Here is a 230,686-nt window from a genome sequence, read left to right on the forward strand (position 1 = left end):
GGCTCGGCCGCGGGATGCGGGCCCTGCGGCATCGCCGCTGGCCCCCCGGGGGCTGGCGCGGCGCCGTACGCAGGCGCGCCAGCGGGGCGGCCGGGCGGCGGCGTATGGACCGCCCGCGGGCTGTGGCCGGACTCGCCGAAGGCGTCCAGCGCTCTTCCCGGGCCGCGGTGCCCGCGCGGCCCTTCCTGAATATCCTTTTTATCCTGTTCCGAGTCATGACTATGTTCTTCAGTCGATCCGGCTTTCTTCTCAAGTTCCCCGGGAAAATCCCACTTCAACACGGGAGCAGCCGATCCTTCGGATGGCACCTGGTATGATTGACTATTTCCTTCTTTCAGAACGTCTTTTGGATCGACCGTTTGTTTTTTCCCTGTCGTGCTCAGATTTACCCGAACCTTCGAATCTTTCATTGCATTTCCCTCCTGTGCCTTTTCCCCTGGTATATACCTTTAGTTCATGCTCCATCACGCTCTACTTATACTTATGAGATACGGGCATTTGATAGAACTATTCTAAGAGAAAGGAAAAAGTCACATGGATGAAGAAACGATGACGCTAACTGCAAGCAAGCTAGCAAAGAATCTCTAGTCATCCGGAATCTCAAGGTAAGAGAATGAATGATAGCCCGCCATGATGAGGACATACCAAAAAAAGAAGGAGCCTTGCCCTTATCGGCAAAGCACCTTCTTCTACACTCTATTGTGGTCTATCCTGGATCATCATGGTCAATCTTGACTGTTACACCCAGGTAGGTTGAACTTTGAAAACTTTTGCATCTTCTGCTTCGCTTGCCGCTTTTTTCGAAACCTTCTCCGAACTCTGGTCCTCCGTCGAAATACGCCAGATATCCGCGCCAAGTCCAGACAGCTTCTCCGCTAAATGAACATAGCCGCGATCGATATGCTGTACGCCGCCAACTTCGGTAGTCCCCTCAGATACAAGCCCGGCTAATATCAAGGCAGCCCCTGCACGCAGATCCGTTGCCGTTACTTTGGCACCTTTAAGCTTAGCTCCGCCCGTAACGATGGCAGAACGTCCCTCAACCTTGATCTCCGCATTCATCAGCTGAAATTCGTCAACATGCATAAAGCGGTTTTCAAATACCGTTTCCGTAACAACACTTGTACCTTCGGAAACCAGCAAAAGCGCCATCATCTGGGACTGCATATCGGTTGGAAATCCAGGATAAGGCAAGGTTTTCACATCAACCGACTTTAATGGTTTGTCAGCAATAACGCGAATTCCATTCTCGTCCGGTTCAATGGTAATCCCCATCTCTTCCATCTTGGAAATAACCGGTCCAAGGTGATCTGCAATGGCTCCTTCGACATAGACATCCCCGCCCGTGATCGCAGCCGCAGCCATAAAGGTGCCTGCTTCAATTCGGTCAGGAATTACGTTATGCTTAACGCCATGCATCTTCTCAACGCCCTCGATACGAATCACACCCGTGCCCGCACCGCGAACTTTGGCACCCATCGCATTCAGGTAATTCGCTAAATCGACAATTTCCGGCTCTTTCGCCGCATTTTCGATTACCGTAATCCCTTCAGCCAATGTAGCAGCCATCATAATATTTTCAGTAGCACCCACGCTGGCTACGTCCAAATAGACCTTCGCCCCACGCAATCTGCCATTGCTTTTAGCTTCAATATATCCTTGTCCGAGGCTAATCTCAGCCCCGAGAGCTTCAAATCCTTTTAGGTGTTGATCAATGGGTCTTGTGCCGATAGCACATCCACCGGGAAGCGAAATCCGGGTTCGTCCACAACGTGCCAATAAAGGTCCCATGACCAGAAAAGACGCCCGCATCTTCCGCACCCATTCATAAGGCGCTTCACATGTCGTTAAGTGCTCTGCATTCACACGTATCACTTCATCTTGATATGTAATGCCCGCACCAAGCGACTCCAATACTTTACTGATTGTAATTACATCGTCAAGAGGAGGTGCGTCAATAATAACACTTTCCCCAACTTCCCCTAGTAGAGAGGCAGCGATGATCGGAAGAACTGAATTTTTTGCTCCGCTGACTTTGACGCTTCCGGTCAGTCTTTTGCCACCGCGGACGATAAATTTGCTCATCATGGTTTCCCTCCGCGTCCATAATTTTCCTGATTGCGTGTGTTAGTGATTAGTTGTTGCTAATTCCCTAACTTTCATCTTAACATTAGTGATTTCCGCTAAACAAGCGATTTTCGAACTATTTATGACATCTGATTCGGTGTCTACATCAGGTATCAGAAATCCATGATGCCACCTTATGAAGCATCTGTTATCCGCAGTATGGACCTTCGAAAGGTACCATGACCGACCAGCACTTGTCAATGCATAACAATTACCGGGTGAACACTATAGTCCGGAAGTCATACCGTCCGCCCGATCAAATTCTTATTTTAAGTGTTAACATAATAAAATGCGTTTATTCGACATCTTCTCCCCAAGCAACCTAACAGAGATATAACCATTCATGCCGCAATTAAAACAGACGAGTAAAATATCGCCAAGCACACAACCTCATGCAACAAATGTTTCATTACTAACTGCAGCACCTTGTGTTATGTATGACGCTTATTCCCGTTCTAAAACATATATCGGATCATTTGACTCCATGTAATATAGTCAATTAGGAATTCAGCCACGAATCGTCCAAGCACCACCGCCAGCAGCAAATGCAACAGCTTTCCCTGCGGCCCTTTTGGATGACGGACAACCAAATCCAGCTTTACTTGTTGTAATGCCCACCAAGCCAGTGCGATACAGATCAGCGAAACGACAATAGACAAGAATCCGTTAACACCAACAGCACTGATTGAATTAGATAAATCCTGGTTCATACTCCCTCCTCCTTCATAAATTATCCTGCCCTGTTCAGGACCGACTCTTCTATAATACTTGGCTGGAGCCTAAGAATCCAGCACTTTCTATACGACATTTCCTCGGAAATAATAAAGTTTCTCGACAACCTCCCAAAATGATCATTTATACGCTATTAGGAGAAGTAGGAATTCCCATTATTTTCACTTCAAAAAACATCCAGCAGCCATTCATATAGTGTAGTTTTATATCTCGAACATCTATTTATACCGACGGTTTAACAAAAAAATACCCATCTATGATATTAATGATATTCACAGACCGTGTATAGCTGAGATGACGTTATCACGAAAGAAGAATATTTATGTATCAAAACAATCCATGCCTCAGGTCCTTTCTAAGAGTAATTGATGGCTATGGACCCATTTACGTCATCAACCAAATTGTATATGCCATTGGCTCCATGGGCCAATTAGATCCCCACCAGATATGCGGTTCAGACAGTGAGATAACCATAAAGGATTACCTCTTTATTCCTTTCATGCTAGGTTATACCTGCAATCTATGAATGCTCAACACCTTAAACGAGTACTTTTATAACCAGTATTATTAATAGAAATAGAACACAAAAAGACAGCTTGGCTGATAATTACAGCAAGCTGTCTTCGTTACCTTATTAGTTCCGCGTCACTTTAATCCGGTTCATCGCTCTTTGCAGAGCCATTTCCGCGCGACGGTGGTCAACTTCATCTTGTCTTCCCTTCGCATGCAGGCGGGTCTCCGCTCTTTCCTTCGCGGCTTCCGCACGCTCCAGATCGATTTCTTCCGCTTTCTCTGCGCTTTCCGCCAGGATGACAATCTTATCTTTACGAACTTCGACGAAACCGCCTTGTACCGCAAACGGGGTTCTCTGGTTGCCAATCTTCACATAAACTGGCGCTATCTGAAGCGGCGTTACGAAGGAAATATGACCTGGCAAAATGCCCAGCTCTCCCTCGACCCCACGCACCGTAACACTGTTCACCTGCTCAGAGTAGACCAGACGGTCCGGCGTTACGATTTCCAACAAAATGGTGCTCACTTCCATCCCTCCTCACCGTTTTCCGCAGAAAACTCGCGCAGCAGACCTCACAGTCTCGCAATAAGCACTGTTCCGGTCTGCCGATCACGGAGCGTCAGCTTACAATGTTTTTGCTTTTTCAACTGCCTCTTCAATCGTACCTACGAACAGGAAAGCCGCTTCCGGAAGGTGGTCGTGCTTGCCTTCCAAGATCTCTTTAAAGCTGCGTACGGTTTCTTTAACCGGTACATATTTACCCGGGATACCGTTAAACTGCTCGGCAACGTGGAAAGCTTGGGAAAGGAAACGTTGAACACGACGAGCACGTCCAACAATCGCTTTATCTTCCTCGCTCAGCTCATCCATACCGAGAATCGCGATGATATCTTGAAGCTCGTTATAACGAGCCAAAATTTTCTTAACGCCTTGAGCAACATTATAGTGCTCTTCGCCCACGATTTCCGGAGCCAAGATACGGGAACTGGATGCAAGCGGATCTACCGCAGGATAGATACCCATCTCGGAAATTTTACGCTCCAGGTTTGTCGTTGCATCCAAGTGAGCAAACGTTGTAGCCGGAGCCGGATCCGTATAGTCATCCGCCGGTACATAGATAGCCTGGATGGATGTAACGGAACCTTTTTTGGTAGAGGTAATCCGCTCCTGCAAGCGTCCCATTTCGGATGCCAGCGTTGGCTGGTAACCTACCGCGGAAGGCATACGACCCAGAAGGGCGGATACTTCGGAACCCGCTTGAGTAAAGCGGAAGATGTTATCGATAAAGAGAAGTACGTCTTTACCTTCTTGATCACGGAAATATTCCGCCATCGTCAAACCAGTCAATGCTACGCGAAGACGGGCACCCGGAGGCTCGTTCATTTGACCGAATACCATCGCGGTTTTGTTGATAACACCGGAATCACTCATCTCGTGGTAAAGGTCATTACCTTCACGAGTACGCTCACCTACGCCGGCAAATACGGAAATACCGCCGTGTTCTTGGGCGATGTTGTTGATCAATTCCTGGATAGCAACGGTTTTACCTACGCCGGCACCACCAAAGAGACCGATCTTACCGCCTTTTTGGTATGGAGCAAGCAAGTCGATGACTTTAATACCCGTTTCAAGCATTTCTGCTTGCGTGGAAAGCTCATCATAAGCAGGAGCCTCACGGTGGATCGGGTTATTAATTTCGGATACTACGGCACCTGCATTATCGATCGGCTCACCCAATACGTTAAATACACGGCCAAGTGTAGCGGAACCTACAGGAACCGTAATCGGTCTGCCCAAATCCACGGCTTCGATACCGCGAACGAGACCATCCGTGGATGACATCGCGATACAACGAACCAGATTATCACCCAAATGATTGGATACTTCCAAAGTCAAATCAACCGAGCGGCCGCCTTCCAGCGTTGCTTCAATCTTGACAGCATTAAAAATCTCGGGAAGATGACCGCGCTCAAATTCAATGTCAACTACAGCACCTGTAATGCTGACAACGCGTCCTTTTTTCATTGATTCGTTTTCCCTCCTACCCGCTCACCTCTAGCGGTGAACGATGATCGTAAAAGCGGCTTATTCATGACATGGCCGCATATCCGTTAAATACTAAGTTAAGAATTCGGAGCCGTGCATTATTGCTGAGCGTTTGCTCCGCCCACAATCTCGGAAATTTCCTGCGTAATGGCAGCCTGACGAGCACGGTTGTAAGTAAGGTTCAACTCGTTGATCATCTTGCTTGCATTCTTCGTTGCAGCTCCCATAGCAGTCATCTTCGCACCCAGCTCACTTGCCTTCGCATTCAGCATCGCACTGAAAATCAATGTTTCCGCATATTTCGGAAGCAGAACCTCGAGCACGCCTTCAGGAGACGGTTCGTACTCATAACCCGTCAGGTTCTCGGCGCTGCCAATGTTCTCCATCGGCAGAAGCTTGGAGATCTCCTGGAGCTGAGTCAAAGCATTCACGAATTGGTTATAGCACACGTATAACTCATCAATCTGACCCAGCTCATATTGATGAACCGCCGCGTTAGCGATGGCCTTAATATCCGCGTAGGTCGGACTATCGGATAAATCGGTGAGCTCCTCAACAACCGGAAGTCCACGACGGCGGAAATAATCCCGTCCTTTACGTCCGATCACAAACAGGCAATACTCGTCCTTGGACTGATGGCGTTCTGCGATAAAGTTCGATACTTTTCGTAAAATGTTGGAGTTCGATGCACCAGCAAGACCGCGGTCTGAAGTGATCACCAGATAACCGGTTTTCTTCACTTCACGCTTCTCCAGCATCGGATGGCTGATTCCCTTGGTTCCAGCAGCAATGCTGCCAACCACTTCTTTCAGCTTCTCGGAGTATGGAAGCGCGGAGGTTGCCTTCTCTTGAGCTCTTCTCAGCTTGGCGGCAGCAACCATTTCCATCGCCTTGGTGATCTGCCTTGTGTTCTGAACACTCTTGATCTGCCGCTTAATATCACGTAATCCTCTTGCCATGTTTTCACCACCTTAAAGCTTTGGCGAAGCCAAAGCTAACTTCGTAAGCAATCACCTAACTTTGGCAGAGCCAAAGTTACTTCGTAAGCATCAGCTTAGCTTTGGCGAAGCCAAAGCTAACTTCGTACGCGTAGACTAAGCTTTGGCTAGGACCAAAGCCGTACCTTTTGTAAAAATCACTTTGGTCACAGCCAAAGCTACATTCCATATGATGAAAGAGGATGCCGGGCTTACCCCGGCTCCCCTCCTATTGCTTACCTGAGGAGCTTAAACCGAAGCGGCAAAGCCCTTCTTAAATTGATCGATCGCCGCTTTCAATGCGTTTTCGTTATCGGATGTCAGATCCTTCGTATCCGTAATGGATTGAAGAATTTCCGGTTTATTGCTTTCAATAAACGTGAGGAACTCACTCTCGAAACGGCGCACGTCAGCAACTTCAATATCATCGATATATCCTTTAACAGCTGCGTACAAGCTAACCACCTGTTGTTCAACGGACAACGGCTGGTTTACACCCTGCTTCAGGATTTCCATCAATCTTGCACCACGGTTCAAACGAGCCAAGGTTGATTTGTCCAGATCAGATCCGAACTGGGAGAACGCCTGGAGCTCACGATATTGCGCAAGATCCAGCTTCATGCCGCCCGCAACCTTTTTCATCGCTTTGATCTGCGCGGAACCACCGACACGGGATACCGAAATACCGACGTTAATCGCTGGACGTTGACCGGAGTAGAACAACTCAGACTCCAGGAAGATCTGTCCATCCGTAATCGAAATTACGTTGGTTGGAATGTAAGCAGATACGTCAGAAGCCTGTGTTTCAATAAATGGCAGTGCGGTTAATGAACCACCACCAAGCTCATCGTTGAGCTTCGCTGCACGTTCCAGCAAACGGGAGTGCAAGTAGAAAACGTCACCCGGATAAGCTTCCCGACCCGGAGGACGACGGAGGAGCAAGGACAACTCACGGTATGCTGCCGCTTGCTTCGACAAGTCATCATAGATGATGAGTGCATGCTCGCCTTTGTACATGAAGTACTCACCCATAGCGCAGCCTGCGTATGGAGCGATGTACTGCAATGGAGCCGGCTCAGAAGCCGAAGCCGTAACAACAATCGTGTACTCCAGTGCGCCATGACGGCGAAGTGTTTCAACAACCTGTGCTACAGTGGATTGCTTTTGGCCAATGGCTACATAGATACATTTAACGCCGCTGCCCTTTTGGTTCAGGATGGTATCGATCGCAACGGTGGTTTTACCCGTTTGGCGGTCACCGATGATCAGCTCGCGCTGTCCGCGGCCGATAGGTACCATCGCGTCGATCGCTTTAATACCTGTCTGCATAGGCTCATGAACGGATTTACGTTCGATAACGCCTGGTGCGCTGCTCTCAACCGGACGATAAGCTGTCGCTTCGATCGGGCCTTTGCCGTCAAGCGGTTGACCCAGCGGATTTACAACGCGTCCAAGCAGAGCTTCACCTACAGGAACCTCCATGATACGTCCTGTACGCTTAACCTGATCGCCTTCCTTGATTTCGGAGTAAGGTCCCAGGATAACGACACCGACATTGCTCTCCTCAAGGTTCAGCGCCAGACCGAACACGCCGTTCTGGAACTCCAAAAGTTCCCCGGACATCGCGTTCTCCAGGCCGTACACGCGAGCAATACCGTCACTTACTTGAATTACCGTACCTACTTCAGAGACAGTGATATCGGATTTATATTCTTCAATTTGACTTTTGATTAAAGTACTGATTTCTTCAGGTCTGATACTCAACGTTTTCACCCCTATCTACTATGCTCGTCTATTAAAAGACTTTTCAAGACGTTCCAGTTTCCCGGCAAGGCTTCCGTCATAAAGCTTGTCGCCAATGGCAACTTTCAGGCCGCCGAGCAAACTCTCGTCCACAACATTGGTCACCCGGATATTCTGATGGGCTAACTGTCCGAATTCCGAAGCTACCTGTTCTTTTTCCTGATCGCTAAGCGGGTAGGTGGAGTACACAGTGGCGTCCGCCAATCCTAAGCTCGCACCTTGTATCTTCACATAACTGTTCAGCAGTTCAGCGAACATTTCTGTACGTCCTCTGTCGAGAAGCAATTCGATCGTGTTCAATACAGGCTGCGATACCTTCCCTGCCAACGCCTGGCTGATTACGTTCATCTTCACGGACTGGGGAACATTCGGCGTGGAGATGAATTTCCGGATGTCGGCATCGCCTTCGATGGCTTGCACAACAGCGCGTAACTCCTCTTCCACTTCCAGACCCTTCTGCTGCTGAGCCGCCACTTCGAACAGCGCCCGCGCATACCGCTTGGCTGCTACTGTATTTTGGCTCATGGTCTGCCTCCTACCTCTTTAAGGTATTGATCCACCAGTTCTTCTTGAGCTTTGTCATTCTTCACTTCCCGTTCAATCAGCTTGGTAGCGATTTTCACGGAAACACTGCCGATTTCATTGCGAAGCTCTTCGACAGCTTTCTTCTTCTCATTGTCGATATCACGAACAGCCTCGGATTTCAGGCGAACCGCCTCTTCCTTAGCTTGCTCCATAATTTGCTCTGCTTGTTTGTTGCTAGTTTGTCTGGAACGCTCGATGATTTCGTGAGCATCTTGACGCGCTTGCTCCAGTGCCTTCTTCTGCTCTTCTACATAAGCAGTTGCCTGCTGACGGGTCTGTGCCGCTTCGTTCATCTGGCTCATTACCAGTTCACGACGCTGCTCCATGATGCCGAACAATTTGCTGAACGCAAACTTTTGAAGCAAAAGGTAAAGAATAATAAACGCGATAATAGTGATTACCATATTTTCCCATAGAATGGTCATTGAGGTCACTCCTTTCCATCAACACGAAGTGCGGTGCCTAACAAAACGAAGGCGCGGATGGCATCGGCCCTCCCCGCCAAACCGTTGTATTGTTATTAAGAGAACATGATCAAGAACGCGATAACAGTAGCCGCCAAAGGAATAACCTCTACGATACCAACACCGATAAACATCGTTGTTTGCAATTGACCACGTGCTTCTGGTTGACGAGCGATAGACTCAACTGTTCTGCTTACGATCATACCGTTACCCAAACCTGCGCCAAGGGCGCCCAGACCTACTGCAATAGCTGCTGCCAAAAATTCCATTGTTAAATATCCTCCTTAAAATTGTTTCAAAATTGAAATTTGGTGAAACTATAGAAAATATCTCTTTCGAAAAACACCGCTGTTACGGCGGATTCGTCCGAGTTGATCAATGCTCTTCGTGAATCGTTGTTTGCGAGATGTATACCATGGTCAAAATCGTAAAGATAAACGCCTGCAATGCACCAATGAAGATACTGAAACCTTGCCATGCGGCCATAAACGGAATGCCCCAGAAGCCCGTTTTCAGAATCACCGTGATCAGTACCTCGCCGGCAAAAATGTTGGCATAAAGCCGGATTGCCAGAGCGATAGGTTTTGCCAGGTTCTCAATGATATTGAGCGGCAAAAAGATCGGGAACGGTTCGATGTAATGCTTCAGGTAATGCTTGCGATTCTGCTTCAAGCCCAGGTAGTTCATGAGCACGAACACAACGATCGCAAGACCGGCCGTAACGGAAATATCCGCTGTTGGCGACTTCCACCACAATACGTGGGCGTAGTGGCCATGTTCAAGTCCGAGCGTAGCCAGGATTGGCTGACCAAAGACTTCGAAGTCCTCCGGCAAGTCGGTGATAATTGAGAACGGCAGGCCCAGCAAGTTGGCTACAAAGATGAACAGGATCAGAGTAAGCCCCAATGATATGTAAGCTTTCCCTTTCTTCAGATCCATCGCACTCGCTACGACGCCTTGCACAAATTCCACTACCCATTCCATGAAGTTTTGCAGTTTGGAAGGGTTTTCGACAGATAGATTACGTACAGCCAGTCGACATAATACGAACACCACCAAGCAGGTGACGAACAGCATAAGTACCGCTGAAAGATCAATATTCAATCCGCCAAGTTTGATAATCGGTGAATCATGCATAAAATTGTTTTCACCCCTTTCCAAGTTAGCGCTGATCAATGATTGTTTCTCAAACTGAACACAATGCTGACAGGAATGGTCAACAATTGGGGTATGAACAGACCGGCAATTGCACCGCCGAGTGATACCTGCTCGAGTTTAGCGGCGAAGATAACAATCAGAAATCCGATGCACAATCTCGTAATAAAGCCGAAATTGTACTTTTTCGGTTCCGGATCGACAGCCAATTGCGCCAGCTGCTGCACTTTCATGGAGAGGAAGCGTACATTAAACAATCCCGCCGCCATGCCCATGATCAACCCCATAAAAATCGGGCGAAATTCCGGATAGAGAGCCCATCCGAGAAACAAGGCAGACAATAAGAGTAATGATACTCTAAATACAGCGTTCACAATGGAAGTCAAATCATTCACGCCTGCGCCCCCAAAAACTTTTTAATGAGAAGAGCGATATTCAAAATCCCTACAAAGAGCCCCGAAAGCGTACCAATGGCAAGCCACACTCTGGGCCCGTCCAAATGATTCATGAGCCATCGCCCGGTAAAAAAACCGATGAGAATGTAAGCGGCAAGCAAACCGCCAGCCCCGCTAATGTATAGCGCTATCAACCAAGGGTTATCTTGACTTTTCGGATTTTTCATATGAACCTCTAATCCCAACTCATTTTACTGAATATTGCAAGAGTTTGTCAATGAATCGATTTGATGGATTTACCGTGTAAAATCGGCGTTTTGAGCAGTCTAAATTGCACAAAACGCCGCGGTAACCGTACAGTTCAACTGTATGCTGTCTTCTTGCCCATCAGAATACGGTAAACTATACCTTTGTGAACATTCTGTGAAATTCTTCAGGACGCTCTTTTCGGATGCCGAAATGGTGCAAAATCGCATTGACAATCCGCTGCGAAGCTTGTCCATCACCATACGGATTAGCTGCTTTGCTCATCTTGTCGTAGAGCTCCTGATCAGTCAGAAGAACCTTAATCCGTTCATACACATTCTCCTCCTGGGTGCCTACCAGCTCCAGGGTACCGGCCTCAATGCCCTCCGGACGTTCGGTCGTATCCCGAAGCACCAGCGTCGGCACGCCGAATGATGGAGCTTCCTCTTGCATGCCGCCGGAATCCGTAATAATGAAATGCGTATGGGTGTAGATATTGTTCATATCCACAACATCCAGCGGATCAATCAGCTTAATGCGCGGGTGATCTCCCAGAATGCGATGAGCCGGCTCTTTAACGGCAGGGCTCGGATGTACAGGATATACGATGGCGATATCCTCAAATTCATCGGCAATGCGCTTTACCGCTTCAAATATTTGACGATGCGGCTCCCCTTGGGATTCGCGGCGATGTGCCGTCATCAGGATCAGGCGTTTGCCCTTCGCCCAGTCCAGAACCGGATGGGTATAACCTTCACGCACCGTGTACTGGAACACGTCCGTAGCCGTGTTACCCGTAACATAAATACGGGATTCCGGCTTGTTCTCCTTGCGGAGATTCTCGGCGGACCAGTTCGTCGGCGCAAAGTGAAGATCAGCAAGCACACCGGTCAACTGACGGTTCATCTCCTCCGGATAAGGATTCAGCTTGTTCCATGTCCGCAGACCCGCCTCTACATGGCCAACCTGAATCTGCTGCAGAAACGCTGCATAGCTGGCCAGGAACGTTGTCAGCGTATCGCCGTGCACCAGCACGATATCCGGTTTAGCCTCACGGAGAACAGGCTCAAGACCCTCCAGAACGCGCACGGTGATCTCGTTGAGCGTCTGACGGTCCTTCATGACATCCAAATCATAGTCGGGAACAATCTTGAACACATCCAGCACCTGATCCAGCATTTGCCGATGCTGCGCAGTAACACAAACGACCGATTCAATATGCTCGGGGTGACGTTGAAGCTCCAGAATAAGCGGCGCCATCTTGATTGCTTCGGGGCGGACCCCAAATATCGTCATCACTTTCACTTTTGACATGTTTGAAATACCCCTCTTTGCTTGTTTTCAAATATTCAAGACGTACGAATGACTGATCGGCTCTTATTTCGTGCCGTACAGCCGATCCCCTGCATCCCCAAGGCCCGGTACGATGTAGCCATGGTCGTCAAGGCCCTCATCGAGAGCAGCAACATAAATGTCCACGTCCGGATGGGCATCATGGACAGCCTTCACACCTTCCGGTGCAGCCACGAGGTTCATCATCTTGATCTGGGTACAGCCGCGTTTCTTCAGCACGTCGATAGCAGCGATGGCGGATCCGCCCGTCGCGAGCATCGGATCAATGACGATCAATTCCCGTTCCGTAACGTCCGTTGGAAGCTTCGTATAATATTCAACAGGCTGAAGCGTTTCGGGGTCACGGAACAATCCGACATGCCCTACCTTTGCTGCAGGAAGCAGCTTGACAACTCCGTCCAGCATGCCTAGACCGGCGCGCAGGATCGGAATCAAGCCGAGCATGCGGCCGGAAATGACTTTGCCTTGGGTTTCAGCTACCGGCGTCTGCACGGATATGGATTCAAGAGGAACCTCCCGCGTAATTTCATAAGCCATCAAAGTCGCGACTTCGTCTACCAATTCGCGAAAGTCTTTTGTGTTAGTCCGCATATCGCGGATAAATGTAAGTTTGTGTTGAATCAACGGGTGATCACAAATCACCAATTTTCCCATGTCTGGTCCCTCCGGTTTGAGTACAAATGTTATTTCAATATGGGCGTAAAATATGTGTGAGCTCCATAAATCCTGTCTATTATATCATTCCCTCTAGGCAATTGACACCTGCACGGGTCATGTTTTATTCCATGAGTTTTTGACCTTATATAACTAAACCGGATCTTCTTCTGCCCTAAACCTAGGTTTTCCATTTCCGCCTATATTGATGCTAACCGCGAAGCCTACCTGACTGGGAAAATGAGAGCATAGCAATCTGGCCAGAATGTTTATAGCTCCTAAAAGGACCCCACCTGCATCAGGCGGGGTCCTCTTATCATAGGCCTCTTACGCGGAGGAAACTGTGATTAATATTTCATTTCAGCATAGAGAGGATATAGATCTGTAAGCTCAGCGACCAAACGGCCTGCCTTTTCAAGCGTTGCCTCGTCTTTTGGCTGCTTCAATGTCATGGCAATAATTTTCGCGATTTTCACCATCGCCTGCTCATCCATACCGCGGGAAGTAACCGCAGGGGTACCGATACGGATACCGCTCGTTACGAACGGGCTGGTCGGATCAAACGGGATGGCATTCTTGTTCACGGTAATCCCGATGGAGTCTAGAACTTTCTCCGCGTCTTTACCGGTGATGTCCAGATTGCGGGTATCCACCAGCATCAGGTGGTTATCGGTGCCGCCGGATACGATGTTCAAGCCTTCCTCGATCAGAGTATCAGCCAGCACTTTCGCGTTCTTCACAACGTTCTCTGCATACGACTTGAAGGACGGATCCAATGCTTCGCCAAGCGCAACGGCCTTGGAAGCAATAACATGCATGAGCGGGCCGCCTTGGGAGCCAGGGAATACCGCTTTATCGATCGCTTGCGCCCAAGCTTTTTTGCACAGAATCATACCGCCGCGAGGCCCGCGAAGCGTCTTATGCGTCGTTGTTGTTACAAAATGGGCATGCGGAACCGGATTCGGATGAAGACCTGCCGCAACAAGACCTGCAATATGAGCCATATCAACCATGAACAACGCGCCAACGTCGTTCGCGATGGCAGCAAGCCGTTCAAAATCAATGATGCGAGGGTAGGCACTTGCTCCCGCCACGATCAGACGAGGGCGATGCTTGAATGCCGCTTTGCGAACTTCGTCGTAATCTATAAGGAACGTGTCTTCTTGCACGCCGTAGGCCACGAAATTGTACAGAAGGCCGGAAGCGTTAACCGGGCTTCCGTGAGTCAGATGGCCGCCATGGGCCAGGTTCATGCCGAGCACGGTATCTCCAGGCTTCAGAGCTGCCAAATATACCGCCATGTTCGCTTGGGCACCGGAGTGCGGCTGAACGTTGGCATGCTCGGCTCCGAACAGTTCTTTGGCGCGGTCACGGGCGATATCTTCCACAATATCCACACGCTCACAGCCACCGTAATAGCGTTTGCCAGGGTAGCCTTCCGCATATTTATTCGTCAGTACCGTCCCCATTGCTTCCATAACCGCTTCGCTAACAATATTCTCAGAGGCAATCAGCTCAATGTTGCTGCGCTGACGCTTCAGCTCCAAATCCATCGCTTCCAATACAGCCGGGTCACTCTTCCGCAAATGTTCCATCATGTTCATATCCTCCCATAATCAATCGTTATTTTTTCTTGCAAAGTCAATACTACAAGTTGTCATAATTAAAAAAGCGAGTTCTCATTTAAATCAATCGCATAGTGTGGAATCATCCCTTTGCTCGAGCCGGTACACCGCACGTTCTCCACCAATCAGCTTCGGACGGGTATAAGCCGCGGTTACGCGCGCCTCACCGATATAACGCTCGGTCGGTCTGAACGGAACCGCCACTTGCCGCAAATGCATGCCGATCAGCGTCTCGCCGATATCAACTCCGGCATGTGCTTCAATCGATTCCGCAAGACAAGGCTCCTTCATGCTGCGGTAAGCCGCGGAGGCCATCGACCCGCCCGCTCCCGGAATGGGAACAGCCGCCACTTCCGTCAAGCCCAGCCGCTCGAGCAGTTCGCGTTCCATGACAAGCGCGCGGTTCAGATGCTCACAGCATTGATAAGCCACCGCGAAACCGAATTCCGCTTGAACCTCGGCAATGCCCTGAAGGAGCTGCTGCGCCGTTTCAAGAGCGCCGCCTGTACCGATCCGGCGTCCGACCACTTCACTGGTACTGGCGCCGATGACCAGCACTTTACCGGGTCCTAACACGGCAGCTTCGGCCAGTTCGCGGACAATCTGCCCTGTCTGTTCGTTCAAGGAAACCTTGGAGATATCCGTCATGTCACAGTCCTCCCGATGATTTTTTCACAGAAGATGCTTCATTCCCATATCACGATAGCCGCAACTGCTTTACGCATTCACCTATCGCGATTCATTCTTCAGGTAACGCTCCTCGATGGCCTTGATCTTGTTCACGCGGCCGATATGGCGCTCGCCATGACTGAAATCCGTTGTCAGCCATGCGCTGACGATTTCAGCAGCAAGTCCGGGACCGACGACACGCTCACCCAGCGCAATCACGTTGCTGTCGTTATGCTCGCGCGTTGCTTTGGCTGAGAACACATCATGTGTCAGCGCGCAGCGAATGCCCGGTACCTTGTTGGCCGCAATGCTCATGCCGATCCCCGTACCGCAGATCAGAATGCCGCGATCCGCTTCACCCGAGACTACCTTCTCGCACACAGGAAGGGCATAATCGGGATAATCCACGGAATCGGAACAGCCGCAGCCCAGATCCTCCACCTCGTGTCCAAGACCCTGAATGACTTCCACGATCTCCTCTTTCAGACGAATGCCGGCATGATCCGTACCCAATGCAATTTTCATCTATGAAAAACCCCCTCGTATGTTCGCTTTTGCGTTTTAGCTTGTTTCATTATAACCCAAATCGGGCGCAAAAGACGAAAAAAGAGCAGTCGGCGCACGTATTGTGCTCCAAATGCTCTTTGCCCAGGCGACCGGCCGTATATTCCGATGCTCCATCGTGGTTTCATCCACTTCGTCGCCAGTTACACCGGATCATTTGTTTTTCAACTTCATCTTAAAGCAATACCATGTGAAAGGCAAGTGGCTTTTTAGCCCAATGGTAGGCTCATATCGATCAAAGTAAGGCTTAGTTATGCCGATCCGCCTCCAGCTTGTCCAAGAGACGGAACAACGCTGTCCGAATCTCTGCAGCCGTCGCCTCATATTCCTCCCGCGAGCCTCCAAAAGGATCGGAGATATCGAAGCTCGGAATGCGCTGACGCAGCTCGATCAGACGCTCCCGGTCACGCTCGCTGACGTCGCGGCCCAGCGATCTGGCCAGCTCAAGCGCCGCATACAGACTATCCTGCTCCCGCAGATCATCCAGCACCTGTCGGTCATCCTCAACAAACTCTTTCAGCGTATGCATCTTGTCTGCGGCGTGCGGGAACTGCCTTATAGCATACTGCTTATGCGACTGGGTCAACGTCAGGATCAAGTCTGACCACTCCACCAGATTCGCAGTCAATGGTTTGGACACCAAGCGTTCTTGGATATCCTGGTCTCGCAGTATGGATTCCGTATGATGGGACACCGGCATTCCATCCACGGCCGAGACACCGGCGGACTTCGTTTCCAGCGGGATGCCCCGTTGTTTGGCAAGCTTGCGCAGCATGCCTTCAGCCATTGGACTGCGGCAGGTATTTCCCGTGCAGACAAACAGTATATTTTTCACGGTCCCGTCCCTCCCGTTAGTAGGTTCTTTGGGCTTATTGTAACAAATATAACGTCAGAAGATAAACATGGTACCAAATATAACCAAAATCAGTCCGCCCAGCATTTCACCGTACTCCCCCAGCTTATTGCTTACCTGGCGGCCAAGCAGCAAGCCGAGAATGGACAGCAAACCGCCAACCAGCCCGAAGGAGATCACGATCAACAGCACATCATCCACAAACATCCCGAGCGAAACGCCTACCGAGAAGGAGTCGATGCTGACGCTAAGCGAAAACAGCAGCATGCCTAAAAATGCGGTAGGATGTATTCGCTGTCCTTCTCCGCCCCGCAGGGCGTTATACATCATATGCCCGCCTAACAGAAGCAGCAGCCCGCCGGCCGCAAGTCCTGTGACGTGACCCAGTAACATACCTACATAGCGGCCGGCAAATAAGCCCAGCAGCGGCATCAGCATGTGAAACAACGCGATCATGAAGCTGATGCCCAGCATATGGCCTAAGCGCATGCCGCTTCTCATTCCGACTCCGATTCCAAGCGAAAATGCGTCTAGCCCGAGTGCAACCGCCATCAGCAGAATCGCCGCAAGCTGTCCCGATTGGACAGACGCCTCCAGCATGCCCATTCCCCCAAGTCCCATGGTCTTGTACACCATATGCGGACAAGGGATAAATGATGCCAAAAGCGTTCATTCGGCAGCTCAATTCACATCGATGATGTGGTGTCCCGCGGCCTTCAACAGCCGGTTCATGACGGCTGCCCCGAGGCCTTGCTCAGGGCACGCTTCAGCCAGAATGAAGGTCGCGCCTTCATCATCGAACCGGCGCAGGCCGGCGTACAGCCGGCGGGCCGCCTCCTCCGGCGCGGCCAGGCTGCCGAGCGAGACGGCAACGTCCGCGTGGTAGTGACCGATGTGCTCGTCGAATGACAGCACGCCGGTCACCTCCCCGCGCCGTGTTGCCGCCTCAAGCTCGGCCGCGATGCGTGCCGACACCGCGTCGGCACGCGGGCCCTGCACCACGCACATCGCACCCTTCGGTGCGTAGTGCGTGTACTTCATGCCCGGCGAGCGCGGCGCCGGGCTCTCCGCTTCCCCGGCGGCGCGCTGCAGCGCCGGGTCCATGCGCACGCTTGCCGCAACGGCGGCAAGCTGCTCCGCCGTGACGCCGCCCGGGCGGAGCACCGTGACGGCCCCGTCTTCGCCGACTTGCACCACCGTCGACTCGACGCCCACCCCGGCCGGGCCGCCGTCGAGCACGCCGTCGATCGCCCCGGCCAGATCCTCCAAGACATGGCTGGCCAGCGTCGGGCTTGGCCGACCGGAACGGTTCGCGCTCGGCGCAGCCAGCGGACGTCCGGCGGCGCTGATCAAAGCCAGCGCCACATTGTGATCCGGCATCCGCACGGCAACGGTATCGAGGCCTGCCGTCACGCGAGGGGAGACAGCACCCGGTTTAACGGGCAGTACCAGCGACAGCGGCCCAGGCCAGAACATTGCCATCAGCGCCCGTTCCGTCTCATTTACATGAAGGACCAAACCGTCAAGCTGAGCTAGCTCCGAAATATGCACAATCAATGGATTGTCCGACGGCCGGCCTTTCGCGGCAAAGACGCGCTCGACCGCTTCCGTATTGCCGGCGTCCGCGCCAAGCCCGTAGACCGTTTCCGTCGGAAATGCCACCGTTCCGCCGAGCTCGAGCACCTGCCCCGCTTCCCCAAGCGCCTGCTTTGCCTCCTTCTCCAAACTCAAACTCTCCCTAGAGAGCGAGTTCGAGACGTGCCACACTTGGGTTGATTTTGCAGCAGCCTGGCGGAAGCCGTTATCCCGCTGCTGGTTAGGTTCCATGCCGTTCCCGTTCTGTTCCATTCCTATCCCAAACTTTCTGTATATGAAATATATAAACTCCAGCGCGAGTTTTGCCTATGCCCCAAAATAAAAAGCGCTTTTCGTTCTTCAGTCCCGTGCCGGTTCCCATTCAAACCAGTCGCGCCAAAGAGAAAGCACTCTTCTAAAGGTTGTTCAAAAAGTCCGCTTTTGATCACGAAGCGAATCAGGAAGCAGCTCGGCATCGAATCTTGAATTCAGCCGGGCCTTCCGGGGCTCACGTACCCAAAACGTACGCTCCGCTCCTCAGTCCCTAGCTTCATCCAACCTTCTCGGTGCTGAAAATCCACCTTTTTGAACACGCACTTCTACTTCAAAGTTTATCATACCCGATCAGGATTGAAAATCAACCCGCTCCATAATCGATCCTAGAACAGGCTTAACACCCAGTTCCAAATGCCACGGAACATATCCCACAAGAAGAAGCGGACCTCCGGTTCACTATCGCCTGCGTTCTTCGGAGCTTCCTCTTGGGAAGCATCGCCAGCCTCAGCAGAAACCGTTTGGATACCTGTGTCAACAGGCTGCGCCGCCGCATCCCCGCTGCCACCATCGATGAAACAAAGCGGCGGGAACAGGACACACCACCAGTTCTGCCCTTGACCTTCTCCTAAAGAAATCCGCAGCGCATCGTAATCGCCGGCCGGATACACCGTGCCCCCGTATAACTTCGTCGGGAACGGCACGACGCCAAGCTCTACGGTGTAATTGTACGTAATTCCCCTTTTCTTCAACTCTTCACCCACCAATTGACGGATTTCCGGTAGATGCTGCCGGGTTAATTCTTTGGCGTCTTCCAGGCTTTGCGGGTTCTCCAGCTGCAGGACCCAGAGCTGCATTTGCTCAACGACCGAATCACGGATCTCTCGTTTGACCAGCTGATCGGACGGGCTATCGGAATTCGCCAGAATGCGAAGTCGTATCGATTCCTCGGGGATCGGACCGCCAACAACGGAAGCATCAATCTGCTGTCCTTCCCAAGCCATAATGACCATAAACATACAGGATAAGAGCACCACCATTTTCTTCACGATAATACGGAGGGTTTCACTATAATTTTTCATCTTGCCAGCCGCCTCTCTATGAACATCTCTATGATGCTATCAGTATGTCCGCCGGACAAAGATATAAACGTAGAATCTAGCAATTGATATAAAAATCATAGATTGATGCAGCACGAACCAAAAAAAGATGCGACTCCCACGGGAATCGCATCTTCGCCAAGATCGGTTATTCAGTTCATCTGATTTCCATATCCCACACTTTTTCGCTAGAGATAGGGCAATTATTGAGCTTCCCGCAAGTTACGCCTGCTTCGAAGCGGCCGGGCGATAGGCATGCGGATCCGGCATATCTTCCTCCACTTCCTGTCCATGCAGCTTCACGCTCATGGCGACCCCCAGACTGGCCATACTGATCACAAGGGAAGTCCCCCCGTAACTGATGAAGGGCAGCGTAATCCCGGTCAGCGGCATTAAGCCGATAAACATGCCGATGTTCTCGAAGATCTGATATAAGAACATGGCCACGACCCCTATAATAAGAAACGGCCCCGCACGTTCTCGGGATTCCAGGGAGATCAGGATCAGCCGATGGATCAGGATGAAATATAACAGAAGCAGGACGGAAGATCCGATAAAACCGAATTCCTCGGCAATCTGCACAAATATGGAATCGGAGTACGCATAAGGCACCCTGCCCGACTGGATCGACGATCCCTGCATGTAACCCTCGCCGCTCATGCCGCCCGAGGCGATGGCAAGCTTCGCATTCGTCGTATGGTAGCTTGCCTTGGCAGTTGCCTTCTCCGGATAGAGCCACGGATCAATCCGTTCCACCCAGTGCGGCTTCAAAATTTTCGATTCCAACATTTCATCATGATAATGAATATAGGCCTGAGCCCCACCGAAGGCTAAGCCTGCCACAAGCGCAAGCCCAATGAGCGCATGGGAGAACTTAACGTTCCCGATCCAGAGCAGCCCCAGCAAAATCACGACATAACTGAGCGCGTTACCCAAATCATTTTGGGCCATAACGAGCGCAAAAGGCACGAATGCCAAAAGTCCGATCGGAACAACGTCCTTCCAGAAAGACAGCAGCGGTTTGTTTTTGCGCACCAATACAAAAGAAAGGAAAATAATCAGGATCAGCTTGAACAATTCAGCAGGCTGTATACTGAGTCCACCAATGTAAATCCAGCCTTGGGCGCCGTTGATATCCTTACCGATAAACATAACGAGAACCAAAACAGCTAATCCACCCAAGTAAATATATTTAGCATATTTAATCAACAACCGGTAATCCAGCAGGCTGATTCCGAAAAAAGCAATGAAACCGACAATGTAAAAGGCAATCATGCGGAGATGAGAGCCTTCGAATTTGGTGTCAACGGTTGTGCTGTATATCGACGTAATGCTGATGCCCATCATCAAAACCAGTACAAAAACAATAACGTAATCCAACTTCTTAAATTTCTGAAGCATTCTTTACGGTCCCCCTGTGCCCGGAGCTGTTAACCCCAACCCCCGGTTTGCCTATACAGGCATATAACGATTATTCGAAAAGAAAGTTTAACGCTGCTTATCGTTGATCCAGATGATATCCGTTAAAAAAAGTCTAAAGGCGACATTACAATGGAGCGTTTCAAGGAGCAGACCGTGCTTAGCCCCTAATGAAATATTCTAAGAGATTTCCTCCACTAATACAATTCACGGACCCTTCTGTGGATACCAACAAAAAATACAAAAGAGATGCTGCCTTCGATAGCATCTCTGTTGGTTCTAAATCCGATAACGTAAATCAAGCCTGTTTGGGTGGTGCAAAGCGGTTCGTTTGAGGATTAGGCATATCCTCCTCCACTTCCTGTCCATGCAGCTTCACACTCATGACAACCCCGAGACACGCCATGTTAATGATGAGTGATGTTCCGCCATAACTGATGAAGGGCAGCGTAATCCCTGTCAAAGGCATCAACCCAATAAACATGCCGATATTCTCAAAGATTTGATACAGCAGCATGGCAACAATACCGATGATTAGAAACGGACCCGCTTTGTCCCGGCTTTCCAATGAAATCAAAATCATCCTGTGAATGAGTATGAAATATAACAACAACAGAACGGAAGAACCGATGAAGCCGTATTCCTCTGCAATTTGCACAAAAATCGAATCCGAATACGTATAAGGTACACGCGAGGATTGTACGGAGCTTCCCTGTAAGTACCCTTCTCCGCTCATACCGCCTGAAGCAATGGCCAACTTCGCATTGTTCGTATGATAACTCGCTTTCGGCGTTGCTTTTTCCGGTATCAGCCATGGGTCGATCCGTTCCATCCAGTGGCCGCGGCTCTCCATGATTTTCGATTCTTTGATTTCATCATGATAGTGGATATAGGCCTGTGCTCCACCGAAAGCGATGCCTGCTACAAGCAGAAGCCCGATGAGAGCGTGCGAAAACTTCACATTCCCGATCCATAACAACCCAAGCAAGATGACAATATAACTTAGTCCATTACCCAAGTCATTCTGAACCATGACAACGGCAAACGGGATAAACGTCAAGAGCCCAATCGGTACAATGTCCCGCCAAAAGGACAACTTCGCTTTATTCTTACGGATAAGAACATAGGTGATAAATATGATCAGCACCAGCTTAAACAATTCCGCAGGTTGAAAATCCACGATACCGAGATTAATCCAACCTGTGGCATTGTTTTTGGTCTGGCCGATGAAGGAAGGCAGCAAAAGGGTTAATAACCCGCCGATGTATATATGCAGTGCGTATTTATTCCATAACCGATAATCAATCAAACTCAACCCGAAAAAGGCTGCAAATCCGAGAATATAAAATATCCCCATCTTGATATGGTGTCTTTCGAATCCGGTGTTGTCGAGCGTGGCACTATATATCGATGTAATACTGACAACCATCAGCATCAACAGTACAAAAACGATAACAAAATCAATTTTCTTGAATTTCTGAAGCATGCTTTGGTCCCCCTGTGCCCGGAGCTGTACACACTGATTTGCCAATTGAGGTAAGGTAACGATCTGAACGACAACAAACGTTTAATCGGCTCAGCCCATCATCTATTTTAAAAGAAATCCACCCAGAACACAATTAACGAGAAATTCCCAAGACATGCCTGTCAATCCCCGCCAAATCCGGCACCGTTACGATTTCCTTCCAGTGCCCTGCACTCCGCAGAAGCTCTGCCACATCCTCGGCTTGGCCCATACCCAGCTCAAAGGCGATCAGCCGCGGCGGCGCTGACAGCAAGGGCAGCTGCGCCATCATGATCCGGTACGGGTTCAATCCGTCCGGTCCGCCATCCAATGCTGTTCGCGGCTCATAATCGCGGACTTCGGGCTGAAGTCCCTCAATATCCTCCGCCGGAATGTACGGTGGGTTGGAGACAAGGATGTCCGGGGCCATACCTGCGAATGGCTCCAGCAGATTCCCCTGCCGAAACTCGACACCAGCGTTCAGCTGCTTTGCATTACGAGCAGCTACCTCCAGCGCATCCGGCGAAATATCGCTCGCCAGCAAACCCCATGCCGGCTCCTGCAATGCCAACGTAATGGCGATGGCCCCGCTACCTGTGCCGATGTCAATGGCCTGTAGCCTTTCATTCGATCGCAGAGTGAGCTCCCGTCCATATTTCAGCACCGCTTCCACGAGCAGCTCCGTTTCCGGACGCGGAATGAGAACCGCCGGCGTAACTTCAAACGGCCGGCCGTAAAATTCCTGTTCGCCGATAATATACTGCGCAGGAACACCTTGGGCTTTGCGATTGATCGCTTCTTCCAGAGCGTGGCGGCGGTCCGCCGGAAACGGATCCGCGAGTGCCATAAAATATGAGGTTCCCGACAATCCCAGCACATGCTCCAGCAGCAGCTGCGCATTCCGCTGCGATTCCATTACCCGCAAGCCGTCTAAAAAAGAAGAAGCCTCCACAAAGGCTTCTCTTATGCTGGGCTGCGGCGTCAATTCAAATATCGTCCGCTTCAAAGCGTTATACTCCTTTTTCCATCAGTTCAGCCTGCTCCGCAAGGGTCAGCGCCGAAACGATCTCTTCAATCTCCCCGTTCATCACTTGATCCAGCTTGTGAACGGTAAGTCCGATCCGGTGATCGGTTACACGGCTTTGCGGGAAGTTGTACGTACGGATCCGCTCACTGCGGTCACCTGTACCTACTTTGCTCTTCCGCTCACCGGCATACTTCGCTTCTTCCTCTTGGCGCATCATATCAAAGATACGGGCACGGAGCACCTGCAGCGCCTTATCCTTATTGGAGTTCTGCGATTTGCCGTCTTGGCACGTAGCCACAATCCCCGTCGGGATATGCGTTACGCGTACCGCCGACTTGGTGGTGTTAACGGACTGACCGCCTGCACCACTGGAGCAGAAGGTATCCACGCGAATGTCCTTGTCATGGATTTCGATATCCACTTCTTCCGCCTCTGGCATGACCGCCACCGTAGAGGTGGAGGTATGGATACGACCGCCGGATTCCGTAGCCGGAATACGCTGCACGCGGTGCGCGCCGCTCTCAAATTTCATTTTGCTGTAAGCGCCGCGACCATTAATCATGAAGATGACTTCCTTGAAGCCACCCAGATCGTTCGTGTTAACGTCCATCAGTTCAACCTTCCAGCCTTGGGTATCCGCATAACGGGTATACATCCGGTACAGGTCGGAAGCAAACAGTGCCGCCTCGTCGCCGCCGGCTGCGCCACGAATCTCGATGATTACGTTCTTATCATCATTCGGATCCTTCGGCAGCAGCAAGATCCGAATCTTCTCCGCCAGCTCGCGCTCACGCTGGGTAAGCTCCTCGATCTCCATTTTCACCATTTCGCGCATGTCGTCATCCAACTTTTCGCCCTGCATGGTTTTGGCAGCTTCGAGCTCTTCAATTACATTTTTATATTCAACATAAGCCTCATAAGCAGGCTGTAAATCGGATTGTTCTTTGGAATAATCCCTGAGCTTCTTGGAGTCATTAGCGACATCGGGGTCGCACAACAGCTCACTTAACTTCTCGTAACGGTCCGCAAGGGATTGTAATCGGTCCAACAAAGGAATTCACCTCTCTAAGATATATTCCTGAAGATATGCCCTTTTGCACTCCATTTCGCATCCACAATGAAGTGTAAACGACTTTTTATTTTACCATGAAACGACGTATTTGACTAGCAGGCAGTTGACCGGACTGAAAGGATCTCTCCCTTCAAATCTGGCTCCCATTCAGAGGGTGATCCACCTGTGCAGGGAGGGTCCAGCACTCCTCAGCTCAACACTATGATATCTTCAAAAAAACCACGGTCCCATGCACAAAGTGACATGGAGCCATGGCCTTTGAATACTTCAATTCCTACACATTGAAACGGAAGTGCATCACATCGCCGTCATTCACAACGTACTCTTTGCCTTCCAGGCGAAGCTGTCCGCGTTCCTTCGCGCCGTTCATCGATCCGGCCGCAACCAGATCATCGTAAGCTACGACCTCCGCACGGATAAAGCCGCGTTCGAAGTCGGTATGAATCACGCCTGCCGCTTGCGGAGCCTTCGTTCCTTTGCGGATCGTCCAGGCACGTACTTCCTGCACGCCTGCCGTAAAGTAGGTGTACAATCCCAGAAGACTGTAAGCCGCCTTGATCAGACGGTTCAACCCGGATTCCTCCAGCCCCAGCTCCTCAAGGAACATCGCTTTGTCCTCGCCCTCAAGCTCGGCAATCTCGGCTTCAACCTTCGCGCTGATCGGAACCACGAGCGCGTTCTCCGCAGCGGCGAAATCACGAACCTGCTGCACGAAAGGATTGCTGTCGGCTTCCGTAACGCCGTCTTCGCTCAGGTTAGCCGCGTATAGCACCGGCTTCAATGTCAGCAGGTGCAAATCACGAACAATCAGCTTCTCATCGTCGCTCAGTTCCACGCTGCGTGCCGGTTGATCGTTGTAAAGGGCTTCCTTCAGGCGCTCCAGTAGTTCTACTTCCTGAGCATACTGCTTATTGCCGCCCTTCATGTTCTTCTTCGCGCGATCGATCCGCTTCTCCACGCTGTCGAGATCCGCAAGGATCAGCTCCAGATTAATCGTCTGGATATCACTGACCGGGTTCACTTTACCGTCAACGTGGGTGATGTTCTCGTCCTCAAAGCAGCGAACAACATGAACGATGGCATCCACTTCACGAATATGGGCAAGAAACTTGTTCCCGAGACCTTCCCCTTTGCTCGCCCCGCGAACCAAGCCCGCGATGTCCACGAATTCAAAAGCGGTCGGTACCGTTTTGTTCGGCTGAACCAGTTCGGTCAGTTTGTTGAGGCGCTCATCCGGCACTTCTACGACACCGACGTTAGGATCAATCGTACAGAACGGATAGTTGGCCGATTCGGCGCCCGCTTGCGTGATCGCATTAAACAATGTTGATTTGCCAACGTTTGGCAAACCTACGATTCCTGCTTTTAAAGCCATTTATGTGACAACTCCTTATCAGGTTTACTTCTTTATTTATAAGTATTACACAGCTTTGGTTCTTATCGCCGAAGCTACGAATTGCCAGCTAAACAATCTTATTAATTATAGCAGATACCCGATAGACTTCAACACGAATATACTGCCATCGTTGAATGTGATCCGGGTCCATCACTCTGGCCATTTATGCACGAATCAGCCGTTTGGTTGACTTCAGCGCATCGATATTCCCCGCGCCGATTCCGAACATCGCCGTCCGTAGCTCTAACTCCACCTGGGCAAGCCGCTGATCCAGCGCTTCCACCGATTCGACTGCCGAACCCAGGAGTCCACGCCCGAAGCCTGCCAGGTCGGCGCCAAGCGAGAGCGCTTTAGCCGCATCGACGCCACTCTGCAGCCCGCCGCTGCCGATAAGCGCACAGGTTGGCGCAGCTTCGCGCACCTCCACGATGCATTCCGCGGTAGGATTGCCCCAACCGGCGAAAGCTTCAGCCGCAGCGCGGCGAACCGGATCTTGGCTGCGGAATTTTTCAACCTGGCTCCATGAGGTACCGCCCGCACCTGCCACGTCGATGAAAGCCGCCCCGATATTCAGCAGGCTCCGCGCCGTTTCACCATCAATTCCCCAGCCAACTTCTTTAATGCCAACCGGTACCGAAAGCGTACGGCACAGATCCTCAATTCGCCCAAGCAAACAGCCAAACCGGGTATTTCCTTCCGGCTGAAACACCTCTTGAAGTCCGTTTAAATGAAGAACCAGCATGTCCGCACCCGCAATATCCACCGCCCGCTGACAATCGTTAAGGCCAAAGCCATAGTTCAGCTGCACCGCTCCAAGGTTAGCGATAACCGGCACGCTCGGCGCACTCTCCCGGACACGAAAAGTAGAAGCAAGCTCTTCCTTCTCCACCGCGGCACGTACGGAGCCTACACCAAGTGCCCAGCCGCGCCGTTCCGCTGCTTCAGCCAAACGTCTATTGATCTCCCCGGTGGCCTTGCTTCCGCCAGTCATGGAGCTGATTAGAAATGGTGTGCGTACGGAAAAATCAAGAAATGTAGTGTCCAGCTTAATATCGTCAAAGTCGATTTCCGGCAGTGCGGAGTGACGGAAGCGGTAACGTTCAAAACCGGTGGTTACTCCCACAGAGCCTACTTCCTCATTCAAGCATAAGCGTACATGCTCTATTTTCCGCTCGCCCGTGGGCACTTCCGGCATCAGCCTGCCCTCAAGTTTTTCCAATCCTCTGCCTGAAATGGTTTCAGCAGGTTTACCCGCAGTCTCTTTATGTTCTGAATTCATCCCGTGCCTCCTTATCCACTTCACTCATCCTTTAAATAACTATATATAAGCATATCATTGGCACCACAGATTGTCCCAGCTGCATGATATGTACCTCTACAAGCTAAAATATAAACTCGGTGTTCACCCATTCTTACGCATGTATTGAACTAACAAACCTCTCGACTATCATTCTACCCTGGGATCTTAGGAACAACCCGAAATCGAATACTATCCGAACTGCAGAAAATGGAGTGCGTCAGGACAGGTCATTCATGTTAATTAACGTTATACAACAGTAGCGATAGGAGGATGGGCTATCTTGGGTTTCCGCCAATTCATTCATAACCAAAATTCAATAAATCTACATACAACCGATCCAAGCGATCCAGGCACGCTGCTCATACCAGGGAAACCGAATATCAAAGGCTCCCGAACGCGAACAACGATTTTTATCTGCCTTGTCCTTCTTATACTATGGCTCATCGGCGTGATGATCTATCAGACTCATAAGCCACTACCGAAAGGGATCTCCTATGAAAGCTCGCTCTACCAGAGCGACGTTAAAATGTGGACCGACCTGACCTACCCCGGACCGGACGGTCAACCGGTGCATGATCGCGAAATCGGACCGCGCATTGGTCAAATTATCGATGAATCCCGAAAGTTCCTGGTGATCGATATGTTTCTGTTCAACGGCTACACCCATAAAGGTCAGGAGTTCCCCGAAGTTAGCGAAGAACTTGCCCATCGCCTTGTTGCCCATAAGAAGAAATATCCCAACATGGATATCTTCTTTATTTCCGATGAAGTGAATACCGGGTATGGCTCCTATTCGCTGCCGGAATTCGAGGCCATGAAAGCTGCCGGTATTCATGTGATCCTGACCGATGTTGACCGGCTGCGGGACTCCACGCCAGCCTATTCCGCCGTATGGCGCACGTTCTTCCAGTGGTTTGGCCAGTCGGGCAAGGGGACACTCCCCAATCTGATGGCAAACGAAGCACCCGATATTACGGTCCGCTCCTATCTGAAGCTGCTGAACGTGAAGGCCAATCACCGTAAAATCGTCATCAGCGAGAACACAGCGCTGGTCACTTCGGCCAACATCCATGACGCCAGCGCGTTCCATTCGAACATTGCCTTCGAAACGAGCGGGGACATCATCGGGGATATGCTTGCAGCCGAACAAGCCGCCGTTAACCTTACAAGCCGAATCAAACTACCGGAATATGAGCCAGACTCCAAGCCACACGTGCAACCTTCTGGTCAAGCAAACGATGTCGATGTTCGTTATTTGACGGAAGGGAAAATCTATAAATATGTTCTGAAGGACATTGAGCAATCCCAGCCCGGGGACACGCTCTGGATGGGGATGTTCTATCTGGCCGACAGCAAAGTCATGGACCAGCTTCTTAAGGCCTCGGATCGCGGCGTTGATATCCGCCTCATCCTGGATCCGAACCAGAATGCCTTTGGCCGGGACAAGATCGGCATCCCTAACCGTCCGGCTGCTGCTGAGCTCATTCAAAAATCCAAGGGCAACATCTCTGTTCGCTGGTACAACACCGGTACAGAGCAGTATCATACCAAGCTCATGTACATTGCCAAACCGACAGGCAAGTCTGTGATTACCGGCGGGTCAACCAACTTCACCCAGCGGAATCTGGCGGATCTCAATTTGGAAAACAACTTGTGGATAGCCGCGCCTAAGGATCATCCGCTCACCCGGGATCTGGACCGTTACTTTAATCGGATATGGTTCAACGAAGGCGCAGCCTTTACTCTCGAAGCTGAGGCTTACCAAGGAAAAACGACATGGATGAAGGACATCCTGTTTAAACTACAGAAATGGCTCGGTTTCACTACCTTTTAAAATTCTTTCAATATGATGTATGTACGCACATGAAGTGCCGGTATGTACCGCGAGTTCCCCACCTCCACCGCATTACAGCAGAGGTGACATTAGCCGGGCGGCCGACTCCAGCAGCCGGGTCATGATTCTCTTTTTGCGGGTATGATTGCGGTCGTACAGGATAGCGGATTCCTGGTCCTGCTCGAAGTCGGATACCAGCCTGCCTACGCTTTCCGTATGAACGAGTAAAGCATTAACCTCAAAATTAAGGTGGAAACTCCGCATGTCCATGTTAGCCGTGCCAATGGTTGCGACCTCGCCGTCAACGATCAGCAGCTTCGAGTGCATAAACCCTTTTTCATATTCATACACCCTTACCCCGGCATCCAGCAGAGCCGGAAAATAGGAATGAGAAGCCAGGAAGGGCAGCCATTTGTCCGGTTTCGACGGAAACAGAATCCGTACATCAAGACCGGACAAGGCAGCAACCCTGAGCGCGGTGAATATGTCTTCATCCGGTATAAAATAAGGCGTAGCCAGCCATACCGACTTACGAGCCGACACAATCATGGAGAAGAAGATGTTCTTCAGGGCTCTTCGCTCATTGTCCGGTCCGCTTGCGATAATCTGTACGGCACCGGCACGGTTCTCCAGCAAATCCGGTGAATAATAGATGGGTTCACTCGGCTGCTCACCCGTCATGTACTGCCAATCCTGCAAAAAGATAACTTGGAGCGTTCTGACAGCCTCTCCGCGAACAAGCATGTGGGTATCGCGCCAGAAACCGAATGCCTTGCTGCGGCTTAAATACTCATCCCCTACATTCAATCCGCCAACGAATCCGACACTCCCGTCAATAACAACGATTTTGCGATGATTGCGGTAATTCACGCGGCTCGTGAAAAATATCGTTTTGGGACTGCCGAATACGGCGACCTGTACACCCGCATCCCGCATCTCCTGCAAAAAGGAAGGCGGCAGCTGCAAGCTGCCAACGGCGTCCACCATAAACCGAACGGCCACCCCCTTTTTCGCCTTCCGTATCAAAATTTCCTGGATCTGCGTTCCGATCGCATCCGGACGGTAAATGTAATATTCCATATGAATGTGATGCGCCGCTTGTTCCAGCTCCCCAATCAAGGCCGCAAAAGTCTCTTCACCGTCGGTCAGCACCTTGGTATCGCTCGAGAAGGAAATCGGCGTGCGTGCAAGGCGGGTAGACAGCTGAAGGAGCTGCTGCACTTCGGCCTTAAAGCAGGAGATGTCTGGGGTGTTCTTCCGGAGCACTTCGCTGGTATATACCAGAACGTCCTTCCGCGCCTTTTTATCGTATTTTCTCCGCTTGAAATAGTTCTGTCCGAACAAAAAATAAAAGACAAGCCCTACGATAGGGACAAGCGCCAAGAGCAGAATCCAGGCCAACGTGCTGGTGGGATGACGATTCTCCATAAAAATCATGAATCCGATGGATACTACGGTTAGCGTAGAGAATATCCCGATAATGGTCCCGGTCGTCTTCCCGAAATAATCCATGCCAAAATAATAAAACGCGAACAAAAGCGCGGTAATCAGTACAGCCTCTATTCCCTTTCTCATATCGTTTACCCCTTGTTCTTCATCGTTTCTGTCTCTATGTATGTACGATGCTGGTCACACCATATTCTACATGATCTCCCCCAGGAACTAAAGACTGTTCTCCTTGAGCCGACAAGGCCTGATGCCCAAAAATAAAATATTGACAATGTGAACGCCATTTGTTAAAAATATAACTAACGATCGTTAGTTAGGAGGAATCTTATGAGTGCCGCCGACATTAAACAATCCGCCCTTGCCCACTTTGCCAAAAACGGTTACGAAGGGGCATCGTTAAAACATATTGCTGACGACTGCGGAATCAAAAAACCGTCGATTTATGCCCATTTTTCGAGTAAGAAGGATTTGTTTCTGCAAGTGCTCCAGGACGTATTCCAGCGTCAAGAGGAATCGATGGTGGCCTATTTTCTTAACCATGCCGATTGGCCGCTCGAGCAGCAGCTGCACGGATTTCTTGAAAGCCGTCTCCAAGCTTATCGCCTGGATGATGAAGTCCAGTTCTTCATGCGAATGGCCTTCTTTCCGCCAAGCACGCTGTATGACGAAGTGATGGCGATGGTGTATCCGCTGCTTGATCAACAAGAGCAGAACTTGTCGAGGCTGCTTGCCGTGGGCTGTCCGGAGCATGGACGTATCATCCGTCATCCGCGCAATGCGGCGATTGCCTTTATGACCTTGGTGGACGGAATTCATCTGGAAACCGTATACGGCGGGGAAGAACGGGCCTTAAGGCGGCTCGCGGCCGCTTGGCCTGTGTATTGGTTAGGGGTGAAGAAACAAAGAAATAGCCATATGAGTTAAATCCCGGTAGAATTACGCATGATAATTAGGAAGTTCAAGAAGAATATGAGTAAGAGTCTCTAACTGAGGTTACTGTTCTTTTCATAAAAGGAGTGACAATCATAATGAATCGCAACTGGGGTTATGTACTGCTCGCCGGATTGGTTGAAGTCATATGGGTTATGGGTTTGAAGCATTCCGCTAACATCTGGGAATGGCTTGGAACCGTGGCCGCCATTGCAGCGAGCTTCTATCTTATTATCGAGGCAGCCAAACGGCTGCCGGTCGGAACGGTGTATGCCGTCTTTACCGGAATCGGTACCGCCGGGACGGTGGCTTCCGAAATGCTGTTCTTCGGAGAACCGTTTAAACTGGTCAAAGTGCTTCTGATCTGCGTGCTGCTGGCAGGCGTGATCGGCCTTAAGCTGGTTACGAGTGATCATGCAGAACCGGAGGTGAGCAAATAATGGCTTGGGTTGCTCTTGTATTTGCCGGATTATTTGAAATCGGCGGCGTTATCGGTATCAAAGGCGTGTCGGAACGTAAGGGATGGCGCTATGTACTGATTTTGGCCTTATCTTTTGCCGCCAGCTTCTCCCTCCTCTCCTACGCCATGACCGTACTGCCTATGGGTACCGCTTATGCCATCTGGACGGGAATCGGAACGGCGGGCGGTGCGATCACCGGGATGTTCCTGTTCGGGGAACCCAAGGAGTGGCGGCGGGTGCTGTTTATTGCCATGATTCTGTGCTCGGCTGTCGGTCTGAAATTGATCAGTTAAATAATTTCAACAAATTTCATATGTTTTCAGAACCCATGAAAAGGGACGACCGTAGTAAAGTTGAAACGGTCGTTCTTTTTCATATATAATAATTCTTGACCTCATGGTCAACTCAAGAACTGCAAAGTTCTCAAACGAGGTGAGCTATTGATTGGCTGATAAAACGGCAGAAAAACGACGGCAAATACTCATCACTGCGATGCAGCTGTTTTCCGCGAAGGGCTCTTCGGTTACCTCCATGCAGGAAATCGCCGAAGTATGCGGGATGTCGAAAGGCAGCCTCTATCTTCATTTCAAATCCAAAGAGGAACTGGAAAAGAGCATTTACGAGCTTATCGCAAGCCGCATTAAAGATGAGATTCTCCGGGTCGATCAAGATCCGCTGCTTGCACCTAAGGAGCAGCTGCGCAAGCAGACGGAAGTGCTTCTGGTCCATTTTCTGGAGATCCGGGAATTTCTCCTGAAGCAATTCCATGATCAGATGCCGCCGGGGAAACCGCCTTTTGACAAGGAAAACATGCGGCAGGAAATGCTGGCTACATTGCAGTGGTTTAACAATAAGCTGAAAACCATTTATGGACCGGACGTAGAACCGTATACGATGGAGATCGGCATGTTTATGGGCAGTATGCTCGGTTCGTATATCCGTTTCCTGTTCATGCCGGGATTTCATTTGAATGTGGGAATCATCGCTGATCATCAGATCCAGCTGCTCGATGATATTGTAGCCAGCATTCTGCGCAGACGGCCCGATCCCCTGATCCCGATGGAGGCGGTTGGGCAATTGGGCCAATTATGCCAAACCGACATGCGCACGCAGCGTCATCCTCTCATTGTCATTAAGACCATGAAGAATGAGCTTAAGAGGATCCAGGTGGAGCCGGATGTCCGGGAAGATGCAATGGAGTCGCTCAATATTATGGAGAAGGAGCTGCTTGCCCTTCAGCCCAGCCGGGCCGTTCTGAAAGGAATGCTTGCCAACTTGGAGGGGATCGAGGACCTTGAAGCATTGTTTACGGAGCTCAAGGGCACCATTGTGACTGTACTCGAAAGCTATCTTACACCCGGTGGAATGATGAAGGGGAATTAGTCCAAGTTAGAGACATAGAGTTTTGGAGAGGAGAGAGAATCGCCTAATGAAAGGAATTATCAATTTCTCGCTGCGCAACAAGTTTGCGATCTGGCTGCTGACCATCATCGTCAGCTTCGGAGGGTTATACAGCGGACTGACGATGAAGCAAGAAACCATTCCGGATATTAACGTCCCGTTCTTAAGTGTCACCGCGATCTATCCGGGTGCAGCCCCTGAAGGTGTTGTGGAGGATGTTACCAAACCGCTCGAGACGAGACTCCGCAATATTGACGGCGTCAAAACCGTAACCTCCACTTCCATGGAGAATGCAGCTAATGTCATGGTTGAGTTTGATTATGGTAGTGATCTGGACAACGCTACGGCGGCTGTTCGTGAAGCCATCAATGAGGTAAAGCTACCTGATGACGCCCAGAAACCTACCATATCCAAATTCAGCATGAGCTCCATGCCGGTTGTCTCCCTAAGTATTGCGAATAAAGACAATATGGCATTGGATGAATTGACACGCATCACAGAGAACGACATCGTTCCGGAGCTGGAGGATTTGGACGGAGTTGCTTCCATCCAGGTAGCCGGACAATTCGTGAACGAGGTACAGCTGAAGTTTAATCAGGACAAACTGAACGAGCTTGGCCTGACGGAGGATACCGTCAAAGGTATCGTGCAGGGTTCCGCGCTGTACGTTCCGCTCGGCATGTTCGAAATGGAAAAATCGCAGAAGGCCGTTGCTATTGATGGCGGCATCATCGGCATTGACGATCTGAAGAATATCGCCATTCCGGTTATTCCGGGTGGCGGCGGTGCAGATGCATCTGCCGGAGCTGGTGCTCCGAATGCCGGGACAGGTCAACAACCATCGCAGCAGCCTTCCGGTAACGCAGCTGGGGCAGGCCAACAAGGCGCTCCTGGAGCCGGTGCGGCTGCTGGCGGACCAAGCGGTGCTCCTGCCGTTCCGACCGGCATTCCAACTGTGAAACTCAGCGAGATTGCCAAAATTGAAGTTATCGGAACCTCGGAATCCATCTCCCGCACCAACGGGAAGGAATCGATCGGTATCCAAATCGTGAAAGCCAACGACGCCAATACGGTTGACGTTGTCAATCAGGTCAAAGACAAGGCCGAAGAATTGAGAGGCCTCTATCCTGGCATGGATCTGACGATCATGCTGGACCAAGGCAAGCCGATTGAAGACTCTGTCCATACGATGCTTTCCAAGGCATTATTCGGTGCACTGTTCGCCGTTCTGATCATTATGGTCTTCCTGCGCAACATCCGTTCGACGATTATATCGATCATTTCGATTCCATTGTCCTTGCTGATTGCGGTTCTGTGCCTGAGACAAATGGATATCACCTTGAATATGATGTCGCTCGGTGCCATGACCGTTGCTATCGGCCGGGTTGTCGATGATTCGATCGTCGTGATCGAGAATATCTACCGGCGCATGTCCCTCTCGACCGAGAAGTTGACGGGCCGAGAGCTCATTAGCGCCGCTACACGTGAAATGTTTGTACCGATCATGTCCTCCACCATCGTAACCATCGCGGTATTCCTGCCGCTTACCTTGGTCAGCGGTATGGTCGGAGAGCTGTTCATGCCATTTGCATTGACGATGGTCTTTGCACTGCTCGCTTCCCTGGTCGTGGCGGTCACGCTCGTACCCGCTATGGCGCACAGCCTGTTCCGCAAAGGCTTGAAGAACAAACATGATCATGCAGAGAAACCGGGCGCAATGGCCCGCGGGTATCGTTCCATTCTGAAATGGACGCTGAATCACAAAGCCATTACATTCCTGGCAGCCATCGTGTTATTGGCAGGAAGCCTGTTCCTGACGAAGTACCTTGGAGTTAGCTTTATTCCTGAACAGGAAGACAAATATGCCATGGTCACTTATTCTCCTGAACCTGGCGTCATGCTGGAGGATGTAGAGGAACGCGCATTAAAAGCGGAGAAATTGATCCTGGATCAGCCTGGAGTGCAAACGATGCAGTACTCCATCGGCGGAAGCAACCCGCTTGGTATGGGATCAGCCAATTCCGGATTGTTCTATATTATGTATGACCCGGACACGAAAAACTTCGAAGATGTCAAAAAAGCGCTTGTCGAGGATCTTGCCAAGGAAGTACCGGATGGTACTTGGTCCAATATGGACATGGCGGCCGGCGGCTTTGGCGGCAGCCAGTTAACGGTTAACGTCTTTGGCGACTCTCTGGAACAGATCAAGCCGGTGGCTGATCAAATCGCAGAGCTCGCAAACAAGGATACCGCCACCTTCGACAATGCAAAGACCAGCTTGTCCGAAGCGTTCGAGCAGTATACGCTGGTTGCCGACCAAGAGAAGCTGAGCTCCCTTGGCCTGACAGCCGGACAATTGGCAATGAAGCTGTCTCCGGTACGGGAACGTCCGGTCTTGACCGAAGTCAAAATTGAGGACAAGACCTACAATGTTTACATTGAGACGGACAGCAAAACCTATAAGAGTATAAAGGAAATCGAGAACGAAACCGTCACCTCCCCACTCGGTATCGAAGTACCGATCAAGGATGTGGCCAAGGTGGAAAAAGGAACGACTCCAGACTCCATTATGCGCATCGACGGGAAAATGGTTGTGACCGTTACGGCCGACATCCTGTCCAGCGATGTAGGATCGGCCTCCACCAACCTGGAGACTGAAGTAAACAAGCTTGAGCTTCCAGACGGCGTATCCGTCCAATTCGGAGGCGTCACCGAGCAAATCAACGAAACCTTCGGACAGCTTGGACTCGCCATGCTGGCAGCCATTGCGATTGTATACTTTGTGCTTGTGGTTACATTCGGTGGCGGTCTCGCACCGTTCGCCATCCTGTTCTCGCTGCCGTTCATTGTCATCGGAGCCATTATCGGCTTGCTCGTCACAGGCGAGACCCTGAACGTGTCTGCACTCATGGGCGTACTCATGCTGATCGGTATCGTCGTGACCAATGCGATTGTATTGATCGACCGCGTGATCCATATGGAACGCGAAGGAATGAGCACCCGCGAAGCCCTGCTTGAAGCCGGCGCTACCCGTCTTCGTCCAATCCTGATGACGGCACTCGCGACGATCGGCGCTCTTCTGCCTCTCGTATTCGGTTGGGAGAGCAGCGCAGGTATCATCTCGAAAGGTCTCGGCATTACGGTTATCGGCGGTCTGATCAGTTCGACGCTGCTCACGCTCGTGGTGGTACCTATCGTGTACGAGTTCCTGATGAAGTTCAGCAAGAAAAGAATCGAAGATTAAGTAGAACACCAAAGCCCCGGCTTCCTACACTAGGAGACCGGGGCTTTTTTTGATGACTATGATGTTGACGACTATGATGTTGTCTTGCTCGCTAATGTACCAGCACAGCTTCCCTGGAATGCTTCCACGTCTTCAGCATGTTCAGATCCTGAGCGAGGAACTCCTCCAGCAGACTGAATAACGACTGATAGAGCGGACTTTCCGTGGATCCTTTCAGATCCTTGCAGAGGGATGGCACCCATGACAACAGATGCTCCTCCAGAAATTTCTCTTGAACCTCCATCAATTGCAGCATGCTATGTTCACAATACGTATTGTTCAGCATACGGTCATGAAGCAGTGTCATAAATTCCAGTTCAATGGCTATATGATCGTCCGCTTCCCCGTGCAGTTTATTAAAGGCAACACCGACAGATGCATAACAATCGGCTAAATCCTGAGCGCATCCATCCTTCGTATAATGAGACTTTGCCGCCTGACGCTGTTTGGACTGCTGAAGCAATCGGCGGTATTCCGCCCCTTCATATTCGCAAATCCGAACCAATTCCTCAGGTGAGCGTCCACATAAATATGTCATCAGTTCCGTACCGGCCTTCGAACACTCCGCAGCCTTGCTAATTCCACTTCCGCGGCTCCATTCCGCAATCATAGACAAGCTGGGCCAATTGCCCAAAAAATCAATCAGCAGCTCGTAAACCGTCCCCCGGTTTTCAAGCCATCTGTGACAGACGTCAGGCACCTCCAAAGTTTGAACAGGTGATATCGCCATATCGAACCTCCTATTGGTAACCTTTCTTGTTGGATGTGATATCCTTGACAGTATATCTTAGATGAATGTCTAATGAAAGCAGTTTGAAATGATTTCCGAAAATTTCGGAAAAATCAGGAAACTTTCGGAAATCTAGAATGTCACTACTCGCTTTCAAGGGGAGAAAGCTTTTGTCCACAGCTTCAATATACTGGAACCCGAAAGCGTTTTCTGTGATTCTTCTCACAAAAGAATGGCCGTTTTGCCGCAGCTTGTCCTGCCGTCATGACCCAAACGGTGCATTGACTCCCGTTCGGGGAATGGCTACAATGTGACCATGCATGCTATAAAGGGGGATTTCCATGATCGAACCGCTTAAAGATTCTTTCGGTCGGGTCCATGATTATATTCGTATCTCAGTGACGGATCGATGCAATCTTCGTTGTGTCTATTGTATGCCGGAAGAAGGGATGGAATTCCAACCTCACGATCAGATTATGAGCTATGAAGAGATCGCAGCGATCATCCGCGTCCTTGCCCCTATGGGCGTCTCCAAAGTACGCCTTACCGGTGGCGAGCCGCTGGTGCGCAAGGATCTGGAATCCTTGGTTCATATGATTGCTTCCATTGAAGGAATTCAAGATATATCCCTCACCACCAACGGGATCATGCTCCCATCCAAAGCTCGTCTGCTTAAGGAAGCGGGGCTCACCCGAATCAACATCAGTCTGGATTCGCTTCATGAGGAGCGCTACGCGCGCATTACGCGCGGCGGCCGGGTGCATAAAGTGCTGGAAGGCATTGAAGCTGCTTATGAAGCCGGCCTGGATCCGATCAAACTGAACATGGTGTTAATGAAGGGCTTCAACGAAGACGAAATTCGCGACTTTATCGCTCTAACGCTCGATCGTCCCCTCCATGTCCGCTTTATTGAATATATGCCGATCGGCCAAGCATCCGATGCCTGGCGAGATTCGTATCTACCGCTGAGCCGGGTATCCGAAGTGTGCCAGGAGGCGGGTTGGACCATTCAAGAAGAGCAGGGACCATCCGGCAATGGGCCTTCACGAAACATGAAGGTGGTTGGAGCTACAGGAACCTTCGGTCTGATCCATCCGGTCAGCGATCATTTCTGCGATTCCTGCAACCGCCTCAGGCTGACGGCGGACGGCCACATCAAGGCTTGTCTATACTGGTCCGACGAATTTAACGTGCGCCGTGTCGTCGATGATCCTTCCGCGGTTGCTAACCTGTTCCGCAAAGCGCTGGGCGCAAAACCGCTGAATCATGAAATGGCGCTCGCGCTCGAGAAAAAGGCACAAAACCATACTCCCACCGGCCGGCGCATGTCGCAGATCGGCGGATAAACCGTCTACTGTGCGTATAATGCTGATGGCAGACTTATTATCACTAGCGCGCAGTTATATATTAAAATTCCCCGCCAAGCATTTAGTTGGCGGGGTTATTTTTTTAGGATGAGTACCGGTTTCATCGGGCTTCGTAACTTGAAGCCGCTATAAAACTCTACTATCTATCCTCAGACAAGTCGGAATTCATCAGGCCGCCTGCTGCCTCATATTCCTCAGGAGTATTCATATTAAATAAAATCCTGCGCGGATCAAGGCCCGTCATTGCCTCTAATTGCTCCTCGTGCACAAAGACGGCATTCAGCTCCTGCACCCATTCCACCATGCGCAGTTGTCCCTTGATCAGCCTGTGCTCAAGGCCTTCTACGGTTTCTTTGCGATAAACCGCCAGCAGCGGATGCATCCTGCCTTCTACCACTGGGATTACAGCGTCGGCTGCGTACTGCTTGTTCGCCAGATCCAGCAGTCCCCGCAGGAAACGCTCATGGATATAAGGCATGTCACACGCGGCGACCATATTCCATGTGCTTTGGGATGACTTGAGCGCTGCATGAAGTCCTGCCATCGGGCCTCGCCCGACATAGAGATCGGGAATGCACTCCAATCCAAGAAATGGATAAGCGTCCGGGACATTGGTGGATAGGATTACCCGTCCGCTAACTTTGTCAAGCACCTGGACCGTTCGCTCGATCAAACGCATTCCCTCCATGGGCAGCAGCGCCTTGTTTCTCCCCATTCTCCGGGAGGCTCCACCTGCAAGCACGATACCTGTCACCTGATCCGGCGAAAGGCCAACATCTAGGGGATGATCGCTCATATGTTCTACCCGCCTTTCTTACACGTTGTAAAAAAAGTTGATTCAGTTTACAGGTTAATAACCAGAATAATGGAAAATCATTTAAAAGATGGTTTGTATCCCTTTTCAATGCATGATACATTGAAGGGAAAGCGGCTTCCTATGTTGCCGCGATTTTGGATTGCATTCGGTTTGAAAGGAATGACCTACTTGCGGAATATGGACAATGCTCAACCTTCGCTGACATCGCTCAAGCTGTTCAACTTCTTCATTTACGGAACCATGGTCATCTTCACCGGTTTCTTCCAGTTATATTTGCAAGACATCGGCATGAGCAAAATCGAAATCGGCAGCCTGATGGCAATCGCGCCATTTGTGTCCATCTTCGCAAATCCGTTCTGGGGATTCTGGGGTGACCGGGCGGCCAACATCAAACGGGTGCTGCTGATTATGATGACCGGTACGCTGCTGCTGGTCCAGCTTGTATTTCAGGCGAATACCTATGCAATGATATACATGACGATGATTTTCTTTTATTTCTTCCAGACTCCGATGTTCTCGCAGACGAATTCGCTGATTCTAACCTATATTGAGGGGACGCAGCAAAAATTCGGCTCGTTCCGACTGTGGGGGTCGCTGGGATGGGCGCTGACGGCAATTGCTGCAGGACCTGTCATCGACCGGCTCGGATCGGGACGCATCTCCATCGTGTTCTCGGTCATGCTGCTGGTGGCGGCGTTGTTCATGTTCACACTGCCCTCCATCCAGAAAACAACTGCCTCGGCATCGGTTAACCTTAAAGGACTCAGCAGGCTGTTCCTGAACCCCTATTTTGTCTGGTTCATTCTGTTAGGCATTATGGTATCCATCCCGAATACAGCCAATAACACCTTTATGTCCCTATACATTCTGGAGCTTGGCGGTACCAAGCAGATGGTGGGCCTTGCTATCTTCTTCTCGTCGATATTTGAAGTGGTGATCTTCATTCTGTTTGACCGCTTCCTGAAACGGAAAATCAATGTCCTGGTCGGCTGCCTGACGATTGTCAGCCTGCTCTTCGCCCTCCGCTGGCTGCTGATGGCGGAAGCCAACAGCGCGCTCGAGGTGGCCTTCATCCAGCTGCTGCACTGCGTAACCTTCGGCGGCTATTTCTATGTCGGCGTTCAGCTGACGATGCTGTTTGTTCCGACGCCGTATCGCGCTTCCGGACAAGCGATCTATACCTTAAGCTGGAGCGGCATATCCGGCGTCATCGGCGGTCTCGCCGGCGGCTGGATGTTCCAGAACTTCGGGGCGCAGATCATGTACCGGACCGGTACGATGCTTGCCATTGTGGGTGCTATCGGCTTTGGCTGGATGTGGTACAACCTTCGCAAGCACGGGTACCAGCCGCTGCATCCGGACGATCCCGAAGGCGACGAGATCGAGGAGTATGCTGCGAGTTAGAACGTGGTCCGTACGAGAAGCCATTCAAATGACAAGATGGTATCACCGTAAATATAACAAGACTCGAATGAATCCTGTAACGGAATCTTCGAGTCTTGTTTACGTATAGGGAGGCATGGGAAAACACTTCTCCCCTTCAATGCCTCCATTTCTATTTGCAATCTTGATTAGCTCTTCGGAAGCTGGAACGAGCTCTTCAGGGAGACTACGCGGTTAAATACCGGACGCCCTGGCTGCGAATACTTCGAGTCGACGTTGAAATATCCGTGGCGGAAGAACTGGAACTTGTCCTGCGGTGCAGCATCCTTCATATTCGGTTCCACGAATCCTTGCACGATTTGCAGCGAGTTCGGATTGATGTCGTCCAGGAAGGACTTCTCGGCAGCTGCTTCTTCCGCTTCGCCTGCAACCTCTGGTACCAATTCGGCTTCTTCCTCTTCTTCCTTAAACAGTGGTTCGAACAGACGGAATTCGGCAGGTACGGCCTGCGTGGCCTCCACCCAGTGAATCGTTCCTTTCACCTTGCGTCCGGTAAAGCCGCTGCCGCTCTTCGTCTCCGGATCATACGTGCAGTGGATCTCGACGACCTTGCCGTTCTCGTCTTTGATCACATCATTGCATTTAATGAAATACGCATGCTTCAAACGCACCTCATTGCCAGGGAACAAGCGGAAATATTTGCTCGGCGGATCTTCCATGAAATCCTCTTGCTCAATATAGATCTCGCGCGAGAACGGAATCTGGCGGACGCCCATCTCCGGATTCTCCGTATTGTTCTCGGCATCCAGCCATTCCGTCTGGCCTTCAGGATAGTTCGTAATGACCACCTTCAGCGGGTCCAGCACAGCCATCGTACGCGGCGCCTTCAGCTTCAAGTCCTCACGGATAAAGTGTTCCATCACTTGGCGGTCCACCGTGCCGTATGCCTTCGAAATTCCCGTCTCAAACACGAAGTTGCGAATGGCTTCAGGCGTGTATCCCAGACGGCGAAGTCCGGAGATCGTCGGCATGCGCGGATCATCCCAGCCGTCCACCACATTCTCGTCTACGAGCTGCTTCAGTTTCCGTTTGCTCGTAACTGTCTGTGCCACGTTCAAACGCCCGAATTCGTACTGGTGCGGCGTGCTGTCCATCTCGGATTCCGCCACAACCCAATCATAGAATGGGCGCTGATCTTCAAACTCCAGAGAACACAGGGAATGCGTAACCCCTTCAATGGCATCCTCCAGCGGATGAGCAAAAGCGTACATCGGATAAATGCACCACTTGTCGCCTGTATTGTGATGATGCGCATGGGAGATACGGTAGATGACCGGATCCCGCAAATTGATATTCGGCGAAGCCATATCGATCTTGGCGCGCAGCACGCGTTCGCCGTTGGCGAATTCCCCTTTGCGCATCCGCTCGAACAGATCCAGATTTTCTTCCACGCTGCGATCCCGGTACGGGCTATTTTGCCCAGGCTCGGTCAGGGTTCCGCGCTTTTCGCGGATTTCGTCAGCGGATTGGTCATCCACGTAAGCTTTCCCTTTCTTAATCAACAGCACCGCACGGTTGTACATCTCTTCAAAATAATCGGACGCGTACCGCAGCTCTTCCCAATCGAATCCGAGCCACTTCACGTCCTCCTTGATGGAGTTAACATACTCAATGTCTTCCTTCACCGGGTTCGTATCATCGAACCGCAAATGCGTCCGTCCACCGAATTCATCGGCCAGCGTGAAATTGATCCATATGGCCTTGGCATGTCCAATATGCAAGTAGCCGTTCGGCTCCGGCGGAAAGCGGGTGACGATTTCCTTGACTTTACCGGACTTCAGGTCTTCGGTAATAACATTTTTTATGAAATTGGAGGGGGTTCCCCGATGGTTCTCCACGTTGATCAACCTTTCGTCCTGTAATTTCTGTCTATCTCCTGTATAAACGTGTTTCCCTTAAATATACCTGTAATGCCGTGATTGTTCAAGGAATTCGGCACTTCCGTGCCGCAAGTTGCCGACTTGGGATGAGGATTCCAGCGAGCAGCCTGCTCCCAGCATCTAACCTGCGCACATAGGACCCTCCCACAGCCGAAAATCCCGGTGAGAATCGTTTTGACGGAGGCTTTTCAATAGGGTAGCATGGAGAGAAAAACAACGATGGAAGGAGGCCTGCAATCATCTTATGAAACCTAGCAAATTTCCCAAAGAACAACGCGAACAACTGGTTGAACTGGTTCAGGAATACTTTGAAACAGAGCGTGGCGAAACCCTCGGCCATCTGGCCGCGGAAGGGGTTCTTGATTTTTTCATGGAGACCTTAGGGCCGCATCTATACAATCAAGCGCTCAGCGACTGCAGAACGGTGGTCAATCAGCGTATGATTTCCCTTGAAGAAGATATTTACGCATTAGAGAAAAAAGTGAAGCGGACTCGTTAAAGCTACATACACTTCACGATGGAGAACAAAGGAGATACCGTATGTTTGGATACACATTAGATGACCATGTTGAATTACGCCCCCTTGCCATAGAGCATGCACGGGCGATGTTCGAGATTACCGACCGGTCTCGGGACCGTCTCCGCAAGTGGCTCCCATGGGTGGATGCCGTCACCGAGGTCAATGATACCGTCAATTATATCAAAGGCGCCATGAAGCAAGCGGCTGAGAATGGCGGCTTCTCGGCCGGCATCTGGGTCCGCGAGGAGCTGGCGGGCACCATCTCGTTCCATGAGATTGATTGGAGCAACCGCTCCGTCAGCATCGGATATTGGCTGGATCAGCATTTTACGGGGCAAGGCCTGATGACAAGCGCATGCCGGGCGTTCACGGATCACGCGCTGATGCGCATGGGCCTGAACCGAGTGGAGATCCGCTGTGCAACGGCGAACCATCGCAGCCGGGCCATTCCGGAACGGCTGGGGTTTGTGCTGGAAGGAGTCATAAGGGAAGCCGAGAAGCTGCCTCAAGGCTATGTCAACCATGCGGTCTACGGCATGATTCAGAGCGAATGGAAGCGGATAAGGTAACCCTTAATCGAAATAAAACCGGCTTGTATCCTACGATAAGGACACAAGCCGGTTTTTGTTGTCTATGTTGTTCAAGGCGAGGGCCTGGCTTGGCTGGGAGCCCACGTCTCACTCCTGGTTGTCCCGCAGGGTCTCCAGCCATTTGCCGAATTGCTCCTTCAGGCTGGCTGATAGCACATCGATCTCCAGCATGCGGGACAACCCGCGTTCATCCTTCCGTCCATCCTTCATCATCTGGAGCACGTCCAGCACCGTTATGCCGGAAGCATGAGACTCAAGCTGAGCGACCACGGAATCGGCGCGGACATTCCCTTCCTCCAGGACTCGAAAGTAAAACCCACTGTAGCCCGTATTCAATACTCTTGCCGGCATATCTTTAACGCCATGCTTTTGCGACAGCTTAAAGCAGGGATACCGGGGCTGGCTGACTTGCACCACCGCGTCGCCTATCCGGTATACATCCCCGATGCAGACCCGATCCTCCAGCATCCCCCGCAGCGTCAAGTTTTCGCCAAATGCAGCATACTCCATCTGCTTGCCCAAGGAGCGTTCCCAATAAGGATAATGCTCAGAGGGGTACGCGCACACCGCCTTATCCACGCCGCCGTGATTGACGAGATCGGCCTGACCATCCCCTTCGAAATTCAATGCATTTAGGAACAAGGGGCCTTCCACAGGCTGCTTATAAATTCCCGTAGACAGGTCCTTTCCCTGGTAATCAACCGTTACAGGCTTTCCCACATTCAGCGATACAATGCCCATGGTCATGGAAAATAACCTCCGCCTTCTTTTCTTTTCATCTACTATATGCAATAGCCTGTACCCTTGTCCAGAAGCCATTTAAGTGACGAAAAAAACAGCCCGGCAAGCTGCCGGACTGTTCAACCCTGTGACTCCATCTCTCTGCTGTCCGTTAACCGGCCTAGAGGGATATCATGAAGGTGATCATGATAAGAAGCAACACATTAAGATATCATCGACGTAACGCCCATCCACGTAAAACTCCTGAATCAGCCTACCCTCTTCCTGAAACCCGCAGTTCCTGTAAAAAGAGAGGGCGCCCGGATTGCTGGACAGCACCCGCAGCCTCAGCTTCGAAATGCCTTCCACGCGCGCCATATCCTTCACGGCCTCGATCAACCGCTGTCCGATGCCCTGCCGTTGATAGGCAGGGTGAACTGCTATGTTCAGCTCCAGCACATGACGATTACTGTGAAGGCTTGTGGGCGACCGGAATCCGATGTAACCGCACAGTTCTTCCTCATGCAGCGCCACGAGCTGTGTGCCTGGCGGACAATGCAGAAGATAATGTTCTCTTGAGGTCCACTCCAATGGGGCAGGGGCCGTGTTGCGATCCCATACCAGTTCGTCGAGTTCCATGAGTGCAGCAGCATCTTTCATCTCGGAGAACCGGATGGTCAATGTCTCTTGCCGGGTCTTCATCGCCATCCCTCGCTTTGATAACCATTCCCTCTATTATATCAGACCGATTGGCCTTCTTGCAGACGAGTTTCACGGGTCAAAATTTATTGTTCATGAATAGAGGCGTAAATATCCACGACACAGCCGGTGTCGCCCTCTCCGGCCAATCGTTTGAAATACGCACCTGCAATACGAACGCCGCCTGTACGGTATCGGTTCCGGATGGCATCCGCTTCCACATCCTGCCCGTTAATCGTGATGCGGGTCCGCTCGGCGCGATCCACGTGATAAATGAACGTTACCGCCTTCCCCGCATAATTGAATTGGAACTCCAGGCCATCCAGCGTCTTCGGCAGGACCGGATCAATCACGAGGTCTCCTCCCGCTTCGCGAATGCCAAGCGCATTGGAAATCAGCTGGTTCATGTAGATCCCCGGGCCGCTGGAATAAATCCGCCATCCGCCTTTGACAGGTACGCGTCCGCTCCGCAGCGCATCAAACGATTCCTGCGCTTCATAGCGCGTGTTGAACTTCCCGTCCGAGCTGCTGAAATACGCATTGCTCTGACGCAGCTCCGCATTCGGCACAACCTCGGTAATGCCAATTGGGTTAATACGCTCAAGCCCGCTCCAAACCTCGCTGCTCTTGCCGAGCTTTGCCATCGCCTCGACATAACGGATGTGCGCATGCACATACTGAAGGCCAACCTCCCGGCCAAAATTCGCCGCCTGCTCCGCCCGCTTAAAGTGCTTGCTGACGCCGCCGGCATATACGGCTGGACGGTTCATCAATCTCACACCATCCGGACAGAACAGCTGCTCACGGATAATCTCATAATGGCTTGCTGCCTGCTCCGGCGTCAGCAGCTCGCTAATCATGCTGCGCGTCATCGGAAGAAGGCGGTACTGGATTCCCGTTTCCTGATCGGACGGATGCAGCAGGAATTTGCTCTGCTCTTTGCTCTCCATATAGACAAAACCGGGAATCACTTCAGAATTCAGAATATACGTATTGAAATCCTGCTGGATTCCTTCCGCGAGGTCCCCTATCGCATGGGACATCGCTTGGTCCACACGCTCCATAACGCGGGAGAACTGGTTCAAGGTCTGATAGGTCAAAGCTACCGTCCAGCTGCTGACCATGAACTGCTTCAGCTGCGCGTTCGCCGGCTGAAGCGTATCATCCCAGTCCCCGTCTCCATAAGAAGACAGATAAGTGTCATGAAGGAAATGATTTTGAATATAGGCCATTTGCTTCTTCACATGCTCAAGCACGGTGTACGTCTGCTCCGTAAAATCGAAGCTGTGCTTTCTCGTGTAAGGAACAACCGAATCCAATATGCTGTAATCATGTGTGACGGCCAAGTAATCGCCCAGCACCTTAAGCGGCCATACGATAATATCGCCGTGGCTCTCTTCCTGCTGAATATGGGCATATTGATCAAACATGAACCACTGCGGCCAATTCCCGTCATCCTCATACTGGTGGGAATACACCTCAAGCAGGATATCGCGTACCTGCTCGTATTTATGCGTAGCCATGAAATATTCAACAGGCCCTTGGCACACATCGCGCGTTCCCCACGCCGCGCCGCCGTATTGTTCCAGACCGTGTGGTACCGAATAGTGAACGAGCATGTTATGCGTATACCACCAGGCCAGCGCATTCACCTTGAACAAGCCATCTTCCTGTCCATTCTTCAGACTCAGATGGAACCCGTTCATGACGGACGCATAGAATGAGCGGTAGCTTGCAATCTCTTCATCGGCTTCCCGCGCCGTAAGCGGAGCGTTCGCTGCATCAAGGCTGCCTTGTACGGTCATGGTCCATTCCGCACTCTCGCCAAGCTCAAGTACTGTTAAGGAAGCACTGCCAGACGCGGTGTTGCTTGCCAGACAAGTTTCGTCCTTAACCTGCATATCGACTCCCGTCACGCCAAGACGGTAATGCAGATCTTTGTACACAGAAGCACTAAGTGAAGCCGAATCGGCACGGAACGTCAGGATACCATCTTCCTGAGCCATATGATACGGCACTTCATATTCGTTGACATCCATCGTGATCTGCATAGTGACCAGATAACGATAAGCCCTTCCGCTCTCGGAACGGACTTGAAGCGTAACCTCCGATGCCGCAGCAGACGTGAAGTTGGTGATGATCAGCAAGTCGCTTTCGGTCTTATAGTACCACCGAACATAGTTAAAGCCGATCTCGAACACGGATGGCATCGTTAGAAGACGATACTCGCCGTCCATTTCCACATAAATCCGCTGACCGGATGTCTTAGGCACGTTCAGTGCATTCCGCGCATGACTCATCATTTTGTTGAAGTTCGTGTTCCCCGTCACCAGCTGGGAATTAAACACACCATACATGTAAGAGGTTGTCGTAATGACAGGACTGCCCAGCTTCACATTGTTGCCGCTCATCAAGATATGGCCATGCGGACGCTCTACGCGAAGTTCCTTCTCCTTCATGACGATATGCTCATAAGTATCCGTGAAGAACGAGAGCAGTTCTTCCCCGTCACGCTCCTCTTGGCGGCGTACAGGGTACAAAGCGTTCAGCTCGTCTTCCGTCAGCGGCAATGTGCGCAGAGGCTCCCCGAAACGCTCGGATCGCTCGATCCGAGGCAGCGGATTGGCCGCCTCCGTCAAGCGGGACGCTTCAGCCTGCTGCCAGGCTGCTTGGAGCTCCTCCTGGAATTCAAGCGCTGTGACTGCATCCGGATGATTCTCCTTAAACAAGCCGTAAAATACGAACCGGGTTGTGCCACTAAGCGTTACGCGAGGGGACTGCAGGGCCGTATAAGCAAACTCATATTGATATACCTCATTCGGCAGGCTCTCCTCGGATAGAGCCTCCGCCTGATTCGTTTCTTTATAGGAAAGGCCAAAGAACTGAAAGCCATCCGTTGAATACCCGATCGCAGAAGTCAGTGCTCCTTGTTGAAGATAGGGGAATACGCCTCCCTGCGGCTGATTTTGACGGGAGCACACGACATACCCCAGATCTTCCTGTTGGAACACAGCATGGTCGATGTATTGGGACAAATAAGCTTCATTGCTTCGAACGGCGCCCGGATGGGCGATGCCGATATCCTGTCCATACACGACGTCGGCTTGAATTCCTTCCCCCTGGAGCTCGACGTCCCAGAACCACGCGCCGGTATCCGTTGGGGTAAACAGAACTTTATAATCTACTCCCTTGACGCTGCCTTCCCACATCATCCGGTTATCCGCATGAGTGACCACGCTGTTGGAGTGTACTCCGAGCATAGGAACGGCCTCAATGCCGCTTTCAGTATGGATTCTCAGAAACAAATTGTTAAGGGCGCCATCAATCGAATTGGAGAGCAGCTGATTGATCATCGTCGTGCCGTAAGTGGCTTGATAAAGATCACCGCTAGGCAAAAAGGAAAACGTCAATTCTCCTGCCTGGAGTACAACTTTTGCATCGTTCATTACATGATTGGCTGTCACAAGTTTCACTTCCTATTCTGCATAAATGATGTTAGTCGAGTTATTTCCGAAGCCGAAAACGTCTTGTCTCCGTATCCCGGCTGTTCTTTCCGACCATGACGTCGAACTCACCCGCATCGCTGGCGAAGGACAGATCCGAATGATGATAACGCAGCTGTTCTTCGGTCAGCGTAAACGTGATTTCCTGACGTTCGCCCGGCTGCAGCAGCAGCTTGCGGAAAGCCTTCAGCTCCCTGACCGGTCTAACGACCTCACCGGATCGATCCCGGACGTACAGCTGGACGACTTCTTCGCCGGCCATATCGCCGGCATTCGTTACCGAAACCGTGATTTCAAGAGGTTGATCCGGGGACATCTCTTCCGCCGACAGGCTCATGCTCCCATAGAGGAAATCCGTATAACTGAGGCCGAATCCAAACGGAAGCAGCGGCTCATTCGGAATGTCCAAATATTGCGATACATAGCGCACCTGCGCATCAGGCGCATCCTTCGGACGGCCGGTATTAAAATGGTTATAGTATACCGGCACCTGCCCAACGGAATAAGGGAACGACATGCTGAGACGGCCGGAAGGATTCGCCTCGCCCATAAGCAGGGCAGCTACGGCCGCTCCGCCTTCACTTCCCGGGAACCAGGCTTCCAGTACGGCATCGACCTCATCCAGCACGCCGTGCAGATCCAGCGGACGACCGTTGAACAATACGGCAACCATCGGCTTCTCCAGCGTTTTCAAATGCCGAATCAGCTCGAGCTGCGGCTCCGGCAGAGTTATGAACGCACGGCTGCCGGCTTCGCCGCTCATCTCGGAATCCTCGCCCAGCGCAAGCACGATCACGTCGGCTTCCTTCGCCGCCTTCATCGCCTCATCCAGCTGCTGCCCGGTCATGGCGTTCACGTTACAGCCCTCGGCTACCGTGAGGGCACCGGAAGATAGCTTGGAGCGCAGTCCCTGTTCCAGGGTTACCGCATCTTCCTTGGAGCCTGTCCAGGACCACGGCCCAAGAATATCGCCGCTGGCAGCGAACGGGCCGATCAATGCCACACGCTGCTCACCGCGCAGCGGCAGCAGCGAGTTGTTTTTCAGCAGAACACAGGATTTTGCCGCTGCCTCCCGTGCCGCCTGACGGTGTTCTTCACAGAACACAATCTCCCGTGCCGCCTGGGGATCGGCTCCCCGCACAGGGCGCTCGAACAGACCGAGGCGCTTTTTCAATGACAGGATGCGCAGGACCGCTTCATCAATCAGACTCTCGTCTACCCGGCCTTCGCGTACCATGTCCGGTAAATGATGAACATAGCTGGAAGTCATCATTTCGATGTCCACGCTCGCTTCGATGGCTCTTAATGCTGCCTCAGCCTCGTCCTCCGCTACCCCGTGAGGAATCAGCTCTTTGACCGCACCCCAGTCGGAGATCAGCACGCCGTCAAAACCCCATTCGCGGCGCAGCACATCGCGCATCAACCGCTTATTGCCCGTAGCCGGTATGCCATCCACGGTATTAAAGGCGGTCATGACCATCTCAACACCCTCATCCAGCGCAGCCTTGTACGCAGGCAGGTAATATTCCCGCAGCTGACGCTCGGACATGTCCACCGTGTTGTAATCGCGGCCGCCTTCGCCTGCTCCATATGCGGCAAAGTGCTTCACGCAAGCGGCCAGCCGGTTAAGATCGCCGCTCAGGTCATCCCCTTGGAAACCTCTGACAAAGGCTCTGGCAAATTCACTGTTTAAGTAAGGGTCTTCGCCAGTCGACTCCATCACGCGTCCCCAGCGGGGATCGCGCACCAGGTCCACCATCGGCGCAAATGTCACATGCAGGCCGGATACCGACGCTTCACGGGCGGCGATTTCCGCACTCTGCTCCGCTAGGCTAGGGTCCCAAGAGCTCCCCATGGCAAGCGGCACCGGGAAGATCGTTTTAAAGCCGTGAACGATATCGGCCATGATGAGCAGCGGGATTTTCAATCGATTCTTGCGCAAATGCGCTTCTTGGACGGCTATCACTTCCTCCGCACCCGCCAAACCCAGCACGGAGCCGGCATTGCTTACGATCTCATCGGTGATGCCAAGCGACTCCATCGGTCCTGTAATCTGCCCCGATTCTTGAGCGCCTTCGAAAAAAGGGACGGCCAGTTGTATAAGCTGCGCAATTTTTTCCTCCAGCGTCATCTGCTCTACCAGAGAAAGTAGTTGTTGATCTGCCATTTCCCATCCTCCTTTGTTATTGCCGTTCACTCATAGTAAATTCGAAACGTTTTGATTTTCCCCGAAGCGATCCATGTTTTCCCGAAAATCATATATTTTATAAGCATTTTTACTTACAAATTAACCTTCTAAAAAATAAGGAAACCAGCGCTTATCCGTGCATATAATCGAAACGTTTCTACACATGCGGACGAAAAAAAATCAGGGCAGGGGCAGCCAATCCAGCACACGCTGAATTTTACGGTCCCAATATCCCCATTCATGGCCACCGGGTTCTTCCTCATAGGTGATGTGAAGCCCCAGGTTGTCCGCATATCGTCTAAAGGTTTGGTTATCGTTATACAAAAAATCTTCGGTCCCACAACACTGATACAACACCGGTTTATTGCCTGTATATGCCGCGAATTCCATGGCCAAAAACAACAAATCGTCCCGGCTCCCCCGTAATCTATCGACACGGCCGAAGAGGGTTCGAATTTCTTGCTCCTGAAAGCCCGGCCCTGCAGCGCGACTGGCGAGATCCAGCCCACCGGACAGGCTTGCGCCTGCCGCATAACGATCCGGATAACTCATGGCCAGCTTGAACGCTCCGTAACCCCCCATCGAAATTCCGGCGACAAAGGTATCTTCCCTTCGTCCGGACACCGGAAAAAACGATTGAACGAGCTGTGGAAGCTCCTCGCTCAGGAAGGTAAAGTAAGGCAAGCCGTTTGCCATGTCCATATAATAGCTTCGTCCGACGCCCGGCATCACAAGCGCGATGCCTTTATTCTCGGCGTATCGTTCGATGGATGACCTGCGCATCCATTCGGTCTGATCCGCTCCTCGGCCGTGAAGCAAATAAAGCACCGGCAGTTTCGAAGAAGAACCGTACGGCATCAAAGCGGCTTGCGGTATAAAAACCTCGATGCCGGTAGACAGTTTCAGTGTTTCGGAATAAAAATCACACGTGATCCATGCCAAGTTCCTCATCTCCAATCCGGTCATTAACTCTCTACTTTGCTCTTCCCTGCAGATGCCCGTTCCATCATTTCTGTCGTCAGCATATAAGACTGCTTCACGGATTCACCGCCCAATATCTGAAACAGCAAATGGGCTGCAAGCGATCCCGCCTCGCTCTTGGGCTGCTTGATGGTGGTTAGCGGCGGGTTCACGTATTCGGCTAATTGAATATCATCATATCCGATGACGGATACATCATCAGGCACCGATATGCCGCTCTCCTCAAAAGCCTTCAATCCTCCGATGGCCATCTCGTCGTTGCCGTAGAATATGGCCGACGGGAGCGACCCCTGCATAATCATCATCTTGGTCGCATTGTAACCACCCTCGCGCACGAAGTTGCCGCTGAGACGCCATTTCGACTGTTCCTCCAGCCCCGCCTCGGCAAGTGCCCGTAAATACCCCTGATAACGCAAATGATTATCGTACGAATCCGATGAACCGCTGATGTATGCCACATGCCGATGACCGTTCTCAAGCAGATAACGGGTAGCCGTATACCCTCCTTGTTCTCCATCAACCAGCACATTCACCAGGTATTCGCTGCACAATGGACGATCCATCACGACGATCGGAAATTGGGGACCGGAGGTCTCGATCAGAACTTCATCCCGGATATTAGGTGCAAGTATGATGGCACCGTCCGCCCTTTTCTCTCTCAAAAATTTAACCGCCGTTGAATCTCTGCCCCCTATCGAACTGCAGGCGATCAGATCATATCCATTGGTTAAAGCGACTTCCTGTACGCTTCGGATCAGCTCGGAATAATAAGGACCGGATAGATCCGTCAGAATAAGAGCGATTGTCTTGGTGCGGCTCCGCTTCAAATCCATGGCAAATCCGTTCTTCCGATAATTCAACTGCCTTGCTGCATCGAGCACCTTTGATCTTGTCTTGGAACTCACTCTGCTGTCGCCGCTTAACGCGTATGAAGCCGTTGACAAGGCGACTCCAGCGAGCTTTGCCACATCCTTTATCGTTGCCATTTCCTTACGCCCCTTCTACTACTTAAAAACTCTATCTATCTTATTTCATGCCAGAGATCGTATATCCTTCAATAATATGTTTTTGGAAGAAAGAAAATACGATAATAATCGGAACAACCATAAATGCAGCGCCTGCCATCTGGAGGCCGAAATCAGATCCATGCTGTCCCTTCAGAAGCTGCAGACCCACCGAAAGCGTATAAAGCTTTTGATCGTTTGCCATAATGAGAGGCCACAAGAAGCTGTTCCAGGCGCCAATGAACGCTAAGATTCCCTGTACAGCAAATACGGGCTTCGTGATCGGAACGATCAACTGGAAGAAAATCCGCAGCTCTCCCGCTCCATCCAGCCTTGATGCTTCAATCAGATCCGTCGGGATCGTGGACATAAACTGACGGAAGAGGAAAATACCGAATGCTCCGACCAGGCCAGGCAGCACAATACCCGCCATCGTGTTAGTCAATCCCATGGCATTAATCAGCAGGTAGACTGGAATCATAGTAACCTGTCCCGGAATCATCATCGTTGCCAGCACGAGATAGAAAAGCTTCTTATTGCCGGGGAACTCGTATTTAGCGAATGCATATCCTGCAAGCGCATTGAGGAACAGACCGACAAAAGACCAGAACACAATGATAAGTGTATTTTTCAGATATACGATAAAGTCCAGCTTCGTAAATAAATCCACATAATTTTTAACCGTAAATTCTTTCGGTAATAACGTCGGCGGAACCGCCGTAAATTCATTTTCCGGCTTGAATGAGGACGTGATCATCCAGATAAATGGAATCATCATCAGCAGTCCCCCTGCAATGAGCAGCACCGTCATGACTGTTTTCTCAATTCTTTTAGCTGCCATACCCTGAGCCTCCTTCAGTTACGATAAGGAAATATCGCTTGAACCTGAACCTTAATATTCGACATCTTTTCTCTTGACTGCGAATTGTACGACCGTTACAGCGATAATGATGATGAAGAGCACAAACGATCCTGCAGCCGCATAACCAAAATTGCTAAGCTGGAAGCCATTGTTATAAATAAAGAGAGCCATCGACATCGTTGAATTGAGTGGGCCGCCCTTGGTCATAACCAGCGGCTCTTCGAAGAACTGAATCCAGCCGATCAATGTCGTAATGGTGACAAAGAAGGTCGCAAAGCTAAGCAGTGGTACCGTAATATATAGAAGCTTCTTCCATTTGCTCGCTCCATCAATTTCCGCAGCTTCATAATAAGAGCGTGGAATGCCCTGCAGCGCAGCCAGGAAAATGATCATGTTGAGTCCGATGGATTTCCATACGGCCAGCAGAATCAGGGATAGCTTGGCTAGTGCCGGATCTGTCAGCCACTGCTGAGCCGGAACTCCGAACCAGGACAATATATGGTTAAAGAGGCCGTAATGGCTGTTATACAAGTAACCCCAAACAACCGCGACCGCCACAATATTCGTAATGGAAGGCATATAATACACGACGCGGAATGTTTTAAACAACAATCCCGTGCCATAGTTAAGCAGCAATGCAGCGCCCATGGCAAGCATTACGACAAGCGGAACTCCGATAATAACATAGAACATGGTGTTAAACATGGATTTCAGAAAGACCGGATCTTTAAATACATTCATAAAATTATCGAAGCCAACGCCTTCAATGTTTGAATAATTAGCGAGACCAGCAAGGTCAATATCCGTGAAGCTGATGACAAGCGCAATGATGATCGGAATGATTGAGAACGTCAGAAGCAGCACCAGTGCGGGCGCAATAAACATATAAGGATACTTATATTGGTTAAAGCGCTTGATAAAGTTCTGCAATGTCATTCACCTCCTGCAAGTGTGGGTTTCTCAATAAAAGAATAACGCTCTTTGGAAGCAGTCAGGCTTGTTTCATCCTTCGAAGAAACAAGCCGGGCTGCGTTAAGACGCACTCTTATTTTTTGTCTAGAATTTCAGTAGCTTTCTTATTCAAAAGATCCATTTCTGCTTTGATGTCAGCTCCGCCAAGGGTAATTTTCTCAAAAGCGGCAATGGCTTCTTGGGAGACAGCATCCCACTCCTTAATGAACGGAACAGGTTTAGCGCTTTCGAGCTGTTTTCCAAAGGTAGCAAAAATCGGATCTTCAAAGCGTTGGTCTTCCCATGCACTCTTAACAGCAGGCAGGTTTTTGGCCACATCATAGTTGGTCAACTGCGATTCTTTTTCACTCATGAAGGAGATGAATTTAACGGCTTCATCTGCATTTTCGGTTGTGTTAAATACCGACATGTTCGCTCCGCCGAGGAACGATGCATTGTTTTCTTTAGCTGGAAGTGTTGTCGTAGCCCATTTGCCCTCAATCTCAGGCGCCTTGTCTTTAACGCCTTGAATCATCCAAGGACCGCTGATAAACATCGGGAATTGTCCGTCTTTAAATGCGGCAAACAGATCCAAATCACTGGTAAGCGGCGTCATACCCGTATCGTAGAAGCTCTTCAGGTATTCCATGGCTCCCATGAATTCCGGCTCGTTAAAATGAGGTGCCCGGTTTGCATCGATCATATCGCTTCCATTCTGCCAAGCAAACATGGACAGATAGTTCATATCTTTAGCATCAATGGTGATTGCGTAATTGCCGTCCCCTCTAGCTGCCAGCTTCTTACCGGCATCCTTCATTTCATCCCAAGTCTTAGGACCTTCCGGATAGCCTACTTCAGCCAGAATGTCCGTACGGTAGAACAGTACGCGCGTTTCCACATACCATGGGATGCTGACAACCTTGTCATCATAACTCATGGTTTGCACAGCACCGTCAAAATAGTTTTCTTGCTTCAAGCTTGGATACTGCTCCAAATAAGGCGTCAGATCGAGCAAAGCTCCAGCCTGAGCAAATTCTGGAATCCAGGTTGTTCCCATTTGCACGACGTCCGGGCCGCTTTTGGATGCAACGGCTGTTAGCAGCTTGTCATGCGCGCTGCCCCAAGGAATCAATTGAACGTTTACTTTAACGCCTGGGTTCTTCTCTTCATATGCCTTAATCAGAGTTTCGTCTGTTGTGTCACCCATCAACCAAACTTTCAGCTCTTTCTTGCCCTCGCCGCCTTTGCTACCTCCGTCTGCTTTCTCAGACCCGCCCGAGCATCCGGCTAATACGACGGAGAACATCAGCAATGCTGCCAACGTCAACAATATTGATTTTTTTCTCATTCTACATTCACCCCGTTTTTAATGTTTACCACCATGCGAAACGTAATACAAAACCTAATTGAAAGCACTTACTTCGAAACGTTTCGATTTTATTCGAAAAAAATAAAGACGCCGGATAAAAGTTATTTCTATAATCCTACTGTCTCTTCATTCCCCCTATAAAGCACCTTTTCATGGTTATCCTTGGGATAAACATGGTCTAGCGTATTCATAATAAATAGATCGCTTGCTTGATAACTTCAAAAAACGCATTCCCTTTTGAAACGTTTCGACAAGTTCATTATAGCTCCCCCTGAGAGCGATTTCAACATCCTTTTTTATTTTTTTGTAAGGCGTTTCTTTGACAATTGGTGTAAGCCTTGAACCGTAGACAAAAAAGGCAGCAAGCCCCGAAGAAGGCCTGCTGCTTAATCCTATATCATGGAATGATTTCAACCTTTAAACTTGGACTATGCGTTAAGGTGACCTGCATTCTTGTCATGACCGTCATGATGCAGCGGGATGCCCTTACTAAGCCGGCCATGTACCGCAAATGACAGGAATGACAGCACGGCAACACCTGCTGCCAACCATGCCACCGGCGTCAGCCCGCCGCCGTCATACATCGTTCCCATTGCATAAGGCCCAATCACCCGGCCTGCGGCTCCCATGCCGCCTGTCACGCCGATATAGAACGGTGCGGCTTGTCCTGCACGCTCCGAGATAAAAGCCGGGATTGCAGGCGAAATCAGCATTTCACCCAATGTAGCCAGCACCATCGCGAGGATCATGCCCGGATAACTGTGCACCGCCACGATAACGACATAAGCTGCCAGATAAAACAACGCACTTGCCGTCATCTGACTGCTCTCCGTACGGGCCGCCCAGCGCTTGATGGCATTCGTGAGCGGCTGCGCGGCAAAAATCAGGATCCCGTTCAGCGTCCATAAATAGCCGTAAGCTGTCTTGGACATTCCCTCCGAGATGATGAATGGAGACACCCCTGTATTCCAGATGGAATTACCAAACCACAGGAACAAAGAGCCCAATCCCATAAAGAGATAGATTCGGGTGTTCCCGAGCAATGCCCAAGCCCCGGGGCCCGCCGGCAGCGGACTCTTAGGCTGCGGATGATGGGCCCCTTGCGATACGTCCGTTCCACCCAGCTTCGTCAAGTAGGACAGGAAGAAAATAGCAAATCCGAAGGACGTGACCCCGTTTAAGACAAAACTTAAATGATAGGATATCTCCGCCAGGAAACCGCTCATGGCCGTTCCTAAGGCTACGCCGATATTATTCGCGACATAGATGACATTAAACAATTCTCCCCGCCGATCGGCAAACCGGAAGCCGATAAATGCCTGAATGGCCGGCATCGATATGGCGTTACAGAATCCGATGAAGCCCATCATCGCGATGAACAAACCCCATAATCCATTAATGAACGGAAGGGTGAACAACCCGAGGGCATTCAGCAGCAGCGAGCCCACAATGAGCTTTTTCACCCCGACCCGGTGGTACAGCGCGCCGCCAAGGAGTTGACCGGCGATTCCCCCCATGGACTGAATCAGAATGACAAAACCCGCATCCTTCATGCTGCGTCCCAGTTCATCAAATACATACATCGTTGTCAGCGGCCACATCAAGGACCCGCCTGCAGAAGCAACGAGACTTGCAACAAGAAAACCTTTTACTTCCTTAGGGTACTGCTCCAACCATTTCATGTTTATAATCTCCCAGCAGCCTCGCAGCAGTATAATTACGTATTTAACCTAAAAAAAAGCCCAAGCGGGCTTTTATAATTCTTCTTGAAGAAAGAGGCGAACGCCATCTTTTTGATGCCCTATAATCCTATAAGAATGAACATTGCTTGTCATTTCTTATCGCCCAAATCCTAGTATCGCTTGAGAGATCCATTTTTAGCAAGCACACTCATTGACGCTTTACCATAACAGCGAACAGGACGCTAAATAGACGGATCCCCAATTCTCAAATATCCCCTTGGTTCGGAGCTTCCCGTCTATCCCGACGCCTTCTTATCAGGGTTTGAATTTCTTGATCTTGCAGGAATGCGTATTTGAACCGAGGTACCGATTCCAACTTTGCTGAAGATGGACACGCCATATTCGCTCCCGTAATGCAGCTTCACTCGCTGGTCAATGTTTCGAATCCCGCAGCCCGTGTGACTATGATCCTTGGGATCAAATATCTCTTGGATTCGCTCCTGCTTCATACCCAGACCATCATCTATGATTCGGTACAGGATATCATCGCCTTCCTTTTTGACTGAAACCCGAATATGAATACGATCTCCACTCCAAGCATGCTTCAGCACATTCTCAATGAAGGGCTGCAAAATCAGTTTAATAGTCTCGTAAGGCCATATATTCGTATCGATATCAAAAGTGACTTCCATACGCTGACCATATTTTACTTTTTGGATATCCAAATACGCATTGGCCTGCTCAATCTCTAATGCAATGGGTATCAATATTCTGCCTGAATTTAAGGTAAGGCGATAAAATTGCGCCAGCTGCACTACCATATCCTGAAGCTTCTCCGTCTCTCCGAATTTCGCAAGCTGATTAATGGATGATAGCGTATTGTATAAGAAATGAGGATTAATCTGCGTTTGCAGCATTTCAAGCTCTGCTTCCTTCTTTTGGAGTTGGGTTAAATACACTTTTTTTATTAACGCTTCGATATCCTCGCCCATCGCATTCAAGGCATTCGCAATTTGTGGAAACTCCCCTTTGCCCCGATAAGCGATCCGTTTATGCAGATCCCCTTCCCGAAATGCATTGAGTACTCCTACAATCTTCAGGATTCGCTTAGAGAAAGATTGGGAAATAACATACCCCATAAATGTAAACAATACTATGCAGATGATACAAATGACAATCAAAACGGTTCGTACTCTCTTCGCTTCCTGTTCAATAATGTTAAGCGGAACTTGTGCAACAATCTTCCAATTCTTCTGTGGTAAATCTTCTTCGATGATCAAATAATTTTTCTGATCGTGTGCTGCTAGCGCCGTAGATTCATTTACCTTGACGAGGGTGTCGTTATTGTCTTCAACAGATGGACCAGAGGTAAACACCACATTCCCGAAGGGATCCAGCACCGATAACATACTTCCGTCCCCAAGCTTGGTGTAATCCACACTATCGAACAGTTGCGACAAGCGGACACTGAACCGCATGATTCCCACTTCTTTGATTTGCAGCGGATTGTTCATATCTACCATCCGTCGAATCATCGAGATTCGTCCATCCCGCTCATCCTCTTCTACCTGCCTCCAGATCATTGTTGCATTGTATTTCTCTTCGGGCAGTGTGAAATACCAAAACTCATCGGAAATTCGGGTCATATGGTAAATATCATAGGTTTGTCCGTTGAAATCTTGATTATTTCCGCTATCCCAATTCTTATATCTCTGGTGCAGCGTTTGATTATGAAAATAGACGGATAGCCTTAAATTAAGGCCAACCGCCTTTGCAGCGCTCTCTAGCTTCGGGAGAATCACATTGTTCATACGGATATGATTCTCATTGCCTGATAAATTCCGTCGGACGCTCTGAATGAATGTTGGATCATCGTACAATGTCGCCGATGTCTGGACGATATCATCCACTTTATAGGCTACATTATCCCGAATCTGCTGGAGCGTCCCCTGGATGTTGACGCGGGTCTGTTCGCGCATGGTCTCATCATACATCGAGTGAGAAATATAAAAGTTTACGGAAACCAATAGCAATATAAAAATCATAAAGGTCAGCATGAGCTTGTAGCCAATGGGTATATATCCCAGCCTCTTACCGTTTGTTCCGGATGATGAAATCCCGTGATTGTTCATCCCAATTCTCTCTTTCGATATTCCATGGGTGTCATCTCGAATTTTTCTTTGAATTGTCGGCTGAAATAAGGAAGGTAACGGTACCCTACCTGATCGGCGACCTCATAGACTTTGAGGCCCGGCTGTTTCAGCAATTCGCATGCTTTTTCCATACGCAGTTGTACAAGCAGTTCATTAAACGTATTTCCTGACCTCTCTTTAATCAAAAATCCGATATGACTCGGGGAAAAAGAAAAATGTTGTGCAATATCCTTTATCGTTATATTCTCGCTCATTCGTTCTTTCATCGTTTGGATAACACTGCGGATGAATTTACTATCCTTAGAATTGGATTTCTCATATAATCTTTCGGAAATTTCGAATATATGCTGGATGAACCAAGAACGAATATCACTGACTGTTTCGAATTGCATCAAAATATCCAGATGATGTATCTCCATGCCTAACAGGTCAAACAAGTCTTCATTTCGACTGCTTAAATATTGTTCGAGCTTCCAGATAATATAGTTCGACATATTATGCACGGTAAATCGGGAGCGCAGACTCCTTATAGAACCGAATAATTTCTCCAGCTCATCACAGATTTGGACCAGCTCGTATTCCTCCATCGCCTTCAAGAGGACGTTCATGCGTTCATCAAGCATCCTTGCATCGAGCATTCCCGGCTCGGTACTGACGTCCTCGTACTTGATAATACTTCCCTTGCCTAGAAACATCTTGCCTTCCACAGCTTCAACAGCTTGCCTATAGGACAGTTGAAGTTCATTCAGGTTATGTACGGGTTCACCAATGCCCGTTGTTATGGATGTTGTCAAATGCTGCTGCACGTTATCCATCAATGTGCTTACCGTTGGAGTAGCGATTCGGTCCTCCAACAGTATCGCTACTCGTTGCGATGACAGCTTGCAGTAAGGAAGCATGCTATTATCCGTAATCGCCTCTTGAATACGTTGTAGAAATATTGTCGCCAATTCCCTCTGTGAAGAAAGGCTCCCAACTTGGCGCCATGATACATTATCGAGCTCCATGACTGCGACGCGAATCGGCCACTTCAACTGGTCGAATTCATAAGAAATGCTCATCTTTGTCAATAATTCCTCTGATTCTTCCCGTTCAAGCAGACGTATGAGAAAATCACTTTTGACAATGGGGATCATCTCCTGATAAGCCATTTCCACCTCGCGTTGCTTGGTTTCTTCATCAAGATCCCGTTTCACCTTGATTAAGGAAGCAACAAGTTCTCGATCGTTCATCGGCTTGAGAACATAGCTATACGCCTTCAATAAGAGTGCTTGCTGTACATAGCTAAATTCCTGATAGCCGCTGACGAATATGATTCGCATGTTTGGTTTATGTTCCAGCGCAATCCGTGCTAGCTCGAGTCCGGACATATAAGGCATATTGACATCACTGACTAAAATATCAACATCTTCGCTCTTTATAATTTCACATGCCGACAACGCATTATTGACGCTCCCCACTACTTTCATACCCAGATCAGGCCAAGGAATGAATCTTTTCATTCCTTCGAGATCCAGCTCTTCATCATCCACTAGCAGCACCTTGTACACGAGAATCCCTCCAGCCGATTGTAAAAAATGCCATATTTACATATTATAATCGATCTAAAACAGGCATTTAGCAAAAGCAAGAAATAAACATGCATAATAAAAAAGAGATCTCCCAAAGAACCTGGAGGGTTCTTTGGGAAATTCACCTGCGACATCTTTGTTTAAATTAGTTGCCGTTCAGCTTAGCTACGTTCTCCTGCCATTTGGCTGTACGCCATTCTAATAGCTGATCGTAGCCCAGATCCATCAAATCTTTATGGCCTTGATCAAGAATTTTGTCAACTTCTTCATCGCTCTTCGCCATAACCGATTTTGCATAGATTTCGAGGAACAATTCGTCTACCGATGTTTTGATAATCCCTTCATCTGAATCTGGAGCCGGATTCAGGTTAACAAATTCCGTGACGTTTAACTGCGTAGGCCATGTAATCGTCTGTTGGTAACGCGTTCTCCAATCCTGCTGTTCGAAAGGAAGCTTCTCCATGTACTTGTATTTGGCAGGATCAATATAACTCGTATTACCAACGAACATAACAGGCTCATTCTTGGATTGGATTTCTGCTACTTCAGCCGGGTCATAATTTTCTGTGAAGTTCGGCTTGCCTTCCTCATCGAATCCATCCCAGTTCTTGCCCTCTGGTCCGAAGTATTGAATATTCATTCCTTCAGGACCTGTATACCAGTCAAGGAATGCGAAGATCGCTTCTGGGTCTTCGGCAGCTGTTGTAATATAAGCAGCATTCCATCCGAAACTGGTGTAAGTACCTGGATAGATTTTATTTTTATCCAAACCTGGCTTATGAATCGGCCAGATCATAAAATATCCGCTATCCGGATCATTCTTGGTCAATTCCGGCTGCGCCTCGCCCGCCATCGTAGTTGGACTAGCTCCTGCAAATACAGCCACTCGTCCTGTCATGACTTTCTCTAAAATCTGATCCTCGGTTTGACTGAAGGCATCTTGAGAAATAAGCTTCTCTCTGTAAAGCTTAGCAATATATTTCTGTGCCTCACGGAATACCGGATCCGTTAGCAGAGGCGTCAGCTTCCCGTCCTTTGGAACTGCAAGCAAACTAGCGTTAAGGTTAGTGTAGCTCGCACCTTCTCCGAATGCGGTGTACAGCACGCCGAGCCCCTGTCTTTCCTGCGCACGGTGCGGTTCGAACGGAACAATTTCGCTACCATACTTCTCTTTAACCTTTACCAAGTAGTTATATAAATCATCTGTTGTTTCAAGCGGCGGCTCGCCTAGCTCTTTGTAGATCTTCTTGTTAACTACGTAACCCGCGTTACCGTACGGATTGGATGAATACCAGTTCGGGAACATATACAGCTTGCCGTCATCGGAGCGAAGCATGTTCAGATCGCCCATCCATGTTTTCAGATTAGGATATTTATCGAGGTAATCATCATAAGCTACCAATTTCCCCTCTTTACGAAGTCTCTCCATGTCCGGATGGTTACGATCTGTCCAGATCATATCCGGAAGATCATCCGAAGCCATCATCGCACTCAGCTTTTGGGTATGTGCTCCAGCAGCCGCAATCATATTGATTTTCACTTGCTTCTCTTCACTCAAATATTTACCGATAGGCGTACTTTCCCATTTAGGGAAGTCCGAGTTCTCATAGTGAGCATAAGCTGAAAATTCAAGCGGTTTCTCCCCGAGTACCCATTTGCCATCACGATTACCCTCTGCTGGCGGATCGGTTTTCTTCTCGCCATCATTGTTCGCTGCCGGTGGTGTTGGGGTTGGATCCGCCGATTTTCCGCATCCTGCTAGAGCTGTGATCAGTACCAAAAGCAAAGATATCATCAACAGCAACGACTTTCTTGTCTTTCTCATTCACTAAACCCCTCTCATTTACAAAAATATATATGTTCAAAGCTGTTCGCCTTAAACCGTTCCTCAACCTACTCTTTCAGCGAGCCTACCAGCACGCCTTTAACAAAATATTTTTGCACAAAAGGATAGACCAGAATGATCGGTAGAGTCACAACGATCATCATCGCCATCGTGAGCGACTTGGAAGTAATCTGTCTCGCATTCTCCAGCAGCGCCGTCGAAGCGCTATCGAGCACGGAGCTTGAACCCGATACAATATTGGCATTTAAGGTCTGCCGCAGAATCGTCTGAATGGGGAGCAAATGATCACTGGTGATGTAGATACTTGGCAGGAACCAGTCGTTCCAGTGGCCAACAGCTGTCAACAAAGCCAGCGTGGCGATAACCGGTCCGGACAATGGGAGAATAATCCGAAAGAAAGTACCCCAATTGCTGCAGCCGTCAATATTGGCTGACTCTTCCAACCCAACGGGAAGTCCTTTAAAGAAGGTCCGGAATATGATCATGTTCCACACGCTGATGAGTGATGGAATAATAAATACTAGAAAGCTATCCATCAGACCCAGTGAACGGATCAAGAGATAGGTTGGAATCAGCCCTCCGCCAAAGTAGAGGGTGAATATAAAGAACAATGTGTAATATTTACGTCCGATCAGATAAGTTCGGGTCATCCCGAATGCGAGGAGTGCTGTCATGAATATGGAGGTTGCGGTTCCGATTACGGTACGGCTAATGGATATGAAGAACCCGTTAAGCAGTCGGTCGTCCTGGAGTATGATTTTATAATTTTCGGTTGTGAATTCTCTTGGCCAGAAGGTGACTCCGCCCTTTGCGGTATCCACACCTACGTTGAAGGAAACAGCCACCGCATTCCAGAACGGATAGAGTGCCGAGAAGGCTAGTAAACTGAGGAACACGTATATCACAATAAGCATGACCTTGTCACTGAAGCTAATTCTTTTTAACATGCTGTACCTCCTGAGGGCTGCTGATTCTTACCATAAGCTATTACCGGATCTTCGAGCCAGATAGTTCGCGATCGTAAGCAGTCCTACACTAATAATCGCCTTGAACAATCCGATAGCAACCGCATAAGAATAACGGTGTGACCCTAGGCCCACTCGATAGACATACGTATCAATAACATCGGATACCGGCCTCAGCACCGGATTGGATGCCAGGAGCAGGATGTCCTCAAAGCCAGCATTGAGCAAGTTGCCGATAGCAAGAATCATGAAGATGATGACGACTGGCATAATCGAAGGAAGAGTAATCAGATAGATTTGCTTGGTCTTGCTTGCCCCATCAATGTCTGCAGCCTCGTACAGCGCCGGATCGATACTCGCAATTGCAGCCAGAAAGACGATCGAGTTAAATCCGATTTCTTTCCATACGTTAGCCGAAATGAGTATCGTCCAGAAGTATTCCTTCAATGAGAGGAAATTGATTGGTTCATCGATGGCCCCGATGCTCTCTAGAAGCATATTGATGCTTCCGTTTTCCGTTGACAGCAAGGCAGTTGTGAAGCCTGCCACAATAACCCAGGACAAGAAATGAGGCAGATAGGTAATTGTCTGGATGACTCTTTTGAATAACATATGGCGAACTTCATTCAATAAGAGGGCCAGTACGATCGGTGCTGGAAATCCGATTAAGAATTTCAATAAACTGATGACAATCGTGTTGCGCAAAATTCTTTCAAACTCGGGGGCGGCAAAAAAAGCTTCAAAATGCTTAAAACCAACCCACGGGTTATCCCAAATTCTTGAGCCGGTGAACAGGTTATAATCCATAAAACCGGTGATTACGCCATACATAGGCAGATAGGCAAAAATGAAAACCAGAATGACGCCGGGTAACACCATGAGCTGAACATCCCATTGCTTCATTAAGCGCCTAAGGAAACTTTTGTTATGGACTTTTGGCTGCCGGGAAATGGGTGATGGTTGCTGTTCTGTAGTAGCTTGCGGCATATAGATCCTCCCGTTACGAAATGATGTAAAAGCACGCCAGGTCTCTGAATATCGACCATTCCGAAACCGCTTGCAATTGACTTAATATCATTCTAACTTTGGGAATATTTTGAATCTATATAATAAAACCCCGATTTTTTATACTTCTACCGGAATGTTTTATCCTTTCCAGCCAATAAAAAAAACGTCTATCGACGTACTTTCTCAGTAGACAGACCGCATTTAGCGGAGGTTTTCTTGCGTGATAAGGATGCTAAGCCTCGGATGTTTATACTTTCTTATCTCTAAAAAAAGACTGCCTTCAGGTCATATAGACCTTCAAGACAGTCTTTTGTATTCATCTTTAAGCACCGGTTATCGTAGTCCTGACCTCTACCACCGTTGAGAAGAAGGTAGCACCTTCGCCCATGTCCGACAACCTGTCGGGCGTAAGGGCATTGGCGCGCTGCTTCCTGCCTTCGCCTTCCCACCACAAGCCTTGGCTGACTACGGTGCCCGGCAGCATTTTATCCGTCACCTTGGCTCGGACTTCGTAGGTTCCACGGTCGTTGTATACCGTAACCATGTCTCCGTCCACTATACCGCGTTCCTCTGCATCCGCCGGATGAATCTGCAGGGCAGGCTCCTTCTCCAGCTTCTGATGCTTCTCCACATTCGCAAAGGTCGAATTCAGGAAGTTGTGGTTCGGCGGCGAAATGAACATGAGCGGGTATTTGTGCCCGCGGCCACGCCTTACGCCGTCATATCCTTCCTTCAAGGGCACGTAAGTCGGAAGAGGCGGAAGACCTGCTTCCTCCAACTGCGCGGAGTAAAGCTCAATCCGGCCCGAAGGCGTCGGCAAACGATCCAGATATGTTTCAAGCGGCGTCATGTCAAGCTTCACATAGCGATGTTCCTTAAGCTTGTCCAGCGTGACGCCGTTCAGATAAGGGTTGTCCGGGAAGTCGAGCGCTCTTGCCATCATCTCCTCTTCGGTCTCATGGAAGGCCGGGTCGGTGAAACCCATGGCCCGGCCCAGCAAGGAGAACAGCTCCACGTTGCTCTTGCTCTCCCCGAGCGCCGGAATGACCGGCTCCTGCAGCTGGATATACTGATGCCAGTAGGATGCGAACAGGTCCGTATTCTCAAATGAGGAGGTTGCCGGAAGCACGATATCCGCATACTTGGCTGTATCCGTCATGAACAGATCATGCACAACCGTAAACAGATCCTCCCTTGCAAACCCTTCGCGCACCCGCCCGGTGTCAGGAGCGACAACCAGCGGGTTGCTGCAATAGACAAAGACCGACTTAATCGGCTGTTCGGTCATGGCAAGCGCCTCGCCGATCCGGTTCATGTTAATGATCCGGGCATTCGGATTCGGTCTGAGATCCGGACGCTCCAGTGCATCGCTATCCATGCTGTTGTAGCCACCATTCGACTTGGCAGCCCCTCCTCCCCGCTTCAGCCATTGTCCGGTCAAGGCCGGAAGCGCCGCGATGCTGCGCACCGTCAAGCCGCCATTGTCATGATGCTGAAGACCGTTACCGATATGAATATAGGAAGTATCGGCCCCGCCGTACAGCTCGGCCAGCTTCTCGATATCCTCTACTGGAATGCCGGTAATGGAGGATACATGCTCCGGCGTATAGTCTTTGACATGCTCGCGCAAGGCTTCATGCCCGAGCATATACTCCCGGAGGAATTCCTCATTCACCATGCCGTCACGGAACATGATGTGCATGAGGCCGACGGCCAGTGCCGCATCCGTGCCCGGAAAGAGCGGAATGAACCAATCCGACCATTGCCCCGTCTGGTTCTTATGAACATCGATTACAATGACCTTGGCACCCGCCTTGCGCGCTTTCTCTGCCAGCACTACTTGGTGCATATTGGTGCTGACGATGTTGCCGCCCCAGACGATTATGACATTGGCATGAACGGTTTCCTCCGGGACGGTGCCTCCATTAAAGCCCATCACGGATTTCCAGCCCTCACTGCCTGCGGAATTACAGATCGACTGCTTCAGGCGGCTGGCGCCCAGCCTGTTGAAGAATCTCCGATCCATACCGTCCACGCTCAATATCCCCATATTGCCGTAAAAGCTGTATGGTAGAATGCTCTCGGAGCCATATTCCTTGATCAGCTTCTTGTAGCGCCCGGTAATCTCCTGAATCGCTTCATCCCAGCTGATCCGCTCGAAAGCCCCCTCACCCTTGGGCCCTACCCTCCGCAGCGGATAAAGCACGCGCTCGGGATGATACACCCGATGTGCCATATTGCGGACTTTATTACAGATGGCTCCCTGCGTCATCGGATGATCCGGATTGCCGGTAACCTTCACGATTTTTCCATTCTCTTTATGCAGCAGCAGACCGCAAGTATCGGGACAATCCAACGGACATACCGCCGGAAACACACCATTCTCCTGATGAATCATCGCTTGAGTCATTTCGTCCATTCCCCCTTGTACACGCTGAATCATATCCCCTTATCTTAAAAGAAAATCAGGGCTCCAGTAAAGTCTTACATTTTTTTCTGAGCGGGTGTTTCACGTTACTTCCTTCCGGGTATATTCCTATCAAGAGCAACGAAGAGGAACCCAGACCCTTTCTCTTCCTTGCCAAATCATGGACCACTCCCAAAAAATTCGCCATGCCCATGTCTCCTCCCCCGAGACCGGCATGGCGAATTTGTTTGTATGCGTCGTCTATCGCATCACATCTGAACTACTTGCCACTTACGCATCATAGAAAATCATGCTTTCTGTAGCAAACATGCAAAAAACAAAGCCTGTCAAAGCCACATAATTATGTAAGCGCTTATCTGTCATATTTTATAAATAATTCTGCTTTATTTTTCGTTGGAGGGTGTTTTACAAAAGATTTGAGCAGGCGTAATATACTATTCAGCTTCGAAATCATTCTTCATATTCACATGACATTCGCTTAATTTCCAATTTGGAAAGCGGGGGAACCACACGTATGGATGGATACCTATAGGATCTGTCAACCATACTATGGGGTGAATCCTGATGCAGCGCGTACGTACGCCGCGACTATTATCAGGTAGGGCGACTCTCACCGCCCGAATCCGACAGCTAACCTCGTCAGCGTTGATGGAGAGGGTTGTGAACTTGTGATCAAACACAGGGTTCTAACCTGTGTTTTTTGTTTGCCAAAAATCAATATTGGAATGGAGATAGCCCATATGTCCAGCACATGAGGCACACCGATTGAACTCACTTCAAGCAGCTCCCATCATGTACCTATTCTTAATCGGCGGTGAAAAACATGTTATCTTCTATCAAACGATTCCTCATCGGAAGACCCCTTAAATCAACAGAATTGGGCGAGCAAAAGCTGAACAAAACCAAAGCGCTGGCCATCCTTTCATCCGACGCCTTGTCGTCCGTGGCCTATGGACCTGAACAAATTCTGATTGTCTTGATGACCGTTGGCGCGGCTGCCTATTGGTATTCCATACCGATTGCCGTCGGGGTCCTGGTCTTATTGCTGGCACTTATCCTATCATATAGACAAATTATTTTCTCATATCCGCATGGCGGCGGAGCCTACGTGGTTTCCAAACGGAATTTAGGCATGTATCCAGGATTGGTCGCTGGCGGCTCCCTGCTGGTCGACTACATCCTGACGGTTGCGGTCAGCGTATCGGCGGGGACGGACGCGATCACATCTGCTTTTCCGGAACTGCACGCCTACAATCTGCCCATCTCCATCGTGTTCGTTCTATGTTTGACCGTACTCAATTTAAGAGGGGTTACGGAGTCGGCCACCATATTGGCTTATCCGGTTTACTTGTTTGTACTGGCGCTGTTTATCCTGATTGGCGTCGGAATATTCAACATAGCTACAGGCCATGCATCACCAGAGCTGCACACGCCGATCGGCACGCCTGTCGCCGGTCTCAGCTTGTTCCTGCTCCTGCGGGCATTTGCCTCGGGCAGCTCTGCCCTGACCGGCGTTGAAGCCATTTCTAACGCCATCCCGAATTTCAAGGATCCCGCTCCGAATAATGCGGCCAGAACCTTGGTCGCGATGGGATCCTTGCTGGCAATGTTATTTTCGGGCATCGTATTCCTGGCCTATTACTATGGGGTTAGCCCCAGCGAGCAAGTCACTGTCGTTTCCCAGATTGCCGAGCATACCTTTGGACGAAACGTTTTTTATTACTTTATCCAAGGAACAACGGCCCTCATTCTGATCCTGGCCGCCAACACGGGATATTCCGCCTTCCCGCTGCTTGCCGTTAATCTGGCGAAGGATAAATTTATTCCCCGAATGTTCACCGTCCGGGGGGACCGTCTGGGATATTCAAACGGGATTATCATACTTGGTTTCTTCTCTATTCTGTTGCTGCTGGCTTTCGAAGGCAAAACCGAGCATCTGATTCCTCTGTATGCCGTCGGCGTGTTTATCCCTTTTACCCTCTCCCAAACAGGGATGATGGTGAAGTGGATTCGCGAAAAGCCCGAAGGATGGATCGTCAAGCTGATCATTAATACCACCGGCGCATGCATTAGCTTTATCGTGACGATGATCTTCTTTTTCACGAAATTCGCCCAAGTGTGGACCGTCTTGATTTTCCTGCCGCTGATTATTTGGATCTTCACACGAATCCACAAACATTATGAGGCCGTAGCAGACCAGCTGCGAATTACGACCTGTGAGCCAGTTAAGCCGATTGAGGGAAATGTTATTATTCTGCCTGTGGCGGGAATCACGCATGTGGTGGAGAACTCGCTGAATTATGCCAAATCACTGGGAGCAGGCCAAATTATCGCGGTGTACGTGCCGTTCGAGCGGGAGGACGAGGCGGCCTTCCAGGAAAAATGGAAGAAGTGGCAGCCGGACATCCGGCTGGTGACGCTGCACTCACCTTATCGGAGCATCATTCAGCCGCTGACCAAATTCATCGATACCGTGCAGAGGAAGGCAAGCGAATCCCACTACCAGGTTACCGTTGTCATACCGCAGTTCATCCCCAAGAAGGGCTGGCATAACTTCCTGCACAATCAGTCCAGCTTGCTCATTCGCGCACATTTACTGTATCGGAGAGATGTGATTATCACCACAGTACCTTACCACTTAAAAAAATAGCGGGCTTGTTCCCTCTGCCACTTATGCAAGGAATCCACTCCGCCAACAACGTTAAAAAAGCTGCAATCATCCGATCCCTATGCTTAAGGGAACGGTCAATCGCAGCTTTTTTTCCTCCGCCTAGACGCTTACCAGGCTTCGGGATATTAAGAAACATTCTGCGCAGAATGAACCTGTTGAGGAGTGCCGGTAGTTGGCGCAGACGGCAGTGCGACGTCTTGTTCGCCGCGAGGCATGACCTCAACCTTATCATCCTTCTTCAAATATACGGTCCCATAGGCAGCTCCGACAAACAACGCGCCTCCGACGAAATTGCCAAGCCATACCGGAATGAAGTTCACCAGATACTCGCCCCAGCTGTAATATCCTTCAAATATCGCTGCGGGAATGAGGAACATGTTGGCTACCACGTGCTGAAAGCCAATGGCTACAAACGCCATCGTCGGAAACCAGATCCCGAGAATTTTGCCACTCATCTGATCCGATCCATAGGACAGCCACACGGCGAGTGCTACGAGCCAGTTGCACCCGATGCCCGACAAGAAGGCCTGCAGGAAGCTGTCGTCGATCTTATGACCCGCCATGTCCACCAGCTTCTCCAGATAAACGCCGCTGCCTGTCAAACCAGTCACATGACCAAAGAAATAAGCGACGAACAACGCCCCGGCCATATTGCTTACCGTGACAAGAGTTAAATTCCGTACCATTTCTTTCGTGGAAATCCGCTTCTTGAATCTGGCCAGGGACACGGCCATCATGTTGCCCGTCAGCAGCTCTCCGCCTGCTAGCAATACAAGTATCAGTCCGACAGGGAATATCGCTGCGCCTATAAAACCGGCAATGCCTCCCCAAGCCTCCGATGCTCCAGCAATTACGCGAATATCGAGCAAAAAGCCGAGCGCAATAAAAGCACCCGCCAAAAATCCTAATATCATCACGTTCATGGCGGAATTATGTGCTTTTTTCACCCCGTTCTCCAAGGTGATCTCCGCAATGCGATCAGGTTTGTAATAGGCCATGGCCGCTCCCCCATTTCTCCCGCATTCCGTCCTGAAATCTCTCGAATGCAGCTTCTGATGTTTCTGTTACAGTTACCCATATTGTACCGCAGCCTCCATAGCAAGAACGTGAATTATATCACGATCGTGTGCGTCAGAGGGGACAAGACAACCTCTGTCCTGGCTGCTCTTGATCAGTTTAAGATCGATCACTCGCTCGATCCGAGTCAGAGGTACATATAAAATAGCGGTGTCGGAGTTGATTCCGACACCGCTTGGTTGGTGCTTTTACAACCATGTTCTAACCCAGCAAGCCTATGCCTTTATACCACCATCATGTTCGAAACCAGCAGCCCATGCCTTTTACCGCACCATCATGTTCTAACCCGGCAAGCCTATGCCTCGGCGACAGTCTCTACCCTAACAGGCGTTTCCTTTTCCTGAACAGGAACGTTCGAGATCGGAAGCTTCATGCTAATGAAGGATGACAGCAGGAAGAGCGCACCTGCCGTGAAATACACGACCACAATGGAGGTTGCCGACATATACCATCCTGTAAACCCGGAGCCAATAAGCAGCATGCCGGTAAAAATCGGCGTCATCACGCCGTTCAGCCGACCGATGAATTTCTCATCCACCTGCTGCATCATCACGGCCATCAATACCGTCTGCGCCATCGCCATCAGCACCCCGGTTATGAAGCGCATCGTGCCGGTCAGGATCGGCCACTGGGACAGCACCTCGACAAAGGTCGAGAGGCCAAGGAAGGCAAGCCCGGCGAACAGCAAGTAGGAGCCTTTCACTTTGCCCGCAATTACGGCGGCCAGCACACCGCCAATCAACATGCCAAGACCCTCTAGCGCGGTGAACCACTGAACGCTGGACATTGCCAGCTGTAGACGCTCCGTGATGACAAAGATATCGAGCGGCTGAACAAGTCCGCTGCCGAGCGCCAATAAAACGTAGACCACCAGCAGCACCTTCAGCAGCCGACTGGAGCCGATGTAAGTGAAACCTGCCTTCAAGTCCTTCATAAAAGAACCGGTCGACTCCGAATGGTTAGAGGGTTCATCCACACTGGAAGGGAGAAACGCCAGCACGATCCCCGAAGCGCCGAATAGAACCAACAAGCTGATTAAAGAAGCCTGCAATCCAAAAGCTTGATAGATCGTCGTGCCGACCATCGGTCCCAAAATGATGAACAGCGACATCGAGGTCTGGGACAAAGCCGTGGCCGCGGGCACATGCTCATCCGGTAAGCAGCGCTTGATGATCTTCATGGACGAAGGCTGCGAGAATTGGGATACAACGGCCGAGACCAGGGTCACCGCAAACACGGCCTGCCAATATCCCGCATACACAACAAACAGGATAAGCAGTATGGATAAAAAGCTTAAAATGTCTCCCCAGATCATCGTTCGCTTGGGACGCCAACGGTCAGCCAGCACGCCGCCAATCATGGAGATCACAAAGATGGGCGCGTATTCAATCACGGTAAGCAGCGATACGGCGACCGGGTCATGGTTGCTCTTCTCCATAATAAAGAACAACAGCGCCATGTTGCGGATCCAGATCCCGATATTTTGCATAAAATCCGAAACCATCAGCAGCACGAACGAGCGGTTGCCAAACAAATGCCTCATATTCCATCCCCCAGTAAAACCGACTATTCGGTTTAATAATATGTGCGGAAACGCCCACCCTGCGTTCAAACCGACAGAAGCGCTTCCGATAAATCCTTCAATACATTACGAACCTTGACTCGATAACACACCGTTTAAAAAGTAAGTTACTCCCTTACGGTACAGCAGTCTCGATTCCTTCTGAGAACGTTCATAGTACGAAATCGACATTCCATCCAGAAGCGCACCAAAAATGACGGATATCTCCTCGACATCTTCTGCCGGTATCCGTCCCTCATCCGCTCCCTCCGCCAAAATCTCGCGGTATAGCGTACGCGGTCCTTGCAGAATCGCCAGCATCTCGCCCACAATCGTCTTATTCTCCGGCTGATTGATATAGAACTCCTCCGCGATCTTGGTGAGCGGATTCTGGAAGTCATCGACCATATGATCGGCAATGCCATACAGCTTCTCCTCGAAGCTGGCGTAACGGGCTTTTTTATCGTTCCAGGCTTCCATCCATTCCTGATTCTGCTTCGCCAGCAGCTTGACGAACAAATCTTCCTTGCTCTCAAAGTGATAGTAGATACTTCCCTTACTGGCACCCGTATACTTGACCAGTTCATCCATGGATGTTGCCGCATACCCGCGCTGGATGAACAGTTCCTTTGCTTTATCCAGAATCATGTCCCGCTTTCGCTGCGCTTTTTCTGAAGACATCGATGTAAGCACTCCTTGCTTGGAAATAATAGTCCGCAATCAGTAAGCGGAAATCTGTTTCCTGTAATCAAAATGAATTTAAAATCAATGAACGCCATTCCAAATAAAAAAACCGACTGTACGGTTTAATCATACTGAAAACATTCCCCCATGTAAAGCGACGCCTTGACAATGACATAGAAAAAAGGACTTTGCCTAAGCAAAATCCTCTCATCACTCGTACATCCCGAAACAAATATAATATTTTTTTATTCCACTGCCCAAATGGCTCTTCCTTCTTTCATCGGATCGCCATAACTCAGCTGCAGCCCCGTAACCCCCTGTTTCACTTCGTACGGAATTTCTCCTGTCAGCTCGCCGCCTGGGGCAATGGTGCCGTCCAGCATCTTCACATCATCCGTAATGGGAACCGTATAGTTAAGATCACTCGAATCCGTCAGGGAAAAAGATAGCGCGGAAGAGATGACCAGCGGCTCCTGGCCATTGTTCTTCACGGTAATGTCAACCACTTTAAACGTATGACCCTGCTGGGGCTTTAAGTACTCGTCCCCTTCGGATTCGCGTACGCTGTTCAGCGTAATGACCGTGCCATGATAATCCACCGTATCGCCCACCGCGGCAGATTCGCCGATCGGCTTCACATCTGTGTTGTCGGACGGTTGGTCCTCCCCTTGGGTTGGTTCTGCAGGCGGCTGCTCTTCAGATGTGTCCGTCTGACCTGTCCCCTCGCTATCCACAACAGCCGGCGGAGTTTCTGCGGGCGGATCAGCCTGATCATTGGAACAAGCAGCCGTCAGCAGCATGGAGAACAATACAGCCGAAGCCAGCATTACTTTTTTATTCATAATTTATCCTACCTCCTGTAAGTCGATATCTACATGTCCGGATATTTTCCAATTCGCTGTCAAAATCCATAATCCTTCAAAAACAAGAAAAAGACCCCCAAATCAGGGGTCTCGCAAGTAAATAGGATTACGAATGCACCGGTGCTTTCGTCTCGACCGCCGGCAATGCCTGCAGTCCAGCCGTGTTAAGGAAATTCCACGGTTTGTTGTAATGCGGCTGGAAGAAGAAGTCGATGAAGGCCAATTGATCAATCGTCATCCGATTCTGTATGCACACCGACAGCGTGTTAATGGATTGCGTCATATCCACTTTGGAAATGACCTGTGCACCAAGCATCCGGCGGCTGTCTTGCTCATATACCACCTTCAGCGTAACCTCTTCGAAGGTAGGCATGAATTCCGGACGGTAATGATCCGTAATGGTGACCGTCTCCACTTTCAAGCCTTCGTCCTTGGCGGCTCCTTCGGTCAATCCCGTCGAGGCAATGTTGTGTTCGTATATTTTCAATCCCGACGTACCTTGCGTTCCCATATATGGGGTTGTCGGCTGCACAAGATTGCGTGCAACGAGCGTACCCATCCGGACGGCGTTAGTTGCCAGCGGAATGTACATCATTTTACCCGTCGGGTTATAGTGTACGGAGCAGCAATCGCCCGCTGCATATACATCCTGCTTGCTGCTTTGCATATATTGATCCACGACGATGGCGCCATTTTTCAGCATATCCACTTGCCCCTTCAGCAGCTCCGTATTTGGACGGAAGCCGATGCAGAGGATCACCAGATCCGTGTCGATCTCACCTTTATCGGTGATGACCTTGTTCACCTTGCCATTCTCGCCTTGGAAAGAAGTCACGGTCTGACCCAGGGCCATCTCAATCCCTTTTTCACGGAAGGATTCCTCGATCTTGCCGCTAAATTCAGGGTCCAGATATTTGTTCAGAATGCGGTCAGCACTATCAATCAGCGTAACCTGCTTGCCGTTCTGCTGGAAGGCTTCGACAAGCTCCACGCCGATATAACCGGCGCCGACAACCGTAATGTGTTTCGATTCCTGCGCTTTTTCAATGATCGCATTGGAATGATTGTAGTTTTTGCAGAGCAGAATATTATTGAGATCGATGCCTTCAAGCTTCGGTACGATTGGCCATGATCCGGTTGTGATAATCAGTTTATCATAGGTATCATCAAAAATTTCTTCTGTAACCAGGTTCCGAACTTTCAAGCTTTTCTTATCCGTATCTACCGAGATAATCTCATGCTTCATCTTGGTTTCAACACCCAGCTCGTCGAGCTTCTGAGGTGAAGAGTAGAACAAACCGTCAGGGTCTTTTACAACGCCTCCAACGTAAAGCGCGATGCCGCAAGACAGGAATGAGATGTTATCATTGCGTTCATAAACGGTGATCTGGGCTTCTGGGTAAAGTTTGGCGGTATTCACGATGGCGGCCGTTCCTGCATGGGTACAACCGATAACTGCTACTTTCATGGTTTTTCCTCCTCCAAGTATGAAGCTTTATATTTGATTAAGATGAGCTCTTTTGCCTGGATTCATGCTTGGTAACGCTTGTTGAGCATGAATGTGGTGACTGGTAATATTATTTGTGAATGTTTTCACTTCATACCCTTATTATAATGTGATTAATTTCACAGTTCAATAGATAATTGCGTTATTCACATATTGTTCATAATTTCACATAGTTATAATGATAAAAGAAGTTGACCCAAAGAGCATCGTGCTCCCAGCGCCAATACCCTTAGGTTAAACCAAGAATACGGGTTCGGTATCAGGGTAAGCTATAAGAGCCCAGCCTCATGAAGTTGATTCAAGAATCATCTATCTATACGTGCTGCCTTGAAGGATCTTGCTTCTACTGATCTAATGAAATGATACTTTACGCTCAGTGTTTTCTAAGATGCTGTCAATTAATCGGGTTAAACGAAGTGGTGTCCAAGAGAAAAACAGGACTGTTCTCCTCAGAGGAATATCCCCAAAGAAAACAGCCCTGTTATGTAATCGTTACTTCCCGCTACTAACCAAGCAGAGATTCAATGGTACTCTTCATCGATTCCGGCGTATCCCGCGGTTCGAACCGCTGAACCACCTTGCCCTCGCGGTCTACCAGAAACTTGGTGAAATTCCAAGCGATCTCTCCGCCTTCATTCGGTCCTGGTTGCTCGGATTTCAAATATTGAAATAACGGATGCGTTTCTTCCCCATTGACGTTAATCTTCGCAAAGATTGGGAAATTCACACCATAATTCAATTGACAGAACGATTCGGCCTCTTCACTTGTACCCGGCTCCTGTCCGCCAAACTGATTGCACGGGAAGCCAAGAACCTGCAGCCCTTGCTGGCTGTATTGGTCATACAGCTGCTGAAGCTCTCCGTATTGCGGCGTAAGTCCGCACTGGCTTGCCGTATTTGCAATAATCAGAACCTTGCCTGAATACTGATCGAGCGAGACTTCCTGACCTTTGGTATTGGTTGCATGATATTCATAAACTGACATCTTCGAATCTCCTCCCCGGCTTGTTTTGAATGGATGGCATGCTTTTCAAGCGCAACAGCCTAGCCAATCTCCCTCCATCATATCGAATAAATGGCCTTAAACCAAATTTCAGTTCCAAGACCTCTACCCCGTCGCCCGCAAATCCATTATGATGAATGTATAACCTCTTTAAACAAGATTTACATAGACTAATAACAGCTGTTTAATCAGCAAGTAAGCAGGGTAATGATTTAAGGTTTGGAAAAATATTGCACGATTCGGTATTTCAACAACAGTAAGCGAGGAAAAGAAATGAAACTGTATCCCGAAATGTTTATATCCCCATGGCATCTCATTGTCATTGTGCTCGCACTGATTGCCTTCATCGGCTTAATCAAAGGGGGGTATGACCGAAAGACCGTGCTGCGCAGCACTGGGCTATCGACGCTGGCCTTCTATTTTATACTGACGATCCCCATTGGCCTGATCACCCAGGAATCCCTTTACAAAGAAGAAACGATGCTGACCGATTTGGATCAGAATTTTGAGGACAAGAAGACTAGTTCCGAGCTGCAAAGCTTTAAAGACTACATCTTGGTCCACGCTGGAGCCTATAAAAACGAGGATGATGCGGACATTGTGATCTATGCCGGCAACTACCACGAGAGCCAAACATTTCGTGGTCACATTACCTTGTTCGTATACGATCAGAACGATGAGGAAGTCTTCACCGAGATGTACAAGGACGTAACCCTTGCCCCCGGCGAGAAGAAGAAGCTCGACACCGCCTTTACCAGCCAGCCTATGGAAACCTACAGATACCGATACGAAACGCACCCCCAAATGTGAAGGGTGCGTTTTTCTCGCTTTCTTATTAAGTTGACAGATGGTCTCCGGACTGGATCCCCACCTTATCTTTATCAGGAAGAGGCTGATACGGCCCCGGCATCGGCGGCAGATTCTTGGAATCCCGACCTTTGCGGATATACCGGATACCCAAATAGAAAAGACCAACCACAGGCAGTGACAGCATAGCTATAGCAAAGAGCATGCTGGACATTTGGTACGAAGGATCCGTTTCGATCTCGGAAAAGTCCAAAAACATAAACGATATAAAGGTAACCAATGAGAACATGATGATCTGGAGCCAGCGCATCCATTTCACCAGGAAAAAGAATAGGATCGCGGAGAGTGCAACAAGCAGAATAGGGTATAGTCGCTGTTCCGGGTCCGCGTTCCCCAACTCTGCCTGACGCGTCAGCCAAAAACCGATGGCGAACTGAACCGGGAAAATCAGCCAAGCAAGCAAACCGGTTCCACGAAAAGCCGATCTTCGCTTTTGCAGCGCCTCTTCGTATTCGAGGAGTTTCATCTCGTATTCCAGCTGATTAAGCTCCTCCTCCGTTAATTCCCGGTCTTCCTCTTCGTTCTCCTGCACCAGACGGTCCAGGTAAGGCCGGAATTGCCGCTCCATATTGCCATCAAATTCGGCACGCTCTAAATCCTCATCCTCGCGAAGCAAAGACGCAACCGATTCATCGCCCAGATCTTGAATGATGATGGACGTCAGGTATAAGGGAATGTCCCTTCTGCCGATAACCTCTAGCCAACGATTCGCCTCCATCGGATCCGTGAATGGAATGGCGACGGCCCGTTCTGTCTGCCCTTCTCCCGCGACGAGGTACATAATCGGCATTAATTCTGCCAAAGGCACGGATTCGGTCATTTTGCTTTTCTTATAAGCATAGCTAAATTGAAAGATGTATCGCCCATAGTATATTTCCTTGATGTCACCAATCCTAAGGCTCCCCTTTAGGGAGTCTTTCGTTTCCGGGTCCCATCTCTCGTACTCAATATGATCTTCGAATAACAAATACTCGTCCAGATGCGTATTGTTCCAGATATGCCCTTTCAGGCTTCTAGACAGACGAATCATCATGAAGATACCAGCAGGTATGGCAGCCAGACTGATCCAGGTCCAGACATTGGTCCAGAGGTACAGCAACATCAAGGGACCCAGTGTCAGCCCCAGGCCAAGCAGTATTCCCAGCACGTGCATTTCAAATGTAATCACCCAATAAAAAGGCTGCATTTTGGGCTTTCTCTGCTCATGAATCACCAGAGACATTCAAGCAACTCCCCCTCATATTCTTCGTTGTTTCCCAGCTCACATGAAATGAAGACATTGTAGATCCTATAGGGAGCAGTTCGCACGATGTACCAAATAGTATGTTAGGCCAACGGTAGAGCGTGCGCCGTCAGTGCGACAGAAGAGCGGTAATTGTAAGTCTTGCCGAGCGATGAAGCAGCGTCCTGCGTTCACTCAAAGTCTAACGGACTCAGGAGACCTTATTTCGTAGAAAATGGGGTTATGAGCGAAACAAACGGACAAGAGATCCGTTATTCATCTGAAAAGACGGTATTTGGGCTGTTTCCAGGCTAAATAACGGCTGTGGTGTCCGTTAGAACGATAAATGGACCTCATAACAGGGTAATAACGTATCTGATGTCCGTTAGCCTCGGCGTTCGGCGGGGTTCTGGCCATCGTCATAGCGATTTCGTTGCATCTGGGTATTATTTCGTTGCACTTAGATACCATTTCGTTGCACCTCACCTGGATACCGAAGCCAGGGGCGGACAAGCAGGTCTAACTTGCATGCATATTATGTATAGAAATTAATATACATCCCTACATCCCTACATCCCTACATCCCTACATCCCTACATCCCTACATCCTTATAAGTATGTTAATTACTACTCTTGAACCCAAAAATCCTTCCACGGCAAGTTGGCCGGGAAGGATTTTGCCTTATGGAGCCGCACGTTTCTGAGCCAGCTTCACAAGCAGATGAGCCAGTTGATGCTGCTCCGCTTGGGTTCCGACCTTCCATAACTCCTGAAGAAGCTTCTCTTCGGAATTCCGGGGCTCCTCGTTTGCAGCCAGATAGCCAGCTACCTTCTCTGCTGCCTGCGCCAGCTGCTCTTCATTCAACCCAATGCTCTCGGCAAGCTGAATTCGCTTGTTCAAATAGGATTGGAAGGCATCAAAATCGGCCAGGATCCTCTCCTTCTCCCCATCATCAATCCGGTCCATCGCGTCACTGACCTTACTCACATCCAGCTCACCGTTCTTGTTCACTACATGATTATGTTCAGACATGGTAACGCCTCCTTGTCATTGACTGGGTAACGCTCTCTACTTAAACGGGATCTTCCGGCTTGAAACAGATGCCTTCCAAAAATATCCTATATCTGCTAGCGGCTGCGGCCACCGCGCCGTCCACCACTCTGGCCTCTTGCGCCGCGGACTTCGGATGATCGTGTACCGCCTTGTCCACCGCGACTGCCTTGATTTCCCCGACCCTCGGTTCTGGACTGTCCACGGCTGCTGCTGCCACGTGTTCCGGCCTGTGACTGTCCACGGCCTTCGCCTGCACGCCCGCCGTCACGACTGCCGCTGCTGCGACCTCCAGCCGACGATGGTCCGCGTCCCTCGCCTGGACGGACGTCACGGCTTCCAGCCCGTCCGGAGCCACGCTCATCTCTGCGTGACGATCCGGCTCTTCCTCTACCCTGCTCGCTACCGCGGCTCCGCCCGGAACCCGTACCGCGATCTGCCCGGCTTCTGCCTTGACCACGTTCTTGATCAGATTCAAGCGAAGAGATGTTTCTTGCTTTTCCCGGTCTGCCCGTATCCCTGCCTGAGCCACCGGTGCTTTCCCGAAGGCCTCCAGCACTGGAATCATAGCGCACGCGCTTCAAGCGAAGGGAGATCCCTTCCTCGATGCGCTGTAGATCGTTAAGATCCTTACCGGCAGCGAACGTGATAGCCATCCCGTTCCCCCCGGCCCGTCCGGTCCGTCCGATACGATGGATGTAACTATCAACATCATGAGGCATATCGTAGTTATAGACATGGGTCACGCCCTCGACGTCAAGCCCCCTTGCGGCAACGTCCGTTGCTACCAGCAGCTGCAGTTTGGCATCCCGGAATCGCTTCATCACCGCTTCCCGTTTCGCCTGTGACAGGTCCCCATGAAGCTCGTCCGATTGATACCCATGGGCCAGCAGCGCCTCATTCAATATAGTTGCTCTGCGCTTCGTCCGGCAGAAGATAATCGCGAGAAAAGGGTTATGCTCCTCGATCATGGCACGCAGCGCATCCTGCTTGGAGCGGTCCGTACACTCGACCACAACCTGCTGGATCTGCTCCAGCGGGATCGGGGAAGCCCCCTTAATGACGATATCGACAGGTTCATTCATATAGCTGCCGGCAAGCTGCTTCACGCCGGCAGGCATCGTGGCCGAGAAGAGCATCGTCTGGCGCCGATACGGAAGCGCATGGATCAGTGTCTCGACCTCATCCAGAAAGCCCATGTGCAGCATCTGGTCGGCTTCGTCCAGCACCAGCTGCTTCACGCCGCCCAGTTCAAGCGTGCCCCGGCGTAAATGATCCAGCAATCGGCCCGGTGTTCCGATGATCAAATGCCGTCCGCCCTCGAGCTTTCGGAGCTGTTTCTCCACGTCCTGACCACCATAGACCGCCAGGATTTTGATCCCGTCCGGCTCGCCGGCTGTCAGCTTCTTGGCTTCTTCCGTAATCTGCAATGCCAATTCCCGTGTCGGCGCAATAATGAGCGCCTGCGGGTACGCCCGCTTGGGATCGATATGCTGCAGAATCGGCAGCATGAAAGCCAACGTTTTGCCTGTGCCAGTCTTTGCCCGGGCGATAACGTCCTTTCCTTGCAGCAGCAGCGGGATACTCTCTTGCTGTACCGGAGTCGGCACCGCAATTCCCTGCTCCTTCAGTTTCCGTACTCTTTGTTCGTCAATGCCCAGCTGTTGAAAGTTCGGCAAACGTTCCACCTCATTTAAATTATTTAGCATCTGCTTGCGTTAAATCGATTGGATTTAGCAAACAAACATATTTACATATAAGTCCCAACAAAATGCCGATCGAATTCGTTCTAAGAAGACCGGAACATTTTCGTTGTCTTTCTTTTCGACTGACAAAAGACCCTGACTTTGGTAATGTCAATGATATAGGAAAATCCAGTTTGCACCAGCGAGGAGGTGTCCCCGATATGCATACCCTACAGATCATTCTGTCAGCACTCATCCTGATGGTCCTGTTCGGCCTGATCAATCTGATGATGAATTATATTTCAAGACGCGACGGGGAGCCTATCGTCCCCTTCCGAAAGAAGCTATGGCTTATCCCGCTGTTGTCGGCCTTTATCATTATACCGTTAGAACTCTTCGCGATGTTATATGCCCGGTGGTTTCCCATGTCTGATCCATCGGGATCAGGTGAAATCCTGGCTTACGACGGTCAGGGCGTATGGCTCAGCTTCTCGCTTACCATCCTGATTGGGTTTCTGATCTTCGAAGGTATCCTTCATCCTTTGATTATCACCCTGCTAAGGCTGCTGCTTCGCAAGGATACCTCCATCTATATTAAACAGGCGGTTACTGTCGTGACCGACACGGTTCTGCTGTACATAGCGTCTCTGATCGTGCCCGGCATTCCTGTCGGCGGCTGGTTGCAAGCGCTTCTCATTGCCGTATTCTTTCACCTCATAGAGTGGATCCTCATCGGAGTCCAGACTTGGGTACAGCAGCGCAAGCGGACAAGAGCGGAGTCTGCCGGTTAGAACCTGCCGGATTTGAAAATGGCATACAGCAGCCATGCAACCATGAGTAAGGCTACAATGAATCCAACTTCAATCACGGGGAAACTCCACAGCATCATCGGCTCCCGGCTCAGCGATGAACCGATAATCAGACCCACCATGATGATGCTGAAAGCTAGAAGCACAATGCTGAAGGACAGCCGGTTACTGACCTGATCCAGCTTGCGCATCAAAGTTTTCAGTTCCGGAACACTGATCTCTACCCGCAGCTTCCCCTTGCTGATCAGAGCCGACAGCTGCCTGGCCTGTCCGGGCAGCTCAAGCAAACTCTCGGCAAGTCCGCTCACCCCATCCAGCACCTTCCTGCCGATCCGGCGGGTATTATAACGCTTCTTCAATAGCTTTCGACCAAAAGGCTCCGCCATATCGATAATGCTCAGGTTCGGGTCCAGCATCTCGATGACACCTTCCAGCGTCAGCAATGATTTGCCAAGCAGCGTCAAATCGGGCGGCAGCATAATCCCGTGCCGCTGGGCAACAGCAAATAGATCCGTCAACGCCTTGCCGATCCGCACTTGTGCGAACGGCACATCATAATACTCTCCCCGCAACCGGTCCATATCCGACCGGAGCGAATCCATATCGCAATCGTCCGGGATCAATCCCATTTTGGAAATCGCCCGGATCATCCCTTCCGAATTCCGCCGCATTAAGGCAATAATGAGTCCGGACAGATGGTCCTTCATATCTTCACTGAGGTGACCCACCAGCCCAAAGTCCAGAAAGACCAGCTTGCCGTCCTCCCTGACAAGTAAATTCCCCGGATGAGGGTCGGCATGAAAAAATCCCTCAATAAAGACCTGCTGCAGCATGCCATCGATCAAATGTTCAGCGATCGCCTTCAGATCATGTCCCTTGTCCACGATCTCCTGCCTCCGGCTTAATGTGAGGCCATCGACATACTCCATCATCAGCACTTTGGAAGACGTGTACTCCCAATAAATTTGCGGAATGCGGATAAATTCATGCTCCGACATCTGGGAGGCTATCTTCTCTGCGTTTCGGGCTTCATGGCTGTAATCCAGCTCTGCCATCATCGCTCTGGCAAATTCGTCAACAATCCGGTCCACACGGTACTGCTTCACCCATTCCCAGTGGCGCTCGGCAATCGAGATTAAATCCCGCAATATCTCCAAGTCACGACCGATCATTCGGGCTACCCCGGGTCGCTGAACCTTGATCGCTACATGCTCTCCGGACTTCAGCTTCCCGGCATGGACCTGCCCAATCGAGGCAGCGGCCAGCGGTTTGTCTTCAAACTCACTCAACACCTCATCGATCGGCATACCCCACTCTTGCTCAATCAGCTCCCGTGCGTTCGCGGAAGAAAAAGGAGGTACCCGCTCCTGCAGCTTCACCAATTCCTGGATAATATGGTCCGGCAGCAGATCCGATCTTGTACTCGCCAACTGTCCAAGCTTTACGAAGGCGGGGCCAAGATCCTCAAGCACTCGCCGTATGCGTTCCCCGAGCGTAATCGTCTCCGGCTGTTCCCTGGAACTCCAGCGAACAGGCAGCGACAGAACATGAAACAGTCCCATCTCTTCCACCATATAGCCAAAGCCATGACGCATGAGCGCCATGGCGATTTCCCGGTAACGTCCGGCATGTCGGATTCGGACCGCCATCTATTCCTGCCGCGATCCTTCCAGTTCTACAACCTTCTTCTCCAGAGAAGCAATGCGCTGTTCCAGGCTGGCGACATCACTCTCTTTGGGAACATCCAGATCGGACAATACACGCTGCACCTGTTCATAAATATAGGTCTTGATCTGCGACTGCTCCTCTTCGCCGCGTTCGACGAGACGGTTCACAAGCGCTTTGGACTCCGCAGGAGCAAGCTCCCCACGTTTGACCAGATCATCCACGATTTTCTCAACTTTTTCCTTGCTGACCACGGTAAGGCCCAATCCTAACGAGATTGCTTTCTTAAAAAGATCACTCACGGTATATCCCTCCCGGTCGTTGTCTGGTTCCATTATAACCTTTAACGCTGGTAAAAACATCTATCCTTGGACTTGCTTTCATAAGTATAGAGAAGCTGCCTTATCAATTTCCCCTGATTTCACGTGAAATATGAGGCAATCCGCAATCGGATAACAAGAAATTGCATTCCAGCCATGCTTATTATGTAAAATACAATGGAAAAAGCGAACAGGCGGGAAGAAAATGATCCGCCTGTTCGCTTATAGAGGCTATCCCATATAGATAGAGAATGACTTAGTCGTCATCCCCATCATGATCGTCGTGATCATCATGATCCCAATCGTGATGATCATGGTCATCATCGTCGTCATCATGGTCGTCGTATTTCTCATACTCTGCCTTGATCACTTTACCGCTGACCGCATGGACCTCAACCTCGGATGATCCGTTTGCTGTTTTCACTTCGACGTCATACACCCATCTGCCGTCATCTTGGTCCAGATCCACTTCCACAGCCGTCCCGCCCTTAACGTGTTTAACGGCGATAGCGGATGCCTTGCCGGCACCGATCAGATTGCCTGGAAGGTTGTCACGATCATCATCGTCGTCCCGGTCCACTCTTACACCAAGGGATTTACCGGTATAGGCATCAATCCATACATCCACATCCCGGTTATTCTGCTGGATTTCTACATCGTAGACCAGCTTGCCCTTTTTCCGGTCTATATCCATGCTCTCCACTTTGCCGCTGGCAGCAGCCAGTGCCAATTGTTCTGCCTTTTCCATTCCGATCAGCTGCTGCTGTTGCTTGGCTGCTGCCTGAGTTCCCGCTGCAGTCGTCTGTCCGGATCCTGCCGCCTGTACAGCGTTATAGCCGTATACTCCACTTGCCGCGATGGCTAAGGACAGTGCGCCTGCCCACCATATTTTCTTCTTCATCATCTTACGCCTCCTCATGATTCTCTCCTGTTGATCTCTACAAACCCAATATACCCTCTCAACATGAGAGCTTTCGGAGAGAAAGATTAGAAAACGATGAGAAAACACGGACAAGACCTCTCATCTATTCATCAATCGTCCTCATCATCCCAAGTCACCGTCATGATCTTACCGGTAATCGCATGGACTTGAATGGTCGCTTCACGCCCATCTTCCCGCTCGATCTCCACCAGGTAGTAACGACTGCTCTTGTTCTCGCGATATTCCACGTCTTCCACCGTTCCCGGTACCTTCTCTAAAGAAAGCTTGATCGCATATTCTTTGGTAATCATTGTTGCAGGCGGTTCCGAAGTGCCGCTTCCATTTCCGTTTCCCCCGCCCGTCGTTCCCCCTGTTGCTTCCTTGTCACCGTGATCCGCTGGCTCGGAAGGAGGAATGTCTGGATCCGGCTTCGTGGGCTCAACCGGTTCCGTGGGCGGCTGCGAAGCCCTCTCATCCAGCTGCTGGATGGACACGATGTCGCCTTGGCGGGCATCCACCGTCATCTCATACGTTCCGGTAGCCGACTGTAGCTCCAATCGATACACCCCGCCATCCAGCGTGGTCTTTCTTATTTCGCCGCCAGGATATTGGGAGAGCACCTCCTCCACCACTTCATCCGTTGACATGGCGGAAGTTGAAGGGCTAAAAGGACTCCATACCGCATTCACAATAATCATAACCGCTACCAGCATCACGACACCCAGCAGCAGACTGACTTTTTTACGCATCGAATCACCTCGGATACAATCTGTCTTTACCATCAGTATAGCGGAGCATGGTTAGAATACGATGAGAAAAGGGAAGTTGGCAGCCTTTTATTTCGTTGCTTGAAGCCGAATCGTGGCGGTTGTACCCACACCTGGCAGGCTATCCAGCTCTATCGAAGCCGAGATGGCCTCTGCGATATCCTTTGCCAAGGACAGACCAAGGCCGGCGCCCCCGCCCCGGCGGGTACGAGCCTCGTCCACCCGGTAGAAACGGTCGAAGACGTGCTCCAGCTCATCTTTGGCAATGCCGATTCCGCGGTCGATGACCCGGATATAAACCTCCGCTGGCTTCGTGCCAACCTCGATGACGATATGTTCATCGCTGTATTTGCGCGCATTATCCAGCAGAATGAACAAGAGCTGCTTCAGCCTGCGGCTGTCCGTCCATCCAAGAACCTCGCCATCGGCTTCAACCTCCACCGTGCGGTTATAAGCATCGCGAAATGCACGCGCGGAAGACTCCGATAATGCCACGAGATCCACCTTCTCCATTTCGACCTGCCATTGATCCTGATTGCGGGCAAGCAGCAGCAGCTGCTCCGTCAGCTCCTTCATCCGGATCGCTTCCGAATGGATCGCTTCAACGGACTCCATGAACAGCTCCGGCCGATCCAGTCCTCGCCGCTTTAACAAACTTGCGTAGCTCTCGATGATGGTGAGCGGTGTCTTTAACTCATGGGAAGCGTTGGACACGAATTGCTCCTGCCTCGCATGATTGCTCTCCAGTAGCGTAATCATGTCGTTGAACGCAGCCCCCATCTCCACCAATTCATCCTTCGATTTCTCCTTCAGCTCGATTCGCCGGAACCGCCCGCTTTGTCGTATCTCCCGCATCGTTTGGATCAAAGCCGTAATCGGCTGCACGATCAAACGCCCCAATATCCGCGTCGAGATGATGACCGGAACCAAGGCAATCGCGGTTACGGCGACCAGCACGATTCGCAGCACTTGGAGCGTCTCCATCGTAGCGGCAAGACTGCGGGCGACCTGGATATTGACCACGACCCCGTCTCTCCAGATGAGGGGCAGGGAAACCATCGTGTACCGGGTATTTTCATACTCGACGACCTTCACCTGCCTCTTCGTATCGTAAGGCAGCTTGAGCTCATCCATATCCTCCCCGGAGGAAGTTACCCAAGTAGATGGATACCGTTCATTGGGTCCGAGCAATTGAATCTTCCCGTCCAGCGGCACATAGCTCCGAAGCAATTCGCCCACCGGGATCGTATCCGCAGCTTTGGCCATTTCCCTCGATATTCTGGAGTCCTCGGCTTCCGCTTGCTCCAGCTGGCTGTCCACCGTCATTTTGCTGAACACATAGTATACGGATAAGTTCATGACAATCAGAATGGCCGCCATCAGCACCGATGAATAGAGGTGGATTTTACTGCTCAGCTTCATGGGGTCTCTTTCAACACATAGCCGACACCGCGGACGGTGTGAATGAGCTCGGATGTGCTGTCATGATCGATTTTCTTGCGGACATAACGTATATATACATCGACGACGTTGGTGTCGCCGTAATAATCGTATCCCCATACGGCAGCGAGAATCTGCTCGCGGTTCAGCACCTGTCGCTTGTTCTTCAGTAAATATACGAGCAAGTCAAATTCACGCGGCGTCAGATCGATCCTTCTGCCATCGCGAATGACTTCCCGCGTACCTTCGTTCAATTTCAAATCCGCTGCCGTAAGCCACTCTCCTGCCGCCTGCTCTTCCGGCTCCTGCTTGCCTTGGAGCCGCAGCGCAGCACGAATCCGCGCCAGCAGCTCTTCGATCTGAAACGGCTTCGTAATATAATCATTGGCTCCAAGATCAAGCCCCGATACTTTATCCTCAACGGAACTTTTGGCTGTCAGCAGCAGTACGGCTGTGTGGGAATCATGGGCACGAATCCGCCGCAGCAGCTCAATCCCGCTCAAACCGGGGAGCATGACATCCAGCAGAATTAAATCGACGTCCTGACTGCGGTATGCCTCCAGCGCATCCAGCCCGTTATCCGCCTTGGTGACCTGATATCCTTCACTCTCCAGCTCGATTTCAAGCAAACGGGATATTTTCGCTTCATCCTCAACAATTAGTATCTTCCCGCTCAAGCGCGTCCCTCCTACCGATCGTATCGAAATGGCTTCTTAACCCGGAACGCGTGCAGCCCACTTGGCTGCTTGCGTAATCATTAAACGCAGCTGAGGCTGGAGAAAGGACGGCTCGTGGTGGCCCGGCATCAAGAAGACCACGCGTCCGATGCCATACGTATGACACCAGGCAGCAGGCCACTGCTTGCCTTCGAATTCATAATGCAGCAGCACGGTTTTTTCCGTAAACGGACTGAATATGAACCGATAAGGCTCCTCGTCCAGCACAAAAGGCTCCACGCCTTCCGTAATATCATGATCGGTCTCCCCCGGAACGAAGTACAGCTTCTCCATGGGCGGGTGTCCGTCAAAACGGGCGCCGATTAGCTGCGCCAGCTCATAACGATTGGCCAGCGTAACGCCGTTATGAATCACAAGCAAGCCGCCGCCGCCGCTTACATAGGACAGCAGACCTGCGGTCTGCCGGGGCGAAACGCGCTCGTCCCATAGGTCGCTGTAGGCGATGCAGAGCTCGTAAGGGTAGAGATTGCTTTCATGCAGCATTTTATGATTTTCCGTGCACTGCACGGTGAACATGTCGTTCAGCAGGTGTGTCATTTGTTTATCGATGCCTTGCAGCGGATGAAACTTCGGGTGGGTATAGCTGCCAAGCAGCAATGCTTTTCTCTTATCCATCGGTCATCCTCCTATTTACTACTCAATATTTCACATGATCCCTAGGAACATGCATGAAGAAGCTGGTATGGACTGAAATCTCCCCAACTTCATTACGTTATATCATGACATTATTCTTGGTTTTGAGCAAAGTAGCGGCCAAGCGCCACCATCATGCTGCCCATTCGCTCTTCCTCGGGAACCACCATACGTTCAATGCCTTCCTCGCGAAGCCCCTGAGCCGTAACCTTACCGACAGCCGCTGCCACGACCGGTCCGCGGAACGCCTCCAGCACAGCCTCCAGCTTGCCATGGGCACGTGCATAATCCGCAAGAAAACGAAACTGAGGCGCGCTTGTAAAAGCAACCGCGTGAACCTTGCCGCCCACGATTTCATCAACGAGTTGCGAAACATCCTCCTCCAGCGGCGCAATGTGCTTATAAGGCAGGATCTGCTCTACTACCGCCCCACGACTTTCCAGCCACTCCACCAGCTTCGGGGCAGACTCGCCATGCAGCTGAAGAATGACGCGCTTGTCCGACAGGTCATGCGGCGCAAGTGACCGGATCAGCCCCGACGTACTGCCGTCATCATCTCTGACGACCGGTGCCAGACCGCGCTTTTTCAGCGCATTGGCCGTTTTGTACCCTCTTGCCGCAATCGAGGTGCTCTGCAGCGTTTCATTCAATGTATCCAAAAGGCCCATCTGTTCTGCTGTATCATAAATGGCCTCCAGGCCGATTCCCGTCGTAAATATCGCCCACGGTGCAGGCGCCTTGAGCCAAGCTTCGATCGAACGGCGCAGTACTTCATCATCCAAAAATACGGTTCCCTGGGCCGGACGAAGCAGCGCGGTGCCACCCATCTTCTCCACCAGCTTGGCCATGTCTGCTGCCTTGCGCGGACCAGCCAAAGCGACGATCCGATCTTTCATATGCTGTGCCATGTTATATGCCCCACTCTCATCATTTTCTAGCTTGTGCATCCGTCAGTCTTACAGCTTCTAGCAGTTGACTCCAGTATAAAGGCCCTGCTCCTAGAGATAAAGCCACTTTGGTCTTATTCTTTCATGAAGCCCCCCTTTCCTGCCACAAACAAAAAAGCAGCAAAGGAATATAAGCTCCTTTGCTGCTTCAACACGAAATATTCGGGGCATACTACACGCCCTTGAATCTCTTAAATCTTAAAGCGTTTCACCATCTCCTGCAGTTCTTCAGCTAGCCGGCTTAAATCCGCAGCAGACGCGCTGACCTCTTCCATGGAAGCAAGCTGTTCCTGAGAGGCTGCCGATATGGTCTGGGTCTGGCTTGACGTTTGCTCCGACACCCCACGAATATCTTCAACGGACTTTTTCGTGGAAGCTGTATCTTGCGCCAATTCCTTAGCCGATTTCGAAGTGGTTCTAACCTGGCCGGACACCGTATGTACGGCCTTTTTGATACGGGAGAAGGAGCGTCCGGTCAGATCCGCTGCGTCAACGCCGTCCGATACCTTCTGCCTAGCGGCTTCCGTCATCTCCATGGTTCGTTCCACTTCCGCCAGTATCCCTGTAATCAGCCCCGATATGTAATCCGCTGAGCTTTCCGACCTTTGAGCAAGCTTACGGATTTCCGCGGCTACAACCGCAAATCCTTTGCCCTGCTCCCCGGCTCTCGCAGCTTCGATTGAGGCATTCAGCGATAATAGACTCGTCTCCTTGGCAATGTCGGTAATGGCCGAGGCAATACCGCCGATCTCCTCGGTCCGCTCAGACAGCTGATGGATAACCCCATTCAGATCGTTCATCGCATGATCAATATCCTGCATCGTCGCTGCTGCGGTAATCACCGTCTGGTTCCCTTCTTGGGCCAATTCCTCTGTCTGGTTCATAGCCGCTGTAACCTTCTCCAATATATCCGCGATGTCATCAGCATGCCGGGACACTTGAAGAATACCCTTCAGAATCTCCTCCGCGGCGTTCAACTGACGTTCACTGCCGGCGGCAACCTCCTGAATGGAAGACGTGACATGCTCGACGGCGTTTGTATTTTGCAGGGCGCTTGCGGACAATTGCTCGGAAGATGCGGAAACATTTTCCGTCATGGCCATGACCCCGTGAACCATGTCCCTGAGACTATCCACCATCTGCTGAAAGTGATCGGCCAACTCTCCAATCTCGTCACGCTTGAAGCCATTCATGCGAAGCGTCAGATCCCCCTCGCTAATGACTTCCGTCGCTTGGCGCATACGGCGGATCGGTTTGATCACAGAGCTTACATTCCAAGTCACCATGATTAAGGCGGCTAGCAGCGAAACGCTCATCACCACAATCATCGTTTGGCGGATACCATTAACGGAGTCGTCGACCTCCTTAACAAACATGGCCCCGGCAATTTTCCAGCCGGTTCGTTCATTCGTAATGTAGTTCAATTGTTTCTCGATGCCGTCATGATCATAGTGAAAATGACCGGTTGGCTGCTCATACATCTTGGAGACCCAAGCTTCCTTAGCCAACGCGTCCGTCCCTGCGTCATAATCGGGGTGAAACAGATATTTGTGATTTTGATCCAGCACCATCGTATAGCCTTCTTTACCTACCTGCACTTGGACCAGACTCCGGATGCTATGAAGGTTGAGATCAATGCCCACGACGCCTTTGCCGTCAGGCAGCATCTGAGCTAGCGTTACTACAATCAAGGAGCCCGTGTTCGAAGTATAGGGGGCTGTAATAATCGGTTGGCCCGATGCATTCATTGCCTGCTGGAACCATTCCGTTTGTCTAGGATCATAGTCGGACGGCAGCTTTTCCCCTGATGCCTTGATAATGCCAGCCTGTGCCGTACCGATAAAAACGTCCACCGTCTCCGGATGAAGTCCCAAGTACTGCTTCAGTGCATTGATAGTTGAACCCGCTTTCGCTTCGAGTTCCTTGTCGATTTCAGCGGACTTCATCGTTGTGCTTAAATAATTCAGGTCATCGAACTTGGATTGCAGCGTGTGATTAATGATCTCATTCGCCGTATCGACGCTCAGCGATGCACTGCGCAGAATTTCTTCCTCGACAGTTCCCTTGGCGTCACGGTAAGTGATAATACCGATAGCGCAGCTGGGCACAAGAAGTACGAGCAGAAATGTGAGAATCAGGTTTCTTCTAATACGATTAGCTCTTTTTTTCTTCATTGGTTTCTTTCCTTTCTAAACTGCAGTGAATCTCACCTGTCTTCTATAAAAAAATACTCCCTTCAACTTATCGGCATCTCTTAGACCATTCATTATGCAGTATACATAGGTAATTATTTCCACAAAAAGAGGGGTACCCATGTTATATGGGTACCCCTCTTGGCGGCGGTCATAGACCACCCTCTATATAAAGGCCATCCATCCTGCACAGCGAAAAACAAAGATAGCTGGCTCTTATAAGTTCAAACTACGTTACTTCGGCTGATTGGAAGGTATGAATCCGCTCAGGTCTACGCCAAGCCCGGCAGCGAGTCTTGCACCATATTCGGCGTCCGCACGGTAGAAATTGCATACGGCACGGAGCTGAATATCGGATTTGACCTGGCTCAGGTCATCAACCAGATTGCGGATCAAATGATCCTTCTCCTGCTCCGTAAACGAACGGTACAATTCTCCGGCTTGGGTGAAATCATCTGTTTTTTCAATACGCTGGCGAACGACATGCCCCATGAGCGGTGCTTCACTTTCATTTACAGAAGGGTCTTCCACAGGACCTGTTGCATAGCTGTTCGGCTCATAGTTTACCGGCGACGGATCTTGATTCACGTTCATCAAGCCATCACGTTGATGATTACGCACAGGAGCATACGGGCAGTTAATCGGGATCTGCAAATAATTCGCACCGAGTCGATGACGCTGCGTATCCGGGTAAGAGAATAGCCGGCCTTGCAGCAGTTTATCCTCCGACGGCTCGATGCCAGGCACCAGCGCACTTGGGGAGAAAGCGACCTGCTCAACTTCGGCGAAGAAGTTCTGCGGATTGCGATTCAAGGTCATGGTACCGACCGTTACGAACGGGAAGCGATCCTCCGGCCAGGTCTTTGTAGCATCCAGCGGATCAAAGGACAATTCATCCATCTCTTCCGGGGACATCAGCTGTACCTGCAGGCGCCATTTCGGGAAATTCCCGTTTGCGATGTGCTCATGAAGATCACGGGTGGCGTGATTGAAGTCCTTGCCCTGCACTTCGACCACTTCATCGGCATTCAGCGTATTCACGCCTTGTACGGATTCCCATTTGTATTTAATGTAAGTCACTTTGCCTTCGCTATTCACCCACTTGAAGGCGTGGACACTGAAGCCATCCATCTCGCGATAGTTCGCTGGTGTGCCATGATCCGAGAACACCCAGGTCATCATTTGCGTGGATTCCGGGGACAGCGCCATGAAGTCCCAGTACCGGCCAGGCTCCTGGATGTTGGTCTCCGGCGAAGGTTTCAAGGAATGCACCATATCCGGGAATTTGATCGCGTCGCGAATAAAGAAGACCGGAATATGATTCCCTACAATGTCATAGTTACCTTCCTCCGTATAGAACTTCACGGCAAATCCGCGTGGGTCGCGTGCCGTTTCGGGTGACCCTGTTCCATGAATAACCGTGGAGAAGCGAACAAACACAGGAGTTTCCTGACCAATTTCCTGCAGGAATGCCGCTCTCGTATAAGGCTTCATGTCACTCTCCACAACAAATGTGCCGTGTGCACCTGCCCCGCGGGCATGAACGACGCGCTCCGGAATCCGTTCACGGTCGAAATGGGCAATTTTTTCGATCAGATGATAATCCTCAAGCAGCGTCGGTCCGCGGCGTCCTGCCGTTTTGGAGTTTTGGTTATCTCCGACTGGAGCCCCTTGATTGGTTGTCATTCTATCCATAGATGAACCCTCCATCATTTCTATAATTGATTTTAGACTGAATCTAAATTTATGAATTGATTGTATCACTGGAGAATCCATCGGATCATGATTGTCGCATGAGTGTTATATGACCCTTCTATGATCGTTATATGAAGTTCGGATGAATCCATTTTTGAGTACGGCAAAATGAACAAAAAAAGGGAGGGGGATTAGTCCGCCAGGCGGTATCCCACTCCTCTAACCGTTGCAATATATCGCGGGGCTCCCGCGTTGTCGCTCAGCTTTTTACGCAAGCTTTTGATGTGGACGTCAACCACATTGCTGCCGCCCATAAAATCCGTATCCCAAATTTTGCACATGAGGTCCTCACGCGTGCAGACGGCTCCTTCGCTGTCCAGCAGGAGCATCAGCAAATGATACTCTGTCTTCGTCAAATGGATAGGAGTGCTGCCCCGGTGGATGGTCATTTTATCCCGATCAATGGATAAGTCTTTATAGACGAGGCCGCGCATGACCTCTTCTTCCCCCGACAATCCGGCAGCAGGAGAGAACAATCGAATGGTTCGCTGCACCTGATACATCATCGTATCTTTGGAACGGGCAGGCCATACCATAAGCTCTTCGTTCAACAGGCTTGAGCCTGCATTGCTCATTAACTCTTCCCCTACTAGGTATAGAATCGGAATAGAGGAATGTTCGGGCAGCAGGAGTTCCTTCTCCTTGTTGAACGCCGCCATATTCCGGCAGCCCGTCATATCGGCAATAATCAGTCCTGTATTCAGTGCCGACTGAAGACGCGGTTCCCATTTGCGGAACATCATCACCTCGAAGCAGTTCTCGGTCAAGGTAATAAACATTTCATTCACCCGTCCGGGAGAACGGCTTAATAACGCGGCCCGCAGGGTTGTGGGACAAGCATCCCCTATCGCCATCGGCATCGTTGGACGAACATACAGATTGCCGGACTGGAAATCAGGAAACGAATAGATCGTTCCCAGTTCCGTCATTTCTTCCGTTTGGTTTGACATTCTGGACACACCCCCCCAAATACGACGTGAGCATGATGGATGACGTAATTGGTTTCACCGGCTACCGTAGCAGCCCAATCCTCTGGCACCTCCGTCATGACCTCGTCCACTTTACCGCATACTTCACAAATAATATGTTGGTGCTCGTCAGTACGCGCATCGTACCGACTCGCGCTCTCTCCGAGCTTCAATTCTCGGATCAGCTGTTTATCCGTCAAATAACGCAGGGAATTATAAACCGTCCCGTACGCGAGATTATATCCTTTCTCCACCAGCCGGTTCATGATATCCGCAGCAGTCGGATGATCATGCGATTCCCGAAGGACATCGTACACCGCTTGGCGTTGTGTCGTCAGATTTAAAGATCTCAAGGTATTCACCCTTTTAATTTATTTTTAGATCAAGTATAAATCCTATTCCTCTCAAGGTCAACATCTCGTGCCGAAATTGCCGCTGGTAATCTTTAAGATTTCTTTAGATTCAATTAAAAATTCCTTTAGCTTGTATGGTTAGAATTAGAACATACATAAACGATGAAACGAATAGCCCGCCAAAGGAGGCAATCGAGCGCCATGGAATCCATAGCCAAGCATCCCCGTCAAGTACCGTCATCCCCTGAACGATCCCGGCAGCAAACCGGCACGATTCGAAGCAAACAAATAAAGCGCCGCAAGGGACGCGCACGTTTAAGTCTGTTCCTTCTGCTGTTTGTCGTCATTCTGTTGGTCGTGTTCATCGCGAGGATATTTATTCCGCCTCCCATCAAAGCCAGTTCAGCCATCCTGATTCATGCAGATACCGGCCGCGTGCTCTATGCGATGCATCCGGATCTTCCCCTTCCTCCCGCAAGCATGTCCAAAATGATGACGGAGCTGCTGGTGCTGGACGCCGTCCAATCCGGGCAGCATGCTTGGGATGAGAACGTACCGGTCAGCCGCTATGCGGCTGAGGTGCCCGGTTCAGGCATCGGCATGCATGAAGGCGAACGTTACACACTGAAGCAATTGTTCCAAGCACTCATTATTCATTCAGCCAATGATGCGGCGGTAGCCATTGCGGAGCATCTCAGCGGGTCGGAGGTTCGGTTCGTAGAGGCCATGAATGCAAGGGCGGAGGAAATCGGCCTTTCGGATCGTACCGTCTTCGCCAATGCATCCGGTTTACCTGCCGCTGACCTCGCTTCCTTTACCGAAGCGGCCACCGAAGGCGATACGATCATGACGGCCAGGGATTCGGCCATGCTGGCCCGATGGCTGCTCAACAAACATCCGGATCTGCTCGAGGTAACCAGCCAGCGCGATTTGCCTGTTCCGCAGAAGAAGCTTTCCCTGCATACCACCAATCTCATGCTGCCCGGCGAGCCGCATTCTTACGAAGGTAATGACGGATTTAAGACCGGATACACCCGCTCCGCCGGTTATTGCTTTACCGGAACTGCGTCGCGGGGTGGAAACCGGCTGATTTCCGTCGTGATGGGAACCGGGGATGCCGATCAGCGGTTTACGGAAACCCGGAAGCTGATGGATTACGGATTCGAACGGCAAGGCATTCTTTCGAATCTCCTATCCGCCCTTTTTTAATAGTTGTCATAGAAGAACTCACGATTTTGAAGGCCAAGCTGCACTCTATGGGGTCGATTTAGGGTACACTGTTCGTAAGGAATCATCGTTTCCAATGGGCGATTTACTGGAGGATATCTTAATGAGAAGTATATTAATCGTAGATGATGATAAAGAAATTTCCGGGCTGATCTCCATCTATCTGGAGAATGAGGGTTACCGCGTAATCCAAGCCCATGACGGGGAGGAAGCACTGCTGGCCATGACCACCAATAACGAGGCGGTGGATCTCGTGATCCTGGATGTCATGATGCCTAAGCTGAACGGGATTGACACCTGCCGCAGAATCCGGGAAACCTCGTCTATCCCCATCCTGATGCTGAGCGCCAAGAGTGAGGACATGGATAAAATCCTGGGGCTGATGACCGGCGCGGATGATTATATGATTAAACCGTTCAATCCGCTGGAGCTGACGACTCGCGTCAAAACACTGCTGCGGCGCTCCACCCTATACAATGCGGAACTGCATCGAGAGGACAGCGAGCGGATCGAGATTGATGGGCTCGACATTAACCGGACTACGCATGAAGTAACGGCCAACGGCAAAGCGATCTCTCTGACAGCGAGAGAATTCGAGATTCTGTATTTGCTTGCCCGCCAACCGGGGAGAATCTTTAGCTCCGAGGATATCTTCCAGCAGGTCTGGAAGGAGAAATATTACGTATCCAATAATACGGTCATGGTTCACATCAGCAACTTGCGGGACAAGCTCGAGAAGGAGCTGGGTTATAAGCTCATTCAAACGGTATGGGGCGTCGGGTACAAAATTCATGCGTAAGCTGCAATGGAAGATCATCACGCTGTTCTTTGTCAGCGGAGCCCTGACCCTGTCCATCCTGTTCATCGCCCAGCAGATCATCCGATTGATCGGCCGGGAATACTGGAAGGAGCCTTGGGTAAACACCCTTTTCAGAGTTGATCGTACTTTGGAGGATTTCTTCGGTTTCCCCATCATCCCGACGATCATCGGCATCATGTTGTTTATCTGCATGGTATTGCTCCTGAGCCAGAGCACCATTCGTCAAATCAATCACTTAATGGAGGGTACACAGCGTTTGGCGAAGGGCGAATTGGATCAAGAGATTATCGTTAGCTCGAATGACGAACTGGGCCAGATGGCAACGCACATCAATCAAATGGCCAAGCAGCTCAAGCTATCGCTGGGAGAGGAACGAATGGCGGTCCAGTCCAAGAACGAGCTGATCAGCAACGTCTCGCATGATCTGCGCACCCCCCTCACCTCCATCATCGGGTACTTGCGGCTGGTCAATGAAGACCATTACAAGGATGAAGTCGAGCTCCGGTATTATACCGATATCGCGTACGATAAGTCGCTGCGCCTGGGCGGACTCGTGAACGATTTGTTTGAATACACACGAATGGGATACTCCCCGATGAACAGGGTTGACATTAATTTGGTGGAGCTGCTCGCGCAATTGGCGGTGGACTTTTCACTAACCGGGCAGCAGGAAGGAGTACAGGTAAACTTCACACCTGAAACGGAGAAAATCATGATCTCCTCGGACGGGGATAAACTGATGCGCACCTTCGAGAATCTGCTGTCCAATGCGGTACGGCACGGACGGGAGGCCGGGGTCGTGGATTTGAAGGTATCAAGTGATTCGAAGTTTGCCATCGTACAGGTCATCAATTACGGCCCCCCGATCCCTCAATATGCGATCCCCTATCTGTTCGAGCGGTTCTACCGGGCGGATGAATCGCGCACCGATCAAACCGGCGGCTCCGGACTTGGCTTGGCTATCGTAAAGACCATCGTGGATGCCCATCACGGCACGATTCAGGTAACCAGTAATACGGAACGGACGATGTTTGAAGTTCTCCTACCTTTAGAGACTCCTGAAATTTAACAAAATAAAACATTTAATATTCGACATACAATTCCATTTTCCGATAAAATAGGGGGTGAATGTCTTCATCGCCTTGCCGCCCTTGTGCAAGGTACATGAAAGGAATGATCCCCCATGACTAATATACTGTTTACCAACTTTTGTATATTTGTGACTTTCTTATACTTGTCCGGACTGCTGTCCAAAAAATATGTAGCAGGCGTTGTGACACCGTCCATCAACGTTAAGATCAACGCTGGACTGCTCTTTGGCATTTACGGGATCATCTTGATGTACTATTCTTTCCCGATTGACCCCCGGTTTTTCGCGGATTTGCGGCATCTGGCCATTGTCGTGATCGCCAGCTACTTGGGATGGCTTCCGTCCCTGATTGCCGGCGTGCTGATTGCACTCGGGCGGCTAATTCTGTTCGGCATGTCCGCTTCCTCTGCCATTGCGGGAGCCGGCATGCTGCTGATCGGCATCATCTGCGGGACGCTTTCTCGTATCCATTGGAATCGTTTAAGCAAAATGCTGCTCATGAGCGTATCGAGCATGCTGGTGCTCCTAGGTATTATGTGGATGAATATCCAGGACCATCACAAGGTGCATACTGTCTTCACGCAGCACCTCATCATATCCATGCTCGCCACGGTGGTCATCTACATGCTGACCGAGTATATCAACACGTCCAATCAACTATTTCTGCAGATGAAGAAAAATGCGGAGACGGATTACCTAACCAGTCTTCACAATTTGCGCCAATTCGAGCAGCTGTTGTCGGAACGTTTTCTCGAAGCCCAGCATTTCAGCGAACGGCTGGGTGTTCTTATCGTGGACATTGATCATTTCAAAAAAATAAACGACACCTACGGCCATGCGGCCGGAGATGCCGTTTTGCAACAGCTCAGCAAAGTGCTGAGGGAGCATTCCCGTTCTTTTGATGAAGTGTCCCGCAACGGCGGGGAAGAATTCTCGGTGCTGGTCCCGGAAGCGACCATTGACGAGACGGCCGCTATTGCGGAGCGAATCCGGGCCGCCGTAGCGGATCATACCTTTGTCCTGGAAAACGGAACCAAGATCCAGATCACCGTGTCGATTGGAGCTGCCGTACATCCCGATACGATCCGGTCGAAAAATGCCAAGGAGCTGCTTCAGCAAGCGGACCGCGAGCTGTATCGCGCCAAGGACAGCGGACGCAACCGCGTATGCTCCGCTCCCGAAATCCATGATCTGATTCTCTCTTAATTCGAATCCGCCTTCAGTATTTCTTCAATGGCAGTCAGCGTATCTGAAGACAACTTAATACCGGAGGCCTTCACATTCTCTTCCACCTGCTCCGGACGGCTGGCCCCCACCAGTGCACTAGCTACGTTGTTCTGACGCAGAATCCAGGCCAAGGCCAACTGGCCGACGGTCATACCCAGCTCGCTTGCAACGACTCCCAGGGCCTGCACCTTCTGAATGCGATCTTCACTCATTTTAAGCCGGTCGGCTCCAATCTTCGATGCGCGGCTGTTCTCCGGCACGGCTTGCTTGGAGGCGTACTTGCCAGTCAGAAGCCCTTGCGCAAGAGGAGAATAGACCACTTGACCAATGCCCTTCTTCTCGCCTAACGGGATGATCTCCTCCTCGATCTTGCGCTCGAACATGTTGTACAGCGGCTGATTCACCACGATGCGATCCAGCAAATAGCGGTCCGCAACGGCCAATGCTGCTTCCATCTGGGCAGCGGTCCACATACTGACTCCTACATAGAGCACCTTACCTTGCCGGACAAGGTCATCCAGCGCCCGCAGCGTTTCCTCTATCGGTGTTTCTTCATGATATCGATGGCAGTAATAGATGTCGACATAATCGGTTCCCAGCCGCTTCAGACTCGCATCGCACTGCTCTCTAATATGTTTGCGGGAAAGTCCCTGATCATTGGGTCCGTCACCCATCTTGCCGAATACCTTCGTGGCCAGAACATAGGATTCCCTTGGGAAAGCTCTCAAGGTTTCCCCGACAACCACTTCAGCCGCCCCCTGGGCATACACATTCGCTGTATCAAAAAAATTAACGCCGAGTCCATATGCGGTCTGAATTGACTTCACCGCATTCTCCCGTTCCACATATCCCCCGTACGTCAGCCAGCTCCCGAGACTAATATCGCTAACCTTCAGTCCGCTTCCGCCCAATCTTCTAAATTCCATATGTGAAACCTCCTTCATACAAGATAGATGCTTATTCTTTATTGTAACATCTTCCTGTACGATAGACAGATGTGCCCTATCTAACGTTTATAACCGGTCGACTTTATTTTCACCTTGACCGATACATTAAACTTGGCATGGGGATACATGGCGTCCCATTCATCCATCTCCGTCTTATTGTTCCAGTGCGTCCCTCCATACCGGAGGCCGAAACCCAGCGGGTCCAGGCCCGTTTTCTGAATTTTCTCCAACACGCTTTTCACTGCTTGGGATAGTTCCTCGCTAAATTGCGCCTCGACCTTATGCAGATCTTTCGGATTCAGTTGTGCAGGATCCTCTTTCTCCTCCAAAATCGCCGTTATCCGAATATTGAAATCAATCGTTTCTTCCCCTGGTTTATCCGTTACGATCTTGTATCTTGCTCGGGTTCTATCCGTGTTGACTTCAAGCAATTTGCCGTCAATTTTCGTCCCGAAATTCGTGCTTAGATTACGACGATCCAACAGGTTAAACAGCCTGGTTTCATCCGGCGTCAGAATCACCTTCACCTTGTTCTTATCCATCAAGGCTACTCTCTCGATATTCAGGATCTTGTCAGCGGTAGTTTCCACAACGGGCATGACCGGATCTTCCCCTTCCTCTAACATTCGGCGGGACAAATCAAAGGAGTATGTCTTAGTAATGAAGGGAGATTCCGTCCCATCCTCGCTGAGCGCCAGAAATATTGCGTTTCCGGCAATCCGCTCCGTTGGAGGATCCGTCTTTAATACGGCTTCTGCCGTAGGTATTGCGAGGGCTGGATACATTAAGAGCTGCATATCCCGCCTCCGAACGGTCCAGTCCTGGATTTTGCTGATATTTTTCCGAGCATAGGCTTCTCCGTACATGACCCCCTTGCAATGACCAAAGTCAAGCTCCTTATCCACTTTGGATTTGACCTCCCTGATCGCTTCCGCAATACTTGTTGATTCTTGTGTAATAAGGAAAGACTTCTTATCCCCAGTCTTAGGGTCTCCTGAAGGAATCGCCATTTTGAAGGTAAATCGGTTAATATCGGGACTTTTCTCAGAGACGTCAATACCAATGGACACGACAAAAAGCCTCAGATCAATATCCCTAAAGTCACATCCCGACACCAACAAGAAAGAGCAGCACATGAGCCAGACCAGCCATCGCCTTAGGACTTTCATGCCTTCTTCCTCCTTTTCCTCCATACCGCATAGAATAACAGGACAATGAGCAGAAATTCACCCGCGAACCGGACGTCCAGAAAGACAATCGCCATATCATTTAATATGTATTGATTAACGATGAATGACGTGCCGAAGGTAATCAGGGAAAAGAGAAGAAGCACCCACCATTCGATTTTCCTCCTTTTCGTCATGGCTTTGCCCTTTTCGACCTTTAATCCGAAGCTTCCCAGAATGAGTTCCTTACCCACATGCCAGTGGATGATGGAATTCACGAGGGAGAGACACATATACACCACGTAGAAGACATATATCATCCGTTCAATGATGAAATAACGAATCCGCAGCGAGTCCACCGTCGAGAAGGCAGGGTACACGTGTCCTCCTGCGCCCGCAGCGCCCAATATGCCAATGGGTGCAAAGATCGAAACCAGAAGGGTAAGCAAACTGAACACTACAATAGCCCATACATGGCGCACTCTGAATCGGTGAAATATCCGATTGAATACCACCATGTTCACGTAGCCCGTAAAAATAAAAGTTGCCGCCGCCACCGTTTCATAATTGGGCATATTCCACGCATAGGTAATGATTTGCCTTACGGCATCCCAGCTGAAATAAGGATTGCTGAAGATACGCCATGACATATAGGCGATAATAGGCACACAGATGTACAGAATCATCTCCAGGGCATAGAGAATCGACTCGGAATCCAGCCTGGCACTAAGTCCAACCACCACCAGAAATCCCATCAGAACAATATAGGGAGATACATCCGGACTGATGTAACGAGAGGTAATATCAACGAAACTGACCAAGGTAATTACGCTGGAGAAAAACCACGCGAATCCGTATAAAAAAAGCAGGATGCCGGATATCCACTTCGACATAACCGAGTGGAAAATCTCCGGCAGCCCTTGTCCCGGAAATTTCCGAATCAGTTTCACGAAAGTAAACAACAGCAAGGCGCCAACTGGAATGGACACGAGAATCGACATCAGCGCACCGTCAAAGCGATCCGTAATCAAGATGCGGGGGACAAAATTAATCAGGTTGATGGTTGCATTGAGCAGGAAGAGGTAATAAAAATATTTATTTCTAACCACTTCGCTGATCTCCTTTCTTGTTCCAGTCCACAGCAAACATCTTCAAGTATGGTTTGCCGAAGGACCTGAGGCTCGTAAGGTACATGATCATGGCCACCATGCCTAAAACGATGCCGACCAAGCCGAAGAAGGTAGCCAGTACAATGAACAAATACTTCGTGACACGGATGCCTGAGCTCATCATCGTTATCGGGATCACGAAGTTTGTTATCGCAACGGCGGAAACCAGAATGATCATGATGTTACTAACCAATCCCGCCTCCGTAGCAGCGGTTCCCAGAATGAGACCCCCTACCGTGGTAGCGGTCTGACCAATCGCTTTGGGCAGCCGGACACTCGCCTCCGTCAGAAATTCCATCGCGAGCAGCATGAAGATCACTTCGAAGAAGGACGGATACGGCACCGTAGCCCGGCTTCCCGCAATTAGCAGCGTAACCTGCATCCTCAATATTTCCGGATTGTAGGAGGTGAAGGCCACGTAAAGGCTTGGCATCAGCACGGTGATAAACAAGGCGATATACCGTATTCCCTTGAGAAACCAGCCGATTGGAGGAAGCTGTATTTTGTCATCCATCGCAGTAAAGAAATCATTGAATATGGCCGGAAGCAGAAGCGCATACCCCGTTGAATCCATCAATACTGCAATCTTTCCTTGAGATATATTCAACACGGTCCGGTCAGGGCGTTCGGTCAGCATGAGCGTCGGATACAGACGGAATTTAGGATACATTGTATGTCTCTCGATTTCAGCTGCCGATTGTACAATATCCGTTTTGATCTCGGACAATCGCTTTTTAAGCTCCTTTAATACCGTTTCGTCCACTTTGCAGGCATCATACATAATGATGATTCGAGTCTGTGATATTTTGCCAAGGGTCATGAATTCCGACTTCAAATTCACCGTTTGGTAGCGGTGGCGAATCAGATTCAAGTTCACCTCGATATTTTCCGTAAACGAATCATCGGGACCCTGAATGACGTTCTCCGTACTGGCGGGTTGGATGAAGCTTGCATTAACCAATACGGCGTCAAACAGGAGCACGCTGTCCCGAATGAATATGGCTACGCAGCCCCTTAGTATATTACGAAGCAATTCCTGTTTATCTTTCGGCTCCACACTTGAGGGAAAGGATCGGATGAATTGGTCGTATAAATCCAAGGAATTCAGCTCATAGAAACGGTTGATCAAATTATCGTTAATCATGATAGGGTCGCACATGCTTTTAAGATAAATCAATAACGCATGCTCACCTTCATTCTTCAGCTCACGCTGCTCGATATCCCCGACATTACGGAGATGTTCTTGCAGACATTGCCTGGCTTCCTCCGCATTTAGATATTGTTCGCTGGTCATGATACCACCCCTCATTCACTAAATTCCGGTTCTCCCGCTGTTTCTTTAGCGTCTGCAAAAATGTCCCAAATTATTTACAATCATCCAGAAAAACTTAGGAAGACTGTGAAACGAAATCACCTAGTTTCTAATCATTCCCATGTGGTAATAATGAAGACAAGAGTCTGAGTTTAAGGGCAACGCCCATAGAAACTGAGGAGGAATCGTGAATGAACCCATCCAATTCATCGCATCAAGAACTGCCGCAATTTCCGGAGTCGCTGTGGGTAGCGACAACTGAACTGCCCGCTTTCCCCCGCTTAGCCGAAGATATTGAGGCGGATGTTGCCATCGTCGGAGCCGGCATTACCGGCATTACGACCGCTTATCTGCTTGCTAAGGCAGGCAAGGATGTCGTGCTGATCGAAGCAGGGCAAATCCTGAACGGAACCACCGGTCATACAACAGCTAAGGTTACGGCACAGCATGGGCTCATCTATCATGAATTTATGAATCATTTTGGGGAGGAGAAGACAAGACTCTATTACGAAGGCAATCGGGAAGCGATTGAATTCATTAGGGATATTGTTGGCGGAGACGAAGGGAAATTTGGGCTAAAGCTGGAGGATGCCCATATTTACGCTCAACAAGAGGACAAGTATCTCGCGAAGCTGGAGGACGAGATCAAAGCCTATGAGAAGCTTGGCATTCCGGGAGAATGGCAGGACAGCCTTCCTCTGCCTATGCAGATTCGGGGAGCCATTAAGATGCCTGGGCAATATCAATTCCACCCTCTGCAATATCTTAAGCATTTGACCGAACAATTTCTGGCGCTCGGGGGGCGAATCTATGAGAACACGACCATGGATGAAAAGGCCGAAACCGATGGACCGATCACACTGCTAACCAAACGGGGCGGTCACCGGATTACTTGCAACCATGCCGTATCCGCGTCTCATTTTCCGTTCATTGACGGGAAAGGCTTGTTCTTCACGCGGCTGCATGTGGAACGCTCCTATGCCGTTGCAGTCAAACCTGAAACCGCTTATCCGGGAGGGATGTACCTCAGTGTGGATCAGCCGACACGTTCCCTGCGGTCAGCTACCTATGGCGGTGAGGATTTGGTTATCGTTGGAGGTGAGAATCATCCGACGGGCCGCAGCATCTGCACCCATCAGCATTACGAAAACCTGGAGCTTTTTGCAGGAAAGCTGCTGGGCTCCTCCGCGATTCCTTATCGCTGGTCGACCCAGGACCTGATTACCCTGGACAACATGCCTTACATCGGGCCGATCACATCCAATCAAGACCGGATCTATGTCGCGACAGGCTTCCGGAAATGGGGTATGACAACAGGAACACTGGCCGCGAACATCATCAGTGATCAAATCTTGGAGAAGGATAACCGTTACGCCGACGTCTTCAGCCCGTCCCGCTTCAAGGCAGACCCGAGCATCAAAACATTTGTCGTGCAAAATGCTTTGGTTGCAAAGGATTTCGTTGCCGGCAAGGTGGAAATGGCCCACGCCGACATAACCGAGTTAAAGTCTGGCGAAGGCGCCATCGTCCGCCATAACGGTCAGCGTGCCGGGGCTTACAAGGATGATGAGGGGAAACTCCATCTTGTGGATACGACCTGTACCCATCTCGGCTGCGAAGTAGAATGGAACGAGGGCGAGCGCTCATGGGACTGCCCTTGTCACGGATCACGCTACCGCTATAATGGCGAGGTGCTGGAAGGACCGGCCATTGAGCCGTTGAAGCAGTTGGACCCGGAGAGCTAAGCGGACGCTGCGCTCCCCCGATGACTCTAACCTAAAAGATGTGAAGCCCTATGCGAGCTTCACTTCTTTTTTTATAATATGGGACTACAAAACCGGAAACGACCTAAATTCAACCAAAAATAACATATTTCTGGTATAATAAGCTTACAAATCGTTACGGGAGGGACAGCTATGGTTCTAGGCCCTGAGTATTTGGATCGAATTAAAGAGGACGTCTCGGAGAGAAAGGCAAAGGAGAAGCTGCGCGGTATCCGGCAACAAAGCCTGCTTAGTGATTTTTTAATGACACTTGCTGCTGCAGGTGCCTTCATTGTGGTGGCTGCCATTTTTGGTTTTATCCTGTATAACATACGATATTAGAAGCCCTACCCCATGCTTCCAGGGTGGTAAGCCTCTGAAGTTTATACTTTCTTGCATGTCCAAAAAGGCACCCTGACGGGTGCCTTTGTCATGTTATGACCTAGCCTGGATTAACCTAGTAAGCCTAAGCGATTTCTGGTGCCGGCTCCTCGCGGTAGGCCTCAAGCGATCGGTCCACGATGACCTGTATGAAATCCGGATCCATATCCTGAATCCATGGCATGGCGTTATTCCAAGCATTTTCCTCGATTTGAAGCGCGATCTGATTCTGCTCCCATTCATCCACCGTTCGATCCATCCGGTCACAGAGTTCTGTCAGCATCAGGTCCATCGAGTGGCCCAGCTCATGTGCGAATACCACCGCAAAATAGGCATGAAACAGCTCAAGTGTCCCAAACAGCTGCAGACACTGCTGGCGTATGACTTCGGTATACATCGTCACGCTGTGCGAATTCATAACATATTTCCCGCCGATTAACCGGCCCCCTGGGAAATACGCCTCCATCTCCACGGTGACACTGCTGCCCGACCGACGTAGAAGCTCTTGCGTAATTCGGTTCAGTTCGGACTTATTCAATAATGATCATGGCTCCCTTTAAAGATATAAACATAAACATCATTATAAAAGAACCATATGAAATTGCAATAACAAATATGCCTGCCTGCTTACTCTCAACCAACCAAAAACCTTTAATTAAGCCAAAAAAAGAAGGACCCACTCCGCACTCGAATGGGTCTTCTTATGATGGTAATCCTCGCCTCGCTACCCAGCCTCATGCTGGTCGCTGAATTGACTGTTATACAGGTCCGCATAGAAGCCGCCTTGAGACAGCAGCTCTTCATGAGTTCCCTGCTCGATAATGCTGCCCTTGTTCATGACCAGAATCAGGTCCGCATCCCGGATCGTGGACAGCCGATGCGCAATGACAAAGCTGGTTCGGTCCTTCATCAGCTCATTCATCGCTTTCTGGATATAGAGCTCTGTCCGCGTATCCACGCTGCTGGTGGCCTCGTCGAGGATCAGAATCGATGGATTGGCCAGAATGGCACGCGCTATCGTAAGGAGCTGCTTCTGCCCTTGCGATATGTTGGAGGCCTCCTCGTTCAGAATGGTATCGTAGCCGTCCGGCAATGTCCGGATGAAGTGATCCGCGTGAGCCGCTTCCGCCGCTCGGATGATCTCTTGTTCCGTGGCGCCTTCGCGTCCATATCCGATATTGTCCCGGATTGTCCCGTTAAAGAGCCATGTATCCTGCAGCACCATTCCGAACAGGCTGCGGAGTTCACCGCGCCGAAGAGCCGTAATATCCGTGCCGTCTATCGTAATCTTGCCCTTATTCAGCTCATAGAACCGCATCAGCAGATTAATGAGCGTAGTCTTACCTGCACCGGTCGGACCGACGATGGCGACCGTTTGCCCGTGCCTTACGTCCACATTCATATCCTCGATCAGAAGCTGGTCTGCTTTATAGCCGAAACTCACGTTCTCGAAAGACACATCGCCAAGCGGCTTCTTGAGTGCTGCCGGAGCTGTATGCTCTGACACTTCTTCTTCCTCATCCAGCACTTCAAATACGCGCTCTGCCGATGCTATGGTAGATTGAATGACGTTCGCGATATTCGCAAGCTGGGTGATCGGCTGCGTGAATTGGCGTGAATATTGGATGAATGCCTGAATATCCCCGATCTCAATCGCTCTGCGGGTAACGAGCACGCCGCCGACAACACTGACGATCACATAACCGATATTGCCGACAAATCCCATCAACGGCATAATGGTACCCGATATAAACTGGGCCCTCCACCCGGCATCATAGAGCTTCTCGTTGACCTCATCAAATTGCTCCATGGACTGTCGTTCCCGGCCGAAGGCCTTCACCACTTTATGACCCGTGTACATTTCTTCCACATGCCCGTTCAGCTCACCCAAATGCTTCTGCTGAGCCACAAAATGCTTCTGCGAGCGCTTGGCAACGACAATTGTAACCACCACACTAAGCGGTAGGGTCAGAATAACCACTAACGTCAGCAGCGGGCTGATCGTGAGCATCATCACGATGACGCCAACCAGCGTGACTACCGAGGTAATCATCTGCGTCAAGCTCTGCTGAAGTGTACTGCTGATATTGTCCATATCGTTGGTCACCCGGCTCAGCGTTTCCCCATGTGTCCGAGCGTCAAAATATTTAAGCGGCAAACGACCGAGTTTGTTGTAAACATCCTTACGCAAATCATACACGGTCCGCTGGGCCACGCCAGCCATAACATATTGCTGGATGTAAGCAAACAGTGAGCTTAAGAGATACAAGCCTGCAAGCCAGAGCATGATCGTCCGAATCGCGTCAAAATCGATCCCGGCCCCCGGCACGCCTTGCATCTTAGCCATGAAGCCTTTGAACAGGATCGTGGTTGCATCCCCCAATATTTTCGGGCTCACGATGCTGAATATCGTACTGAGAATAGCTGCGATCAAGACGATCATCAGCTTGCCGGTATGCGGTTTGAGATATCGCGTTAACCGGCGAAAAGTGCCTTTGAAATCCTTGGCTTTCTCCCCCGCCATTCCGGGCCCGTGCGGGCCGCCGCCAAAGGGACCTCCAGGTCCCCGAGGATGTCCCCCCCGTTTCTTCTCACTCATGCGATCTCCTCCTCTGACAGCTGCGAGGTGACGATTTCGCGGTACACATCGCTGGAAGCCATAAGCTCCTCATGCGTGCCGATGCCGGCAATTCGTCCCTCATCCAGCACGATAATCCGGTCAGCGTCCATAACGGTGCTTACCCGCTGAGCAACAATCAGAACGGTAGCATCCGTCGTTTCCTCGCGGAGCGCTGCGCGAAGATTGGCATCCGTCTTGAAATCCAGCGCCGAGAAGCTGTCGTCAAACACATAAATCTCGGGTCTCCGAACCAGCGCCCTTGCAATCGAGAGCCGCTGCTTTTGACCTCCCGATACGTTGCTGCCGCCTTGCGAAATCTCGGCATCGTACCCGCCTTCCATGGATGAGATGAAATCGGCCGCCTGAGCAACCTTCGCTGCATGCCGGATTTCCTCGTCCGTCGCATCTTCTTTACCATAACGGATATTCTCCGCGATGGTTCCGGTGAAGAGCAGCGCCTTCTGCGGCACAAATCCGATCCGGCTCCGGAGCTGCTCCTGAAGCATGTCCCGAATATCCGTACCATTAACGAGAATCCGTCCCGAGCTCACATCATAGAAACGAGGGATCAAGCTGATCAGCGTCGATTTACCCGAACCGGTTCCGCCGATAATCGCGGTAATTTCACCCGGCCCGGCACGGAAGGAAATATCGGATATGGCAGGCTCCTCTGCACCCGGATAATAGAAGGTCACATCCTGAAATTCAATCGATCCCTGCTGCACGCCGGTATTACGCGGCTGCTTCGGATCATGGATCTCCGGCATCATGTTCAATACCTCATTGATCCGGACCGCCGATGCCTGTGCACGCGGAATCATGACAAACATGACGGATAGCATGATAAGAGAGAACATGATCATCATCGCGTATTGGAGAAATGCCATAAGGTCACCGACCTTCATGTGGCCACTATCGATTCGCAGCCCCCCGAACCAAACTATAGCCAGCGTTGCAAAGTTCATGACCAGCATCATGACAGGCATCATCGCACCCATGATTTTATTCACTTTAATGGAGGTGGCTGTCAAATCCTCGTTCGCATCATTAAAACGGACAGTTTCATGATTCATCCGGTTAAATGAACGAATGACCCGGATTCCGGTCAGATTCTCCCTCAGCACGCGGCTCAGTGTATCGATCTTCACCTGGATCGCTTTGAAGAGCGGAATCCCCTTTTTAGCGATGAGGAAAATAGCCAGAGCCAGAATCGGCAGGACGATGAGAAGTACCGTGGTCAATCCCGGGTCTCTCGATACGGCCATTATAATGCCCCCGATACACATCATCGGCGCAAGCGCCATCATGCGAAGGATCATGATCGTGACCTGCTGCACTTGCGTAATGTCGTTCGTTGTACGAGTAATCAAGGATGCCGTACCGATCTTGTCAAATTCCTGCAGCGTGAAATTCTCGACATGGGAGAAGACGCGTCCCCGAACAATTTTCCCGAATCCCGCAGCTGATTTGGATGCCAAATAACTCGCGGCAATGGAGCACAACATGCCCCCAGCTGCTACCAGGAGCATAAAGCCGCCCACACGCCAAATGTAAGGCACATCTCCCTTCACGATGCCGATATCCACGATGTCCGCCATCAAGGTCGGCAGGTAAAGATCAGACAGACACTGGAAAAATGTGAACAGCAGGACAAAAATGACGGCTGTCCGGTACGGTTTCAAATAGTGAAACAGTTTTAACAAATTCCCCACCCCTACTCATTGTCTGAAGTCGTTTCGTTCTTTTTGTGCTTTTGCTCGTGAAAATGATACACCTTCGTTAACAGCTCCGTCAGTTTGACGCTGTCCTCTTCTCCTAAAAATTCCACCAGGTCGTTAAAGTTGTTTCTGACGTTCTGATAGGTTTCTTGGACAACGCGATTCCCTTCCTCGGTAAGCTGTACACGCACCGCACGTCGATCCTGTACATCCATCACCCGTTCCACCAGACCTTTGCTCTCCAGAGCGTTGATAAATTGAGTGATCGTCGGTGACGTAACATTCATCATGCTGCTAATTTCGGACACTTTCATGCCAGGACCATCAGGCACGATATGATGTTTAAGTCCCATCAGAACGCGAATCTCGCCGGGCGTATAGCCGGAAATCAAGTGCTGATCCCATTCCTGCTTATGGAACATGCGAATGCTGTACAAGAGCCTGCCGGCCACGCTATCTTCTCGCCGGCCACCCTTCATGCACAGCCCTTCCCGCGAATCTTTTTCCTCTTTCCTGTTGTTCTCTTTAGGTAAATCTGGATGTATATTCTCTTCCATGGTCCACCTCTTTTCTGCAACTACTTAAATAAATAGATAGTCTGCCAATTTATTTGGTTTCCTAACTATATACCTGAAGAAGACCGAAGTCAAATCGACTCCGGACCTCTCGTAACATCCATTATTCGTCATCGTACAAAAGCTGCTGGTAGTTCCCTTTGCGGTCTCTCTCGCTCTTTCGCGAGGACTTGCCTGAGCTCTTATTCTGGCGGCGGGTGCTGACCCTCTCTTTACTGGCAATATAGGCGAGCTCCCGCTCCGTCTTCTTGTAGTTCGCATATCGTTTCGCATCCAGCGTTCCGTCCTGCAGTGCTTCCTGAACCGCACAGCCGGCCTCCGTCTCATGGCGGCAATCCTGGAACCGGCACTGCTGAACCAGCGCGGAAACATCCGCAAAGGTTGCCTCGAACCCTTCTTCCGAATCCCACAGCTGCAGCTCCCGCATGCCTGGCGTATCCACCATAATCGCGCCTCCCGGCAGCACGAAAAGCTCCCGGTGCGTCGTGGTATGCCGTCCCCTTGCGTCCTCCTCGCGTATCCCCTGAACCCGCTGCAGCTCCTGGCCGGACAGCCAGTTCAGGAGGGTGGATTTACCGGCCCCGGAGGTACCCGTAATGGCAATCGTCTTCCCCCGTACCAGATAAGGCTGCAGTTGCTTCTTTCCTTGATCCATCAAGGAGCTCACCGCATGAACCGGCACGCCCGGTGCAACAGCCTCTACCTGCGCGACATAATCTTCCGGCGATTCACATAGATCCGCCTTGGTAAGCAGCACAACCGGTGCGGCTCCGCTCTCCCAGACCGCAATCAGATAGCGTTCAATCCGGCGAACACTAAAATCCTTGTTGAGTGCGTTAATGATAAACACGGTATCCATGTTCGCGGCAATGATCTGCTCATCCGGCACGCTTCCTGCTTCCTTGCGCGTCACAGCAGATTGGCGGGGGAGCAGCTTATGAATAACGGCACGGGATTCCCCTTGCAGCGGTTCCACCATGACCCAATCGCCAACAGCGGGAAAGTCGCTTTTGCTGGCTGCTTCGTATTCGTATTTGCCCGTAACAATCGCGGACTGCTCTCCCTCTTGCGTGATAATGCGGTATTGCTTCGAGAATTGGGCTGTGATGCGTGCCGGTACCAGCGCTTTATCCTGCTGCGGGATCTGCTCAGCCAGCAAAGTCCAATGTTCATTCCATCCATATGCTTGTAGCGTAGTCATGTCTTGTTTAGTCAAATTCGTGATATCCCCTTATCGTTATTGGATTGGTTGTTATCAAACACAAAAAAAACCGCAGATTTGTATCCGCGGCTGATCTGAATCTATGCAAGAAGAAGGCATCAACCCCCATTCAGCCTACAATCAAGCCGTTAAAGGTCATACCAAGCCCTTAAATAGACACAAAAAACCCGCAGGATACCAAGCACGGTCTCCTGCGGGTTCTTGAGTATGGAGTTAAAGACAAGTAAGGTTACATGCCTTATACCCCTAATACCATTAGAATTTCCCGTCCAAAGAGACCAACGTCAATGCGACCCATCCACTATGCATCATAACCATTTGACATCAGCCTCCTTCAGCTAAATTAATATATCCGTATTATAGGGGTCATATTTCCAGGTGTCAACATCTCATGCAAAAATTAGATTCGCCTGTAGTGCCTCCACTCCTCCGGCAGCAGCATCCCATACTGGCGATTCAAAAAGCGGTCATCCACCAGCGTCAGTGTCCCGCTGTCCTGCTCTGAGCGAATCAAGCGTCCTCCGGCCTGCAGCACTTTGTTCATGCCCGGGTACACGTAGGCATAATCGTATCCCCGCTTGCCGGTACGATCGAAATAATCCTTGATGATATCATTCTCGAATGATAGCTGTGGCAATCCTACGCCGATGACCACGACACTCGACAGCCGTTCTCCCTTCAAATCAATGCCCTCGGAGAAAATACCGCCCATTACGGCAAAGCCGATCAGCGGATCTTCCGCATCCGCCTGGAAGGCATCCAGGAATGCCTCCCGCTCCTCCTCACTCATCCCATGCCCCTGAAGCAAGGTACGTGCTCCCGGGTTCATTCTGGCAAACGCTTCATGAATATCCTGCATGTAGGGATAGGACGGCAGGAAGATCAGGGTATTCACCGGCTTTTCCTGAACCAGTGCACTCAGCATCCGCACGATGGCTTCGCTATTTCGCTCCCGATCCTTGAAGCGCGTCGATAACGGCAAAATTCGAACGTCCAATTGCTCGGAAGAGAAGGGAGAGGGAATCGAGAGGCTGTAGTCCTCTTCCTCTGCTCCCAGCATGTCGCGGTAATACCCAAGCGGCATGAGGGTTGCCGAGAAGAATACGCTGGAGCGGTAGTTTTTTCCCGCTTGCTGGAGCAAATAAGAGGGGTCCAGACAAAACAGCTTGAGAAACACCTCGCTCTGACTCATCTCCGCATACGTGACAAAGCGGTCGTCATACAGCTTGGAGATGCGCAGATACCCCTGCACGGCAAAATAGCACTCCAGAAGCGCATCGGCCTCATCCCCGCTCTTGCCAGTCATCAGTTCGGCCTCTGCCTGGAGCGAAAAATCCTCCAGCAGCTCCACCATCATCTCCGGCTGCTGGGACCCGACAATCCGCTCTTCCTCCCTACTAACCTTGCGCAGCACTTTAAAGCGGTTATTCACCCGCTTCGCGGCGTTGTAAAGCGCGGGATTGCTCTCTTTGTAAGCTCGTTGCAGTTCCAGAAAAGCCGATTTATTCAGCTCGGCTGAGAACATTCCCCGCGCCCGGTCTACCAGATTGTGTGCCTCATCAATAAGCAGCACACTGCGCTTCTTCACATCCTCCGGCATCCGCTTAAAGGATACACGCGGGTCAAACACATAGTTGTAATCGCAGATGACGGCATCAGCTGCATACGCGGCATCCAGCGAGAACTCAAACGGACACACCGTATGCTTCCGGGCGTACTCTTCAATAACGGGCCTCGTGATCAACGTTTCATGCGAGAGCAAATCCAGTATGGCGCCATTAATCCGGTCATAATAGCCCTCCGAGAACACGCAGCCCATCTGACCGCAGCCCTCAGCTTCACGGAAACAAATCTTGTCCTTCGCCGTCAGCGTGACCGTATGCATGCACAGACCTTGACGCTCCATGCGGGCCATGGCTTCCTCCGCGGTGGTTCGGGTGATCGTCTTGGCTGTCAGATAAAAAATCCGCGACAACAGGCCTTCACCGATCGCTTTAACCGAGGGAAACAGCGTGGATATCGTTTTCCCTATGCCCGTTGGCGCTTTGGTAAACAATTTCCGCCCTTCCCCAATGCTTTTATAAACAGCTCCGGCCAGCTTTCGCTGCCCCTCGCGGTAGGCGGGAAACGGAAACTTCAATTCGCGGATGCTTCGATCCCTCCGCTCGCCATGCTCCCGCAGCAGGTTGGCATAAGGCGCATAAGCCGCCACGACCTCCAATACGAAGGATTCCAGCTGTGCAAAGCTCCATTCCTGTACGAACTGCTTCCGCTCTCCACTCGGGACTTGGAAGTAGGTTAATCGCACCGCCATCTTCGTAATCTCATGTTGCTTCGCGTACATATAGGCATACATTTGGGCCTGCGCCCAATGAACCGGATACGAGTGCTCCGTAATCTCGCCTAAATCGCCGGAGGTCGACTTAATCTCGTCAATCATCATCCGCTCTTCCTCTTGAATCAGACCGTCACAGCGGCCTTCCACAACAAACAGAAGATCCTCGTAAGGAATCTCCACTTCAAGCTGAACTTCCTTCTGATCGTTCTCACCATAATCGCGCTGTACCTGTTGATGTGCACGGGTCCCCTCGGTAAGGGATGTCGCCGTGCGAAAACCCGAGGTAATGCTGCCGCTGCGAAAGACGTATTCCACCAGCGGCCTGACGGATATTTGAATAGTATGAGGCATGATGGTCTCCTTCGTTCATGTTCTATGAAGGGTATTATACCAAACATTCGTTCCTGAAAGCGAAGCATCCATCTTCATTCGGCAACAAAAAAGCGTGCAGACGGCATCCTGACAGGATAGCGTTCTGCACGCTGTATGCAACAAACATTTACGGGGCTTTCTTCTGCATCTGATCCAAACTCTTGAACTCGTACCCCCGGTTCTTGGCTTCGTCAATGATCCGCCCAAGCGCCTCGGTATTGTCCTTGGAGATCGAGTGCAGCAGAATCACAGCGCCCGGGTGGAGCTGCGCGGTTACCTTATCATAAGCATACTGCGCACCGCGCTGGGACTTCACGTCCCAATCCATATACGCGAGCGACCAGAAGACATTGGTATAACCCAATTGTTGGCTGGTCGCCAACGACCGCTCATCGAAAATGCCGCGCGGTGTACGCAAATATTTCATATCCGGTTGGCCGGTTATGCGCATAACCTCCTTCTTCACCCGCTCCAGTTCCTCGGTTAGCTTCTCTGCCGAGATCGTGGTCACATCCGGATGATTCCAGGAATGGTTGCCGATAATGTGTCCCTCCGCCGTCATCCGCTTCAGCAGATCTTCCTGTGTCTTTACGTAGTGTCCGGTCACGAAAAAGGTGGCAGGCACCTTCTTCTCTTTGAGCGTATCCAGGATACGGGAGGTATATCCGTTCTCGTATCCGTTATCGAACGTAAGATAAAGCTCCTTCTGCTCGGCATCGCCCATGAAGATCGCGCCGTATTTTTGCAGAAGCTCCTTAAAACCCTCCTCATTGATGGAAGGCAGCTGGCCATTGACACTTTTTTTGAATCCAAAATGAAACGGACCGCTTCCTACTGCCAAAGCCGCTCCCGATATGGACAGCATCACCGCCAAGCTCATCAGAAGCGCAAAGGCCGACCGAAGGATATCGCGTTTCTTCATATCCGTTCTCTCCTTCTTGTTGTGATATGGATTGATTCCCCTCATGAAAGACGTACAAGGGTTGCATCACCTAATATCCCACAAATCGGAGCAAACTATGTGCTAGCCAAAGAAGGCCCTGTCACAGGATGTAGCAGGGTTTCACGTGATCTTGATCAATCGGCCTTTCTGGTGACTTTGCAGTGCATACTCAATCATACGGATGACATTACGGGCTTCTTCAGGCTGAACGGGTAACGGGCCATCCTTAAGAATCGCTTCAGCCAAACCCTGATAAAAGGCCTGATAACGTCCCGGCAGCGTCTCAATCTCGCCCTGAACCGCCAGCCCGCTCAGCTCAGTAGCAAGCTCCCCGTACTGGTCCGGCTGGTCTTCACCCCAGCCCGCATCCCCCGGGTGCATTCCCTGCTTCAGCTGGCCTTCCTGAGGGTCTGTTCCATATTTCAGGAAGCTTCCTTTATCCCCGTGCAGCTCGAATTTTGGGCCGGCTTGCCGGACCAGCGAGCCGGAATGCAGAATAACGCGAAACGTTTTGTAACCCAGCACCAGGTGAAAATAATCATGGGTTTTGGACCCTTTGCGCTCCGTTCTCAAATCCGCCCACAGCGTCTCCGGCAGACCGAACAGGAACAGCGCCTGATCAAGCAGATGCGAACCCAAATCGTACAGGATGCCGGACCCGGGAATCCCCTGTTCCCTCCACCGCTCCGATTGCACTTCCGGACGGTAACGGCTGAACTGCGATTGATAAATGGATAGCTTCCCGAGCGCTCCCGTCTCCAGCAGGTTGCGGACGGTCAGAAAGTCATTGTCCCAGCGGCGGTTGTGATATACCGTCAGCAGAACTCCCTTCTGCTTCGCCAGATCAATCAGCTGGTCCGCTTCTGCGGATGTTACGGTAAACGGCTTCTCGACGACCACATGTTTACCGGCCTCGATGGCTAACCGAGTATATTCGTAATGCGTTGCATTCGGACTCGTAATGATGACAACATCAATATCCGGATTAGACAAAAGCTCATCCACGCTATCGACAACCGCCGTATCAGGCAAATCATTATGAACCTTGTCCGGATCTGATGACACGACCGTGTGGACTTTGTAATCCGGCACGCTTCTCAGGATAGGTGCATGAAACACCGACCCGGACAGGCCGTAGCCGATGATTCCCGCTTGTATTGCCATAAAGCAAGCCTCCTCTTCCCATGGTTCTATGTTGATTCGATATGTATCGCTTTGATTCCTTGCAACATCTTAACATTCCGCAAATATTTTACAACCTCAAATAATACAGCCGCCTGCACATTTATCACTGTGCAGGCGGCTGCTCAATTGCCATTGCAAAAGATAACCTGGAGACCTCTACCGGCTTAGCAGATTTTAGTAAGGGTCCGCCTCATGGCCCATGCGGTTAGCATCCTCAACCGCCTGCTCCCGGTCGGGCTCGTTCGAGCCCTTTCTGGCCTGCTCGAGTCCTTCCCGTACGCGGCGTCCATATTCCTCATCCGCATTCGTAAAATATTCCACCATCTTGTCTTGAATCCGGATATCACATTGGATGAGCGCACCCACCAGATTGCTAATCAAGTCGTTTCGCTCCCAATCCTCAAAGGCTCTGTACGTATCCCCGGCCTGCTTGAAGTCCAGCGGACGGTCCAGCTTCTGCCGGACGAGGTTGGCATCATAATGGGGCTGATGCGGTTTTGCGGTCTGCGAGGCTTCCACTAAACCGTCGGTCATGGAAGGCTCGTAATCCACATGCGGGCTTTGCCCTGGTGCCTTATCCACGTAATAAGACATCTGCCCGCCGCGCTGGTTGGTAGCGACCCGCTTCTTCGGCGCATTGATTGGCAGCTGCAGGTAGTTGGTGCCCACCCGATGCCGCTGGGTATCCGAGTAAGAAAATGTGCGACCTTGGAGCATCTTGTCGTCCGAGAAATCGAGTCCATCCACCAGCACGCCCGTGCCGAAGGCCGCTTGCTCCACTTCGTTATAGTAGTTCTCCGGATTGCGGTTCAGCACCATTTTGCCCACCTTCAGGAAGGGGAATTGATCTGCCGGCCACAGCTTGGTTGCATCAAGCGGATCAAATTCCAGCTCCGGATGTTCATCATCGCTCATAATCTGAACGCATAGCTCCCATTCCGGATAATCCCCGCGTTCAATGGCCTCATATAAATCCTGTGTTGCGTGGCTGTCATTCATGGCCTGGATCTTGTTTGCTTCTTCCTGCGTGAGGTTCTTAATGCCTTGCTTGAGCGGCTCCCAATGGTATTTGATCAGCACACTATGGCCATCTGCATTGACCCATTTGTATGTATTCACACCTGAGCCCTGCATTTGGCGGTAGTTAGCCGGAATGCCCCATGGGGAGAAGACAAACGTGATCATATGCGTCGCTTCCGGGGAACGGGATACAAAGTCGAACATGCCGACTGGACCCGGAACGTTGGATACTGGATCCGGCTTGAACGCATGAACCATGTCCGGAAACTTGAGCGGATCGCGGATAAAAAATATTTTCAGGTTATTGCCAACCAAATCCCAGTTGCCTTCTTCGGTGTAGAATTTCACGGCAAACCCGCGCGGATCCCGAAGCGTTTCAGGTGAGCCGGAACCGTGGATAACGGTTGAGAACCGGACAAACACCGGTGTACGCTTGCCTTCAACCTGAAACAGCTTGGCCCGGGTATACTTCGAAACAGGCTCATCGCCTACTTTCCCGTATGCTTCGAAGTAACCGTGAGCTCCAGCACCCCGTGCATGCACGACGCGCTCCGGAATGCGTTCCCGGTCAAAGTGCGTGATCTTCTCCAGATAATGATAATTCTCCAGGGTCATCGGACCCCGATTCCCTACCGTTCTCACATTCTGATTATCCGAAATAGGATGTCCCTGACGATTAGTCAGCGTATCCTCCCGCTCCGTCTCGCCGCGGTTCTGGGCAAAGCCTTCCCGACCTGGGTTCGTTCCATTATTACCATCATGTTCCTGGCCACTCACGAATGTCATTCCTCCTTGGATATAAGGCTTGTAAAATGGTTCTCTTATTATGGATATTATGTCCAAGGCGTGAAAATGTATGAAATGCCCCTTAATTTGAAACAAACTTAATCCTGCTCACCCAATAGAGCGCGGGTAAAGCTGATCCATTCCCTGACGGCAAAGGACAGATACCGGTCCTTCCTCCAGATCATTCCGAGCTGCCAGGGAATGGACGGGTTGTCCAGCGGCAGTATCGTCACGCGCGAAGAATCGATTTCCTTACAGATCGTCTCTGGCAGCAGTGCAATGCCCAGATTGGCGGCCACCATGCCGCTGATGAGATCCCACTGCGAGCTTTCATAGACCACCCTTGGTTCGAAGCCCGCGCTGACGCATTCGCGGATGATCCGGTCATGCAGCGTAAAATCCTCTCGAAACAACACAAATGCCTCGTCGGCTAGCTCATTCAGGTGTACATGATCTCTGCCTGCCAGCCGGTGGGACGGGTGGAGTAGCAGATTCAGCTTCTCTTTCACAAAGGAATAATAGTGGAATACATCCTCATTGACCGGCAGCACCGCGACTCCGATATCGGTCTGACCGCTTTCCACATCCGCTTCGACCTTCTTGGCGCCATCCTCAATCAGCTGAATAGTAATCTTCGGATATTCCCGGTGGAACTGCCCGATCACCTCAGGGAAAAAGCTTGAGCCTACCATAGGTGGAAGCCCGATCCGAAGATGGCCGCGCTTCAGGTTCATGAGATCCTCCAGCTCGGCCGATACCCGCTGAAAGGAATCCACCATCTGCTGCGCCTGCTGATACATGATATGACCCGCATCCGTCAGCTCAATCCGCTTGCCCTGCCGGTAGAACAAGGTTACGCCCCACTCGTCCTCCATGTTGCGAATCGTTTTGCTGATCGTTGGCTGCGTAATATACAGCTTCTCGGCGGCCTTGGTGAAGCTTTGGTTCCTCGCTACCTCAAGAAAATACTCCAGGTGCCGTATATCCATCCGATATTCCCTCCGGTTTCTTCTATGTATAGATAAATGGAATGCATCTCATTCGATATATGCATTTTACCTATGAAAATTATCGTTGTAAAATTTCATTAACAATGAAAATAAAGGAGTCCGGTCATGATCAACATGTTGAAAGGAACACTCCAAGTGGCCGGTTTCATGCTTCTTTCCTTAGGGATGGATCAACTGGCCGCTTGGCTGAATATAGGGATTCCAGGCAGCATTCTCGGAATCGTTGTGTTGTTTATACTTCTCGAAACCAAAGTCCTCCGCCTGGAGTGGATTGAGCTTGGCGCCAATTGGCTGCTCGCCGAATTGCTGCTGTTCTTCATCCCTGCAGCGGTCGGCATCATGAAATATTTCCCAATGCTGGAGGCCGAAGGACTCCAGATTCTGGCCGTGGTTTTGTTCAGCACCGTCATTGTGATGGTCAGCTCTGGACTGACTGCCGGCTTCATCTCATCCAGAAAGGATCGTAAAACATCATGAACATCCTGCTGACGGTCATTCTCGGTTTATTGTTGACGGTCGGGATTTATGGGGGAGCCAAAAGACTTTATCGCCGCCTGCCAAAGGTCTATTTATCGCCGCTCCTGATCACCCCGGTACTGATTGTTGTGATATTGACACAAACAGGGGTATCCTATGAATCATACAATGAAGGAGCGCAGTGGATCAGCAAGCTGCTTGGACCGGCTACAATCGCTTTTGCCGTGCCTTTGTACAAAAACTTCCAGACTCTTAAAAAGCATGCGGCCGAAATTATGCTCAGCGTGCTGACCGGATCGGTACTGGCCATGTTATCCTCTGCAGTTCTTGCTAAATGGATGCACCTGAACAGCTCGCTGGCCACCAGTCTCGTCCCGCGCTCCATCACAACGCCCATTGCCATGAACGTCTCCGAGGTCATTGGGGGCGTGCCGAACATGACCGCCGTCTTCGTTATTATGACCGGGATTCTAGGCTCCATGATCGGGCCCGCGGTCATGCGAATCTTCCGGATTCGGGGCGATATTGCACGTGGTGTGCTGTTTGGGACCAGCGCCCATGGAACCGGCACCTCCAAGGCATTCGAATTCAGCTCCCTTTCGGGAACGATCTCCAGCATTTCGATGATCGTCGCTGCTCTCTTCACCCTCGGAACCGCACCGCTGATCATGTCTTTTCTTTATTAATATTTGCTAAGCCCCTGACAAAACCGGCGATGGCCGGTTTTTTCGTTGTCTTTTTTGTGTTGTTATAAGAAGCTTATGGACTTACTTTAACTCTTTGACAACCTCCTCCGAAGAGGTCATAATTAGTTCTGTTCATTCATTTTGTAAAATAAATGGTATACAGAATGTATATCAACAGTAAGAATAACGTCTATCGATTCTTAAATAACGAATGGCCGCTGGAGTTTTCGGAAATAGGGTTACGGCGGCATTGGAAGGAAGGCGATACAGGTGTTCTCCACCTCGCGGTTTCGGTTAACGATTACGAAGCCTTTTATATTTTTCTCTGTCATTATGCTGCTCAAAAGTTACCTGGCCTGGATGGTCATTTTTGATGATGTTATGCCATGGAAACCGCTCATTACGGAAATCCCTTTTATTTGGCTTGTGTTCAGCTTAATCGAATGGTTCGCTTCCAAGCGAAAGCTCGCTGCCTATATGAGCGTTAACTTATTGCTAACCGCCATATTCTTTGCAGCCATTATGTATTATAAATATTACGGTGTCATTGTTACGTATCACGCGCTGGAGCAGGTCAACCAGGTAACCGCGGTAAGCAATAGCGTATTCTCCTTGATGGACCCTTACTATCTGTTGATCTTTACGGATATCATCGGTATGTTTTTTCTATTATGGCGCAGTGATCGCGTTAAAAAATGGAAGATTCGGCATGCCAAGAAAGAAAAGCGCAAAATCATTCCTATTGTTTTTGTCGTCTCTTTAATGCTGTGCCTATTCCAGATTATGCCGAACCGCGCAAGCATGAACGAAATCGTGAAGGCGCAGGAGATGGGCATTCTTAATTATGAGGCCTATACGATTTTCCAACAGGAGAACAAAGAGCTCGTGGATGCCAAGGCCATCACGCAGGATAAAGTCAACGAATTGAAGGGTATCGGGGCGTCTGATCAGGAAGCTGTGCTCTCGGGTGCAGCCAAAGGGAAGAACCTGATCATCATCCAGATGGAGTCCTTCCAGAATTTCCTGATCGGTTTGAACATTGATGGCAAGGAAATTACGCCAAACTTGAACAAACTCGCTAAAGAGAGCTTATACTTCCCGAACTTCTACCAGAATGTCGGTCAAGGAAATACCTCGGATGCCGAGTTTGTGGTGAATACGTCCTTCTACATTCCGCCGCGGGGAGCGGCAACGCAGCATTATGCGGACAGGGTTCTACCCAGCCTGCCGAGGTTGCTGCAAGGGGAAGGTTATGATACAGCCACTTTCCACACCAATGTGGTGGAATTCTGGAACCGCGGAGAGCTGTACAAGGCCCTCGGGTTCAACCGTTATTACGATAAAGCGTTCTTCGGTGATGAAGATAAACTGTTCTTCGGTGCCTCGGATGATGCCCTGTATTCCAAAACATCGGCCGAGCTGAAGAAGATGGACGATGCCGATAAACCGTTCTATACCCAAGTCATCTCCATGTCGGCTCACCATCCGTTCACGATTCCCGAAGATAAATATCGGATGACGCTGCCGGAGCGATATGAAGGCACCTTTGTCGGCGACTACATCCGCTCGCAGAATTACGCCGATGATGCGCTTGGTAAGTTCATTGAGCAGCTGAAGAAAGACGGCGTGTGGGATAACAGCCTGGTTGTTCTCTACGGCGACCACCTTGGACTTCCTATATATTCCTTGGACAACAAGGATAAAGAACTGATGCATGAAATTTACGGCCGTGATTATAACTCCGGAGATATGATCAATATCCCGCTTATGATCCATGGAGAAGGCCTTAAGCCGGAAGTGAAGGAGCAAATCGGAGGGCAGATCGACCTCCTGCCGACGGTGGCCAACCTGCTCGGCGTATCGATGGACAATCAGCTTCATTTCGGTCAGGATCTGTTAAACAACACTGATAATAACTTGCTGCCGGAACGGTACTACCTTCCTTCCGGTACATTTATCAACAATACGACCCTGTACATTCCGGGAATCGGCTTTGAGGATGGAACCAAGCATCCGCTTCCGAACTCGGACGAGAAGAAGACCCAAGCTACCAAAGAAGAATTCGAACGCTCGCTGCAGCTGCTCCATCTGTCGGACAGCTATATCAGACAGCTGCCATACCATAAATAGTTCGTTGCTTAATAGGACAACTCTTTCGGATAATCGGAGGGTTGTCCTTTTTTGCTTGGCAGAGAATGCCGGAAATCCTTGATATATAAGGGTTTATACAGCCGCAGGCAACGGTTATTTGACATAGTGGCTTACTTTTTCTTATGATTAATAGCAATATACCTTGTTTTGAATACCGCATTCGTGGTGAAATTACGTACAACAACTTAAATGACTCATACTCATACGCTGACCATTAAGCCATATATTTTTCATGAACAAATCGATTATGAATTGTAGGAGTGACGATCCGACTTGGACCCCATACGAAGGACAAACAGAATTATATGTTCAACACTTGGCCTTCTTCTGATTGCTTCCGTTACGCATGTTCCCCTGGTGGACATCACCGATTCCGCTGCCGCTACGCAGGGATTGGAAGCGTCTGAAGGAACTCTTCCATCGCCAACGCCGGTACCCAAGAGTCCGGAACCTGTTCGGTTGATGCTGGAGTCAAAACGCCATGTGTATCTGCTTTCCTTGCATAACGTTACATCCCGTACCACGGATACCGATATGTTTCTGCTCCTCAAGCACATGATGCTAGACCCTTTAAAATTCCGGTCGAATTATGTTGACAGCCATGCATAGTAAGTGATGGTTATTAAAAAACTAATTCGGATCAGATAAAAAAGGATGTGTTTTGTTTGGATGACAGTATAGGCTTAAATTTATTCTTAGTCGCTGTGCTTATCGCAGCTACCGCTTTTTTCGTTATGACGGAATTTGCTATCATAAGACTTCGTCCCAGCCGGGTAGACCAATTGGTAATGGAAGGGCGTAAAGGCGCGCTTGCCGTCAAAAAGGTAACTTCGAATCTGGATGGGTACCTGTCTGCGTGTCAGCTGGGAATTACCATCACGGCACTCGGTCTTGGTTGGCTCGGGGAACCGACCATCGAGAAAATTCTTCACCCGGTGTTTGATAGCTTTTCCATTCCTGCTGCTATCGCATCGCTAATCTCATTTTTGCTTGCATTTATTATCATGACTTATATTCACGTCGTTATCGGTGAACTTGCGCCGAAGACGATTGCTATTAATAAAGCGGAAGCCGTGTCGTTCATCTGTGCGACACCTATTATCTGGTTTAACCGGATCATGTACCCGTTCATCTGGTTGCTGAACGGATCCGCCAACAAGATCGTTCGTCTGTTCGGCATGCATCCCGCCAGTGAGCACGAAGAAGCTCACTCGGAAGAAGAACTCCGCATGATTCTGAGCGACAGCTATGAGAGCGGAAAGATCAACCAAGCCGAATACGGTTATGTAAGCCGAATTTTTGCTTTTGATGATATGCTTGCCAAGGAGATTATGGTACCCCGTACCGATATGATCTGCCTGTATGTGGATAAGCCGCTTGCCGCCAATCTGCAAATCATCAAGCGCGAGCAGTACACCCGTTTTCCGGTTGTACGCGGTGACAAGGACCAGATCGTCGGCATGGTGAACACCAAGCAGTTCTTCCTGGAGTTCGATGACAATTCCAACATCGACTTGACCAAGCTGATTCATCCGGCAATGACGGTATCCGAAGCGATTCCGATCAAGAAGCTGCTGCGGAAAATGCAGCAGGAAGGCACGCATATGGCCATCCTGATCGATGAATATGGCGGTACCTCCGGGATGATCACCATTGAAGATATTCTGGAGGAGATCGTCGGCGAGATTCGCGACGAATTCGACGAGGATGAAGAACGCGAGCTGACTCAGCCTGAGCCGAACCGCATTATTGCCGACGGCAAGGTATCCATTAACCGGATCAACGACCTGCTTCACACCGACCTGAGTACCGATGACCTCGATACGATCGGCGGCTGGCTGTACGGTCATAACTCCGAGCTTGCCAAAGGTGATGCATGGAGTTACGGTGACCTGAAGTTTACCGTCATCGAGAAGAAGACTCACCGCTACACGAAGCTGCAAATCGTTAAAGAAACAGCGGAAACAGCAGCGGAAGAAGCAGCTGCCGTCGCGGCTGCAAGCGAAAACAACGAATAGATAATAGATAGCCAAGCCGCCATGCAGCCATTACCGGGTTATGCATGGCGGTTTTTTTGTATGCGGGAATGATATTTTAGCACTTTAACAAGTTATAACTCTGCTGTAATATAGAAATAATCTAATTTCATACATATGGGGGGCAGCAAGTCATGAATCGTCAAATCGCTATCATTGGAAGCAGCGGCGGCAATCTGTACAATCTCGGCGGCAAAGACCCGCTCAAGCTGCTGGATGAAATATTGATGCAGCTGGAGAGCGCAGGCCTATCCTGTGGGGCACTGCAGTTTATTGCTGCCCAGGTCTCCATGGATGCAGCCAAGGATACAACGCCTGCCACTCTTTACAGCTGGAGCATCTCTCAAGGAGAGCCGGTCGTTATCGCCGAGGGTACGCTTCAGCAGGTCAATCAAGCGGCTGAACGGCTGGACCGGGAGATTGCCGAGCAGATTGAACTCGGCGAAATCGACGGCATCATCGTTATGAGTGCCGACCCTGAGGGCAGCAACCGGCACGCCATTGAGGCTGCTGCCAAGTTCCGTCTGCCAGTGACCGGTACTGGCGGAACTTCCATGGCCATCATACAAACCAAAGGCGCGCATGTCATCGCCGCCTCGGGTACAACCGGAACCACCAATCGAACCCGTGCGGTCACCTTTGTCACTTCCCTCAGCAAGCATTGGCGTCTTACGTACCGGCCGGTCATCGGAAATGCAACCGCGAACCTTCACGGGGCTTCCGGGAGCTCGTCGCCATGGCGGCGCATCAATATTCGCGGCATTATGATGGCATCCCTCCCCGGTTTCATCGGCATGGCCCTGATCCTCGCGGTCAGCAAGATCCCGGGGTTATCCTCGCTGACCGAGGTGTTTGATCTATTGATCAAGGCGCTGCCGGTCATCGTCGCTGTCATTGCAGCCAAACAGGTATCCGAACTGGACGAGGTATCCATCGTGGCAGGCATCGTGGCAGGTGTCCTTTCCGTCGAAGGGGGCATTATCGGAGGCATCATTGGCGGAATTGGCGCAGGTATCATCGTCCATTACATATTCCGTCAATGCGTGGAATGGCGTTTCCCTGCAACCACGGTCAACATTGTTGCAGGCGGTATATCGGGTCTGATTGCCGGGTTGCTGGTTTACTTCCTCATTGCGCCGATTGCGCTGAGTGCAGGGCAAGGCATCCGCTTCCTGATCGAAACCCTTGTCTCCTGGAGCCCGGCCATAGCCGGGTTGATTGCTGGCCTGCTGATCTGGCCCGCGATCATTGGCGGCGTCTATCATGCGGCCATCCTGCCGATTGTACTGCTGGAGATGGAGACGACAAGCAACAGCTTCCTCGGCGCGGTCGATATGGTCGGTCTGGTGATGGTGTCCGCAGGAATCACGCTGGCCAACATTATCGCCCCACGGGATAAGGGAGAAGCGGCCGTAGCGGCTCCCGGGTTTGCCATCAATATGGGTTTTGGCACTTTCGTTGAAGCTGCCTATCCCTTCATGTTTTCGAACAAACTTGTGTTTGCTGGGGCAATTGCTTCCGCAGGTCTTGGTGGCATGCTCGTCGGTTTATTCGGCGTTCGGGGAACTGCCTACGTGCCTTCCTTCATCGGTCCCATCACATCGAATAACACCATTGGCTTCCTGATCTCTATGGCAGCCAGCATGCTCTGCTCATTCCTTATTACGTTCTTCGTAAACAAACTGTCCGGTTATCGGGATGCGAAGAACACTATGAGTATGTAGTGAGTTTGTAGTACATGGTCAATTCCAATATGCAAGATTTTAGCTAACCATTTAGTCTCAAAAAGAGTTTATATAATAGATAGGCTCCTAAGTTAGATGCCTATCCCAATCGAAAAACGGAAGGAGGTTATCATGATCGTGAAATTCAGAAGCCTATCGCTGTTCGCGCTGACAAGTGTCCTGCTAGCCGCTTCGCTAATCTGGAACAGCGAACAAGCAGCCGCTAACGATGCCGAAGACTATTCCGTGATGGCGGCAGGCACGCCCATTACGAACGTTCTTGTTCACAAAGGCAAAGCGTACGTTCCGCTCAAGTCCTTAGCCGATGCAATGGGGTATGAGATTTCCTATACGTTGAAGGAGGAGTTGGACAACTTTCATCAATATGACTTAAAGGCTGCGAACAGTCCCGCGGTATCGATATGGGGCAACGACAAGTGGGGATATACGATCGTTCGGCGGGCAACGCAAGAGATGAGCGTGAACGATATCGACATTTACAAGCCAGCCAAGCTATGCCCTGAAGAATCGGACCATTGCAAGCTCGATGAACGTAAGTACGAAGGACCCCTCTTCATAAAGAAAACCCTCTACGTACCTGTCCGAGACATGGCCACAGCCTTAAATCTGAAGCTGACCGTGACGCAAACCCAGAAAGGGCGCAGCATTCATCTGTCCAAGCGCTAAAGCTCCCATTTATCTACTCCCCTAACGAATACTACTTAAAAAAAGCCAGGCAGAGTCACAAACTCTGCCTGGCTTTTAATCGAATAGAGGCAATCCAGCCTTCAAATTCTTCATTCCAGTTCTCTGATCTCTATGTCATCCGCGGACGTGATTTTCGAAATATCAAACTCTCTGAAACTATGGGTGCTCTCTTTCCCATTCATATCAAAATCCTGCTCGATCTTCTTCACACGGTCCGGCGTCTTCAAATCCGCCCCATAATATTCAATGTGAAGGTCCGTCTCCCCCTGTACCGTCACCGATGGCAGCCGCCGAATCAGCTCCAGCACCCGTTCCTTCTCTTGCGCCAGATTGTCTGCCGTCAAATCCGCGAACACGATTAAACTGATATTCTGACTGACATTTCCGTCGGCATTTGCGAGTTGGTTATAATCACGCTCAACCGTGTCGAAATCCAAGTTGACATAAGCATCCGCAAACGCCTGGTCCGGATAAAGCTCAGCCAACAGAGGTTTCAGCTGGTCTCTAAGCTGTTGTCCCCAAAGCAAATTCAAATATGTATCTTCCGATATGACAGGAGGGCTGGCATCATTGCTGCTAATCGTGAATTCCAGCTCAGGTGACTGTACCGGATGGGCTCTCAGATTGTATGTGCCGATGGCCCAGGTATAGTTCACGTCCGTTACTTTAAAGGGTTCGTTGTACTTCTGTTCCAAATAGGACTCTGTCGCTTCCTGGACCTCTCGTTTCTCGGCGGCCGTCTTTATGAACGGAGCAGATCCCCAAGTATACCCCGCGTGTATGGACCCGGCGAACAGGGCAAGTCCGATCACCGTCCGCACAACGATTTTCCACGGAGAGGAGAGTTGGCGCCTCCGCTTCTCATCGAACATCGGTTTCTTGGGTGATCGGTAGTTGAAGTAAATAACCGGTATAATCAGACCTATAATATGAATCCCAATGGCGAGCGGACCCAGAATCAGGCCCAAAAATCCTAATGTCATGAAAAAAATAAACAAAGCCGCTCCCTGAAGCGCTATAAGCAGCGTTCCGCCTATAATCATGCCCGGCGTCCCGATATAAAACATCCCGAGCCCAGTGCAGATCAGAGAGAGCAGCGTGGCAATCCATTGATGTTTCTTCAAGTTATCATCCGTCCTTCATGCAAATGGTTTGTGAATCATGGTCAGATCCTGACACACCCTATTATAACCGCTGTAGAGCTTGGAAAAAGAAAAATTTCGATCGATATGCTCTCACAGAAGGCCACGTAATAAGAAAAAGGTTGCCTTGCAATCATCAAATATGGTTCAGTTCGCTAAAATTTGATCATTCTATAATCTAAAAACCAAAACCCACTTCACCGTAGTGAAATGGGCTGGGGGTTCAACCGAGGCCTGTTTTCCGATCAAGCTCTAAACCTTGGACCCTACTCCTTCGGATGGATCATTTCTTCCGGACGAACGATCCGGTCAAAATCCTCTCCGCGGAGCAGTCCGCTTGCCAGAGCCGCTTCACGAAGCGTTGTCCCTTCTTTATGCGCTTTTTTTGCGATGGCCGCGGCATTCTCATATCCGATATGCGGGTTCAGCGCCGTCACCAGCATCAGTGACCGCTCCATGTTCGCAAGGAGAACGTCAAGGTTGGCTTCGATGCCGACCGCGCAATTCTGGTCGAACGAATCCATGGCATCCGACAGCAGGCGTACGGACTGCAGGAAGTTATAGATGATGACCGGTTTGAAGACGTTTAGCTCAAAATTACCCTGGCTTGCTGCAAAACCGATCGTGGCATCGTTGCCCATCACTTGGCAGACTACCATCGTCAGTGCCTCGCTCTGGGTTGGGTTCACTTTCCCCGGCATGATGGAGCTGCCCGGTTCGTTGGCAGGGATCGAGATCTCGCCAATCCCGGAACGGGGACCGCTTGCCAGCCAGCGAACGTCGTTGGCGATTTTCATCAGATCAGCAGCCAGCGCCTTTAGCGCCCCATGGGCAAATACAATCTCGTCATGGCTGGTCAGCGAATGGAACTTGTTGCTAGCGGACGTGTAGCTTTTTCCGATCTGCATGCTGATTTCGGCAGCCGCCATTTCTCCAAATTTAGGATGCGCGTTAATACCGGTACCGACGGCAGTACCGCCAATAGCCAGCTCACGCAGCGGTTCTACGGCGGAAGCCAGCATCAATTCACACTTCTCCAGCATCCGATGCCAGCCGCTGATTTCCTGTCCGAGGGTCAGCGGTGTTGCATCCTGAAGATGCGTGCGGCCGATTTTGATCAGATCCTTATATTCATCGCTTTTCTTCTCCAGCGTTTTCTTCAAGCGGCGCAGTGCGGGCAGCACATGATCTTCCACGGCCACGACCGCAGCCATGTGCATCGCTGTCGGAAACGTATCGTTAGAGCTTTGGGATTTGTTAACGTCGTCGTTGGGATGAACGCGCAGGGCGCTGTCTTTTTGCTCAAGCAGTTGATTCGCACGGTTCGCAATGACTTCGTTCACGTTCATATTGGACTGTGTGCCGCTGCCGGTCTGCCAAACCACCAGCGGAAAGTGCTCATCCCACTTGCCGGCCACAATCTCGTCGGCGGCGGTCGTAATCGCATCCACTTTGTCTGCATCCAGCTTACCAAGCTTGCCATTCACAATGGCCGCGCTCTTCTTCAATATCGCAAATGCCCGAATGATTTCCTTCGGCATCGTTTCGGTTCCAATCCGGAAATTCTCGGAACTGCGCTGTGTCTGCGCTGCCCATAGCTTATCCGCAGGCACTTTAACCTCACCCAGGGTATCCTTCTCAATACGATAATCCATCCCAACTTCCTCCTTTGGCTTCCTTGAATTTAAGCGCTTAATATTCCATCTCCCCTATTATGACATAGACTTGCCCAAGAAAAAAACAGACGGGATGAACGGCTTTGGCTGCCTGGCTTAAAGCACTGGCTCGGCTGCCTTCTTGGCTCGCTTACTCACCGTCACCTCATACGAAACAACGCGGTTATCGAACGATTCGCTGCCGCTTCTTCAATCAAGCTAACGATAATATTCCCGCCTTACAACAGCCACTCAAACCAGCGCGCATGCCCATCCGTCCGTGCCACCGTAAACTGGCTCGGCACACCTCCGAGAATATAATCGGCATGGAGATGCTCATCCTCCATATTGTTGTAGACATGCACGATATCGCGGACGCTTCCGATTTCATTTAAGTGATGCAGCAGTTTTTGCTTAGACGCCTCCGGAATCTGATTAGCCACATGCGTATGAAATACGCAAATGACGGCCTCCTCCGGGATGCTCCTCACGATTTCGGGAAGCAACGCGGTCCCATCCCCTTCTCGGAACTGTATCCCGGACTGCTGCTTCAATACCTCCGCCACATGCTCCAGCATGGATACCCTGTCGTGATTACCCGGCCAGATTAAAGACCGCAGCCACAACAAATGCTCCGGGTTTCGCACGTCATTCACATGCAGGTCGATCCCCATCCGATAGACGACCGGGGGACTGGAAGCCAGCAGGAACGGCGTACGGCTCCCCCTGATCTCCGATGTGATATGAACCTTTGACCCCGCTAGGCCGTAACTCTCCGCGTCCCCATAGGAATAGCTGTATTGATCCCACAGCAGCTGCAATCCGGCACTAGTTCCAAGCTCCACCAAGGCAAGCGGCTTACGGACCTTGTCATAGATCGAGCAGAACACCGGATACAAATACGCACAGCGGCGGACTTCGTTCGTTTGTACCCGTTTACTCTCCAGTATCCCGATAATGGCTGCCTGATGCTTCAGCACAAATGAACGAAAATGGGGATAACAGGAGCTCATTTCCTTCGGATGTTCCACAAGGCCGGGGTAATACGCCCTCAGCTCCGGCCCCTCACCCTGGAGCAGCAAATATTGAACTGCGCCAAACAGCATATTGGGTACAGGCTGGCCTGCAGGAACAAACGCAGCGACTTGCAGCACCTCTTCATCATCGGCTATATGGCGCGACAAATACTCATAGAACACACTGGAGCCCGGACATTCCCGCTCAGCAAAATGACGAAACACGTTGACCATCCGTTTATGAGCCACCTTACATCACACCCCTAAAGTTGTAATTAACCTTTATCCTGCTTAAGACTAATGTTACATCTTTCCAGGATGCGCGTGGATTTGGATCTTTTATCAGGCTCATTAAGAAAAATAAGATGGAGACAAAAAAAGAACCGACCCTAAATGAACTGCACCCCAATTGTTAGGTCATGTCTAACAATTAGGGGCATTTCAAAAGGGCGGTTCTTCTACTAAGGATGCTGTTGTTGTCTAGACTGCCGGACGATCCAATAGATACAAGTTCCGATACCGCGGATAGCGCTCCATCAGCTCATCGTGGGTACCCCGCATAACGATTTGGCCGTCTTCCATGAATAGGATCTCATCCATGCGCTCAACGCCCACCAGATGATGCGTTACCCAGATCAGCGTCCGGTCCTGCAGACTGGCGAACATAGTGGATAACAGTTCCCGCTCGGTTTTGGGATCCAGCCCGACCGTCGGTTCATCCAGAATGACAACAGGCGTCTTCTGCAGCAGGATTCGGGCCAAAGCCACGCGCTGGCGTTCTCCCCCGGAGAAACGCTGTCCGGCTTCCTGCATACGGGTGCGGAGACCCTCCGGAAGGGAAGCAACCAAAGGTTCAAACCGCGCCAGAGCAACCGCGTCCCGTATTTCGGCCTCCGTGGCATCCGGCTGCCCGAGCCGAATGTTGTTCATTAGCGTTGTATCGAACAAGTGCGGACTCTGATTCAATACCGAAATAACGGAAGATATCTCATCGCCAAACCGCGCAGCATCCACTCCGCCCAGGGTAAGACTTCCCCCTGAAGGTGCCAGCACGCCCTGAATCAGCTGCAGCAGGGTGGATTTACCGGCACCGGAACGCCCTATAATGGCTACCTTGGCCCCAGGAGGAATATCCAGGGATACATCCGTTAATGTAGACCCTTCCCTACTCGCATCGGATCGTTCCAGCCCGGATTCGCCGCCTGCTGCCTGATCATAACGGAAGCTGACGCCATCCGCCTTCACATGGACACCGCTGCTTATGACAGATTCGATCTCTCCCTTATTCAGCTGTTGCTCCAGGTTCCGCTCCCCTTCAGATGCATCTGCGCTTTCTATCGCCTGAAGTCTCGCGACCGATTGGCCGTACTGCGGAATCCGCTCCACGGCTTCGGATACCGGCAGGAATGCGTCCATTAACGGGAATACAACCAGCACAAAAGCCGCGATCAGCGTAACATCGATCGAGCCGTCCGCATACTGCCGTCCTGACCAATACACCATCGATACCACCGTCACGGCAACCACGCATTGAGCGATAAAAGCCCGAAGACGCGACCAGCGCTTAAGGGAGCGGTCGGTCCGGTCGACCTCGGCTTCATCTGCCTCATAACCGGTCAGGAACTCCGTCTGCCTGCCGCTGACATACCATTCATGAATACCCAGTACCGCGTCGGTTAGCTTCTGGTAGAGGTTGCTGCGGGCCTGCTTCATCTCCCGGTTCTTCCGTTTGGTGAGCAGCAGGGAAACCAGTGGCAGCACCAGAATCAGCACCGCTACATATAACGCGAGCAGAAGGGCAAATGCCGGGTCAAACAGGCCGACGGCCAGAATAACCCCGACGTATAACACAAGCGCCACAATCGATGGAAAAACCGTTCGAATATAGACGTCCTGCAAATACTCGATATCATCAGAGAGCACGCCCAGCAGATCCCCGGTGCGGTACCGGGAGGACAAACGGAGGGCTTGCGGTTCCAGAATGCGGTACAGCCGCAGACGCATCTGGGACAGGATGCGAAGAATCGTGTCATGTCCCACCAGGCGCTCCACGTAATGGATGACCGCGCGTCCGATGCCGAAGGTCCGAACCCCTACGGTCGGCACGTATACCATCAGGATATTTTCCGGTCGCAGGGCGGACTTGGAGATCAAATACCCGGATGTGAACATCAGCATCCCGGCGAACAGGATCGTGAGCACGCCAAGCATCACAATCAGCAGAAAGCGCCAGAAGTTTGCCGTTACGTAAGGCCGAAACCACGATTCCTGCTTCATTGTACTCCCTCCATCTGCGATGTAATTAATCCATAATAGACACCTTGCCGAGCGATAAGCTCCTCATGGGTTCCCGTTTCCGCCACCCGCCCCTGATGCAGAACGAGGATGTGATCCATATCCTGCATCCAGTGCAGTCTGTGCGTCGCGAGGAATACCCACTTATCTTGAAAAAGGGACAGCATCGTCTCCTTCAGCTCGTATTCCGTCTCGATATCCAAATGGGCCGTCGGCTCATCCAGCAGCAGAACCCGCCGGCCGCCGAGCAGCGCTCTGGCCAAGGCCACGCGCTGTGCCTGACCGCCGCTTAAAGCGCGTCCGCCGCCGCCGATCATCTCCGCGAGTCCGCCGGGTAAGCTCTTCACCAGATCCGACAGACCCGCCGCTTCGACCGCTGCTTCGACTTGCGCTGTTGACGCCTCCGGCGCATAAAAGCGCACATTATCCGCTAGGGTAGCACCGAATAAATACGGCTGCTGCGGCATATAGGTGACCTCGGTCCGCCACGCCCGCCGGTTCCAGTCCTCCAGCTTCACGCCGTTTAGCTCCATCATCCCGGATGTTGGCGCCATGAATCCGCCTAATAGCTCGATGAGCGTGGATTTGCCGGCCCCGCTCTCCCCGACGATACCGATCTTGCGTTGACCCGGTATCCGGAAGCTGACATTCTCCAAGGAAGCCGGCCCCAACTCTTCGTGCCTGAGGCCGATACCGGACAGCTCCAGTACGCTGTGGTTATCCCATTGGAATCGCAGCTGCGGCGGATTGGGCTCAGGCGAATTATCTTTAATTTTAAATGTTAGGCCTGTTTGGGTCGTTGCAAGCATTCCTGTCGTTGCCATCGCAGTGTCAGCCGCTCCGGTTGATCCCAACGGGCCTGCGCCGTTGTCCGAACCCTCTGCGCCAACAGCATCATCACGATCGGCGGAACGCCCTTTCCGGGCCTCCTGAATCATGGATTGCATCGCTTCCCCTGCCTGCTTACCATCCAGCGTGGCATGAAAGTCCGCCCCGACCATGCGCACCGGCAGGAAATACTCCGGTGCCAGGATCAGGATAAGCAGCGCGGGCAGCAGCTCCAGGCTGCCGTTAATGAGGCGTAAGCCTAAGTTTACCGCAACAGATGCCACGGACAGCATCGTAAAGAAATCCAGCGCGAAGGACGACAGAAACGCCACGCGCAGCGTCCGCATAGTAGCTGCTCGATATCCCTCGCTGACCTGCTGTATGCTCTCGCTGTGCTTGCGGCTCTGTCCCAGAAACTTCAGGGTACTCAGACCTCTCAGCGAATCTACAAAATGATTAGACAGCATCCGGTAAGAATCCAGCTGCCGCTCGGTCTGCTTTCTCGCGGCAAGTCCCACGAGGATGAGAAATACGATCAGGATCGGCATGGTCACCAGCAGAATAATGCCCGAAATCCGGTCCGTCATGAACACGTACAGCCATACCAGAGCCGGGGTAATGCTCGCCCCCATCATGCGCGGTATGGTCAGCTCCGCATATTTGCGGAACTTGCCGATGCCCTCCAGCACAAGCGTAACCACATTGCCTGTTCCTTCCGACCGGACAAAGGACGGCCCCTTCCGAAACAGCTCATCCAGCAGCTGCTTCCTCAGGCTCGTGCCCGTCTCCTCGGCAAAGCGCTGTGCGATTCCTTGCTGCACGGCTGAGATGCCGTGGCGTGCCAGAAATGCAAGCAGGAACAAGGCAATGGTCTCCCCCTGCTCCTGCAGCGTTGATCCGGCAAACAAGGCGGATATGGCTTCCGCCAGCCACTTGGCTTGCAGGAGGATGGCCATGCTCTGTGCCAGGGTACATACGGCGACAAGGAAGAATACCGTCTTGGCGCCTTTGTATCCCAGCAGATCTTTTCCCATCAGTACTCCAGATGCTCCTTCTCATGTACCCGTTTGTGGAAAACGAAGTAACTCCAAATTTGATAGCCCAATACGAATGGCAGCAGCGTTACCGCCACAATCGTCATAATCTTGAGAGAATACGGTCCGGAGGCCGCATTATAAATAGTCAGGTCAAATGCCGAATTGATGGAACTGACCATCACGCGCGGGAACAAGCCCACGAACACGGACGTTACCAGCAGGGCGATAACCGCCCCGGTCATCCCGAAAGCCCAGCCGTCCCGCTTGATGTTCATGAAATATCCCCCCAGCAGGAATGCGAGCAGAGCCAGCACCAGCAGCACGGTTAACACCACGCCACGCTTCTCGAAGACATCGGTCATGAAATACGTCATCACCCCGAATGCCACGAACAGGGCCGCTACGGGAAGCAGGAGTCTCCGGGCCATACGGCGCGCCCGTTCCTGAAGATCCCCCATCGTGCGCAGTGTTGTGAACATTAAGCCATGCAGCAGGCAGAGCATCACCATCGTCAGCCCGCCAACCACAGTATAGCCATTCACAACATCAAACAATCCGGCATGCATCTGCATCTCTTCGTTAATCGGGAGCCCCTGAATCAGGCAGGCAAAAACAACGCCAAGCAGGAATGGCGGAAGCACGCTGCCGGTGAAGATTGCACCGTCCCACACCCGTTTCCAGCGAACATCGCCCACTTTGCCGCGGAATTCAAAGGCCACCCCGCGTCCGATCAAGGCCAGCAGAAGAAAGACAAGCGGAATGTAGAAGCCGCTGAACAGCGTAGCATACCAGTTCGGGAAGGCGGCGAACATCGCGCCGCCCGCCGTCAACAACCAGACCTCGTTAGCATCCCAGAACGGGCCGATCGAGTTGATCAGCACCCGGCGCTGGGTATCATTTTTGGCCAGCAGCTGCGTGGACATCCCGACCCCGAAGTCGAAGCCCTCCAAGAAGAAGAACCCGATAAACAATACGGCAACGAGCACAAACCACAGTTCGTTAAGAGACAGCATTGTAGCCCTCCTTATTAAACGGATCGCTTGCGTGGTGGTCATCTTCCTCCGCCGCATACGGTCCTTTCTTAATGACTTTGATAAATAGATACGCCATGACGGCTGCCAGCACCGCATAAATGGCGGTAAACATGATCAGCGAGAACAGGATCGATCCTGCGCTGACGTTCGGTGAAACACTGTTCTCCGTGGTGATCAGTCCGAATACCGTCCACGGCTGCCGCCCGATCTCCGTCATAATCCACCCCGACGTGTTGGCGATGAACGGCAGCGAAATACCGAACAGCATCAGTCTGAGGAACCATTTGCCGGCCTTCTCGACCTTTTTGCGCAGCATGAGCCATGCTCCGTACAACCCCAGCAGAATCATGATGCTGCCTGCGGCCACCATAATCCGGAAGCTCCAGAATGTGGTGCGCACAGGAGGGATATAATCTCCAGGTCCATACTGCTGTTCGTATTGCGCCTGCAGCTCCTTCATCCCGATGACTTCACCGGAAAACTTGCTATAGGACAAAAAGCTGAGCAAATAGGGGATTTTAAACTCCATCGTGTTCTCCTGTTTATCCGGATCGATGGCCGCAATGACCGTCCAAGCCGCAGGATCGTCACTCGTTTCCCATAGGCTCTCCGCAGCGGCCATCTTCATCGGCTGCGTATCCACCAGGTACTGCGCCTGCTGGTGACCGAATACCGCAACCAGAATGGAGGTGATGAGGCCAATCACGATGGCGATATGGAATGATTTCTTAAAGAAATCCAAATCTTGCTTCTTCATTAGTTTGTAGGCACTCACACCTGCTACGAGGAACGCCCCGGTTGCCAGTGCCCCGAAGATCGTGTGCGGGAACTCCACTAGCAGCTGACCATTCGTAATCAGTGCGAAGAAATCATTCATCTCCGCCCGCCCATTGTTCATCTCGAACCCGACGGGACGCTGCATGAATGAATTCGCTGCCAGAATCCAGAAGGCGGACATCAGGGTCCCGAAGGACACCAGCCAGATACTGAGCAGATGGACCTTCTTCGATAATCGGTCCCAACCGAATATCCATAGTCCGATAAACGTCGACTCGAGAAAAAACGCCAGCAGCGCTTCGATGGCAAGTGGTGCGCCAAACACGTCTCCGACAAACCGCGAGTAATCCGACCAGTTCATGCCGAACTGGAATTCCTGCAGAATCCCTGTCACAACCCCGACCGCAAAGTTAATCAGGAACAGCTTTCCCCAGAACTTGGCCATTTTCTTGTATACTTCCTGGCCTTTGACAACATACATCGTCTCCATGATGGCAATCAGAAACGCCAATCCGATGGACAACGGTACGAAAATAAAGTGAAAAATGGTTGTCGATGCGAATTGAATTCGCGCCAGCATAACCGGATCCATATTAAGATACCCCTTTCTTTAGCTCACGTGATCACTTCAAATTTGATTCTTTTTGTATTGTCGCAGACCACGCCCTTAAGGATTGTGATAAACATCACAATATCAGGGCTGAAACTGGGGCAAAAAGTTATAAATTTGTGACGAAAATCACTAAGTAGGCGGTGGAATATGTGAGGATTATCAATTGGAACATGGCTTGCGGCATCCGCTCACAGGCCAAGCCCGGTATTTACGCACCAAAAAAGCAGGTTCGCCCTCAGGCCAACCTGCTTCGGTTTATGCTGCAATCTTATTGAACCGCGCCAATCTCGGTCTCGATGAGCTTGAATTCCGTTACGTCTGCGATCCCGCGGTTGGTAATGCGGATTTCCGGAATCACCGGCAGCGCAATCAGCGAGAAGGTCATGAACGGCGCATGGATATAGCATCCAAGTTCCTTCCAAGCCTCCTCCAAGGCAGCGACTTCCTCCGCTACGATCTCAACCGGACGGTCCGCCAGCAAACCGGCAATCGGCATCGCCACTTTCGCCAGCACCTTGCCGTCCCGTACCACGATCATGCCGCCTCCACACGCCGCCAGCTCATTTGCCGCGAGTGCCATATCCTCGGCATTCGTACCCATCACAAGCAGATTGTGGCTGTCGTGCGCGACCGTGGACGCAACCGCGCCGGACTTGAGCTCGAAGCCGCTCGCAAAACCGAGCGAGATTTGTCCTGTCGTGCCGTGGCGCTCAATGCATGCCAGCTGAACCACGTCCTGATCCAGGTCTGGCTGGATCACCCCTTGATGCACGGTAAGCACCGCCGTCATTTTGGCGGTACGGGCGCTGTTCTCGATGACGCGGACCACGTTCACTTCCGTACGTGCGGCATCGAATTTGCTGCGCAGCAGAAAGTCATCCGCAGTAAGCGATCGCTGCAGCCGGACCGAGTTAAACGCTTTTTCCGGGTATTGATATACCGGGAACGCCTTCACGAGTCGGCCGTTCTCGGCAACCACTTCGCCATCCGTGATCACAACGGAAGGTACCATGCTTTTCAGATCATCAATCAGCAAAATATCTGCCGTTTTGCCTGGCGAAATGCTGCCAAGCTCCATGTCCATGCCGAAATAACGAGCCACGTTGATCGTTCCCAGCTGGATCGCCGTAACCGGGTCCACGCCCTCTTCCATAGCGCGGCGGACTACATGGTTCATGTGTCCGAGTCTCAGCAGCGTCTGCGGATACACATCATCCGTAACCAGAGAAATATTGTCTGTTCGCACCTTATCTTCCGTTATGACCTTAACAACTTCCTTCACATCCTGCCAAGCCGAACCCTCACGGATCATCAGGTGCATGCCGAGGCGAACCTTCTCCAAAGCCTGCTCTCTGGTTACCGTCTCATGGTCGGAGCTTACGCCGGTTGCCATATATGCCTGCAGCATCCGGACATCCTCTGCCGGAAAATGTCCTGTCACCGTCTTGCCCGCACGCAGCGTGGCTTCGATCTCCCCGCTCATGGTCGGATCGCCATACACGACGCCCGGGAAATTCATCACTTCACCAAGCCCGGCAACACCGGGCCATGTCAGCCCTTCCTCAATGTCGGCTACGCCCAGCTGTGCGCCAGCATCCTCCAGATCAAAGGTCGACGGTACACACGAAGGAACGGTAGTGAACACCTTCATCGGCAGCTGCTGCCCTTCCTCATGCATCCAGCGCACACCCTCCATGCCGAATACGTTGGCAATCTCATGGGGATCCATATAAACCCCAGTCGTTCCGCTAACGATAGCCGCCTTGGCAAACTCGGTCACGGTGAGCATCGTGCTCTCCACATGCATATGACCGTCGAGCAAGCCCGGCGAGATATATCGGCCATTCGCTTCGATGACCCAAGTCCCTTCCCCAATCGTATGATCCGCGTTGCCGATATAAGCGATGCGTCCGGATGCCATGGCCACGTCCACCTGCTCCTGAAGCTCGCCTGTAAACACATTCACCAGCGTGCCGTTCTTGATGACCAGATCGGCAGGCTTCTGTCCTAACGCAACTTTTCCCAGCTGCCGGCTAACCTCGTATCGTTTCTGTCTCTTGCTTGAACTCATGATGATTGCACGCTCCCCTTTTTTTAAGATATCAGAAAGTGTAAACTTCGAAGCTTGTGACTTCCTGATATCGCAATAAAAACTTCTTCTAACTGCGGTCTGTCACCTGTGAAAGTGCGTTGATAGACGTTTTTCTTATTATGAACGGTAAGAATACAAAATCGATCCGCTGTATAACACGCCAAACACCCCGGGCAGCGTATCTGCCCGGGGTGCCTGTACTTATATCCATAGAGGAAGAGAAGTCCCGTGCAGCAGCAATGTATGCTATCTAGTCTGCACATCACCTCATCCGTTAAAACCTGCCGGATTCCAATCAAGATGATCCTCCAGCCCGGCTTCAATCATTGCGCAGCTGGGCTTGGTGGTGGGATTCTCAACCTTCATGTAGTCAAGTCATTTACGGTAACCTGGTAGAAACGCCTGGGCCCTATTCCCCGGCATATACATCAAGATTTGATTTTGATTAAACTTACCCTTCCATTCTCTTTTCGTTTCATTTGTTGTATGAATTATAATCCACCTGCCCGAGAAGTCAAGCCATTGGAAGGAACTGTACATCTCACGCTCTGCCAGCTCAAGCCAATTTCCGTCCCATTCTCTGTACACGCTCAAGCCATTGCTTTCTTGCCACTTCAGGCATTTTGCGAAGCTGCGTAATGTTCGTGGCACGAACCGTGCCCACGCCGCAGAACTTCAGAATGGAATGCTTCATCATTTGATGTCCCGGCTGGCCGAGATAGAAACGATAGTAGACGTACGGCGAATCCATCGTGACGATCAAACGGGCCGTTTTCCCTTTGAGCAGCTGCTCCGGCAAAGGCGAGTTCCGACGGTACTTAAACGCAAAGCCCGGCAGAAAAACCCGGTCGATGAACCCTTTGAGCAGCGCCGGCATGCCGCCCCACCAATTCGGGTACACAAATACCAGATGATCCGCCCAAGAAATCAGTTCCTGCGCTTTTTGCAGATCCGGCTCCAGCGGTTGGTTACCCTTATAGCCGCCGGACAGATTCAAGTCAAACTCCAGCTCCGCAAGCACCAGCTCCCGCACCTCCGCCCCGGATTCGGCCGCCCCCCTTGCATAGACCTCTGCCAGCTGACTGCCATAACTGTTCTCAATGGGATTGCCTTGAATAATTAAAACCTTTTTCATATGTTTCTTCCCCCTCATAATTTGGTTAACGAACACTAACCTGATGGTAAAAAGAAAAGGTCACGCCGGACCTTTTCCCAAACCTGTTAATGCCAATAGATGCGCCGTCACTTCAGGTGCCAGCGGCGACAACGGTTCCTTCAGCTCTCCTTGCATCGTTGAGATTGCAAGCTGGCTGAATGCACCAATGATCAACACAGAGGTTAATCTCGTGTTCTGCGGCGGAATATCCCCCTGCAACACCGCTTGCTCAAGCAGATCATGCAAGGCGTCCAGCGGCTGACGTCCCCTGCTCTTGAGCACCTCCGTAAACAGCTCGTGATGCTGGGACAAGAGCAGCAAGCCGTATTTATCCTCGTCATACGCCGCCAATACCCGGATGACGAGCGCCGACAGTCTCTCTGCAAACAGGCCGGGCCGGGAAGCATAATCATCCACCAGACGCGTATAACTGCTGCAGTATTCCTCGAATGCTTCCGCAGCCACGGCATCCTTATTCGTAAAATGCTTATAGATCGCTGCATCCGTTACACCCGCCGCTGCGCCGATCTCCTTCACCGATACGCCATCCACGCCCTTCTCGGCGAAGAGTTTCATGGCAGCCTGCAAAATATCCTTCTTCTTGCTATCGAAATGTGGTTTCTTCTTCATGCTCATATCATAAGTGAACGCTAACCAAATTGCAATAACCACCGCAAAAAAAGAGGCTACCCCTTGCCCGGAGTGCCTCTCCATTCATATTCTTTCGCTTCCCGCAGCTTAAAAGCGCACGCTCAATCTCTTTTAGCCATGGACTCATTCATATGCCCAAGCTAAACTCCGGCTTCGACGGGAGCCGCCTTTACTTTTTTGCCGTACAGCAGCATAAGCGGGATGCTGATCACAAATGCGCCGGCAACAAGCAAGAACGGAATTCTCGGGTCGATGCCATATGCCCAGCCGCCAATGATGCCGGAAGGCGAAATGACAATAAGGATGAGCACCTGGAGCAGCGCGAATATTTTGGCGCGGTTCTCATCGTCTATCGCATTGGCCACCGCCGTCTCCAGATACGGATATGTCATCATCGTACCGATGGCGGCAATGACAGTGCTCAAACTCAGCACCAGCAGATCCCCTTGCGGCGCAAACACCAGTATGACATTGGACAACACCGATATTACGAATCCCCATACCATCGTCCGGTGCACATCCTGCTCCCCGATCCGGGGCATGATCCACCGCATGAATATTAGCATAATGACAGAGGAGAATGCCGGAAAGACCGAGATCAGGCCGCTGTCCAGATGCAAATATTCCACCATGAAGATGGAGACGTAGGTCGTCTTCACCGTCATCTGAAAATTGAACAATATATAAACGCCGAAGATCATCAGCAGCAGCGGATTTCCGAGCGTGCTCTTCATCACCAAGGCATAGTCGGACATTCCTTCGCGCAGGCTCATTGCCTTCGTTTCTTTCATCTTGCGGTATCCGATATCAGTCTCCCTTGTCGCATAGTGGCGCCCAATGAACTGGATTGTCATCAGAATACAGGCCAGCACGAACATGATGCGCACCCCGGGCACAAGCGTGAAATGATACACCAGCAGTCCGCCGATCGGTGCAAACAAGCCGCCCACGACGCTAATCAGCTGCAGCAGCGTAAAGACATAGGTTCGCTCCTTCGGTGCGGTATCCTCCACCAGCAGACAGTAAAAGGCGGTATGCGGCACCTTCTGAAAGCCGTTGATCACGGCCGCGATCACAAAAAACCAGAAGTTCTGTGAAATGGCCCAGAGCAGCGTGGCCACGGTCCAGCTTAGTACGTCGAAGTATAGCAGCGCCTTTTTTCTGCCTAAACGGTCTGTTAAATACCCGCTGAGAAACGAAGAAAGCACCTGCACAAGCAAACCGATGGAGGTAATCCAGCCGATTCCCGTCTCGGTTACCCCAAGTTGGTACATGTAGATGGAGGTGTACGTCGTGAACATGCTGTAAGGGATGAGAAACAGCGGCTCATAGACGAGACAGCCCCGCGCATTGCCAGTCAATTGCCGAAACGAAGTTGAACCCATAATATCCTCCGGACCTCATGTAATCGTTGCTTAGCCATTATAGCGCAACCGGGCCGGCAGCAGGATAGGAATGTTGAAGGATTTTTCGAGCTCATTCCGGACATGGGAATCCAGAAAAAACGTCAGCCCTTATCGTGTTCAGCAGCCCCCTTACCTTCTTGTACGGCAGTCTCAGGCAATTGAACGGTGATGGTGGTTCCTCGGCCCACTTCAGACCATACATTTACCCGGCCCCGGTGCGCTTCGACAATCGCCTTCGCGATGCTCATCCCGAGCCCCGATCCATCCTTACTCTCCTCGGTGTTCGTTCCCCGGTAATAACGCTCGAACAGATTGCAGCGAGTCTCTTCGTCCATCCCTACACCTTGATCCGCTACCACGATCGCCGCACCGGCCGGACGTCTCTCCACACGCACCTCAATGTTTACGCCCTCCGGATTATGCTTCACGGCATTCGTGATCAGATTATCCATCAATCGCTGCAGCCATTTGGCATTGCCGTCAACCAGCAGCGCCTCTTCCCCGCCGATATAATTGAAATTCGCATCCAGGGTGGCATCGTTGACGTATTTCAGCACGCAGCGGCGCACCAGCTCGTTCAGATCAAGCGTGGTCAGCTCCCGCGGCCGGATTTCGCTCCTCAAACGGAAGACGAGCGAGAAATCATCGATAAGCTCCAACATGTAGTCGCCTTTCTCACGAATCACGGTTCCCATCTCCCGCAGCTCTTCCTGGTTCCAATCCTGGGGAGCGCTCTCCAGCATATAGCCGTAACCCTGGATGGAAGACAACGGAGTACGCAAATCATGCGATATCCCGGACATCCATTCTTCCCGATTACGGTCGAGTCGCTCCCGTTCTCTCTCGGCCTTGGCAAGCTGCTCCGCCATCTTGTAAAAAGAATGAATCACTTCCTTGTACAGCTTGAAGCGCGTACGCAGCTTTCCGTTCTTGCGGAATACCCGCTTCCGGTCCTTCGGTGTCAGCACTTCCTCGTAGGCTCCGCTCCCCATCCGCTCAAACCACCCGGTAAACAGCAGCAGCGGCCGGCTGTACCGGTATCCATGCCATATCGCCACCCCAAGCGACAACGCAAGCACGCAGACCATCGTCCATAGCGCCACGCGGATCAGCTCATTCATCATCGGCCTTTTCTCCAGCGCCTCGTCCTGCGGCGTATGATATACCCAGGTGTTGCCGCTGGCCGTATCGCGGTATACCGCAATATGCGTTGAATACGTGCCCGGCTGCTCCTGCATCGTAATGATCTCCAGCGGGTGGTAGCTTACCTTATTGTCTGCATTTGTTCCAATCGCTTGGACAACGCGGCCCTCCCGGTCAATGACATGCAAATAACCGCCTAGACCGGCTAATTCGCGTCCGAGCCCCGCTTCATCCTCCGGCCTCACCCTGCCACCGTCCTGATAACGGGCATACCATTCCCGAAGATGGTCCGAACCCTCATCGATACGTCCGATCAGATACAGCAGCGGTTCTTCATAGGTTAGATCCATCTGCCAATACATCGTATACTCGCCGAGACGACGCTCCTCCTTGATCTCGAGCAGGGTGCTTACCGAGTACTCCGACGGAACATCCGGAGCCGTATTGGTGGAATGAATCACGTTTCCCTCCATATCCACCACTTGCAGCCACATATCCTTCTCTTGAAGCAGGAATTTCCACTGTTCCTCCAGCAGCACCTCGCCATTCTCTGTCACCGTCTCCGTCACGATGCCGTCCAAGACACCTGTCGGAAAATTGCGCTGAATCTCTTCATCACCGATATGTTTGATCAGGAAGAATAAGAGCACGATCAGGAAGCAAAACATAAACGCCGAGAACGCGATCAATTGGTACGTAAAATGAAAGGCAAGCCGTCTGCGCAGTCTCATCGGATTTTCTCCTTAACCAGCTTGTAGCCGAGCCCCCGAACCGTCAGCAAATATTGCGGGTTGCTCGGGTCCTCCTCGATGCGCTCGCGGATGCGGCGGATATGCACCATGACGGTGTTGTCCTCGCCCATGCCGTCGATGCCCCACACGGCTTCGTACAGCTGGGATTTGGAAAATACGACCCCCGGATGCTTGCAAAAATAAAGCAGCAGCTGAAAGACCTGGGCCGGACAAGGCACAGGCTCTCCAAGGACCGTAAGCTCCCCGGCGGATTCATCGACCTTAAACCGGCCGAAATCCCATGCACGCTGGATCACCGGCTGCTCAGACGACACGGTCGTCCCGATGCCTCCACGGCGCAGACGCGCCTTGATTCTTGCGGCAATCTCCAGCGGATTAAAGGGCTTGGTGACATAATCGTCTCCGCCCATCGCAAAACCGGTCAACACATCCAGATCCGATGCTTTGGCCGTCAGAAACAGGATGTGCGGACTGCCATAGGAACGGATCTGCGGACAGAGATCAAATCCCGTGCCGTCCGGCAGCATGACATCCAGCAGCACGATATCCGCTCCGTGTGCAGCAATTTCGCTAAGCGCCTCCTTACAGCTGGAAGCTGTGAATATGCGGTTAAAGCCTTCCTTGCGCAGCACCATCTGCAGCATTTTCACAATGGAAGGTTCGTCATCTACAATTAAAATTCGTGTTTGATCCATTTATCCTCACCCGACATTTATGCTAGCACAACAACCTTAACAGGAGTTAAACAAATGCTGAAAGAGTTAAGAAAAAGTTAGGATGCCGTTTCCGAGTTATTTCATTTCGAGCTTTATACTTGGTGTCAGAGGTGATTGACATGAATTCAAATAAACGTTCCACGGCCGTGGATGCGATTCGCGGCTTGAGCTTGCTCGGCATCCTGATGGCCAATATGCTTATTTTTCAATACGGCATGTTCGGCAAAGACGAGCTGCATCTCTTCCAGCCATCCACGCTGGATCTGATCAGCCATGACATGCTGAAAGTATTCGTAGAGGGCAGCTTCATGCCGATCTTTACGTTCCTGTTCGGTTACAGCATGATTAAAATGCGGGAAAGCCTGATTGGCAAAGGGCTCAAATATGGCCGCAGCTTCTTCCGCAGGTCCGTGCTGCTGATCATTCTCGGCTGGCTGCATTCCACATTCATCTGGGAAGGCGATATTCTGTTGTTTTACGGAGCGATCGGGCTTTTCCTGTTACTATTTGTGAAACGGAAGGCCAAAACGATCTTGATCTGGGGCATCCTCTTCCTGACGCTGTTTGCCATCTTCGGATATGGCTCCATGGAGCCTGGGGCAGGTGAAACAGAGCGCATGGAGAATTATGTGAAACAATCTATTGAGGTCTACGGTAACGGCACGTTCAGCGAGATCGTAAACTATCGTTCAACTGAGGAAATGCCCATCGACCTTCCGGACTGGTTGATGCTGTTGGTCATTCTGATTGCCCCACTGATGAGCGCGCCGATGTTCCTATTTGGTATGGTCGCAGCCAAGCGCGGGCGCTTCCTTCATCCTTCCAAGGAGATCAAGCTGTATCTAAGATGGTCTCTACTCGTTCCGGTCGGGCTTGGTCTAAAGACCGCCGGGGTTATGCTCGGGTCGACCGACAACTGGAGCGGCGTCTTCACAATGATTGGCGGACCTTTGCTCGCGCTGGGCTATATCCATCTGTTCGCCTCCCTATACGCTATCTCGTCTAAACAATCGGTTATCATCCGGGCGTTTGAAGCGGTTGGACGGATGTCGCTAACCAACTATCTGACGCAAAGCGTTGTATGCGTATTGATATTCTACGGATTCGGGCTGGGCATGTTCGGCAAGCTCGGTGTGCTGCAAGGAGCGCTGCTGGCAATCCTGATCTATGCTGTACTGGCAACGGGCAGCCTGCTCTGGTTGAAACGATTCCACGGCGGCCCAATTGAACGGCTGCTGCGCATCGGCACCTACTGGTCGTGGAGCGGCAGGGTGAAACCCAAAGCCATGACGCCTGCAGCCGCCGTACCTGCGGCAGAGTTTCCGGCAGAAGGTCCTCCAGCAACCTGAGTATTCCATAGCTTTCGGCATGAAGCACGGTTCCTCCCAAGATGAAATCAGGACGCTCGTTCATGTATAATGGACATACATGCAAGGGGCTAGACATTTCTGGAATTTATCCGGTCATCACCGAAGGAGGAATCAAGCATGCTGGTTGTTACAAACTCGATAAAGGTTAAACAGGGCTTCGGACAAGAAATTGCCCAGCGATTCGCTGAAGCGAAGGGCGTGCAGGAGATTGAGGGATTCGTGCGGATGGAAGTATGGCTCGAAGCCAAAGAAGGCGCAGAGGCTGAGGAATTGAAGGTCTCTACGGTATGGGAAGACGAGGAGGCATTCAAACGCTGGACTTCCAGCGAATCGTTCCGGCAATCCCACGGTCAGGGCCGCAACGAGAATATTTTGGGCGCTTCCTTGAACAAATATGAGCTGTTAATCAGTCATAAGAAGTAATCAAACACCATAAATACCCCGCCCGGGCGTTTGCCTGTGGCAGGGTATTTTTTTGCCGTGATATGACAGATACCTTCTCCATTTCGTTCACGATCCCTATGAAACCAAAGAGACATACCTCAGCGCCCCTGATCGTTTATCGTGTACCCCGGCAGCAATTCAGGGTTGTGGGAGCGCCCCAGCTCGACCATGTACGTGTTCAGGTCGTTCAATTCGGACCCGCCAGTACATACGATTGTCCATCCACCTCAAACTCGTTCGCCACGCGAACCTCCTGCTCACCCATTCCATATCCATTCCAAAGTCACCAAATATGATCACGACGAAATGGTTATATTAAGCACGATCAGGCAAAGCCATACATTCTGAGCAAAAGGAGCTTACGTCATATGGAAAGCACGCACGATTTTGTGGAAAAAATGAACGAGAATGCGGAGAAGGCCCGTCGCAACAAAGAGAATCACGGCAAAGGAACGCCAAGCGACAAGCTGCCGACCAAGCAGCACGGCACCAAGAAGTAGAATGACTCATACCGCGATCCTCATAGGATCGCGGCTATTATATCAGGAACGCTTCGAACCCCGGTTATCCGCGCTTCCCTATTACATATGATTTACAGTCCATCGGATGCCTGCTTCAGCAGGGATCCAAGCGCATCATAATCGACCTGCTGCCCGGACGTGATTTTGATAGTCTTTCGTTCAGGCGGTCCTTCAAACAACGCTTCAGGCCAATCCAGGCCATCCGCATTGAAAATGGTAAAGCTCACGGCACTCTTCGCGACGCTGATCACCGCCGTATATTTTCCATTCTTCAGAAAATGGGGCTTTTTATATTGAAGCCGTTCCGAAACGTACGGGATCGTACTGTGCACGAGCTCCCGAAGTCGCTCGCTGACCTCCACCTTCCAGGTATCACTGATGGCTGCAATGTAATCCGTTACTTCTTGATTCATCTTATTGGCTCCCTCTTTATCATAGTATAGTATTTTTCAACTCAGCCCTGATGAACCATCTGCCAGGTCATGCCGTACCGGTCCACCACTTCACCGTAGTAGGCTCCCCAAGGCTGCAGGGCAAACGGATATTTCTCGGTACCTCCATGGCTAAGATGGCGATAGGCGGCCCTGGCGTCTTCCTCGTAATCAAACGTGATGGCCAGACCCATGCTCGTGCTCTTACCGGTTTCCTGAAAAGCATCGGTGAGGATGAGCTTATTGCCGCCAGCCAGCGTTAACGACATGTGCATAATCTTATCCTGATGAGCTTCCGGTATGCCCGGCATGTCCTTGAAGGTAGTCAACAAACCGATCTCTCCACCCAACGCTTGCATGTAAAAATCCGCCTGGGCTCTTGCATCCTCCGAAATAATAAAAGGTACCATTTGTGCTTGCATGTTCATCTTCCTCTCAGTTCATTTTTTAGTTTTATATCTAAATGACGAACGAGATTTTATGTAATCGACACAACTTCATATTTTTTCGAAAATTTTTTTAAAATGTTTCTCCAGCTTGCTTTAGGACTCCGCTGGCAGGCATTCAGCCGCACGGTCAAGCAGCAGGGCCCGTTCCCTCAGGTTATCCGTCAGCGATGCGGCCAGCTTGAACTCCGCGCAGGCTTCGTCCAGGCGTCCCAGCTTAAAGAGCAGGTCTCCCCTTACGCTCGGGAGGAGATGGTATCCCTTCAAGGCGGGCTCGCAACGTAAAATGTCCACGATCTCAAGCCCGATCTCCGGACCGAAAGCCATGGAGAGGGCCACGGCCCGGTTCAATTCCACGATGGGCGAAGGAGAAACCTGGGCCAATGCCTCATACAGCGCGGAGATTCGAATCCAGTCGGTCTCTGCGGCACTCGGTGCTCCGGCATGACACGCGGAGATGGCTGCCTGAATAGCATAGGGCCCGGTCATTCCGCCCAACCGCTCGATCCGATCCAGAGCGGCAAAACCACGCCGAATCAATAAATAATCCCACAAGGCCCGATTCTGATCCATGAGCAGGACAGGCTCCCCCTCCGCGTTGACCCGGGACTTGAACCTAGAGGATTGAAATTCCATTAACGCAACCAAACCATGCACCTCGGCCTCCGTCGGCGCGATCTCTGCCAGCACCCGCCCAATTCGAAGCGCTTCCTGACACAGCAGCGGGCGAATCCACTGGCTGCCGGATGAAGCTGCATACCCCTCATTAAACATGAGGTAGATAACCTCAAGAACCGATGACAATCGCGGTTTAAGCTCGGCTCCCTGAGGAATCTCGAATGCCACCCGGGTTGCCGACAGCGTCCGTTTGGCACGAACGATTCGCTGCGCGATCGTCGGTTCAGGCACAAGATAGGCGTGGGCAATCTCCGCCGTCGTTAATCCGCCAAGCAAGCGCAGCGTCAGAGCCACCCGCGCCTCAGGGGAAAGAATCGGATGACAGGTCATGAAGATCAGCCGCAGAAGATCGTCGTTCACTTCCCCTGGCTCCGGTACCTCCATATCCAAATCCAACCGGGAGTCCATTTCACGTCCCAACAGCTCATACTTCTGATCGCGTACCTTATTCCGGCGCAGCAGGTCCAGCGCTTTACGCTTCGCAGCGGTCATTAGCCATCCACCGGGATTATCCGGTATGCCATCTATCGGCCAGCGTTCCAGCGCAGCGATAAGCGCATCCTGAGCAAGATCCTCGGCGATACCGACGTCACGAACCATTCGAGTCAGGTAGGCAATGATTTTGGAGGATTCGATTCTCCAGATGGCATCGATCGTACGATGGGTATCTGCCGCTGACATTACGGATTCTGCCTTTGGATGTGTTCACGCATTTCGTATTGTTTAGCCTGCGCTTCCGGGTCCTGCGTTAAGTCAGTCGGTTCAAACACCTGACGGAGCTCGATCTGGCCCGCACCGAAGCCGTGTGGATCCGGCATGCGTTTAGCCCACTCGATCGCCTCTTCCCTCGTCTTCACTTCGATCAAGGTATACCCCGCGATCAGTTCCTTCGCTTCCGTAAAGGGACCATCGGTAATTTTCGGCTTGCCCCCGGGCTCCGGATAAGATATCCGGATAGCGCCCGAACTTGGATGGAGCCCATCGGCGGCAAGCAGCACGCCCGCTCTGGCCAGCTCCATGTTGTACCTCATCATGGCATCCAACTGTTCTGCGCTTGGCAATACGCCTGCCTCGGAATCCTCGGTTGCCCTTACAATCATCATAAATCTCATTCTTATTCCCTCCTGGTTCTCGAGACTATCTTGAATTTTCGTTCTATGCTTAATCAACGAATAGAAAATGCTCTAATCGACAAAGACTTCAACATTTATAAAAAAATAATAGGTTACAATCATTTCGTTACTGAATCGTTTATTCCTGTTGGAATGATTCGGCTCCATAAAAAAAAGACCAACCAAAGCAAACGCTTGATGGGTCTTTGGAGTTGGACCTGATTCAAACCTGGTCCCATGGCTGCGGTTCATCCCATGGACTTGCTTCGCTCCCGATATGTTTTATTCTTCGCCCGATTGCCGCAGGCTTTCATCGAGCACCATTTTCCCGTTCCCGGCCTCGAGCGGTCAACGAATACCCACTGACAATCGTCGGCCGTACACACTCTCAATCTGCCCCACATATTCTTTTCACGAAGCCGAAATACCAGAATCAACAGCCGGGCCATCCCACCTCTTCCCTGTGTATCCACTGGCTCCATGGCGTCTGCGGTCTCACCAAAGCGATAAAAGAACCGGAACCGTCCGGCTACACGGTTTAACGCTTGGAAGCCAGCTTCCTGATGATCATGTATATTATTCGGAATAGCTGCTCTTAAGCCGCCCCGCAGCTCGCGGGCCAAAGCCAGATCCTCTTCAGATACGGTGTCCTGTTCCAGAATAAAGCCGTTTTTTAACAGCCACATGCGCAGATCCTCCGTGGCCCGAAGCTGCTCCACACCCGGATCCCCATCATATCTCATGCGTTTATCATGGGTGTTGATAAAATCCGCGATGATTTCGAGTTGATCAAATTCATGTCCCACAACAAACAAACCTCCTATTGATTTCTCCAAAACAAACCAGTAAAGTATATTTATCGGTTAGCTAACCAGTTATATATATTTAACGGTCACTTGCAACAATGTAAAGAATGCCCTATGTCTATTTACCTATCTACCGCAAGTTTGTTGTTATCAGTATACCAGACTCCCATTCTTTCCAAGAGGTGAAACGAATGAAGATCCAACCGTTTTCTTTTCAAATCGAGCCCGCTGCCATCGATGATTTATATCGGCGCCTGGACATGACCCGATGGCCTGACGAAATCCCCGGCGGACAATGGGATTATGGAATTCCCCTTGATTTCATGAAGGATATGGCCGCCTACTGGAGGCATGAGTTCGATTGGGAAGACTTCCAGCGCTCCATTCATGCCTTTCCGAATTATGTCGCTGATATCGATGGAGTCGACATTCACTTCATACATATTAAGGGCAGCGGCGAGCACCCCATCCCGCTCCTCATTGCTCACGGTTGGCCCAGCTCCTTCTATGAAATGCTGGAACTTATCCCTTACCTTACCAATCCTGAGCAATTTGGCGGCCATGAGGAAACTTCCTTCGACGTTGTCATTCCATCGATCCCGGGTCATGGATTCTCAGGTATAGAACTGCGACCGGGCTTTGAAGATCGCCAAGCGGGGGAACTGCTTATGAAACTCATGACAGAGCTCGGTTACGAACGATTCGGTGCACACGGCTATGATATCGGAGCCAGCATTCTGGGGCTCATGTGTCTCGACCATCCCGACCGTTTCATCGGCTATCACACCACATCGCCAGGGAACCCCAGTCCCTATGTGGATTCGAACTCAACGCTTTCAGCCGAGGAGGCCGAGTTCCTCGACTATCAGAAGCAATGGGGACGCGAGGAGGGCGCTTACGCCCATATTCTGGGCACACGGCCGCAGACGGCAGCCTATGGATTGCATGATTCACCCGTAGCGCTGGCCGCGTTCATTCTGGAAAAATGGCACTACTGGACATCTCCCGAGGATGGCGATGTGTTGCAGCATTTCAACAAGGCGCAGCTCATGGCCAACGTGTCCATCTACTGGCTGACCCAGAGCATCAACGCCTCGAACCGCTATTATTATGAAGGCAAGCATACGAGGTGGCCGGGGCCCAAAGAAAGTTCACCTGTACCGCATGGTGTCACTTTAAGCGCTCAGCGGAACGAGCGTCCGCCCCGATCATATGTAGAACGGATCTTCCCGAATGTGATCCACTGGAAGGATCTAAATGCGGGCGGGCACTTCATTGCAGCAGAACAACCGGCCTGGATTGCTGAGCAAATCATGGCTTTCTTCAAGCTGCTCCGCGATTCGCCGCAGGATGTTGTGTAATTTTACGAATAGCAGGACAGGAGATCACCGCATCGGTACCGAAATAAGTAGCTACCATTTCTCATGAATGCGGTGATCTCCTATGGTAACTAACATTCCGAACCGGATCCATATTATCGGCTCCGTCGGAAGCGGAAAAACGACACTCGCCAGGACGCTGTCCGCCCAGTTCCGCATTCCTTATTACGAGCTCGACAATGTGGTGTGGGAGCGAGCCGAGCCGGATGATATTCGGAGGAGCGAAGCGGACCGGGATGCGATGTTAATAAGCATCATCAACACGAAATGCTGGATCATCGAAGGCGCTCACCTTAAATGGGTCAGCCCCAGCTTCCGCCGTGCAGATCTTATCATATTCCTGAACCCGTCCTACTCCACAATAACCTACCGGATCATTACAAGGTTCATCAAGCAGCGACTGCGACTTGAACAGGCGCATTATACACCCAGCTGGGACATGTTCAAAAAGATGTTCGAATGGAGCGCCGCGTTTCAGCGGGAAGGCAGATATCAGATTCAGGATACGCTCGAAGATTATCCCGGCAAAGTGATCGTCGTGAAGAGTCATCGACAACTCATGCAGCAGCTTAAGCAGTGGATACCCTCCATAGAACACCAAGAAAGGACCTCCGGTTAACCGGAGGTCCTTCTCACTTAGAAAATATCCATGCTCAAATACCGCTCTCCCGTATCCGGAGCAATGCAGACAACCCGCTTCCCTTCCCCCAGCCGCTTCGCTACGTGAAGAGCAGCGAATACCGATGCGCCGGAGGACGGCCCCACCAGAATCCCTTCCCTGCGAGCCAAATCCCGCACCGTTTGCAACGCATCCTCGTCGGCGATCTGGATGATCTCATCATATACGCTCGTATTCAGAATCTTCGGTACAAAACCCGGGCTTGTGCCCACTAGCTTGTGCGGTCCAGGCTGTCCGCCGGAGAGCACAGGCGAGCCCTTCGGCTCGACTACCGCGATGTGCAGATTCGGCAGGGACTTCCTCAGCTCTTCCCCGGTACCGGTTACGGTGCCGCCCGTTCCCGCCGTTGCCACGAAGGCATCCAGCCGCCCTTCCATCTGCCCCAAAATTTCCGGCGCTGTCGTCAACCTGTGAATGTCTGGGTTGGCCGCATTCTCAAACTGCTGCGGAATGAAGCTGCCGGGAATCTGCTCCCTTAGCTCAAGCGCTTTGGCAATGGAGCCCGGCATGCGTTCGCTGCTCGGTGTCAGCACGACCTCCGCGCCGTACGCCTTCAATATATTTATCCGTTCCCTGGACATGTTGTCCGGCATAATCAGGATAGCGCGGTAACCCTTGGCGGCTGCTATCATCGCCAGGCCAATGCCCGTGTTCCCGCTCGTTGGCTCAATAATGGTACCGCCCGGTTGGAGTAATCCTTGTTCCTCTGCGGTATGAATCAGATTGTACGCCGCGCGGTCCTTCACGCTGCCGGAAGGATTGAATCTCTCAAGCTTTACATAGACATCAGCAGACCCTTCAGGCACTAGCCGCTGAAGTTTCAGGATTGGCGTCTGACCGATCATATCAACTACACTATTATAAATCTCCATGATGTTGATGCTCTCCTTTATATATGAAGTGAAATCATTCTCCACTAAACCAGATTACTCACAAAGACAATAAACTTACTCGGATTATAACAAAAACGTTGATCGACGTACATTCACAGATGACAGACCCCAGTTAGAAGAAGTTTTTCTTGCGATATCAGGAGGTCACAAGCTTCGATGTTTATACTTTCTGATATCTTAACAAAAACGTCGATCGACGTACATTCACAGATGACAGACCCCAGTTAGAAGAAGTTTTTCTTGCGATATTAGGAGGTCACAAGCTTCGATGTTTATACTTTCTGATATCTTAACAAAAACGTCGAAGGTCCCCGACTCATAAGGCGAGGCGAGGCGCGCCGCTTCAGTATGAATTTATGGTATGCTGTTCAGAGAAAATAACGATCGGGCTCCCCCTCGGAAGACAAACCTTCCATGGTCTGTGCACGATCCACATATAAGAGGAGGCGCAAGAAAGCGTGAATATTCCGCTGTCACTACCTGAAGATCAACCCGTCCTGCTGCTCGACCGGACACATGATTTATCGCACCAGGACGTGCTGTACCATTTTGCTCTGGACGAGCTCCTATGCAGGCTGACCGGAGATGGCGGGCCGGCCGTCTGCCATCTGTGGCGGCATCCGCGCGCTTTTGTGATGGGTGTGCGCGACAGCCGCCTCCCCCATGCGCCGCAAGGGGAAGCCATGCTTCGTTCCCTCGGCTATGACACCGCCGTCCGCCATTCGGGCGGTGCTGCGGTTCCCTTAGACGCTGGCGTGGTGAACCTGTCCCTCATCCTCCCCTTTTCCTCTACGGGACCGGCGCCTGACTTTCATCAAGACTTTGAGATCATGGTGGAGCTGATCCGGGAGGCCCTCCGCGGCACCGGACAGAACGTAGATACCGGCGAAATTGCTGGCGCCTTCTGTCCCGGAACGTTCGATTTAAGCATAGGTGGCCTTAAATTTTGCGGCATTGCCCAGCGGCGGCAGCGTAAAGCCTTCATTATCCAGGCTTTTATCATCGCCGAAGGTTCAGGCAGCGAGCGCGCCCGGCTGGTTCGTTCCTTCTATGATATTGCCGCTGCGGGTGCAGACCCCAAGCAATATCCTCTAGTAGAGGCTAACAGCACCGCCAGTCTTGAAGAGCTTACGAACATCGGTACCGGTCAGAACGCCGTGCACCCCTTTATCGTTGCTGTAAAAGAGGTCATCCGAAGCTGGCAGTCAGGCAAGGAGCTGACAGAAGCCGCTTCCAGGTTTACGATGCCAGGCACTGAGGAGATTCGTGTCATGGCCGAACAGATGCGTCAGCGCTACAAGGGCAACTCCATATGATTATGCATATCCTCCGCAAGTCCAGCCATGTACAGGGGCGCCGCTAGACGCCCCCTCCAATATTACTTTATTTTTACAATTCCACCATTCACCGATGATATTCCCTTAACACTTCCCCTATAAACTTGTCCTGATGGCAATTTATACATTAGGGGTGGATAAGCTTGAGTAAAACGATGGATCGCAAAACGTTTCTGTCTTATCTAGGTACTGGCGCAACCGCATTGGCTGCCGCTTCCGCAGGCTTAGGTGTATTGGAAGGGAAGGCTTCCGCCATGTCCGGAACCGCCAATCATCTGTTCGGATTCAAAACGAATCGGGTCAGCGGTTACTTCGAACCAATCGAACCAACCAAAGCAGACCAGCTCGTCCTGCCTAAAAACTTTAAATATGATGTCATTGCGGCTTTTGATGACGTGATCAATCCGGCTGGCGAAAAATTCGGCTCCGGCTGTGATTACAACGCATTTTTCCCGCTTAAGGGCTCCAATGTCCGCGGCCTCCTGGTCAACAATCATGAATACTCCACCATCTTCTCCATCGGTCCTGTGAAGGACGAGAAGATGACGGCGGATCAAATCCATAAAAACCTGTATTACCAAGGCATGTCCGTTATCGAAGTATACCGTGACGAGAAGGGTGTATGGAAAATGGACACCACCTCCACCCATGCCCGCCGCATCAACGGCTTCAGCAAATTCGATATCACCGGTCCGGCCAAAGGCATCCCTGCCCTGAAAGGCGCAACGACGGCTACCGGCACGTTTGCCAACTGCTCCGGCGGGGTGACGCTTTGGAACACGGTCTTATCTTGCGAGGAGAACTTCGAGGACACCGCGGCAGTCTCTAACCTGCCGGATACGCATTACGGCTGGGTCGTTGAGGTCGATCCGTTCGATAAATCCTTCCTGAAGAAGCACACCGCCCTCGGCAGATTTAATCATGAGAATACCGCGATGGGCCTTGCCGCAGACGGCCGGATCGTTGTCTATATGGGCGACGACAAGAAGGATGCCTGTGTCTATAAATTCATCAGCAAAAACAAATATGATAAAAGCAAAGGCCGTGCTAACTCCGCGCTTCTGGAAGACGGAACCCTGTACGTGGCCAACCTGAAGTCGGGCAAATGGCAGCCGGTCACCCTGGAGGCCGTAACCAAGGCCGCCGCAGAGGATAAAGAGGCCCAAGCCAAATTCAAGTCCCAAGGCGATGTGGTCACTTACTGCCAGGAAGCTGCGCGTCTTGTCGGCGGAACACCAACGGACCGTCCGGAGGATATCGAAATCTCGCCGTTTGATAACACCGTGTTTATCTGCCATACGAACAACGACAATCACGGCAACATCCATGGCCATATAACGCGCATTTTTGAAGCGGGCAACGATCTGGCAGCCATGGAGTTTGACTTTGAAATTTTTGCTGCGGGAGGACGCCAATCCGGATTCAGCTCGCCGGACAACCTGGCTTTCGACTCGAACGGCGATCTGTGGGTCGTGACGGATATCTCCAGCAGCAGCCAGAATAAAGGCGTTCACAAATCCTTTATGAACAACGGACTGTTTGTGATTCCAACAAGCGGGCCGGATCAAGGGGTCGCGCTGCAATTCGCCTCCGGCCCGGTGGAATCCGAGCTTACAGGTCCTTTCTTCACACCCGATGAGCAGACGCTCTTCCTGTCCGTTCAACACCCGGGCGAGAATACGGAGGACCTCAGCAAACCAACCAGCACATGGCCTCACCGCTCCGGTGAAAACATGGCGCGCTGCGCCGTGGTAGCCATTAGCGGCTTCAAACTGGAGTAATACCAATCGAAAGGAGCGAGGATTATGCCGTTTGGCAACATCGGAATCGGTGGTTTAATTCTTATTTTGATTATCGCACTCATCATATTCGGTCCATCCAAGCTTCCCGAGCTCGGTCGCGCTTTCGGGCGGACCTTAAGCGAGTTCAAGGGCGCAACCCGTGGCTTGATGAACGGAGACGACGAGAATGGAAAAAAAGACGATGCTCCGCAAACTGCTGCAGCGGTCGATAAGCAGCACAGCTAATCCGAACGACCAGAGCGCGATCGAGCATCTGGAAGAAATGCGGAAGCGCCTGATCCGCACCCTGATTGCGTTTCTCGTCGCGATGGTAGCTGCCTTCATCTACGTCGAGAAGATTTACCACTGGCTGGTACGAGGCATGGACAAAAAGCTCGTTCTGCTCGGTCCCTCCGAAGTAATGTGGGTATATATGATCATTGCGGGCGTTGTAGCCGTCACCGTCACGCTTCCCATTGCCGCTTATCAAATATGGCGGTTCGTGCAGCCGGCGCTGCCGGATGGGACTCACCGCTCGGCCGTGCTGCTCATTCCCGTGATTAGCGTGTTATTCATTGCCGGCATTTGCTTCGGGTACTTCGTGCTGTTCCCGATGGTGCTGCAGTTCATGCAGCGTATGGCCGAAGGCGCATTCCAAACGATGTATACCGCGCAAAAATACTTCACGTTCATGATCCATATGACCGTTCCTTTCGGATTCCTGTTCGAAATGCCCGCCATCGTTGTTTTTCTGACGAAGCTCGGCATCGTGAATCCGCATCGGCTGGCCAAGATGCGTAAATCAGCCTACTTTCTGCTCTGCATCGTGGCCGTCACCATCACGCCGCCGGATATCATGTCCGATTTGATTGTGATCGTTCCGCTGTTCCTGCTGTACGAAATCAGCGTATCGATCTCCAGATTCATCTATCGCAAGCAGCTGCAGCTCTCTCAAGCGGAGGGCAGCGCAACTTAATACACGTCCGTTTCCCCCGAAGTAGGACGGAATCTTGAAGAACCCGTGACTGACAACCTAAGCAAGCAGGTTGTTCCGGCTGCGGGTTCTCTTTTGCATTCAACACGTTAGATAATGTGACACTTATAATGATGAATCTAGTAAAAATGGATTGACACTTTGGATATATTGTTTTAGTTTTACTTTATAATAAAGAAATTGTCTTAATATATTACGATGATCATGTAATTTCATGTAATGTATCCAAGATCGTCTTCCATATTGAGTATAATTTGTCATATATATGTTATGAATAATCACATATTCTAATTTATCTACCGAAATCCCTTAGCTTCATCCTTTACCTCTCCTATTCATATGCATCCAGGAGCTCGTGACATAAATCCCTGTTCTGAGACTTTTGGCATGATTCCACTGATTTTTAGAAATGATCCATTGATTTATTAGTCGAGTTCTCCTAGTATTTTTAGTAGAAACATCTAACGGTTTGGCATGAGGGCCAGTACTTTGCCGTTATTTATGATAGCGCTACCAGTAGCTGTAAGAAAAACGGGAGGTTGCAGATATGAAATGGAATCACTTCAAGTCCAAGCTTCTGCTTAAATACACACTGTCCTACATCTCCATTTTCCTGATACCTCTTGTTATATTAACCATCATTATTTATCACAATGCCGTGAATACGCTCCGTTCCGAGATCGAGCAGACCAATGTCAATCAATTGACCCAGGCTAAAACCGTCATCGATGAGCGCATGAAAGAATTGCAGGACATCGCCTTTCGCATCGCCTACGATGAGCAGCTGACCCGTTATTGGACTCACCATCCTTACTACAGCCGGGAATCCATCGGGGCCTTGGTCAAATACAAAGCCACCAGCTCCATTATTGATGAACTGTTCCTGTTCTTCCGCGGAGATAACAGCATTTATTCGTCACAGGGCTTTGAGAATCTGAATGTCTTCACCGACCGCTACAAATTCAACAGCTGGAATGAAACGGAGATGGTCCGTGATTTAAACTCTGTCCCGATTCCGACCATGCGCCCGGCGGAGCAAGTGGTTCAGGGGACCAAAATCCAAAATTCCATGCTGGCATACCTTGTGCCGATCGCACCTAACAATACGCCCGCCCACGGCACCGTCATGTACCTGATCCATGAGTCCAATCTGACCGGATTGATCGAATCCATCCTCAGCGACTATCATGGAATGACATATATATTCGATAATTACGGGCAAGTGCTGGCCGCCAATCACCAAGGCGAAACCATTACCGAGCAGGAAGTCCACGCCCTGTTCGCGCTTGAGCCTGGAACGCACAGCCTTTCCTTGAACCAAGAGCCGCATTCGGTTGTATCCGTCAAATCCGATGCGGGCTGGACTTATGTCACCGCAATGCCAAGCAACCAATTTTTCAGCCGTATCGTTCATATTCGTACCTTCGTGATTCTGGTATTCTCCTTCGTCGTAGTGATGGGCACCATTCTTGCCATTATGCTGGCTCGCAGACAATACCATCCGATTTCAGACTTGATGGAGTTCATCCGCTTGAAGAATGACCCGGAAACGTCCACATCCAGCAACGAGCTGGAATGGATCAAGAAAACGCTGCACGACTACAGCCAGCGCGTCGATCTTCAAGAGCCTTATGCGCGGAATCATATTCTTCTCATGCTGCTAAAGCATGGCCATACCGGTGAATTCCCTTCCGAGTTCACCGAGAAGCTGGGCATCCGCTTCAGCCAATCCCATTATTTTGTCGTGACCATGGGCTGGGAGTCGCACGCCCTGCCCATTGGCGACAATCCGGAGCGGCGGCCCGTCATGCAGTTAATGAACGATGTGGAGCTGCCGGCGTTTTCCGCCTATGCCTATGGAGTGGAGCTGCCACAGCCCGATCAGCTGGCCCTCATTGTCGGATTTGATGCCGAAACCGGGCATGATGCGAGCCTTAACGCCCGTATGGAGCCGATCGCCCTGGCCCTGCAATCGATGGCGGGAGAGCACACGGGTGTCTCTCCTGCGATCGGGGTAGGCAACCGCTACAGCTATCCGGAGCAGCTGAATCAATCTTTCATTGAAGCATCAACCGCTTTGGAGGCTTCCATGCTGCACGGACAGGGCAGCAGCACCTTCTTTAACGCTCTTTCCGGTTCCGGCGCACAGGATTCATCCTTCTGGGTCCCTAAGGATGTGTTGCTGAAGCTGGTTCAAAGCTTGAAACAGGGCAGTTACGATGTAGCGGTTCAGATGGTATCCACCGCATTGAATAACCTGAAGACGGAAATGCCATCCGTACCGCTGCTGCGCTGTATCTGCTTCGATATTCTGAATACCATGCTGAAGACCGCGTCCGAGCTTGGCATCCATCATGTGGTCAATCAGCTTCCACGGGTCACTTCTTATGACTCGCTGGAGGATTTGGAGAAGAAGCTGGCAGGCCTTGCCGCGGAAATCTGCGCCCATGTCGAGGCGAAGAGCGAGACCGAAGAGAGCTCCCTGATGGACGAAATCGTTGCCTTTATCGATGCCAATTTTACGGACTATGACCTCAGCCTGGGCACGATCTCGTCTAAATTCTCCATCTCTTCATCATATTTCAGCCGCTCCTTCAAGGAGAAGATCGGGATGAACTTTACCCAATACATCTGGCAGAAACGAATGGATGAGGTGATCCGGCTGCTGCTGCACACAACCGATCCATTAAAGGACATCATCACCCGGGTCGGGTACCTGGACACGCCGAACTTCATCCGCAAATTCAAGAAAGAGACGGGGTACACGCCCGGCCAATACCGCAAAATGCACAGCAGCAACGGCGCTGCTGATTCGCCGGATGAGGATGACGAAGAGTACACCGGATAACGAATTCGGATGTGGCGAAGAATAGTGAGTCGGTAGCGGTTTTGCCGCAAAATAGAAACCTCCCCTGAACCGTACCGTTCAGGGGAGGTTTTCGTATGTTTTAAACTCATCCGAGTTATCAGATCCACCGCGACCGCCAGCTGTTCCTATTTCCCGGCCGGGATGCTTTGAAGTCCTTGATGCATAGCGCCCAGCAGGCGATGGGTCGGGTCGCATCCATATTCCCAGAACATGATCCCGGCCAAGCCTTGTTCCTTCACATAATTGCATTTGCACTGAATCGATTCCTCATCGTCATAAGAAATCAAGCTGGAGCCGTTAAAAAGGTACGGCGCGCAGGCTTCCTCGTCCCAATAACGAATGTAGCCGTTCTTGTTGATGTACTCCGCAGCCAGCTCGGCAAAGGCCGGACCATAGCCGCCTGTACTGCCAGCCATTTGGTGAAGGCCATGGTTTCGATTCGGCACCTCGTTCCATACACGGGAGTAGAATGCGGCACCGATGACAATCTTCTCCTTCGGGACGCCGGCGCGAACAAACAGGTTCACGGAAGCATCCGTGCTGATTCGGAACAGATCTCCGGTTGACGTGTACAGATTCGTATGATGTCCGGTCAGGACCTGAAACCCGCCTCGCATATCATAGGTCATCAACTGGACAAAATCCAGGTACTGCTGTACCTCGGCCATCTCCGTGCCGTCTACATAGTACTGGTCAGCCCCTGCCGCAATCGTGAGCAGGTAATGCCGGCCATCCCGGGAGCCCTTAGCATCCAGCGCCTCCCGGATCGTCTTGAGCAGCAGGGTGAAATTCCGTTTATCATCCGGACTCGACCCTATGTCGGCCTCACCGTAACATGGATACTCCCAGTCCAGATCGATACCGTCAAAAGGGTATTCCTCCAGCACCCGTATGGCGGATGCAGCCATGCGGTCCCTTCCGTCTTCGGTTGAGGCGGCTTCAGAGAAACCACCAGCGCTCCAGCCGCCAACAGACAGAAGTACCGTAAGAGTCGGGTGATCCCGCTTGATGTTCCGGACCACCTCGCCATTCTTCAAATGCTCGGTGGTGATCTCATCATTCTTGACATGACCGAAGGCTACGTTCAGATGCGTTAATTTCAGCAGATCCTCATGCGTCATGTCGGGAAGAACCGAATCGACGGCGTAACCCGCTACAATATACTTCGTCATTACTCTTCACTCCGATCCCTTCTAGGGTTGTAATATCGCGGTTGCAATCTGCAGGGCTTCCTTCCCGGTGCCGATCTTGTACCCAGAAGCCGCATAACGGATTTGATCCTGACGATCCAGGACGAACAGATGAGGATAACCGGCTTCATGGGCTGCAGGATTCGGGATGAAACCCGACAAGGAAGCATAACTGGAATCCCGTACAAAAATGGTGCGGGCCGGCAGCTTCGGATAGCTTGCCGGATCAAAGGAAGCTGTCCATTCCGCATCCCCGATCACCAGCACAATCGGCAAGTCCAGCTTATCCAGCGGCTCGGCCAACTCGCTGAGCTCGCGGAGCAGATGCTTGGTCGGCTCCCGCTCCGGTTCGATCCAGGCAGCGATAGCGCCCTCGGTTCCCAGAAGATCCTTAAGAACGACTTCCGTTCCGTCTAATCGGGTAAGCGTACTGCCTGGCGCCAGTTTGCCCAGCACCGGAATGTCGACCGACGTCTCACGATAGGTCAGCGCCACGCGCGCGGTGTCTCCGGCACGCACGGTAAAGTATGTGAAGCGTACTCTTACTGTTCCATCTTTCAACCGGATGCCCGATGTCAGGCGGTACGAACCCGGTTCAACCTCATACGGCTCGTCGTAAACATCGGTGCTGCCATAAGGATACACCAGCGTTTTGTATACGCCGTCTTCCAAGCGGGCGAAGGTAAAGTTCTCGGCATAGGATGCGGCCGGGGTATCCTGCGAGCCTTTGGAATCCCTGAGAAGTTGCAGCATCCCCCAACTTGAGCTCTCTTGATTCCGAGAGGAGTCCTGACGGAACACCGCATCTTCCCAGCCTCCCTCATTTAAGTACTGCGGCTTCTGCTCGCTAGGATGCAGTCGGGCGGGAATCCCCAGACTGCGGCATACAGCCACAAACAGAATGTCCAGCGACTGCTCGTCTCCCTTCATGAGACTGTACGTACCTGCCGGATTTCCCTTACCCTTCAGGTTGGGAAGGTCCTCAGCATAGGCATAGCCCTGCTTTAAACGCTCGGCAAGTGCAGAAGGATCCTTTCTGAATGCCGTAGTTTCCGCAGCCGTAAAGGCCTCACCGAATAGACATCGATACGGAACCAGCATTTCATAAGAAACCCGCGGGCACAGGATGTACTTCACGAAGGTATCCTCATCCCACTGTCCACGCTGCGAGAGCGCACCCATCAGATGATCATCCAGCGTTTGCCGGAAGGTATCAATCAAATCCTTTTCGTTAAGCGATTCCAGCAGCCGCAGCGGCCACTCGCCGTAATCGCCAGAATGCCCCTCCAAGAACGCTGCGATTTCCTTGCTGTTTCCTCTGGCTTTTTGAAGGACGTCCCACACCCGCTCCGGAGGCAGTCCTGATGACTGGGCCAGTGCCAATGCCTCTTCTTCGCTCAGGAATGTCCCCTCATATTCGGTCCGGACCTTCGTTCCTTCCTCCAGACGGCGGTTATGAGCCTGGGTCTTCTCTTCGGATAACGCCGGCGCGGCGTCCCCTTCTCCTTCCGGTGGAGGAACCATATCGAAATCTACGATCCCTGACGACTGTTCGGATGAATCAAGCACAAGCTCGATATGTTCGCCGTCTTGGGCCTTAAACAGAACTTCACTCCACTTGCCGCCGCTGACCGCACGAACCAAGAGGTCGCCATAACCGGTCTTAAAGGAAGCCTCTCCTTGCTCATCAGTCTTGATTTCGGCAATCGGATAAAATTCAGCCATATTATACAGCTCAAATCGAACGCTTGCGCCGGATACGGGCGCTCCCTGCCGATCCTTCACACTCACGTAGAGAATGCGAGCCGGTGCATAGTTCTCCAACAAATTAATCTCTGTAAAACCCTTCTCATTGAGGGTAATATCCTCCGGTCCAGGATAATCGGCAAAAATTCGTGTATTGATCAGCATCGCTCTGCGGGCTGGCGGACTGAACCAGCCTTGATTCAGGCGGGCTTCCGGTTCGCATGCCCCGATGTAATACCACTGGCCGTCCGCCCATGCTTCCACCCAGGCATGGTTGCTGTCGCAATGCGCCCAGCGCGGCGTATAGACCTGACGTGCGGGGATGCCAATGCTTCGAAGAGCGGCCACCGCCAGCGTGGACTCCTCGCCGCAGCGTCCGCGTGCGTTCCGAATCATCGTCAGCGGCGAAATCGTCCGCAGATCGCTGCCGATGTAGGTCGCCTTCTCATGACACCAATAATTGGTCTCCAGAATGGCCTCCGCCATCGATAGCTTCGCTGTCCGTTCAGCCAATTCGTTGTAGAGAATACCGCGGAAATCCTCAATATTCTCCGTATTGACCCGGTAAGGAAGCACAAAATGCAGAAACAAATGATCCGGCACACGCTCGCCCCAAGGCACGCGTTTACGGATGTCCAGGGCTTGACGCACATGATTCAAGAACAATTCTCCATCATAATCGGCCATGTCGTTTACGGGCATGTAGGCAAACAAATATTTCAGGGCCCACGTCTCTTCTTCAGTCAGTTCCTGCTCCAAAACATATAACAGCTTATCTTTTCGCGCTTCCGCAAAGATGATCTTCTCCTGAAACTTTTGCTCGATCCGCTCCCGTGTCTGCGAATCCAGCGAGAACATCGCGGTTTGGCTGGTCATCCTAGCGTTCACTCCCTCCATAGCTTTCCGTCTTCCCGAATGCAGATTAGAGCCGTGCCGTCCGATGAAGGCGCGCTAATCTGGAACAGGCTGCGAGTCGTTTCAATCACAGGCTGGATGCTCCAAGCATCCTCGCCCATGAGCTGCTTCGTGTCCTGCGTAAATTCACCATGGGCTTCATAGTAATTACGCTGCCGGTAATAGAGTCTGCGCAGCTCCCATTTGATCCGTTCGTCTTCCGGAAGCGTAAATGGCTGTTGCTCCTCGCCATCGGCGAACACAACGTAACCCCACAGCTCCGGGTAATGCATATTGATGATGCCCATAGGCGACCATACCCAATTGTCCTCCGGATAAGGCTTGCCTGTCTCCGGATTCAGCACCTTACGGTACTCGCCGTCTTGTACCTCGGTCTGCCATTCCACGCGCGAGAAGTTGACTCGCCAGAACTCACCCGGCGCAGGGCGGCGGCCACCTTCGGCACATTCCTTGAGACTGGTCCAAGGAATCGCCACCTCCACGCTCCATTTCCGGTTGTCGGCGCCAGGACGGTTCAGCTCCCCATCGATAAATACCGCTGTCTTAAGACCGCTGATATCCCAGCCGTTGACCGGAGGTCCGCCATCTCGGTACGGTTTCACGAGCAGCAAGTCCCACACCGTGTTCAAGGCATTGATTTCGAATTCATAATATTGATGGCTGTCTCCGTCCGGATCAATGAATATTTCAAAGTCATTATCATAGAAAATAACCGAATCGCGTTCCGTCAATGTCGCCCATATCTGATCCTCGATCAGCTCGGCGGCAAAATAAAAATAATCGTCGTCCCACAGCATTTTAGCCCGGGTCCGTTTCCCCGGCTTCGGACGAAGATCCCCTTCGATATCAACGAAATCGTCGGTCCACTCCGCCGCATCCCAGAATGCCTTATCCACGCGGCCATCCAGCACGAGCGGCTGCCCCGCACGCTTGCATAAATAATGCTTAGGAGCATACTCAATCCTCGGCTCCGGCACTCCACTTCTGTTCATGTCATTCTCTCCGCTTCATGAGGGAGGCTAAGCACTGATCAAGCGCGTCCGTCCCCGTGATGGTTAGTTATGCGTGACAACAGCTCCCGAGCCGCCGTACATCTCCAGCTCCTCGTCAAACTCCAGCTTAAGAACCGTCACCTGTTCATGCGCGTCTTCAGGAGTCATCTTGATCCACGTCGTCCCCGGGATGTTGAACCAAGGCACGCCCCCATGAATCTCGTGCGTAAGCTCCTTGCCCGAATGCAGCACGGTAATTTTCTTGATCGGGTTGCACAGCCCCTTAATGCACACATTCTCTTTCGGAGCGTCATAAACAAACAGGTACAGTGTCTTTCTGTCCTCGGAAATCGTGCTTCCCCCCAGATAATAGCGGGTCATAATGCCCTCACCCGTTCCGAATACAGCTTCCTCATGGGTACGGATCCACGCACCCAGCCCAAGTAAGATGTCCTCCTGCCTTGGATCGATGGTGCCGTCTTCGCGCGGACCGATATCCAGCAGCATATTGCCGCCCATCGAGATGCAGTCGCAGAACATCCGAATGATCTGGTTCAAGGATTTGTATTTATGATCGGTCGGCACGTAGCCCCACGAGCTGTTGATCGTTGTGCAGAATTCCCAAGGTCCCTCCGGTCTCGTGATCGGAATGCCCTGCTCCGGCGTTTTATAATCACCGTGGCCCTGCAGCCGTGAGTTGATGATGATATCCGGATTGAAGGATTGCAGGTAATGCTTGAACTCCGGCAGATTCCACTGCTCGGCGCTGCGTTCCCAATCGCCATCGAACCACAGCAGATCCACTTTCCCGTAATTCGTCAGGATCTCCCGCAGCTGGTTGTTATTAAACTCCAAAAATTTCTGCCATTTCTCCTGATCCTGAACACCGTCCACGGGACTGGTGTGCGGGTTGACGCTGCTGAGATCCTCCGGCACCTTGCCTCCTTCGAACACGCTCGGATAATCCGGATGCGACCAATCAATCAGAGAGAAGTACATGCCCAGGTGAATCCCCTTCTCCCTGATCGCTTCGGCATACTCCCGCACGATGTCTCGATTGGCCGGTGTCCGCTTGACCACGTTGAGATCGCTGTACTGCGTATCCCACAGCGCAACGCCATCATGGTGCTTTGTTGTCAGCACGGCATACCGGGCACCGGATTTCTCGATCAAATCCGCCCATTTCTCCGCATTGAATTTCGATGCCGTAAAACCGTCTAGCTGCTTCATGTAGTCGTCGTAAGTGATCCTCCCATTGTAGAAGGACCAGGATTCCGAGACTCCGTCCACGGCATAAATGCCATAGTGAATGAAGATGCCCAGCTTGGCTTCTTCGAACCATTTCTGCATATTTGTCCACACCTCTTCTTGAAGTCCTTGTAAGTGAAAAATACGTTTATGAGGTTGTTCAAAAAGTCCGCTTTTGATCACGAAGCGAATCAGGAAGCAATTCGGCATCGAATCTTGAATTCAGCCGGGCCTAAGCAGATGCTTCCGAAGTATGTTTCCTGCGGAAACATTTCAGGTGCTCACGTACCCAAAACAGCAGATGCTTTCGAAGGCGTTTTCTGCGAAAACGTGTAGCTCCGCTCTTGACGTCCCTAGCTTCATCTAACCTAAAGCGTTTTGAAAAAACGCACTTCGGAAGCATAAGCTTCGGTGCTGAAAATCGACCTTTTTGAACACGCACTTTATATAACCCGCCTCTTAACGAAACCGCAACACATGCGCAATCGGGGCCGTCCCCTGACGCTCCTGGTCCGGAAGACGGACCGCAACGCCTTCGTCCGTGCGACGATAATCCAGCGCCTCCTGACCCCCGACCAGATCAATGCGACTAAACGCCGTCTGAATCGGAATGTGCAGCTCCTCAGGGACGGCTTCTTGCTCATTTCGATACAGATAGATGGCATAGGTCGTATCGTCCTTTTGGGTAAACTGGACCGCGCCTGAAGAATACGGCTCGCAGACACGCGTGCCATAGATCGCCTCTCCATAGACTTTCAGCCATGCCCCCATGCCCTTCATTAGTGAAATAGCCGTCTCGGGCAGCCTACCGTCCGGCTGCGGACCCACATTGAGCGCTAGATTTCCGCCTTTGGCCACGATCTCGACCAGCAGATGAATGAGCTGACGCACCGTTTTATAACGATCCTCGTAGCGGAAAGAGAAGGATGTTCCCATCGTGATACAGCTCTCCCAAGGCACATGCAGGGCACGCTCAGGGAGGGTCTGCTCCGGCGTAATCAGATTCTCATAAGGCCCGCCGACCGTGCGGTCCGCCGAGAGGAGCCATGGCTGAATCTCACGCGCCTTCTCTACCACTTCACCCAGTCGGATATTCTGGTCCCGGTAATCGTTCACCCAGCCTGCATCCAGCCACAGCACATCAATGCGGCCGTAACGGGTCATCAGCTCCATGATCTGCTCATGGGTAAACTGGACAAACTGTTCCCACAGCCACGGGTATTTCTTCGGATCATAGCTAGGACCGCGTGACGTAAAGCTTCCAGCCTCCATTCCCGGCGCCCAGTAGTATGGCGTATGCCAGTCAGCCTTCGAGAAATAAGCGGAGATGCCGAGCCCTTTGGCACGAAATGCCTCGAACAGCTCCTTCGTGATATCGGCGTGTTTATGCATATGGAACGGACATTCCGGACCCGTGACACGGTAGTCGGTCGTATGCGTGTCCCACATGCAGAACCCGTCATGATGCTTGGTTGTAAAGTTCAAATACTTGAAGCCGTTATCGGCTGCCAGGTCAGCCCACAGATCAGGCTGAAAGCGAAGCGGGTTGAAGGTCTTGTTCAGATCAAAATACTGCCGCTTAAGCTCCTCCGCATTGATATCCCAGTCAATGCCGTCACGTGACCAATCCGCGTCTTTATCGCTCAGTGCCCATGATTCGACAAGACCCAACTGGGAATACGGTCCCCAATGCATCATCAGGCCCAGCTTCTGGTCCTTGAACCATTCCAGGCGCTCCAAGAGCAGCGGATCCTCCGGCTTGACCCATTTATCCTCACTGCTGAAATTGTGCACGCCCTGCTCCACTACTGCTTGCTCTTCCTCTACCAGCTTGTTCTCCGACATGGTGTACCTCCAATAGTCATTTGTTGATAACGATAGGTTTGAAGACCGTCGGAACAGGCTTGCCTGCCCCTTAAAAACAATAGCCAACCCCCGGTCATGGATCGACCGGGATACGTTGGCTCTTTGTTTTTCATCTATGCATCTGATTATTGCTCGGCGTTCCAGCGATCGTATGCCCCTTGATAAAGCTCAACGAGACGGTCGCTGCCCATTTTCTTGACTTGTGCAACGTATTTATCCCAATTTTCAAGCGGCTCTTGGCCTGTTACGAATTTCGCTTCCATCTGTTTCACATACGTTTCCAAATCGGACAACAGCGAAGTTGCCTCGCTCTGCTCTTCATTCGTCAAATAGACGTTAGGGAATGGCGATTTGCCGATCGGCACCAGCTTCTCTTGATTCTGTTGATCGATCCACTCATCAAATTCAGTGCGAAGGCCTTTGGCAACTTCCGGATCATTGACGCCAGGTGTCAAAACACCGTAGTTCGGCGTGATTTTACCGCGATACTCCTCACGATCTCCGCCGCCTGGAACCGGGAGCCATTCTTTCACGCGGTTTGCCTCATCCTTGAATTTCCACAACGTGCCTTCAGGCCCTTGGTTAAACAACGTGGCGCCTTCATAGCTGTACAGATAATCGATCCAGCGCATGGTTGCTTCCGGAGACGGGTTGCTGCTCGAAATGGCGAATGTGCCTCTTGCCGACATACCAGGGTGCATGCCGTATACAGGAGAATCTGCGATTTCACTCTTCACCGGCGTCATGAGCGGATGCTCGCTGCTAGGTTCGCCACCGAGCGTGAAGTACGCATGGTAGTCGTTAAACAGAGCCAGCTGATTGTTTTCTCCCTTGGCTTTTTTCTGATCGCCTGTTTGCGAGAAAGTTTCATGATCCAGCAGTTCTTCCTTCCACAGACGGTTCATGAACGTCAGATAGCCTTTGTAGCCTTCTTCCTGGTAAGGATAGTGCACTTTTCCGTCCTTGTCGGAATAAATGCCTTCGTTGTACATTCCCCAGAAGCCGAAGAAGTACATGCGCAGGTCATCCAGCTTGACCGAAGTCAGTGGAATCTCGTCTTTCTTTCCATTTCCGTTAGGATCTTCTTCCTTGGCGCGTTTCAAGAATGTATATAGTTCCTCTGTTGTCTTAGGTTCGGACACATTGAGCGCTTTTAAGAACTTGCCGTTATACCACATCGGGCCTCTGTACCATACGGCGGCCTTGTCGACGAATGGCAGGGCATAGATATGTCCGTCCGGTGTCGTAAAGGACTTGCGGACATCCGGGTTCTCATCAAATATCTTTTTGATGTTCGGTGCATAACCCTCGTCAATGTACTTCTCCAACGGAATGAGGATTCCTTGGGTACCATAGGTCACCTGCTCAGCCGGCTTCAGGTCGGCCGCGTAAAACATATCGGGCAAATCACCGCTGGCGAACACCAGATTCTTTTTCGTTTCAAAGCTGTCAATCGGAGAAAGCTGATATTCCAGCTTGATGCCTGACAATTTCTCCATCTCTTGTAGTACGGGCATCGTATTCCAATCGGCTACACCAGCATCCTGTGACATGACCGTCAGCGTGATCGGCTCATCCACAATCGGGAAACCTTCCTTTTTTACCCCTTCCGTACTGGCCGTCCCGGACGGTGCCGTAGCAGCGCCGTCTCCTTTGGGTGAACCACAGGCTGCAAGCATTGTTGCTGAGAGGGTGAGGCAGAGTAAAATGGATGATGCCTTGCGAAGCTTTTTCATGACAACAACTCCCCTTTTTTGGTGTGGATTTTATGGTTTAAGATCAGCCCTTAACGGAACCAATCATAACACCCTGCACAAAGTAACGTTGAAGGAACGGGTAAACCGCAATAACCGGAAGTGTCGCAACGATAATGACCGCATATTTGACCAGTGCGGCAATTTCCGCTTTGGAATTCATCGCTGCTGCGGATGAAGCGTCTATCGCCCCGCCGCCCTGTGCCGCCATCTCCTGAAGGACCAGGATTTGACGAAGGAAGAGCTGAAGCGGGTACTTCGCGGCATCATTCAGATAAATCATGGCACTGAAATAGCTGTTCCAGTGGCCGACTCCGTAGAAGAGCGCCATGACGGCAATAATCGGCATCGAGAGCGGCAGTACGATTTTGATGAATAACCGGAAGTTCGTACAGCCATCGATATGGGCAGCTTCCTGAAGCTCCTTCGGAATGGTCGATTGGAAGAACGTCCGGGACACAATAATATTCCATATGGACGCAGCTCCCGGCAGAATAAGAGCCCACATGCTGTTGACCATGCCAAGATCCTTAACGAGCAGGTAACTCGGAATCAGTCCCCCGCCAAAAAACATCGTAACCAGAAACACCGCCATAAAAAATCCTCTGCCCACAAAATCAGAACGGCTGAGCGCATAGGCTGCAGGCAGCGTGACAATCAGATTCACGATCGTACCGATCACTGTATAAATAATCGTGTTCTTGTAGCCAATCCAAATGTTGGCGTTCTCAAACACTCGGGCATATCCATCAAAAGTTATCCCTTTCGGAATCAACCACATTTCACCTGAGCTTACGTACTTCGGATCACTGATGGAGGCACTGACAATGTACAGCAGCGGGTACAGTACGATGACAAGCGCAATCGTCAGATAGATGTAGTTGCATAGCAGGAATAATTTATCCCCTTTGCTTTCCCTTACCGTGGATGACATATGTTATTCCCCCTTCTACCACAGGCTGTTTTCGCTGGTGCGACGAGCGATTTGGTTCACCGCAATCAGCAGAATCGCATTAATGACCGAATTGAACAATCCGACGGCGGTAGAGAAGCTGTACTGTGCGTCAACCAGACCGGAACGATAAACAAATGTCGAGATGACATCGGAAGAGCTCATATTCAGCGGGTTCTGCAGCAGCAGGATTTTCTCGAATCCGACGCCCAAAATGCTGCCCATGTTCAGGATCAACAGGATGGTAATCGTTGGTATAATCGCCGGGATGTTGATGTGCAGAATCCGTTTGAACCGGCTTGCTCCGTCCACGACAGCTGCTTCATGCAGCTGAGGATCGACACCCGACAAGGCTGCGAGATATATAATGGTACCCCAGCCTGCACTCTGCCAGACGCCGGACAGCACATACACCGTCTTGAACCATGCAGGGTCCGTCAGGAATTGAGGCGCCTGAAAGCCAAGCATTTCCACAAAGTTAACAATCATGCCGGACGAAGGCGACAAGAAGGTAATGATCATACCGGACATGACAACGACCGAAATAAAATGCGGTGCATACGTGACGGTCTGTACGGTACGTTTAAAGAACGAATCCTTCACTTCATTGAAGGCCAGTGCCAGAATGATGGGCAGCGGAAACCCGATAGCCAGCTCATACAAGCTGATGCTCAAGGTATTCCAGAGCAAATCCCAGAAGTAATAAGAGTTAAAGAAGCGTTCGAAGTGGTCGAATCCGACCCACGGGCTTCCCGTTATTCCCAACGTCGGGATGAAGTTTTTGAAGGCGATTTGGATCCCGTACATCGGGCCATAATGGAAAATGACAAAATACAGAAATGCCGGAGCTATAAACAAATACAACTCCCAGTTTCGAATCATCCTCCTCCATAATGTATTTTTCTTACGATTCGGCATCGTGTTAACCGATAAGCTTTGCGACAGGGCGGATTGACCATCTTGCTGCATAGGTTGCCCCCTCCTTTTCTAATGAAAGTCCGGCCATTTTTTTCGGAAAAGCACCCCTGTTCAATGTATAAGAAAGAGCCTTCCTGACCACTCCTCAGCGTGCGGCTTTCGCCCGCTTTAGAAATGTTAACGCTTACATCCCAAGTGTATGGACCGCGGCACCATCCGTAAATATGTCATTTTCAATGGTCTAATGAAAACGGCTTCATGCATTGGTATGACGGGCTTTTTACGCCCCTCCCACGCTTGTCATTGTCGTTTTCAGGCAAGAAAACATGTGGTTTTTGACCCCTTCCCCTCCGGTAAATTGTCATTCTGGCCAATGGGATGAGCCTTGACAGATGTCATATCTGACCGTAAGTTGGAAAAATAAACCGTAAAAGCAAAACTGACATATTCTAAAAGAAATGAGGTATTACGCATGTTGCCATCCTCCTGGATTTTAGCCGGCTACGCAGGGCGCAAGGTCTTATCCACGATCACGACCGAAGATGCCAAGCAGCTCACTCACTTGAACATCGCTTTCGCCCATATCCAACAAGACAAGATTACGTATACCGATACGAACACCATCCACGAGATCCAACGCCTGAAAGCCGTCAATCCCCAGTTAACCGTTCTGCTGTCCGTTGGCGGTTGGGGCTCGGGCGGTTTCTCGGAAGCTGCAGCCACGCCCGAAGGAAGACAAACCGTGTGCGAATCGGCGATCAAGCTGCTGCAAGAGTTTCCATTCGACGGCATTGACCTGGACTGGGAGTATCCATGCTACTCGATAGCCGGAACGAAGGCATCGCCAAGTGACAAGGAGAACTTCACGCTGCTGCTGAAGGAGCTCCGGGAAACACTGGATCAGTACGGGCGGGGCAAGAAGCACTATCTGCTCACGATCGCGGCCGGAGCCGATCAATATTATATCGATGGCACCGAGATCCATAACATCCACCCCTATCTCGACTTCATTCAGCTGATGACGTACGACATGCGCGGCGGATTCCAGACGATGACGGGCCATCACACCAACTTGTACACCTCCACCGGCGATCTGTTCCGAATCAGTGTCGATGCTTCCGTCCGCCTGTTCACCCTAGCCGGTGTGCCGCGCGAAAAAATCGTGATCGGCGCCGCATTCTACTCCAGGAAGTGGAAGGATGTGCCGGATGTGAACAACGGCTACCTCCAGGTCGCTCCATCTTCCGGCGGTTACGGTCCGACCTATACCCAGCTCGCAGCCGAGTATTTTAACAATCCTTCATATAAGCGGTACTGGGACGACGAAGCCAAAGCGCCATATTTATTCGACGGCACCAGCTTCATCACTTACGATGACGCTGAATCCCTGACTCATAAATGCAAATACATACAGGAGCAGGGGCTGGCAGGCATCATGTTCTGGGAATACAGCTGTGATGCGACACACAGCTTGCTGAATGCGATGTACAAAGCATTCCACTCCTAAGCGAAGCGGGAACTTGCCTGAGCCGTAACAGCCTCACTCCCCTTCAGCGTGTCTTTATTTCGCTATTCGTTCCGGACTCATTCCTTATGGTGAAGGAGTCCTTTTTCACTGCTCACGCAAAAAAAGAGGCTGACGACAGATAAAATGTAATGTTTTCTGCCATATTGTTAACTTCCGATTGTTGCGCTGCAATGGCTTGGCTTTATTCTAGGAGTTCCTTCCGAACTCCGTAAATATGTCGTTTTTATCTTTAACTATAGAGCATACAAAGCCTCATAAACACTGGAAATTTCATACTGTATATGTTGATCTTGCACCTTACATGAGGTTTACAATTCACTGACAATCTTGGGATTTGCACAGAAAAAAGCCATTCCTGAACACGGAACGGCTTTTTTCATCTAGGAGAGAATCGATATCTCTCTTTATTTATGTCATTTATATGTCATTAAATGTAACTCATCTAGCTGTGTTTCGGTCGTCATTCGTAACATCACCAAAGAAGCGGATCGAGTACAATGCACACAGACCGACAATCGTATAGATAATGCGGGACCCTGCGGAGCTCTGTCCTCCAAATAATGCAGCTACCAGGTCGTATTGAAACAGGCCGACCAAAAGCCAGTTAATGCCTCCAATAATCAATAACAGCAAAGCAATTGTATTAAATGTTCTCATCGCTTAACCCCCCTTACGTCCGATTTTCACATCATTCGTTACATGGTTTGTTATTCTAAGGATTTTAGTATCTATTTTTAACCATTTACGGCGTTTATAATCATGCCCGAACAAAAAAAACATCCCTTAATACCGGGATGTTCTTGCACCGAGATCCTTCTCTTCCTTTAGACTCCCTTAGGGAAACCGCGTTTATGATGCAGAAGCTCGAGAAATACCTCAACGGCCTTGGTATGATAAGGTGTCTTCTGCGTAATCCATGAGAACTGCCGGGCCACCGGCTTGCCGTTCGGTAGCAGCATATGCAGCGTTCCGAGTTGAACCTCCTTGCGTACCGCCCATCGCGACAACAGCGTGACGCCAAGGCCTGCCTCCACGGATTCCTTGATCAGCTGGGTGCTTCCAAACTCCACGATATGCTGAGGGTGAATATGATACCGTGAGAACATCCGCTCCGTTGCCGCGCGGGTGCCTGATCCAGCTTCTCTGACAATCCAGGTCTCATCCGCAAGTTCGGAGAGCGATAGCTCTTGCAGATGGTCATACCGACCGTCCCGGGGAACCATCACCACCATCTCATCCTCGGCAAAGGCCTCGATATGCAGCTTCTCATCCTGATAATCCCCCTCCACGATGCCGATATCCGCCTCATGGCGCAGTATCATCTCCGCCACCTCCGTGGTGTTCCCGATCATAATCGATGGGCGGATCAAGGGATAATGTTCCCTCATATAAGCGATCAAATGCGGCAGCATATATTCCCCAAAGGTGTAGCTGGAGCCAATGGACAAATTGCCGCTTGCCCGATGCATCAAATCGTCCACAAGCGTGTTCATACGGGTGTACAGACCCAGAATGTCCCTCGCATGGTGATACACGATCTCTCCGGCTTTCGTCAGCCGGACATATTTATTGGTTCTCTCCAGCAGCTTGGTGCCAACAGACCGCTCGAGCGATTGGATATATTGGCTTACCGCGGGCTGTGTCATCAGCAGTTCCTCGGCCGCACGGGTAAAATTCCCCTTCTCTACCACCGTAACGAATACCTCTAATGTTGGATCCACGCTTTGGGCCTCCTTTCGTTTGCAATATCCACGAATGGTTATGAGTTATATTATCATAACTTATCACTTATGATGATCATCATAATGATTTATTTTTCTTATCCAGTGGAATGAGATACGATGGGTTCAGACCAACCGAACGAATCGGAGGTTACATCTTATGACAGAGCCAGCTTATTCCAAATCACAAGAACACGTCCATCGCCTGGTTCGATGGACACAGCATACGCTGCCCGCCGCCGCAGGCGGCATTGCCTTTACCTTTGTCATCGCCCTCATCGGTTACGTATTAGCAAGCGTGCCGGGTCTTGGCTACCTTGGCCAGCTCGCCTGGGCAATTCTCATCGCCGCGATATACCGGCAGTTGCGCGGTTACCCGGAGAGACTGCGCATTGGAATCCAATTCACGGCCAAGCGGCTGCTGCGTGTAGCGATCATACTATATGGCTTAAAGCTGAATATCGGCATCGTGTTCCAGCAAGGCCTCGGTTTAATGATGAGGGATGTCATCAGCGTTGTATTTGCCATTGCGCTTACCCTGCTGATTGCCAAATGGCTGAGGGCCGATATGTCCCTATCCCTCCTGCTCGGCATTGGAACCGGCGTATGCGGTGCGGCGGCCATTGCTGCCGTGTCCCCGATTCTCAAGGCGAAGGAGAAGGACACCGCGCTTGGAGCAGGGCTTATCGCCTTTCTTGGAACTATCGTAGCTATCGGATACACCCTCGTCCAGCCGCTGCTTCCTTTAACAGACACTCAGTACGGCGTGTGGTCTGGCGTAAGTCTTCATGAAATCGCCCATGTGGCACTGGCAGCTGCTCCGGCAGGTGAGGACGCCCTTGCGATTAGTCTGCTTGCCAAGCTTGGACGCGTATTTTTGCTTGTACCACTCAGTATCGCACTCATGGTCTGGATGAAGCGCACCGGGCGTTTACAGAGTCAAACACGGATGGAGTTTCCCTGGTTCCTGCTGGGCTTCATGGCAGCGAGTGTACTGGGAAGCTGGGAATTTACCGGACAACCGATCATTCCCCTGCCAATCAAGGATTGGATTTCTCAGGCAGCCTCCTTCATTCTTGCCATGGCCATGGTGGGACTTGGCCTGAATGTCCACTTGAAGGATATACGCGGTGCCTGGCGGCCGCTGCTGGCCATGTCCATCACCACCGTGCTGCTGATCCTGCTTACTTATGCTATGGCATAAGTAAGCGGAAGGCAGCCAGTGTGCACAAAACGGAAAACCATCCCCTGCGACAGATTCCCGGCAGAGGATGGTTTTTTCGTGGTGAGAATAGACCCATGCTCCATTCCTATCCTCTAACGTTGGATTCAAGTCATTTTAGGATTGCTCCAATACGCCCCCCGTCTTTTTCCTTCCATTTTAGGGTAAAACTAAATGTAGGCGGTCCGCCCATTCCAGGTGGAAGGTTTAGCTCCCCTGCTTTCTTGGGTATTTGAGCTTAGTATGCAGTATTCATGCAGAGCTATCATGATAGAGGAGATGGATGTATGCAACGAAATCATACGATTATGCAATTCTTCGAATGGCATGTTGCTGCCGATGGCTCGCACTGGAACCGACTCAAGGACGCAGCCCCGGAGCTGAGCAAGGCAGGGATCGATGCGGTATGGATTCCTCCGGTGACGAAGGCATCGTCCGCTGAGGACAATGGTTATGGCGTATACGACCTGTATGATCTGGGAGAGTTCGATCAGAAGGGAACGGTTCGCACGAAGTATGGAACCAAACAGGAATTGATCGATGCCATCGCGGCCTGCCACAAGAACGGGATTGCCGTCTATGTGGATCTGGTCATGAACCATAAGGCGGGCGCAGATGAAACCGAGCGGTTTCGGGTTGTGCAGGTCGACGAGATGGATCGGACCAAGGATATATCCAAGCCATTCGAGATTGAAGGCTGGACCAAATTCACCTTCCCTGGCCGAGGGGATCAATACTCCTCGTTTCGATGGAATTTCACGCATTTTAACGGTACCGATTACGATGATATCAGCAAACGTTCAGGCATTTACCGGATCGTCGGCGAGAATAAGTCATGGAGCGATAACGTTGACAATGAATTCGGCAATTACGACTACCTGATGTTTGCCAACATTGATTACAGTCATCCGGATGTACGCAAGGAAATGGTGGCATGGGGCAAGTGGCTGGTGGATACGCTGCAATGCAGCGGTTTCCGGCTGGATGCGATCAAGCATATTAACCATGACTTCATTAAAGAATTTGCCACCGCCATGAAGAAAAAGCGTGGAGATGATTTTTACATCGTGGGCGAGTTCTGGAATCCCGAGCTTCAAGACTGCCGAAACTTTCTGGATACGGTGGATTACAGGATCGATCTGTTTGACGTGTCTCTTCACTATAAACTCCAAGCGGCTTCCAAAGCTGGCCGTTCCTTTGACCTGCGGACGATCTTCGACGATACGCTTGTGCAATCGCACCCGATGAATGCCGTCACGTTTGTGGACAACCACGACTCACAGCCGCAGGAATCACTGGAATCCTGGGTGGAGGATTGGTTCAAGCAGAGCGCTTATGCGTTAATCCTGCTGCGAAAGGACGGTTATCCTTCCGTCTTCTATGGCGATTATTACGGAATCGGCGGCGAGAAGCCCATTCCCGGCAAAAGGGAAGCGATTGACCCGCTGCTCTATGCCAGAGCGAATCGGGCGTATGGCGAGCAGGATGACTATTTTGACCATCCGAATACGATAGGCTGGGTTCGCCGCGGTATCCAGGAAATGGAGTTCTCCGGCTGCGCGGTGGTCATCGCCAATGGCGAAGCCGGGGATAAGCGGATGTTTGTCGGCGAGCATCGAGCCGGAGAGGTATGGGTGGATCTGACCCGCACCCGGAAGGATCGCATAACGATCGGCAAGGATGGTTTCGCTCTTTTTCCGGTGAACGGCGGCAGTGTATCCGTCTGGGCTCACCCGGATATTCCCGTAGAAGCGTAAACGGCAGCATTTTACATGAACAAAAAAGACCGGAAGGATCGGTTTCGCCAGGCACTCCTAATGTGTAGGAAAACACCTGGCGCAAGCCTCATCCTTCCGGTTTTTCGCGTTAACGGCCACGCATCGATCAGCCCTTAACCTGAAAACGACGGCGCAGGCCTTCGCCTAACAGGTTGAACGTGATGATTAGCAGCATCATCGCAAATGCGGGATAGACAACGAATTGGAACTTTCCTAACCATATATCCGCTCGATTCTTGGACAGAATCGTCGCCCAGTTGTACCCGGTCTCCACGAATTCCATGACATAATAATTAACTTCCTTCCACTCATGACCAAGAAAGATGTTCACGATCGCGAGTTGACCAAGCAGCAGCATGACCTTCCCCATATCCAAACAGAAGTTGACGATCACCTCGGGGAACATGACCGGAATATAATAATTCTTGGTCAATGTCCTCGTGCGAAGTCCTAACGCGGTTCCGGCCTCCATGTAAGGCTCGCTTGCCATTTTGTGGGCCTGCTGCTGGATCGTTATCGCAACCCGTCCAGCTTCAACGCTGGCCAGAATCAGTATGGCCCAGCCCATCCGCTGCTGGGAGAAGAGAAAGAACGGAAGCGCAAGCAGCAGGGCCGAGGCGAAGACCGGCGGCAAATAGGAGCACAGCTGGTTCCAGAAGGTAATGAACCGGTGGGTGAAGCCTTTTTTCTTACGAGCAATCAATCCCAGGGGCACACCTATCGCATATCGAACAGCCGTAATCCCCAGCACAAGCAGAATCGTATCCTTGGCGGTCACAACCAGTTTGCTCAGGTTATCGACCCCCTTCTTATCCGATCCCAGCCAGTTCTTCGAAGAAGGCTTAAAGGGCGGAAGCGTCAGCTTCTGCTTCCCGTCTTTCATCACCCATCTGGAGGTTTCCTGTTTCAACTCTTTATCGATAAAGGGCATGTACGGCCCCGCCAGCATAACAAAAACAAAGAATGCGAGCAGCGTGCCGCCAATCCATAAAGGGACATTCTTCAAGTCGACTCACCTCATTTCTTATCGTGGATCAAAGTACTTGCGTGCTAATTGACTGATCCATTGAACGATCATGAACAGCACCATGAAAGAAAACGTGATATAAATAATGACCCCCGGCTCATAATTGGACCCGGTGCCGCTGAACGTGTTGAAGTCCAGCGCCTGAAACAGTCTCCATGCCGCTCCCGGATAGTTGCGATAATATTCCACGACGAGCAGGTTGGACAATATGAAGACGAGCAGGCCCGGAAGATGGGTCAGGATGGTCGCGATGCCGTTGCGCAGCATATGTTTGTATACGACCTTCCGGTCACTAAGCCCCTTGGCTTTAGCCAGCAGTATGTATAACTTTCCCTCCTGTGCAAGCAGAGAAGCCGAAGTGATTCGAGCAATGAAGAAAATCGGGTAAATCGACACGAGTAGCGAAGGCAGCACGAAGGCTTCCCAGCCATCAACCGCAAAATAGCGGACAGCCGGAACATACTTAATGAGCACCCACTGGGCGATCAGCATCAGAAAAAAATCCGGAATGGATTGGAACAGCCAGGTGGTCCAGTGTCCCAGCACATTGAATTTGGTCTTGGACAATTTGTAGTCAAGGACTCCCTTCAGAATGCCGAACACGAATCCAATGATTAAAGCGGATACAATAACGAGCAGGCTTTTACCGACGGCTCCAAAAGCGGCGGCTTCCGAAGACTGGCCGGTATACTGCGATTCCCCCAGCGTCCCGTTCTGAATGGCATTTGCAAAATAATCGCGAATATACGTAACATACTCACCCAGATCAAAGGAATAATTCGTCACCCACAAATTGCTGTCCAGCGACAGATTCAAATCCCTCGGAACCAGGACAATGAGGACGATGAACATAAAAGCGAGCAGGCTGGTTACCGTCGTTTTGAGCATTTGTGTTTTTAATCTCATAAAGTCCTCCCACACATAGTTTCAGCAGTACCTCTTGTTTCATCTGCTTAAATACTTATTCTACTACTACCATATATCTCCTAAATTAGTCCAGATGAAAATACAAAATTTTACTCTCTATATTTCCGCATCATGTATTGCATTCCAGCTTTTGTCATGCATATAGCATATAATTGCCGCTGCCGTTTCTAGCAAATTGCAATCCCTGGCGAAAGAATATACTCTGATTGTATATACATCTCATTGGAGGAGGTTCTACGGCGATGTCAATCTATGAATATGAAGTAAAAACGATACGCGGCGAGTCCCAAACGCTCAAATCTTATGAAGGCGACGTCATGCTCATTGTCAATACAGCGACCAAATGTGGCTTTGCCCCTCAATTCGACGGTCTGGAGAAGCTGCACCAAACCTACCGCGATCAAGGATTGGCCGTTCTCGGTTTCCCCAGCAGTCAGTTCATGAATCAAGAGCTGGAGGAGGACTCCGCGATCGAGGAGGCCTGCAAGCTCAATCATGGCGTCACCTTCCGGTTATTCTCCAAGATTGATGTGAATGGCACGAACGCTCATCCGCTCTACCGGCATCTGACGAGCGAAGCTCCCGGCACACTCGGCATTAAAGCGATTAAATGGAACTTCACCAAGTTTCTTGTGGACCGCAGCGGCAAGGTGGTCAAGCGCTTTGCGCCAACCGATACTCCGGAGAAAATTGAAGAGGATATCAAGAAGCTATTATAAAAGCAAGGAAACACACATCCCCATATCCATTTCGGCTTAAAAAAGGGCTTGCCCGAGGTCCATCGACCTTGGGCAAGCCCTTCACGTCATGCGGTCTGGCATCGTCAATGCTTTACCATTGCATCCTTTGTATGCTGGCTGTTCTGTCAGCTCCCTATTCGGGAGAGCCGACTGTACGATCTTTATACCGTGTGCGGCAGCTCGCGCACCCAAACGGCCATTTCATTCTCGCCACGGTTGCCCCATAAATAGTACGGAATGGCCTTTAATGCCGCAGGAAGCCTCTTTTTCGGAGAGGAACGATACAGTTCATCGCCCCAATCATCAGACTCCTCAAGCCATCCATCCCCTTCAATGACAACGGCTCCGCCGAGAAGATCCGGATCGAATCGGGAATGAAGCTTCGGATCGCCTGCGAGCGACAGTGAGGATACCGGCGCTCCATGATCGACGCTTTCCAGGCAGTATACTAGCGGCCCGCGCTGAATCGCGGCCTTGCCGGCATTCCCCCGTATATTGGGATTAGCTCTTACTTGATGGATCTCCATCGAGAATGCCAGCTCCACCGTGTCCCCCGGTGCCCACACTCTCTTCACGTAGGCATAGCCGTCTTCGGTAATATCCTCCACGACCATCTCTTGCCCGTTCACCCGCATAACGGCTTTGCCGCGCGACCAGTCCGGAATGCGGAGAGCGACGGTCCACTCGGCTGCCTGCTCAGGTTGAATCGTAAGCATAACATTCCCGTCCCACGGCAGCGCGCTGGTCTGGGTTACCTTCACCGGCACGTCCCCGAACCGGACCTCAGCTTCGCCGCCGATGTACAGATGGGTATACAGCGTGTCGTCATTCATCGTATACACGTATTCACCCAGCGACGACAGAAATCTCGCCACGTTCGGCGGGCAACAAGCGCAGGCGAACCATCCCGGCCGAACCGGCTTCACATGGAATTTGCCCGGATTATGGCGGCAGGCCGTAGGCCATACCTCAAGCGGATTCACATAGAAGAAATGCCGCCCGTCCTGAGCCATGCTGCCAATGACCGTGTTGAACAGCGCACGCTCCATTACGTCCGCATACTCCGATTTGGGTGACATCTGCAGCATGCGCTGGGCAAAAAAGATCAGCCCAATGGATGCGCAGGTCTCCGAGTATACGGTATCGTTCGGCAGGTCATAGTCCGTGGTAAACGCCTCGCCGTGATGAGTGGAACCGATTCCGCCGGTAATGTACATCTGTTTACGGACCATGTTATGCCACAAATTAACGCAAGCCTCAAGCAGAGCAGGGTCTTTCGTTCTGGCGGCTAAATCCGCCATCGCCGTATACATGTAAACGGCACGGACCGAATGCCCGACCGCCTCCTTCTGTTCCCTGACCGGCAGGTGGCTCTGATGATAAGCCAAATGCGGCGGATGCAGTACCGAGGGGTAGAATGACTTCTTCCCTCGCTGTTCCCACTCCTGAAGGAAGAAATGGGGTTCAGTCCCGCGCTCATCTATGAAATACTGACTCAGACTCAAATATCTCGGCTCCTGGGTCACCTCGTACAATTTGACCAGTGCCAGCTCAATCTCCTGATGGCCGTCGAACCCATGGATTTTGCCATCCTCGGGTCCAAAAACGGTATCGATATAATCCGCCAAGCGGCACACCACATCCAGCAGCTTCCGCTTGCCCGTCGCCCGGTAATGCGCAACTCCGGCTTCAATCATATGGCCGGCGCAGTACAGCTCATGGCAATCCGTCAGATTGGTCCAGCGCTTCCCCGGCTCCTTCACCGTAAAGTACGTATTCAGATAACCATCCGGCTGCTGGGCAGCGGCCACAAGATCGATCAGTTCATCCACCTGCTCCTCCAGCTTCGGATCCGGATGAATGGCAAGCGAATAAGCCGCAGCCTCAAGCCATTTGGCGACATCGCTGTCCTGAAACACCATGCCGCCGTATTCACCCTCGTCCCTGCCGGCAGCAACTCGAAAATTGGACACGCCATAACTCGGTTCCACGCCCGGAATTCGATCATGGAGGGCTTCATATTGGTATGGGATCACCACTTCCCTTACCAGCTCTATGTAACGGGACCAGAAAGGATCCGTAAGTTTCACTTGCTTAAGGGGGACGGCGGCTGAACGCGAAGTAAGAGTTATCATCTTGGATATACACTCCTTTTGGGATTCGATAGGATAAAGCCTCGACACTTCCCATTCTACGTTCTATGATGGGATGAAACGATAACAAAATCGACCTAATTTCTTATACGATTTCACACTTCCCTGGAGGTGTTACCATGACGGAACAGAGTGTGCTTTCCTTTCCTTCGCCGCCGCTCCCCTACTTCCTTGAATCCGGAAAAACACATTATATGCCGGGCGAGTCGCATCCCAACCGGAGAAACCTTGGCGTTTTCGATCTCATCCTGGTTCAATGCGGCTGCTTGTTCCTGGGCGAGGAGGATATGCAGTGGGCGCTTGGCCCAGGGGACTCCGTTGTATTATTGCCGGATGCATACCATTACGCCGTGCAGGGGTGCCAGGAGGAAACCTCCTTTTATTGGCTGCATTTTCAGTCCGCGGCATCGAGCGCAGCCGACGATGATTCGATCTCACACAACATAAAGCTGCCGAGGCATGGCCCTATCCCTTATCCGGAGCAAGCCTATCAACTGTTCGATTCCCTGCACCTGCTGGCAACGGAACCGAGGTCCACGGCATTTTGGCGGGAACAAACGCTGTTTATCGAACTGCTGGAGCTGCTGGACCCGTCGAGATCGGATCAGGAGCAATCACGGGTACGCAAAATCGCGGAGCAGGTAGAGTCCTATATCAAAATGCATTACCGTGAGCCCATCAGCAACGCACGTTTATCGTCCGACCTGCATTTCCACTACAATTACCTGACGCGCTGCATGAAAGAATCGCACGGTGTGACGCCAACGGAATACCTGCTGCAATACCGCCTGGACCAGGCGAAGCGGCTGCTGTTAACCACCCAGTGGTCGATGGCGCGTATTGCGGAGCATGTGGGGTTTCAATACCCGCCTTATTTCTCCCGCCGCTTCTCGGCACGTTTCGGCCTATCGCCGCTGCAATTCCGAAAGCAGTATACGGAGTAAGAAGCGAAGATGGGGCCAGCTTCGAAACACCCTACACTCTGCCATTCGGTTGGCAATGGGGATCGGCGGGGTCTTGATCGCGGAGCAACGAGTTGGCGATGCATTGTCAGCAGCAAAAAGAGACGGACCCCTCCAGGGCCCGTCTCTAATGAATCGATTGCGTAATATTACGCTTCATTCGGCAGATTAAGCTGCCATGATACGCCGAACTTGTCCGCGATCCAGCCGAACTTTTGGCTAAATCCATAGTTGTCCAGCGGCATCATCGCAACTCCGCCATCAATTAATGCCCCGTACACCTTCTCGATCTCCGCTTCCGATTCGCAAGTCAGATAGATGGAGAAGGAAGGCGTGAACGTGAAATCATGCTTCACATTGCTGTCGATGCACATGAACGTTTGCCCCTTCAACGAAAAGGTGGCATGCATGACGCTTCCCTCGGCTCCCGGCTGATTGGGGCCATAACGGACGATGCTGGTTATTTCGGAATCCTCGATAATGGAAATGTAATGGTTCATGGCTTCTTCGGCATTACCCTGAAACATTAAAAATGGGGTTGCACTCTTCATTGACAATACACTCTCCCTTGTTCATCTGATTAGGATGGGTAGTTAATATTTCCTGTCTCGAGCAGTTGCTTCAAGCCCTCAAACATATAACCCCATCCATGTTCGGTTTGGGTATGATACTCCGTGAGCGCCTTCTCGATATCCTCTGCGGTCCAATCTTCCTCGTGAGGGACAACGATCTCTTGAGTGAATGTCATTTCGCATCCTGCGTCCACGGCTTTGAACTCAACCGTTATTTGGTCCACTGTTTCGCTGAACTGGGGCATCCTGAAGGTAAGCACCAGCTTGTGAGGCCGGTCGATTACAAGATACTCCCCAATGGCCCGGTACTCCTTGCCTTCCCGAACGTCAACAATCTCCCAGGTTCCGCCCACGCGAGGATCATTACGGGCGATCTTGTTCGTCGTTTCCATCGTAAACAACCATTTGCGCATCATGTCGGGGTTTAACCAGGCATCAAACACTCGTTCCGGCGCTACCTCAAACAAGCGTTTCATGACCAGTGTAGTTGTAGAGGCTTTCTCCAATGTAAATCATCCTTCTCTTATTAAAAGTGGTATTCCGTCTGTTTCCCCTAGTTCTCATCGTTGTCCAGGATGTTCAGCCGTATTCCTGTTAATGCTCCTCCTTCTTCGCTTTGTTCAGCTCACGTTCCAATGCATCAAATTGCCGGGTCCAGAATCGTTCGTAGAATTGCAGCCATTCCATCGCCCTGGACATGACGCCCGGATTGAGACGACAGGTATGTGTCCGCCCCTGAATGGATCGATCCAGCAGGCCGGAGCGCTCCAGCACCTTAATATGCTTGGAGGCTGCCGCAAGCGACATGTCAAACGGCTCGGCCAGCTCGGATACGGTCCGCTCCTGCGCCGCGATCATACGCACCATCTCTCTTCGGGTCGGGTCAGCCAGTGCGTGGAAGATGTGATCCAGTTGTTCTTCGTTATTTTGTTCAACCATGTGGTTAACTATAATAGATGAATCCCGAAAAATCAACCAATTGGTTGAATATAGGGCAACAAAAAAAGCAAAGCCCTCCACTTAAAGGGTCTGGCCACGATAATTCTTTTACTCGATCCTGCCCCGGCGGCACTTTACGCTCGCCACAGCATTTTTTTATCCGATAACCTCATCAAGCAGCCCCTCCAGCTCGCCATAACTCGTCACGGTATGCTGCGGTTGATGCTCCGATTCCGGCCCGACGCTCCGATGATTGAACCAAATCACATGCCAGCCCGCGGCCAGGGCGCCAACCACATCATTACGCCACGAATCGCCGATGTAATAAGAGCCCTCCGGCACCGTTCCGGTCAGCCGATTCACATGGTGGAATATCCGCGGATCGGGCTTGTCCCAGCCCACGGCTCCGGATACGAACAGACGCTCCTCCGGTATGAGGTCACCCAGCCGCATAGCCCCGATTTTGTTCATCTGGTGTTCCGCCGGCCCGTTGGTGATCAACCCAACGACATGCCCGGCATCCGCCAATTTCTTAAGCAGCTCCCGGGCGCCTTCAAACATCGTGATGTTATACTGCCTGTCCAGGTATGTCTGCTGTACCGCTTCGGCCTCCTCAAGGGTCAGCTGTATGCCGAATTCGGCCAGCGCTAACTGGAACCGACGTCTGCGCATATCTTCAACCGCTTCCCCGTAAGCCGCCGTGCCCGCTCCTCCGAGCTCTACGGACAGCATGTCACTGTAATACCGCATCCGGTGGTAGGCGGCTTCATAAGGAAACGCTCCACCCGGATGGGCAACCTCCTGAACGGCATCGCGAAAAGGCGCCAGATGGTCATACAATGTATCATCCACATCGAAGAAGATTCCCTTCGGTGATAATGTTGGCTTCATGTTCATCCCTCTTCCTCATTCTATCCCTCTATTGTACCCGCATCGGCACTGCCCGGGTCAAGCCCATCTGTTAATAAGTTCCTTCCCTATGATATGATGGCATTAAAGCGGCACGAAACGGCAATTGGAGCCTTTTGTCCGTACTCGCGGCAGCCAAGAAAGCGCCAATTGTAATGCCCGATTCATGTACCCGGATAAGGAGATGAATAATGATGACCAAGGATATGACCGAAGTGTGGAGTAAGGATTTCGTTCCCGAGGGGAACCGTGCCAGCAACGTGGACCGTTTTACCGGCTTTGAGGATACCTACGACCAGCATCGCCCCGAAGCTCCCGAGGAGGTTGTCGCCCTGCTGACAGGATATTTGGAACGCAAGCCCTCCCTCGTCGTCGACTTGGGATGCGGCACGGGACTGTCCTCGTTTGCATGGAGAGACGCGGCGGACCAAGTCATAGGCGTCGAGCCGAATGATGATATGCGGGGTAAAGCCATCGCCAAACTGCAATCACTGCAGCAAGAGGCCGACGCCAGCCACGATGTTCAGCTTGCCGACATCAAGTTCGTCTCCGGCTATTCAAACCAATTGGCGCTCCCGGATCAGTCCGCGGACATCATCACCTGTTCCCAATCCTTTCACTGGATGGACCCGGCCAGCACGTTGAAGGAAGTCTCCCGCGTTCTGCGCGAGGAAGGGATATTCGCGGTATATGATTGCGATTGGCCGCCGAGCCTGACCTGGAAGGTCGAGCAATCCTACCATGAGCTGATCGAATGGGCAGAGGACATCATCGACCGCCATGTGGAGGCACAGGAGAAGGCCTATAAAGGGAATAAGAACGAGCATCTCAAGCATATCCGGGAGAGCGGGGTTTTTCGGTTCTCCAAAGAGATCGTATTCCATCATATGGAGCCGTTCACCGCCGAACGATATACCGGTCTTGCCGTCAGTCAAGGCGGCATCCAGAACGTGTTCAAGCTGAAACCAACCGAATTGAATGATAAAATCGCGCAGTTTCATGCGCTGGTCGAGGAGCACTTCCAAGGGCGGACACTTCCCGTTATGCTCAGCTACCGCATGCGGCTCGGCATTAAATAAAGAGAGCAAAAAGGGACAGCCCAAGGGTCTATTGACCCTGGAGCTGCCCCTTAATCGTTAACCATAAGTATAGAAAAATCGCGCATTTCCCACCACCCGCTCAACCCTTCACGGCACCTGCCGAAATTCCATCAACGAAATATTTCTGCAAGAAGATATATACCAGAATGCTTGGAATGGCAGCCAGCAGCGAGCCTGACGCAATCCAGCCGATCTGCGCGCTGTTCTCTCCGAAGAAGCTGGATAACGCAACCGTGATCGTTCTCGAATCCGGCTCCTGCAGGAAGAAGAGCGAGAACTGGTAGTCATTCCAGATCGAGTTCGCATTCATGATGAGAATCGTAGCCGTCACAGGCTTCAGCAGCGGGAAAATGATTCGGAAGAACAGCCCGGTCCGCGTTGCCCCATCGATCATGGCGGCCTCATCGAGTTCCCGCGGAATCGTTCCGATAAAGCTGGTATAGAGGAAAATCGCCATCGACAGTTGAAACGTCACATGCAGCAACACGATCCCCAGATACGTATTCATAAATCCGATATCCACGAACAGTTTATACAGCGGCACCAGAATCGTCAGCGGCGGAACGATCAGCGCGCTGACAAATATACCGTAGACCCATTTATTGAGCTTCGACTGATAGCGCGCCAGAGGAAAAGCGGCAAGCGAGCCAAAAGCCAGTATGAGCACGACTGATAATATCGTGATGACACCGGTATTGAGAAAGGCCTGGCCCAGCCGGGCATTCTGCCAGGCGCTTACGAAGTTGTCGGTAAACCAGTACCCCGGAAATAGCCACTTCGAGCTCATGTCCCGCATATCCTTGAAAGAAACGGTCAGCAGAATGTAAAAAGGGATGATGTGCACCAACGCCACGGCAAAACCGATGATCGTATAAATCCACGTACGCTTTCGATGCTTCATTGGGACAGCTCCTTTCGACGTAAGAAGTACAGAGCTGTCAGACTGATGACGGTAATGAGCAGAAACATCAGGTTGCCGAGCGCAGCCGCGAGCCCCGCATCCTGACGGGCAAAATAAAGCTCATACATCATGGTGGATAGGGAAGCCGAGGCATACCCCGGTCCGCCGTTCGTCAGCGCTTTAATGACATCAAACAGCTTTAATCCCCCAATCAGATTCAGGATGATGCTGGTGGTGAGGGCCGGTGCAAGCAGCGGAAACGTAATCCGGAAGAACCGGTTTTTTGCCGTGGCTCCGTCGATTTCAGCCGCTTCGTAATAATCCTTCGGAATGCCCTGCAGCCCCGAGAGAAAGATCATCATCGCGATCCCAAGGTACTGATAGGTGTTAACGACCATAATGATCCACACGTTAATGTTCGGCTCGGCGAGCAGATTGACCGGTGATCCGGTAAACAGCATGAGGATGTCATTGATGGCCCCGCCATTATACTGGAGCAGGAAATACCATATATAACCCATGATGATCGGGCTGACAATCGCAGGAATATAGACGATAACTCTGACGAAGGTCCGGCCTTTGCCGTACTTGTTCAACAACAGCGCATACACGAGGCCCAATATATTCTGAAAAAGCGTACTGCCGACGCCGTAAATAAGCGTGTTCAGAATAACGGTGTGGATTCGGCTATCCGTCAGCATTCTATGGTAGTTATCAAGTCCAATGTAATTCATCGCCTGAGAGAACCCGTTCCAATCGGTAAAGGAAATGAGCAATCCGCGGAAAAAAGGATAAAAAATAAATACGATAAACAGCAGCAATGCGGGAACGTACATCCAGTTCAGCATAAAATTCGAATGGGTAAACCGTTTGGTGCCCCGGACCGGAGCGGCTTCACTTCTAGCCATGCCTGTCTTCACTCTCGCTCACACTCCTCTTAGCCAAGTGATAAGGCGCGCATAAGCGCAGCTTGCCTGCACTTCGCGCGCCTTCATGTTTATTCCTTGGACAACCGTTCCACCTCAACCTTCATGGTCTCGCTGAACTGCTCCGGCGTCACCCGGCCGGCCAGGAGCTCGGTGCCCGTCTTGCAGAGCACGTCCCACATGCCGTTCGGCAGGTAGACACGATCAAAATAAGGGAAGACGCGAATATCGGCGTATTGTTCATAGTAAGCGGTCAGTTCATGGTTCGTCTGCACATCCTTGAGCCCGGGAGGGTTCTTCGACACGTTGGAGAGCTTGGCCATATTCTCCGGCTTGGCAAAATACTGCAGCAGCTTCTTGGCTTCATCCGGATGCTTGGAATCCTTCCACAACGCAAGCGTATTGCGCTCCCCACCGGCGAATGTCGGCGTATCGCCTTCGATCATGGAAGGCACCGGCATAATACCGATATTTATGTTCGGATCGATTTTATGGACGTCATCCATGAATGCAGGCCCTACCAGCACGAACGTTGCTTTGCCTGCGGCAAAGGCTGCCGGAAGGTCACTGCGCTTCGCCGTCAGAACGTCTTCGTTCATAAGGCCCCGTTCCTTCAGATCGACCAAGCTTTGAGCCAGCGGCGTGAAGCCGGACCAGTCGAACGTCCCGTTCAAGAGAGCCTCGGCTTGATTATTCGGAGCCGTGATGAGAAGCGGGCTCGCAAAATTGTCCAGGTACTGCCCGATCATCGAATCGTCGATGCCCGAGAGATAGAAGGGTCTCGTCTTGCCTCCACTTTCTTCCTTGATCTTTTCGCCGGCCGCAATTAACTCCTCGAACGTGCTTGGCACCTCGATCCCGTATTCCTTCAGCATATCGGCATTGTACAGGAGTCCGTCCTTCGCTTCGGTCAGTACCAGAGCGTATAACTTGCCATCCTCATCCGTCACCACGTCACGAATCGTGTCGGTGAGATTGGCGGCCCACGGTTCATCCCTCAGATCCGCCAAATACTCTCCATAACGAAGTTTGGCCCAGCCATGCGTATCAAAAATGTCAGGCAGGTCGTTGGCGGCCATTTTGACCTTCATGGTGTTCTCATAGCCCGTGCTGTCAAACTGCAGGTTGACGCTGATGTCGGGATTCTCCTTGGTGAAGCCGTCCACGATCCCGCGATACACCTCGGTAAGCGACTCATCGGCGACGTTGACCATCATCGACAGCGTGACTTTCGCTTCCCCGGAGCCAATCTTGCCGGAGCCGCTGCCTCCATTGTTCGTGCCTGCGCCTGTCTCTATTGCGTCCGGCCGCGAGGAGCACGCCGTGATCAAGCACAGCAAGGCGACGGCCATGATCCAACATGCACGTTTTTTCATTAATACCCACCTCATTCGGAATGTATAGTGTAACAATCCTTGCATCATTAAGGTTAGCATACATAATAGCGCTTACATATGATCCAAAACTACGATGTAAGCGCTATTTTATGTGTATTGTCGCCTCGGGCAGGTTCCAGTACAATAGAACCAACATGCTTATTCGAGACTTAGCGAAATGGAGGCTGCTCCCGTGAAGAACCGCACCTTGTCCATGCGCTCCAAGCTCATCATCCTTTTTTCCGTGACCATACTGGTCCCTGTCCTTATCATCGCTTACGTGATGCCTTCCTATTATACAAAGCTGATTACGTCGGAAACGGAGAAGCTGACCGAGTCGTCCCTTGTCGGGCTGACCAGCAACATCCAATATTATCTGGATGAGCTCGAACGGGTGACATCCATCCCCTATAACTACGACGAAGTCATGTATGCCCTGAAACTCAGATCCTCCGGCCTGTACCCGAAATCGGATCAATATACCCAATATAAGGCGGATTACGCCCTGTACAACACACTGCCAACCGTGCTCGAAAATATGCACAAGGAGATTCTAGGTACCCTGCTGCTGCCATTCGACGGCTCCGTATTCTACAAAGATAGCCGCTCCACCCTCTACACCGCCCGTACCGATTACGACTACACGGGCCAGGATTGGTACATCGATGCGGTCAAGGCAGGCGGTAAAGCCACCTTCGTGAAAGTCCATGATCAGGATTATGTGAAGATGGACGGTCTCCAATCGGTCTTCTCCGTCGCCAGGCTCATTCGCGACATGGATACACGCAAACCGATTGCGGTCATCATGTCGGATGCCGATACCGTCGTCATCGACCGCATTGTGCGCCAATTGATTACAAACGACTCGGTCGTTGTCATCACGGACAAGAATGGGCAGCTGGTCTATGCAAGCCAACAAATTCCCGAGGAAACCTTGAGCCAGCTCTCGGCAAGCGAGGTCAGATATCATAATCAGACGTACGTTAAAGTGTCGAAGACGATTGAATCCAGCTCGTGGATGGTGACCTCCCTGATCCCTCAAAGCCGATTTACGGAGAAGGTGCAGTGGATGCATAACGTCGGCATGATCTTTGCCGGCGGCGGTATGATCCTTACGCTGTTTCTGTTTCTTGCCTACTCCCGCAAGCTGCTCACTCCGTTTAGGGAGATGATTGGCGTGATGCGTCACGTGCAGCGCGGCGATATGTCCAAGCGGGTCGACATCCACGGCAAGGACGAGGTCGCGGAGCTGGGCGGCGCGCTGAACCGCATGATCGTCAGGCTGGACGAGATGGTCATCAGCGAATATCGTGCCAAACTCAAGCAGCAGGACGCGGAAATGCAGGCTCTGCAGGCACAGATCAACCCCCATTTCCTGTACAACACGTTGAATGGGTTTATCGGCCTGAACCGCAAAGGCGAGCAGCAGAAGCTCGACCGGGCCATCCGCTCGCTCAGCGGGCTGCTGCGCGACATCCTGTCGGCCGATATGTCGATCACGCTGGAAGCGGAATTCAACATTATCCGCAAATATGCGGAGCTGCAGTCCATGCGCTTTGGAGACCGGCTGAACTTCTCCTTCTCGCTGGAGCCCTCGCTGGCTTCGCTGCGAATTCCCAAGCTGCTGCTGCAGCCGCTGGTTGAGAACTCCGTTGTGCATGGCGCCGAGCCATGCGCCCACCCGTGCCATGTCGAGATCAACGCCTACACGCGGATTGCAGACGGGAGGGCCCATGCCGTCATCCTTATCAAGGATAACGGCACCGGATTTGACCCTAAGAAGCTTGAACACAGCGATCGCGTCGGACTCCGCAATGCACAGGAACGGCTTGCGCTCATTCGAGACGGTCAGGCTTCACTTCATATCCAAAGTCAACCTGACCAGGGAACAACCATTACGATCACGATGGAACTGGAAGAGGAGGGGATTGCGCAATGAAGATTATCGTAGCGGATGATGAAATGCTGGCAAGAGAGACGCTGATCCTGATTCTGGAGGACATTCGGCCAGGTCTGGACGTGACGGAGGCCAAGAACGGCCTGGAGCTGGTACAGCAGGCGTCAGAGCTGAGGCCCGACATCATATTCGTCGATATCCGGATGCCTGGCAAGAGCGGACTTGAAGCGATGGAAGAGGCACTCCCTCATACCCCCCATGCACAGTGGATCATCATGACCGGTTTTGCAGAATTTGACTATGCCCGTCAAGCCCTGAAGTTGGGTGCTCTGGATTACCTCCTGAAACCAATCGAGCCCTCCGATGTGGAACGAATCGTGCAGCGTGCTGCCGCCCGGATCGGGCAGGACGCGAAATCGCTCAGCCGCGAGTTTGAATCGGTGGTCACATCGCTATGGCATAACCCGATCATGCAGACCGGACCGGAACACAAGACAACTGAACGGGAAGGCCAATGGACGGGCATGCTGCTCTATGAAACGCGGCCCGTCGATGGCAATGATGCTCGACCCGAACAAACCGGACTTCTGCCGCAAGCTGCACGCCAGGTCATCGCCGACCACAACTCCAAGGAGCTGCTTCTGGCCCTGATCGGACTGGAGCGAGGCGAATATGCACTGATTGGAAAAGCGCTCACTTCCCCAGCGGAAGCAAACTTGCGACGCTTACCCAAGCTGCTTCACGACATGCTGAACAGCCGTTCTCCTGAACATCCCCGGAGCCGTCCGGCAGCCGTGCTGGAATCGGGAACCTATGATTCGTTCGAACCGCTGCGGAATGAAATGCTGGAGATGCGTTCCCTTTCCTACCTGCGTAGCGTCGCAGACGATGGGAAGCCCCTGCTTCTCGCCGATATGCGGCGGCTGGCAAAAGATCCGGTGACTGCCCGGTTTGGTACAACTGCGGTCCAGCTCGTTAGAGCATATGCCGAGGGAGATTATACCGCCTTTATGACCTGCGGTGATAAACTTAGGATGCTGTGGGCCGATGAACGGGAAGCCGCGCGTAAACTTCAATCCAGACTGCTGGCTTTTCTGGCAGGCAGCCTGGCCAAGGAAACGCCGACACCGATGTTTGAGGGGTTTGATCCATGGTTAGAACAGCTTTATGAAGAAACAGGGACCCGGCTGCTCCGCAAAAAATCCGAGGGTGACCCCACAGCCAAAGAATGGTTTGAAGAGGTCGTCCTTTATTTGGAGGCGCATTTTTGCGGTGATATTACCGTTTCCGCCGTGGCCGAGCGGTTCGAGGTTTCACCGAACCACCTCAGCACCCTTTTTCATAAACGAATGGGGGTAACCTTTAGCCAATACGTAACCCGGCTGCGGATGATGAAAGCGAAGGAACTCCTGTCTATCCCCGGCATGAAGGTCAATGAGGCAGCAGAGCAAGTCGGATATTACAGCACCCGGCATTTTACGAATCTGTTCAGGGAATATGTCGGCTGTTATCCCTCTGAGTTTGGCAAGCTGCTGAAACCTAAATGATAAGCTTCGCTATTTTCTCCACATCAACCCGCACAACAATTCGAACAGATCCAGCATATGGCGCGGGTTTTTGCCTGTCAGCTGCTTGATCCGGTTTAAGCGGTAGTTCAGGGGACAATTACACAATCCTGCTTCACTGTTATCCCCTGCCTCTCCTTCATCATTTTTATGTATGCTGTGTCATCCCGGCTCGCGGGTACGAATCTCATTAGGGGCCACATGGGCAATGGCCTGCATCGTCTCGAATTGGCCGCTTGAGCCGACTTTACCGGATAGCAGGGTACCGAGAATGCCGCCCGCGAAGCCAATCGGAATGGACACGATGCCCGGATGTTTGAGCGGGAAGATCGCTTCCGCCCGGATCCAGCCGGCCCCGGGATCCATCACGTTAGGCCCCACGGCCATGAGCAGCAAGGAGGATACCAATCCGGCCGCAATGCTCGACATGGCCCCATACGTATTAAATCTCCGCCAAAATAGCGTGAACAGCAGCACCGGCAGATTAGCCGAGGCCGCAACCGCGAACGCAAACGAAACGAGGAATGCCACGTTCAGCTTCTGCGCGCCGAGGGCGAGCACAATCGAAGCGGTGCCAACCACGATGGCCGAAAGCTTAGCCACTCTCATCTGCTGTGCCTCGGTCGCCCGTCCTCTGCGGAAAATGCTGCTGTAGACGTCATGAGCAAATGCGGAGGATGCCGTCAGCACAAGCCCCGAGATCACGGCCAATATGGTTGCGAAGGCAACAGCCGATACAAAGGCCATTAAGAATTCGCCACCCAATGCGCTTGCGAGCAGCGGCGCCGCCAGCTCAACCCGCTCCGACAAAACGGACCAATCGACGAAGGCAGCCGCCCCAAAACCAAGAAAAATGGTCATGGCATAAAAGATGCCGATCGTAAACGTTGCCGTTTTTACCGAAGAACGGACCGTACGCGGGTCTCTTACCGTGTAGAAACGCGCAATAATATGCGGAAGTCCCGCTGTCCCTAACACCAGCGCCATATTAAACGACAGCATGTCCAGCGGGTGGTCGAACATGTTACCCGCCATCAGAAACCGCTCCTGCAATGGGGTCGCCCGCTTCATGGATTCGAATAAGCCGAGCAAGCATGCCGCCGAACGTGACGTAGACGGTCATTAAGCCTCCGACCAGCACGATGGCAAGCGACGTTTCCAGCCCGAACAGCAAATGGACGAGCCACCCGGCACCAACGAGCTGGGCAATCATGTAGAAGACGGTGATCATCATGTTGTTGACGGCGATACATCCGCGCAGCCGTTTCTCGCTGAACCGCACCGCCACCGCATCCGCCATCGTGTACCTTCCCAGGTTATGAAGCGGTTCGGCTATGATGTACTGCACGATCACATAGGAGGCGAGGAAGCCGATCGAATAGAAAAAGCCGTCGAAGCCGTACACAGCAATGGAGCCCGCGATGCCAAGGAAGGACGCCGCGCTCATATAGTCACCGGAAATGGCCAAGCCGTTTTGCAGCCCGCTCAGGCGATTGCCCGCTGCATAGAAATCATTCGTGCTTGTTGTCCGCTTGGCGGCATAATACGTAATCATTAACGTGCCGACCACAATCGCCAGAAAAAAAACGATGCCGGATATGTTCATTTGCATGCCTCCTTCCGCTTCAGCCTGAAAGTCCAGTCCTGTTATTCCTTTATTTTACGATAAAATGACAAAAAAAGGGCGATCCCCTGTGCTGCTAAGCAGCTGGATACACCCTTTTGGGTCAATGAATTGAATCCGGATTACGCGCCCGTATTGGCCTTGACCAGCACTTCGGCATACTTCGCTTCATCCTTGGAAGAGGATAACAGCGTCCCGATATAAGCTGCCACGAAGCCAAGCGGAATGGAGATAATGCCCGGGTTGCTCATCGGGAAGATCGGATCGCCAATCAAAATCGCTTTGCCGGCCGGATCCCATATATTCGGACTAAGCGCCACAAGAATCACCGTGCTGATCAATCCTGTCAGCATCCCGGTAACCGCGCCTGTCGTATTAAACCTCTTCCAGAACACCGTGAACAGGATGACAGGCAAATTTGCGCTGGCCGCAACGGCGAAGGCGAGCGAGACAAGGAATGCCACGTTCATCTTCTGAGCGAACAATGCGAGCAGAATGGAGACAATGGATACGCCAATCGATGCGTACCGTGCCATCTTCAGCTGCTCCTTCTCCGACGATTCGCCGCGGCGCACGATTTGGCCGTAGAAATCATGGGCGAAAGCTGATGCAGCGGACAGCACAAGCCCCGTCACCACCGCGAGGATCGTCGCGAACGCAACCGCCGAGATGAGCGCGAACAGGAAGTCGCCGCCAATCGCTTTGGCCAGGAGCGGCGCAGCCATGTTGCCCGCTTTATCGACCGCGGTAATATCCGCCGCGCCTACGAAGGCGGCAGCCCCGAAACCAAGAAAGATCGTCATGACATAGAAGATGCCGATAATCCAGGTAGCGTATACCACGGAGCTGCGCGCCGTCTTGGCATCCTTAACGGTAAAGAAACGGGTCAAAATATGCGGCAGACCTGCCGTGCCGAGTACGAGGGCAAGGTTGAGCGACAGCGTCTCCAGCGGGATTTTGTATTTATTCCCCGGGTTCAGGAATGCCTCCTGCAGCGGGGTGGCCGTCTTCATATGGTGGAACATCTGGGTCAGGCTGAAATCGAATTTGGCGAATACGATCAGCGAGATGATGAACGTGCCAGCCATGAGCAGTATAGCTTTCGAGATTTGAACCCAGCTCGTGGCGTGCATGCCGCCGAAGACAACATAGATGGTCATGAGCACGCCGACAATCAGCACGGACGTGACATAGTCCAGTCCCAGCAAAAGCTTAATCAGCGCACCTGCTCCAACCAGCTGCGCGATCATGTAGAAGATGGAGATGGAAATCGTGTTCAGCGCTGCAACGCCGCGCACTTTCTTGTCTGAGAAACGAGCGGCAATCATATCCGCCACCGTATACTTCCCGAGATTCCGAAGCGGCTCGGCAACAAGGTACAGCACCACCAGGTAAGCCACGAGAAAACCGATGCTATAGAAGAAGCCGTCAAAGCCAACTAACGCGATCGAGCCTGCGATGCCAAGGAAGGAGGCAGCAGACATATAGTCGCCGGCAATGGCTGTCCCATTCTGCCAGCCCTTGAGCCCTCCGCCTGCCGTATAGAAGTCGCTGGTGTTGGTTGTTTTCTTGGCAGCGTAATACGTTATGATCAGCGTGAGAAATACAATTCCGCAAAACAACGCGATAGCCATAGTCGATTACGCCCCCATATCCTTTTTAATATCGTCTACCATACGGTCAAACTGGGCCGCCTTGCGGGAGTACAGGATGCACAAGACCCATGTCATGATGAACTGCGCGAATGCAAATACCCATGCCCACGTGATCGGGCCAATCGCCGGGTGGTTCAACACGTCGGTGTACGAAGTAAGAATCGGCAGTGCAAAGTAAAACAGAAGAAAAAAGACGGTCATCGGAATAATGAACCGTTTCTTGCGGGAGAGCAGCGTTTTGAATTTTTCAGAATGCCATACTTCGGTATAGCTTTTTTCTTCCATTGCCTTTCCCTCCATTAACGATCAAGGATTCTATTGCGTCTCCCATATATGAAAGCGCTTTAGAATGATTATATACAGGAGGATTGTCTGCGACCACAGCTCCTGCGCGAAACGTCCGATAGGGTGCGCGAAAAGGCGGATATGCCGCCTGAACCGGGAGACAACCACCGTCCTCACGCGCTTCTCCCTACGCCTCTCTAAGCAACCGGAACAAATCCCGGGCGGCTTCCCGCGACAAGGGAATCATCGTCCGCTGCTCATCCTTTAGCACAATATTGTAAGCGCCGTTCTGCCAAGGGGACAGCTCCGCAATCCGGTTCACGTTAACCAGGTAACTGCGATGAGGACGAAAGAACGAGTAACCCGCCAGCTTCTCCTCCAGCTCCTGCAGCGTGCTTTTGCTCGTAATCCGCTGGCCTTCCGCCGTCCATATGCGGATGACCCGCTCCTCGCGCACCGCGTACAGTATCGCCTCGGGATCGACGAGCACATGCTTGTCCCCATCATCGAATAGCAGCTTGCCACGCATACTGCGGGCAGCAGCCTCAGTGGATGGATACGGAGCTATCTGGGGGGCGACATCATAAGCTTCCTGCTTTGGGGAGACTTGCCCTTCATGAACCCTGCTGCGAATTCGCTGCAGGGTTTCCTTTAATCGCATATGGCTGTAAGGCTTCAGCAGATAATCAATCGCATTCAGACCAAACGCCTCGACAGCATACTCGTCATAGGCTGTCGTAAAGACAATCAAGGGCGAGATCGGGGAGGCCTTCAGCATCCGCGCAGCCTGCAAACCTTCCAGCTCCGGCATATGAACGTCGAGAAAGACGACATCCGGCTGCCGTAAGGGAACCAGCTCGAGCAGCTCCCGGCCGTTCGTGGCATAAGGAAGCAGCTCGATATCAGGCTCCTGTTCCAACAGGTAAGCCAGCTCCTCCCTTGCCAATCGTTCGTCTTCCGCTATCATCGTTTTAATTCGCTTCACGGTACCGGCTCCCTTCCGATAGACTGCAGGGGATGCTGAAGGATATGCTGCATCCGCCCTCTGCAAGATTCTCTACGATGAGTCTGGCTTCCTTACCAAACATGCTGATTAAACGCTGGTTGATATTGTAAATGCCGTTCCCCGTACCCTCGCTGCCGATGATCGGTTGTTCGCCGAGGCTGTCCAGCACCTCAGGGGAGATACCTGCCCCGTTGTCCCGCAGCTGTACAACCGCCATATCGCCCGCCCGCTTTAGGGTCAACTGGATGATGCCCCCGCTCGCTTTATCGCGCAAGCCGTGCTTAATGCTGTTCTCCACCAGCATTTGCAGCGTTGCAGGCGGAATCATAAGCTCGTCCAGCACCGGATCCAGCTGGCATTCAAACGTGAACTGATCCTCAAACCGGATTTGAATAATGTCCAAATAGGCATTCAACAGCTCCATTTCCTCACGAATGGTCGTTCTGCGGGAGGCCATGACTTTGACGTTCAAGCGCATGAACGCCCCCAGCTGCATCGTGGCATGTCTTGCCAGCAGCGGATCGCTCCGGATCAACGAATGGATCGCATTGAGCGTATTGAACAGAAAATGCGGATTGATCTGCGCCTGCAGAAGCTTAAGCTCCGCCTCTTTCATTAAATGGCTCATCTTCTCGTGGGCCGTGGCCCCGAGCTGATAGGAAATCAGCTGTCCAAGCCCTTGGGCCATCACCAGCTCAACGCGCCGAATATCCTGCGGCCGCTTGAAGTAGAAATGAATGACGCCTACGATTTCGTGACCCTCTATCATCGGGACAAGAATGGCGGCTCCGAGCGCCGGATGACGGGGCTGAATATCTTCCGCATTCTCTATGATCCGAAGCTCGCCGGTCGCAATGACATTCTTGGTCAAGTCGGATGTGATCTCTTCTCCGGGATCAATGGTACGGCTGGCGGCACCGGCATGGGCCAGGAACCGCTCCGTATCCGTAATGGCGACTGCCGTTGTTTTCAGCTCGCGCAGCAGCAAGGTGGCCACGGCCTGTGCCGTACGGTACGTCAAGCCCTGCTTCAGATGCGGCAGCGCCGCTTCCGCGATATGGAATGCCTTCTCCGTCTCGTAAGCGGCTGCCCGCTCTTCCTCGGTGAGCGCAACCCGCAGCATCGTCGTGAAGATCGCAATGGAAATGCTGTTGGTCAGCACCATCGGCAGACCGATCAGGTTGACCAGCTCAACCGCGCGGTCCGGCTCATCTGAACAGATCAAAATAACCCCCATGTGCAAGATCGGGGCGAACATCCCCACGAATAACGCTTTTGCCGGCGAGATAACCCGCTCCTGCGAGAAGAATCGGGCCACGCCCCCGGCCAGGGCACCCGTAAGCGGTACGGCGATAGCTCCTGCCAGCCCCGTGTAGCCCCCAATATACAGCAGATGGGCTCCCGCCAAAAGCCCGCCCCCGATGCCAACGCGGGGCCCGCCGATCAGCCCGCCAATTACAACGCCGACCAGAGCGGAATGGGCCAGGGCCTGCTCCTCCGTCAGCTGCATCAGCCAGAAGGAGGAGCTCGACTCGCCATTCTCCACCACAACGCCTGCATACGCCCCGAGGATGCCGAAGAGGCCAAACAGACAGGAATAGATGAACATTCGCGTGCCAGACATCTCTTTGCGGTCCAGCAATTGGCGGAACAACGGAATTCTCGTCAGTATAAACGTCAGGATGAGCAGCATGCCCATCCGTTCGAACAGATGCAGCGTCAACTCCTGCATGGACATCCCTCTTCTTTGGTAGACTAGGAATCTTCAACTGTCGGTCAGTAGACGGTATCGATAGATAGGATAGATGTGAATGCGGTTTCATTTCATGCAGTAAAGATTATATAGTACAGCGAGGATTTGGACAATAAAAAGGAATAACATGAAACTTATGTAAAAATATTCACGCAGGGGACATACCCTTCAGTGCACTCAAAAAAACCGTATCCCCCCGCAGTTAAGCGAAAGATACGGCCAGTAAGCAGCTGCAAGCCAAAGCAGCCGAACATATCCCCTTATTCTAATGTGTAAGGTCTCTCTGATCGCGAGACCTTACGAACCGGTCGAATTGTGTTTTCCAGCTCCTCTCCGTGATATCGACCACTTCCGAATGATCTGATTGGTCACCTCCGATAGCAGCAAACCCAGCGCGATGGCGCCTGAAATCATGAAGGCCTGCGCTCCCAGCTGAACAGCCTGATCAAATTGATTCTGGGCGACATGCCGAAGGGCATTGTAGGCGACTCCGCCCGGTACGAGCGGAATAATCCCCGACACGCTGAACACGATAATGGGCGTCTTGTATTTTTTGGCGAAAAAATGGCTGATGATCGTCACGCAAAAAGCCGCAAACACGGTGGCCGTCACCGGCTCAACCATCATGTTCTGCAGCATAATGTAGAGCAGCCAGCCCACCATGCCGGCAAACCCGCACTGCAGCAGTGCTTTTTTGGGTACGTTGAATATGATCCCGAAGGCCGCCGAAGCAACAAAACTCGTGATGAGCTGCTGTATATAAAAGGTTGCCACCATCTTCACCTCCACTCACACATCTCTTAGAATGACAACGTAAACGCAATTCCCGCTCCGATGGCAAAGGACGTAACAAAAGCCTCCGCACCTTTGGACAAGCCGGATATCAGATGCCCCGCCATTAAATCGCGGATGGCATTCGTGATCAGCAAGCCCGGTACCAGCGGCATCACGGAACTGATAATGATCGTATCCAGCTGATGGCCGAATCCGTATCTGACCATCCATACGGAGGTTATGCCGATGACCAGCGCTCCCGAGAATTCGGCGAAGAATCGCACCGGTATGACCCGATGCATGTATAAAAAGCAGGAGAAGCCAAGACCGCCCGCAATGGCCGCCGGTACGAAATCCGGCCAAATGCCGCGAAACATAATGAGGAAACAGCCGCTTGCGATCGCTGACAGGAGAATCAACAACCATGTCGGATATATCGCCTGCTCATGCTCGATTTTCTCAAGCGCCCTATGAGCCTCCTCAATCGTCAGCTCACCGAGGCTTATGCTCCGAGACACGCTGTTAACCTGATCGATCTTATCGAGATTGGTTGTCCGATCCGAAATACGAATGAGCCGCGTAATATGCTGGGGCTCCTCCACCGAGAAGATAATCCCGGTCGGGGTCATATAGCTGTGGCTGTTCTCCACGCCGAAAGCCGCGGCGATCCGCATCATCGTATCCTCGACCCGATAGGTCTCCGCACCGCTTTGCAACATGATTTTTCCTGCTAACAAACAGACCTTTATGATGTCATGCTCCCGCTTCAACAAGTCATTCAAAACGACAATCCTCCAGCTGAACACATTCCGATTCAGAATCTTTGCCTATATTATAGTATCATTACCATGATTAAGCATAGGATATGCTTTAAAGCAGCACTGCAGCAGCTGCAATCGTTCTGAACAAAGTCATCCTCCTACACAAAAAGCCCCCCCGAATGATCGGGAGGCTTCTTACAATTTATCCTCGGAATGCAGCCTAAAAGGCACCGCGGATGTGCTCCGCTACCCGCTCCTGATAGAAGCGGGCCAGGCGTACCTTTTCCTCCATGGTGAATGAGGGCACTTCCAGCGTTCCTAGATTATCTTCAATCTGGCGGACGCTGCGGAAGCCGGGAATGACAGCGCTGACCTCGGGGCAGTCCAGGATCCAGCGCATGGATGCACGAGCCATGTCGCCTCGGCCCTCGGCAATCCAAGCGAGCTCTCTGGCGAGCTCAACCCCTTTTTCGAACCGCAGGCCGGCAAAGGTCTCGCCCACGTTAAACTGCTCCCCGTTCGCATTGAAATTCCGGTGATCCCCTTCGCTGAAGGTGGTGTTCTCCGTAAATTTCCCTGTTAACAGACCGCTGGCAAGCGGCAAGCGCACCAAAATGCCGACGCCCGACGCTTTGGCTTTCGGGAGCAGCTGAGCCAGCGGTTTTTGGCGGAACAGATTGAAGATAACCTGCAGGGACCTTACGCCAGGTACCCCCAGGCAAAACAGTCCTTCCTCCACCGTCTCCACGCTGACGCCATAATGCCGGATTTTCCCCTCGGCCTGCAGCTTGTCCAGCACTTCAAACACCCTTCCGTCCTTCAACACCCCGAAGGGAGGGCAGTGAACCTGATAGAGATCAATCTGCTCCCGCTGGAGCCGCTTCAAGCTATTCTCGCAATAAAGGCGGATGGAGTCCTCCGAATAGGTCTGAAGATCGTGAATATCTCCGGCACGGCAAAACTTGGTGGCGATATGCACCGAATCTTCCTTGCCCTTGGTTGCGCGTGCGAGCAAATCCTCCGCATGCCCATCTCCATATACGTCGGCCGTATCGAAAAAGTTCACGCCTTCGCCGATGGCCCGATCAAAGCCCTTCAAGGCTTCCTCATCGTTGGTCTGCCCCCATGAACCTCCGATCGCCCATGTGCCGAAGCTGACCTCGCTAATGTGAAGCTCCGTATTTCCCAATTGTCTGTAGTTCATCGACGATATAGCCTCCTCATCCAACTGCCATACTAGTTCACACTAATAGACTAAACGTTAAATCGCTTTCATTCAATCCATATATGACGTTTACCTATTTTTCCGCAGATCGTTGACAAATCATTCCATCGTATTTATAATTACAATCATTAGATATCCAACGTTGGATATCCAGTTATGAAATTATTCTTCACCTACACATCCTAAGGAAGTGACCCAACATGACCAACCTCATCCTGCTCTCATTCCTGCGCCAGCGCCCGATGCATGGCTATGAAATTCAGCAGCTTATTCAGGCCAGCCGCATGGACCTATGGACGAATATTCTGTCCGGCTCCATCTATTATGCACTTAACAAGATGGAAAGCGACGGTCTGATTGCAGCCACCGCTGAAGAGCGGACCGGTGCGAGACTTCGCAAAATTTACAGTATTACGGATGAAGGCGAGAAGTTATTCCAGAAGATGATCCGCGAAACCTTGACGCTTCCTCCCCATACCGTCAAATCCGACTTCTCTCTTGGATTGGTCTGGATCGAGAACGTTCCCAAGCAGGAAGCGGTCGAATTGCTGCAGCAAAACCTCAAGCAAGTGGAAGAATCGCTGGCACAATGGCGTTCAGGTAAAGAAATCAAGGGACAGTACGGCTTATCGAGGATCGCCCTTGCTACCTTCGACAATGCGATCTCGATCCTAGAACAGGACATCACCTTTCTCAACAAGATCATTGCACTCGTTCAAGAATAAGCCTCAGCATCAGCTGCGGCTTTCATTTTCGGTCAATATCCAATATTGGATATATAACATTGGTTAATAAGGAGCGTGAATACGAGATGATGTTGCCTACTCTCATTCAAGCGAAAGGTTTAAGAAAAACCTATGGTCAGCGAACGGTCGTACATGATGTGGCTCTAGAAATACGGGAAGGTGAAGTGCTTGCGATCATCGGGCCGAACGGCGCGGGAAAATCAACGACGCTGGATTTGGTGCTGGGTCTGCGCCGACCCGATATCGGCACGGTCACCTACTGGACTATGGATCCTGCCCCGCACATCGGGCTTCAACTGCAGTCCACTCCCTTCTTTCCGGGATTTACCGCCCTTGAGAATCTGCGAATGTTCGCTGCTTTCTATGGCAAGCGACTCAAGGATGCGGAGCTCATCGAGCATCTTAGAAGCTGCGGGCTTGCGGATGTTGCCAAAACCGATGCGCTTCGGCTCTCGGGAGGCCAACAGAAACGGCTCGCCATTGCCATAGCGCTAGTCCATACACCCAAGCTGCTATTCCTTGATGAGCCTACAGCAGCACTGGATCCACGGGCACGCCGGGATATCCGGGAGCTGATCCGTTCTCTGGCAGACAAGGGCACCTCGATTGTCTTCACTTCGCATGACATGGAGGAGGTTCATAAACTCGCTTCCCGGCTGGTGCTCATCTGTGATGGGCGGGTGAAAGCTTCCGGCACGCCGGAAGAGCTCCTCGGCTATTACCGAACAGATAGCCTCGAACAACTGTATATCCAACTGACCGATGATCAGGAATAAAGGCCGGTCAGAATAAAAACCTTAGGAGGAATATATATATGCGGATCATTATGATCACCATGCTGCGGAGCATGTTCCGCGACACCCATACCCTGGTCTGGAACATCGTTTTTCCCATTGCCATGCTGATCGGATTGGGACTATATTTCAACGACGCAGCCTATTCTCACCGACTCCTCGCGGGCGTGCTGACAACGAACATTTTGTTTGGGGCCACGATGGTTACCGCCTTTAACGTCATGGCCCAACGAAACCGCGGCATCTATAAACTGCTGCGGGTAACACCTTTTCGCACTGTCTCGTTCATTACCGCAATGACAGGGGCACGAACCGTGCTGGCACTGCTCGTAAGCGTGTGCGTCATCCTCACGAGTCTATTTATGCTCGAGGTGAAGCTAAGCCTGACAGGGCTTGCGCTGATGCTGCTTGTTCTTCTGATCGGCACCATTTGTTTTACCGCACTCGGTTTTCTGGCAGCCAACCTGTCTCGGGACGAGAACAATGTCAACATGATCTCGAACCTGATAAGCTTTCCGATGCTGCTGACAAGTGAGGCCTTCTATTCATTAGAACATGCACCCGCATGGGTCGTCATCCTGGGTCAGCTGCAGCCGTTCCATTACCTGGTCGATGCCATGTCCATTGCCGTTTCTCCGCAAGGCGATACCTCCGGCATCTGGATGCCCCTCATGATTCTTGCGGGCTTCACGGTCCTTATCCTCGGCGCAGCTGCATGGACCTTCCGCTGGGATGCGGAGCAGCCTGCCGGATGGAAGCGGGCAGCTGCGAAGAAAGCTGCGTCGATGTAACGGCGTACAAAAATCCGATGAGCCCCTTGTATAAAAGACACCTCATGCGGTATACTGAACAACAATATTAACATCAGGCCGATGAAGAGCTTCCAACTCCGAGGCGTTCTCGTCAAGGGGATCCGATCCTATATTCGATCAGACATCCCCCTAAGTTAACCGGACCCGCCCGTTACCGCGGAATCAAAGTGGATTGAACACGGACCAACCTGTTTCGTAATTAGGTTACGGTTCAATCAATTTGGGTGGCACCGCGAGCGCATAAGCGTCCCTCGTCCCATATGGACTAGGACGCTTTTTTATTTTTTTCAGAAGAAGGAGCGCGGTGATTATGCTAGATATGAAATGGATCCGAGAGAGCACAGAGAATCAGGAAGAACTGCAGCGAGTGGCTGACCAGAAAGGCATCGCCCTGTCGGTTGCCGAACTTGTCCGGCTGGATGACCAGCGCCGGACACTGCTATTGGCCGTGGAGAGATTGCGGCAGCAGCGCAATGCCATCTCGCAGGAGATCAGCACGTTCGTGCGACAAGGTAAACAGGAAGAAGCCGAGCGGACGAAACAGCAGGTCAAGGACATCAACGATCAGTTGGGCAAGCAGGAAGCGTTATACCGGGAGGTTGACGACGCCTACAACAAGCTGCTCATCCTTGTACCGAATATCGTTTCGCCGGATACGCCGATCGGAGCTTCGGATGAGGACAATGTAGAGATCAGACGGGTTGGCGAGCCCACCGTGTTTGATTATGAATACAGGGATCATGTCACGCTCGGCGAATTGCACCGGATGATCGACATTCCCCGCGGCGTCAAAACCGCCGGCACGCGCAGCTACTACCTGACCGGCATCGGCGCCATGCTGCATCGGGCCGTTCAGCAGCTTGCGGTGGATATGCTGGTCGCTAAGGGTTTTACCCTTATGGACGTACCGTTAACCGTTAGGACGGAGGCCATGCAGAATACAGCCTTCTTCCCGCTTGGTCAGGATCAGGCTTTTCAAATTATGGAGCAAGATAAGTGGCTCGTCGGTACGTCGGAAGTGCCGTTGGTATCGTTCTATAGCGGTGAAGTCGTCGATGTGGCGCAGCCGATTCGCCTGGCAGCAGCATCGCTGTGCTTCCGGAGCGAGGTCGGCTCGGGCGGCCGGGACGTCCAGGGCCTGTATCGGGTGCATCAGTTCGCGAAGGTGGAACAGGTCGTGCTTTGCGAGGCCAGCACGGAAGCATCGGAGCAGCTTCTGCAAGAGATCACAGCCAATGCAGAGGAGCTGCTACAGAAGCTCGAATTGCCTTACCGTGTCGTTGCCGTCTGTACCGGGGATATGTCGCAGAAAACGTACAAGCAATACGACATCGAGACATGGATGCCAAGCCGTGGGGCTTATGGGGAGACCCACTCGTCGTCGAATCTGCTCGACTTTCAGGCGCGTCGCTCGAACATCCGCTACCGGGACGCGGAAGGCAAGCTGCGCTACTGCCATACCCTGAACAACACGGCCGTGGCTTCGCCGCGAATTCTCATCCCGCTGCTGGAGAACCACCAGCAGACCGATGGTTCGATCCTCATTCCAAAGGCGCTCAGACCATACATGAACGGGATGGATCGGATTGAGCCTCCAAGTGAAACAAAATGAACAAAACCAACATAATCTGAACATTCGACAGCGCAGCCATCAAGGCTGCGTTGTTTTGCTATTATTACCTTCTTAACGAAGAGCTTGCCAAAGCTCCGTCATAAATGCACCGAATGGGATTCACCGATAATTAGATCAGAATAAAAGGCATATATTATATGGAGCAGCTATATAACACAAGAAAACGTTCCTCTTAATGCGGTCTGGCTTCTGTGAAGGTTCTTCGATGTACATTTTTCTTTAGATTATCGAAGCTATAAATTTTCAACGAGGCTGAACCATTCGATAATCGCAAGAAAAATTTCCTCTACATGCGGCCTGGCTTCTCTGATGGTTCTTCGATGTACATTTTTCTTTAGATTATCGAAGCTATATGTTTTCAGCGAAGCTGAACCATTCGATAATCGCAAGAAAAATTTCCTCTTAATGCGGTCTGGCTTCTCTGATGATTCTTCGATGTACATTTTTCTTATGGATTAAGTAGGTATATAATGTTCGTTATATAGGGATATCAACTATCGATAATAGAGTTCATATTTTTCAGCATCCAGACGGATGTCTTCTCCCTATATAAAAACTTACCGTGCCGCGCACGAATAAGGAGGTCAACCCATATGACAGAACCCCATCTTGATCATACAGCGCCCAAAACGCTTCGCGATATCCCTATTTCCATCCTGGATCTCGCCCCGATTACAGCGGGCAGCACCGCTGCACAGTCGCTGCGGAATACACTCGATCTGGCCCAGCATGCCGAGAAGTGGGGGTATAACCGCTACTGGCTTGCCGAACACCACAATATGCCGGGGATTGCCAGCTCGGCTACTTCGGTCGTCATTGGACATGTCGCCGGGGGCACGAGCAAAATCCGCGTCGGATCCGGCGGCATTATGCTGCCGAACCACGCTCCGCTGGTCATAGCCGAGCAGTTCGGTACCCTCGAATCGTTGTATCCCGGCCGGATTGATCTCGGTCTTGGCCGTGCGCCGGGATCGGATCAGCTCACATCCCGGGCACTCCGCCGCGGTCCGGGCAGCGACGGGCAGGATTTCCCGGATCGCCTCGGCGAGCTGCGGAATTACTTCCAGCCCACCTCAGGCTCGTCCATGCGTATCCGGGCGATTCCCGGTGAAGGCCTACATGTACCGATCTGGCTGCTCGGCTCCAGCGGTTTCAGTGCGCAGCTGGCAGGCCAGCTGGGGCTTCCGTTCTCTTTTGCGAGCCACTTTGCTCCGGATTATCTGATGGCCGCGCTCGATCTGTACCGTACCAGCTTCCGCCCTTCATCCGAGCTGAGTAAGCCTTATGCCATGATCGGCGTGAACGTGATCTGTGCCGACACGGATGAGGAAGCGCAGCGCTTGGCTACCTCGCCATATCAGCAGTTCCTGAACATCATCCGCGGCCGTACCGGCCAGCTGAGTCCCCCGGTGGACAGCATGGATGATCTGTGGAACCTGCAGGAGCAGGCCATCGTGAAGCGCCAGCTCAGCTTCTCCGCCATCGGCAGCCCTGCAACCGTCCGCGCGCAGCTGGAGCAGTTCCAGCAGTCAACGAACGCGGACGAGATCATTGTCGCTGCCGCCATCTACGATCATGAGGCGCGCCTGCGTTCTTATGAGCTGCTGGCGGATGTCGTCGGCATCAAATAAGAGAATCCGTTAAAATACTTGTTAACAAGCAAAACTAAGACCTATCCGCCGATGTTGGAGCAGATAGGTCTTTTTCCATATCTTGCTGAGTTCCATAATTATCCTTATGATGAAGGTATACTAATCAGTGGAGGGATAAGGGTTTGAGTAATACACAGGAACGGATTGATACCTATTTGAATTCACTTGCCCAAGATCGTAAATTCAGCGGTTCCGTTTTGGCTTCAAAGCAAGACTCTATTTTGTTCAAAGGCGGCTGTGGCAAAGCCAATATTGAGCTCGATGTAGACAACACACCTGAAACCGTCTTTCGAATCGGATCTATAACAAAGACCATTACCGCACTAGGCGTAGCACAGCTCATTGAACAGGGGAAGCTATCTTTTGACGATTACATAGGCAAGTATTTTCCGTACCAAAAGGATGGGGACCGTATTACAATCCATCACCTGTTAACTCATACATCCGGCATTACCAACTATACCGAGAAGGCTAATTTATTTGACTGGGCCTCATTACCATCAAATACGGAGGAATTATTGAATCGATTTTCTAGCATAGATCTAAATTACGAACCCGGTGAAAAGTATCAGTATTCCAATTCCGGATACGCCCTTCTCGGAGCTCTGATTGAACAAGTATCAGACCAAAGTTATGGCTCCTACATCGAGGATCATATATTCAACCCTCTGGGCATGGTCAATACAAGGTTAGATGACCCACAAGAAATTATCCCGCTGCGAGCGTCTGGCTACGAGATCGGTACTAATGAAAAATTGATGAATAGCTATAACATTCACCCCTCCAATGCCTATGCCGCTGGAGGAATCATCTCCACCGTCGAGGATTTATATCTGTGGGACCAAGCCTTGTACACCAACAAGCTGCTCCCTCAGCATCTTATTAATTATATGCTCACACCTCATAAGGGCGATCATGATTATTCATATGGTTGCGGCTGGATCATTCAAGATACTCCCTATGGAACGATGACAGGCCATACGGGCGGCATTCCCGGATTTACTTCCATTCTTATGAGATTCCCATCAACCAAGGTCACCGTCATTGTGCTAAGTAATATGTTTCAGGACGTGGTGCATGTTAGGCAGCATATTGCAGGGATCTTGCATTCAAACACCGCTGTCTAATCTGCATAGAACGTGTCAAGTACCGCTGCCTCGACAGCAATATATAAAGCTAACCCAAAAAGACCAGTCAAACCCGGTATTCCGGTGCTTGACTGGTCTTTTTTTCCTTTATATATTACAGCGTCAATCCGCCATCAATCGTAACCAGCGAGCCTGTCATGTAGCTGGAGCCCGGGGAGGCCAGGAAAGCAACCACGTTCGCGATTTCATCCGCCTCAGCCGGACGTCCCATCCGCATGTTGCCCACTTCCTCAGGCACGTAGCCGCCTTCCATGAAGGACTTGGCCACCGCTGCCGTAAGCGGCGTCTGAACGCCGCCCGGACAAATCGCGTTCACGCGAATGCCCTGCTTCACGTATTCCAGCGCTGCCCCCTTCGTCAAGCCCACCACCGCATGCTTGCTTGCCGAATAAGCAGCCGCACTGTGCTCGCTGCGGATACCCGCCGTGGAAGCGGTATTAACGATATGTCCGCTGCCCTGCTCCTTCATGACTTTCAGTACATACTTCATACCGAGGAAAGCGCCCTTGACGTTCACGGACATTTGACGGTCAAATTCATTCTCGTCGATGTCGTCCAGCATCGAGAACTTCTGCACGATGCCTGCATTGTTGAAGAAGAAATCGATTCTGCCGTAAGCTTCAACCGCCTTGTTCACATAGTTCTGAACATCCTCGGTTTTTGTTACATCCGCTTGCACGAAGATTCCCTCTCCGCCCTGTTCCTTGATCAAACGCAGCGTTTCTTCGCCGGCTTCCTTGTTGAAGTCAACGAGCACTACCGTTGCACCGTTCTCGGCCAATTTCAAGCTGCTGGCTCTGCCGATCCCGCTGGCTGCGCCGGTAATGACAGCGATCTGTTTGTTATCGGACATGAAACAACACTCCCCTTGATGATAAGATAAATTAGGTCTGACCGAGTAGTATCACGATCATTTCTGCCGTCTATAGCCTATAGACAAGCCAATGGAAGAATGACTTACTTCGCAAAATATCCGCCATCAATCGGCAGCTCAACGCCTGTAATATAAGAAGACTCATCCGAAGCAAGGAACAATACGCCGCGAGCGATATCTTCCGCTTTGCCCAGGCGTGGAAGCGGAGTCTGGGATTGGAACCATTGCATCATTTGCTCATCCTTGAACAAGTCCACGGTCATTGGCGTTTCGATGTAGCCAGGGTGAACCGAATTACAGCGGATGTTATGCTTCGCATAGTCAACGGCTGTGGCTTTAGTCAGCATGCGTACCGCGCCTTTGCTTGCCGTGTAGGGACCAGCGCCGCTGCCGCCTGTCAGGCCGGCAATAGAGGAGATGTTGACGATGGAACCGCCCCCGGCTTCGATCATGTGCGGAATGACATATTTCTGACCAAGGAATATGCTCGTAACGTTAATCGACATCGTCTTCTCCCAGCCTTCCACCGTCAAATCCATGAACGGCGTTGCATTGGAGACACCGGCATTGTTGACCAGGATGTCGATTTTGCCGAATTTTTGAACGGTTTCGTCCACGACACGAACCCAATCTTCCTCGGAAGCTACGTTATGCTTGAATCCGATCGCTTTGCCGCCAAGCGCTTCAATCTCGGCTACGACGTCTTTGATCTTGTCTTCCTGAAGGTCCGTAATCGCAACCTTGGCTCCCTCTTGCGCAAACAAAAGAGCGTCAGCTTTACCCATACCACCTGCTGCACCCGTAATGATTGCTACTTTATTGTCTAATCTCCCCATGAGAATACCTCCTGATATATTAGTCGTTAGTTTGGCTATCTTCATTGGACTGCCCGATCTTAAGCTGCAGATGTTCAATCATCTTCTCGTATGAAGCGATCAACACATCCATCTCCTGATCCGAGAAATCCGACCATAAGCCTTCATTCAAATCACGGTACTTCGCAATCATCCGGGCTTCAACTTCACGGCCCTGCTCCGTAATCTTAAGATAGACCTGACGCCTGTCCTCGCTTGACGCCACCCGTTCAATATAACCCTTGCTGACCAGCTTGTTGCTCAAGTTCGTTACAGCCGAAAGCGTAACATTCAAGGCATTGGCAAAATACGAGCTGGTCTGCTGCCCCTCATACGCCAAGGTCTGAAGCACGTAGTATTGGGGGCCGGTCAAATCATTGTCCAGAATCTTGGCATAGTTCGCCACAAGCGTCATCATCTGACGGGCCACCATGTTAGATAATTGTTCCCGCTTATCCAGTTTCATCACCTCGATGTACAACGAAGTACTTACGAATATATTACAAATTTAAATAGTTAAAAGCTTTTAACAATCTAAATTGTATACCCTTTCACATCGCTCGTCAACCACGATAAAATGCCCAATCTGGTTGTTATTCCCACCGTCGCAAGTACGAAATGCGCTCAGAGTGGATCTCGCTTGATCGATCCTAGCAATGATCCAGTGGATAGCGCGTTCTAATCCATAGAAAAAGAGCACCCTCAGGCGCTCTTGAAAGTATATCCAACCTTGTTTGGGCGTATCCCATTATGAGAAATAGCCGGTATATTCAAAAGAATCGAAGTCGATGCTAGCCGCGCTTTCTCTGCCATTCCCGGTGGCGTAGAGACCGATCACCGCTTCGGTCAATCCGCCATTCCGATCCGACGAGACGAGGGAAGCTAATTGATGAAGCCGCACGAGGAGATCCTAATACGCGGCGTCCGCTAACAAAAAAAGGCACCACCCTAAGGTGATGCCTTCTAAGCCTTTTGTTACCCTGCCGTATCCATCCGCGCATCTAGCGTGAGTTGATGCAGCTGATCGAGCGTCATGCGATCTACGAAACGCGAGAACTTCTCTTTCTTCTTGCCGTGCTCCTGATAGACGGCGATCAACTTTAGGATAATCGGGGCCAGCAGCTTAGGCGCTACATTCTTATGCAGCGGCTTAGCCAGAGCAGCCTTCAAGCCTCTCGGCTCTCCACCTACATAGATATCATAGGTATTCCTCATCTTAATAACGGCAATATCCTTCAGCAGCGGTTCACTGGTGCCGAGCGCGCAGCCGGCGTAACCGATCTTTAGCGGATTAGGTACAGGATGATCGGCGATCGCTTCATCCAGCATCTTCGCAACATCCAGTCCCGAATCCTCCGCCCCCCGGCAGAAGTTGCAGGTGATCAGGCTCTTGGAGACAAAACCGGCAGGATGAACCTGAAGTCCGGCGGCTTCCAGCTTAGCCTTTGCTTCTTCCACCCGCTCTGCGTCCATCTCCACGTAGAGCTGTTTAAAGGTAGTCATCTCAATGCGGGCATCCTCACCCACGATGGAGCCCAATACGGACAGCTGATCCGGGCGGAACAGCGTTCCGCCCACTTCAAAGCCGGGTGTCACTGCGAATTTTTGCGTTGCCAATGTCTACACCCCCATCAAGTCGCCCTAATAATCATATCCTTGCTAGGTTGCTTCATACACTATATATGAGCGGTCAGTCTGCTTTCGTTATACCTTCATTCGCTGCAGGCGAAGGGCATTCAGCACGACCGATACAGAGCTCAGTGCCATGGCGGCCCCGGCCACCCAAGGTGCCAAAAGCCCGATGGCGGCAATCGGAATGCCAAGCGAGTTATAGCCCAGTGCCCAGAACAGGTTCTGACGGATGTTGCTCATCGTCTTGCGGCTCATGTAGATAGCATCCGGAATGCTGTTCAGGTCGCCCTTCATCAGCGTCACGTCTGCGGCTTCCATTGCCACATCCGTACCTGTACCGATAGCCATGCCGATGTCGGCAACCGCAAGGGCCGGCGCATCGTTAATGCCGTCGCCAACCATGGCGACCTTCTTGCCCTGCTGCTGGAGCTTCTTCACTTCATCCGCTTTACCTTCCGGCAGTACCTCGGCCCGCACATGGTCGATGCCAACCTGCTTCGCGATGGCCTGTGCCGTGCGTTCATTGTCACCGGTAATCATAATGACTTCGATGCCCATTTCTTTCAATCTCGCTACGGCAGCACGGGACGTCTCCTTGATCGTATCCGCCACAGCCACAAGACCCGCATATTGGCCGTCTACCGCTGTCAGCATGGCAGTCTTACCCTCGGTTTCAAGCTCTGACATTCTGCCGAGGATCGAATCAATCGGTACGTTATGCTGTGCCATCAGCTTGCGTGTGCCTACCAGCACCTCATGTCCTTCCACGCTGGCACGGATGCCGTAACCTGGAATGGCTTCAAAATGCTCGGCAGCCGGAAGCTGCGTTCCTTTTTCCTCAATCCCAGCCACAATCGCTTCAGCAAGCGGATGCTCGGAGCTCTTCTCAGCAGATCCGACCAGACGAAGGAACAGCTCTTGATCTAAGTTATTCACTTCCACATCGGTCAACTCGGGTTTACCTTTCGTGACCGTTCCTGTTTTATCCAGAATAATCGTATTGATTTTATGGGTAGACTCCAGATGCTCTCCGCCCTTGAACAGAACGCCCAGTTCTGCAGCGCGGCCCGAACCGGCCATGATCGAGGTCGGTGTAGCCAGACCCAACGCACACGGACAAGCAATAACCAGAATTGCAATGGCAATTTCTAACGATTGAGCGAAATTACCAGGTGCTACCCAGAAGTACCATACGAGGAAGGCAACAACCGCAATGCCAACCACGATCGGAACGAAGATGCCGGAGATGACATCAGCGACCCGCTGAATCGGAGCTTTGGAGCCTTGCGCTTCCTCAACCACTTTGATAATTTGGGCTAGTGCGGTCTCTTTACCCACTTTCGTCGCTTCAAGCGTCAAGCGTCCGTTCTTGTTTATGGTGGCGCCGATGACGGCGTCGCCCGCTTTTTTCTCAACCGGAATACTTTCACCAGTCAGCATCGACTCATCTACAGCCGACGTGCCTTCAACTACTTTACCGTCCACCGGGATTTTCTCACCCGGCTTTACCAATACGAGATCACCCACCAGGACTTGTTCCACTGGGATGGTCATCTCCTGACCGTCACGAACGACAAGCGCCGTTTTGGCTTGAAGACCCATCAGGGTTTTGATGGCCTCCGAGGTACGGCCTTTGGCCAGGGATTCAAACAGTTTCCCCATAATGACCAGCGTGATTAGAACCGCACTTGTTTCATAGTACATTTCGGGCCCATGGTGTACATTTGCTCCGGCAGCGGCCCAATCGATCGTTAAATACAGACTATAGAAATAAGCTGCCGACGTACCGAGTGCGACCAGAACGTCCATATTGGCGCTTTTGTTACGGAGAGCCTTATAGGCTCCCACATAGAACTGTTTTCCGATAAAAAACTGTACCGGCGTTGCCAGGATCAGCTGGAACCAAGGGTTCATGAACAGATCCGGCATCCAGATCCAGGAGGTGAAGGAGAAATGGCTCACCATGGCCCAGAGCAGCGGCAGCGACAGTATCGCCGACAGGAGCAGCTTCCGCTTTTGCTTGGTGATGGCCTCCTTGCGGTGACCTTCCTGATCAAGCGTCTCCTGTTTGGAAACCGCCTGATACCCGAGCTTCTCCACACGCTGTTGAATATCGCTAAGGCTTACCTCTGCGGGATTGAATTCCACCCGGGCCGTCTCCAGTGCAAAATTGACGTTGGCCTGATTAACACCTGGCATCTTGCTTACCACTTTCTCGATTTTCGAAGCACAAGCGGCGCAGTACATGCCAATCAGCTGCAGGTCCACGGTTTCCTTTGCCGTTCCGTAACCCAGCTTTTCAATTTTCTCTTCCATCTGCTGGACGGAAACCACATTCGGATCAAATGTAACCGACGCTTTTTCCAGCGCAAAATTCACATTCGCTTCCTGGACGCCTTCCATTTTATTTAGGCCCTTCTCAATCCGATTCGCACAGGCGGCACATGTCATACCCGTTAACTGCAGCGACGTTTTCTTCTGTTCCAATGTTGTTCCTGCTCCCATCTTCTCCTCACCCCTCTTCATCCTCGTGCCGTTTGGTTAAACTACGTTATATCCTTGTTCCTCGATAATTTCTTTGATTTTATCCAAATTGACTTTGCCTGCGTCATATTTGACGGAGACCGTGCCTGCCTTCAAATCCACATGACCCTCGATGTTCTCATTCTTTAAAGCTCCCTCAATGGAATTCACGCAATGCATGCAAGACATACCTTCTACTTTTATTGTTACCTGTTCCATGTTCAATCTCTCCTTTAGGTTATAGATTATTTTGAGCAGCCCTTCAAAGACATGCCCTGAATCCGTTTTGAATGTGTTGTTCTCGTTTCTTAGTGTTAGTATACCCCCCTACCCTATATTTAGTCAATGGTTTTTCTCGCTTTTTCAAAAAATTATTGCCCGTACTATGATTTAACCGCATAACCGTGCGGTATTCTTCACCTTAAATAAACACTAACTGCCACCTTTAGAAGGTGGCAGTTCCATGGATACTCGTCATAACCAGACCGTCTCCAGCCAGGAATCTCATTATTTCATTAACTTGTTCATGGTTGTTAACAACTCGGTTATAACCTCGTCGTCACCTTCCTGCAGGCGCTCCACCACACAGCTCTTCATATGATGCTCAAGCAGCAATTTGCTGACGCCGTTCAAGGCCGACTGAATCGAGGAGATCTGGTTTAATACATCGTCACAGTACGTATCCTTCTCAATTAAGCCCTTTACGCCGCGAATCTGTCCTTCTATCCGGTTCAACCGGCTGACGAGGTTACTTTTCGTTTTGTCGGAATGATGGCTCTTCCGTTCGCTGGTCACTGCGCATGCATCATGTACATGGTTCTCGGTTGTCATACCCATTCCCCCCTTGATCACGTTACTTCTTCTTATCCTAACCTATTCTTATTATACCATATAGCCCCCCACCCTATAAAGCCCGGATTATGGAACGGGGTTGCGGATTATTTGCCATAAGACAAATATTGGCTATCAAAGAACAATAGGGTATCCGCATGCCCATCGGAATTAAACATGGATGTAAAGACAAAAATATGCAGCGCTTCTTCTTCTGATTCGGGAGAGTTCTTCTCAAGGAACTTGCCTCTTTTATCGTCATAGATATACTCCAAGAGGTCATTCGTCTGATTTGGCACATATTGTTCTCCATACAGTTCCCGGATCTCGCCAATCTGCATGCCTATTTCGGCATCGCGCGTTGTTTTATATTGTCCTTTCGATTCTTCCTCCATCCTGATCGCAACAACGGCATCATCTCTGTAGAACACCGCGATCCCGGAATCGTAGTCAAATACACCCCTGGCATGCTCTTGTCCCGTGCCAAGCACTTCTTCAGCATCCGCACGATTCATGCCGTAGTATACCTTTTGGCCATTATCTATACGCACGATCCCCATGTCTTCTTTGGTAAACTTCTCCGTTGGCTCATCGCCGCCACTACAGCCTCCTAAGACCAGGATCAATAATATCAACAAGCAGAAGTATCTAATCATATAATCCTCCTCTGATTTTTTGCCAAGATTTTACCATATAAAGCATTACAAAGGGCACTATTTTTACCTGAGGAGCATGTCATCAAAAGTACATACTCATAGAAAGGTTCGGCATTCGAAAAGTATCCAGCCATAAAAAAAAGATGCCCCATCAGATACACAGCCTGATGGGGCCCCCCCTATTTTTGCGTTCCATTATAAAATGAACTTAATAAATCGTCCGCCCCTGCTCATCCGGCACGCCGGATTTACGGAAGAAATACGTGTTGATCACATCCCGCCAATGCTTCGCATGCGCAGCCTGATCAGTCAGCCGCTCCGTCACTTGAACGAAACGTTCCGGATCGACTTTATCCTCTAGCGAGGCCCATGCGTCGAGCAGTCCAGCTGCCGCTTCCGCCCCATCAAAATGCGTGTCATAAATATGCTGAATCATCGTTTTACCGGATTTCAATACATGGGAATACGGCACATGATGGAAGAACAGCAGCAGCTCGTCAGGACAATCCGCCAGTGAATCATATCGAGCCCTATTCGGCCCGAAATACTGCGCGGTATAGCCTGTGCCCGACGCCATCGTGCGGTCGACGCCCATCCCGTCCCGATCCGCAAAATGGTACGTACCCCACCTTGAATATTCATAGCCGTCCACATCTGGACCGTAATGCGTGTGCGGCGTAATCATCCAGCCCACACCGAGAGGAGAGGTGTAGCTTTCATAGATCGGCCACGATTGCATCAACATGTCGCATACCGTGTCGACCACCGTGTCGTCATTGCCGAAGGTTAACCTCGTCCATTCTTCCGCGATCCCCTCGGAGGGCAATTCCGGATCCCAGATCAGACGTCCGAAGCCATACAGATTCGCCTGTGCCAAGGTGTGACCCGTCCAGTTCTCATCATTTCCGATGTTGGAAACGGCAGCGATCCCGCTGTATTTCATGCCGTGCAGGGAACCATTCACGATCTTCTTCACCTCGGACCCCGCCCCATTCGCATAGGTATCGAAATCTAGCACCTCTTTCCACTGCGGCACCAGATAGCATACGTGACGCTGCTGTCCGGTATATTCCTGGGCGGCCTGGAACTCGAGCACTTGATTGGTCTCTTTCAAGCTGCCAAACAGCGGTGACACCGGCTCCCGCACTTGAAAATCCATCGGCCCGTTCTTAATCTGCAGCAGCACATTGTCCTTAAACCTGCCGTCCAGCGGGGTAAAATGATCATAGGCTGCCCGTGCGCGGTCTGTGCTGCGGTCGCGCCAATCCTGCATGCAGTTGTAGACGAAGCAACGCCAGATGACGAGCCCGCCATGCGGCTCCAAGGCTTCGGCCAGCATATTGGCGCCATCGGCATGGTCCCTGCCATAGGCAAACGGGCCGGGGCGATGCTCCGAATCCGCCTTCACCAGGAAGCCGCCGAAGTCCGGGATATGATCGTAAATCTCATCCGCCGTATCCTTCCACCACTGCCGAACCTCTTCGTTCAGCGGATCGGAGGTCGATACGCCGCCGATATGCAGCGGAGCCGCAAAGTTAATGCCCAAGTACAGTGTAATGCCATATTCCCGGAAGATATCCGCGATCTTCGCAATCGTCGGCAAATATTCCGCGGTAATGAACTTCGTCTCGATCTCATGCACATTGACGTTATTAATGGAGATGGCATTCAGGCCCACGGAAGCCAACAGGCGGGCGTAGTCTCTTACGCGATCCAGATTTTCGGTGAACCGTCCGTTCTCGTAAAAAATCGAGTTACCTGAGTATCCGCGTTCCACCGAGCCGTCGGCATTGTCCCATTGGTTGATCATCCGGAGTACGTTCACTGGCTGCTCGATCACGTTCAATCCGGCTAACGGTTGGTGGGAGGCCAGCAATCTCAATAAATGAAACACCCCATATAATACGCCTTTACCGGATCCACCGATCAATACCAGCTTCTCCTGCTGCCCTTGGATTGAATGCTCCAGTTGAAAGCCTTCTGCGCCTAGCTGGGCTGCCATCCGGCCCCTATCTCCATCTGAGCCGTCCCCGCCTGAGCCGACCCCATCCAATTCCCCCATGCCGGTTTCGGCTGACGTCGAAATGCGCACCTCGAAGTAAGATGAGACCGGTGCCTCGGACGTGATGACCGGTACAATACCCAGCATGGATTGGCACGCCCGCTTCAGTTCCTCAATGGCGGCGTTCGCAACCCGCGACTGCTGCAGGTCCGCAACAATCGTGCCGAGCAGCCGGCCGTATCCGGCAGCAAGCTCCTGGTCCTTGATGGGCGCATACTGCAGCCACGCTTTATATAAAGTGCTGTTCAATGTCAGTTCCTCCTTTTTTGGCCAAAAATCAGTGCCATCTCTTCGGATTGCCGTTGTCTTAACCCCTTTTTCCCGCCAGGGCCAAAATACAAGTTGCCGGCCACAAGGACCGGCAACATGACAAGCTGACGGCAGCCTTAACCCTTATATTGCTTCGTATTTGATTAGGATGAAGGCTTGATCCGCACCATGACGGATTACACCTTAACCGTACGCTCCACCAACCGGTGAAACGCCGGTTTCGGCTGATGCCGCTCATCGAACAGGAAGGGCCAATTCTTCCGTCCCCGTACCGGGAAATTGTCCAGCCAAGTGTAATCGTCGGCTGCGCCCCAGAAGGTAATGGACGTAATATGTTCCCTGTACTCCTTCAGAATGCCGAACATCGCCTCGTACCGCTTGGCTTGAGCCTCTAGAAGCTCTTCCGGCGCTTCGGTCAGATCCTTCCGCTTGTCGTCAAACCGGAACATCGACACATCGAGCTCCGTGAGCTGAAGCTGCAGGCCGAGCGATGCATACTTCTCGATCGCGGCGCGGATATCGTCAAGATCCGGATCGTACAGATTCCAGTGTGCCTGCAATCCTACGCCGTGGATCGGCGTTCCTTGATCCAGCAGCGACTTGACCAGCGTATGGATTTTGTCCCGCTTGTTCGGATGGGACTCATTGTAATCGTTATAGAATAACAGCGCGGACGAGTCGGCTTCATGCGCATACTCGAATGCCTTGGAGATAAACTCGGGACCGGCAATGTCCAGCCACTTGGATGGACGAAGCAGCTCGGCGCCTTCATCGGCTATTACCTCGTTGACGACGTCCCAGGCGTAAATGTCGTCCTTGTACCGCTTTACGACCGTGTCGGTATGCGACTTTAGCCGTTCGTACAGCGTGGATTTATCCACCAGGTTCCCGTTCTTGTCTTCGAACAGCCAGTCGGTTGTTTGGTTATGCCATACCAGCGTATGGCCGCGCATCTTCATTCCATGCTTGCGGGCGAAAGCAGCAAGCCGGTCCGCATCCTCGAACGTATACGTATCCTCCGCCGGATGCACGCTGACAAACTTCATTTCATTTTCCGCCGTGATGCTGTTGAAATGATAGGATAGCAATTCCTCCTGCGTTTCGATCGTCCGCGGGCTCACGGCCGCTCCAATGAGAAAGTCATCCGCAAACATTTCCTTCAGCCTGGGTTCACTTCGTTGCGTGTTAGACATACGCAATCCCTCCTTGAATTTAGAGATCATAGCAAGATTGATGGTTTATGATCATGATACAACGACATCGGTTGGTCGATAGCAGCCATCCAAGCATGCTCGCTCCAGACCATGCACCGTGCGTACAGGGAGCCGTGCACACGATGTACTTATTTGGTGGCTCCCGCAGGTTTACCCTTTCACCCCGCCAAGGGTCATCCCTTGCACGAAGTATTTTTGCAGGAACGGATACACCAGAATGATCGGCACGCTGGCCACAATGGTCATCGTTGCCCGAATGGAGGTCGGCGTGACCTGATTTGCGCCGCTCTCGGAGCTTGCAAACTGGCTTGCGTAATCGTTGCCGGAGTTCAGCGAGGAGTTCGAATTCTGGAGTATTTTCATCAGCTCATACTGCAGGGTGCTAAGCTCGCTGTATGAAGAGTTGTACAAGAATACGTCAAACCAGGAGTTCCACTGGGATACCGCCGTAAACAGCGATACCGTAGCAAGCACGGGCACGCATAGCGGAAGCACGATTTTCATGAAAGTCGTGAATTCGCCGGCGCCGTCGATTCGGGCCGATTCCAGAATTCCCTCAGGCAGTCCTTCAATAAAGGAACGGATGACGATCACGTTAAACACGCCGATCAGGCCCGGAATGATGTACACCGAGAAGGTGCCCAGCATGCCCAATTCGCGAATCAGCAGAAAGTTCGGAATCAAACCGCCGCTGAAATACATGGTTAAGATGAAAACAATCGATACGAATTTGCGCAGCACATATTCCGGACGGCTGATCGTATAGGCGACCATGGCACAGCAGAATACCGAGGTAATCGTTCCGATCACCGTACGCAGAACCGAGATGAAGGTAGCGTGAAATATCGTGGCTTCGTTAAATACATATTTATAATTCTCCCACGTGAAATCCCGCGGCCATAAATAAATGCCGCCTTTCACCGAATCCGTCGCATGGTTGAAGGATACCGCGAGCGTATTGATGAACGGGTATAACGTGATAATCATGAGACAGATCATAAACACCATGTTAAAGGTATCGAATAACCGGTCCGCAGGAGACTTGAACCGGGCATGAGCTCGTGGTGAATCTGAAATCTTCGCCATATGAATCCTCCTGTACGTTTTCTGATAGAGAACGGTCCTCGCAAGCTTTCGCTTAGAACAATCGATCTTCGCCCAGTCTCTTCGCGATATGGTTGGCCGTGAACAAGAGTATGAAGCTGACGACCGTCTTAAACATACCGGCTGCAATCGAGAGCGAGAAGTTGCCCATCTGAATACCGTATTTCAGCACGAAAATATCCAGGTTCTCGGAATAATCCACGTTCATGCCATTACCAAGCAAATATTGCGGTTCAAAACCGGACTCAAGCAGGTTGCCGATATTCATAATCAACAGGATGATGAATACCGGTTTCAGACCCGGCAAGGTGATGTTCCAGATCCGTTGAAAGCGTCCAGCGCCATCGATTTCCGCGGCCTCGTACTGCGAGGGATCGATCATCGTCATGGCAGCCAAATATATTATGGTGTTCCAGCCGACATTCTTCCATACTTCCGAAACACCGAGTATTCCCCAGAAATATTCCCCTTCCCCAAGCCAAAGGATCGGTTCCTTAATGATCCCGAACCACATGAGGAGTTCATTGATAATCCCGCCGTCTGCGGACAGGGCCGTCGAAATAATGCTCGCAGCCACAACCCAAGAGATGAAATGGGGCAAATAACTGATCGTCTGCACGACTCGTTTGAACATCAAATTACGCAGCTCATTGAGTAGAATCGCTAACACAATTGCCGTCACAAAACCTAAGACGAGGTTGATAAAACTCATGGCGAGCGTGTTGCGCATGACCCGGAGGAAGTGTTCGTCCTGAAACAGGAAGGTAAAATGCTGCAAGCCCACCCATTCCTGATCGAAAATCTTCTTGGCCGGTTTAAAATCCTGAAACGCGATGGTCCAGCCCCATAAAGGCATGTACTTAAAGACAAACAACCATATCAAAAAAGGAATCGACATGAAGACCAGCGCCTTCTGTTGCAGCAGCTTCTGGAAGAAGCCTTTTTCGCCTGTTGGCGGTTTATCGTTTAATCCAGTATCGTTTTTTCGTTGTTTACTGAAGAAACCTTTCGATACCGCCGGCGTTTCGCGTAACGCCGTAGTCTCTGCAGGTCCAATCGGGTTCGCCTTATCCACGGTTTCTTCTCCTTCCTATCCAGCCCATACCATTATGCTGTTATAGAAGAGGAGGGACGGATACAACCATTTTGTGTGGTCCGCCCCTGATCACTCTCCTTCATCTATTATTGTCCCTGGACATTTGCGATTTTCTTAGCTACTTCCTCGGTGATCAGATCCTCATATCCCTTCACATCCAGCTTGCTGAACTCAGCCACGTATTCATTCCAGATGCCGTCAAACTGCGCAGGGTTTGCAAGAACCAGTTTCGGGAAGTATTTACGCTGCAAATCGCTTTTCTTCTGCGTGAAGATTTGGGCCGGTGAGCCCTGGTCAATCGGAATGCTCCAAGCCGGGTACCATGGACGGTCGTCCGGTGCGGCAAACAACTGCGAGAAGGAATCGATGTCGTATGCCTCCAGCAATTTCTTGTCCGGTTCGGAGTAGGACATTTTGGCAACCTCAGGCTGACGTCCTGCACCCACGGAATTACCGTCAGGAAGCGTAGAACCGTTGCCGTAACGAGGCCAGTTGTATTCAAAGTACTTGAAGCCGAACGACTCGCGGAAGGCTTCCGTATTGGTCTGTGCAATCTGCTCTTCCGTACGGTAGAATCGTCCATTCTCATCGACGGAATACGTCTCGTCCTTAATGCCCCAGTTCGACAGAATCTGGTTCTCGTCCGTAAGCAGGTTGTTGAAATACTTCACAATGCGCTCCGGATCCTTCGCGCTGACGGAGATCCCTACACCGCGGTTGTTAACAAAGGATGGTGGATCCAGATATTGATCCTTGGTATTCTCATCGTATACAATCGGCAGCGCCATATATTCGAGATCGTCGTCACCCGATTTATTGGCTGTTTCGCGCAGATTGTTCATCGCTTGGCCTACCTGCCATCTATAGTCGAAGAAGCCGAGCACCTTACCGGAAGTCAGTTTGGCAAGGTATTGATCATAATTGTCCACGAAAGAGGATTTATCGAATAGGCCTTCCGCATTCAGCTTGTTCAGCTCCTGCAGGTAACGCTTCGTAATGTCATCGTCCGCGTAATCGTTCGCTACATGGGTTTCCATGTCGATGATGATGCCACCATCGTTCGGATAGCCGGCCAAGTGCATCGGGGCATTGGTCAAGGCAAAAAATTTATCCTGCGTCGTCAGTGCCAGGTATCCGGTCAAGCCTTCCTCCGGATGTTTCTTCACGTAGTCGCGAATCAGGCCCAGGTACTCGTCGAACGTCTTGATCTTCGGATAACCCGCTTCCTTCAGGACGCGGCGTTGAATCCAGAATGCTCCTTGCTCAATATTGGGAGCCGACGTGTACTCGCCTACAACCGCGCTCAGCGGCAGGAAGTAAATGTTGCCGTCCTCAGCCTTCATGAGGTTGTAATACGGCTCGTACACGCGCTTGATGTTGGGGCCGTACTTATCGATCAGGTCATTAAGCGGAATGAAGGCTCCAGCCCCGACCAGCTTGTCGATCGAGCTCCCCGGTACAATCACATCGGGATAATCGTTACTGGCAATGAAGGTTCCCACCTTGGTGTTCTCGTCTCCTACCAGATGCTCCATTTTAAAATTCACGCCGGTTTGGTCCTCAAAAATTTTACCGATGGTGGTCTCGTTCGTATTTTTGTCTTTACCTGCTGCTGAGTTAAAGTAGGTGAAGGTGACCTTCTCTTCTTTCTTCTCGCCTTCGCCGCCGGCTGCCGGTGTGTCATCCGCTGCCTCTTTACCGCCGCCGCATGCTGCCAGAAGCGATACCATCATAACCACGGTCAGACAGCTCAGCCAAAATTTCTTGTTCATGCTCTTGACCTACCCCTTTCGGTCTCGTTTATTTGTAAGCACTTTCATTATAAGAGAGCCCATGAGCGATTTTCACCCGTCAATCTTTAGGTGATACTTAGAAAACTATAGAACCGTATCCTTTGTCGTGAAAAATGGCAGATCGGCAGTCTTCTCAACTGCACTCCTGCCGATGAACGAACAAATCCTGCTATAGTCACTCCGAACCGGAGTGCCAAGCAGGATTTGTAGACGTTATGTTTCGATGGGAATGGACAACCTTACCCGGGTACCTTGTCCAGACGAGCTGCCGATTTCAAACTGGAACCGGCTTCCGTAGTACAGCTTCAACCGGTAGATCACGTTCTGAATGCCGATCCGCTCGCCCATCTCGTCCTCGGTATCCAGGTAGCGATAGATGCGTTCTACCTGCTCTGCGGACATGCCTGCCCCGTTATCCTGAATGTTGCAGATAAGGGCTTGTCCCTCGCGTGCAATATGAACCTCAATGCGCCCCCCGTGCTTGAGCGGCTCGATGCCATGAATGCTGGAATTCTCCACAAAAGTAACGATCGCCATCTTCGGTATTTGCAAATATCCCTCTTCTGCGGGGACGTGAACCGAGTAATCAATTTTGTCGCCAAACCGGTATTTCTGGATTTCAAGGAAACAATGAATAAACTCCACCTCTTCCTTGAGCGTTACCATGTCTTTTTTCCAAACTAAGGAATTGCGGAAGATCTTGGCCATATTATGAATGATTTTTGCCGTCTCATCCTCATCCTTCATCAGGCTGCGCATGCGGATGGTCTCCAAGGCGTTAAAGAGGAAGTGCGGATTAATCTGGCTCTGCAGGGCGTTCAATTGTGCGTGCCTCCGCTGCAGCTCCAAGTTCTTCTTCTGGATATCCGCCACATACACGTCGTTAATCAAGCTCTTGAGCTGCAGGGTCATCCGGTTGAATTCACCCGTCAGCTGACCGATTTCGTCACGTGCCTCAGCCTCTTGGATCGTGTCGTAATGCTGGTTCTTGACCTTCTTCATATGTTTGAGTATCCGTACCAGACGTACGTTCAGGGAACGGCTAATCCAGACGATCACAAGGGTCGGGAGCAGGAAGTTCAAGCAGGTCAGCACAACGACAAACCGCAAGGACTGATGCACGTCGCGCAGCACCACATCCTCCGGCGTCACGGCCATGATCGTCCAAGAGTTCAGATTGTTGGTCGTGAACGTATCGGTATGAAACTCCAGAACGTTGTCGCCATGCACGATGCCACTGTACGGTACGGAACCCTGTATGACATCGACTTGCGGATCCGTGGTGTATTCAATATTTCCGGTGCCGCTTAGAAGATACACTTTGCCCTGTACATTCAGATTGCTCATGATCTGCCGGATCGAGGGCATCCGCATATCGATCTTGAGATACTTGGCATGGTCATCCTGGGAGCTAAAATAATTCATGCTCCGGATGATGCTAAAGCTGTCCAATTGACCGTTCTTGCCCGTACGCATCACGATCGGCTGGGTTACGTTCTTGCCCGCGATCGCCTTGTACCAAGCTTCTTCCTTCACCTGGTCATCGATATAATTGATGCCCCCGGAATACAGCAGGGTTGGATTATCCACATACACCGTAATCTCGCTCACCGAATTGTATACAGCACTGCCTGAATTCAAAATGCGGCGGAGATAGGTATCATAGGCCTCGATATAATCAGCCGGATGATCGTACACCGTCTCCACGATCTCGTTCAATTGAATGTCCGTGTAGAAGACGGAGGATATCTCCAGCGCGTCCTCGACTTCACGGCGGAACTCATTCTTCATCTGCTCAAGCGCCACCGTTATATCCTGGATCCGCTGCTCCCTCACGCTGCCGGATGTCACGTTGTAGAAGATGAGATTGGTGACCAGGATGGGCAAAAATACGGCCAGGAAATACATTAGCAGCATCTTGTCCCGCAGACGGACGTTATTGAGGCTTGGTTTCATCGATCCGTCCCTTCGGACGCAGCCTCCTTCATCAAGCGGCTCCGGTACTCGCTTGGCGTCATTCGCTCCAACTTCTCGAATTGCGTAACGAAATAGTCCGGGTTGCCAAAGCCGACCCCTTCCGCCACCTCATAGATGCGCAGATCCGTCTGGCGCAGCAATCGCTTCGCTTCGTTCACGCGCAGCTGCAGCAGGAAATCATTAAAGTACATGCCATATGCTTTTTTGAAGAGCTGTCCCAGATAAACCGGGTTCATATAGAACTTCCCTGCGATACCCTTCAGGCTGATATTCTCATGATAATGGGCTTCGATGTACGCCTTAATCTTCTGAATTCCGCCCTTGTGCTGCTCCTTGCGAAGACGCGCAATATAATTTGCACTCTCAATCGCAAAATCCGTGAACAGTCGCTTCAGCCCCTGAAGCGACAGGTTACGGTCATGCCACCCGGTCATCGGTTCTAGGCTGGATATTTGATTCTGATCCCCATCCATGCTGCCGAGCACCCGGACCACGCCCAGCACGCATTGGTTGATTGCCGTCTTCACCGCTTCGGGAGCGTACAGCTTCTCCCGGAAGGATTCGAACAGCAAACGAATCGTCACTTCCAGCTTCTCGAAGTGCAGCTCCTCAATCTGCTCCAGAAGCTGTTGGTAAACCCCCTCTTCCAGCCCGATGTAGTGAAGGGCATGCTGGGAGGCCTCCTCATGGATCACAATGCCGCTCTCATCATAAATGTACTTGTACAGGAGTGATTCTTTGGCTGTTTCGTAAGCCTTCTGAATGTGGGACAGCTGCAAAACCGGTTGACCAAAGTAAACAAAGACTCGTTCGTGGCCCGAATTGGCAAGCGATTGCTGAATGCGTCTGGCAAATCCCCGCTGACACCCTTGGAACGAGTGCAGGATGCTGCCTGGGACGATGATGCCGATTCGACTGCGGTGCTCATGCAGGTAGAAGGGCTGTTCTCCACTCGAGATCGCTAGGAGAGTCGCTTCCACCCTGTCCTTGAATTCTGCTCTGCCACCGTCATTGTCGTTCGCCCCCGGAGCCAGCGGGTGGTCATTCCGCTCGACAAAGACGTAGAACAGATGACCCTCCGGCTGGAGCTCAAGGCGTTGCTCCCATTCCTGCAGCAGCGCCTCATCGGCTTCCCCTATAATGAGTGATTCCATCAAGGCTCCGGACAGCAGCCTCTCTTCTCTCATGCGGGCCTCGCGGTCTGACTCCAGCCGTTCGCTGAGCCGGACCAGCGCATGGCTGAATTCCGTCTCGTCAATCGGTTTCAGAATGAAATCATGCACGCCATAGCGGACAGCCTGCTGTGCATAGTTGAAATCATCGTATCCGCTTACAATAATGAAATACGGCTTTACGATGTCCTTCGTGACGACATGCCTGATCAGCTCGAGTCCATCCAGCACCGGCATGCGGATATCGGTGATGACCACATCCGGCTGTAGCCGTTCAATTAGTTCCAGCGCATCTTCCCCGTTGTCCGCCTCATCCACAATTTGAAAGCCGCAGGCTTCCCAATCAATCAGCTTCAGGAGCCCTTTGCGGGTAAACACCTCGTCATCCACCAATATCGCCCGGTTCCATTGCACGGTATGTCCCCCCTCGCCTGTTCATGCACATCTT

195 protein-coding genes, 2 pseudogenes and 3 riboswitches are annotated in these 230,686 nt (G+C 51.3%); of the genes and pseudogenes, 51 read left to right on the plus strand and 146 right to left on the minus strand.

The window, feature by feature from the left end; genetic code table 11:
• From CRG97_RS30360 to fni, 28 genes and pseudogenes are all read right to left on the minus strand, one after another.
• A pseudogene (locus tag CRG97_RS30360) lies at positions 1 to 410 on the minus strand (hypothetical protein); the annotation flags it as partial.
• A gap of 328 nt (positions 411 to 738) precedes the next feature.
• Positions 739 to 2,085 (minus strand): UDP-N-acetylglucosamine 1-carboxyvinyltransferase, encoded by a 1,347-nt coding sequence (murA, locus tag CRG97_RS30365; RefSeq protein WP_202619030.1) that lies wholly within the window; start codon positions 2,083 to 2,085, stop codon positions 739 to 741.
• 497 nt (positions 2,086 to 2,582) lie between these two features.
• Complete coding sequence (locus CRG97_RS30370; RefSeq protein ID WP_076323985.1) at positions 2,583 to 2,837, minus strand: DUF1146 family protein; 255 nt, start codon at positions 2,835 to 2,837, stop codon at positions 2,583 to 2,585.
• Between the two features lie 656 nt (positions 2,838 to 3,493).
• Complete coding sequence (locus tag CRG97_RS30375; RefSeq protein WP_076323984.1) at positions 3,494 to 3,898, minus strand: F0F1 ATP synthase subunit epsilon; 405 nt, start codon at positions 3,896 to 3,898, stop codon at positions 3,494 to 3,496.
• 99 nt (positions 3,899 to 3,997) lie between these two features.
• A complete protein-coding gene (atpD, locus tag CRG97_RS30380) occupies positions 3,998 to 5,398 on the minus strand; it encodes a F0F1 ATP synthase subunit beta (RefSeq protein ID WP_076323983.1) in 1,401 nt (466 codons plus the stop codon).
• A gap of 119 nt (positions 5,399 to 5,517) precedes the next feature.
• A complete protein-coding gene (gene atpG, locus CRG97_RS30385; RefSeq protein ID WP_076323982.1) occupies positions 5,518 to 6,378 on the minus strand; it encodes an ATP synthase F1 subunit gamma in 861 nt (286 codons plus the stop codon).
• 267 nt (positions 6,379 to 6,645) lie between these two features.
• Positions 6,646 to 8,160, minus strand: a complete 1,515-nt coding sequence (gene atpA / locus CRG97_RS30390; protein WP_076323981.1) for a F0F1 ATP synthase subunit alpha — start codon at positions 8,158 to 8,160, stop codon at positions 6,646 to 6,648.
• Positions 8,161 to 8,178: 18 nt separating this feature from the next.
• Complete coding sequence (locus CRG97_RS30395; protein ID WP_098749230.1) at positions 8,179 to 8,724, minus strand: F0F1 ATP synthase subunit delta; 546 nt, start codon at positions 8,722 to 8,724, stop codon at positions 8,179 to 8,181.
• Positions 8,721 to 9,209 (minus strand): F0F1 ATP synthase subunit B, encoded by a 489-nt coding sequence (atpF, locus tag CRG97_RS30400; protein WP_098749231.1) that lies wholly within the window; start codon positions 9,207 to 9,209, stop codon positions 8,721 to 8,723. Before atpF ends, CRG97_RS30395 begins: the two co-directional genes overlap by 4 nt.
• A 95-nt stretch (positions 9,210 to 9,304) precedes the next feature.
• Positions 9,305 to 9,517 carry a F0F1 ATP synthase subunit C gene (gene atpE, locus CRG97_RS30405; protein ID WP_007128780.1) on the minus strand — a complete coding sequence of 71 codons (213 nt, stop codon included), beginning with the start codon at positions 9,515 to 9,517 and terminating at the stop codon, positions 9,305 to 9,307.
• Positions 9,518 to 9,623: 106 nt separating this feature from the next.
• On the minus strand, positions 9,624 to 10,385 hold the full coding sequence (gene atpB / locus CRG97_RS30410; RefSeq protein WP_098749232.1) for a F0F1 ATP synthase subunit A: 762 nt from the start codon (positions 10,383 to 10,385) through the stop codon (positions 9,624 to 9,626).
• 35 nt (positions 10,386 to 10,420) lie between these two features.
• Positions 10,421 to 10,798: an ATP synthase subunit I gene (locus CRG97_RS30415; protein ID WP_076323977.1), complete on the minus strand. Its 378-nt coding sequence runs from the start codon at positions 10,796 to 10,798 to the stop codon at positions 10,421 to 10,423.
• Positions 10,795 to 11,025, minus strand: a complete 231-nt coding sequence (locus CRG97_RS30420) for an AtpZ/AtpI family protein (protein ID WP_076323976.1) — start codon at positions 11,023 to 11,025, stop codon at positions 10,795 to 10,797. Before CRG97_RS30420 ends, CRG97_RS30415 begins: the two co-directional genes overlap by 4 nt.
• Before the next feature lie 175 nt (positions 11,026 to 11,200).
• Positions 11,201 to 12,358 (minus strand): non-hydrolyzing UDP-N-acetylglucosamine 2-epimerase, encoded by a 1,158-nt coding sequence (gene wecB, locus CRG97_RS30425; protein WP_076323975.1) that lies wholly within the window; start codon positions 12,356 to 12,358, stop codon positions 11,201 to 11,203.
• A gap of 63 nt (positions 12,359 to 12,421) precedes the next feature.
• Complete coding sequence (upp, locus tag CRG97_RS30430; RefSeq protein ID WP_053491142.1) at positions 12,422 to 13,051, minus strand: uracil phosphoribosyltransferase; 630 nt, start codon at positions 13,049 to 13,051, stop codon at positions 12,422 to 12,424.
• A gap of 347 nt (positions 13,052 to 13,398) precedes the next feature.
• Positions 13,399 to 14,649 carry a serine hydroxymethyltransferase gene (locus CRG97_RS30435; protein ID WP_098749233.1) on the minus strand — a complete coding sequence of 417 codons (1,251 nt, stop codon included), beginning with the start codon at positions 14,647 to 14,649 and terminating at the stop codon, positions 13,399 to 13,401.
• Positions 14,650 to 14,739: 90 nt separating this feature from the next.
• Positions 14,740 to 15,324: a TIGR01440 family protein gene (locus CRG97_RS30440; protein ID WP_098749234.1), complete on the minus strand. Its 585-nt coding sequence runs from the start codon at positions 15,322 to 15,324 to the stop codon at positions 14,740 to 14,742.
• 81 nt (positions 15,325 to 15,405) lie between these two features.
• Positions 15,406 to 15,870: a ribose 5-phosphate isomerase B gene (gene rpiB, locus CRG97_RS30445; RefSeq protein ID WP_076323971.1), complete on the minus strand. Its 465-nt coding sequence runs from the start codon at positions 15,868 to 15,870 to the stop codon at positions 15,406 to 15,408.
• 114 nt (positions 15,871 to 15,984) lie between these two features.
• A riboswitch (ZMP/ZTP riboswitch) is annotated at positions 15,985 to 16,066 on the minus strand.
• Positions 16,067 to 16,156: 90 nt separating this feature from the next.
• Positions 16,157 to 16,744 (minus strand): low molecular weight protein arginine phosphatase, encoded by a 588-nt coding sequence (locus tag CRG97_RS30450; protein ID WP_098749235.1) that lies wholly within the window; start codon positions 16,742 to 16,744, stop codon positions 16,157 to 16,159.
• A 54-nt stretch (positions 16,745 to 16,798) separates the two neighbouring features.
• Entirely contained in the window at positions 16,799 to 17,362 is a 564-nt protein-coding gene (locus tag CRG97_RS30455) for a manganese efflux pump MntP (RefSeq protein ID WP_098749236.1), read from the minus strand.
• Positions 17,363 to 17,443: 81 nt separating this feature from the next.
• Positions 17,444 to 18,589: an L-threonylcarbamoyladenylate synthase gene (locus CRG97_RS30460; RefSeq protein WP_481856231.1), complete on the minus strand. Its 1,146-nt coding sequence runs from the start codon at positions 18,587 to 18,589 to the stop codon at positions 17,444 to 17,446.
• Positions 18,590 to 18,996: 407 nt separating this feature from the next.
• Positions 18,997 to 19,692, minus strand: coding sequence for a stage II sporulation protein R (gene spoIIR, locus CRG97_RS30465; RefSeq protein ID WP_098749238.1), 696 nt, complete (start codon positions 19,690 to 19,692; stop codon positions 18,997 to 18,999).
• A gap of 240 nt (positions 19,693 to 19,932) precedes the next feature.
• Positions 19,933 to 21,111: an FtsW/RodA/SpoVE family cell cycle protein gene (locus CRG97_RS30470; RefSeq protein ID WP_098749239.1), complete on the minus strand. Its 1,179-nt coding sequence runs from the start codon at positions 21,109 to 21,111 to the stop codon at positions 19,933 to 19,935.
• A gap of 316 nt (positions 21,112 to 21,427) precedes the next feature.
• Positions 21,428 to 22,615 carry an FtsW/RodA/SpoVE family cell cycle protein gene (locus tag CRG97_RS30475; protein WP_098749240.1) on the minus strand — a complete coding sequence of 396 codons (1,188 nt, stop codon included), beginning with the start codon at positions 22,613 to 22,615 and terminating at the stop codon, positions 21,428 to 21,430.
• 133 nt (positions 22,616 to 22,748) lie between these two features.
• Positions 22,749 to 23,639: a peptide chain release factor N(5)-glutamine methyltransferase gene (gene prmC / locus CRG97_RS30480; RefSeq protein WP_098749241.1), complete on the minus strand. Its 891-nt coding sequence runs from the start codon at positions 23,637 to 23,639 to the stop codon at positions 22,749 to 22,751.
• A 4-nt stretch (positions 23,640 to 23,643) separates the two neighbouring features.
• Positions 23,644 to 24,711 carry a peptide chain release factor 1 gene (gene prfA / locus CRG97_RS30485; protein ID WP_076323964.1) on the minus strand — a complete coding sequence of 356 codons (1,068 nt, stop codon included), beginning with the start codon at positions 24,709 to 24,711 and terminating at the stop codon, positions 23,644 to 23,646.
• Between the two features lie 295 nt (positions 24,712 to 25,006).
• Positions 25,007 to 26,107 (minus strand): redox-regulated ATPase YchF, encoded by a 1,101-nt coding sequence (gene ychF, locus CRG97_RS30490; RefSeq protein WP_076323963.1) that lies wholly within the window; start codon positions 26,105 to 26,107, stop codon positions 25,007 to 25,009.
• A gap of 184 nt (positions 26,108 to 26,291) precedes the next feature.
• Positions 26,292 to 27,407 carry a type 2 isopentenyl-diphosphate Delta-isomerase gene (gene fni / locus CRG97_RS30495; RefSeq protein WP_098749242.1) on the minus strand — a complete coding sequence of 372 codons (1,116 nt, stop codon included), beginning with the start codon at positions 27,405 to 27,407 and terminating at the stop codon, positions 26,292 to 26,294.
• 301 nt (positions 27,408 to 27,708) lie between these two features.
• Between fni and CRG97_RS30500 the strand changes: the two genes are divergently transcribed.
• A complete protein-coding gene (locus CRG97_RS30500) occupies positions 27,709 to 29,262 on the plus strand; it encodes a phospholipase D family protein (RefSeq protein WP_237566622.1) in 1,554 nt (517 codons plus the stop codon).
• 72 nt (positions 29,263 to 29,334) lie between these two features.
• Here the strand turns inward: CRG97_RS30500 and cls are convergent, their stop codons facing one another.
• A complete protein-coding gene (gene cls / locus CRG97_RS30505) occupies positions 29,335 to 30,837 on the minus strand; it encodes a cardiolipin synthase (protein ID WP_098749243.1) in 1,503 nt (500 codons plus the stop codon).
• Between the two features lie 201 nt (positions 30,838 to 31,038).
• Here cls and CRG97_RS30510 point away from each other — a divergent pair, with 201 nt between their 5' ends.
• The 5 genes from CRG97_RS30510 to CRG97_RS30530 all read left to right on the plus strand — a co-directional run bounded on the left by CRG97_RS30510 (position 31,039) and on the right by CRG97_RS30530 (position 36,747).
• Positions 31,039 to 31,635 carry a TetR/AcrR family transcriptional regulator gene (locus CRG97_RS30510; RefSeq protein WP_098749244.1) on the plus strand — a complete coding sequence of 199 codons (597 nt, stop codon included), beginning with the start codon at positions 31,039 to 31,041 and terminating at the stop codon, positions 31,633 to 31,635.
• Positions 31,636 to 31,739: 104 nt separating this feature from the next.
• Entirely contained in the window at positions 31,740 to 32,081 is a 342-nt protein-coding gene (locus tag CRG97_RS30515; RefSeq protein ID WP_098749245.1) for a DMT family transporter, read from the plus strand.
• Entirely contained in the window at positions 32,081 to 32,395 is a 315-nt protein-coding gene (locus CRG97_RS30520; protein WP_076323958.1) for a DMT family transporter, read from the plus strand. The genes CRG97_RS30515 and CRG97_RS30520 overlap by 1 nt, the downstream gene beginning before the upstream one ends.
• 151 nt (positions 32,396 to 32,546) lie before the next feature.
• Complete coding sequence (locus CRG97_RS30525; RefSeq protein WP_098749246.1) at positions 32,547 to 33,485, plus strand: TetR/AcrR family transcriptional regulator; 939 nt, start codon at positions 32,547 to 32,549, stop codon at positions 33,483 to 33,485.
• Positions 33,486 to 33,531: 46 nt separating this feature from the next.
• Positions 33,532 to 36,747, plus strand: coding sequence for an efflux RND transporter permease subunit (locus CRG97_RS30530; protein WP_098749247.1), 3,216 nt, complete (start codon positions 33,532 to 33,534; stop codon positions 36,745 to 36,747).
• Between the two features lie 91 nt (positions 36,748 to 36,838).
• On the opposite strand, the gene CRG97_RS30535 is transcribed toward CRG97_RS30530, so the two are convergent.
• Positions 36,839 to 37,516 (minus strand): TorD/DmsD family molecular chaperone, encoded by a 678-nt coding sequence (locus CRG97_RS30535; RefSeq protein WP_098749248.1) that lies wholly within the window; start codon positions 37,514 to 37,516, stop codon positions 36,839 to 36,841.
• A 341-nt stretch (positions 37,517 to 37,857) separates the two neighbouring features.
• Here CRG97_RS30535 and moaA point away from each other — a divergent pair, with 341 nt between their 5' ends.
• A complete protein-coding gene (moaA, locus tag CRG97_RS30540; RefSeq protein WP_098749249.1) occupies positions 37,858 to 38,862 on the plus strand; it encodes a GTP 3',8-cyclase MoaA in 1,005 nt (334 codons plus the stop codon).
• A 160-nt stretch (positions 38,863 to 39,022) separates the two neighbouring features.
• Here moaA and mobA read toward each other — a convergent pair whose 3' ends face one another.
• On the minus strand, positions 39,023 to 39,679 hold the full coding sequence (mobA, locus tag CRG97_RS30545; protein WP_098749250.1) for a molybdenum cofactor guanylyltransferase: 657 nt from the start codon (positions 39,677 to 39,679) through the stop codon (positions 39,023 to 39,025).
• Between the two features lie 141 nt (positions 39,680 to 39,820).
• On the opposite strand from mobA, the gene CRG97_RS30550 reads away from it, so the two are divergent.
• Positions 39,821 to 41,104 (plus strand): MFS transporter, encoded by a 1,284-nt coding sequence (locus tag CRG97_RS30550; RefSeq protein WP_237566623.1) that lies wholly within the window; start codon positions 39,821 to 39,823, stop codon positions 41,102 to 41,104.
• A gap of 167 nt (positions 41,105 to 41,271) precedes the next feature.
• Here CRG97_RS30550 and CRG97_RS30555 read toward each other — a convergent pair whose 3' ends face one another.
• Positions 41,272 to 42,990, minus strand: a complete 1,719-nt coding sequence (locus tag CRG97_RS30555) for a glutamine--tRNA ligase/YqeY domain fusion protein (RefSeq protein ID WP_098749251.1) — start codon at positions 42,988 to 42,990, stop codon at positions 41,272 to 41,274.
• Positions 42,991 to 43,267: 277 nt separating this feature from the next.
• On the opposite strand from CRG97_RS30555, the gene CRG97_RS30560 reads away from it, so the two are divergent.
• Both CRG97_RS30560 and CRG97_RS30565 read left to right on the plus strand, forming a co-directional pair.
• Complete coding sequence (locus CRG97_RS30560; protein ID WP_098749252.1) at positions 43,268 to 43,522, plus strand: DUF2164 domain-containing protein; 255 nt, start codon at positions 43,268 to 43,270, stop codon at positions 43,520 to 43,522.
• Positions 43,523 to 43,563: 41 nt separating this feature from the next.
• Positions 43,564 to 44,112 (plus strand): GNAT family N-acetyltransferase, encoded by a 549-nt coding sequence (locus tag CRG97_RS30565; RefSeq protein WP_098749253.1) that lies wholly within the window; start codon positions 43,564 to 43,566, stop codon positions 44,110 to 44,112.
• Positions 44,113 to 44,220: 108 nt separating this feature from the next.
• On the opposite strand, the gene CRG97_RS30570 is transcribed toward CRG97_RS30565, so the two are convergent.
• The 16 genes from CRG97_RS30570 to CRG97_RS30645 form a co-directional block, all read right to left on the minus strand.
• Complete coding sequence (locus tag CRG97_RS30570) at positions 44,221 to 44,880, minus strand: MOSC domain-containing protein (protein WP_098749254.1); 660 nt, start codon at positions 44,878 to 44,880, stop codon at positions 44,221 to 44,223.
• A gap of 177 nt (positions 44,881 to 45,057) precedes the next feature.
• On the minus strand, positions 45,058 to 45,555 hold the full coding sequence (locus CRG97_RS30575; RefSeq protein ID WP_076323948.1) for a GNAT family N-acetyltransferase: 498 nt from the start codon (positions 45,553 to 45,555) through the stop codon (positions 45,058 to 45,060).
• An 83-nt stretch (positions 45,556 to 45,638) separates the two neighbouring features.
• Entirely contained in the window at positions 45,639 to 49,016 is a 3,378-nt protein-coding gene (locus CRG97_RS30580) for a GH36-type glycosyl hydrolase domain-containing protein (protein WP_098749255.1), read from the minus strand.
• Positions 49,017 to 49,056: 40 nt separating this feature from the next.
• Positions 49,057 to 51,222 (minus strand): glycoside hydrolase family 3 N-terminal domain-containing protein, encoded by a 2,166-nt coding sequence (locus tag CRG97_RS30585; protein ID WP_098749256.1) that lies wholly within the window; start codon positions 51,220 to 51,222, stop codon positions 49,057 to 49,059.
• 201 nt (positions 51,223 to 51,423) lie between these two features.
• A complete protein-coding gene (locus CRG97_RS30590) occupies positions 51,424 to 52,185 on the minus strand; it encodes an alpha/beta hydrolase (protein ID WP_098749616.1) in 762 nt (253 codons plus the stop codon).
• Positions 52,186 to 52,208: 23 nt separating this feature from the next.
• Entirely contained in the window at positions 52,209 to 53,210 is a 1,002-nt protein-coding gene (locus CRG97_RS30595) for a LacI family DNA-binding transcriptional regulator (RefSeq protein ID WP_098749257.1), read from the minus strand.
• A gap of 40 nt (positions 53,211 to 53,250) precedes the next feature.
• A complete protein-coding gene (locus CRG97_RS30600; protein WP_098749258.1) occupies positions 53,251 to 54,069 on the minus strand; it encodes a carbohydrate ABC transporter permease in 819 nt (272 codons plus the stop codon).
• 51 nt (positions 54,070 to 54,120) lie between these two features.
• Positions 54,121 to 55,026 carry a carbohydrate ABC transporter permease gene (locus tag CRG97_RS30605; protein ID WP_076323943.1) on the minus strand — a complete coding sequence of 302 codons (906 nt, stop codon included), beginning with the start codon at positions 55,024 to 55,026 and terminating at the stop codon, positions 54,121 to 54,123.
• A 109-nt stretch (positions 55,027 to 55,135) separates the two neighbouring features.
• Positions 55,136 to 56,389: a sugar ABC transporter substrate-binding protein gene (locus CRG97_RS30610; RefSeq protein WP_098749259.1), complete on the minus strand. Its 1,254-nt coding sequence runs from the start codon at positions 56,387 to 56,389 to the stop codon at positions 55,136 to 55,138.
• Positions 56,390 to 56,838: 449 nt separating this feature from the next.
• Complete coding sequence (locus tag CRG97_RS30615; RefSeq protein ID WP_098749260.1) at positions 56,839 to 58,092, minus strand: MFS transporter; 1,254 nt, start codon at positions 58,090 to 58,092, stop codon at positions 56,839 to 56,841.
• Between the two features lie 296 nt (positions 58,093 to 58,388).
• Entirely contained in the window at positions 58,389 to 60,224 is a 1,836-nt protein-coding gene (locus CRG97_RS30620; RefSeq protein WP_098749261.1) for a cache domain-containing sensor histidine kinase, read from the minus strand.
• A complete protein-coding gene (locus tag CRG97_RS30625; protein ID WP_098749262.1) occupies positions 60,221 to 61,795 on the minus strand; it encodes a response regulator in 1,575 nt (524 codons plus the stop codon). The genes CRG97_RS30620 and CRG97_RS30625 overlap by 4 nt, the downstream gene beginning before the upstream one ends.
• A 166-nt stretch (positions 61,796 to 61,961) precedes the next feature.
• A complete protein-coding gene (locus tag CRG97_RS30630) occupies positions 61,962 to 63,641 on the minus strand; it encodes an extracellular solute-binding protein (protein WP_098749263.1) in 1,680 nt (559 codons plus the stop codon).
• 68 nt (positions 63,642 to 63,709) lie between these two features.
• On the minus strand, positions 63,710 to 64,609 hold the full coding sequence (locus tag CRG97_RS30635) for a carbohydrate ABC transporter permease (RefSeq protein WP_098749264.1): 900 nt from the start codon (positions 64,607 to 64,609) through the stop codon (positions 63,710 to 63,712).
• 27 nt (positions 64,610 to 64,636) lie between these two features.
• Positions 64,637 to 65,614, minus strand: coding sequence for an ABC transporter permease (locus CRG97_RS30640; protein WP_098749265.1), 978 nt, complete (start codon positions 65,612 to 65,614; stop codon positions 64,637 to 64,639).
• Positions 65,615 to 65,957: 343 nt separating this feature from the next.
• Positions 65,958 to 68,045 carry a molybdopterin-containing oxidoreductase family protein gene (locus CRG97_RS30645; protein ID WP_237566624.1) on the minus strand — a complete coding sequence of 696 codons (2,088 nt, stop codon included), beginning with the start codon at positions 68,043 to 68,045 and terminating at the stop codon, positions 65,958 to 65,960.
• Positions 68,046 to 68,528: 483 nt separating this feature from the next.
• Positions 68,529 to 68,724: riboswitch (cyclic di-AMP (ydaO/yuaA leader) on the plus strand.
• A gap of 162 nt (positions 68,725 to 68,886) precedes the next feature.
• Here CRG97_RS30645 and CRG97_RS30650 point away from each other — a divergent pair.
• The gene (locus CRG97_RS30650) at positions 68,887 to 70,713 is read left to right on the plus strand and encodes an APC family permease (RefSeq protein WP_098749267.1); all 1,827 of its coding nucleotides are present in this window, start codon (positions 68,887 to 68,889) and stop codon (positions 70,711 to 70,713) included.
• A 146-nt stretch (positions 70,714 to 70,859) separates the two neighbouring features.
• Here CRG97_RS30650 and CRG97_RS30655 read toward each other — a convergent pair whose 3' ends face one another.
• The 6 genes from CRG97_RS30655 to CRG97_RS30680 form a co-directional block, all read right to left on the minus strand.
• A complete protein-coding gene (locus tag CRG97_RS30655) occupies positions 70,860 to 71,732 on the minus strand; it encodes a formate/nitrite transporter family protein (RefSeq protein WP_098749268.1) in 873 nt (290 codons plus the stop codon).
• Positions 71,733 to 72,106: 374 nt separating this feature from the next.
• Positions 72,107 to 73,354, minus strand: coding sequence for an MFS transporter (locus tag CRG97_RS30660; RefSeq protein WP_098749269.1), 1,248 nt, complete (start codon positions 73,352 to 73,354; stop codon positions 72,107 to 72,109).
• Positions 73,355 to 73,459: 105 nt separating this feature from the next.
• A complete protein-coding gene (locus CRG97_RS30665; RefSeq protein ID WP_098749270.1) occupies positions 73,460 to 74,053 on the minus strand; it encodes a TetR/AcrR family transcriptional regulator in 594 nt (197 codons plus the stop codon).
• Positions 74,054 to 74,301: 248 nt separating this feature from the next.
• Positions 74,302 to 74,898, minus strand: a complete 597-nt coding sequence (locus CRG97_RS30670; RefSeq protein ID WP_098749271.1) for a DUF4352 domain-containing protein — start codon at positions 74,896 to 74,898, stop codon at positions 74,302 to 74,304.
• A 127-nt stretch (positions 74,899 to 75,025) separates the two neighbouring features.
• Complete coding sequence (locus CRG97_RS30675) at positions 75,026 to 76,387, minus strand: FAD-dependent oxidoreductase (protein WP_098749272.1); 1,362 nt, start codon at positions 76,385 to 76,387, stop codon at positions 75,026 to 75,028.
• A 544-nt stretch (positions 76,388 to 76,931) separates the two neighbouring features.
• On the minus strand, positions 76,932 to 77,411 hold the full coding sequence (locus tag CRG97_RS30680) for a glutathione peroxidase (protein WP_098749273.1): 480 nt from the start codon (positions 77,409 to 77,411) through the stop codon (positions 76,932 to 76,934).
• A gap of 291 nt (positions 77,412 to 77,702) precedes the next feature.
• On the opposite strand from CRG97_RS30680, the gene CRG97_RS30685 reads away from it, so the two are divergent.
• Positions 77,703 to 78,239, plus strand: a complete 537-nt coding sequence (locus tag CRG97_RS30685) for a hypothetical protein (protein ID WP_098749274.1) — start codon at positions 77,703 to 77,705, stop codon at positions 78,237 to 78,239.
• Positions 78,240 to 78,264: 25 nt separating this feature from the next.
• On the opposite strand, the gene CRG97_RS30690 is transcribed toward CRG97_RS30685, so the two are convergent.
• The 3 genes from CRG97_RS30690 to CRG97_RS30700 all read right to left on the minus strand — a co-directional run bounded on the left by CRG97_RS30690 (position 78,265) and on the right by CRG97_RS30700 (position 82,278).
• A complete protein-coding gene (locus CRG97_RS30690; RefSeq protein WP_098749275.1) occupies positions 78,265 to 79,518 on the minus strand; it encodes a hypothetical protein in 1,254 nt (417 codons plus the stop codon).
• 682 nt (positions 79,519 to 80,200) lie between these two features.
• The gene (locus CRG97_RS30695) at positions 80,201 to 80,551 is read right to left on the minus strand and encodes a DUF3243 domain-containing protein (RefSeq protein WP_098749276.1); all 351 of its coding nucleotides are present in this window, start codon (positions 80,549 to 80,551) and stop codon (positions 80,201 to 80,203) included.
• 95 nt (positions 80,552 to 80,646) lie between these two features.
• Entirely contained in the window at positions 80,647 to 82,278 is a 1,632-nt protein-coding gene (locus CRG97_RS30700; RefSeq protein WP_098749277.1) for a DEAD/DEAH box helicase, read from the minus strand.
• Between the two features lie 197 nt (positions 82,279 to 82,475).
• Here CRG97_RS30700 and CRG97_RS30705 point away from each other — a divergent pair, with 197 nt between their 5' ends.
• Positions 82,476 to 83,045 carry a hypothetical protein gene (locus CRG97_RS30705; protein ID WP_098749278.1) on the plus strand — a complete coding sequence of 190 codons (570 nt, stop codon included), beginning with the start codon at positions 82,476 to 82,478 and terminating at the stop codon, positions 83,043 to 83,045.
• Here the strand turns inward: CRG97_RS30705 and CRG97_RS30710 are convergent.
• From CRG97_RS30710 to CRG97_RS30765, 12 genes are all read right to left on the minus strand, one after another.
• Positions 83,042 to 84,712, minus strand: a complete 1,671-nt coding sequence (locus tag CRG97_RS30710; RefSeq protein WP_098749279.1) for an ABC1 kinase family protein — start codon at positions 84,710 to 84,712, stop codon at positions 83,042 to 83,044. The genes CRG97_RS30705 and CRG97_RS30710 overlap by 4 nt on opposite strands.
• Positions 84,713 to 85,030, minus strand: coding sequence for a phasin family protein (locus CRG97_RS30715; RefSeq protein ID WP_098749280.1), 318 nt, complete (start codon positions 85,028 to 85,030; stop codon positions 84,713 to 84,715).
• Positions 85,031 to 85,304: 274 nt separating this feature from the next.
• The gene (locus CRG97_RS30720) at positions 85,305 to 85,952 is read right to left on the minus strand and encodes a PepSY domain-containing protein (RefSeq protein WP_237566625.1); all 648 of its coding nucleotides are present in this window, start codon (positions 85,950 to 85,952) and stop codon (positions 85,305 to 85,307) included.
• A 128-nt stretch (positions 85,953 to 86,080) separates the two neighbouring features.
• Positions 86,081 to 86,719, minus strand: coding sequence for a PepSY domain-containing protein (locus CRG97_RS30725; RefSeq protein WP_098749281.1), 639 nt, complete (start codon positions 86,717 to 86,719; stop codon positions 86,081 to 86,083).
• An 87-nt stretch (positions 86,720 to 86,806) separates the two neighbouring features.
• Entirely contained in the window at positions 86,807 to 88,159 is a 1,353-nt protein-coding gene (locus CRG97_RS30730; protein WP_098749282.1) for a sensor histidine kinase, read from the minus strand.
• On the minus strand, positions 88,156 to 88,854 hold the full coding sequence (locus CRG97_RS30735) for a response regulator transcription factor (protein ID WP_076323921.1): 699 nt from the start codon (positions 88,852 to 88,854) through the stop codon (positions 88,156 to 88,158). Before CRG97_RS30735 ends, CRG97_RS30730 begins: the two co-directional genes overlap by 4 nt.
• 36 nt (positions 88,855 to 88,890) lie before the next feature.
• The gene (locus tag CRG97_RS30740; protein ID WP_076323920.1) at positions 88,891 to 89,529 is read right to left on the minus strand and encodes a ThuA domain-containing protein; all 639 of its coding nucleotides are present in this window, start codon (positions 89,527 to 89,529) and stop codon (positions 88,891 to 88,893) included.
• Positions 89,530 to 89,639: 110 nt separating this feature from the next.
• Positions 89,640 to 90,455, minus strand: a complete 816-nt coding sequence (locus CRG97_RS30745; RefSeq protein ID WP_098749283.1) for a uroporphyrinogen-III synthase — start codon at positions 90,453 to 90,455, stop codon at positions 89,640 to 89,642.
• A 230-nt stretch (positions 90,456 to 90,685) separates the two neighbouring features.
• Positions 90,686 to 92,668, minus strand: a complete 1,983-nt coding sequence (locus tag CRG97_RS30750; protein ID WP_098749284.1) for a methyl-accepting chemotaxis protein — start codon at positions 92,666 to 92,668, stop codon at positions 90,686 to 90,688.
• Positions 92,669 to 92,920: 252 nt separating this feature from the next.
• Complete coding sequence (locus CRG97_RS30755; RefSeq protein ID WP_098749285.1) at positions 92,921 to 94,381, minus strand: catalase; 1,461 nt, start codon at positions 94,379 to 94,381, stop codon at positions 92,921 to 92,923.
• Between the two features lie 191 nt (positions 94,382 to 94,572).
• The gene (locus tag CRG97_RS30760; protein WP_098749286.1) at positions 94,573 to 95,391 is read right to left on the minus strand and encodes a winged helix family transcriptional regulator; all 819 of its coding nucleotides are present in this window, start codon (positions 95,389 to 95,391) and stop codon (positions 94,573 to 94,575) included.
• Entirely contained in the window at positions 95,367 to 95,762 is a 396-nt protein-coding gene (locus CRG97_RS30765) for a Fur family transcriptional regulator (protein ID WP_098749287.1), read from the minus strand. Before CRG97_RS30765 ends, CRG97_RS30760 begins: the two co-directional genes overlap by 25 nt.
• 201 nt (positions 95,763 to 95,963) lie before the next feature.
• On the opposite strand from CRG97_RS30765, the gene CRG97_RS30770 reads away from it, so the two are divergent.
• The 4 genes from CRG97_RS30770 to CRG97_RS30785 all read left to right on the plus strand — a co-directional run bounded on the left by CRG97_RS30770 (position 95,964) and on the right by CRG97_RS30785 (position 100,105).
• Complete coding sequence (locus tag CRG97_RS30770) at positions 95,964 to 96,971, plus strand: D-alanyl-D-alanine carboxypeptidase family protein (RefSeq protein WP_098749288.1); 1,008 nt, start codon at positions 95,964 to 95,966, stop codon at positions 96,969 to 96,971.
• Positions 96,972 to 97,092: 121 nt separating this feature from the next.
• Positions 97,093 to 97,788 (plus strand): response regulator transcription factor, encoded by a 696-nt coding sequence (locus CRG97_RS30775; RefSeq protein WP_098749289.1) that lies wholly within the window; start codon positions 97,093 to 97,095, stop codon positions 97,786 to 97,788.
• Complete coding sequence (locus CRG97_RS30780; protein WP_098749290.1) at positions 97,781 to 98,878, plus strand: sensor histidine kinase; 1,098 nt, start codon at positions 97,781 to 97,783, stop codon at positions 98,876 to 98,878. The genes CRG97_RS30775 and CRG97_RS30780 overlap by 8 nt, the downstream gene beginning before the upstream one ends.
• Before the next feature lie 114 nt (positions 98,879 to 98,992).
• A complete protein-coding gene (locus CRG97_RS30785; RefSeq protein WP_098749291.1) occupies positions 98,993 to 100,105 on the plus strand; it encodes a GGDEF domain-containing protein in 1,113 nt (370 codons plus the stop codon).
• Here the strand turns inward: CRG97_RS30785 and CRG97_RS30790 are convergent.
• From CRG97_RS30790 to CRG97_RS30805, 4 genes are all read right to left on the minus strand, one after another.
• On the minus strand, positions 100,102 to 101,052 hold the full coding sequence (locus tag CRG97_RS30790) for an aldo/keto reductase family protein (protein WP_098749292.1): 951 nt from the start codon (positions 101,050 to 101,052) through the stop codon (positions 100,102 to 100,104). The two genes, CRG97_RS30785 and CRG97_RS30790, sit on opposite strands and share 4 nt — an antisense overlap.
• 80 nt (positions 101,053 to 101,132) lie before the next feature.
• Positions 101,133 to 102,242, minus strand: a complete 1,110-nt coding sequence (locus tag CRG97_RS30795) for a Ger(x)C family spore germination protein (RefSeq protein ID WP_098749293.1) — start codon at positions 102,240 to 102,242, stop codon at positions 101,133 to 101,135.
• Positions 102,239 to 103,348, minus strand: coding sequence for a GerAB/ArcD/ProY family transporter (locus tag CRG97_RS30800; protein ID WP_098749294.1), 1,110 nt, complete (start codon positions 103,346 to 103,348; stop codon positions 102,239 to 102,241). The genes CRG97_RS30795 and CRG97_RS30800 overlap by 4 nt, the downstream gene beginning before the upstream one ends.
• Positions 103,341 to 104,702, minus strand: a complete 1,362-nt coding sequence (locus CRG97_RS30805; RefSeq protein WP_098749295.1) for a spore germination protein — start codon at positions 104,700 to 104,702, stop codon at positions 103,341 to 103,343. Before CRG97_RS30805 ends, CRG97_RS30800 begins: the two co-directional genes overlap by 8 nt.
• A gap of 209 nt (positions 104,703 to 104,911) precedes the next feature.
• On the opposite strand from CRG97_RS30805, the gene CRG97_RS30810 reads away from it, so the two are divergent.
• Together CRG97_RS30810 and CRG97_RS30815 are read left to right on the plus strand one after the other, a co-directional pair.
• Positions 104,912 to 106,465 (plus strand): FAD-dependent oxidoreductase, encoded by a 1,554-nt coding sequence (locus CRG97_RS30810; RefSeq protein WP_098749296.1) that lies wholly within the window; start codon positions 104,912 to 104,914, stop codon positions 106,463 to 106,465.
• A gap of 171 nt (positions 106,466 to 106,636) precedes the next feature.
• On the plus strand, positions 106,637 to 106,825 hold the full coding sequence (locus CRG97_RS30815; RefSeq protein WP_098749297.1) for a hypothetical protein: 189 nt from the start codon (positions 106,637 to 106,639) through the stop codon (positions 106,823 to 106,825).
• A 124-nt stretch (positions 106,826 to 106,949) separates the two neighbouring features.
• On the opposite strand, the gene CRG97_RS30820 is transcribed toward CRG97_RS30815, so the two are convergent.
• The 10 genes from CRG97_RS30820 to cidR form a co-directional block, all read right to left on the minus strand.
• Positions 106,950 to 107,402, minus strand: a complete 453-nt coding sequence (locus CRG97_RS30820) for a hypothetical protein (protein WP_098749298.1) — start codon at positions 107,400 to 107,402, stop codon at positions 106,950 to 106,952.
• 186 nt (positions 107,403 to 107,588) lie between these two features.
• The gene (locus tag CRG97_RS30825; RefSeq protein ID WP_098749299.1) at positions 107,589 to 109,463 is read right to left on the minus strand and encodes an ABC transporter ATP-binding protein; all 1,875 of its coding nucleotides are present in this window, start codon (positions 109,461 to 109,463) and stop codon (positions 107,589 to 107,591) included.
• Positions 109,460 to 111,187 carry an ABC transporter ATP-binding protein gene (locus tag CRG97_RS30830; RefSeq protein ID WP_098749300.1) on the minus strand — a complete coding sequence of 576 codons (1,728 nt, stop codon included), beginning with the start codon at positions 111,185 to 111,187 and terminating at the stop codon, positions 109,460 to 109,462. Before CRG97_RS30830 ends, CRG97_RS30825 begins: the two co-directional genes overlap by 4 nt.
• 11 nt (positions 111,188 to 111,198) lie before the next feature.
• Complete coding sequence (locus CRG97_RS30835; RefSeq protein ID WP_098749301.1) at positions 111,199 to 111,759, minus strand: MarR family winged helix-turn-helix transcriptional regulator; 561 nt, start codon at positions 111,757 to 111,759, stop codon at positions 111,199 to 111,201.
• 121 nt (positions 111,760 to 111,880) lie between these two features.
• The gene (rsgA, locus tag CRG97_RS30840) at positions 111,881 to 112,993 is read right to left on the minus strand and encodes a ribosome small subunit-dependent GTPase A (protein ID WP_098749302.1); all 1,113 of its coding nucleotides are present in this window, start codon (positions 112,991 to 112,993) and stop codon (positions 111,881 to 111,883) included.
• A 406-nt stretch (positions 112,994 to 113,399) separates the two neighbouring features.
• Entirely contained in the window at positions 113,400 to 115,688 is a 2,289-nt protein-coding gene (locus tag CRG97_RS30845; protein WP_098749303.1) for an ATP-dependent DNA helicase, read from the minus strand.
• Positions 115,689 to 115,836: 148 nt separating this feature from the next.
• Complete coding sequence (pdaA, locus tag CRG97_RS30850) at positions 115,837 to 116,631, minus strand: delta-lactam-biosynthetic de-N-acetylase (protein ID WP_098749304.1); 795 nt, start codon at positions 116,629 to 116,631, stop codon at positions 115,837 to 115,839.
• 141 nt (positions 116,632 to 116,772) lie between these two features.
• Complete coding sequence (locus CRG97_RS30855) at positions 116,773 to 117,816, minus strand: oxidoreductase (protein ID WP_098749305.1); 1,044 nt, start codon at positions 117,814 to 117,816, stop codon at positions 116,773 to 116,775.
• Positions 117,817 to 118,011: 195 nt separating this feature from the next.
• Positions 118,012 to 119,634, minus strand: coding sequence for a catalase (locus CRG97_RS30860; protein WP_098749306.1), 1,623 nt, complete (start codon positions 119,632 to 119,634; stop codon positions 118,012 to 118,014).
• Positions 119,635 to 119,741: 107 nt separating this feature from the next.
• A complete protein-coding gene (cidR, locus tag CRG97_RS30865) occupies positions 119,742 to 120,632 on the minus strand; it encodes a cidABC operon transcriptional activator CidR (RefSeq protein ID WP_098749307.1) in 891 nt (296 codons plus the stop codon).
• Positions 120,633 to 120,758: 126 nt separating this feature from the next.
• On the opposite strand from cidR, the gene CRG97_RS30870 reads away from it, so the two are divergent.
• From CRG97_RS30870 to CRG97_RS30900, 7 genes are all read left to right on the plus strand, one after another.
• A complete protein-coding gene (locus tag CRG97_RS30870; protein WP_098749308.1) occupies positions 120,759 to 121,130 on the plus strand; it encodes a CidA/LrgA family protein in 372 nt (123 codons plus the stop codon).
• The gene (locus CRG97_RS30875; protein WP_098749309.1) at positions 121,127 to 121,816 is read left to right on the plus strand and encodes a CidB/LrgB family autolysis modulator; all 690 of its coding nucleotides are present in this window, start codon (positions 121,127 to 121,129) and stop codon (positions 121,814 to 121,816) included. Before CRG97_RS30870 ends, CRG97_RS30875 begins: the two co-directional genes overlap by 4 nt.
• Positions 121,817 to 122,086: 270 nt before the next feature.
• Positions 122,087 to 123,946, plus strand: a complete 1,860-nt coding sequence (locus tag CRG97_RS30880) for an LTA synthase family protein (protein WP_098749310.1) — start codon at positions 122,087 to 122,089, stop codon at positions 123,944 to 123,946.
• A 294-nt stretch (positions 123,947 to 124,240) separates the two neighbouring features.
• A complete protein-coding gene (locus CRG97_RS30885; protein WP_098749311.1) occupies positions 124,241 to 124,576 on the plus strand; it encodes a hypothetical protein in 336 nt (111 codons plus the stop codon).
• A gap of 56 nt (positions 124,577 to 124,632) precedes the next feature.
• Positions 124,633 to 125,985 (plus strand): hemolysin family protein, encoded by a 1,353-nt coding sequence (locus CRG97_RS30890; RefSeq protein ID WP_098749312.1) that lies wholly within the window; start codon positions 124,633 to 124,635, stop codon positions 125,983 to 125,985.
• Positions 125,986 to 126,137: 152 nt separating this feature from the next.
• Positions 126,138 to 127,727, plus strand: coding sequence for a PTS sugar transporter (locus CRG97_RS30895; RefSeq protein ID WP_098749313.1), 1,590 nt, complete (start codon positions 126,138 to 126,140; stop codon positions 127,725 to 127,727).
• Between the two features lie 132 nt (positions 127,728 to 127,859).
• Positions 127,860 to 128,414, plus strand: a complete 555-nt coding sequence (locus CRG97_RS30900; RefSeq protein ID WP_237566626.1) for a hypothetical protein — start codon at positions 127,860 to 127,862, stop codon at positions 128,412 to 128,414.
• A 110-nt stretch (positions 128,415 to 128,524) separates the two neighbouring features.
• Here the strand turns inward: CRG97_RS30900 and CRG97_RS30905 are convergent, their stop codons facing one another.
• The 7 genes from CRG97_RS30905 to CRG97_RS30935 all read right to left on the minus strand — a co-directional run bounded on the left by CRG97_RS30905 (position 128,525) and on the right by CRG97_RS30935 (position 138,811).
• Positions 128,525 to 129,559 (minus strand): hypothetical protein, encoded by a 1,035-nt coding sequence (locus CRG97_RS30905; protein ID WP_098749314.1) that lies wholly within the window; start codon positions 129,557 to 129,559, stop codon positions 128,525 to 128,527.
• A 284-nt stretch (positions 129,560 to 129,843) separates the two neighbouring features.
• Complete coding sequence (gene fumC, locus CRG97_RS30910; RefSeq protein ID WP_098749315.1) at positions 129,844 to 131,232, minus strand: class II fumarate hydratase; 1,389 nt, start codon at positions 131,230 to 131,232, stop codon at positions 129,844 to 129,846.
• Positions 131,233 to 131,471: 239 nt separating this feature from the next.
• Positions 131,472 to 132,482, minus strand: a complete 1,011-nt coding sequence (locus tag CRG97_RS30915) for a DUF2332 domain-containing protein (RefSeq protein WP_202619035.1) — start codon at positions 132,480 to 132,482, stop codon at positions 131,472 to 131,474.
• A gap of 246 nt (positions 132,483 to 132,728) precedes the next feature.
• Complete coding sequence (gene cydC / locus CRG97_RS30920; RefSeq protein WP_098749317.1) at positions 132,729 to 134,525, minus strand: thiol reductant ABC exporter subunit CydC; 1,797 nt, start codon at positions 134,523 to 134,525, stop codon at positions 132,729 to 132,731.
• A complete protein-coding gene (cydD, locus tag CRG97_RS30925) occupies positions 134,522 to 136,405 on the minus strand; it encodes a thiol reductant ABC exporter subunit CydD (RefSeq protein ID WP_098749318.1) in 1,884 nt (627 codons plus the stop codon). Before cydD ends, cydC begins: the two co-directional genes overlap by 4 nt.
• Positions 136,405 to 137,421 carry a cytochrome d ubiquinol oxidase subunit II gene (gene cydB / locus CRG97_RS30930; protein WP_098749319.1) on the minus strand — a complete coding sequence of 339 codons (1,017 nt, stop codon included), beginning with the start codon at positions 137,419 to 137,421 and terminating at the stop codon, positions 136,405 to 136,407. Before cydB ends, cydD begins: the two co-directional genes overlap by 1 nt.
• Positions 137,408 to 138,811: a cytochrome ubiquinol oxidase subunit I gene (locus tag CRG97_RS30935; protein ID WP_098749320.1), complete on the minus strand. Its 1,404-nt coding sequence runs from the start codon at positions 138,809 to 138,811 to the stop codon at positions 137,408 to 137,410. Before CRG97_RS30935 ends, cydB begins: the two co-directional genes overlap by 14 nt.
• Positions 138,812 to 138,981: 170 nt before the next feature.
• Between CRG97_RS30935 and CRG97_RS34065 the strand changes: the two genes are divergently transcribed.
• The gene (locus CRG97_RS34065) at positions 138,982 to 139,107 is read left to right on the plus strand and encodes a hypothetical protein (RefSeq protein ID WP_272914382.1); all 126 of its coding nucleotides are present in this window, start codon (positions 138,982 to 138,984) and stop codon (positions 139,105 to 139,107) included.
• On the opposite strand, the gene ade is transcribed toward CRG97_RS34065, so the two are convergent.
• The 6 genes from ade to CRG97_RS30965 form a co-directional block, all read right to left on the minus strand.
• Positions 139,101 to 140,903, minus strand: coding sequence for an adenine deaminase (ade, locus tag CRG97_RS30940; RefSeq protein WP_098749321.1), 1,803 nt, complete (start codon positions 140,901 to 140,903; stop codon positions 139,101 to 139,103). The two genes, CRG97_RS34065 and ade, sit on opposite strands and share 7 nt — an antisense overlap.
• 368 nt (positions 140,904 to 141,271) lie before the next feature.
• A riboswitch (purine riboswitch) is annotated at positions 141,272 to 141,373 on the minus strand.
• 107 nt (positions 141,374 to 141,480) lie between these two features.
• Complete coding sequence (locus CRG97_RS30945) at positions 141,481 to 142,059, minus strand: NAD(P)H-dependent oxidoreductase (protein WP_098749322.1); 579 nt, start codon at positions 142,057 to 142,059, stop codon at positions 141,481 to 141,483.
• A 60-nt stretch (positions 142,060 to 142,119) separates the two neighbouring features.
• Positions 142,120 to 142,710, minus strand: a complete 591-nt coding sequence (locus tag CRG97_RS30950; RefSeq protein WP_098749619.1) for a TetR/AcrR family transcriptional regulator — start codon at positions 142,708 to 142,710, stop codon at positions 142,120 to 142,122.
• A 161-nt stretch (positions 142,711 to 142,871) separates the two neighbouring features.
• Entirely contained in the window at positions 142,872 to 144,116 is a 1,245-nt protein-coding gene (locus tag CRG97_RS30955) for an MFS transporter (protein ID WP_098749323.1), read from the minus strand.
• A 122-nt stretch (positions 144,117 to 144,238) separates the two neighbouring features.
• Positions 144,239 to 146,011, minus strand: coding sequence for a sensor histidine kinase (locus tag CRG97_RS30960; protein ID WP_098749324.1), 1,773 nt, complete (start codon positions 146,009 to 146,011; stop codon positions 144,239 to 144,241).
• Positions 146,008 to 146,727: a response regulator transcription factor gene (locus tag CRG97_RS30965; protein WP_098749325.1), complete on the minus strand. Its 720-nt coding sequence runs from the start codon at positions 146,725 to 146,727 to the stop codon at positions 146,008 to 146,010. The genes CRG97_RS30960 and CRG97_RS30965 overlap by 4 nt, the downstream gene beginning before the upstream one ends.
• A gap of 140 nt (positions 146,728 to 146,867) precedes the next feature.
• On the opposite strand from CRG97_RS30965, the gene CRG97_RS30970 reads away from it, so the two are divergent.
• From CRG97_RS30970 to CRG97_RS30980, 3 genes are all read left to right on the plus strand, one after another.
• Positions 146,868 to 148,097, plus strand: coding sequence for a DUF418 domain-containing protein (locus CRG97_RS30970; protein WP_098749326.1), 1,230 nt, complete (start codon positions 146,868 to 146,870; stop codon positions 148,095 to 148,097).
• A 138-nt stretch (positions 148,098 to 148,235) separates the two neighbouring features.
• Positions 148,236 to 148,541: an antibiotic biosynthesis monooxygenase gene (locus tag CRG97_RS30975; RefSeq protein ID WP_098749327.1), complete on the plus strand. Its 306-nt coding sequence runs from the start codon at positions 148,236 to 148,238 to the stop codon at positions 148,539 to 148,541.
• A gap of 389 nt (positions 148,542 to 148,930) precedes the next feature.
• Positions 148,931 to 149,062 (plus strand): DUF4023 domain-containing protein, encoded by a 132-nt coding sequence (locus CRG97_RS30980; protein WP_009590359.1) that lies wholly within the window; start codon positions 148,931 to 148,933, stop codon positions 149,060 to 149,062.
• A gap of 92 nt (positions 149,063 to 149,154) precedes the next feature.
• On the opposite strand, the gene CRG97_RS30985 is transcribed toward CRG97_RS30980, so the two are convergent.
• The 5 genes from CRG97_RS30985 to CRG97_RS31005 all read right to left on the minus strand — a co-directional run bounded on the left by CRG97_RS30985 (position 149,155) and on the right by CRG97_RS31005 (position 152,556).
• Positions 149,155 to 149,496 carry a DUF1801 domain-containing protein gene (locus CRG97_RS30985; RefSeq protein WP_098749328.1) on the minus strand — a complete coding sequence of 114 codons (342 nt, stop codon included), beginning with the start codon at positions 149,494 to 149,496 and terminating at the stop codon, positions 149,155 to 149,157.
• Between the two features lie 41 nt (positions 149,497 to 149,537).
• Positions 149,538 to 149,936, minus strand: coding sequence for a VOC family protein (locus CRG97_RS30990; RefSeq protein WP_098749329.1), 399 nt, complete (start codon positions 149,934 to 149,936; stop codon positions 149,538 to 149,540).
• A 120-nt stretch (positions 149,937 to 150,056) separates the two neighbouring features.
• Positions 150,057 to 151,319, minus strand: coding sequence for an RNA polymerase sigma factor (locus CRG97_RS30995; RefSeq protein WP_098749330.1), 1,263 nt, complete (start codon positions 151,317 to 151,319; stop codon positions 150,057 to 150,059).
• Complete coding sequence (locus CRG97_RS31000) at positions 151,319 to 151,750, minus strand: YciI family protein (protein WP_076323869.1); 432 nt, start codon at positions 151,748 to 151,750, stop codon at positions 151,319 to 151,321. Before CRG97_RS31000 ends, CRG97_RS30995 begins: the two co-directional genes overlap by 1 nt.
• A gap of 248 nt (positions 151,751 to 151,998) precedes the next feature.
• Positions 151,999 to 152,556 carry a CGNR zinc finger domain-containing protein gene (locus CRG97_RS31005; protein ID WP_098749331.1) on the minus strand — a complete coding sequence of 186 codons (558 nt, stop codon included), beginning with the start codon at positions 152,554 to 152,556 and terminating at the stop codon, positions 151,999 to 152,001.
• Between the two features lie 191 nt (positions 152,557 to 152,747).
• On the opposite strand from CRG97_RS31005, the gene CRG97_RS31010 reads away from it, so the two are divergent.
• Together CRG97_RS31010 and CRG97_RS31015 are read left to right on the plus strand one after the other, a co-directional pair.
• Complete coding sequence (locus CRG97_RS31010; protein ID WP_098749332.1) at positions 152,748 to 153,917, plus strand: epoxide hydrolase family protein; 1,170 nt, start codon at positions 152,748 to 152,750, stop codon at positions 153,915 to 153,917.
• Positions 153,918 to 153,999: 82 nt separating this feature from the next.
• Positions 154,000 to 154,554: a P-loop NTPase family protein gene (locus tag CRG97_RS31015; RefSeq protein WP_098749333.1), complete on the plus strand. Its 555-nt coding sequence runs from the start codon at positions 154,000 to 154,002 to the stop codon at positions 154,552 to 154,554.
• Between the two features lie 17 nt (positions 154,555 to 154,571).
• On the opposite strand, the gene cysK is transcribed toward CRG97_RS31015, so the two are convergent.
• Positions 154,572 to 155,486, minus strand: coding sequence for a cysteine synthase A (gene cysK, locus CRG97_RS31020; RefSeq protein WP_098749334.1), 915 nt, complete (start codon positions 155,484 to 155,486; stop codon positions 154,572 to 154,574).
• A 479-nt stretch (positions 155,487 to 155,965) separates the two neighbouring features.
• On the opposite strand from cysK, the gene CRG97_RS31025 reads away from it, so the two are divergent.
• The 5 genes from CRG97_RS31025 to CRG97_RS31045 all read left to right on the plus strand — a co-directional run bounded on the left by CRG97_RS31025 (position 155,966) and on the right by CRG97_RS31045 (position 162,467).
• Positions 155,966 to 156,823, plus strand: coding sequence for a lipoate--protein ligase family protein (locus CRG97_RS31025; protein ID WP_098749335.1), 858 nt, complete (start codon positions 155,966 to 155,968; stop codon positions 156,821 to 156,823).
• A gap of 176 nt (positions 156,824 to 156,999) precedes the next feature.
• Complete coding sequence (locus CRG97_RS31030) at positions 157,000 to 158,625, plus strand: PhoX family protein (protein WP_098749620.1); 1,626 nt, start codon at positions 157,000 to 157,002, stop codon at positions 158,623 to 158,625.
• 24 nt (positions 158,626 to 158,649) lie between these two features.
• Positions 158,650 to 158,871, plus strand: coding sequence for a twin-arginine translocase TatA/TatE family subunit (gene tatA, locus CRG97_RS31035; RefSeq protein WP_015737862.1), 222 nt, complete (start codon positions 158,650 to 158,652; stop codon positions 158,869 to 158,871).
• Positions 158,828 to 159,601: a twin-arginine translocase subunit TatC gene (gene tatC / locus CRG97_RS31040; RefSeq protein ID WP_098749336.1), complete on the plus strand. Its 774-nt coding sequence runs from the start codon at positions 158,828 to 158,830 to the stop codon at positions 159,599 to 159,601. The genes tatA and tatC overlap by 44 nt, the downstream gene beginning before the upstream one ends.
• Before the next feature lie 565 nt (positions 159,602 to 160,166).
• The gene (locus CRG97_RS31045) at positions 160,167 to 162,467 is read left to right on the plus strand and encodes a helix-turn-helix domain-containing protein (protein WP_098749337.1); all 2,301 of its coding nucleotides are present in this window, start codon (positions 160,167 to 160,169) and stop codon (positions 162,465 to 162,467) included.
• 146 nt (positions 162,468 to 162,613) lie between these two features.
• Here the strand turns inward: CRG97_RS31045 and CRG97_RS31050 are convergent, their stop codons facing one another.
• The 8 genes from CRG97_RS31050 to CRG97_RS31090 form a co-directional block, all read right to left on the minus strand.
• A complete protein-coding gene (locus tag CRG97_RS31050; RefSeq protein WP_098749338.1) occupies positions 162,614 to 163,660 on the minus strand; it encodes a glycoside hydrolase family 18 protein in 1,047 nt (348 codons plus the stop codon).
• Positions 163,661 to 163,681: 21 nt separating this feature from the next.
• Positions 163,682 to 166,300 (minus strand): transglutaminase domain-containing protein, encoded by a 2,619-nt coding sequence (locus CRG97_RS31055; protein WP_098749339.1) that lies wholly within the window; start codon positions 166,298 to 166,300, stop codon positions 163,682 to 163,684.
• Between the two features lie 8 nt (positions 166,301 to 166,308).
• Complete coding sequence (locus tag CRG97_RS31060) at positions 166,309 to 167,331, minus strand: carbohydrate-binding family 9-like protein (protein WP_098749340.1); 1,023 nt, start codon at positions 167,329 to 167,331, stop codon at positions 166,309 to 166,311.
• A gap of 63 nt (positions 167,332 to 167,394) precedes the next feature.
• Positions 167,395 to 168,681, minus strand: coding sequence for an alpha-L-fucosidase (locus tag CRG97_RS31065; RefSeq protein WP_098749341.1), 1,287 nt, complete (start codon positions 168,679 to 168,681; stop codon positions 167,395 to 167,397).
• A 357-nt stretch (positions 168,682 to 169,038) separates the two neighbouring features.
• Positions 169,039 to 170,424 (minus strand): alpha-L-fucosidase, encoded by a 1,386-nt coding sequence (locus CRG97_RS31075; RefSeq protein WP_098749343.1) that lies wholly within the window; start codon positions 170,422 to 170,424, stop codon positions 169,039 to 169,041.
• 146 nt (positions 170,425 to 170,570) lie between these two features.
• Positions 170,571 to 172,181 (minus strand): extracellular solute-binding protein, encoded by a 1,611-nt coding sequence (locus CRG97_RS31080; RefSeq protein ID WP_098749344.1) that lies wholly within the window; start codon positions 172,179 to 172,181, stop codon positions 170,571 to 170,573.
• Between the two features lie 43 nt (positions 172,182 to 172,224).
• Positions 172,225 to 173,133 (minus strand): carbohydrate ABC transporter permease, encoded by a 909-nt coding sequence (locus CRG97_RS31085; RefSeq protein ID WP_098749345.1) that lies wholly within the window; start codon positions 173,131 to 173,133, stop codon positions 172,225 to 172,227.
• A 15-nt stretch (positions 173,134 to 173,148) separates the two neighbouring features.
• The gene (locus tag CRG97_RS31090; protein WP_076323853.1) at positions 173,149 to 174,120 is read right to left on the minus strand and encodes an ABC transporter permease; all 972 of its coding nucleotides are present in this window, start codon (positions 174,118 to 174,120) and stop codon (positions 173,149 to 173,151) included.
• Between the two features lie 421 nt (positions 174,121 to 174,541).
• Here CRG97_RS31090 and CRG97_RS31095 point away from each other — a divergent pair, with 421 nt between their 5' ends.
• Positions 174,542 to 175,576, plus strand: coding sequence for a glycoside hydrolase family 18 protein (locus tag CRG97_RS31095; protein WP_098749346.1), 1,035 nt, complete (start codon positions 174,542 to 174,544; stop codon positions 175,574 to 175,576).
• A 459-nt stretch (positions 175,577 to 176,035) separates the two neighbouring features.
• Here the strand turns inward: CRG97_RS31095 and CRG97_RS31100 are convergent, their stop codons facing one another.
• Together CRG97_RS31100 and CRG97_RS31105 are read right to left on the minus strand one after the other, a co-directional pair.
• On the minus strand, positions 176,036 to 176,254 hold the full coding sequence (locus CRG97_RS31100; RefSeq protein WP_076323850.1) for a DUF378 domain-containing protein: 219 nt from the start codon (positions 176,252 to 176,254) through the stop codon (positions 176,036 to 176,038).
• Between the two features lie 167 nt (positions 176,255 to 176,421).
• A complete protein-coding gene (locus tag CRG97_RS31105) occupies positions 176,422 to 177,318 on the minus strand; it encodes a LysR family transcriptional regulator (RefSeq protein WP_098749347.1) in 897 nt (298 codons plus the stop codon).
• Positions 177,319 to 177,478: 160 nt separating this feature from the next.
• Between CRG97_RS31105 and CRG97_RS31110 the strand changes: the two genes are divergently transcribed.
• Together CRG97_RS31110 and CRG97_RS31115 are read left to right on the plus strand one after the other, a co-directional pair.
• Complete coding sequence (locus CRG97_RS31110; protein WP_098749348.1) at positions 177,479 to 178,522, plus strand: YeiH family protein; 1,044 nt, start codon at positions 177,479 to 177,481, stop codon at positions 178,520 to 178,522.
• A 305-nt stretch (positions 178,523 to 178,827) separates the two neighbouring features.
• On the plus strand, positions 178,828 to 180,297 hold the full coding sequence (locus CRG97_RS31115; protein ID WP_098749349.1) for an alpha-amylase: 1,470 nt from the start codon (positions 178,828 to 178,830) through the stop codon (positions 180,295 to 180,297).
• Positions 180,298 to 180,424: 127 nt separating this feature from the next.
• Here CRG97_RS31115 and CRG97_RS31120 read toward each other — a convergent pair whose 3' ends face one another.
• Both CRG97_RS31120 and CRG97_RS31125 read right to left on the minus strand, forming a co-directional pair.
• Entirely contained in the window at positions 180,425 to 181,324 is a 900-nt protein-coding gene (locus tag CRG97_RS31120) for an ABC transporter permease subunit (protein ID WP_098749350.1), read from the minus strand.
• A gap of 18 nt (positions 181,325 to 181,342) precedes the next feature.
• Positions 181,343 to 182,251 (minus strand): ABC transporter permease subunit, encoded by a 909-nt coding sequence (locus CRG97_RS31125; RefSeq protein ID WP_098749351.1) that lies wholly within the window; start codon positions 182,249 to 182,251, stop codon positions 181,343 to 181,345.
• Between the two features lie 263 nt (positions 182,252 to 182,514).
• Between CRG97_RS31125 and CRG97_RS31130 the strand changes: the two genes are divergently transcribed.
• A complete protein-coding gene (locus tag CRG97_RS31130; protein WP_098749352.1) occupies positions 182,515 to 182,991 on the plus strand; it encodes a glutathione peroxidase in 477 nt (158 codons plus the stop codon).
• Positions 182,992 to 183,173: 182 nt separating this feature from the next.
• Here CRG97_RS31130 and CRG97_RS31135 read toward each other — a convergent pair whose 3' ends face one another.
• Positions 183,174 to 185,147, minus strand: coding sequence for a glycoside hydrolase family 127 protein (locus CRG97_RS31135; RefSeq protein WP_098749353.1), 1,974 nt, complete (start codon positions 185,145 to 185,147; stop codon positions 183,174 to 183,176).
• Between the two features lie 137 nt (positions 185,148 to 185,284).
• Here CRG97_RS31135 and CRG97_RS31140 point away from each other — a divergent pair, with 137 nt between their 5' ends.
• Positions 185,285 to 186,109 carry a helix-turn-helix domain-containing protein gene (locus tag CRG97_RS31140; protein WP_098749354.1) on the plus strand — a complete coding sequence of 275 codons (825 nt, stop codon included), beginning with the start codon at positions 185,285 to 185,287 and terminating at the stop codon, positions 186,107 to 186,109.
• Positions 186,110 to 186,276: 167 nt separating this feature from the next.
• On the opposite strand, the gene CRG97_RS31145 is transcribed toward CRG97_RS31140, so the two are convergent.
• The 4 genes from CRG97_RS31145 to CRG97_RS31160 form a co-directional block, all read right to left on the minus strand.
• Complete coding sequence (locus CRG97_RS31145; RefSeq protein ID WP_098749355.1) at positions 186,277 to 186,678, minus strand: VOC family protein; 402 nt, start codon at positions 186,676 to 186,678, stop codon at positions 186,277 to 186,279.
• A gap of 29 nt (positions 186,679 to 186,707) precedes the next feature.
• A complete protein-coding gene (locus tag CRG97_RS31150; RefSeq protein ID WP_098749356.1) occupies positions 186,708 to 187,205 on the minus strand; it encodes an SRPBCC family protein in 498 nt (165 codons plus the stop codon).
• 88 nt (positions 187,206 to 187,293) lie between these two features.
• Positions 187,294 to 187,638 carry an ArsR/SmtB family transcription factor gene (locus CRG97_RS31155; protein ID WP_098749621.1) on the minus strand — a complete coding sequence of 115 codons (345 nt, stop codon included), beginning with the start codon at positions 187,636 to 187,638 and terminating at the stop codon, positions 187,294 to 187,296.
• 156 nt (positions 187,639 to 187,794) lie between these two features.
• Entirely contained in the window at positions 187,795 to 188,535 is a 741-nt protein-coding gene (locus CRG97_RS31160; RefSeq protein WP_098749357.1) for an HAD family hydrolase, read from the minus strand.
• Positions 188,536 to 188,741: 206 nt separating this feature from the next.
• Between CRG97_RS31160 and CRG97_RS31165 the strand changes: the two genes are divergently transcribed.
• Entirely contained in the window at positions 188,742 to 189,626 is an 885-nt protein-coding gene (locus tag CRG97_RS31165; RefSeq protein WP_098749622.1) for a class I SAM-dependent methyltransferase, read from the plus strand.
• A 100-nt stretch (positions 189,627 to 189,726) separates the two neighbouring features.
• On the opposite strand, the gene CRG97_RS31170 is transcribed toward CRG97_RS31165, so the two are convergent.
• The 3 genes from CRG97_RS31170 to CRG97_RS31180 all read right to left on the minus strand — a co-directional run bounded on the left by CRG97_RS31170 (position 189,727) and on the right by CRG97_RS31180 (position 192,850).
• A complete protein-coding gene (locus tag CRG97_RS31170) occupies positions 189,727 to 190,548 on the minus strand; it encodes a carbohydrate ABC transporter permease (RefSeq protein ID WP_098749358.1) in 822 nt (273 codons plus the stop codon).
• Positions 190,545 to 191,456: a carbohydrate ABC transporter permease gene (locus CRG97_RS31175; protein WP_076324074.1), complete on the minus strand. Its 912-nt coding sequence runs from the start codon at positions 191,454 to 191,456 to the stop codon at positions 190,545 to 190,547. The genes CRG97_RS31170 and CRG97_RS31175 overlap by 4 nt, the downstream gene beginning before the upstream one ends.
• A gap of 89 nt (positions 191,457 to 191,545) precedes the next feature.
• On the minus strand, positions 191,546 to 192,850 hold the full coding sequence (locus CRG97_RS31180) for an ABC transporter substrate-binding protein (protein WP_098749359.1): 1,305 nt from the start codon (positions 192,848 to 192,850) through the stop codon (positions 191,546 to 191,548).
• 193 nt (positions 192,851 to 193,043) lie between these two features.
• On the opposite strand from CRG97_RS31180, the gene CRG97_RS31185 reads away from it, so the two are divergent.
• Complete coding sequence (locus CRG97_RS31185) at positions 193,044 to 194,789, plus strand: cache domain-containing sensor histidine kinase (protein ID WP_161952978.1); 1,746 nt, start codon at positions 193,044 to 193,046, stop codon at positions 194,787 to 194,789.
• Positions 194,786 to 196,294 carry a response regulator gene (locus CRG97_RS31190; RefSeq protein ID WP_098749361.1) on the plus strand — a complete coding sequence of 503 codons (1,509 nt, stop codon included), beginning with the start codon at positions 194,786 to 194,788 and terminating at the stop codon, positions 196,292 to 196,294. Before CRG97_RS31185 ends, CRG97_RS31190 begins: the two co-directional genes overlap by 4 nt.
• 180 nt (positions 196,295 to 196,474) lie before the next feature.
• On the opposite strand, the pseudogene CRG97_RS31195 reads toward CRG97_RS31190, so the two are convergent.
• From CRG97_RS31195 to CRG97_RS31230, 8 genes and pseudogenes are all read right to left on the minus strand, one after another.
• Positions 196,475 to 197,918: pseudogene (locus CRG97_RS31195) on the minus strand (solute symporter family protein).
• Positions 197,919 to 198,058: 140 nt separating this feature from the next.
• Positions 198,059 to 199,570, minus strand: a complete 1,512-nt coding sequence (locus tag CRG97_RS31200; protein ID WP_076323832.1) for a solute symporter family protein — start codon at positions 199,568 to 199,570, stop codon at positions 198,059 to 198,061.
• A gap of 6 nt (positions 199,571 to 199,576) precedes the next feature.
• Entirely contained in the window at positions 199,577 to 199,876 is a 300-nt protein-coding gene (locus CRG97_RS31205) for a DUF485 domain-containing protein (protein WP_071218738.1), read from the minus strand.
• A 187-nt stretch (positions 199,877 to 200,063) separates the two neighbouring features.
• Entirely contained in the window at positions 200,064 to 200,861 is a 798-nt protein-coding gene (locus tag CRG97_RS31210; RefSeq protein ID WP_083659734.1) for a LytR/AlgR family response regulator transcription factor, read from the minus strand.
• The gene (locus tag CRG97_RS31215; protein ID WP_098749362.1) at positions 200,848 to 202,614 is read right to left on the minus strand and encodes a LytS/YhcK type 5TM receptor domain-containing protein; all 1,767 of its coding nucleotides are present in this window, start codon (positions 202,612 to 202,614) and stop codon (positions 200,848 to 200,850) included. Before CRG97_RS31215 ends, CRG97_RS31210 begins: the two co-directional genes overlap by 14 nt.
• Before the next feature lie 318 nt (positions 202,615 to 202,932).
• Positions 202,933 to 203,412 carry a threonine/serine exporter family protein gene (locus tag CRG97_RS31220; RefSeq protein ID WP_098749363.1) on the minus strand — a complete coding sequence of 160 codons (480 nt, stop codon included), beginning with the start codon at positions 203,410 to 203,412 and terminating at the stop codon, positions 202,933 to 202,935.
• 23 nt (positions 203,413 to 203,435) lie between these two features.
• Positions 203,436 to 204,191 (minus strand): threonine/serine exporter family protein, encoded by a 756-nt coding sequence (locus CRG97_RS31225; protein WP_098749364.1) that lies wholly within the window; start codon positions 204,189 to 204,191, stop codon positions 203,436 to 203,438.
• A gap of 199 nt (positions 204,192 to 204,390) precedes the next feature.
• Positions 204,391 to 205,374, minus strand: a complete 984-nt coding sequence (locus CRG97_RS31230) for an aldo/keto reductase (protein WP_098749365.1) — start codon at positions 205,372 to 205,374, stop codon at positions 204,391 to 204,393.
• Between the two features lie 221 nt (positions 205,375 to 205,595).
• On the opposite strand from CRG97_RS31230, the gene CRG97_RS31235 reads away from it, so the two are divergent.
• The 6 genes from CRG97_RS31235 to CRG97_RS31260 all read left to right on the plus strand — a co-directional run bounded on the left by CRG97_RS31235 (position 205,596) and on the right by CRG97_RS31260 (position 212,159).
• Positions 205,596 to 206,120, plus strand: coding sequence for a PadR family transcriptional regulator (locus CRG97_RS31235; protein WP_098749366.1), 525 nt, complete (start codon positions 205,596 to 205,598; stop codon positions 206,118 to 206,120).
• An 86-nt stretch (positions 206,121 to 206,206) separates the two neighbouring features.
• Entirely contained in the window at positions 206,207 to 206,917 is a 711-nt protein-coding gene (locus CRG97_RS31240) for an ABC transporter ATP-binding protein (RefSeq protein WP_098749367.1), read from the plus strand.
• Between the two features lie 38 nt (positions 206,918 to 206,955).
• On the plus strand, positions 206,956 to 207,726 hold the full coding sequence (locus tag CRG97_RS31245; RefSeq protein ID WP_098749368.1) for an ABC transporter permease: 771 nt from the start codon (positions 206,956 to 206,958) through the stop codon (positions 207,724 to 207,726).
• 331 nt (positions 207,727 to 208,057) lie between these two features.
• Positions 208,058 to 209,359: a serine--tRNA ligase gene (gene serS, locus CRG97_RS31250; RefSeq protein WP_098749369.1), complete on the plus strand. Its 1,302-nt coding sequence runs from the start codon at positions 208,058 to 208,060 to the stop codon at positions 209,357 to 209,359.
• Positions 209,360 to 209,973: 614 nt separating this feature from the next.
• On the plus strand, positions 209,974 to 211,011 hold the full coding sequence (locus CRG97_RS31255; protein ID WP_098749370.1) for an LLM class flavin-dependent oxidoreductase: 1,038 nt from the start codon (positions 209,974 to 209,976) through the stop codon (positions 211,009 to 211,011).
• A 143-nt stretch (positions 211,012 to 211,154) separates the two neighbouring features.
• Complete coding sequence (locus tag CRG97_RS31260) at positions 211,155 to 212,159, plus strand: serine hydrolase domain-containing protein (RefSeq protein ID WP_098749371.1); 1,005 nt, start codon at positions 211,155 to 211,157, stop codon at positions 212,157 to 212,159.
• Positions 212,160 to 212,274: 115 nt separating this feature from the next.
• Here the strand turns inward: CRG97_RS31260 and CRG97_RS31265 are convergent, their stop codons facing one another.
• The 16 genes from CRG97_RS31265 to CRG97_RS31335 all read right to left on the minus strand — a co-directional run bounded on the left by CRG97_RS31265 (position 212,275) and on the right by CRG97_RS31335 (position 230,652).
• Complete coding sequence (locus CRG97_RS31265) at positions 212,275 to 213,033, minus strand: SDR family NAD(P)-dependent oxidoreductase (protein ID WP_098749372.1); 759 nt, start codon at positions 213,031 to 213,033, stop codon at positions 212,275 to 212,277.
• Between the two features lie 104 nt (positions 213,034 to 213,137).
• Positions 213,138 to 213,890 carry an SDR family NAD(P)-dependent oxidoreductase gene (locus CRG97_RS31270; protein ID WP_098749373.1) on the minus strand — a complete coding sequence of 251 codons (753 nt, stop codon included), beginning with the start codon at positions 213,888 to 213,890 and terminating at the stop codon, positions 213,138 to 213,140.
• A gap of 19 nt (positions 213,891 to 213,909) precedes the next feature.
• Positions 213,910 to 214,374, minus strand: a complete 465-nt coding sequence (locus tag CRG97_RS31275; protein ID WP_237566628.1) for a MarR family winged helix-turn-helix transcriptional regulator — start codon at positions 214,372 to 214,374, stop codon at positions 213,910 to 213,912.
• 282 nt (positions 214,375 to 214,656) lie between these two features.
• Positions 214,657 to 214,809: a beta-xylosidase family glycoside hydrolase gene (locus CRG97_RS33140; protein WP_161952979.1), complete on the minus strand. Its 153-nt coding sequence runs from the start codon at positions 214,807 to 214,809 to the stop codon at positions 214,657 to 214,659.
• Between the two features lie 74 nt (positions 214,810 to 214,883).
• Positions 214,884 to 215,525: a nitrite reductase gene (locus tag CRG97_RS31280; RefSeq protein WP_098749374.1), complete on the minus strand. Its 642-nt coding sequence runs from the start codon at positions 215,523 to 215,525 to the stop codon at positions 214,884 to 214,886.
• Positions 215,526 to 215,612: 87 nt separating this feature from the next.
• The gene (locus tag CRG97_RS31285; RefSeq protein WP_098749375.1) at positions 215,613 to 218,045 is read right to left on the minus strand and encodes a heavy metal translocating P-type ATPase; all 2,433 of its coding nucleotides are present in this window, start codon (positions 218,043 to 218,045) and stop codon (positions 215,613 to 215,615) included.
• 36 nt (positions 218,046 to 218,081) lie between these two features.
• Positions 218,082 to 218,282, minus strand: coding sequence for a cation transporter (locus tag CRG97_RS31290; RefSeq protein ID WP_071218723.1), 201 nt, complete (start codon positions 218,280 to 218,282; stop codon positions 218,082 to 218,084).
• Between the two features lie 288 nt (positions 218,283 to 218,570).
• Positions 218,571 to 218,894, minus strand: coding sequence for a metal-sensitive transcriptional regulator (locus CRG97_RS31295; RefSeq protein WP_098749376.1), 324 nt, complete (start codon positions 218,892 to 218,894; stop codon positions 218,571 to 218,573).
• A 107-nt stretch (positions 218,895 to 219,001) separates the two neighbouring features.
• On the minus strand, positions 219,002 to 219,550 hold the full coding sequence (locus CRG97_RS31300; RefSeq protein WP_098749377.1) for a hypothetical protein: 549 nt from the start codon (positions 219,548 to 219,550) through the stop codon (positions 219,002 to 219,004).
• Between the two features lie 208 nt (positions 219,551 to 219,758).
• The gene (locus tag CRG97_RS31305) at positions 219,759 to 221,861 is read right to left on the minus strand and encodes an alpha-glucuronidase family glycosyl hydrolase (RefSeq protein ID WP_098749378.1); all 2,103 of its coding nucleotides are present in this window, start codon (positions 221,859 to 221,861) and stop codon (positions 219,759 to 219,761) included.
• Positions 221,862 to 222,058: 197 nt separating this feature from the next.
• Positions 222,059 to 223,075: an endo-1,4-beta-xylanase gene (locus CRG97_RS31310; RefSeq protein WP_098749379.1), complete on the minus strand. Its 1,017-nt coding sequence runs from the start codon at positions 223,073 to 223,075 to the stop codon at positions 222,059 to 222,061.
• Between the two features lie 171 nt (positions 223,076 to 223,246).
• On the minus strand, positions 223,247 to 224,182 hold the full coding sequence (locus tag CRG97_RS31315) for a carbohydrate ABC transporter permease (protein WP_098749380.1): 936 nt from the start codon (positions 224,180 to 224,182) through the stop codon (positions 223,247 to 223,249).
• A gap of 52 nt (positions 224,183 to 224,234) precedes the next feature.
• Positions 224,235 to 225,098 carry an ABC transporter permease gene (locus CRG97_RS31320; protein WP_228469025.1) on the minus strand — a complete coding sequence of 288 codons (864 nt, stop codon included), beginning with the start codon at positions 225,096 to 225,098 and terminating at the stop codon, positions 224,235 to 224,237.
• 284 nt (positions 225,099 to 225,382) lie between these two features.
• Positions 225,383 to 227,068 (minus strand): ABC transporter substrate-binding protein, encoded by a 1,686-nt coding sequence (locus CRG97_RS31325; protein ID WP_098749382.1) that lies wholly within the window; start codon positions 227,066 to 227,068, stop codon positions 225,383 to 225,385.
• A 234-nt stretch (positions 227,069 to 227,302) separates the two neighbouring features.
• Entirely contained in the window at positions 227,303 to 229,045 is a 1,743-nt protein-coding gene (locus CRG97_RS31330) for a sensor histidine kinase (protein ID WP_098749383.1), read from the minus strand.
• Entirely contained in the window at positions 229,042 to 230,652 is a 1,611-nt protein-coding gene (locus tag CRG97_RS31335) for a response regulator transcription factor (protein WP_098749384.1), read from the minus strand. Before CRG97_RS31335 ends, CRG97_RS31330 begins: the two co-directional genes overlap by 4 nt.
• Positions 230,653 to 230,686 lie beyond the last annotated feature (34 nt).

The sequence above is a fragment of the Paenibacillus sp. EZ-K15 genome (assembly GCF_002573715.1).
Classification (GTDB): Bacteria; Bacillota; Bacilli; order Paenibacillales; family Paenibacillaceae; genus Paenibacillus_AQ.

Excerpts from the sequence above, each read along its gene's own strand:
- murA (WP_202619030.1), bottom strand. The coding sequence starts at position 2,085 with ATGAGCAAATTTATCGTCCGCGGTGGCAAAAGACTGACCGGAAGCGTC.
- CRG97_RS30370 (WP_076323985.1), bottom strand. The coding sequence starts at position 2,837 with ATGAACCAGGATTTATCTAATTCAATCAGTGCTGTTGGTGTTAACGGA.
- atpD (WP_076323983.1), bottom strand. The coding sequence starts at position 5,398 with ATGAAAAAAGGACGCGTTGTCAGCATTACAGGTGCTGTAGTTGACATT.
- atpG (WP_076323982.1), bottom strand. The coding sequence starts at position 6,378 with ATGGCAAGAGGATTACGTGATATTAAGCGGCAGATCAAGAGTGTTCAG.
- CRG97_RS30395 (WP_098749230.1), bottom strand. The coding sequence starts at position 8,724 with ATGAGCCAAAATACAGTAGCAGCCAAGCGGTATGCGCGGGCGCTGTTC.
- atpF (WP_098749231.1), bottom strand. The coding sequence starts at position 9,209 with ATGACCATTCTATGGGAAAATATGGTAATCACTATTATCGCGTTTATT.
- atpE (WP_007128780.1), bottom strand. The coding sequence starts at position 9,517 with ATGGAATTTTTGGCAGCAGCTATTGCAGTAGGTCTGGGCGCCCTTGGC.
- atpB (WP_098749232.1), bottom strand. The coding sequence starts at position 10,385 with ATGCATGATTCACCGATTATCAAACTTGGCGGATTGAATATTGATCTT.
- CRG97_RS30420 (WP_076323976.1), bottom strand. The coding sequence starts at position 11,025 with ATGAAAAATCCGAAAAGTCAAGATAACCCTTGGTTGATAGCGCTATAC.
- wecB (WP_076323975.1), bottom strand. The coding sequence starts at position 12,358 with ATGTCAAAAGTGAAAGTGATGACGATATTTGGGGTCCGCCCCGAAGCA.
- upp (WP_053491142.1), bottom strand. The coding sequence starts at position 13,051 with ATGGGAAAATTGGTGATTTGTGATCACCCGTTGATTCAACACAAACTT.
- CRG97_RS30435 (WP_098749233.1), bottom strand. The coding sequence starts at position 14,649 with ATGATGGAACATTTGCGGAAGAGTGACCCGGCTGTATTGGAAGCGATG.
- CRG97_RS30440 (WP_098749234.1), bottom strand. The coding sequence starts at position 15,324 with ATGACGGATATCTCCAAGGTTTCCTTGAACGAACAGACAGGGCAGATT.
- rpiB (WP_076323971.1), bottom strand. The coding sequence starts at position 15,870 with ATGAAAATTGCATTGGGTACGGATCATGCCGGCATTCGTCTGAAAGAG.
- CRG97_RS30455 (WP_098749236.1), bottom strand. The coding sequence starts at position 17,362 with ATGCTGGAGGCGTCTGTCCAATCGGGACAGCTTGCGGCGATTCTGCTG.
- CRG97_RS30460 (WP_481856231.1), bottom strand. The coding sequence starts at position 18,589 with ATGGAACCTAACCAGCAGCGGGATAACGGCTTCCGCCAGGCTGCTGCA.
- spoIIR (WP_098749238.1), bottom strand. The coding sequence starts at position 19,692 with ATGAAAAATTATAGTGAAACCCTCCGTATTATCGTGAAGAAAATGGTG.
- CRG97_RS30470 (WP_098749239.1), bottom strand. The coding sequence starts at position 21,111 with ATGCTTCAGAAATTTAAGAAGTTGGATTACGTTATTGTTTTTGTACTG.
- CRG97_RS30475 (WP_098749240.1), bottom strand. The coding sequence starts at position 22,615 with ATGCTTCAGAAATTCAAGAAAATTGATTTTGTTATCGTTTTTGTACTG.
- ychF (WP_076323963.1), bottom strand. The coding sequence starts at position 26,107 with ATGGCTTTAAAAGCAGGAATCGTAGGTTTGCCAAACGTTGGCAAATCA.
- fni (WP_098749242.1), bottom strand. The coding sequence starts at position 27,407 with ATGAATTCAGAACATAAAGAGACTGCGGGTAAACCTGCTGAAACCATT.
- cls (WP_098749243.1), bottom strand. The coding sequence starts at position 30,837 with ATGAGAAAGGGAATAGAGGCTGTACTGATTACCGCGCTTTTGTTCGCG.
- CRG97_RS30510 (WP_098749244.1), top strand. The coding sequence starts at position 31,039 with ATGAGTGCCGCCGACATTAAACAATCCGCCCTTGCCCACTTTGCCAAA.
- CRG97_RS30515 (WP_098749245.1), top strand. The coding sequence starts at position 31,740 with ATGAATCGCAACTGGGGTTATGTACTGCTCGCCGGATTGGTTGAAGTC.
- CRG97_RS30520 (WP_076323958.1), top strand. The coding sequence starts at position 32,081 with ATGGCTTGGGTTGCTCTTGTATTTGCCGGATTATTTGAAATCGGCGGC.
- CRG97_RS30530 (WP_098749247.1), top strand. The coding sequence starts at position 33,532 with ATGAAAGGAATTATCAATTTCTCGCTGCGCAACAAGTTTGCGATCTGG.
- CRG97_RS30535 (WP_098749248.1), bottom strand. The coding sequence starts at position 37,516 with ATGGCGATATCACCTGTTCAAACTTTGGAGGTGCCTGACGTCTGTCAC.
- moaA (WP_098749249.1), top strand. The coding sequence starts at position 37,858 with ATGATCGAACCGCTTAAAGATTCTTTCGGTCGGGTCCATGATTATATT.
- mobA (WP_098749250.1), bottom strand. The coding sequence starts at position 39,679 with ATGAGCGATCATCCCCTAGATGTTGGCCTTTCGCCGGATCAGGTGACA.
- CRG97_RS30550 (WP_237566623.1), top strand. The coding sequence starts at position 39,821 with ATGTTGCCGCGATTTTGGATTGCATTCGGTTTGAAAGGAATGACCTAC.
- CRG97_RS30560 (WP_098749252.1), top strand. The coding sequence starts at position 43,268 with ATGAAACCTAGCAAATTTCCCAAAGAACAACGCGAACAACTGGTTGAA.
- CRG97_RS30565 (WP_098749253.1), top strand. The coding sequence starts at position 43,564 with ATGTTTGGATACACATTAGATGACCATGTTGAATTACGCCCCCTTGCC.
- CRG97_RS30570 (WP_098749254.1), bottom strand. The coding sequence starts at position 44,880 with ATGACCATGGGCATTGTATCGCTGAATGTGGGAAAGCCTGTAACGGTT.
- CRG97_RS30575 (WP_076323948.1), bottom strand. The coding sequence starts at position 45,555 with ATGAAGACCCGGCAAGAGACATTGACCATCCGGTTCTCCGAGATGAAA.
- CRG97_RS30585 (WP_098749256.1), bottom strand. The coding sequence starts at position 51,222 with ATGGCAGATCAACAACTACTTTCTCTGGTAGAGCAGATGACGCTGGAG.
- CRG97_RS30595 (WP_098749257.1), bottom strand. The coding sequence starts at position 53,210 with ATGGCAACGATAAAGGATGTGGCAAAGCTCGCTGGAGTCGCCTTGTCA.
- CRG97_RS30600 (WP_098749258.1), bottom strand. The coding sequence starts at position 54,069 with ATGGCAGCTAAAAGAATTGAGAAAACAGTCATGACGGTGCTGCTCATT.
- CRG97_RS30605 (WP_076323943.1), bottom strand. The coding sequence starts at position 55,026 with ATGACATTGCAGAACTTTATCAAGCGCTTTAACCAATATAAGTATCCT.
- CRG97_RS30610 (WP_098749259.1), bottom strand. The coding sequence starts at position 56,389 with ATGAGAAAAAAATCAATATTGTTGACGTTGGCAGCATTGCTGATGTTC.
- CRG97_RS30615 (WP_098749260.1), bottom strand. The coding sequence starts at position 58,092 with ATGAAATGGTTGGAGCAGTACCCTAAGGAAGTAAAAGGTTTTCTTGTT.
- CRG97_RS30620 (WP_098749261.1), bottom strand. The coding sequence starts at position 60,224 with ATGAACAATCACGGGATTTCATCATCCGGAACAAACGGTAAGAGGCTG.
- CRG97_RS30630 (WP_098749263.1), bottom strand. The coding sequence starts at position 63,641 with ATGAGAAAGACAAGAAAGTCGTTGCTGTTGATGATATCTTTGCTTTTG.
- CRG97_RS30635 (WP_098749264.1), bottom strand. The coding sequence starts at position 64,609 with ATGTTAAAAAGAATTAGCTTCAGTGACAAGGTCATGCTTATTGTGATA.
- CRG97_RS30640 (WP_098749265.1), bottom strand. The coding sequence starts at position 65,614 with ATGCCGCAAGCTACTACAGAACAGCAACCATCACCCATTTCCCGGCAG.
- CRG97_RS30645 (WP_237566624.1), bottom strand. The coding sequence starts at position 68,045 with ATGACTCAAGCGATGATTCATCAGGAGAATGGTGTGTTTCCGGCGGTA.
- CRG97_RS30650 (WP_098749267.1), top strand. The coding sequence starts at position 68,887 with ATGTTATCTTCTATCAAACGATTCCTCATCGGAAGACCCCTTAAATCA.
- CRG97_RS30655 (WP_098749268.1), bottom strand. The coding sequence starts at position 71,732 with ATGGCCTATTACAAACCTGATCGCATTGCGGAGATCACCTTGGAGAAC.
- CRG97_RS30660 (WP_098749269.1), bottom strand. The coding sequence starts at position 73,354 with ATGAGGCATTTGTTTGGCAACCGCTCGTTCGTGCTGCTGATGGTTTCG.
- CRG97_RS30665 (WP_098749270.1), bottom strand. The coding sequence starts at position 74,053 with ATGTCTTCAGAAAAAGCGCAGCGAAAGCGGGACATGATTCTGGATAAA.
- CRG97_RS30670 (WP_098749271.1), bottom strand. The coding sequence starts at position 74,898 with ATGAATAAAAAAGTAATGCTGGCTTCGGCTGTATTGTTCTCCATGCTG.
- CRG97_RS30675 (WP_098749272.1), bottom strand. The coding sequence starts at position 76,387 with ATGAAAGTAGCAGTTATCGGTTGTACCCATGCAGGAACGGCCGCCATC.
- CRG97_RS30680 (WP_098749273.1), bottom strand. The coding sequence starts at position 77,411 with ATGTCAGTTTATGAATATCATGCAACCAATACCAAAGGTCAGGAAGTC.
- CRG97_RS30685 (WP_098749274.1), top strand. The coding sequence starts at position 77,703 with ATGAAACTGTATCCCGAAATGTTTATATCCCCATGGCATCTCATTGTC.
- CRG97_RS30690 (WP_098749275.1), bottom strand. The coding sequence starts at position 79,518 with ATGTCTCTGGTGATTCATGAGCAGAGAAAGCCCAAAATGCAGCCTTTT.
- CRG97_RS30695 (WP_098749276.1), bottom strand. The coding sequence starts at position 80,551 with ATGTCTGAACATAATCATGTAGTGAACAAGAACGGTGAGCTGGATGTG.
- CRG97_RS30700 (WP_098749277.1), bottom strand. The coding sequence starts at position 82,278 with ATGCTAAATAATTTAAATGAGGTGGAACGTTTGCCGAACTTTCAACAG.
- CRG97_RS30705 (WP_098749278.1), top strand. The coding sequence starts at position 82,476 with ATGCATACCCTACAGATCATTCTGTCAGCACTCATCCTGATGGTCCTG.
- CRG97_RS30710 (WP_098749279.1), bottom strand. The coding sequence starts at position 84,712 with ATGGCGGTCCGAATCCGACATGCCGGACGTTACCGGGAAATCGCCATG.
- CRG97_RS30720 (WP_237566625.1), bottom strand. The coding sequence starts at position 85,952 with ATGATGAAGAAGAAAATATGGTGGGCAGGCGCACTGTCCTTAGCCATC.
- CRG97_RS30725 (WP_098749281.1), bottom strand. The coding sequence starts at position 86,719 with ATGCGTAAAAAAGTCAGTCTGCTGCTGGGTGTCGTGATGCTGGTAGCG.
- CRG97_RS30730 (WP_098749282.1), bottom strand. The coding sequence starts at position 88,159 with ATGAAGCTGAGCAGTAAAATCCACCTCTATTCATCGGTGCTGATGGCG.
- CRG97_RS30740 (WP_076323920.1), bottom strand. The coding sequence starts at position 89,529 with ATGGATAAGAGAAAAGCATTGCTGCTTGGCAGCTATACCCACCCGAAG.
- CRG97_RS30745 (WP_098749283.1), bottom strand. The coding sequence starts at position 90,455 with ATGGCACAGCATATGAAAGATCGGATCGTCGCTTTGGCTGGTCCGCGC.
- CRG97_RS30750 (WP_098749284.1), bottom strand. The coding sequence starts at position 92,668 with ATGAAGAAAAAAAGAGCTAATCGTATTAGAAGAAACCTGATTCTCACA.
- CRG97_RS30755 (WP_098749285.1), bottom strand. The coding sequence starts at position 94,381 with ATGGATAGAATGACAACCAATCAAGGGGCTCCAGTCGGAGATAACCAA.
- CRG97_RS30760 (WP_098749286.1), bottom strand. The coding sequence starts at position 95,391 with ATGTCAAACCAAACGGAAGAAATGACGGAACTGGGAACGATCTATTCG.
- CRG97_RS30770 (WP_098749288.1), top strand. The coding sequence starts at position 95,964 with ATGGAATCCATAGCCAAGCATCCCCGTCAAGTACCGTCATCCCCTGAA.
- CRG97_RS30775 (WP_098749289.1), top strand. The coding sequence starts at position 97,093 with ATGAGAAGTATATTAATCGTAGATGATGATAAAGAAATTTCCGGGCTG.
- CRG97_RS30780 (WP_098749290.1), top strand. The coding sequence starts at position 97,781 with ATGCGTAAGCTGCAATGGAAGATCATCACGCTGTTCTTTGTCAGCGGA.
- CRG97_RS30785 (WP_098749291.1), top strand. The coding sequence starts at position 98,993 with ATGACTAATATACTGTTTACCAACTTTTGTATATTTGTGACTTTCTTA.
- CRG97_RS30790 (WP_098749292.1), bottom strand. The coding sequence starts at position 101,052 with ATGGAATTTAGAAGATTGGGCGGAAGCGGACTGAAGGTTAGCGATATT.
- CRG97_RS30795 (WP_098749293.1), bottom strand. The coding sequence starts at position 102,242 with ATGAAAGTCCTAAGGCGATGGCTGGTCTGGCTCATGTGCTGCTCTTTC.
- CRG97_RS30805 (WP_098749295.1), bottom strand. The coding sequence starts at position 104,702 with ATGACCAGCGAACAATATCTAAATGCGGAGGAAGCCAGGCAATGTCTG.
- CRG97_RS30810 (WP_098749296.1), top strand. The coding sequence starts at position 104,912 with ATGAACCCATCCAATTCATCGCATCAAGAACTGCCGCAATTTCCGGAG.
- CRG97_RS30815 (WP_098749297.1), top strand. The coding sequence starts at position 106,637 with ATGGTTCTAGGCCCTGAGTATTTGGATCGAATTAAAGAGGACGTCTCG.
- CRG97_RS30825 (WP_098749299.1), bottom strand. The coding sequence starts at position 109,463 with ATGAGTGAGAAGAAACGGGGGGGACATCCTCGGGGACCTGGAGGTCCC.
- CRG97_RS30835 (WP_098749301.1), bottom strand. The coding sequence starts at position 111,759 with ATGGAAGAGAATATACATCCAGATTTACCTAAAGAGAACAACAGGAAA.
- CRG97_RS30845 (WP_098749303.1), bottom strand. The coding sequence starts at position 115,688 with ATGCCTCATACTATTCAAATATCCGTCAGGCCGCTGGTGGAATACGTC.
- pdaA (WP_098749304.1), bottom strand. The coding sequence starts at position 116,631 with ATGAAGAAACGCGATATCCTTCGGTCGGCCTTTGCGCTTCTGATGAGC.
- CRG97_RS30855 (WP_098749305.1), bottom strand. The coding sequence starts at position 117,816 with ATGGCAATACAAGCGGGAATCATCGGCTACGGCCTGTCCGGGTCGGTG.
- cidR (WP_098749307.1), bottom strand. The coding sequence starts at position 120,632 with ATGGATATACGGCACCTGGAGTATTTTCTTGAGGTAGCGAGGAACCAA.
- CRG97_RS30870 (WP_098749308.1), top strand. The coding sequence starts at position 120,759 with ATGATCAACATGTTGAAAGGAACACTCCAAGTGGCCGGTTTCATGCTT.
- CRG97_RS30875 (WP_098749309.1), top strand. The coding sequence starts at position 121,127 with ATGAACATCCTGCTGACGGTCATTCTCGGTTTATTGTTGACGGTCGGG.
- CRG97_RS30895 (WP_098749313.1), top strand. The coding sequence starts at position 126,138 with ATGAATCGTCAAATCGCTATCATTGGAAGCAGCGGCGGCAATCTGTAC.
- CRG97_RS30900 (WP_237566626.1), top strand. The coding sequence starts at position 127,860 with ATGATCGTGAAATTCAGAAGCCTATCGCTGTTCGCGCTGACAAGTGTC.
- fumC (WP_098749315.1), bottom strand. The coding sequence starts at position 131,232 with ATGGATTATCGTATTGAGAAGGATACCCTGGGTGAGGTTAAAGTGCCT.
- CRG97_RS30915 (WP_202619035.1), bottom strand. The coding sequence starts at position 132,482 with ATGGTCAACGTGTTTCGTCATTTTGCTGAGCGGGAATGTCCGGGCTCC.
- cydC (WP_098749317.1), bottom strand. The coding sequence starts at position 134,525 with ATGAAGCAGGAATCGTGGTTTCGGCCTTACGTAACGGCAAACTTCTGG.
- cydD (WP_098749318.1), bottom strand. The coding sequence starts at position 136,405 with ATGGGAAAAGATCTGCTGGGATACAAAGGCGCCAAGACGGTATTCTTC.
- cydB (WP_098749319.1), bottom strand. The coding sequence starts at position 137,421 with ATGCTGTCTCTTAACGAACTGTGGTTTGTGCTCGTTGCCGTATTGTTT.
- CRG97_RS30935 (WP_098749320.1), bottom strand. The coding sequence starts at position 138,811 with ATGGATCCGGTTATGCTGGCGCGAATTCAATTCGCATCGACAACCATT.
- ade (WP_098749321.1), bottom strand. The coding sequence starts at position 140,903 with ATGAGTTCAAGCAAGAGACAGAAACGATACGAGGTTAGCCGGCAGCTG.
- CRG97_RS30945 (WP_098749322.1), bottom strand. The coding sequence starts at position 142,059 with ATGAAAAAGGTTTTAATTATTCAAGGCAATCCCATTGAGAACAGTTAT.
- CRG97_RS30950 (WP_098749619.1), bottom strand. The coding sequence starts at position 142,710 with ATGAAGAAGAAACCACATTTCGATAGCAAGAAGAAGGATATTTTGCAG.
- CRG97_RS30955 (WP_098749323.1), bottom strand. The coding sequence starts at position 144,116 with ATGGGTTCAACTTCGTTTCGGCAATTGACTGGCAATGCGCGGGGCTGT.
- CRG97_RS30960 (WP_098749324.1), bottom strand. The coding sequence starts at position 146,011 with ATGAGACTGCGCAGACGGCTTGCCTTTCATTTTACGTACCAATTGATC.
- CRG97_RS30965 (WP_098749325.1), bottom strand. The coding sequence starts at position 146,727 with ATGGATCAAACACGAATTTTAATTGTAGATGACGAACCTTCCATTGTG.
- CRG97_RS30970 (WP_098749326.1), top strand. The coding sequence starts at position 146,868 with ATGAATTCAAATAAACGTTCCACGGCCGTGGATGCGATTCGCGGCTTG.
- CRG97_RS30975 (WP_098749327.1), top strand. The coding sequence starts at position 148,236 with ATGCTGGTTGTTACAAACTCGATAAAGGTTAAACAGGGCTTCGGACAA.
- CRG97_RS30980 (WP_009590359.1), top strand. The coding sequence starts at position 148,931 with ATGGAAAGCACGCACGATTTTGTGGAAAAAATGAACGAGAATGCGGAG.
- CRG97_RS30985 (WP_098749328.1), bottom strand. The coding sequence starts at position 149,496 with ATGAATCAAGAAGTAACGGATTACATTGCAGCCATCAGTGATACCTGG.
- CRG97_RS30990 (WP_098749329.1), bottom strand. The coding sequence starts at position 149,936 with ATGCAAGCACAAATGGTACCTTTTATTATTTCGGAGGATGCAAGAGCC.
- CRG97_RS30995 (WP_098749330.1), bottom strand. The coding sequence starts at position 151,319 with ATGTCAGCGGCAGATACCCATCGTACGATCGATGCCATCTGGAGAATC.
- CRG97_RS31000 (WP_076323869.1), bottom strand. The coding sequence starts at position 151,750 with ATGAGATTTATGATGATTGTAAGGGCAACCGAGGATTCCGAGGCAGGC.
- CRG97_RS31010 (WP_098749332.1), top strand. The coding sequence starts at position 152,748 with ATGAAGATCCAACCGTTTTCTTTTCAAATCGAGCCCGCTGCCATCGAT.
- CRG97_RS31015 (WP_098749333.1), top strand. The coding sequence starts at position 154,000 with ATGGTAACTAACATTCCGAACCGGATCCATATTATCGGCTCCGTCGGA.
- cysK (WP_098749334.1), bottom strand. The coding sequence starts at position 155,486 with ATGGAGATTTATAATAGTGTAGTTGATATGATCGGTCAGACGCCAATC.
- CRG97_RS31030 (WP_098749620.1), top strand. The coding sequence starts at position 157,000 with ATGGATCGCAAAACGTTTCTGTCTTATCTAGGTACTGGCGCAACCGCA.
- tatA (WP_015737862.1), top strand. The coding sequence starts at position 158,650 with ATGCCGTTTGGCAACATCGGAATCGGTGGTTTAATTCTTATTTTGATT.
- tatC (WP_098749336.1), top strand. The coding sequence starts at position 158,828 with ATGCTCCGCAAACTGCTGCAGCGGTCGATAAGCAGCACAGCTAATCCG.
- CRG97_RS31045 (WP_098749337.1), top strand. The coding sequence starts at position 160,167 with ATGAAATGGAATCACTTCAAGTCCAAGCTTCTGCTTAAATACACACTG.
- CRG97_RS31050 (WP_098749338.1), bottom strand. The coding sequence starts at position 163,660 with ATGACGAAGTATATTGTAGCGGGTTACGCCGTCGATTCGGTTCTTCCC.
- CRG97_RS31055 (WP_098749339.1), bottom strand. The coding sequence starts at position 166,300 with ATGACCAGCCAAACCGCGATGTTCTCGCTGGATTCGCAGACACGGGAG.
- CRG97_RS31060 (WP_098749340.1), bottom strand. The coding sequence starts at position 167,331 with ATGAACAGAAGTGGAGTGCCGGAGCCGAGGATTGAGTATGCTCCTAAG.
- CRG97_RS31065 (WP_098749341.1), bottom strand. The coding sequence starts at position 168,681 with ATGCAGAAATGGTTCGAAGAAGCCAAGCTGGGCATCTTCATTCACTAT.
- CRG97_RS31075 (WP_098749343.1), bottom strand. The coding sequence starts at position 170,424 with ATGTCGGAGAACAAGCTGGTAGAGGAAGAGCAAGCAGTAGTGGAGCAG.
- CRG97_RS31080 (WP_098749344.1), bottom strand. The coding sequence starts at position 172,181 with ATGAAAAAGCTTCGCAAGGCATCATCCATTTTACTCTGCCTCACCCTC.
- CRG97_RS31085 (WP_098749345.1), bottom strand. The coding sequence starts at position 173,133 with ATGTCATCCACGGTAAGGGAAAGCAAAGGGGATAAATTATTCCTGCTA.
- CRG97_RS31090 (WP_076323853.1), bottom strand. The coding sequence starts at position 174,120 with ATGCAGCAAGATGGTCAATCCGCCCTGTCGCAAAGCTTATCGGTTAAC.
- CRG97_RS31095 (WP_098749346.1), top strand. The coding sequence starts at position 174,542 with ATGTTGCCATCCTCCTGGATTTTAGCCGGCTACGCAGGGCGCAAGGTC.
- CRG97_RS31100 (WP_076323850.1), bottom strand. The coding sequence starts at position 176,254 with ATGAGAACATTTAATACAATTGCTTTGCTGTTATTGATTATTGGAGGC.
- CRG97_RS31110 (WP_098749348.1), top strand. The coding sequence starts at position 177,479 with ATGACAGAGCCAGCTTATTCCAAATCACAAGAACACGTCCATCGCCTG.
- CRG97_RS31115 (WP_098749349.1), top strand. The coding sequence starts at position 178,828 with ATGCAACGAAATCATACGATTATGCAATTCTTCGAATGGCATGTTGCT.
- CRG97_RS31125 (WP_098749351.1), bottom strand. The coding sequence starts at position 182,251 with ATGAGATTAAAAACACAAATGCTCAAAACGACGGTAACCAGCCTGCTC.
- CRG97_RS31130 (WP_098749352.1), top strand. The coding sequence starts at position 182,515 with ATGTCAATCTATGAATATGAAGTAAAAACGATACGCGGCGAGTCCCAA.
- CRG97_RS31135 (WP_098749353.1), bottom strand. The coding sequence starts at position 185,147 with ATGATAACTCTTACTTCGCGTTCAGCCGCCGTCCCCCTTAAGCAAGTG.
- CRG97_RS31140 (WP_098749354.1), top strand. The coding sequence starts at position 185,285 with ATGACGGAACAGAGTGTGCTTTCCTTTCCTTCGCCGCCGCTCCCCTAC.
- CRG97_RS31145 (WP_098749355.1), bottom strand. The coding sequence starts at position 186,678 with ATGAAGAGTGCAACCCCATTTTTAATGTTTCAGGGTAATGCCGAAGAA.
- CRG97_RS31155 (WP_098749621.1), bottom strand. The coding sequence starts at position 187,638 with ATGGTTGAACAAAATAACGAAGAACAACTGGATCACATCTTCCACGCA.
- CRG97_RS31160 (WP_098749357.1), bottom strand. The coding sequence starts at position 188,535 with ATGAACATGAAGCCAACATTATCACCGAAGGGAATCTTCTTCGATGTG.
- CRG97_RS31165 (WP_098749622.1), top strand. The coding sequence starts at position 188,742 with ATGACCAAGGATATGACCGAAGTGTGGAGTAAGGATTTCGTTCCCGAG.
- CRG97_RS31170 (WP_098749358.1), bottom strand. The coding sequence starts at position 190,548 with ATGAAGCATCGAAAGCGTACGTGGATTTATACGATCATCGGTTTTGCC.
- CRG97_RS31175 (WP_076324074.1), bottom strand. The coding sequence starts at position 191,456 with ATGGCTAGAAGTGAAGCCGCTCCGGTCCGGGGCACCAAACGGTTTACC.
- CRG97_RS31180 (WP_098749359.1), bottom strand. The coding sequence starts at position 192,850 with ATGAAAAAACGTGCATGTTGGATCATGGCCGTCGCCTTGCTGTGCTTG.
- CRG97_RS31190 (WP_098749361.1), top strand. The coding sequence starts at position 194,786 with ATGAAGATTATCGTAGCGGATGATGAAATGCTGGCAAGAGAGACGCTG.
- CRG97_RS31200 (WP_076323832.1), bottom strand. The coding sequence starts at position 199,570 with ATGGCTATCGCGTTGTTTTGCGGAATTGTATTTCTCACGCTGATCATA.
- CRG97_RS31205 (WP_071218738.1), bottom strand. The coding sequence starts at position 199,876 with ATGGAAGAAAAAAGCTATACCGAAGTATGGCATTCTGAAAAATTCAAA.
- CRG97_RS31215 (WP_098749362.1), bottom strand. The coding sequence starts at position 202,614 with ATGCAGGAGTTGACGCTGCATCTGTTCGAACGGATGGGCATGCTGCTC.
- CRG97_RS31220 (WP_098749363.1), bottom strand. The coding sequence starts at position 203,412 with ATGGTGGCAACCTTTTATATACAGCAGCTCATCACGAGTTTTGTTGCT.
- CRG97_RS31230 (WP_098749365.1), bottom strand. The coding sequence starts at position 205,374 with ATGAACTACAGACAATTGGGAAATACGGAGCTTCACATTAGCGAGGTC.
- CRG97_RS31235 (WP_098749366.1), top strand. The coding sequence starts at position 205,596 with ATGACCAACCTCATCCTGCTCTCATTCCTGCGCCAGCGCCCGATGCAT.
- CRG97_RS31240 (WP_098749367.1), top strand. The coding sequence starts at position 206,207 with ATGATGTTGCCTACTCTCATTCAAGCGAAAGGTTTAAGAAAAACCTAT.
- CRG97_RS31245 (WP_098749368.1), top strand. The coding sequence starts at position 206,956 with ATGCGGATCATTATGATCACCATGCTGCGGAGCATGTTCCGCGACACC.
- serS (WP_098749369.1), top strand. The coding sequence starts at position 208,058 with ATGCTAGATATGAAATGGATCCGAGAGAGCACAGAGAATCAGGAAGAA.
- CRG97_RS31255 (WP_098749370.1), top strand. The coding sequence starts at position 209,974 with ATGACAGAACCCCATCTTGATCATACAGCGCCCAAAACGCTTCGCGAT.
- CRG97_RS31265 (WP_098749372.1), bottom strand. The coding sequence starts at position 213,033 with ATGTCCGATAACAAACAGATCGCTGTCATTACCGGCGCAGCCAGCGGG.
- CRG97_RS31270 (WP_098749373.1), bottom strand. The coding sequence starts at position 213,890 with ATGGGGAGATTAGACAATAAAGTAGCAATCATTACGGGTGCAGCAGGT.
- CRG97_RS31275 (WP_237566628.1), bottom strand. The coding sequence starts at position 214,374 with ATGAAACTGGATAAGCGGGAACAATTATCTAACATGGTGGCCCGTCAG.
- CRG97_RS31285 (WP_098749375.1), bottom strand. The coding sequence starts at position 218,045 with ATGGGAGCAGGAACAACATTGGAACAGAAGAAAACGTCGCTGCAGTTA.
- CRG97_RS31290 (WP_071218723.1), bottom strand. The coding sequence starts at position 218,282 with ATGGAACAGGTAACAATAAAAGTAGAAGGTATGTCTTGCATGCATTGC.
- CRG97_RS31295 (WP_098749376.1), bottom strand. The coding sequence starts at position 218,894 with ATGACAACCGAGAACCATGTACATGATGCATGCGCAGTGACCAGCGAA.
- CRG97_RS31300 (WP_098749377.1), bottom strand. The coding sequence starts at position 219,550 with ATGATTAGATACTTCTGCTTGTTGATATTATTGATCCTGGTCTTAGGA.
- CRG97_RS31310 (WP_098749379.1), bottom strand. The coding sequence starts at position 223,075 with ATGTCTAACACGCAACGAAGTGAACCCAGGCTGAAGGAAATGTTTGCG.
- CRG97_RS31315 (WP_098749380.1), bottom strand. The coding sequence starts at position 224,182 with ATGGCGAAGATTTCAGATTCACCACGAGCTCATGCCCGGTTCAAGTCT.
- CRG97_RS31320 (WP_228469025.1), bottom strand. The coding sequence starts at position 225,098 with ATGTCGATTCCTTTTTTGATATGGTTGTTTGTCTTTAAGTACATGCCT.
- CRG97_RS31325 (WP_098749382.1), bottom strand. The coding sequence starts at position 227,068 with ATGAACAAGAAATTTTGGCTGAGCTGTCTGACCGTGGTTATGATGGTA.
- CRG97_RS31330 (WP_098749383.1), bottom strand. The coding sequence starts at position 229,045 with ATGAAACCAAGCCTCAATAACGTCCGTCTGCGGGACAAGATGCTGCTA.